Annotated in this window: 175 protein-coding genes and 1 riboswitch (1 of these 176 cut by a window edge); of the genes, 106 read left to right on the top strand and 69 right to left on the bottom strand. The window is 49.6% G+C overall.

The genetic code is table 11. The features are described 5' to 3' along the window. A protein-coding gene (locus ABWW03_RS10690; RefSeq protein WP_353408201.1) for a DUF1853 family protein crosses the window boundary here: on the bottom strand, positions 1–952 show its 5' portion. Its footprint begins 191 nt before the window's first position; the window shows 952 of its 1143 coding nt (coding positions 1–952); its start codon is at positions 950–952; its stop codon lies beyond the left edge, outside the window. A 292-nt stretch (positions 953–1244) separates the two neighbouring features. Here ABWW03_RS10690 and ABWW03_RS10685 point away from each other — a divergent pair, with 292 nt between their 5' ends. From ABWW03_RS10685 to pepN, 4 genes are all read left to right on the top strand, one after another. Beyond that, positions 1245–2114: an NAD(+) kinase gene (locus tag ABWW03_RS10685; RefSeq protein ID WP_353408199.1), complete on the top strand. Its 870-nt coding sequence runs from the start codon at positions 1245–1247 to the stop codon at positions 2112–2114. A 243-nt stretch (positions 2115–2357) separates the two neighbouring features. Beyond that, positions 2358–3341, top strand: coding sequence for a metallophosphoesterase (locus tag ABWW03_RS10680; RefSeq protein WP_353408198.1), 984 nt, complete (start codon positions 2358–2360; stop codon positions 3339–3341). A gap of 207 nt (positions 3342–3548) precedes the next feature. Continuing rightward, positions 3549–3818 carry a YeaC family protein gene (locus ABWW03_RS10675; protein WP_353408196.1) on the top strand — a complete coding sequence of 90 codons (270 nt, stop codon included), beginning with the start codon at positions 3549–3551 and terminating at the stop codon, positions 3816–3818. Between the two features lie 69 nt (positions 3819–3887). Further along, complete coding sequence (pepN, locus tag ABWW03_RS10670) at positions 3888–6614, top strand: aminopeptidase N (RefSeq protein WP_353408194.1); 2727 nt, start codon at positions 3888–3890, stop codon at positions 6612–6614. An 82-nt stretch (positions 6615–6696) separates the two neighbouring features. Here the strand turns inward: pepN and ABWW03_RS10665 are convergent, their stop codons facing one another. The 6 genes from ABWW03_RS10665 to ABWW03_RS10640 are packed head-to-tail and all read right to left on the bottom strand — an operon-like array spanning position 6697 to position 14024. Continuing rightward, positions 6697–8496 (bottom strand): BatD family protein, encoded by a 1800-nt coding sequence (locus ABWW03_RS10665; RefSeq protein WP_353408192.1) that lies wholly within the window; start codon positions 8494–8496, stop codon positions 6697–6699. Between the two features lie 59 nt (positions 8497–8555). Then, complete coding sequence (locus ABWW03_RS10660; protein WP_353408190.1) at positions 8556–10523, bottom strand: vWA domain-containing protein; 1968 nt, start codon at positions 10521–10523, stop codon at positions 8556–8558. Then, on the bottom strand, positions 10523–11548 hold the full coding sequence (locus ABWW03_RS10655; protein WP_353408188.1) for a vWA domain-containing protein: 1026 nt from the start codon (positions 11546–11548) through the stop codon (positions 10523–10525). Before ABWW03_RS10655 ends, ABWW03_RS10660 begins: the two co-directional genes overlap by 1 nt. Then, positions 11541–12125, bottom strand: coding sequence for a DUF4381 domain-containing protein (locus tag ABWW03_RS10650; RefSeq protein WP_353408186.1), 585 nt, complete (start codon positions 12123–12125; stop codon positions 11541–11543). Before ABWW03_RS10650 ends, ABWW03_RS10655 begins: the two co-directional genes overlap by 8 nt. After that, complete coding sequence (locus tag ABWW03_RS10645) at positions 12118–13056, bottom strand: DUF58 domain-containing protein (RefSeq protein WP_353408184.1); 939 nt, start codon at positions 13054–13056, stop codon at positions 12118–12120. The genes ABWW03_RS10650 and ABWW03_RS10645 overlap by 8 nt, the downstream gene beginning before the upstream one ends. Positions 13057–13064: 8 nt before the next feature. Beyond that, positions 13065–14024, bottom strand: a complete 960-nt coding sequence (locus ABWW03_RS10640; protein ID WP_353408182.1) for an AAA family ATPase — start codon at positions 14022–14024, stop codon at positions 13065–13067. A gap of 583 nt (positions 14025–14607) precedes the next feature. On the opposite strand from ABWW03_RS10640, the gene ABWW03_RS10635 reads away from it, so the two are divergent. The 3 genes from ABWW03_RS10635 (at position 14608) to ABWW03_RS10625 (ending at position 20872) form a co-directional block, all read left to right on the top strand. Then, the gene (locus tag ABWW03_RS10635; protein WP_353408180.1) at positions 14608–19476 is read left to right on the top strand and encodes an NAD-glutamate dehydrogenase; all 4869 of its coding nucleotides are present in this window, start codon (positions 14608–14610) and stop codon (positions 19474–19476) included. 53 nt (positions 19477–19529) lie between these two features. Next, on the top strand, positions 19530–19757 hold the full coding sequence (locus tag ABWW03_RS10630) for a DUF2835 domain-containing protein (RefSeq protein ID WP_353408178.1): 228 nt from the start codon (positions 19530–19532) through the stop codon (positions 19755–19757). A gap of 86 nt (positions 19758–19843) precedes the next feature. Then, positions 19844–20872, top strand: a complete 1029-nt coding sequence (locus tag ABWW03_RS10625) for a quinone-dependent dihydroorotate dehydrogenase (protein WP_353408177.1) — start codon at positions 19844–19846, stop codon at positions 20870–20872. 123 nt (positions 20873–20995) lie between these two features. Here the strand turns inward: ABWW03_RS10625 and rmf are convergent, their stop codons facing one another. Further along, entirely contained in the window at positions 20996–21199 is a 204-nt protein-coding gene (gene rmf, locus ABWW03_RS10620) for a ribosome modulation factor (protein ID WP_353408176.1), read from the bottom strand. Between the two features lie 666 nt (positions 21200–21865). On the opposite strand from rmf, the gene rlmKL reads away from it, so the two are divergent. The 10 genes from rlmKL (at position 21866) to ABWW03_RS10570 (ending at position 36076) form a co-directional block, all read left to right on the top strand. Further along, positions 21866–24187: a bifunctional 23S rRNA (guanine(2069)-N(7))-methyltransferase RlmK/23S rRNA (guanine(2445)-N(2))-methyltransferase RlmL gene (gene rlmKL / locus ABWW03_RS10615; RefSeq protein ID WP_353408175.1), complete on the top strand. Its 2322-nt coding sequence runs from the start codon at positions 21866–21868 to the stop codon at positions 24185–24187. A gap of 7 nt (positions 24188–24194) precedes the next feature. Next, entirely contained in the window at positions 24195–26186 is a 1992-nt protein-coding gene (gene uvrB, locus ABWW03_RS10610; RefSeq protein ID WP_353408174.1) for an excinuclease ABC subunit UvrB, read from the top strand. A 93-nt stretch (positions 26187–26279) separates the two neighbouring features. After that, positions 26280–26410: riboswitch (TPP riboswitch) on the top strand. 85 nt (positions 26411–26495) lie between these two features. Next, on the top strand, positions 26496–28553 hold the full coding sequence (locus ABWW03_RS10605; RefSeq protein WP_353408173.1) for a TonB-dependent receptor: 2058 nt from the start codon (positions 26496–26498) through the stop codon (positions 28551–28553). A 64-nt stretch (positions 28554–28617) separates the two neighbouring features. Beyond that, complete coding sequence (locus ABWW03_RS10600; RefSeq protein WP_353408171.1) at positions 28618–28893, top strand: YkoF family thiamine/hydroxymethylpyrimidine-binding protein; 276 nt, start codon at positions 28618–28620, stop codon at positions 28891–28893. 34 nt (positions 28894–28927) lie between these two features. After that, positions 28928–29557, top strand: coding sequence for a nicotinamide riboside transporter PnuC (pnuC, locus tag ABWW03_RS10595; RefSeq protein WP_353408170.1), 630 nt, complete (start codon positions 28928–28930; stop codon positions 29555–29557). Further along, a complete protein-coding gene (locus ABWW03_RS10590) occupies positions 29558–30472 on the top strand; it encodes a phosphotransferase (RefSeq protein WP_353408169.1) in 915 nt (304 codons plus the stop codon). It begins immediately after the preceding gene. A gap of 278 nt (positions 30473–30750) precedes the next feature. Then, positions 30751–31467: a response regulator transcription factor gene (locus ABWW03_RS10585; RefSeq protein WP_353408168.1), complete on the top strand. Its 717-nt coding sequence runs from the start codon at positions 30751–30753 to the stop codon at positions 31465–31467. A gap of 34 nt (positions 31468–31501) precedes the next feature. Beyond that, complete coding sequence (locus ABWW03_RS10580; protein ID WP_353408167.1) at positions 31502–33037, top strand: sensor histidine kinase; 1536 nt, start codon at positions 31502–31504, stop codon at positions 33035–33037. A 172-nt stretch (positions 33038–33209) separates the two neighbouring features. Further along, the gene (locus ABWW03_RS10575; RefSeq protein ID WP_353408166.1) at positions 33210–35396 is read left to right on the top strand and encodes a malate synthase G; all 2187 of its coding nucleotides are present in this window, start codon (positions 33210–33212) and stop codon (positions 35394–35396) included. A 248-nt stretch (positions 35397–35644) separates the two neighbouring features. After that, positions 35645–36076: an MAPEG family protein gene (locus ABWW03_RS10570; protein ID WP_353408165.1), complete on the top strand. Its 432-nt coding sequence runs from the start codon at positions 35645–35647 to the stop codon at positions 36074–36076. Positions 36077–36211: 135 nt separating this feature from the next. On the opposite strand, the gene ABWW03_RS10565 is transcribed toward ABWW03_RS10570, so the two are convergent. The 4 genes from ABWW03_RS10565 to ABWW03_RS10550 form a co-directional block, all read right to left on the bottom strand. Next, positions 36212–39340 (bottom strand): TonB-dependent receptor, encoded by a 3129-nt coding sequence (locus ABWW03_RS10565; protein ID WP_353408164.1) that lies wholly within the window; start codon positions 39338–39340, stop codon positions 36212–36214. A gap of 160 nt (positions 39341–39500) precedes the next feature. Continuing rightward, complete coding sequence (locus ABWW03_RS10560) at positions 39501–40889, bottom strand: MATE family efflux transporter (RefSeq protein WP_353408163.1); 1389 nt, start codon at positions 40887–40889, stop codon at positions 39501–39503. 37 nt (positions 40890–40926) lie between these two features. After that, positions 40927–42720 carry a DEAD/DEAH box helicase gene (locus ABWW03_RS10555; RefSeq protein ID WP_353408161.1) on the bottom strand — a complete coding sequence of 598 codons (1794 nt, stop codon included), beginning with the start codon at positions 42718–42720 and terminating at the stop codon, positions 40927–40929. A 326-nt stretch (positions 42721–43046) separates the two neighbouring features. Beyond that, complete coding sequence (locus tag ABWW03_RS10550; RefSeq protein WP_353408159.1) at positions 43047–43913, bottom strand: hypothetical protein; 867 nt, start codon at positions 43911–43913, stop codon at positions 43047–43049. 358 nt (positions 43914–44271) lie between these two features. On the opposite strand from ABWW03_RS10550, the gene ABWW03_RS10545 reads away from it, so the two are divergent. Next, entirely contained in the window at positions 44272–44973 is a 702-nt protein-coding gene (locus ABWW03_RS10545) for a flagellin (protein ID WP_353408158.1), read from the top strand. A gap of 11 nt (positions 44974–44984) precedes the next feature. Here the strand turns inward: ABWW03_RS10545 and ABWW03_RS10540 are convergent, their stop codons facing one another. The 7 genes from ABWW03_RS10540 to ABWW03_RS10510 form a co-directional block, all read right to left on the bottom strand. Continuing rightward, complete coding sequence (locus tag ABWW03_RS10540) at positions 44985–45410, bottom strand: GNAT family N-acetyltransferase (protein ID WP_353408157.1); 426 nt, start codon at positions 45408–45410, stop codon at positions 44985–44987. Positions 45411–45428: 18 nt separating this feature from the next. Further along, the gene (locus tag ABWW03_RS10535; RefSeq protein WP_353408156.1) at positions 45429–46586 is read right to left on the bottom strand and encodes a cupin domain-containing protein; all 1158 of its coding nucleotides are present in this window, start codon (positions 46584–46586) and stop codon (positions 45429–45431) included. 18 nt (positions 46587–46604) lie between these two features. Then, on the bottom strand, positions 46605–47969 hold the full coding sequence (purB, locus tag ABWW03_RS10530; protein ID WP_353408155.1) for an adenylosuccinate lyase: 1365 nt from the start codon (positions 47967–47969) through the stop codon (positions 46605–46607). Between the two features lie 174 nt (positions 47970–48143). Continuing rightward, positions 48144–48773, bottom strand: coding sequence for a high frequency lysogenization protein HflD (gene hflD, locus ABWW03_RS10525; protein ID WP_353408154.1), 630 nt, complete (start codon positions 48771–48773; stop codon positions 48144–48146). A gap of 6 nt (positions 48774–48779) precedes the next feature. Beyond that, the gene (gene mnmA / locus ABWW03_RS10520; protein WP_353408153.1) at positions 48780–49937 is read right to left on the bottom strand and encodes a tRNA 2-thiouridine(34) synthase MnmA; all 1158 of its coding nucleotides are present in this window, start codon (positions 49935–49937) and stop codon (positions 48780–48782) included. Between the two features lie 122 nt (positions 49938–50059). Further along, positions 50060–50539 (bottom strand): NUDIX hydrolase, encoded by a 480-nt coding sequence (locus tag ABWW03_RS10515; RefSeq protein WP_353408152.1) that lies wholly within the window; start codon positions 50537–50539, stop codon positions 50060–50062. A gap of 107 nt (positions 50540–50646) precedes the next feature. Next, positions 50647–51276 (bottom strand): pseudouridine synthase, encoded by a 630-nt coding sequence (locus tag ABWW03_RS10510; protein ID WP_353408151.1) that lies wholly within the window; start codon positions 51274–51276, stop codon positions 50647–50649. 192 nt (positions 51277–51468) lie between these two features. Between ABWW03_RS10510 and ABWW03_RS10505 the strand changes: the two genes are divergently transcribed. After that, complete coding sequence (locus ABWW03_RS10505) at positions 51469–53694, top strand: NADP-dependent isocitrate dehydrogenase (RefSeq protein WP_353408150.1); 2226 nt, start codon at positions 51469–51471, stop codon at positions 53692–53694. A gap of 238 nt (positions 53695–53932) precedes the next feature. On the opposite strand, the gene ABWW03_RS10500 is transcribed toward ABWW03_RS10505, so the two are convergent. Next, positions 53933–54187: a cold-shock protein gene (locus tag ABWW03_RS10500; RefSeq protein WP_353408149.1), complete on the bottom strand. Its 255-nt coding sequence runs from the start codon at positions 54185–54187 to the stop codon at positions 53933–53935. Positions 54188–54455: 268 nt separating this feature from the next. Between ABWW03_RS10500 and clpS the strand changes: the two genes are divergently transcribed. Further along, complete coding sequence (gene clpS / locus ABWW03_RS10495) at positions 54456–54839, top strand: ATP-dependent Clp protease adapter ClpS (protein WP_353408148.1); 384 nt, start codon at positions 54456–54458, stop codon at positions 54837–54839. 358 nt (positions 54840–55197) lie between these two features. Beyond that, positions 55198–57477 carry an ATP-dependent Clp protease ATP-binding subunit ClpA gene (gene clpA, locus ABWW03_RS10490; protein WP_353408147.1) on the top strand — a complete coding sequence of 760 codons (2280 nt, stop codon included), beginning with the start codon at positions 55198–55200 and terminating at the stop codon, positions 57475–57477. A 117-nt stretch (positions 57478–57594) separates the two neighbouring features. On the opposite strand, the gene infA is transcribed toward clpA, so the two are convergent. The 4 genes from infA to trxB form a co-directional block, all read right to left on the bottom strand. Continuing rightward, positions 57595–57813: a translation initiation factor IF-1 gene (infA, locus tag ABWW03_RS10485; protein WP_166844410.1), complete on the bottom strand. Its 219-nt coding sequence runs from the start codon at positions 57811–57813 to the stop codon at positions 57595–57597. A gap of 99 nt (positions 57814–57912) precedes the next feature. Continuing rightward, on the bottom strand, positions 57913–58641 hold the full coding sequence (locus ABWW03_RS10480; protein ID WP_353408146.1) for an arginyltransferase: 729 nt from the start codon (positions 58639–58641) through the stop codon (positions 57913–57915). Between the two features lie 98 nt (positions 58642–58739). After that, positions 58740–59447, bottom strand: coding sequence for a leucyl/phenylalanyl-tRNA--protein transferase (aat, locus tag ABWW03_RS10475; protein ID WP_353408145.1), 708 nt, complete (start codon positions 59445–59447; stop codon positions 58740–58742). A gap of 7 nt (positions 59448–59454) precedes the next feature. After that, the gene (gene trxB, locus ABWW03_RS10470; protein ID WP_353408144.1) at positions 59455–60402 is read right to left on the bottom strand and encodes a thioredoxin-disulfide reductase; all 948 of its coding nucleotides are present in this window, start codon (positions 60400–60402) and stop codon (positions 59455–59457) included. Positions 60403–60673: 271 nt separating this feature from the next. Between trxB and ABWW03_RS10465 the strand changes: the two genes are divergently transcribed. The 6 genes from ABWW03_RS10465 to cysG all read left to right on the top strand — a co-directional run bounded on the left by ABWW03_RS10465 (position 60674) and on the right by cysG (position 68380). Then, positions 60674–62974: a DNA translocase FtsK gene (locus ABWW03_RS10465; protein ID WP_353408424.1), complete on the top strand. Its 2301-nt coding sequence runs from the start codon at positions 60674–60676 to the stop codon at positions 62972–62974. A gap of 87 nt (positions 62975–63061) precedes the next feature. Next, entirely contained in the window at positions 63062–63694 is a 633-nt protein-coding gene (gene lolA, locus ABWW03_RS10460; protein WP_353408143.1) for an outer membrane lipoprotein chaperone LolA, read from the top strand. Then, a complete protein-coding gene (locus ABWW03_RS10455) occupies positions 63684–65036 on the top strand; it encodes a replication-associated recombination protein A (RefSeq protein ID WP_353408422.1) in 1353 nt (450 codons plus the stop codon). Before lolA ends, ABWW03_RS10455 begins: the two co-directional genes overlap by 11 nt. 168 nt (positions 65037–65204) lie before the next feature. Continuing rightward, complete coding sequence (gene crcB / locus ABWW03_RS10450; protein ID WP_353408142.1) at positions 65205–65585, top strand: fluoride efflux transporter CrcB; 381 nt, start codon at positions 65205–65207, stop codon at positions 65583–65585. A gap of 41 nt (positions 65586–65626) precedes the next feature. Beyond that, positions 65627–66907: a serine--tRNA ligase gene (gene serS, locus ABWW03_RS10445; protein WP_353408141.1), complete on the top strand. Its 1281-nt coding sequence runs from the start codon at positions 65627–65629 to the stop codon at positions 66905–66907. 42 nt (positions 66908–66949) lie between these two features. Next, positions 66950–68380 carry a siroheme synthase CysG gene (gene cysG, locus ABWW03_RS10440; RefSeq protein WP_353408140.1) on the top strand — a complete coding sequence of 477 codons (1431 nt, stop codon included), beginning with the start codon at positions 66950–66952 and terminating at the stop codon, positions 68378–68380. 125 nt (positions 68381–68505) lie between these two features. On the opposite strand, the gene ABWW03_RS10435 is transcribed toward cysG, so the two are convergent. The 3 genes from ABWW03_RS10435 to ABWW03_RS10425 all read right to left on the bottom strand — a co-directional run bounded on the left by ABWW03_RS10435 (position 68506) and on the right by ABWW03_RS10425 (position 76145). Beyond that, the gene (locus tag ABWW03_RS10435) at positions 68506–69588 is read right to left on the bottom strand and encodes a 3-deoxy-7-phosphoheptulonate synthase (protein WP_353408139.1); all 1083 of its coding nucleotides are present in this window, start codon (positions 69586–69588) and stop codon (positions 68506–68508) included. A 104-nt stretch (positions 69589–69692) separates the two neighbouring features. Continuing rightward, positions 69693–73253: a UvrD-helicase domain-containing protein gene (locus ABWW03_RS10430; RefSeq protein WP_353408138.1), complete on the bottom strand. Its 3561-nt coding sequence runs from the start codon at positions 73251–73253 to the stop codon at positions 69693–69695. A gap of 15 nt (positions 73254–73268) precedes the next feature. After that, positions 73269–76145: a PD-(D/E)XK nuclease family protein gene (locus ABWW03_RS10425; protein WP_353408137.1), complete on the bottom strand. Its 2877-nt coding sequence runs from the start codon at positions 76143–76145 to the stop codon at positions 73269–73271. Positions 76146–76288: 143 nt separating this feature from the next. Between ABWW03_RS10425 and ABWW03_RS10420 the strand changes: the two genes are divergently transcribed. Beyond that, complete coding sequence (locus tag ABWW03_RS10420; RefSeq protein ID WP_353408136.1) at positions 76289–77092, top strand: NUDIX hydrolase; 804 nt, start codon at positions 76289–76291, stop codon at positions 77090–77092. Positions 77093–77601: 509 nt separating this feature from the next. Further along, entirely contained in the window at positions 77602–78297 is a 696-nt protein-coding gene (gene trmH, locus ABWW03_RS10415) for a tRNA (guanosine(18)-2'-O)-methyltransferase TrmH (protein WP_353408135.1), read from the top strand. A 16-nt stretch (positions 78298–78313) separates the two neighbouring features. On the opposite strand, the gene ABWW03_RS10410 is transcribed toward trmH, so the two are convergent. The 4 genes from ABWW03_RS10410 to ABWW03_RS10395 all read right to left on the bottom strand — a co-directional run bounded on the left by ABWW03_RS10410 (position 78314) and on the right by ABWW03_RS10395 (position 83774). Then, a complete protein-coding gene (locus ABWW03_RS10410) occupies positions 78314–78796 on the bottom strand; it encodes an Lrp/AsnC family transcriptional regulator (RefSeq protein WP_353408134.1) in 483 nt (160 codons plus the stop codon). Between the two features lie 111 nt (positions 78797–78907). Beyond that, on the bottom strand, positions 78908–80224 hold the full coding sequence (locus ABWW03_RS10405; RefSeq protein WP_353408133.1) for a methyl-accepting chemotaxis protein: 1317 nt from the start codon (positions 80222–80224) through the stop codon (positions 78908–78910). A gap of 226 nt (positions 80225–80450) precedes the next feature. Then, entirely contained in the window at positions 80451–82853 is a 2403-nt protein-coding gene (locus ABWW03_RS10400) for a bifunctional serine/threonine-protein kinase/formylglycine-generating enzyme family protein (protein WP_353408132.1), read from the bottom strand. 48 nt (positions 82854–82901) lie between these two features. Continuing rightward, positions 82902–83774, bottom strand: a complete 873-nt coding sequence (locus tag ABWW03_RS10395; protein ID WP_353408131.1) for a PP2C family protein-serine/threonine phosphatase — start codon at positions 83772–83774, stop codon at positions 82902–82904. 470 nt (positions 83775–84244) lie between these two features. Here ABWW03_RS10395 and ABWW03_RS10390 point away from each other — a divergent pair, with 470 nt between their 5' ends. The 3 genes from ABWW03_RS10390 to ABWW03_RS10380 all read left to right on the top strand — a co-directional run bounded on the left by ABWW03_RS10390 (position 84245) and on the right by ABWW03_RS10380 (position 86966). Further along, complete coding sequence (locus ABWW03_RS10390) at positions 84245–85153, top strand: FHA domain-containing protein (protein ID WP_353408129.1); 909 nt, start codon at positions 84245–84247, stop codon at positions 85151–85153. Between the two features lie 51 nt (positions 85154–85204). Then, positions 85205–86641: a DUF5610 domain-containing protein gene (locus ABWW03_RS10385; protein WP_353408128.1), complete on the top strand. Its 1437-nt coding sequence runs from the start codon at positions 85205–85207 to the stop codon at positions 86639–86641. Between the two features lie 76 nt (positions 86642–86717). Continuing rightward, on the top strand, positions 86718–86966 hold the full coding sequence (locus tag ABWW03_RS10380) for a glutaredoxin family protein (RefSeq protein ID WP_353408127.1): 249 nt from the start codon (positions 86718–86720) through the stop codon (positions 86964–86966). A gap of 23 nt (positions 86967–86989) precedes the next feature. Here the strand turns inward: ABWW03_RS10380 and ABWW03_RS10375 are convergent, their stop codons facing one another. Further along, the gene (locus ABWW03_RS10375) at positions 86990–88996 is read right to left on the bottom strand and encodes a transglycosylase SLT domain-containing protein (protein ID WP_353408126.1); all 2007 of its coding nucleotides are present in this window, start codon (positions 88994–88996) and stop codon (positions 86990–86992) included. Between the two features lie 248 nt (positions 88997–89244). Here ABWW03_RS10375 and ABWW03_RS10370 point away from each other — a divergent pair, with 248 nt between their 5' ends. Further along, on the top strand, positions 89245–91188 hold the full coding sequence (locus tag ABWW03_RS10370; RefSeq protein WP_353408125.1) for an ATP-binding cassette domain-containing protein: 1944 nt from the start codon (positions 89245–89247) through the stop codon (positions 91186–91188). Between the two features lie 54 nt (positions 91189–91242). Here the strand turns inward: ABWW03_RS10370 and ABWW03_RS10365 are convergent, their stop codons facing one another. Then, positions 91243–91677, bottom strand: a complete 435-nt coding sequence (locus tag ABWW03_RS10365) for a universal stress protein (RefSeq protein WP_353408124.1) — start codon at positions 91675–91677, stop codon at positions 91243–91245. A 153-nt stretch (positions 91678–91830) separates the two neighbouring features. On the opposite strand from ABWW03_RS10365, the gene ABWW03_RS10360 reads away from it, so the two are divergent. Beyond that, positions 91831–92355, top strand: a complete 525-nt coding sequence (locus ABWW03_RS10360; RefSeq protein ID WP_353408123.1) for a hypothetical protein — start codon at positions 91831–91833, stop codon at positions 92353–92355. A 1-nt stretch (position 92356) separates the two neighbouring features. Here ABWW03_RS10360 and ABWW03_RS10355 read toward each other — a convergent pair whose 3' ends face one another. Continuing rightward, the gene (locus ABWW03_RS10355) at positions 92357–93136 is read right to left on the bottom strand and encodes a hypothetical protein (RefSeq protein ID WP_353408122.1); all 780 of its coding nucleotides are present in this window, start codon (positions 93134–93136) and stop codon (positions 92357–92359) included. A 355-nt stretch (positions 93137–93491) separates the two neighbouring features. Here ABWW03_RS10355 and topA point away from each other — a divergent pair, with 355 nt between their 5' ends. The 3 genes from topA to ABWW03_RS10340 all read left to right on the top strand — a co-directional run bounded on the left by topA (position 93492) and on the right by ABWW03_RS10340 (position 96966). Next, a complete protein-coding gene (topA, locus tag ABWW03_RS10350) occupies positions 93492–96143 on the top strand; it encodes a type I DNA topoisomerase (protein WP_353408121.1) in 2652 nt (883 codons plus the stop codon). Further along, positions 96143–96601: a hypothetical protein gene (locus tag ABWW03_RS10345; protein ID WP_353408119.1), complete on the top strand. Its 459-nt coding sequence runs from the start codon at positions 96143–96145 to the stop codon at positions 96599–96601. The genes topA and ABWW03_RS10345 overlap by 1 nt, the downstream gene beginning before the upstream one ends. 101 nt (positions 96602–96702) lie before the next feature. Further along, the gene (locus ABWW03_RS10340; RefSeq protein ID WP_353408118.1) at positions 96703–96966 is read left to right on the top strand and encodes a hypothetical protein; all 264 of its coding nucleotides are present in this window, start codon (positions 96703–96705) and stop codon (positions 96964–96966) included. A 33-nt stretch (positions 96967–96999) separates the two neighbouring features. Here ABWW03_RS10340 and ABWW03_RS10335 read toward each other — a convergent pair whose 3' ends face one another. The 3 genes from ABWW03_RS10335 to ABWW03_RS10325 all read right to left on the bottom strand — a co-directional run bounded on the left by ABWW03_RS10335 (position 97000) and on the right by ABWW03_RS10325 (position 99570). After that, positions 97000–97410, bottom strand: coding sequence for a hypothetical protein (locus tag ABWW03_RS10335; protein WP_353408117.1), 411 nt, complete (start codon positions 97408–97410; stop codon positions 97000–97002). Between the two features lie 66 nt (positions 97411–97476). After that, positions 97477–98076, bottom strand: coding sequence for a transcriptional repressor LexA (lexA, locus tag ABWW03_RS10330; RefSeq protein WP_353408116.1), 600 nt, complete (start codon positions 98074–98076; stop codon positions 97477–97479). Between the two features lie 207 nt (positions 98077–98283). Further along, the gene (locus tag ABWW03_RS10325; protein WP_353408115.1) at positions 98284–99570 is read right to left on the bottom strand and encodes a TolC family outer membrane protein; all 1287 of its coding nucleotides are present in this window, start codon (positions 99568–99570) and stop codon (positions 98284–98286) included. Between the two features lie 239 nt (positions 99571–99809). Between ABWW03_RS10325 and ABWW03_RS10320 the strand changes: the two genes are divergently transcribed. Next, positions 99810–100415 carry a hypothetical protein gene (locus ABWW03_RS10320; RefSeq protein ID WP_353408114.1) on the top strand — a complete coding sequence of 202 codons (606 nt, stop codon included), beginning with the start codon at positions 99810–99812 and terminating at the stop codon, positions 100413–100415. Here ABWW03_RS10320 and ABWW03_RS10315 read toward each other — a convergent pair whose 3' ends face one another. Beyond that, entirely contained in the window at positions 100416–101903 is a 1488-nt protein-coding gene (locus tag ABWW03_RS10315) for a lytic transglycosylase (RefSeq protein ID WP_353408112.1), read from the bottom strand. Between the two features lie 230 nt (positions 101904–102133). Beyond that, entirely contained in the window at positions 102134–102907 is a 774-nt protein-coding gene (gene gloB, locus ABWW03_RS10310) for a hydroxyacylglutathione hydrolase (protein WP_353408111.1), read from the bottom strand. Between the two features lie 164 nt (positions 102908–103071). On the opposite strand from gloB, the gene ABWW03_RS10305 reads away from it, so the two are divergent. The 3 genes from ABWW03_RS10305 (at position 103072) to dnaQ (ending at position 105202) form a co-directional block, all read left to right on the top strand. Then, complete coding sequence (locus tag ABWW03_RS10305; protein ID WP_353408110.1) at positions 103072–103959, top strand: methyltransferase domain-containing protein; 888 nt, start codon at positions 103072–103074, stop codon at positions 103957–103959. 70 nt (positions 103960–104029) lie between these two features. Continuing rightward, a complete protein-coding gene (rnhA, locus tag ABWW03_RS10300) occupies positions 104030–104458 on the top strand; it encodes a ribonuclease HI (protein WP_353408420.1) in 429 nt (142 codons plus the stop codon). Positions 104459–104503: 45 nt separating this feature from the next. Next, positions 104504–105202: a DNA polymerase III subunit epsilon gene (gene dnaQ / locus ABWW03_RS10295; RefSeq protein ID WP_353408108.1), complete on the top strand. Its 699-nt coding sequence runs from the start codon at positions 104504–104506 to the stop codon at positions 105200–105202. A gap of 22 nt (positions 105203–105224) precedes the next feature. Here dnaQ and ABWW03_RS10290 read toward each other — a convergent pair whose 3' ends face one another. Both ABWW03_RS10290 and ABWW03_RS10285 read right to left on the bottom strand, forming a co-directional pair. Then, positions 105225–105623 (bottom strand): DUF6768 family protein, encoded by a 399-nt coding sequence (locus ABWW03_RS10290; protein ID WP_353408107.1) that lies wholly within the window; start codon positions 105621–105623, stop codon positions 105225–105227. Positions 105624–105637: 14 nt separating this feature from the next. Then, a complete protein-coding gene (locus tag ABWW03_RS10285; protein ID WP_353408106.1) occupies positions 105638–106204 on the bottom strand; it encodes an RNA polymerase sigma factor in 567 nt (188 codons plus the stop codon). A 272-nt stretch (positions 106205–106476) separates the two neighbouring features. Between ABWW03_RS10285 and ABWW03_RS10280 the strand changes: the two genes are divergently transcribed. The 5 genes from ABWW03_RS10280 (at position 106477) to ABWW03_RS10260 (ending at position 112213) form a co-directional block, all read left to right on the top strand. Further along, positions 106477–108072, top strand: a complete 1596-nt coding sequence (locus tag ABWW03_RS10280; protein ID WP_353408105.1) for an isocitrate lyase — start codon at positions 106477–106479, stop codon at positions 108070–108072. A gap of 190 nt (positions 108073–108262) precedes the next feature. Then, entirely contained in the window at positions 108263–108826 is a 564-nt protein-coding gene (locus ABWW03_RS10275; protein WP_353408104.1) for a hypothetical protein, read from the top strand. Between the two features lie 242 nt (positions 108827–109068). Continuing rightward, positions 109069–110112, top strand: coding sequence for a GGDEF domain-containing protein (locus tag ABWW03_RS10270; protein ID WP_353408102.1), 1044 nt, complete (start codon positions 109069–109071; stop codon positions 110110–110112). Positions 110113–110206: 94 nt separating this feature from the next. Beyond that, positions 110207–111145, top strand: coding sequence for a LysR family transcriptional regulator (locus ABWW03_RS10265; protein WP_353408101.1), 939 nt, complete (start codon positions 110207–110209; stop codon positions 111143–111145). Between the two features lie 24 nt (positions 111146–111169). Continuing rightward, entirely contained in the window at positions 111170–112213 is a 1044-nt protein-coding gene (locus ABWW03_RS10260; RefSeq protein ID WP_353408098.1) for a lipid A deacylase LpxR family protein, read from the top strand. A 58-nt stretch (positions 112214–112271) separates the two neighbouring features. On the opposite strand, the gene ABWW03_RS10255 is transcribed toward ABWW03_RS10260, so the two are convergent. The 10 genes from ABWW03_RS10255 to gdhA all read right to left on the bottom strand — a co-directional run bounded on the left by ABWW03_RS10255 (position 112272) and on the right by gdhA (position 122781). Then, positions 112272–113168 carry a hypothetical protein gene (locus ABWW03_RS10255; RefSeq protein ID WP_353408097.1) on the bottom strand — a complete coding sequence of 299 codons (897 nt, stop codon included), beginning with the start codon at positions 113166–113168 and terminating at the stop codon, positions 112272–112274. A gap of 3 nt (positions 113169–113171) precedes the next feature. Beyond that, entirely contained in the window at positions 113172–114101 is a 930-nt protein-coding gene (locus tag ABWW03_RS10250) for a hypothetical protein (protein WP_353408096.1), read from the bottom strand. Beyond that, entirely contained in the window at positions 114098–114664 is a 567-nt protein-coding gene (locus tag ABWW03_RS10245; protein ID WP_353408095.1) for a PulJ/GspJ family protein, read from the bottom strand. The genes ABWW03_RS10250 and ABWW03_RS10245 overlap by 4 nt, the downstream gene beginning before the upstream one ends. Further along, complete coding sequence (gene gspI, locus ABWW03_RS10240; protein WP_353408094.1) at positions 114661–115047, bottom strand: type II secretion system minor pseudopilin GspI; 387 nt, start codon at positions 115045–115047, stop codon at positions 114661–114663. Before gspI ends, ABWW03_RS10245 begins: the two co-directional genes overlap by 4 nt. A gap of 1 nt (position 115048) precedes the next feature. After that, the gene (locus ABWW03_RS10235; RefSeq protein WP_353408093.1) at positions 115049–115573 is read right to left on the bottom strand and encodes a type II secretion system protein; all 525 of its coding nucleotides are present in this window, start codon (positions 115571–115573) and stop codon (positions 115049–115051) included. Positions 115574–115621: 48 nt separating this feature from the next. After that, positions 115622–116824, bottom strand: a complete 1203-nt coding sequence (locus ABWW03_RS10230) for a type II secretion system F family protein (protein WP_353408092.1) — start codon at positions 116822–116824, stop codon at positions 115622–115624. Positions 116825–116829: 5 nt separating this feature from the next. Beyond that, the gene (locus tag ABWW03_RS10225) at positions 116830–118296 is read right to left on the bottom strand and encodes a GspE/PulE family protein (protein ID WP_353408091.1); all 1467 of its coding nucleotides are present in this window, start codon (positions 118294–118296) and stop codon (positions 116830–116832) included. A 17-nt stretch (positions 118297–118313) separates the two neighbouring features. Continuing rightward, the gene (gene gspD, locus ABWW03_RS10220; protein WP_353408090.1) at positions 118314–120176 is read right to left on the bottom strand and encodes a type II secretion system secretin GspD; all 1863 of its coding nucleotides are present in this window, start codon (positions 120174–120176) and stop codon (positions 118314–118316) included. Positions 120177–120307: 131 nt separating this feature from the next. Continuing rightward, on the bottom strand, positions 120308–121126 hold the full coding sequence (locus ABWW03_RS10215) for a hypothetical protein (RefSeq protein WP_353408089.1): 819 nt from the start codon (positions 121124–121126) through the stop codon (positions 120308–120310). A 287-nt stretch (positions 121127–121413) separates the two neighbouring features. After that, positions 121414–122781, bottom strand: coding sequence for an NADP-specific glutamate dehydrogenase (gene gdhA / locus ABWW03_RS10210; protein WP_353408088.1), 1368 nt, complete (start codon positions 122779–122781; stop codon positions 121414–121416). A 424-nt stretch (positions 122782–123205) separates the two neighbouring features. Here gdhA and tagH point away from each other — a divergent pair, with 424 nt between their 5' ends. From tagH to ABWW03_RS10145, 13 genes are all read left to right on the top strand, one after another. After that, complete coding sequence (gene tagH / locus ABWW03_RS10205; protein WP_353408087.1) at positions 123206–124258, top strand: type VI secretion system-associated FHA domain protein TagH; 1053 nt, start codon at positions 123206–123208, stop codon at positions 124256–124258. Positions 124259–124329: 71 nt separating this feature from the next. Further along, complete coding sequence (locus ABWW03_RS10200) at positions 124330–127260, top strand: protein kinase domain-containing protein (RefSeq protein WP_353408086.1); 2931 nt, start codon at positions 124330–124332, stop codon at positions 127258–127260. Beyond that, positions 127257–129617, top strand: coding sequence for a ShlB/FhaC/HecB family hemolysin secretion/activation protein (locus tag ABWW03_RS10195; protein WP_353408084.1), 2361 nt, complete (start codon positions 127257–127259; stop codon positions 129615–129617). The genes ABWW03_RS10200 and ABWW03_RS10195 overlap by 4 nt, the downstream gene beginning before the upstream one ends. Before the next feature lie 27 nt (positions 129618–129644). Next, complete coding sequence (locus ABWW03_RS10190) at positions 129645–140828, top strand: hypothetical protein (RefSeq protein WP_353408082.1); 11184 nt, start codon at positions 129645–129647, stop codon at positions 140826–140828. A 622-nt stretch (positions 140829–141450) separates the two neighbouring features. After that, positions 141451–144075 carry a cyclic nucleotide-binding domain-containing protein gene (locus tag ABWW03_RS10185; RefSeq protein ID WP_353408081.1) on the top strand — a complete coding sequence of 875 codons (2625 nt, stop codon included), beginning with the start codon at positions 141451–141453 and terminating at the stop codon, positions 144073–144075. 43 nt (positions 144076–144118) lie between these two features. After that, positions 144119–145009: a hypothetical protein gene (locus ABWW03_RS10180; protein WP_353408079.1), complete on the top strand. Its 891-nt coding sequence runs from the start codon at positions 144119–144121 to the stop codon at positions 145007–145009. A gap of 3 nt (positions 145010–145012) precedes the next feature. Beyond that, entirely contained in the window at positions 145013–146752 is a 1740-nt protein-coding gene (locus tag ABWW03_RS10175; RefSeq protein WP_353408077.1) for a cytochrome c3 family protein, read from the top strand. After that, entirely contained in the window at positions 146749–148767 is a 2019-nt protein-coding gene (locus ABWW03_RS10170; protein ID WP_353408076.1) for a heme-binding protein, read from the top strand. The genes ABWW03_RS10175 and ABWW03_RS10170 overlap by 4 nt, the downstream gene beginning before the upstream one ends. 12 nt (positions 148768–148779) lie before the next feature. Further along, positions 148780–150711, top strand: a complete 1932-nt coding sequence (locus ABWW03_RS10165; RefSeq protein WP_353408075.1) for a hypothetical protein — start codon at positions 148780–148782, stop codon at positions 150709–150711. 78 nt (positions 150712–150789) lie between these two features. Next, positions 150790–154554, top strand: a complete 3765-nt coding sequence (locus tag ABWW03_RS10160; protein WP_353408074.1) for a hypothetical protein — start codon at positions 150790–150792, stop codon at positions 154552–154554. Positions 154555–154556: 2 nt separating this feature from the next. Beyond that, positions 154557–155867 (top strand): multiheme c-type cytochrome, encoded by a 1311-nt coding sequence (locus ABWW03_RS10155; protein WP_353408073.1) that lies wholly within the window; start codon positions 154557–154559, stop codon positions 155865–155867. A gap of 12 nt (positions 155868–155879) precedes the next feature. Then, entirely contained in the window at positions 155880–156893 is a 1014-nt protein-coding gene (locus ABWW03_RS10150; protein ID WP_353408071.1) for a PP2C family protein-serine/threonine phosphatase, read from the top strand. A 169-nt stretch (positions 156894–157062) separates the two neighbouring features. Beyond that, positions 157063–157947 (top strand): FHA domain-containing protein, encoded by an 885-nt coding sequence (locus ABWW03_RS10145; protein WP_353408070.1) that lies wholly within the window; start codon positions 157063–157065, stop codon positions 157945–157947. An 80-nt stretch (positions 157948–158027) separates the two neighbouring features. On the opposite strand, the gene metH is transcribed toward ABWW03_RS10145, so the two are convergent. Next, positions 158028–161720: a methionine synthase gene (metH, locus tag ABWW03_RS10140; RefSeq protein ID WP_353408068.1), complete on the bottom strand. Its 3693-nt coding sequence runs from the start codon at positions 161718–161720 to the stop codon at positions 158028–158030. 300 nt (positions 161721–162020) lie between these two features. Between metH and nfuA the strand changes: the two genes are divergently transcribed. Continuing rightward, positions 162021–162620 (top strand): Fe-S biogenesis protein NfuA, encoded by a 600-nt coding sequence (gene nfuA / locus ABWW03_RS10135; RefSeq protein ID WP_353408067.1) that lies wholly within the window; start codon positions 162021–162023, stop codon positions 162618–162620. An 81-nt stretch (positions 162621–162701) separates the two neighbouring features. Here the strand turns inward: nfuA and ABWW03_RS10130 are convergent, their stop codons facing one another. From ABWW03_RS10130 to ABWW03_RS10120, 3 genes are all read right to left on the bottom strand, one after another. Beyond that, the gene (locus tag ABWW03_RS10130) at positions 162702–162884 is read right to left on the bottom strand and encodes a hypothetical protein (protein WP_353408066.1); all 183 of its coding nucleotides are present in this window, start codon (positions 162882–162884) and stop codon (positions 162702–162704) included. After that, positions 162884–163579 (bottom strand): molybdate ABC transporter substrate-binding protein, encoded by a 696-nt coding sequence (modA, locus tag ABWW03_RS10125; RefSeq protein WP_353408065.1) that lies wholly within the window; start codon positions 163577–163579, stop codon positions 162884–162886. The genes ABWW03_RS10130 and modA overlap by 1 nt, the downstream gene beginning before the upstream one ends. A gap of 395 nt (positions 163580–163974) precedes the next feature. Then, positions 163975–164550: an FMN-dependent NADH-azoreductase gene (locus ABWW03_RS10120; protein ID WP_353408064.1), complete on the bottom strand. Its 576-nt coding sequence runs from the start codon at positions 164548–164550 to the stop codon at positions 163975–163977. A 169-nt stretch (positions 164551–164719) separates the two neighbouring features. On the opposite strand from ABWW03_RS10120, the gene ABWW03_RS10115 reads away from it, so the two are divergent. Further along, complete coding sequence (locus ABWW03_RS10115) at positions 164720–165610, top strand: LysR substrate-binding domain-containing protein (RefSeq protein WP_353408063.1); 891 nt, start codon at positions 164720–164722, stop codon at positions 165608–165610. Between the two features lie 43 nt (positions 165611–165653). Here ABWW03_RS10115 and ABWW03_RS10110 read toward each other — a convergent pair whose 3' ends face one another. Next, positions 165654–166454 carry a leucine-rich repeat domain-containing protein gene (locus ABWW03_RS10110; protein ID WP_353408061.1) on the bottom strand — a complete coding sequence of 267 codons (801 nt, stop codon included), beginning with the start codon at positions 166452–166454 and terminating at the stop codon, positions 165654–165656. Between the two features lie 1089 nt (positions 166455–167543). On the opposite strand from ABWW03_RS10110, the gene ABWW03_RS10105 reads away from it, so the two are divergent. The 3 genes from ABWW03_RS10105 (at position 167544) to ABWW03_RS10095 (ending at position 171302) form a co-directional block, all read left to right on the top strand. Beyond that, positions 167544–168722 carry a GGDEF domain-containing protein gene (locus ABWW03_RS10105; protein WP_353408059.1) on the top strand — a complete coding sequence of 393 codons (1179 nt, stop codon included), beginning with the start codon at positions 167544–167546 and terminating at the stop codon, positions 168720–168722. A gap of 1253 nt (positions 168723–169975) precedes the next feature. After that, on the top strand, positions 169976–170584 hold the full coding sequence (locus ABWW03_RS10100; RefSeq protein WP_353408058.1) for a DUF4823 domain-containing protein: 609 nt from the start codon (positions 169976–169978) through the stop codon (positions 170582–170584). 145 nt (positions 170585–170729) lie between these two features. Continuing rightward, positions 170730–171302: a DUF1285 domain-containing protein gene (locus tag ABWW03_RS10095; RefSeq protein WP_353408057.1), complete on the top strand. Its 573-nt coding sequence runs from the start codon at positions 170730–170732 to the stop codon at positions 171300–171302. A gap of 78 nt (positions 171303–171380) precedes the next feature. Here ABWW03_RS10095 and ABWW03_RS10090 read toward each other — a convergent pair whose 3' ends face one another. After that, the gene (locus ABWW03_RS10090) at positions 171381–173006 is read right to left on the bottom strand and encodes an electron transfer flavoprotein-ubiquinone oxidoreductase (protein ID WP_353408418.1); all 1626 of its coding nucleotides are present in this window, start codon (positions 173004–173006) and stop codon (positions 171381–171383) included. 658 nt (positions 173007–173664) lie between these two features. On the opposite strand from ABWW03_RS10090, the gene ABWW03_RS10085 reads away from it, so the two are divergent. Next, positions 173665–174414 carry an electron transfer flavoprotein subunit beta/FixA family protein gene (locus tag ABWW03_RS10085; RefSeq protein ID WP_353408056.1) on the top strand — a complete coding sequence of 250 codons (750 nt, stop codon included), beginning with the start codon at positions 173665–173667 and terminating at the stop codon, positions 174412–174414. Between the two features lies 1 nt (position 174415). Further along, positions 174416–175345, top strand: a complete 930-nt coding sequence (locus tag ABWW03_RS10080; protein ID WP_353408055.1) for an electron transfer flavoprotein subunit alpha/FixB family protein — start codon at positions 174416–174418, stop codon at positions 175343–175345. A 109-nt stretch (positions 175346–175454) separates the two neighbouring features. Here ABWW03_RS10080 and ABWW03_RS10075 read toward each other — a convergent pair whose 3' ends face one another. Further along, a complete protein-coding gene (locus tag ABWW03_RS10075) occupies positions 175455–175898 on the bottom strand; it encodes a hypothetical protein (protein WP_353408052.1) in 444 nt (147 codons plus the stop codon). 195 nt (positions 175899–176093) lie between these two features. On the opposite strand from ABWW03_RS10075, the gene ABWW03_RS10070 reads away from it, so the two are divergent. Genes ABWW03_RS10070 through ABWW03_RS10060 form a run of 3 tightly spaced genes read left to right on the top strand, consistent with a single transcriptional unit; the run spans position 176094 to position 179147 of the window. After that, complete coding sequence (locus ABWW03_RS10070; RefSeq protein WP_353408051.1) at positions 176094–176294, top strand: DUF2788 domain-containing protein; 201 nt, start codon at positions 176094–176096, stop codon at positions 176292–176294. Between the two features lie 36 nt (positions 176295–176330). Beyond that, positions 176331–178571 carry a response regulator gene (locus ABWW03_RS10065; RefSeq protein ID WP_353408049.1) on the top strand — a complete coding sequence of 747 codons (2241 nt, stop codon included), beginning with the start codon at positions 176331–176333 and terminating at the stop codon, positions 178569–178571. 54 nt (positions 178572–178625) lie between these two features. Then, positions 178626–179147, top strand: a complete 522-nt coding sequence (locus ABWW03_RS10060; RefSeq protein WP_353408048.1) for a ClbS/DfsB family four-helix bundle protein — start codon at positions 178626–178628, stop codon at positions 179145–179147. 11 nt (positions 179148–179158) lie between these two features. Here the strand turns inward: ABWW03_RS10060 and ABWW03_RS10055 are convergent, their stop codons facing one another. Continuing rightward, positions 179159–180175, bottom strand: a complete 1017-nt coding sequence (locus tag ABWW03_RS10055; protein WP_353408046.1) for an AraC family transcriptional regulator — start codon at positions 180173–180175, stop codon at positions 179159–179161. A 208-nt stretch (positions 180176–180383) separates the two neighbouring features. Here ABWW03_RS10055 and ABWW03_RS10050 point away from each other — a divergent pair, with 208 nt between their 5' ends. The 6 genes from ABWW03_RS10050 to ABWW03_RS10025 all read left to right on the top strand — a co-directional run bounded on the left by ABWW03_RS10050 (position 180384) and on the right by ABWW03_RS10025 (position 191198). After that, positions 180384–181985, top strand: a complete 1602-nt coding sequence (locus ABWW03_RS10050; RefSeq protein WP_353408045.1) for an FAD-binding oxidoreductase — start codon at positions 180384–180386, stop codon at positions 181983–181985. A gap of 56 nt (positions 181986–182041) precedes the next feature. After that, entirely contained in the window at positions 182042–183667 is a 1626-nt protein-coding gene (locus ABWW03_RS10045; RefSeq protein ID WP_353408044.1) for a glycerol-3-phosphate dehydrogenase/oxidase, read from the top strand. Positions 183668–183738: 71 nt separating this feature from the next. Beyond that, a complete protein-coding gene (locus ABWW03_RS10040) occupies positions 183739–185298 on the top strand; it encodes an FGGY-family carbohydrate kinase (protein ID WP_353408041.1) in 1560 nt (519 codons plus the stop codon). Between the two features lie 163 nt (positions 185299–185461). Further along, positions 185462–186511: a polyamine ABC transporter substrate-binding protein gene (locus ABWW03_RS10035; RefSeq protein WP_353408039.1), complete on the top strand. Its 1050-nt coding sequence runs from the start codon at positions 185462–185464 to the stop codon at positions 186509–186511. Then, the gene (locus ABWW03_RS10030) at positions 186489–188837 is read left to right on the top strand and encodes a putative bifunctional diguanylate cyclase/phosphodiesterase (protein ID WP_353408038.1); all 2349 of its coding nucleotides are present in this window, start codon (positions 186489–186491) and stop codon (positions 188835–188837) included. Before ABWW03_RS10035 ends, ABWW03_RS10030 begins: the two co-directional genes overlap by 23 nt. Before the next feature lie 264 nt (positions 188838–189101). After that, a complete protein-coding gene (locus ABWW03_RS10025) occupies positions 189102–191198 on the top strand; it encodes a TonB-dependent receptor (protein WP_353408036.1) in 2097 nt (698 codons plus the stop codon). A gap of 68 nt (positions 191199–191266) precedes the next feature. Here the strand turns inward: ABWW03_RS10025 and ABWW03_RS10020 are convergent, their stop codons facing one another. Beyond that, complete coding sequence (locus ABWW03_RS10020) at positions 191267–192634, bottom strand: sensor histidine kinase (protein WP_353408035.1); 1368 nt, start codon at positions 192632–192634, stop codon at positions 191267–191269. Beyond that, positions 192624–194039, bottom strand: a complete 1416-nt coding sequence (locus ABWW03_RS10015; RefSeq protein WP_353408034.1) for a sigma-54-dependent transcriptional regulator — start codon at positions 194037–194039, stop codon at positions 192624–192626. Before ABWW03_RS10015 ends, ABWW03_RS10020 begins: the two co-directional genes overlap by 11 nt. A gap of 234 nt (positions 194040–194273) precedes the next feature. On the opposite strand from ABWW03_RS10015, the gene ABWW03_RS10010 reads away from it, so the two are divergent. The 3 genes from ABWW03_RS10010 to ABWW03_RS10000 are packed head-to-tail and all read left to right on the top strand — an operon-like array spanning position 194274 to position 198704. Then, entirely contained in the window at positions 194274–195575 is a 1302-nt protein-coding gene (locus ABWW03_RS10010; protein ID WP_353408032.1) for an efflux RND transporter periplasmic adaptor subunit, read from the top strand. A gap of 9 nt (positions 195576–195584) precedes the next feature. Continuing rightward, positions 195585–196268, top strand: a complete 684-nt coding sequence (locus ABWW03_RS10005) for an ABC transporter ATP-binding protein (protein WP_353408031.1) — start codon at positions 195585–195587, stop codon at positions 196266–196268. 9 nt (positions 196269–196277) lie between these two features. After that, complete coding sequence (locus ABWW03_RS10000; RefSeq protein ID WP_353408030.1) at positions 196278–198704, top strand: ABC transporter permease; 2427 nt, start codon at positions 196278–196280, stop codon at positions 198702–198704. A 233-nt stretch (positions 198705–198937) separates the two neighbouring features. Here the strand turns inward: ABWW03_RS10000 and katG are convergent, their stop codons facing one another. The 3 genes from katG to ABWW03_RS09985 all read right to left on the bottom strand — a co-directional run bounded on the left by katG (position 198938) and on the right by ABWW03_RS09985 (position 203157). Continuing rightward, positions 198938–201193: a catalase/peroxidase HPI gene (gene katG / locus ABWW03_RS09995; protein ID WP_353408028.1), complete on the bottom strand. Its 2256-nt coding sequence runs from the start codon at positions 201191–201193 to the stop codon at positions 198938–198940. 598 nt (positions 201194–201791) lie between these two features. Beyond that, positions 201792–201965 carry a hypothetical protein gene (locus ABWW03_RS09990; protein ID WP_353408027.1) on the bottom strand — a complete coding sequence of 58 codons (174 nt, stop codon included), beginning with the start codon at positions 201963–201965 and terminating at the stop codon, positions 201792–201794. Positions 201966–202188: 223 nt separating this feature from the next. Then, positions 202189–203157 (bottom strand): hypothetical protein, encoded by a 969-nt coding sequence (locus tag ABWW03_RS09985; protein WP_353408026.1) that lies wholly within the window; start codon positions 203155–203157, stop codon positions 202189–202191. 665 nt (positions 203158–203822) lie between these two features. Here ABWW03_RS09985 and ABWW03_RS09980 point away from each other — a divergent pair. The 5 genes from ABWW03_RS09980 to ABWW03_RS09960 all read left to right on the top strand — a co-directional run bounded on the left by ABWW03_RS09980 (position 203823) and on the right by ABWW03_RS09960 (position 210243). Beyond that, on the top strand, positions 203823–205220 hold the full coding sequence (locus tag ABWW03_RS09980; RefSeq protein ID WP_353408024.1) for an aldehyde dehydrogenase family protein: 1398 nt from the start codon (positions 203823–203825) through the stop codon (positions 205218–205220). A 278-nt stretch (positions 205221–205498) separates the two neighbouring features. After that, positions 205499–206233 carry a tyrosine-type recombinase/integrase gene (locus ABWW03_RS09975; RefSeq protein WP_353408023.1) on the top strand — a complete coding sequence of 245 codons (735 nt, stop codon included), beginning with the start codon at positions 205499–205501 and terminating at the stop codon, positions 206231–206233. An 82-nt stretch (positions 206234–206315) separates the two neighbouring features. Continuing rightward, entirely contained in the window at positions 206316–207512 is a 1197-nt protein-coding gene (locus ABWW03_RS09970; RefSeq protein WP_353408021.1) for an ABC-three component system protein, read from the top strand. Continuing rightward, positions 207512–208009: a three component ABC system middle component gene (locus tag ABWW03_RS09965; protein ID WP_353408019.1), complete on the top strand. Its 498-nt coding sequence runs from the start codon at positions 207512–207514 to the stop codon at positions 208007–208009. The genes ABWW03_RS09970 and ABWW03_RS09965 overlap by 1 nt, the downstream gene beginning before the upstream one ends. Before the next feature lie 2 nt (positions 208010–208011). Then, positions 208012–210243, top strand: coding sequence for a DUF3732 domain-containing protein (locus ABWW03_RS09960; protein ID WP_353408416.1), 2232 nt, complete (start codon positions 208012–208014; stop codon positions 210241–210243). A 75-nt stretch (positions 210244–210318) separates the two neighbouring features. Here ABWW03_RS09960 and ABWW03_RS09955 read toward each other — a convergent pair whose 3' ends face one another. From ABWW03_RS09955 to ABWW03_RS09945, 3 genes are all read right to left on the bottom strand, one after another. Beyond that, complete coding sequence (locus tag ABWW03_RS09955) at positions 210319–210930, bottom strand: site-specific integrase (RefSeq protein WP_353408018.1); 612 nt, start codon at positions 210928–210930, stop codon at positions 210319–210321. A gap of 577 nt (positions 210931–211507) precedes the next feature. Beyond that, positions 211508–211924: a hypothetical protein gene (locus tag ABWW03_RS09950; protein ID WP_353408016.1), complete on the bottom strand. Its 417-nt coding sequence runs from the start codon at positions 211922–211924 to the stop codon at positions 211508–211510. A gap of 536 nt (positions 211925–212460) precedes the next feature. After that, complete coding sequence (locus ABWW03_RS09945; RefSeq protein WP_353408015.1) at positions 212461–212802, bottom strand: helix-turn-helix domain-containing protein; 342 nt, start codon at positions 212800–212802, stop codon at positions 212461–212463. A gap of 208 nt (positions 212803–213010) precedes the next feature. Between ABWW03_RS09945 and ABWW03_RS09940 the strand changes: the two genes are divergently transcribed. The 20 genes from ABWW03_RS09940 to ABWW03_RS09845 all read left to right on the top strand — a co-directional run bounded on the left by ABWW03_RS09940 (position 213011) and on the right by ABWW03_RS09845 (position 223290). Next, positions 213011–213418, top strand: a complete 408-nt coding sequence (locus ABWW03_RS09940; RefSeq protein ID WP_353408014.1) for a hypothetical protein — start codon at positions 213011–213013, stop codon at positions 213416–213418. Next, positions 213415–213687: a hypothetical protein gene (locus ABWW03_RS09935; RefSeq protein WP_353408013.1), complete on the top strand. Its 273-nt coding sequence runs from the start codon at positions 213415–213417 to the stop codon at positions 213685–213687. Before ABWW03_RS09940 ends, ABWW03_RS09935 begins: the two co-directional genes overlap by 4 nt. Beyond that, positions 213684–213938: a hypothetical protein gene (locus tag ABWW03_RS09930; RefSeq protein ID WP_353408011.1), complete on the top strand. Its 255-nt coding sequence runs from the start codon at positions 213684–213686 to the stop codon at positions 213936–213938. Before ABWW03_RS09935 ends, ABWW03_RS09930 begins: the two co-directional genes overlap by 4 nt. Further along, positions 213935–214321 (top strand): hypothetical protein, encoded by a 387-nt coding sequence (locus tag ABWW03_RS09925; protein ID WP_353408009.1) that lies wholly within the window; start codon positions 213935–213937, stop codon positions 214319–214321. Before ABWW03_RS09930 ends, ABWW03_RS09925 begins: the two co-directional genes overlap by 4 nt. A 233-nt stretch (positions 214322–214554) precedes the next feature. After that, positions 214555–216051 (top strand): replication endonuclease, encoded by a 1497-nt coding sequence (locus ABWW03_RS09920; protein WP_353408008.1) that lies wholly within the window; start codon positions 214555–214557, stop codon positions 216049–216051. Positions 216052–216175: 124 nt separating this feature from the next. Continuing rightward, positions 216176–216400: a hypothetical protein gene (locus ABWW03_RS09915; protein WP_353408007.1), complete on the top strand. Its 225-nt coding sequence runs from the start codon at positions 216176–216178 to the stop codon at positions 216398–216400. A 221-nt stretch (positions 216401–216621) separates the two neighbouring features. Next, the gene (locus ABWW03_RS09910) at positions 216622–217032 is read left to right on the top strand and encodes a hypothetical protein (protein ID WP_353408006.1); all 411 of its coding nucleotides are present in this window, start codon (positions 216622–216624) and stop codon (positions 217030–217032) included. A gap of 65 nt (positions 217033–217097) precedes the next feature. After that, positions 217098–217490, top strand: coding sequence for a hypothetical protein (locus tag ABWW03_RS09905; RefSeq protein ID WP_353408005.1), 393 nt, complete (start codon positions 217098–217100; stop codon positions 217488–217490). Then, positions 217490–217900, top strand: a complete 411-nt coding sequence (locus ABWW03_RS09900; RefSeq protein ID WP_353408004.1) for a hypothetical protein — start codon at positions 217490–217492, stop codon at positions 217898–217900. The genes ABWW03_RS09905 and ABWW03_RS09900 overlap by 1 nt, the downstream gene beginning before the upstream one ends. Beyond that, positions 217881–218570 carry a hypothetical protein gene (locus tag ABWW03_RS09895; RefSeq protein ID WP_353408003.1) on the top strand — a complete coding sequence of 230 codons (690 nt, stop codon included), beginning with the start codon at positions 217881–217883 and terminating at the stop codon, positions 218568–218570. The genes ABWW03_RS09900 and ABWW03_RS09895 overlap by 20 nt, the downstream gene beginning before the upstream one ends. Before the next feature lie 349 nt (positions 218571–218919). Next, positions 218920–219729: a major capsid protein P2 gene (locus tag ABWW03_RS09890; RefSeq protein ID WP_353408002.1), complete on the top strand. Its 810-nt coding sequence runs from the start codon at positions 218920–218922 to the stop codon at positions 219727–219729. Between the two features lie 54 nt (positions 219730–219783). Further along, entirely contained in the window at positions 219784–220167 is a 384-nt protein-coding gene (locus ABWW03_RS09885) for a hypothetical protein (RefSeq protein WP_353408001.1), read from the top strand. Positions 220168–220170: 3 nt separating this feature from the next. Next, positions 220171–220371, top strand: coding sequence for a hypothetical protein (locus tag ABWW03_RS09880; RefSeq protein ID WP_353408000.1), 201 nt, complete (start codon positions 220171–220173; stop codon positions 220369–220371). Beyond that, positions 220371–221123 carry a hypothetical protein gene (locus ABWW03_RS09875; protein WP_353407998.1) on the top strand — a complete coding sequence of 251 codons (753 nt, stop codon included), beginning with the start codon at positions 220371–220373 and terminating at the stop codon, positions 221121–221123. Before ABWW03_RS09880 ends, ABWW03_RS09875 begins: the two co-directional genes overlap by 1 nt. A gap of 1 nt (position 221124) precedes the next feature. Further along, positions 221125–221724, top strand: coding sequence for a hypothetical protein (locus tag ABWW03_RS09870; protein WP_353407996.1), 600 nt, complete (start codon positions 221125–221127; stop codon positions 221722–221724). Continuing rightward, positions 221721–222110, top strand: coding sequence for a hypothetical protein (locus ABWW03_RS09865; protein ID WP_353407994.1), 390 nt, complete (start codon positions 221721–221723; stop codon positions 222108–222110). Before ABWW03_RS09870 ends, ABWW03_RS09865 begins: the two co-directional genes overlap by 4 nt. Further along, positions 222103–222414 carry a hypothetical protein gene (locus ABWW03_RS09860; RefSeq protein WP_353407993.1) on the top strand — a complete coding sequence of 104 codons (312 nt, stop codon included), beginning with the start codon at positions 222103–222105 and terminating at the stop codon, positions 222412–222414. Before ABWW03_RS09865 ends, ABWW03_RS09860 begins: the two co-directional genes overlap by 8 nt. 37 nt (positions 222415–222451) lie before the next feature. After that, a complete protein-coding gene (locus ABWW03_RS09855; protein ID WP_353407991.1) occupies positions 222452–222937 on the top strand; it encodes a structural protein in 486 nt (161 codons plus the stop codon). Next, positions 222934–223161, top strand: coding sequence for a hypothetical protein (locus ABWW03_RS09850; protein ID WP_353407990.1), 228 nt, complete (start codon positions 222934–222936; stop codon positions 223159–223161). The genes ABWW03_RS09855 and ABWW03_RS09850 overlap by 4 nt, the downstream gene beginning before the upstream one ends. Positions 223162–223164: 3 nt before the next feature. After that, positions 223165–223290 (top strand): hypothetical protein, encoded by a 126-nt coding sequence (locus ABWW03_RS09845; RefSeq protein ID WP_353407989.1) that lies wholly within the window; start codon positions 223165–223167, stop codon positions 223288–223290. Positions 223291–223325: 35 nt separating this feature from the next. Here ABWW03_RS09845 and ABWW03_RS09840 read toward each other — a convergent pair whose 3' ends face one another. Continuing rightward, positions 223326–223799, bottom strand: a complete 474-nt coding sequence (locus ABWW03_RS09840; protein ID WP_353407988.1) for a hypothetical protein — start codon at positions 223797–223799, stop codon at positions 223326–223328. A 182-nt stretch (positions 223800–223981) separates the two neighbouring features. After that, positions 223982–224227 carry a hypothetical protein gene (locus tag ABWW03_RS09835; RefSeq protein ID WP_353408428.1) on the bottom strand — a complete coding sequence of 82 codons (246 nt, stop codon included), beginning with the start codon at positions 224225–224227 and terminating at the stop codon, positions 223982–223984. 753 nt (positions 224228–224980) lie between these two features. On the opposite strand from ABWW03_RS09835, the gene ABWW03_RS09830 reads away from it, so the two are divergent. From ABWW03_RS09830 to ABWW03_RS09820, 3 genes are all read left to right on the top strand, one after another. Beyond that, a complete protein-coding gene (locus tag ABWW03_RS09830; protein ID WP_353407986.1) occupies positions 224981–225439 on the top strand; it encodes a helix-turn-helix domain-containing protein in 459 nt (152 codons plus the stop codon). Continuing rightward, positions 225436–226008: a PIN domain-containing protein gene (locus ABWW03_RS09825; protein ID WP_353407985.1), complete on the top strand. Its 573-nt coding sequence runs from the start codon at positions 225436–225438 to the stop codon at positions 226006–226008. The genes ABWW03_RS09830 and ABWW03_RS09825 overlap by 4 nt, the downstream gene beginning before the upstream one ends. 379 nt (positions 226009–226387) lie before the next feature. Further along, positions 226388–230686, top strand: a 4299-nt coding sequence (locus tag ABWW03_RS09820) for a SpvB/TcaC N-terminal domain-containing protein (protein ID WP_353407983.1), incomplete at its 3' end; no start/stop codon positions are given.

Genomic DNA, 230686 nt, shown 5'->3' with positions numbered 1-230686 from the left:
GCTGCTGAAAATACTCATCAATATAAGAGACAAATTCCCGACTGGGGAGGGCAACTTGCTGATATTGCTGCTTGGGCCTTGAGGCCATAAATTCAAGTTTAGTCAGTTGAGTAAACCAGCATTGAGCCCAGTGTCGTTCAATCTCTTTAAGAAAATTTTTGGCCTCACTTTGAGAAACCCACAGACCACGTAAATGGTTGCTGGCAGCGTATTCTGGGGCAGGCATCGGTTCGAATGCCGGGTAAAACAAGCGTCCCCGCAGCAGATATTGGGCATCAATCGGACTGATGGCAAGTTCTGCTAAACGTTCCTGGGCTGCAGGGTGTTGGCTAAGCAGCAATTGCTGCTGGATAAATTTCGTCATTTTAATATCAAGACGATCGTTGCAATTCGGGCCCATCCAGCGTCGCCAGTGGCTGCCATTGTTTTTGCGTTGCGCTTGATTCGGCGGCAAACCCAGGTAAAACTTGCAGGCCATTTCAATGTGTTGATAACGCCCACCTTGGCGTTCCTGTGTCAGAAAATCAAATTCCCCAATGGTTCGCCCCTGATTGTATCGAATACTTTGTATTTGAAGGTTTCGAGCGATCAAAATGTAAGGGTTGCCTGGATTTGAAAAGTACGCGCTCAGCAGGTCTTCTGCGTACAATCCCAGGCGTCGATGTTCGGAAGCATAATGGGCTTCAACGATAAACGTGTTATCGGGTTTGGGAACACTCTTGATGGACAGGGTTGTTTGTTGCTCGTTGAGAAGCGGAGCAAGTTCGAGAAGTTCGGGGGCTTGCAGTAACCAGTCCAGATCTCTTTGCACGGCATTGTGCTCTGCATTGAGAGGCTGGGTTTTACGATGTTCTTCCTCTCGGACCTCATTCAACGCAGAATTGAGCACGCCGTTGGGGTCGAAGCTTTCCTTGTGGTCGCGAGGAGGCTGAGATATTGAGGTTTTTCTCATTATTATAATGTTCTTGCCTTTTCCCATGATCTTTCGGTTTGAAGTGGGAAGTTGGCGTTACCTCTTTGCTGCTGTGAATATGGGATGTTCTGGCTAGCGAGCCGTCGACGAGTCTGTGTCGTTGGCGTCGTTAATGGCATGGTTCTTATGGGCTAGCTTGTCATATAATAAACCGAGTGTGTACGTTTTTTAGTACTACACAAGTACGGATTTTAGGGGGTCGAGTGTTAAAAGCGACCAAAATATCAGTTTAGGCGGCGCCGAAGGCACTGCGAACAATTAGAATTACACTATGGCTGAATTTAAACGTATTGGCTTAATCGGCCGATTGGGGAGCGAGAGCGTACAATCTTCCCTGAAAAACCTGATTAGCTTTATCAATGCTCGCGACCTGGATGTGGTACTCGAAAAAGAGACGGCGACGCTATTGCCTGGCCACGATATGGAAACCTGCAGTTATGAAACTCTGGGTAAAACCTGTGATTTGGCCATTGTCGTGGGGGGGGATGGCAGTATCCTTAGCGCCGGTCGGGCATTGGTGAAGTACAAAATACCGATTCTGGGGGTTAACCGTGGGCGCTTGGGCTTTCTGACAGATATCGCACCTGAAGATATTGATACCTTGGTTGGCGAAGTTCTGGACGGCAAGTACGTCATGGAAGAGCGCTTTCTGCTGGAAATGACCGTTCAGCGCAATGGCCAGTGGGTCAGCGGGGGCGATGCGATGAATGACGTGGTCATTCATCCGGGTCAGTTTATCCGAATGATCGAGTTTGAGCTGTATATCGACGAGCATTTTGTCTATCGCCAACGTTCTGATGGTTTGATTGTTTCTACACCTACCGGCTCAACGGCCTATGCTTTGAGTGGTGGTGGCCCCTTAATGCATCCCAAGCTCGACGCTATTGTTCTGGTGCCTATGCATGCCCATGCGCTCAACAGTCGTCCGATTGTGGTGGATGGCAGCAGTGATTTGAAAATTGTGATCGGCCGGAATAACACAGCAAAGCCCCATGTGACCTGTGATGGTCAAACCCATGTGATTACTGAGCCAGGTGACGAGATTCTGGTGCATAAGAAATCACGTAAGGTAAAGCTGATGCACCCACTGAATCAGAATTTTTACGAAACTTGTCGTTCCAAACTCGGTTGGAGCAGCTAGATTCAGGGGCGATTAATCGCCCAGCCCCTAATGTCGTTGAACGCGTAATTTAAGTTCGTGTGGCCTTGAAAATGGTAAACCAATTGTCACAGCGGCCGCTAGACTACATAGAGATGTAATAAAATTGTCGTTAAAAAGTGAAGTCTGAATGCAGGATTTCAAGTGCTCTACAGGGTTTACCTAGAGTGCCTATGACATCGCTACGCAAGATAAGCGTTAACGAGACAGTAAGAAGATAGAGTGATGATGCACAGCAGTATCCCAGTCGTTCCTGATGCCAGGGGCTTTGACATTATTGGTGATATTCACGGCTGCGCCCAGAGTTTGGTGCGTTTGCTGGAGCGTCTTGGCTATGAAAAAAGCCAGGGCATCTATCGTCACCCCAGTCGGCAAGCGGTATTTCTCGGCGATATCATCGATCGCGGCCCAGCCATTCGCGAGTGTATCCACATTATTCGAGATATGGTTGAGCGGGGCAGTGCTCAAATGGTGTTGGGCAATCATGAACTGCACGCAATTGCGTATGAGCGCCTCAAGGGGCTGGGTGCCAGCACCAGCGATCGGCTCATAGAGGAAACCAAACTGCAGTTTGAGGGCCTGGAAGAAGAGTGGCAGAGTCATGTGGCCTGGTTTCAAAGTTTGCCCGTTTTTCTGGAATTACCCGGTTGTCGTGTGGTTCATGCCTGTTGGGATGGGCAAATGATCGCTCAGTTTAAAGAGAGCTTTGCCGATTTCAGTTCCCAGGACTTCTGGCAGGCAGCGATGACCCGGGGGAGCTTTATCTCCCGTTTTTTGGACCGCTTGACCCGGGGCACTGTGTTGCCTCTGCCCGACGGCCGTAGCCTGAACAGCCGGGATGGCTATGTACGCCGATTCTTTCGAACCAAGTTTTGGGCCAGTGAGCCGGCAACCTACCGGGATGTGGTGTTTCAACCGGATCCGCTGCCGGAGGATATTGCCTGTAGAGAACTGGACAGCGATGAAAAAAACACCTTACTGAGTTACCAAGACCACGAACCGCCGATCTTTATTGGTCATTACTGGTTAAGCGGTGATCCCAGGCCCTTACGTCCCAATGTTGCCTGCTTGGACTACAGTGCTGTGAAAGACGGCAAATTAGTCGCCTATCGCTTTGACGGTGAGGCACAGATTACCCAGGACAAATTTGTCTGGGTGGATGTAGCCAAGGAAATTTTGGACGACGTTCGTGAATACAGCCCTCTGTAGTTTTGGATGCCCCCTGTGTAGCGTCGAGCATCGTTGCTTCCGTCTCCCTTTTTGTCGTGCGTATTCGGGCCTTGTTGGTGAGCAGCAGAGCTTGGGTAAGTGTATAATATGACTTACTACACTCTGATAATGGCTGCAGTCATTCCGTAATGCTCTGTAGAGCGAAATGCCTCCGGTCAGTGTCGCCAGAACAGCTATGGTTTCACTATGAACTTTGAACAACTTTTAGACAGTATCGACCCCAGTATCTATCAGAATTTAAAGCGTGCTATCGAGCTGGGAAAATGGCCCGATGGACGTGACCTGAGCAAGGAACAGAGGGAGTTGTGTTTGCAGGCGGTCATTGCCTATGAACACAAACATTTGCCAGAAGAACAACGTACTGGTTATATCCCGCCAAAACCCCATCAACATTGTGGTGGCAGTGGCGAGGTCGCCGAAGCCGAAGAAGAGCAACCTCTAAACTGGAAGCACTGATCAAACTCTGAGAAACGTTTCCAGTTCGAAATTCATCCCTGTTAACCGTCAAAATAGCGAAACCCAAACGTGTCGAATAAAACGATTTATTTAAATGACTATCGTGCGCCTGCCTATTGGATCGAACGCACGGATCTTTATGTTGATCTCCGTGACGGACAGACTAAAGTCAGTAGCCGACTGTCCATGCATGTGAACCCGGATGCCGACAGAGATGAACGCCAGCAGTTGCAGCTCCATGGCCGAGAGCTCGCACTCGAGTCGGTTGAACTGGATGGTCAACCATTAAATGAAGATGACTACGAGCTTGATGATGAGTATCTGACTCTGCCCGTGGGGCGCTTATTGGGTGATCTTGAAAACGATGAACTGTGCTTTGATCTCACTATTGTGACGCTCATCGAACCTGAAAAAAATACGTCACTGGAAGGTCTGTACCGATCCAGCGGCATGTACTGTACTCAGTGTGAAGCAGAAGGTTTCCGAAAAATCACCTACTATCTGGATCGCCCGGATGTGATGAGTGAGTTTTTCACCAGTATTGAAGCGGACGCCGATCGCTATCCGGTGATGCTAAGTAACGGCAACAAAATCGAAGATAAACAACTGGATAATGGTCGCCGACTGGTGCGCTGGCATGATCCCTTCAAAAAGCCTGCCTATTTGTTCGCACTGGTAGCCGGTGATTTGGAATGTGTGGAAGATCGTTTTCTTACGATGAGTGGTCGGGAAATCCTTCTGCAGATTTTTGTTGAGGCCAAAGACCTGGACAAATGTCAGCATGCTATGGATTCTCTCAAGCATTCTATGCGTTGGGATGAAGAGGTCTATGGCCGCGAATACGATCTTGATATTTTTATGATTGTCGCGGTCGATGATTTCAATATGGGGGCCATGGAAAATAAAGGCCTGAACATTTTTAATACTTCTTGTGTTCTCGCGAAGGCTGAAACCACCACTGATGCTGGTTTTCAACGCGTTGAAGGGGTTGTTGCCCATGAGTATTTTCACAATTGGTCCGGTAACCGAGTCACCTGCCGAGACTGGTTTCAATTGTCCTTGAAGGAAGGGTTTACGGTATTTCGTGACGCTCAGTTTTCCTCCGACATGGGCTCTGAAACGGTTAAGCGTGTAGAAGATGTCAGCCTGCTGCGCAGTGCTCAGTTTGTCGAAGATGGTGGTCCCTTGGCTCACGCCGTGAGGCCGGATTCGTTTATCGAAATTTCAAACTTCTACACCTTAACTATTTATGAGAAAGGGGCGGAAATTGTCCGGATGTTGCATACCTTGCTAGGTGCAGACACTTTCCGCAAAGGGTCCGATCTGTACTTCGATCGACACGATGGTCAGGCCGTTACGGTCGAAGACTTTGTGGCCGCTATGGCCGATGCCTCGGGGCGGGATTTCACCCAGTTTATGAACTGGTATCGCCAGGCAGGAACACCGGAACTCACCCTCAGTGAAGAATATGATGATCAGGCCCGCGAATACCATGTGACCATTGAGCAGTATTGCCGCCCAACATCTGAGAGCGACGAAAAGGCGCCTTATCATATCCCATTGAATGTGTGTTTATGGGGGGAGGCGGGGGCTTTGGCCATTCGTTTGAAGGATCAGGCGCCTGATGTTGAGACTGCGGATAACACCCAGGCGATAATTGAACTACGTGAACAGCGTACTGAGCTGTGTTTTGTTGATGTTCCTGAACGCCCAGTGCTGTCCTTTCTCCGTGGTTTCTCCGCTCCCGTCAAAGTGCATTTTGAACGCGATAACGACCAGTTGTTACGCTTGGTACGCAGTGAAAGCGACGGTTTTGCACGTTGGGATGCTTGTCAGCAATTACTGCTTAATGCTATTGCGGCGCTGGAAACGGTCGCGGCAAATGAAACCGAAGAACAGGCTCAGATCTGTGAGCCGATTGCTGAAGCGTTTGTGGAGCTGCTCCAGGATGAAACAGCAGATCCGGCAATGATCGCATTGATGTTAACTCTGCCATCGCTGACTTATCTGATTGAATTACGTGATAATGTTGATTTAGACAAGCTCGATCGTGCTCGGGAAATTTTACGCATCGCGATTGCGAATCGCTGTTTTAGTACCCTGTGGCGTCTCTATCAAAGCTACGATCACGGTGTTGCTTATCAGCCTGAGGCTGAACAGATAGCCATGCGCAGTTTAAAAAATACCGCTTTAGCGTATTTGATGTTGGCCGTTGACCAGGGCGATGAGCAAGAAAACCGAACGCTGATTCTGGACGCCTGTGAAGCGCAGTACCGATACGCCAACAATATGACCGATCAATTGGCGGCTCTACAAGCCCTATTAAACGCGGACTGTGCTGCTGAGCGCGCCAATATGGCTTTGGGCGCATTCTATGAACAATGGCAATCTGAAACATTGGTGATGAATCTTTGGTTGCAGGTGCAGGCCGTGCGACGATCCGGAAATGCGCTGGCACATGTGCGCGATCTAAAAAACCATCCGGCTTACGACAATAACAATCCGAACAAAATACGCTCATTAATCGGTGCATTCTGTGGGCAAAACCTGATGGCGTTCCACGCCAGTAACAGCCAGGGTGAGGCGAGCTCGGAAGCTTATGAATTTCTTGCGGGTGAGGTTCTGAGTTTGGATCGACGCAATCCACAGATTGCGGCTCGCCTACTTGTTCCGCTGACCCGCTGGCACAAATTCAACGGCGAACGTCAGGCGTTGATGAAAAGCGCATTGCAAAGTATTGCCAATCGCAAGGAACTGTCAAAAGATGTGCGCGAGCTGGTAGAGAAAAGCCTGTAGAGTGTTTGGGCGTAAATCAAATGTATGAACTAAAAAGGCCAGCTATTTGCTGGCCTTTTTAGTTCCAGAATGTAAGGTGTGTCTAGTGAGGGTAAAGGGGAGGGAGGTCCGAGTGATCTGCCTTCACCTGCTGCAAGGATTGCTGGAACTGCACAATCGCATCTTCGAGTTCACGGTTCGCAATGGCTTGGCTGGTTTGGCGATCATTGCCGTATAAATTACTTTCCAATATCTGGATAAGTTTAGCCAGTTCACTGCTGTCGTAGACCGTTGCGAAATGAGGATGTGTTGCGCGCTGTTCGCCGACGTATTTTTGTAAGGCTTGGTAGCGAGCCAAATCATCGCCTTGGACCAGAATATCATTCAATGAGGTTGTCGCAGGGCTGTTGGGTCTCGAAGACGCTTCCACATGGTTTAGTTGAGCTTTTAAGGCATTTTTCTCTCGCCATAAGCGCCAGCAGAAAACAACGAGCGCCAAGCTGAGAAGGGTGACCAAGACGCTGTAGAGGATCCAAACTAAGGCACTTGAGGCAGCGGCTGACTGTTCAATCTCTTCGTTCTGACGTCGGCTTTCGGTTTGGTTTTCCTGAGCCTCTATTGCCTGAGTGCCGCTTAGCCCGGCTGGACGCTCTGTTTGGACTGGCACTTGGGGTTGGCCAGTAACGCCGGGCAGAACCTGCACCGTCATTTCGGGGAGCTTAGCGGTTTGCCATTGATTCTGTAGGGTGTTCCACCAACGAATTTCGATGGCAGGCAAGGTCAATGGCCCTGTTTGGCTCGGAATAATGGCGGTTGAAATACGGCGCTTGCCGATGATGCCGTTATTGTTTTTCTGGTCTTCAGTTTGGGGCTGTTCCAAATACGTTTTGATTTTGCCCTGGAGTGTCGCATCGCTACCCATTTCAACATTGGGGAGCTGAGCGGCAGTGAGGCCTTGGGCCAGAATTTCAATGTGACGGGTGATTGGCTCTCCGACACGCATCTTTTCCGGGTCGCTACTCCAGCTTTGAGAGAGTTCGAGGCGACTGGCGGGCAGCCATGGGCTCGCATCCGCTGGGCTGGCCTTGATGCTGATTTCAATGGCATCGCTGCGTAAACGGTGAATGCGGCCGCTATTATTGGAAAACGGATCAAACACATTTCGACGACCCCCGCTGACCCCAATGTTCCAACGCAAGGCGGGAATGGTCAGGGTGCCACTTTGTTGGGGGTAGATGGCGTAGCGGGATTCCACCACCACATAGGGACGATTTCCAATACGGGTTTGGTAGTCGAATTCACTCAATAACTCAACTCGCGCTCCGCTGATCTGCAAAGCTTCTGGATCAAAGCTGCTTAGGTTGACTGCACTGTACAGTTTTTGTGTGAAAATGATTTGTTCTTGAACAAAGGCGTCTTTTTTGTCGGCACTGGCTTCCAGGAAAATATCTTGCTGAGCCTGGTTCGGTGAGCTTTGCTTGCTGACCTTGATGGGAATCGCATCGGAATATTCGCCTTCGTATTCAAAGCTTGGAATGATCAGTTGGCCTTCGCGTTTTGGCCCCAGGGTCAATACCCATTCTGTGACGGATGTGACCTGGCCGTTCATGCTTTGATAACGGTTGCTTTTGTGTTGACGAAGAATGTCGAAATTCTGGGACAGCTCTTCAAAAGACGGGGCGCTAAAGGCGACTTGTTCGTCGACGGTGACGGTCAGGGTCAGAGTTTCGCTCATGGCAATGCTGTCTCTGTCCACTTTAGCTGTGATGCTCAGTGCCAGGCTGCTCATGCTCAGCGTCATTAAGCTCAAAGCGCATAGCCAGCGCCAAACCCAATGAGTCGCTTCTGGAATTTTAAGCCATTGTGTTGTGGTTGTGTTTTGCATCAGTCGAGTTGTGTTCATAAAGTGTCAATGTATTCAGCATGTCTTTTGGGATCTATGGGGTATCGATAGATTCCAATTCAGTAACGTTTGTGCGCGTCATTACTCGGGAGCTCAAGTTGGCCATTGCGATAGGCAATTTGCTTTTGGCGTTGCTCATGGAGAAATTTTCGACGCAAGAGGCCCGAGGGATCGTCAGGAACTTGTTTTAACCACTGTTCCAGCGCTTGCTTTTCTTCATCACTGAGCTCATCTGGATTTACTTCAGCCTGGCTTGATGGTTCGGTATCTGGCTGGTTTTCAGTTTCCTCGCCCTGTTGATTCTCGGCTTTTTGTTCTTCGGCCTTTTGTTGCTCGGCTTGATTTTGTTCTTGCTGTTCCTGTTCCTGTGATTGAGCGTCTTTTTCCTGTTCTTCGCCCTTATTCTGTTGTTGCTCTTGCTCAGCGTTATTTTGTTCCTGATCTTGTTGATCTTGCTGCCCGGATTGATTTTGTTGTTGTGATTCCGAGTTGTCTTGCTGCTGATTGTCCTGGTTTTGCTGGTTTTGCTGGTTTTGCTGGTCCTGATTGTTCTGTTGCTGCTGTTCTTGTTGTTGCTTCAGTTTTTCCATGATCTTCTTGTTGAATTTGGCATCTTCGTAATCAGGGTCTTGTGCAAGGGCGTTATCATAAGCGTTAATAGCCCCATCAATATCGCCTTTTTGCGCCAGAGCATTGCCGAGATTGTACTGTCCCTCGGCGCCTTCTTCTTTGGCAAAAGCTTTGGCGGCATCGTCGAAGTTACCACTTTCATAGTCTGAGCTGGCTTTCCACTGGGGATCTTCAAACAATTCCCGGGCGCGTTGGAAATCTTGCTCTTTGTAAGATTTCAGCGCGCGTTGATCTGGCGTTTGCCACAGGCTTTCCCAGGTATTCCTCAAGCTCGAGGAGCGTTCACTGTCGGGTTCTGTCTTTGTCGTTGGGGCTGTTTGCGCCATGGCACTGGATGTTGGCAGGGTGCTCAAGCTCGCGCTGATGACCAAAATAGGGAAAATGCTCAGTAGTCCACCACGACGGAACGCAAAGGGAAAGAGCAGCAACAGAGCCAGCGCAAACCAATGACCGTTATCTTGCCACTGGTCGAATTCCCGGTCGCTCAGGGCGCTTTCAGGGTGACCGGTGTCGTTTGAGGAAAGATCTTGCTGCCAGAACTGATCAAGACGTTGAAGGTCTTGTTCGCCGGCTTGCAACTGGACAAACAGACCTCCGTTTTCCTGGGCTAATTCGTGCATGATGTTGATGTCTGTTCTGGCGATGACAATGTTACCTTGGGAATCTTTCATAAATCCCTGGCCGCTGGGAATGGGGCCGCCGTCCTGGCTTCCTACGGCCATGACAGAGAGTCGGTAAGCCGTGCTGGACAGTTGATCTTCAATATCGCTAAGTGCGGCTTCAGCAACGCCGTCACTGAGTAACAAAATGTCGCCGTTTTGCAATCCACTATCGTTCAACAGTTGTATGGCCTGGTGGATGCCAGCTTCCACATTACTGCCTCGAATGGGCATGAGGCTGGGCTTCAGCACAGGCAATAGGTTGATAATCGTTTCCACGTCGTCTGTGAGGGGGGTGACCACGTGGGCTTCACCTGCGTAGGCCACCAGCCCGGTTTGCCCCTCTTTACGTTGTTTCAAAAGATCGATGAGTTTGAAGCGACTAATGGCCAGCCTTGATGGTTTGATGTCCTGGCTGTTCATCGAAGGGGAAAGATCCAACACCACAACCAGCGCATTTTGTTTTTGGATGACGGGTTGAGGGAGTTTTTCCCAACTGGGGCCCGCCAGACCGACAGCGCCGGCACTTAAAACCAGCGCCGCTAACCACCAGGGAAAGCGCCATTGTTTACCTTCGTTGTGGACCAGCATCTGGGATAGCAGCTGTGGATCCACCCATTGCTTCCAGGCCGATTGTTTGGAGAGCTGACGTTGGGCGAAATACACCATGACCGACAAAACCGGAATGAGTAACAATGCCCAGGGGCGTAGAAAATGAAACTCGTTTACACCGTCCATTAGTGCGCCTCACTAGAATGGGAAGATGAATGTTTTGAAATGAGATTCATCACAATGTTGCTGAGCAGAAGCAGGCTGAGCAGCAATAACGCGATGCCGAGCGGCCAATGGGTGAAAGACTTGTGTGGGCGGAAGGTTTCTTCGGCCTGCTCAATAGGTTCCAGTTCGTCAAGCAGCTCGTAAATGTTCTGAAGCTCTTCAGGATTGCGTGCGCGGAAATAACGACCACCAGTGAGTTGAGCAATTTTCTGTAGGCTTTCCTCATCCAAATCCAGTGATGGGTTAATTGTGCGGCTGCCAAAAGAGCTGCCAAATATTCCGGGCGTTGTCATCTGCTCCGCACCAACACCAATGGTGTAAATCTTAACGTGTGTCTGTTTGGCCAGCTCGGCGGCTTGCAGTGGAGCAACTTCGCCAGCGGTGTTGGCGCCATCGGTAAGCAATATCAACACTCGGGAATCAGCGGGGCGTTCACGTAATCGTTTAATCGCCAATCCGATAGCGTCACCAATGGCGGTTTTTTCTCCGGCAAAGCCCAGTTGCGCTTCGTCAAGCAGTTGTTTCACTGTTGATCGGTCGAAGGTCAATGGCGCCTGCAGGTACGCTTGAGTGCCAAATAAAACCAAGCCGAGACGATCGTGTTTGCGGCGTTCAACAAAATCTCCGACGACGGATTTAACGGCCCATAAGCGCGGCACTTGCTCATTTTCGATTTTCATGTCCGGGGTTTTCATGGAGCCGGAAATGTCGACCGCCAATAATAAATCCCGTCCACTGGCTGGCAGCTCGACAGGTTCACCAATCCATATAGGGCGAGCGCAGGCGAGTAAAAGGCATAGCCATATAATGCTCAGCAGCAGGATTTGCCACAACGGTGTTTGCTTGCTTTCCTGGCTTTGGGCCAGTTGCTGATAAAAGGGGACTCTCAAAGCCGCGCTGCTGTCCTGTTTGGCGGGCAGTATTTTTCTGAGCAAAAAAGGGAGTGGGGCCAGAGCGAAAACCCAGGGCCATAGAAACTCAAGCATGGGCCACCTCGTGGTGATGGCTCAGCCAATGTTGGCAGCCCAGAGTCAGTGGCTCGATGTTGCTGGCCTGCAGTTTGTCATCGGGCAAATAAGGGCCTTGCTTGAGAAGGGTAAAAACTTGATGATCGAGACTTTTGCAGTGTTGGCTTAAGAACTGCAACCACTGTTCCTCGCTCAGCTGTGCTGGATTCTCGGCAGGATAATTGGCTATGGCTACGCGTTTTAAAAGCGCATTACATTGCCGGATATAGTCCGCTTTGTTTTCCTGGGGGAACAGCGCTAATTCTCGCAGAGCCGATTTCGTCTGCTGATGTTTCAGGTAGCTCTGAGACTGTTTGTGTCGACGCCAATACCAGACAATAAAAACAAGCAGTGCAACAATCAAAAAGGCCAATAAATACCAACCGGGGGCAGGCCAGTTACTGGGTTCTGGAGGCAAATGAATTGGGCGCAGCTCAGCCAAAGGGTTGCCGGTTTGGATCGGTGCCTGGGCTGGGAGTTGCGCATGATTTTGTGCAAAAGCATTTGTCCCGACATTCAATAGACCTGCCGTGAAAGCCATCATTGTTTTATACATGACAGGCCCTCCGGGTTTTCTGTTTTGCAAAACGGCCTGCGAGCCAGCTTAGGGGATCATCGGTGGTTTGGCATTGCAATAGTTCAACTGCAGATTTTGCACAGGCTTGCGCCAGCAAATCCTGGCTTTTCATTTGTTGATCGGTAAAGCGATCCAACTCTGGGCCGCGTTGCAGCGTGCTGCGTTGCTCACCGTCGCTGATGCTGAGCCCCTGGAGTTGAGACAGGCGAGCTTCCAGTGGGTCACTGATTCGAATACAGCTCACGTCAATATGCCGGGCCAGACAATGCAGTTGGTGATGTGCCGCTTCATCAAAATCATGAAAATCGCTGAGAATAAAAACGGCACTGCCTGGGCGCGCCACACGACGACTGTCCAATAATATGTTCGCCATGCGGGTCTGTTCGCCTGGGGACGGTTGGGATTCCTGTTCGCACAGGGTATTCAGCAACTGCATCACTCGATGTTTGCTGCGAGCCGGACGGATATCGTGTTGCTGTTGGCCATCAAACACCAGGCCGCCAATACGGTCTTTATGATGAATGGCGGCCCAGGCCAGCTGCGCCGCCAGGTTGGCAAGCTGTACCGATTTAAAACGTTTTTGACTGCCGAAAAACATATTGGGGCGCAGATCACAAATCAGCAGCACCGGTCTTTCTCGTTCCTCACGAAACAGCTTGGTATGGGGAACTTGGGTGCGAGCCGTCACACGCCAATCGATGGTGCGAACATCATCACCAGCGTGATACTGGCGCACCTCCTCAAACTCCATGCCGCGACCGCGCTGGGTGGTTTTCTGTTGGCCGAGCAAAACCGAACGACTGTATTGCCGGCTGTAGATGTTGAGTTCCTGGGCCGGATGGCGCAGTTGCAACAGGCTGCTCAAGTGGCTTTGGGTGCCCTCGAGCTTCAAATCCAATGGGTTACTCATGGCGCAGGCTAGGCTACCGGAACCAGTTGCAGCAAACGGTCGATGACCTGATTGGGGGTAACGCCATTGGCCTCGGCCTCAAAGCTGAGTAGCAAACGATGACGAATCACATCGTGAGCGATGGCCTGAACGTTCTGAGGGCTGACAAAGTCTTGGCCATTCAGCCAGGCATGTGCTCGTGCACAACGATCAAGAGCAATGGTGCCACGAGGGCTGATGCCGAACTCGATCCAGTCGGCCAGCTGCTGGTCATAGGCGGATGGTTTACGCGTTGCGGCAGTGAGTTGGACAATGTAGTCCTCGACGGCGTCGGCCATATGAAGTTCAAGACACGCCTGGCGCATGGCGAAGATGTCTTGTTGGGATACAGGCTCAACTTGACGGCCTGTGACATGGCTGTCTTCCCTGCGGGTCAATTGCAGGATACGCTTTTCCGCCTCAGTATCGGGGTAGTCCACCTCTACGTGCATAAGGAAACGGTCTAGTTGGGCTTCTGGAAGTGGGTAGGTGCCTTCCTGCTCAATGGGGTTCTGAGTGGCCATGACCATGAAGAGTTGGGGCAGAGCATAGGTATTGCCACCAACGCTGATTTGTCCCTCAGCCATGGCCTCAAGCAATGCTGACTGTACCTTGGCCGGAGCACGGTTGATCTCGTCGGCGAGAACCAAGTTGTGGAAGATCGGGCCCGGCTTGAATTCAAACTCACCGTTCTGAGGTCGATAGATGTCGGTACCTGTGACGTCGGAAGGCAGTAGGTCGGGTGTGAATTGAATTCTTTGAAAATCGCCTTCGAGTCCGCTGGAGAGGGTTTTGATGGCTTTGGTTTTGGCCAAACCGGGAGCCCCTTCAACCAATAAGTGGCCGTTGGCCAAAATAGCGATCAATAATCGTTCACTCAGCTCGGGCTGACCAATGATTTGTTCATTGAGCCACTCGCTTAAATTGGCCAATTTGCCGCTATCTGTCATAAACCTGCCCTTATCGTCCTGTTTTTGTTTGTTTCTGCGGTTTAAATCAACCGTAAGTGTGTTCTTTGGCAATGGCCACTGAATCCACTGTGCATAGTGTTGCAGATGGTGCCATGACCTGGCTTTTTCAAGCGCTATGTGGCCTGCAATATTCAATCGTTCTTAATTGACCCGTGATTTTTGCGCCAAGTTCCATTTCTGTGAAAGCCAATTTTATTGATCCCGGAGTTTATGGGATATGGAGGACAAAAAAAACGCAATTTGGGGTGAGTTCGACTATTATTGTTCCTGGCGGGACGAGATGTTACTTGTGGTAATAAACTCCTCTTATTTCAGGCGTTTAGAGGATAAATTTCATATTTACACTTAATTAACATTATTTCCCTGAGATAGACCCCGATTTCGATAGGAAATTTGGCTGTATTAGGCGTATGCTGCGCCTTTTTAATCGCCTCTCTAATCAGACTTTTCAGCACGATAAAAACAAAGGTGAAGAGTCCAGACCGAAGAGTGGCGTATCAATCATTTCAGGCCTTGCCTGTTGCTCGCAAGGCCTTCAAACACGGCGATGACGGACCCACTGATGAGTGTATTAACGATTCACGACAAGGCAACTTTTATAGATCAGATCACCCAGGCCATTATGGCCCACCACCGGGGCGAGGAAGCCCAGTCATTGATTGACTTTGTGGCACTGTTTTATGACCAGTACCCGGTGACGGAGCTGAACGGTCGTAAAGTGTCAGACGTGTACGGTTCCAGTTTCGCCAATTGGCACTTTGTTCAAGAAAAAGCCAGTGAGCGTCCCAAGGTCCGTGTTTACAACCCAACCCTGGATCAAGATGGCTGGCTGAGTTCTCACACCATTGTGTCGGTGCTGCAAAATGATATGCCGTTCCTGGTGGATTCCATTCGTATGGAAATGAACCGCCGTAACATCGCGATTCATTCCGTGAAGAGTACCATTGCGTTTGTAAAACGGGATAAGGCGGGCAATATCGAGTCTTTCCGTCCGGCATCCGGGAATATCGCTGAAGACGAGCAGCGTGAAGCGCTGGTGTATCTGGAAGTGAATCGCTTAGTTGATGACTCAGCCTTGAGCGATTTGCAGCACTGTCTGGAAGATATTCTGGGTGATGTCGAAACCGTGGTCAGTGATTATGCGCCTCTGACGGCTCAACTCGAGCATGTCACGGATGAACTTAACAAAGCCGACAGCGATTACGACAAAGAAGGTTTGCAAGAAGCCGGCGAGTTTCTGGCTTGGTTAAACAGCCACTTCACCTTCCTGGGCTATTCTGAGTACGACTTGGTGGGTGAGGGTGAGCAACGTCGTTTGGAAGAAAATAAGAGCAAACGCCTGGGTTTGTTTCGTCGCCATGGGAAGCTCAATACCAGCCTTGATTGGGATCAATTCAACCCAGGTATGCAAGCGTTTTACACCACCGCGCAGTTGATTTCGTTCTCAAAATCATCCATGCGTTCACGGGTTCACCGTAATGCTTATTCCGATTATGTGGTGGTGAAGCGTTTTGATAAAGACGGCCACGCCTGTGGCGAGTCGCGCTTTATCGGTTTGTTTACGTCGGAAGTGTATTCTCAGAGTCCAACCCGAATTCCATTGATTCGCCAGAAAATTGCAGAGATTGTTGATGGTTCAGGTTTGTTACCCGCCAGCCACAGCTTTCGAATGTTCAATCTTGTTATTGAGGCAATGCCGCGTGATGAATTGTTCCAAAGCAGCATTGAGGACTTGTCTGAAACGGTTACCGGCGTTGCGCATATTAACGAGCGGCGCATGGTTCGCCTGTTTATGCGTCAGGACGCCTACGGCAAGTTTGTGAGCTGTCTGGTATACGTGCCACGTGATATGTTCAGTACTCGAGTGCGTCATGCGATTCAGAAGGTTATCGCCAATGCGATTGGCGCAATTGAATACGAATTTACCACGCATTTTTCTGAGTCGACCTTGGCACGAGTTCACATGGTCTTTAAGGTTGACCCGGCCACCCCTCTAAGTTATGACACCCGCAGCCTGGAAGAACGCATCGCCGAGCTGGCACGCTCTTGGGATGATCACCTGCTGTCCTCCTTAAGTGACACCTACGGTGAAGGTGTGGGGCACCAGTTATATGAAGAGTTTGATCAAGCGTTTTCACCTGCGTACCAATCGGCCTACGATGCACGCACAGCGGTTCAAGATATTGATACCTTGAATCAGCTGAAGGACGCCTCCGAAATTGCCATGAGTTTTTACCAGCCGATTGGCTCGGGCAAAAACGACGTGCGTTTTAAAGTGTTCCACCTGGATGAATTATTGGAACTTTCTGACGCGATTCCCGTGCTAGAACGCATGGGTTTGCGTGTGATCATGGAACATCCTTATCGCATCACTCGCAACAATGGCCAGGAAATTTACCTGCACGATTTTAATTTGCATTACGATCTTCCAGTGGAAGCTGAGTTTAATGCTGTGCGCGAGCGTTTCCAGGAAGCGTTCTCTGCAATTTGGAGCGGTGAGGCTGAAAGCGATGCATTTAACCGCTTGATTATTGGCGCGAATCTGAGCTGGCGTGAAGTCGCCATTTTGCGTGCCTATGCACGTTATATGAAACAGACGCGCTTTGCGGCGAGCCAGACATTTATTGCGAATACTTTGTCCAATCACACGGCAATTGCCAAGCAGCTGGTGGCTTTGTTTGAAGCTTACTTTAAGCCGGGCAATACAGAGGATGCTGAAAAGATTGAAGAAGCAATTCTTGAGTCTCTGGACAATGTAGCCAATCTGAATGAGGACCGAGTGATCCGCCGTTATCTCGATTTGATGCGCGGCACGTTGCGGACCAATTACTATCAAAATGACGAAGCGAGCGGGCAGTATAAGTCTTATATCTCGTTTAAATTCAGTCCTCGCGATATTGCTGATATTCCTGAGCCTCGCCCAATGTTCGAGATTTTTGTGTATTCCCCTCGTGTCGAAGGTGTGCACTTGCGTGGCGGCAAGGTTGCCCGTGGTGGTCTGCGTTGGTCTGATCGTTTGGAAGATTACCGTACCGAGGTTTTGGGTTTGGTTAAAGCCCAGCAAGTGAAGAACTCGGTAATCGTACCTGCCGGAGCCAAAGGTGGCTTTGTGTCCAAGCGCCCGCCGGCTGAAGGAGGACGTGAAGCATTCCTGGCTGAAGGTGTTGAGTGCTACAAGATTTTTATTCAGGGGCTGTTGGATGTGACGGACAACCTCGTAGAGGGTGAGATTGTTCCGCCGAAAAGTGTCGTGCGCCGCGATGAGGATGATCCTTATTTGGTTGTGGCCGCAGACAAAGGCACCGCCACCTTTTCTGACATTGCCAATGAAATTTCTATTCGCTATGGCCATTGGTTGGGCGATGCCTTTGCTTCTGGTGGCAGTCAGGGCTATGACCACAAAGGTATGGGTATCACGGCCAAGGGCGCCTGGGTTAGCGTACAGCGCCACTTTAAAGAGAAGGGCATTGATGTTCAGAAAGAAGACTTCAGTGTGATCGCCATTGGTGATATGGCTGGGGACGTATTCGGTAACGGTATGCTCTTGTCCGAGCACATTGCTTTGCAAGCAGCGTTCAACCATCTGCATATTTTTATCGATCCGAACCCTGATGTGGCGGCCAGTTTTGTTGAGCGCAAGCGCTTGTTTGAATTGCCTCGCTCGAGCTGGACAGATTATGAGAAAAAACTGATTTCGGAAGGGGGCGGTATTTTCGATCGCTCTGCGAAGTCAATCAAGATCAGCCCGCAGATGAAGCAGGCTTTCGATATTAAAGACAATTACATGACCCCCACGGATCTGATTAATGCCTTGCTGAAGGCGCCGGTCGATCTGATTTGGAATGGCGGCATTGGGACCTATGTAAAAGGCAGTGCCGAAAGCCATGCTGAAGTGGGCGATAAAGCGAACGATGGTCTGCGGGTAAATGGTTCTGAATTACGTTGTAAGGTATTTGGTGAGGGAGGGAACCTGGGTCTGACTCAATTGGGTCGAATCGAATACAGCAGAAACGGTGGCGCATGTAATACCGACTTTATTGATAATGCTGCCGGTGTTGATTGCTCGGACCACGAGGTTAATATCAAGATCCTGTTGGATGATCTGGTATCCAATGGTGACATGACCGGCAAACAGCGTAATCAGTTGTTGGCCGATATGACCGATGCCGTTTCGGATTTGGTTTTAAGCAATAACTATCGCCAAACCCAGGCAATCAGTTTGGCTGAATTCCAAACTACCTCTCGCATGGGTGAATATCGTCGTTTGATTAATCGCCTTGAATCGGAAGGGCGCTTGGTTCGCGAGCTGGAAAATTTGCCGGCTGAAGACATTTTGCAGGAGCGCCAGAGTCAGGGCGAAGGTTTGACCCGCCCGGAACTGTCGGTGTTGATTTCCTATGTGAAGGTGGCTCTTAAAGAGCTGCTGGCAGAGTCGGATATTGCTGAAGACGCGTACATGGAAGCGGCGATTGAAAATGCCTTCCCGCAAACCCTGCGTGAAGATTTTAAAGAGCAAATTTACAATCACCGACTGCGACGCGAAATCATTGCGACTCAAGTGGCCAATGATATGGTCAACAATATGGGCATCACGTTTACCCATCGTTTGATGGAGGCGACCGGTTCCGATGCTGGGCAGGTGGCCAAAGCGTACGTTGCGGCACGGGATATTTATCGCTTGCAGGATTATCGTAAGCAAGTTGCGGCCCTGGATTTTGTTGTTCCTGCCGAAATGCAATTTGAGTTACTCGATAACATGAACCGTCGTGTCCGCCGAGGGGCGCGTTGGTTGCTGCGCCATCGTCGTAGCCGTTTGAACCCAGGACAAGAAGTCCAGGAGTTCGCTACCGGCTTCAGCGATATTATCAGTGCCTTGCCTGAGGTTATGAGCGGTGATGCTTTAACGGAATGGCAGACCCGTTGTGCCGAGCTGGAAGGTGCAGGCGTGTCTGAATCCCTGGCCGCTGATGCGGCGGTGCGAGCAAATTTGTATTCGGGCCTGGATCTGGTGGATGCCCTGTCTGCCAGTGGTTCTCAGCCGAAGCATTTGGCTGATGTGTATTTCCGCTTGGGTGAGCATTTGGGGCTGCACGATGTGGCGCGTCGAATTCAGGAAGTGAAACCGAGAAATTACTGGCAGGCGATGGCCCGAGAATCCTTTATGGATGATCTGGAACAGCAAATGCGCAGCCTCGCGGTATCTTTCATCCGCTTGAGCCCAGAAGAGATGCCGATTGAAGATGTGCTGCATCTGTGGGACGAAGAGCACCGTGTGTTGGTCGATCGTTGGAAAGATATGATCGGTGAACTGCAAAATACGGCGACGGCGGATTTTGCGATGTTCTCCGTAGCCCTGCGCGAGTTGCTGGATCTGGCGCAGGCCAGTGAGCATTGCGAAACGTTGGTGAAGTGCAATCTGGAAGAAGCGTAAGACCTTGTTAAATGGGGCGGAGTTTTTCCGCCCCGACATACATCAATCCGCCTATGAGCAAACATTTTATCGTCGTTGATCTTTCGATCTCGCCGGAGGAATATCAGAAGCTGTACCGTTTTGCCATCAAGGATGTCCATGCCCGCAGTCGGGATGGGCGGAGTGTACGCTTCCCGGTGAATGTTCTGCGTCGCTTTGTGGGGCACAACGGTGTGCAAGGCGCGTTTCGGATCGGTTTTGATCACAACCATCGACTGTCCAGTTTCGAGCGTCTAAGTTAAGTCTCAGCGTAAACCCGCTTGTCTGCGGGTTTTTAATCCGCTGCGCGGCTGTTAAAATGGCCGCAATTCGAATCAGGACTCTTTTCATGTACTCTTTGCTCCGTAAATGCCTCTTTGCCCTCGACCCAGAATACTCTCATGAGCTAAGCCTCGATTGTCTTGGTGCTGCTCAACGTCTCCATCTTTTGGATAAATTTGTACAGAGTCCGGCGGACAATCCTGTTGAGCTGTTTGGCCTTAAATTTCCAAATCCTGTCGGCCTGGCCGCCGGTCTCGATAAAAACGGTGACTACTTCAATGCCTTAGGGCAACTCGGTTTTGGCTTTGTGGAAATTGGGACCATCACACCTCGCCCCCAAGGGGGTAACCCAAAGCCGCGCTTGTTTCGCTTGGAAGAGGAACGGGCCATCATTAACCGCATGGGCTTCAATAACAAAGGCGTTGATTACCTCGTGGAGCAGGTGAAGAAACGTCAGTTTTCAGGAGTTTTGGGCATCAACATCGGGAAGAACAAAGAGACCCCTGAAGAAGAAGCCTTATCGGATTATCGGATTTGTTTGGAGAGAGCGTACGCTCTTGCAGATTATGTGACGGTGAACATATCTTCTCCCAATACTCCTGGCCTGCGCGATCTGCAGTTTGGGGACAATCTCAAGCGCTTGTTGGAAGGTCTGAAGGAAAGCCAGGGGCGTCTCGCGGATGAACATGGTCGCAAGGTGCCTATATTGGTGAAGATTGCACCGGATATGGATGACGAGGCGATTCAGTCTGTCGCGGGCACCATCAAGGCAGCTGAAATGGAAGGGGTGATTGCGACCAACACCACCATCGGGCGCGAAGGTGTTGAAGACAGTGATTATGTCGGCGAGGCGGGCGGGCTGAGTGGGTCTCCGCTAACGGACAAAAGCACCGAGGTCATCGCCAGCTTCTACCAGGAACTAGGCGACGATACGCCTATTATTGGTGTTGGTGGGATTGATTCTGCCGCTGCGGCTATTGCGAAGTTAGAAGCCGGGGCAAAACTGCTGCAGATCTATTCCAGCTTTATTTATCAAGGGCCGCAGTTGATTCGCGATGTGGCTGATGCTTACCAAACTCACCAAAGCAATCAATAAGTTTAGCTTTTCATTTTGAGCGGACCTAAAAAAGCAAACGCCAAAGGCGTTTGCTAAGTGGGGATGTGTTAGAGAAAAACGAGAAGAAAGCTGGGCCGCCTGTGCTGGAGTGGCCCTTCGTGCTCACATATTGCTGATTTTCTGTGCTTGTGCCATGCGGTTAAAGCCGTTCCAATGATCTTCACGGCCTTCACGCCATCCATTTATCCAATGTTGTCGCGCTGCGCTATTTTCATGTGGGCAGCTGCTGCGGGATTTTTCTTCAATACCGGCTTGGTAGCCTTTGTTAAACGCTCTGTTAAATGGATCGCGCTTGCTTCGTTTCATTATATTAATCACCTCATGCTTATTTTTAGGTTTGCATCTCATGTGGAGGCAAACATCGATTCGGGATTTAGGGGGCTCCTGTCTAATAATGAATTGATGATATTGATTGGATTACACGCTGCCTTTTTGTTCACCTTCGCTAATGGAATGCCGTCGGGCTGTTTTTAGAGTGTGCTCTTTGTTGAGCGTTTGAACAGTCCTGTTCAGCGGATTCTTCAACTGCCTGGCCAAGTCACTGATTGAGGGTGTTCACCGAGAATCAATGTCGAGGTTTGAGGTGTCAGCAGCTCTAGCCGGTTGAGTAAGTTTCCTGAACCGGATAACTAGTAAAGCAAAAAGTGAATAAACTGCAAACGGCTAATTTCTTATATGCCACTAGGAAAACTGAATTTTTTGCTATAGAGGATTAGGTGCCTTGCGCACAATCTATACAATATCGCCGATGTTGATGACATTTACAGTGCGGGCGCTCAAAAAGCGATCAGTCTGAGCCTTGTTACCGAATTAGCCGCTGTGTCATATGGTGACAGTAGTCGATGAAATGCAAGGGCCCATATCGGGCTCGCACATAGAATTTAGGAGCCATTCACGGGATAATGCGCGGCTTGCCCTGATTCTGGGCTGGTGTGCGCCCAGTTAGGGCTTTCGATGTAAAAAGGTATTTAAGTGACAGAAAAACGATCAGGGCGAAGCCCCGAGGCGGCCACCGCGGAGAAGCGTGGTCCGAAACCTTCCCCAAGTGAGAGCTACGCATTCTTTGCGACCTGTGCAAAAGGGCTTGAAGAGCTGCTATTGGCAGAAATCGAAGGCCTGGGGGCCGGGCCCGCACGGCAGACCGTCGCAGGGGTTTACTTCGGTGAGCTCGCAGAGCGAGATTCCTTGGAAGGAGCCTATCGTGTCTGTCTTTGGTCGCGATTGGCGAATAAGGTGCTATTGCCGTTAAAAAGCTTGCCCGCCAATACGGCCGATGCGATGTATGACGCTGCCGCCGGTATTCCTTGGGAGGAATATCTCAGCCCAAATGGCAGCTTGCTCGTGGACTTTATTGGAACAGACCGGGTTATCAATAATAGCCAGTTCGGCGCCTTGAAAATTAAAGATGCTGTGGTAGATCGTTTGCGTGATCGGTTCGGTTCTCGCCCCTCTGTCAGTAAACAATATCCAGATCTTCGTATTAACGCACGTTTGCATCGTGGCAAAGTGGCCTTGAGCCTCGATATGTCCGGCGATAGTCTGCATCGTCGTGGTTATCGCCAACAGCAGGGATTGGCACCATTAAAAGAAAACCTTGCCGCTGCAATTCTGTTGCGAGCCGGATGGCCTCGAATGGTGGCTGATGCGCGCACACAAGGCACAGTTGAGCGTTTGGCGCTGCTCGACCCTATGTGCGGTTCTGGCACCATTTTGATCGAAGGGGCTTTGATGGCAGCTGACATTGCTCCGGGTTTGGCCAGACCAACCTTTGGTTTTGAAAGTTGGTTGAACCATCAAAGCGATGTCTGGTTAGCTATTCGAGAAGAGGCGCTCAAACGGCGCCAGCAGGGGATGGCTTTGGCAATGCCGCAGTTCCTGGGTTTCGATCAGGATGCCAAGGTATTGCGTGCCGCAAAGTTCAATGCCCAGCGCGCCAAGTTAGAGCGTCATATTCAATTCACTTTGCAGAGTGTTGAGCACCTGGCCGTACAGCAGCTCAAAGATATTGACCACGGTCTGGTGTTGAGCAATCCACCTTATGGCGAGCGCCTCGGTGAGATCGATACGCTTGGAGAGTTGTATCGAGGCTTAGGTGATCGCCTGAAAGAATGTTGCGAAGGTTGGCAGTGTGGCGTGTTTACAGGCAATCCTGAGCTCGGTAAAACGATGGGTTTACGAGCGCACAAACGCTACAAAATGTTTAACGGCCCATTGCCCAGCGAGCTTTTATTGATTCGTGTTGAAAGCAGTCAATTTGTCAATGCGCCGCCAAAAGCGATTGCTCCTAAAGCCACTGAGTTACAAGGCGGAGTATTGTATCGTCCTCGGGAAGAATCAGAACTCAGCGATGGCGCGGTGATGGTGTTGAATCGTTTGCGCAAAAACTTGAAGTCTCTGCGTAAATGGGCGAAGGCCAGCGAGATCGACTGCTATCGAGTCTATGATGCGGATATTCCAGAATATGCCGCTGCAATTGATGTTTACGGTGAATACTGGCATGTGCAGGAGTATCAAGCGCCTCGATCTATCGATGAAGATAAGGCCAAGGAGCGTTTTCAGGAAATGGTTGATGCCATCGTGAGCGGTTTTCAGCTCAATGATGAACAGATTTCTGTTAAGCAACGTCGTCGACAGAGTGGCAAGAAACAGTATGAAAGCCATCGTGACAGGGATGAGGAGAGGCGCAGTAAAATCACTGTCAATGAGGGCAGGGCTCAGCTTGCTGTGAATCTTTGGGATTATCTCGACAGTGGCGTTTTTCTCGATCATCGCCTGGTGAGAAAAGAAGTAGCCGAACTCAGTTATGGAAAACGCTTGCTGAATCTGTTTTGTTACACCGGCACAGTGACGGTTCAAGCGGCCTTGGCTGGGGCGCACTCCTCGGTGAGCGTGGATATGTCGCGCACCTATATCGATTGGGCTCGGGAAAACCTTGAGTTGAACAATATATCCGAATCCCGACATGCGCTGGTTCAGGAAGATTGCTTTACCTATTTGAATAATTGTCGTGAAGCGTTTGATGTGATCATGTTGGATCCGCCAAGCTTTTCGAATTCCAAGCGCATGAGCAAAGTCCTGGATATTCAGCAAGACCATGTGGGGCTGATTAAGCGCTGTATGGACTTGTTAAAACCGGGTGGCGTTTTGGTGTTTTCGAATAATTTGCGCAGTTTTAAACTTGACTATGAAGCCTTGGATAAGTTTGACATTGACGACTTTAGCGCGGCTTCAATCGACAAGGATTTTCAGCGTAATGCCAAAATTCATCAGTGCTGGTTAATACAGGCGAAATAAAACCGCTATGGCAAAAGAGTTTCAGATTGAATCAAGTTATGAACCAGCCGGGGATCAACCCAAGGCGATAGCCGGATTGGTGCAGGGAGTAGAAGACGGTCTCTCGCACCAAACCTTATTGGGCGTAACGGGTTCGGGTAAGACCTTTACGATCGCGAATGTTATCGAGCGCCTGGGGAAACCCACCATGATTATGGCGCACAACAAAACCTTGGCCGCACAGCTTTATGGGGAGCTGAAAGAGTTTTTCCCCAATAACGCGGTTGAATATTTCGTGTCGTATTACGACTATTATCAACCGGAAGCTTATGTGCCGTCTTCGGATACCTTTATCGAAAAGGATGCCTCAGTAAACGAGCATATTGAGCAGATGCGTTTGTCGGCTACTAAAGCATTGATGGAACGCAGTGATGCCGTCATTGTGGCAACGGTCTCGGCCATTTATGGTCTGGGTGACCCGGACGCCTATTTGAAAATGGTCCTGCACCTGACACGCGGCGCCGAAATCGATCAGCGCGAAGTTCTGCGTAAGCTTGCTGAACTGCAATACACCCGCAACGATGCGGATTTCCGTCGTGCAACGTATCGTGTGCGGGGAGATGTCATTGATATTTACCCGGCTGATTCCGATCGAGAAGCGTTGCGAGTAGAACTCTTTGATGCCGAAGTTGAACAGTTGTCCCTGTTTGATCCGTTAACCGGTGAAATTCTTTCTAAGGTTCCGCGCTTTACGGTTTATCCGAAGTCTCACTATGTTACTCCCAGGCAGCGAATTCTGGATGCGGTCGAGTCGATCAAAGCGGAATCCACCGAGCGACTCAGTCAGCTGCGTGAAAACGGCAAACTGGTTGAAGCTCAGCGTCTGGAGCAGCGGGTTAAGTACGATGTGGAAATGATGCAGGAACTGGGTTACTGCACGGGCATTGAAAACTACTCCCGTTATTTATCGGGTCGAGATCCGGGTGAGCCGCCACCGACATTGTTCGATTATTTGCCCGACGATGCCCTGTTGGTGATTGATGAATCCCATGTGACGGTTCCGCAGATTGGTGCAATGTACAAGGGGGACCGATCGAGAAAGGAAACGCTGGTCGAGTACGGTTTCCGTTTGCCGTCTGCTCTGGATAATCGCCCCATGCGTTTTGAGGAGTGGGAGACGGCATCGCCCCAAACAATTTTTGTTTCAGCCACCCCGGGTAAGTACGAAGAGGAATACGCCGGGCAGGTGGTTGAACAGGTTGTAAGGCCTACCGGTCTTTTGGACCCTGTTCTGGAAGTGCGACCAGCCTTGAACCAAGTGGATGATGTGCTTGGTGAGATCAAGCGCGTTACTCAAGGTAATGAGCGTGTGTTGATCACGACACTGACCAAGCGTATGGCTGAAGATCTCACGGAATACCTTGAAGAACACGATGTGCGTGTCCGTTATCTGCACTCGGACATTGATACGGTAGAACGTGTTGAAATTATTCGAGACCTGCGCTTAGGTGAGTTTGATGTGCTGGTGGGTATCAACCTGTTGCGAGAAGGTCTGGATATGCCCGAGGTGTCTTTGGTGGCCATCCTGGATGCTGACAAAGAAGGCTTTCTGCGCTCCGATCGATCATTGATCCAAACCATTGGCCGGGCGGCTCGTAATGTGAACGGTAAGGCAATCCTGTACGCCGATCGTATTACTGGCTCCATGCAGCGAGCGATGGATGAAACAGAGCGTCGTCGGGCCAAGCAGATTGAACACAATGAAAAGCTGGGTATTCAGCCTAAAGGTATCGTTAAAAATATTGCGGATATTCTCGAGGGAGCACATGTTCCTGGGCGTGCCAAGAAGCGTGATCGAGTGGCTGAAAAGTCAGGCCGCTACCAATTGGAGAAAGGTGATGATCCTTGGGTGCTGATTAAAGAACTGGAGGAGAAGATGATGCAGCATGCGAAAGACCTCGAGTTTGAAGATGCAGCACGCCTGCGTGATGACATTCAACGTTTAAAGGCTCAGGTATAACGACTGTCGCGCCAAAGAAGCCTCGCTCTCGACTTAGGCGAAATGTCACAAAAGTGACTTTTCGCCTGAAATTCTCTAAAATGCTCCCGCTTTACGCATCCTAAGGGGTGGCTCTGAACTAAGAGCCTGAGATGTCTCTCGCAGCATTGCCTGTTTGCGAACTGGACAAACCCTTTGAACCTGATCCGGACAATGCCGGCGTAGGAATAGGAAGGCCATACTGGCGCCTGTCAGTTTTTAACCATCGTATTACCCCGCAGCAAACCGGGTCTCCCTTTTACACCGATGTGTCGGTATTGGAGACTTGACATGGCCCAAAGTGCCCAACCTTTTTTGAAACCCCTCGCGTTCGCTTGCCTGTGTGCAAACTCACCGTTGCTTTTTGCTGAGAAGAGCATTGAGGAAGTGCTGGTTACGGCCGATTTTCGTGACAGCAAACTTACCGAACTGGCCGCCAGTGTGGATGTGATTGCTCACGACCAGATTGAGTTGCAGGAAGCTCGTCACATTGAAGCGTTACTGAATGCCATTCCTAATGTGAATTATTCATCTGGCGCTTCACGCGGCCGTTTTTTCCAAATTCGTGGTATTGGTGAGCGCTCCCAATTTGTTGAACCGGTCAACCCTTCTGTGGGAGTGTTGGTTGATGGCATTGATATGAGTGGCATCGCGGGAGCGGCTACTTTGTTGGATACCCAGCAGGTAGAAGTTTTACGCGGTCCGCAGGGGACCTTGTATGGTGCGAATGCTCTGGCGGGTTTAATCAACATCAAGAGCCAGGAGCCCAGTGATGAATTCACCGGCCGACTGAAGGCCAGTGTTGCTGAATTTAATACACGACAGTTGGCTGCGGTTATGTCTGGCCCGATCAGTGATACGGTGAGTTATCGAATTGCGACTCAAGACGAAGAAAGTGATGGTTATATGGAAAACCGTCATCTGGGGCGCGATGATACTGCTGATATCGATGAAAAGACGGTGCGTGCAAAATTGCGTATCGAGCCAAGTGATGAGCTGCGCTTGGATCTGACCGCCCTCTACGTGGATGTCGATAATGGTTATGATCATTTCACTCTTGATAACAGCCGCAACACCTTGTCTGACGAGCCGGGTCATGATCGTCAGGAAACAAAAGCGGTTTCCGCGCAGTTGAATTGGCAGTTCTCCGAGACAATGATTTTAGATGGCAGTATCAGTGTGGCCGATTCTGATCTGGAATATGGTTACGACGAAGACTGGACCTTTGTGGGTATTCACCCGGACGGCTATTCGTCCACCGATAATTACCTGCGCGAGCGCGATACCAATACCGCGGATATTCGCTTGATGTCCTCCGATCAAGGCCGTATGTTCAATGGCAGTAGTGACTGGTTGATCGGTTTTTATGCTTTTGATCAGGATGAAAGCCTGCGTCGTCAATATACGTATTTGAGCAGTGATTTTCTTAGTGACTTTTCCACGGAGCGTCAGGCTATTTATGGCCAGCTAGACAGCGATCTCAGTGATGATTTATACCTGAGTGTCGGGGCTCGTTTTGAAAAACACCGTAATCGTTATGATGACAGCAATCAGGTGAGCGCCCATTCCGATGAGGACTTATGGGGTGGAAAGGTCTCATTGAGTTACCATCATAGCGACAATGGCAGCACTTACGCATTGATCTCACGTGGTTATAAATCCGGTGGCTTCAATACCGATGGCAGTTTGCCGGCTCAATTCCGAAGCTTTGATACCGAAGTTCTGTGGAACTATGAATTGGGCTATAAGTTTGCGAGTGAGGTGAGCAGTGTGCAGTTGGCGTTCTTTTATCAGGATCGCGAAGATGTGCAGATCAAAAGCTCCAACGCGGTACCGCGCCCGAATGGCAGTACCGAGTTTGTCGATTTTATTGACAACTCCGCCGATGGCGAAAGTTACGGCCTGGAGTTGAGCAGTCAATGGAAATTGAGTGAATCATTGGATGCGTTTGCCAATATTGGTTTGCTGGAAACTGAGCTGAACGATACTTCTTTAACCCGCAATGGCGGTGAAGTGGCCCATGCACCAACGTATCAGGCGGCGCTTGGATTTACTCTTGATCTGGGGCAGGGCTGGTTCACCAGCGCCGATGTTCAGGCGAAGGATGAATTCTATTTTTCGGACAGTCACGATGCCCAGTCTGAATCTTTTGTGTTGTTTAATGCCAAGTTGGGGTATCGCCAGTTTGACTGGGAAGTGAGCCTCTGGGGCAAGAACCTGGGAGATGAAGATATACGCACTCGTGGTTTCAGTTTTGGTAATGATCCACGTAACGGTTACGCAGGTGCGGAGTACTTCCAGTTTGCCGCGCCGAGACAGATTGGCGTCAGCGGTGAATATCGCTTTTAAAACGTGATGAGATGGCTATACAAAGCCTGCGAATTTGCAGGCTTTTTTTCAAAAGGAGAGGCTTATGAAACTCACAGTAGATATCAGTCTATACCCTCTGAAAGATCACTATATTCCACCGATTAAAGAGGTTATTGCCGGCTTTGAAAGTCATGACGGCGTCACAGTAGAAACCGGCCACACGGCTACATTGTTGACGGGTGATTTTGATGAGGTAATGGCAGCGGTTCAAGCAGAAATGAAACGTTCTTTTGAGGCGTATGGGCAGCTGGTGTTTGTGGCCAAGTTTATCGGCCGCGACGTGAACGACCCTTGGGACAAAAGCCCTTTCGGTGGATAATGCTTATCGGTAATTATTGAGAGCGGAATGCTTTATGCCTGAATGGATTAATACCCTGTGGTCGCAAGTACAGGGGATGGCTGCATGGGAGCTGCTTGCGGTTGTATGTGCTCTGGTTTATCTGGCGCTTGCAATGCTGGAAAAGATCAGCTGTTGGTATTTCGCCTTTGTCAGCACTGCCATTTATACGGTGATATTTTGGAAGGTCAGCTTGCTGATGGAGTCGGCCTTACAAATTTACTATCTGATGATGGCAGTGTTCGGTTGGTATCAGTGGCGCAAGCCCAAAGGCGAAGCGGTAGCCTTGGTGATTCATTGTTGGACCTGGCGCCAACACGCGTTGGCGATTGCATTGATTCTTCTACTGAGCTTGCTAAGTGGTGTGTTATTGCAACAGTTCAGCCAGGCCGCTATGCCATTTCTGGATTCTTTCACGACTTGGGCTGCCGTTGTTACCACTTATATGGTGGCGCGCAAAGTGTTGGAAAACTGGATTTACTGGTTTGTGATTGATGGCATTTCTATTTATCTCTATCTGGATCGCGGTTTGATGTTTACAGCGGCGTTGTTTGTACTTTACGAAATTATGGTGGTGTTTGGTTTTTGGCATTGGCGAAAACAAATGCAAGAGCTTCACCCGTCAGCCGAACGACAGGCAGCCTGAATGAGTCGGGCGCCGTCATTGACTGAGCGTCAAGCGCTGTTGGCGTTGTTGCCTGAGCCCTGGTGTGATGGCGACTATCAGTTATCTGCATTGCCCAGCGAAAGCAATGACAATTATTTATTGTCTATTCAGGGAAAACCCAGTTTGGTTCTGCGTCTTGCAAAAGCGGATGCACGGAGTTTGGGTGTGAACCGTTCCCAGGAACAGATGCTCTACGTGTGGGCGGCCGAGAAAGGTTTGTCTCCAACGCTGTTATGGGCCGATAGATCCAAAGGCATTATGCTCAGTGAGTATTTTGCGGATGCAGATCATCACACTCCTGTTTTTATTGATTCCCTGGCAGAGCAACTTGCAAGGTTGCACGCTACACCACCTGACGCATTACCTTTTGAGGTAAACACTCGCTGCATTCTTGAACATATTTCGGGTTACCGAAAGCGTTTGAATGACACTTTGCGTGCTGATTGTGATTTGAATCCCGATATGGATGTTGCTTTTGAAGTCGCTGAGAAACGGTGGTTGGAAATGACAGAGCCATCGTGTCTTTGTCACAGTGATCTTCATCGGGATAACATTTTGTTTCATGAGGGCAGGGTATTTTTTCTCGATTGGGAATACACCGCCTATACTCCCGCTATTTTGGATATCGCCAGCCTGGCCCAGAGCTACGCTTGGGATGCTCAACAGCTGCAACGTTTTTATTCCCGTTACCTGCGTGCACAGGCGATACCGGAGCAAGATCAACAAGAACATTTCCAATGTCTGCTCAACGAGCTGCCGGTAGCGCGTTTTCTATTGGCTCTGCAATCATACTATTGGTCGATGCTTCACTACGGTACAGGGAAGCACAGTTCTCAATACCATTCGGCTCTGATGCTGGAAGCCCGAAACGTGTCGGCCAGGATAGATTTCTGAGCTGGAAACCGTAATCAGGTTCGACGATAACGAATCTGGGCCAGGCGCCTCTCTCCCGCGTTCATTCACTGGACAAAATGACAGTTTCAGCCCAAAGTTGTGAGAACTCTGTGATAGTTGCTTTGTATCATGACCGCCATACGAGATGCAGTGGTCCTAAACTGCTCTGAACCAGGGGTAAACACAGCTTCGGCTGTGCTGGGAATGTATCATGGGCACCGCTTACGTGGGTAAGAAGTAAGCAATTGAGGCTGAATTGGAAGAAAAGGTAGTGATCGATGGAAAACAAAAAGATTCTCATTGTTGAAGATCAACAGGATATCGCGGATTTGGTGCGTTTGCATCTGGGCGATTTGGGAGCGGAAGTGACCCATGCCGTTGATGGGCATGAAGGCATGCGTATGGCCTGTGCGATGGACTGGGATTTGATGATTTTGGATATCCAGTTGCCAGGACCTTCCGGTCTGGAAATCTGCCGTGCCGTGCGCTGGAACGAGGCCTTTGTTCCCATTCTGCTGCTGACCTCGCGTTCAAGTGAGTTGGACCGTGTCCTGGGCTTGGATATCGGTGCGGATGATTACATCACTAAGCCATTCAGCGTTATGGAACTGATCGCTCGTATCAAGGCAGTATTTCGCCGTGTCGAGGCCTTAGAGCCCAAAGAGCAGCAAGTGACTGAGAGTATCGATCTTGGCCGTCTGACCATTAATGACGAATTGCATCAGGTTCGTCTGGGGGAAGAGCTGGTGGACCTCACTGCTCGAGAGTTTGATCTGCTGCGCCATTTTGCTGCACAGCCTGGTCGTGTATTCCGCCGTTCAGAGTTGCTGGACAGTGTTTGGGGTTATGGCCACGATGGGTATGAGCACACGGTTAATTCACACATTAACCGCCTGCGCGCCAAAATTGAAAAGGATCCGAACAATCCCGAGATTATCGTGACGGTATGGGGTGTGGGTTACAAACTGGAAGCACAAGCCTTACAGGCATCCTGATCAGCCACGACCTGTTAAAAAGACTGTAGAGTTTATGAATCAAGAAGAACAATCCGTAAAACTGATGCGTTCAAGCATCTTCAGTACGCTGAGCGCCAAGTTATCTCTGGCGCTGGTGCTGATCGTGGCGACTTTGGGTATTGGCGTATTTGTTGCCAGTCAGGCCTGGATGCGAGTTTACTACGACGAGCTGACCCAAAAGCTTAATTTTGATATCGCGAAATACGTGAATGGCGAGTATCAATTGATACAGGACGAGTCTAACACGCCGAGCACGGAGGCCATTAAACAAGTGGCCCACGTAGCGATGGTGGTTAATCCGGTCGTCGAAGTGTATTTATTGGATGTGCACGGACATATTATTGGCCACGACTTGCCGCCGGACTCGGTTTTGCTCAAGCAGGTGCCCATCGAACCCATTCAGGCCTTTATCAATGGAACGGAAGAGTTTCCGCTACGTGGGCAAGATCCCCGACAGCCTGATGTTGAAAAAGTGTTTTCTGCTGCGGCCATTGAAAACGATGGGCAGCTGCAGGGGTATCTGTATGTGATTCTCGGCGGGCAGGCCTACGATAATATCGGCGATGGCCTAAAAGACAGCTACAGCCGAACCATGGTGTTTACGGCGATTGCTTTGATCACCTTGGTGGCGGTATTGACAGGTCTGTTGGTTTTCCGGCTGCTGGTACGTCGTTTAAGTGCTCTGAGTCATAAGATGCATAACTTTGCTCGTCATGAACTGCCTCAGGTCGCTACAGACCCGATTCAGCAGGCGGTCGCAAAGGACGAAATTGAGCTGTTGCAGCTGACCTTTGGGTCGATGTCAGGTCAGATCAAACAGCAATTCGAATTGTTGAGAGAGGCGGACGCGACTCGCCGCGAACTGATTTCCAATGTTTCTCATGATTTGCGCACGCCATTGGCGACCATTCAGGGGTACCTTGAAACCCTGTTGATTAAAAACGGCACCTTGAATGAAGCCGAGCGCCTGGAATATTTGAATACGGCGATGAAAAGCTCCCGCCGTCTGGGACAGCTGATTGGGGATCTGTTCGAATTGTCCAAGCTGGAATCCAATCATACGCGTCCAAACTTCGAACGTTTCTCTTTGGCAGAGTTGGTGTTCGATACCGCACAGGAGTTTCGTCTAGAGCTGGAAGCGAAGCAAATCAAGCTCGATATTCACAATGAGCAGAATAATGCTTTGGTGTTCGCAGACATCAGTTTGATGCAGCGTGTTTTCGAAAACCTCTTACGGAATGCGATTGCCTATACGCCTGAAGGCGGTTTAATCCAGCTGGGGATCGTTGCAGATCCGAACAGTCCCCAGAAGATCAAGGTGACGGTTGGTGACACTGGAAGAGGGATCAGTGAGGAAGACTTGCCGTATATCTTCGACCGCTTCTACGCGAATCCAGATCGCAGTCGCGAGGACGTTAGCTCGACAGGGCTGGGCTTGGCCATCGTGAAGCGCATTATGGATATCCACGAAGCCAATATTCAGGTGAAATCCAAGATCAACCAGGGCACCCGCTTTGAGTTCGCCCTGCCGAAAGAGCAGGCGGCATAAGGCCTCAATGACTTTCAGCTCAGAACGGTGTTGTTCTGTATAACTGGGCACTTTCGGTGCCCAGTATTCCTTTAAAAAATACCCAATATAAAACCTATAAATTCGCCAAATAAAGCTAGCTTCCATAGAATTTGTGTGTGATACCTATATTAAGACTGTGGAGGCAATACCCGTGAGCGAAAGAATCCAGCAAGGTGGCTTGCAAATTGATGCGGCACTGTATCGCTTGATCGAGGAGCAAATTGCTCCAGGTACCGGCGTGAACACCCAAGATTTCTGGCAGGCTTTTGAGGCCATCATCACGGATCTGGCCCCGAAGAACAAAGCTTTATTGGCCAAGCGTGAAGATTTCCAAAGCAAAATCGATGCCTGGCATCAAGAAAACCCGAAAGGCGACTTTGCCAGCTATAAACAGTTTTTGCTGGATATCGCTTATCTGCTTCCCGAGGGCGGTGATTTTGCTGTAAGCACTGAGAATGTTGATACTGAGATTGCCGAACAGGCGGGCCCTCAGTTGGTGGTGCCGGTTAAGAACGCCCGTTTCGCCCTGAATGCTTCCAACGCCCGCTGGGGCAGTTTGTACGATGCTCTCTACGGCACAGACGCGATCAGTGAGAGCGGTGGTGCGGAAAAAGGCCGTGGCTACAATCCGATTCGTGGGGCAAAGGTTATTGAATTTGCTCGTAAGCACTTGGACCAGGTGGCGCCTTTGCATTCTGGAAGCCATCAGGAATCCGCGGCTTACAGCGTTGAAAACGGTGAGCTTCAGGTGAAACTCAGCGATGGCAGTGTGACCGGCTTGGCCCAAGCAGAGAAGTTTCAGGGCTATCAAGGTGATGCATTGCACCCAAGTGCTATTCTCTTGAAAAACAATGGCTTACATGTCGAAATTCAAATTGATTCTAGCCACAATGTTGGCAAAGATGACCCCGCCAATGTGAAAGATTTGCTGGTTGAAGCGGCGGTTACCACCATTATGGACTGTGAAGATTCCGTTGCTGCGGTTGATGCCGAAGATAAAGTTGAGGTGTACGCCAATTGGTTGGGCCTGATGAAGGGTAACCTTGAGGACAGCTTTGAGAAGGGCGGCCAGATGATGACGCGTCGACTGAATGCCGATCGCTTCTATACTCGCCCGGACGGAAGCGAGTTGCGTCTGCCTGGCCGTAGCCTTTTGTTTGTGCGTAACGTTGGCCATCTGATGACCAATGATGCGATTTTGGACAAGGACGGGAATGAAGTGCCGGAAGGCATTATGGATGCGATGGTGACCTCTCTGGCCGCTATGCACGATTTACAGCGTGATGTGAACGATCGAGAAGCGCGCGGTAACTCCCGCACAGGTTCGGTTTATATCGTGAAGCCCAAAATGCATGGCCCGGAAGAGGTGGCCTTTGCCTGTGAATTGTTCTCCCGTGTGGAAGATGCCTTGGGCCTGCCGCGTAACACCTTGAAAGCGGGGATTATGGACGAAGAGCGTCGCACTACCGTTAACTTGAAAGAGTGTATCCGTGCGGCCTCAGAGCGTGTGGTCTTCATTAATACCGGCTTCCTGGATCGCACGGGTGACGAGATCCATACCAGCATGCTGGCCGGTGCCATGATTCCAAAGGCAAAAATGAAACAGCAGCCGTGGATCAACGCCTATGAAGACTGGAATGTCGACAATGGTCTGGCCTGTGGCTTACAAGGTAAGGCCCAAATCGGGAAAGGCATGTGGGCAATGCCAGACGAAATGGCAGCAATGTTGGAGCAGAAAATCGGGCATCCCAAATCCGGCGCTAATACGGCCTGGGTTCCGTCGCCAAATGGCGCGACTTTGCACAGCACCCATTACCATCAGGTGAATGTTATTTCTCTGCAGGATGAATTGAAGCAGCGTCAGCGCGCCAGCCTGGATGACATTCTCACTGTACCTGTAATGGCAGACGCCAGCACCTTGAGTGCTGAAGAGGTTCAGTCCGAGCTGGACAATAATGCACAAGGCATTCTGGGTTATGTTGTGCGTTGGATCGATCAGGGCGTGGGATGTTCCAAGGTGCCGGATATCCACAATGTGGGTTTGATGGAAGATCGTGCCACACTCCGTATTTCAAGCCAGCACATCTGTAATTGGTTGGAACATGACGTGTGCAGCAAGGAGCAGGTGACGGAGACTCTGCAACGCATGGCTAAGGTGGTCGATGAGCAGAACGCCAATGATGCTGAGTATCGTCCTATGGCACCAAACTTTGACGATAGCGTGGCCTTCGAGGCGGCCTGTGCCCTGGTTTTTGAAGGTAAGACTCAACCAAGCGGTTACACTGAGCCATTACTGCACGCTTACCGTAAAAAGGCCAAAGCCAAATACCAGGCTTAGGCTCGCATCGCTTTAAACTCTGACGGCAGCTCTGGACCCCAGAGCTGCCGTAATGTCTCCCCGTTTTAAATTCAAGCTACCATCTCTCTTTGAAATTTTTATTGATTTCGCTTTGATTGGTTTCTCTCATCGTGATTCTTTGTGCTTGTGTCTCTTTGGCCGGATTTTCCTCCATGCTGGCATTGTTGGTGGAGAAATAATTCTTGTATGCTCATGGTCGACTAAAAAAATGACCTTAGGAGAATACAATGGCGAACGTAAATGAAATGACAATCTTTATGCCGGTACTGGCGATGATGCTCTTAACCATGCTGGTGTGGGCGACACTGTTGTACCGACGCTTGTCCAATGCAATGTCCAATGGCATTGCTGCTGATCGACTTAATACACCCGAAAAAGTGAAAGAGTTACTGCCTGAAAAGGCCATGGCACCCGCGTACAATTTGGCCAATTTATTTGAATTGCCGGTGTTGTTCTATGTGCTGGCGGTTTATCTGCATTTGAGTAATTTGGTGGATGCCGTTTTTGTTTACGGGGCTTGGGGCTTTTTCGCTTTTCGCTTGCTGCACAGTGTGGTTCATTGCAGTTACAACAAGGTGATGCATCGTTTTGCTGCTTACTTGCTGTCGTCGGCTCTGTTGTGGTTTATGTTGCTGCGGGCAGTCTTTTTAAGTGTGTAAGTGTTCTGTTGTTCCGAAATGAAAAAAGCCGGCTTTCGCCGGCTTTAATTTTACTTCTTGTTCTGCACTTACTTGTGCCTATTTCCATTTTGCTGGGCATCCATGCCCGGTACCTATTCCTCGAATAATCAGTTCTTAGAACTTGTATTCAACACCAATCCACAGCTCCCAGAAGGAAGGACGTGCTACGCGAGTTTCGCCGGCTGGCTTGATGAACTCTTCGTAAACGTACTGGCCGTTGTCATTGATGCTGGCTGCAACGATTGGCTGTGAGCGTGGGAAGCTAGGCTCGTACAATACGCCCCAGTCATCGTTCAGCATATTGCCAACGTTCTTGATGGTCATGTGAATCTTGCCTTTGTGATCTTCAGCAAATCCTGGGATTTCCTGGGTCACTTTCAGGTCAAACTTGTTCCACCAGCGACCGTTCAAGCTGTTGCGTTCCATGATTTGACCACGGGCCAAACCTTCAGAGTCAACCAGCGCGAAGAAAGCGTCGGTGTCGAAGTTATCACCAAAGACAACGTTTGGATCGTCAGCGCCTGTTGGTACGTATACCAGGTGACGAGAGATAAAGCCGGTGGAATCACCGAAGATAAAGCCTTCATCAAAGGTGTAGCTGTATGGACGACCTTCGTTTGCGGTGCCGAACAGGTTGAAGCGAGTTTTCAAACCATCGAACAACTCCATTTCATAACCCAGAGTCAAAGTGAAACGGTGAGGAATCACGTAGTTTGACGTCGCTTCGTCAGGCGCGTTAGGGTTAGAGCTGGCAGCGTTTACGTAGTTAGAGAACGCAACAGAGCTGGTCATTGGGCTGATTTCGGTTGCATCAGTGTATGCATACGAAAGAGAGTAGTCGAAGCCGTTATCAAACTCTTTGCTCAAAGCAAAAGAAACAACGGTGCTTTCGCCGGAATCGCCTTGAACGTTGGTCAGCAGGAAGTCCTGGCTGCGGCCATTGATAGAGCCGTAGATTGGGCGACCGTCAGGTGCCGTACCAACAGTTTCGCGAGTTGCATCGATGATGATCGCAGAGTCTTTGTTCTCGGAGTACAAGAAGTCAGCCTGGAACAAGTGACCATCATCAAACTCGTAACTACCACCCAGTGCGTACTTGATGGAGTGAGGCAGTTCGAAGTTTGGATCCATGAAGTTCAAGCCACCGTTGAAACCTTCACCACGACCTACTGCGTCGATCAAGTGCTGAGGCACGTCACGGATTGGAGAGCCGCCGTTGGCATACTCATAACCAAACAGAGAATCACCGCTGCGGTCTTGAATTTGCAGTACACGAACGCCGTCGTTGGAGTAGTTGTTGGAAATCCAAACGTTCGGGTTGCCACCAGAGTAGACACCTACACCACCGTGAATTTCCAAGCTGTCGTTAACGTTCCACTCAAAACCAACGCGTGGTTGGAACAAGTCCTTACCGTCCATGTTCTGGGCGTTGGAGAAACCGTAATTTTCCTCAACAGCAGGGTTAACGGTTGGCAGATCATCGCTCTCGTACCAGTCATAACGTGCACCAACAACCAACGTTACGTCGGCGCTGCTGAATGAGTACTCGTCCTGGAAGTAAACTGTGTTTACGTCATATCCGAACTCGGCCGCACCGTCGGAAGGATTGTTGGTACCACCTGCGTTACCGTAATAAATGCGAGACGGCGTACCGGCTTCGAAATCGTCGATGCTATTGAAACGGAACTCACCCTGAGAGTGCTGGATAAACAGGTTGAAGACATCGAACTCTTCACGCTCGTAACCAAAAGTGAAGTTGTGATCGTTGTATGTGTAAGTACCGGAGAACTTATAAGACATGGTCTCATAGCTCAGCTTGTTGGATTGGCGAGAATCGTCACCACCCAGGAATACGTTGGCACGAGCGCCATCGTTGTTGGTGCTGATACGAACTTCACCGAAGCCAGCGGTATCCAGAGAAATCTGACGGTTGTCCAAATCTACATAGCCAACTTTAACTTCAGTACTGAAGTTGTCGCTCCAGTCAGAGAAAAATTGTGCGACATAAGAATTCAGTTCAGCGCCACGCTCATAGTAGTGGTTGGTGAATTCGAATTCGTTGGAGTCGCCGTCCGCTTCACTGATGTTGAAACCATCGTTGTAGTTGTAAGTGAAGGCGGCGCGGTGGTCATCGTTGATGTTCCAATCAACTTTAACCAAGAATTTCTCATCTTCGTTTGGCAAAGAAGAAACCGGCAGGCCTGGGTCGTAACCGTAAACGTCACGGGAGATTTGCAGAATGCGATCGAAATCAGCTTGACTCAAACCTTGAACTTCAACAGCCGCACCAGAGCCAACAGGGCCGCGGTTGAACAGGTTGGCACTTTCCTGCTTGTAGTAAGACGCGTGGAAGAACAGCTTGTCTTCAATCAGAGGGCCGCCAACAGTGAAACCGTAGCGTTTCTTCTCGAAGGTACCGCGATCAATGGAATCGCCTTCCAGGCTGTCGCCAGACAGGGAGTCATCATTGAACTCATAGAATACGCTGCCCGTGAATTCATTGTCACCGGATTTGGTCACGGCGTTGATGTTACAGGCACTGAACTGGCCGTACTGAACATCAAATGGCGCCAGTTCAACGGACGTCTGGTTGATGGCGCGGAACGGGAAAGGCATACGCTCGGTTGGGTAACCGTTGCTGTTCAAGCCGAAATTATCGTTCAAACGAACGCCATCAACGGTCAGGGAGTTAAAGCGTGGGTTGGCACCGGCACACTGAATCGCATCAGAGAAAGATTCGTCGATGTAAACACGAGGATCTTGTTTGATCAGGTCTTTAATATCGGCGTTGAAGGTTGGAGCATTTTCCAGATCAACAACGTCGAACGAGCGGCTGACACCCAAAGCGGTGTTGGCCAGCTGAGTTGCTGTAACCGTCACTTCTTCGATATCGGAAGAAGGGTTAAGCTGGGTAGTGATAGGGTAGCTACCACCTAATTGCAGGAATACATTGTCGACAACAGAGGTGTTGCCATTCTTGCTGATGGTGACCTTATATGGACCGCCAACAGCCAGACCTTTAGCAACAAAGCGACCAGAATCATTGGTCTGCATTGTATTGGTACGATTGGTTTTAAGGTTAACAATGGTCACGGAAGCTGAGGTAGCAGGGTTACCTTGAGGACCGAATACCTGACCGCGAATCGCGGAGGTGGTCTCCTGGGCCTGTACACCTGCGCTCAGGCCAACAGCAAGGCCGACAGCAGCAGCTAATAGTGACTTCTTCTGGTTGATACCAACCATAAATCCCCCTAGTGATTGAGTAAAACTTGAATTCAAATTTTCTATTTCTGCGAAACTTTTTGGCCGGACAGGGGTCAGGCCAGACTAATCGCCGCGATTATACGGAGGATATGATTACAATTAAATGACACATTTGTGTCTGATTGAAATTATGGCTATATCAGCCATATGTAGTGGTTGATATAGCCATGTTCTTGCGACTAATGTGTTGCAGGCGCCACATGAGTAACACGGCTGCGAGGCTGAGTGAAATCAGCAGGGAGATCCAGAATCCTTTGGGGCCAGAAGCAGGGCTGATCAGGTCAGTGAGACCCAGTGTGTAGCCCAGTGGCAAGCCGACACCCCAATAGGCGAAGAGGGTGATGTACATGGTGACCTGGGTGTCTTTATATCCCCGCAAAGCTCCGGCTGCTGCGACCTGTAGGGCATCTGAGATCTGATAGGCTGCCGCAAACAGCAGTAGGCCGGTGGCTAATTCCCGGATCTTCAGTTCATCGCTGTACACACCGGTAATAGGCCAGGCAAACAGGTAGATCATCAGGGCATTTGTGCTGGCAATGGCGGTGGCTAAGAGCATGGCTTGGCGCCAGGTTCGCTGGGCCTCTTCGGGGCGTTTGGCGCCCAGGCGTTGGCCGACCTGAACGGTGACCGCAATACTCACACTTAAAGGCAGCATAAAGGTGATGGCCGAGACGTTCATCGAGATCTGGTGGCCAGCAATGACCGTGGCACCAAGGGAGCCAATCAGCAGAGCAATAATCGAGAAAATAACGACCTCAGCGAACACCGCTGCGCCGATGGGCAAGCCGAGAGCCAGAATCTGCCCACTGGCTTTAAGTTGGGGTGACATGAGGCCGTCGCGGAACAGTTTGAGTTCTTTGAACTGGGGGGCCTTGTGCATATACAGGGCCAGGGCCAGGGTGTTCATCCACATAACGGCGGCAGTTGCCCAGCCGCAACCGGCTCCACCCATGGCAGGCATACCCAGGTAGCCGTGAACAAAAATAAAGTTCAGAGGAATGTTGGCAAAAAACGCCAGCAGATTGATCTGCATGACGGGTTTGCTGTGCCCGGTACCTTCACTGCTGGCCCGAAGGACTTGATAGACCGCGGCCGCAGGTAACCCGAGAACCATCGCGTCCAAATAGGCAATGACAATGGGGTGAACGCTTGGGTCAATGTCCATGGCTTTGAGTAAAATCGGTGCTTGAGTCACCAAAAGCGCGGAGGTAATGCCTAAGGCAACGGCAATCCAAATACTTTGAATGGTATGCAGTTTTGCCGTGCTGGGGTCATTCGCGCCCCAGGCGTGGGCGACCAGGCTTGATGTCGCGCTGAAAAGACCCACCATAAACATCAGTATTGGGAGCCAAAGACTGAAAGCCACCGCAACCGCCGCAAGATCAATCGAGCTGACACTGCCGGCCATAATGGTATCCACCACCCCCATACCGGAGATGGCGAGTTGTGAAATCAAAATTGGCCAGGCTAGGCGGACCAGCTCCGGGAGCTGGTCAAAGCGTGATGGTGGGTTTGGCTGCGTACTCATAGATCCATATGTTTAGTTGACGCTGGGCGCCCATAAACTAACGAGGCTTATGTTTTCCCTTGGAGGAGTCACCTTTAGGGCGTCGAGGTTTGCTCTGGCGCTTATCGGAATTTGCCGGTTTCTTTTTGCTTTTGGGTTTGCGCTCAGGCTTATCACCAGATCTGTCCTGCGGCTCTGAATCGGCATCTTCATTGCGGGTGAAATTAGCCGGCTGTTGACGAATACGCATTTTGCGCAATTGCTGGAAAATTTCCTTTGGCATGCCTTCCGGTAAATCAACCGTACTGTGGTCGCCGTGTAAATTAATGCGGCCAATATAGTCGCTGTCGATGCCGGCTTCGTTTGCAATGGCGCCCACAATGTCACCCGGGCGAACCCCGTGCTCACGACCCACGTCGAGGCGGTAGTTGATCCAGGTAATGTTACTGTTGTCTTCGCCACTGCCTTGGCGTTTTTTCCGGTCTTTCTTCTCGCGGGGTTCACGTGGCTCACGAGGCTCGCGTCGAGGTTTTTCCTCAGGCAGTTGCAGTGGGCGATCTTTTTGGGCCATAAACGCAAGCGCAGCAGCAATCTCAGAGCCGGAGCGTTCGAATTGGTCACAGCATTGGCCGACCAAATCCTGAAAGAAGTCCAGGGTTTCGTTTTCGAGTACCGATTGTAATTGCTCTTTAAACTGACCGATGCGTTGCTCGGAAATCTCGGAAGAGCTTGGCAGGCGGTGCTTATCAATTTTCTGGCCGATGGCGCGCTCGATTGTTCTGAGCATGCGGGTTTCTTTCGCGGTAATGAACAGAACAGCTTTACCACTGCGGCCGGCACGGCCGGTGCGGCCGATACGGTGCACATAGGCCTCGCTGTCGTAAGGAATGTCGTAGTTGATCACGTGGCTGACGGTCGCTACATCAATGCCTCGCGCGGCAACGTCGGTGGCCACGATAATGTCCAGCTTTTGTTGTTTTAGGCGATTGATGGCGCGCTCACGTAGCTGTTGGCTCATGTCGCCATTCAGCGCGGCACTGGCATAACCTCGTGCTTCCAATTTTTCTGCCACTTCAGCAGTGGCGTTTTTGGTGCGCACAAAAATAATAACACCTGTAAACGGTTCCACTTCGAGCAAGCGGGTCAGCGTTTCCAGCTTTTCGTGACCGCGCACCTGCATATAGGATTGTTCGATGCGTTCAACAGTTGCTGTTTCAGCTTTGATTTTCACCGTCACAGGGTCGTTGAGATACTGCTCGGTAACGCGTTGAATTTCCTTTGGCATCGTCGCAGAGAAGAGGGCGACTTGCTTGTCTTCCGGACAGTTATCCAGAATCCAATTCACGTCATCGATAAAACCCATACGCAACATTTCATCTGCTTCATCCAGAACCAGCGCTTTCAGGGCATCCAGTTTCAGGGTGCCGCGACGCATGTGGTCCATGACGCGACCCGGAGTACCAACAACAACCTGGGCGCCGCGTTTCAATTGACGCAACTGGCTACCATAATCCTGACCGCCGTAGATAGGCAGGACATGGAATCCCTTGAGGTTGGCCGCGTAGCGACTGCAGGCTTCTGCCACTTGAATGGCAAGCTCGCGAGTCGGGGCCAGAATCAGTATTTGAGGCTGTTTGAGCTTTACGTCAACTTTACTCAACAATGGCAAAGCGAATGCAGCGGTTTTACCAGTGCCGGTTTGGGCCATGCCCAAAATATCTTTGCCTTCAAGCAGAGGCGGGATACTGGCGGCCTGGATAGGGGAAGCTTGCTCGTAGCCTACTTTGGCAACGGCTTTTACAATAGCGTCGGGCAAGCCCAATTCAGCAAAGCTGAGTGGTTGGTCAGTCATTCTGGTGTCCAAATAAGTGGGTGTAATCGTACTCCGGCCGCTATCGCTGACATCGCTAGTGTCCTAGGGTGTTTTAGATTGGCAGGAGAATGCGCGGCGCTCTAACAGGCGCCAATGTACCCAGCTTATGCACACTCATTCAGGAAAACCGGCTCAAGGCGGCGGGTACCAGGACGGGAAGAGGGGATACACCGGAAACGGATGTAAAGATCTTCGTTACTAAGCGGATACAACAAAGTGGCGAAATTATACGCGCTTTGTCATAAGCAACCAAGGAAAATATCATTTTTGCTCAATACAATTCATCAAATACCTTATTTTTCGGCTTAAAGTGCCTCAATATGAAAATAAAAACGCTTCAATGGCCCCTGTTGTTGTGTTGAATAGCGCTTCTTGGTCATTTGTGGTTTCGTTTGTTGAGTGTTAAACACCTCATCAAGGTTATGCCACTGAGACAACGTCAGTTGTTCAACACGCTGGCGCCGCTCAAGCCAACGTTCCTGCGTGGCATCATATTGCCACTGTTGAATTTTGAGCTTCAGCTTCAATGCATCCTGATTGTTAAGGGTTTGCAGTACCGTAAATGAAAACATACTTTCCTGTTCGAAAGCCGGTTTGACCCGCAACCATCCCGGTGGCTGCACTCTCGGAGGTTTTTTGCTTAATGCGTGGCTTTGAAGTGCTGGCCTGCCAGTCGTGTGGAAAAATTCACTCGATGCTCTATTGCTTGGGTCTTGTTTGCCCTGCCATAAGCTCTGGCTGATTCGCGTTTCTTGCCCCAGAGTCAGTGGAAACTGAACAATTTTTTCTGACCGTGGACGGTGAGTGTCGCTACTGTATCGGCGGTTATTGTGATCTCCCGCCTGCGCGGCATTGGGAATAATTTTGCTTGGATGTTTGCCATGAAACAATGTCAGTTGGAGGGCTGATGTGGCGCTTTCGTTATGGCGCAGCCAGCTGATTAAGCGAGAACAGTCAGCTCGATCGAGTGTGGCGCTGACCCGTCCAGATTGAACGAGAATAAATCGCTTGCTGTCTTGTGGCCATTGCGTCAATGCGTGACGGGCTTCAGCATCACTCCAATTTTGCAACTGGTATTGGCAGTTAAAGCCTTGCACTGGGGTGGCGATTGCGTGTGTACAAAATATTATGTACCCCAAGACAAGTGTCAATAAGTTGTGGTGGCGTCGCATACTTCTATTCCTGATGACTTGATGCTTCGTCAATTCATTTGGTTTCCGTTCCAATTATAGTAGCTGATAGCATACCAATTGGGGGAATCATTCGCTGAGGCTGGAGTGTAGTTTCACTGTGAAAAGTTCGATAAGTTTAATTTTTGAGTGTCGTATTTTTGGCAGTAAAGCTGGTCGGATTTTCGCTGCGGGCTCGGCGTCAATTTCTTGAGCATTGTGATACTACTTTAGTGCCTTTGATCGATTTTACGGCGTTGTGTGTTGCCACTGGTCTTACATGGCGAGTGTTTGCCAGGTATCCAGAGCATACTTTATGGGCTTTTGATTTTTCTGAACCTGTACTCCTGAGGGTATGTCTATGCCGGGTATTCATGATTTTGGTGGTTTTCCTCCCAGTTACAGCAATACGAATCGGGCTATTGAAGACAGCTTTCGCCAGCTCAGCAGTGGTCGCCGCATAAACTCCGCCGCTGATGACGCTGCGGGTTTGGCCCAGGACACCCGTTTTGATTCTCAATTACGTGCGAATAACGTTCTCACTCGAAACCTGGGTGATCAACTGGGTTTGAATCAAATTTCAGAAGGGTATTTAAAGGGGGCGTTAGAAGGTGTGGCTCGTGCCCGTGAGTTGGTTTTGCAAGCGGGTAATGGCACCAGCGACGCCAATGCCTTGCAGCCAGAAGCGGATAGTATTGTCGAAACGGTGAATGATTTGGCGGCTCAGGGTCTTGGCACGGATGCAGAAGCAGATTCCTATTTGTCTTCCTTAAATCTCTCAGCTTCGGTCGAAGACAATCTGACGACATTGGATAACTTACAAGGGCGCCTGTTAGAGCGTGCATCTGAGCTGGGTGCACAAAGTAATGGCCTGGAAGCGCGCATCAATAATTACGATGTAAGCAGTATTAATTTGTCTGCCGCAAAGAGCCGGCTTTCGGATACAGATTATGCGCAAGCAGTGAGTGAAAAGAGCAAGCAGCAAACCTTGCAGCAAGTGCAGATTACTTTACAAAAAGAAAAAAATGAGCAGGCGGGTGCGATTATTGACCAGCTCATTTGAATGGCGTTGAATCAGCTCGGTTTGAATACCATGTTGCGGTGAGGGATGCCGGCGTCCATAAACTCTGGCCCTTCGGCTTCAAATCCATAACGTTGATAAAAGCCTATAGCCTGGGTTTGGGCGTGCAGGAAAATATTCGTGTAATGTTGCTCTTGGGCATAATTGACGGCCGCCATTAACAGTTCGCCACCAAGACCGGTACCTCGCTGTGACGACAGTACAGCCATGCGTCCAATTTGCCCACCTGGCAATAAACGGGATGTGCCTACAGCTTTGCCTCGTTCATCCACTGCCAAAAAATGTACGCACTGCGCATCTTTGGGGTCGATTTCTTCTTCTTCCGGCACACCTTGCTCTTCGATAAACACTTCTCGACGGATTGCCATCAACTGCGCTTCGGCATCTTGCCAGTCTACTTTGGAAATTGTTGCCGCCATAACATCACCGCTTCTTGATTATTCTTCAGGAAGACTGTCTTCGTCTTCAAAATACGCGCCGCTACACAATAACCATTGTACAAACTCAATACCGTCTTCCGCGTTGTTAAATTGTGTAATCGCGTGTTCGCTGTCTATCCAGTCAGATTCGCAAATCTCGATAGCCAGTGCAAGTGGACATTCGCGCTGTTCGCCATTGATAAACAATAAGGTCTGCTGATCGTTTTCACGGAAGAACAGGCAGCGCGCGTCGTCGGCTTTGAGCAGCTGTGTTGGCATTTCGCTGAATCTATCGTGAGCTTCCCCGTCATCAGAATATTTGGTTTCACTGAGTAGACGGCCTAACCAGTGAATAATATTGCTGTCAGCGTTATTCAGGTGTTCTTCGAGAATGTGTCGCACCCGAGCAATGTCTTCTGGAAGTAATTCGTGGCTATGTTCGCGCTGTTTGATTTTGGGGTCTTCATAACGTTGGAATTCGCTGAAGCCTTCGGCCAGAGATTGAAAATGTTCGTCAAGCAGTTGTGCTTGACTCGGTGCTCGAAATCCGACGGAGTAGGTGATGCAATCACCTTGGGCGATACCCCAGTGTGCCACTCGGGGCGGCAGATACAGAATGTCACCGGGCTCCAGTACATAGCTGTCCAGGCATTGAAATTCCTGCAAAATATTCAGCGGTGTGCCATCGAGTCGTTGAGAGTGTTCATTGCAGGTCTGGCCTACTTGCCAATGGCGCTTTCCATACCCTTGTAGCAGGAAGACATCATAGTGATCGTAATGCGGGCCCACGCTGCCCCCATCAACGGCAAAGCTTGCCATGATGTCATCCAGTCGCCAATCGGGGAGAAACTGAAACTGTTGACGCAGATGTTTAAGTTCCGGAACAAACAGATCCAAGGCTTGAACCAATAATGTCCAGTTCGTATCAGGAAGTTGTTGGTAGGTCTGTTCGTCAAAAGGGCCTTTGCGCAATTGCCAAGGTGCGCCCTGATGGTTTTCCAAAATGATTCTGGATTCAACCTCATCTTCCAGACTCAGGCCGGCGAGTTCATCAGGGCTTATAGGGGATTCAAAACCGGGCAGGGCTTGGCGAATCAGCAGGGGTTTCTGTTGCCAGTATTCCGCGAGAAAATGCTCGACGGATATGTCGCCGAGCTGTGTGAGTACGTTGCCCATAAATTTCCCGGTAGTGCGTTAGATGTTTTCAGCCTGGTTGACAGCATTACCGATGTAGTTAGCTGGCGTCAGCTCGCGCATGGCGGCTTTGGCTTCTTCAGGTACGTCCAGAGTTTCAACGAAAGCTTGAATGGTTGCCTGATTGATCGCCTGACCCCGGGTCAGATCTTTTAATTTTTCGTAGGCACCTTCAACGTTGTAGCGACGCATAATGGTTTGAATCGGCTCGGCCAGAACTTCCCAGCTGTTGTCCAGGTCTTCAGCCAGTCGCTCCTTATTCAATTCCAGCTTGCTCATACCTTTCAGGGTAGAAGCGTAAGCGATGGCGCTATAGGCAAAGCCTACACCCATATTACGCAATACGGTGGAATCGGTCAGGTCACGCTGCCAACGAGAAACTGGCAGTTTCGCGGCCAGATGTTGAAAAACCGCGTTGGCCAAACCCAGATTGCCCTCAGAGTTTTCAAAGTCAATCGGGTTAACTTTATGGGGCATGGTAGAAGAGCCGATTTCACCCGCAACGGTTTTCTGTTTGAAGTACCCCCAGGCAATGTAGCCCCAGACATCACGATCAAAATCGAGCAGAATGGTGTTGTAACGTGCGATGGCGTCAAACAACTCGGCAATATAATCATGTGGCTCAATTTGCGTGGTGTACGGGTTCCAGGTCAGGCCCAGGCTGCTCACAAAGGTTTCGGCATTGGCTTGCCAATCGATGTCTGGGTAAGCACTCAGGTGGGCATTGTAGTTACCAACGGCGCCATTAATTTTGCCCAGCAGCTCAACGGCTTTCACTTGCTTGATCTGGCGAGCCAGGCGGGCGGCAACGTTGGCCATTTCTTTACCAACGGTGGTAGGTGATGCGGTTTGGCCGTGAGTTCGGGACAGCATTGGGATTGCGGCGAAGTCTTTCGCCATTTGGGCGATACCCTTGTATATATCTTCCATCTGAGCCAACAAAACCTCACGGCCCTGTTTCAGCATCAGTGCATGGGACAGGTTGTTAATGTCTTCCGAAGTACAGGCAAAGTGCACGAATTCGTTGACGGCCAGCAGTTCTTCGTTGCCCGCAAACTGTTCCTTAATAAAGTACTCAACCGCTTTAACGTCGTGGTTGGTGGTTTTTTCGATCTCTTTGATGCGTGCAGCGTGTTCTTCCGTCAGATTGTCGACCAGATCGTTTAATAGAGTGTTGCTGGCGTCGCTGAAAGGGCTTACTTCACTGATTTGTGGGTGCTCTGCCAAGCGTTGCAGCCAACGAACCTCAACTTCAACGCGCGCACGAATTAGACCAAATTCGCTGAAAATATCGCGATAATCGCTGGTTTTACTACCGTATCGGCCATCAATTGGGGAAACGGCATTAAGAGTGGTAAGGCTCATAGCAGGTGCTCACAGTTTGTCTGGCAAAGTGGTGGGCCGGGGCCCATGGTTTCAAGGGGCGGCATTCTACCTGAAATGCGCCCTCAGTTTAATGCCTCTGTCATATTGGCCTTTCCTAGGGTCAATACAGGCTGTCAATTCAGGCATGGTCAGGCAGAGCTGGAAAATGAGTGCTCAGCTCGCCTCGTTCAGCCACAGGTGGGCGGCTTTCAACAGGCGTTTGCGATGGAATAATATGTCGAGCCGACTGCCGCCCACTTGTCGCCAGAGTGTGGCGCTCCGTACGGAGGCCAGCAATAGGGCGCGAACCTGTTCGGCTACACGCTGTTGTTGCAGGTAGGCGGCATCGCCCATGACCTGAATTCGAAACTTGTAGTGACTGAGGCTTTCGCTGTATATGCCGGCCAGGTTTGCTATCACGCTGTCGTGACTGATGTTGTCGAAGTGATCTGCCTGGCGTTTGGCCTGAGTAAGGCGTTCGCCGATAAAGCTCAGTAAGTCCTGGTCTTTGCTGAGCTTTTTCTGCAAGTGCAAAATGCCCATGACGTACCGCATGGTGTTGGGGTGCTCGCGGTCAACTCGATTATCGAGCAGTTGAGCCATGATGCGCAGTCCCATATCAACCCCTTGAGCACCGCCGTATACCGATTGGGTGTGCGCAGGATTCTGCTCAAACAGGCTTTGAATCATGCATTGGTAGGGCTCGGTCGGCAGGTAGCCGGTACGTGCAATTTGATCGACCAAAGCGGTACTTTGAAATACGCCGGCGAGTGCCAGGCTGATGTCTTGCCAGTTCTTTGCCATATTGATTCAGCTTGCTGCCGCTATCTGGTCGGCCAGTTCCACAATGATGTCATCTTGGGCTTGATCGATAACCGCACCACCAAGGCAGACATCGTCCTGGTAAAACACAATTGACTGCCCCGGTGTTACCGCTCGCTGCGGGTCGGCGAAGTTGATCTGCAGTTCGCCATTCGCGGTTTCCCGTACCCAGCACTCCTGGTCGGCTTGGCGATAGCGAATCTTGGCGTGGCCGTGAAATACTTGGCCATCGGCGCAGGGGTTGTCGCCGATCCAGTGGCTTTGGCTGGCGGTCAAGGATTGCTTGTAGAGGCGAGGATGGTCGCTACCCTGGGCGACGAGTAAGACATTGCGTTCGAGGTCTTTTTCGACAACATACCACGGGGCCTCGGCTTGGCCTTTAACACCGCCAATGCCCAAACCCTGGCGTTGGCCAATGGTGTGGTACATCAATCCGCTGTGTTGACCCAGCGCGTTGCCGTCCAGGTCCTCAATAATGCCCGGTTGAGCGGGCAGATACTGGGCAAGGAAATCCTTAAAGCGACGCTCGCCAATAAAACAGATGCCGGTGCTGTCTTTTTTATTGTGCGTGATCAAACCGTGTTCTTCGGCCAGTGCACGTACCTCGGGCTTCTCAAGCTCTCCTACAGGGAACAGGGATTTGGCGAACTCTGCTTCGCTGACGGCATGCAAGAAATAGCTTTGATCTTTGTTGTTATCCAAGCCCTTGGCGAGATGTGTTCGACCTTCTTTATCAAGGCGACGAACATAGTGCCCGGTAGCGATGTAATCGGCGCCGAGCAGCTCTGCATAGTCCAGAAAGACTTTGAACTTGATTTCGCGGTTGCAGAGGATATCCGGATTGGGTGTGCGGCCTGCCTGGTACTCCGCCAGGAAGTGTTCAAAGACATTATCCCAGTATTCAGCAGCAAAATTGGCACTGTGCAGGTTTATGCCAAGTTTTGCGCACACGGATTCAGCGTCGGCGAGATCGTCTTTAGCGGTGCAGTATTCGCTGCCGTCGTCTTCGTCCCAGTTTTTCATAAACAGACCTTCCACCTGATAGCCGGCTTGCAGAAGCAAGAGAGCAGAGACGGAGGAGTCCACACCACCGGACATGCCGACAATGACTTTGGTTTCTGAAATGGGCTTGTTACTAGGGCTCATGATGTTTGTACGTTAATGCAAATTGGGCGCGCATTCTACTGCTGCGGGGTATAGCTGTCCAATTGGGGAGCGTGGTAATAGGGGCGGGGATTGTTTCTGATTTGACGCGCAGTGAGGCTTGCTTATTCCAGCTCAGGGGCAATATAGGTATCCGCCATTTCTATGGGGTAGAGCTTATCCTGGCGGTAACGCAAGATATCTTGGTATACGAGGGGACTGGCCAGTCGATCCCGAAGCGCCTCAATCTCCATGAAATCCAGCCAGACGGCATCCACAATACCGGAATCGAGAACTCGATCTGGCTCAAAACCCATGGCTCGCCCGCTGAAACTGTGTCGAACGTAGGTAATGCCGTTTGCCGGAGCGCGATACAGGCTAACCCCGAGATAGGCCCGAATCTGAACATGCCAGGCGGTCTCTTCCAGTGTTTCCCTGACCGCGGCGTCAACCAGCGATTCACCCAGTTCCAAATGCCCCGCGGGTTGGTTGTAAACCAGTTGGCCGTTGCGCTCTTCAAGAACCAGCAAATAGCGTTGCTGGCGTTCGACAACGGTGGCGACGGTGCAGTGAGGGGCGCTTAAGTGGGGCAGGTCCTGATTCATGGTTTCTGGCTTAACGCTTGTGTGTTGTTTTGGGTTTTGTAGTTTTTTAACAAATCACTCAGCGAGCTGCTTATTCCATCATCAAGATGAGTGCTTGTCGGGCTATTTTACCGTTTCCTGGGGGGCTTAGTGTGAGTGCGTGGTCGACGTTTTGAGTGCTTGTGTTGTTTCCCCTCGTGATTATCGGGCAGGTGGACGGTCTCCAATCGGTGTTCCCCTGGGGCGAGGTCATTGAGTTTCCAGTGACCGATAGCGGCTCGTATAAGGCGCAGAGTCGGGTGGCCAACGGCAGCCGTCATCCGCCGGACTTGTCGATTGCGGCCCTCGCTGATGCTGATTTCCAGCCATTGCGTAGGCTGGTTTTTGCGCTCGCGAATCGGTGGTGTTCTGGGCCATAAGTGGCTGGGAGGATCGATGCGTTTGGCTTTGGCGGGGCGTGTGGGGCCATCGTTAAGCTCGAGCCCATGTCGTAGCGCCTGCAAGGCTTCTTCCTCGACGTCACCCTCCACCTGTACCCAATAGGTCTTTTCGAGCTTCTGTTGGGGATGGCTGATGCGATGTTGTAGTTTGCCGTCATCGGTCAGTAGCAGTAATCCTTCCGAATCCCTGTCCAGGCGGCCTGCGGGGTAAAAGCCCTTATATGGCGCTAGATGCGCCATTAGGGTGGCTCGCTGCTCTTGATCGGTAAATTGGCTTAATACGTTAAAAGGCTTGTTATAAAGAATGATTTGGGCCATAAAAGTGCTTAATTAGACTATTGTTGTAATTTTACCACCTATACCTGAGCGCTGTCCGGTGTTATTATCGCGCCCGCAAAATCGCTCACCCATAAAGCAATATTCAATGTCCGTCCGCAGATGGGCTTGCCATGCAAGCTGGCTTTTACCCAAAGCATCTGTCTGCAATAAAGAGGACGCAAGGGAGATACAATGTCCGAAACACCTAAAATTATCTACACCCTTACCGATGAGGCGCCTGCGCTGGCGACTTATTCCCTACTGCCCATCGTACAGGCTTTCGCAGAAAAGGCTGGCGTTGAGGTAGAAACTCGCGACATTTCTCTGGCAGGTCGCATTATTGCCACCTTGTCAGACTACCTGCCTGAAAAATTGCGTCAAAACGATGCATTGGCCGAGCTGGGCGAGCTGGCTGAAACTGCTGAAGCGAACATCGTAAAACTGCCGAACATTTCTGCATCTATTCCTCAGTTGACCGCTGCAATCAAAGAATTGCAGGCAAAGGGTTATCCGTTGCCGGATTATCCTGAAGAGCCAGCTGATGCAGAGCAAGAGAAAATCAAAGGTCTGTATGACAAGGTTAAAGGCAGTGCGGTAAACCCGGTACTGCGTGAAGGTAACTCTGACCGTCGTGCCGCCGCTTCCGTTAAGGCCTACGCGAAGAAAAACAGTCATCGTATGGGTAAGTGGACTCCGGATTCACAATCTCATGTTGCGCATATGAGTCACGGCGACTTTTATGGCAGTGAGCAATCCCACGTATGTGATTTCAAAGGCAATGTTGTTATCAAATACGTTGGTGACGATGGTGTTGTTAACATTCTGCGTAAGAAAACACCCGTATTAGTGGGTGAGGTTATCGATACTGCAGTCATGAATCGCCAAGCTTTGCGCGCATTCCTGGCTGGCCAGATCGAAGAAGCCAAACAAGACGACATTCTGCTGTCTCTGCACTTGAAAGCAACTATGATGAAGGTTTCTGACCCGATCATGTTTGGCCACATGGTGCACGAGTATTACCAGCCTATTTTTGACAAGTACGGAACTCTGCTGGACAACCTGGGTGTTGATCCAAATAACGGTATTGGTGATTTGTACGACAAGATTAAAGATCTGCGTCCTCATCAACAGGAGGCGATCCGCGCTGATATCGAAGCACTGTATAAGATTCGTCCAGAATTGGCGATGGTGAATTCAGATAAAGGCATCACCAACTTGCACGTTCCCAGTGACATTATCGTTGATGCTTCCATGCCTGCAATGATTCGGGACTCTGGCAAGATGTGGGGTACCGATGGTCAGCTTCACGACACTAAAGCGGTTATCCCGGATCGCTGTTATGCCGGTGTTTATCAAGCCGTCATTGAAGACTGTAAAGCAAATGGTGCTTTTGATCCTTCTACTATGGGCAGTGTGTCCAACGTTGGTTTGATGGCGAAGAAAGCTGAAGAGTACGGCTCTCACAACAAAACCTTCCTCGCTCCAGGTCGTGGCCGCATCATGGTTGTTGATAACAAAGATCAGATCCTGATGGAGCAAGAAGTGGAAGAGGGCGATATCTTCCGCATGTGTAAGGTAAAAGACGCACCTATTCGCGACTGGGTGAAGTTGGCGGTTAATCGTGCTCGCGCGAGCGGGAGCCCAGCTGTTTTCTGGTTGGACGAAAAGCGCGCCCATGACGCCAATCTGATTGCCAAGGTAAATACCTTCCTGGAAGATCACGATACCGATGGCCTTGCGCTGCATATCATGTCTCCTGTTGATGCGACCAAGTTCTCGTTGGAGCGCATTCGCCGTGGTGAAGACACCATTTCAGTCACAGGTAACGTTCTGCGTGATTATCTGACTGATCTGTACCCAATTCTTGAGCTAGGCACCAGTGCTAAGATGCTGTCCATCGTTCCTTTGATGAATGGGGGTGGTTTGTTTGAGACAGGTGCTGGGGGTTCTGCACCTAAGCACGTTCAGCAGTTTGTGGAAGAAGGTCACCTGCGCTGGGATTCTCTGGGTGAGTTCCTGGCTCTGTCAGAGTCCTTCTCTCACTTGGCCCACGCTTTTGATATTAAGAAAGCTCAGGTTTTGGCGGATACTCTGGATAAGGCCAATGGCGTATTCCTGGATGAAAACAAGTCGCCTTCACGTAAGGTGAACGAGTTGGATAACCGCGGCAGCCACTTTTATCTGTGTCTGTACTGGGCTCAGGCGTTGGCTGAGCAGACTGAAGATGCGGAGCTGCAGGCGGCTTTTGCACCGCTGGCGAAGACCTTGTCTGAAAACGAAGCCGCTATTGTTGCTGAACTGAACGATGTTCAGGGTGCTGAAATTGATCTGGGTGGTTACTATCGCATGGACGATGAGAAAGCATCCGAAGCGATGCGTCCAAGTGATTTGTTTAATTCAGCGTTGAATGCCCTATAACGGTGCACCGCATGTTGAGATGGTGCTGGCTTAGCTGTCAGTAATAAAAAAGGGGCCTTTGGCCCCTTTTTTGTTTTCAATGTGTTTTACACGTGAATGCAATAGCAGCTGAATAAACCGTTGTTACGGTCATTACTTGTGGTTGCTTGCATTAAGAGATATTGCTTATTTGCAGAGGGCCTGCAGGCTCTGCAAATAAGCAGAGCGGATATGAACTGCTCACGCAGTGTGATGTTAATCAGGCTTCCTGCAAAGATTGCTCGGATTTGCTTTGGCTAGATTTACCACCGTCCGCTAGTCGAATGTTAATAGCGTGCATTCCTTTATCGCCTTTAGCTGTATCGAATGTCACCGCTTGTCCAGCCTTGAGTGTGCGGTAACCCTCCATATCAATGGCTGAATAGTGTGCAAATAAGTCACCGGATCCTTCGTCCGGTAAGATAAACCCATAACCCTTGGCGTTATTAAACCATTTTACGGTACCCGTAGACATGGCATATTTCCCTTAACTGTTGTTTTATTATTAATAATGAATGAGGTTCCCTATCAGGTGGGAGGCTCATTATGAAGCGATTCATTCATGTGTCGCGAAGATTTCAAATGAAGCTTCAAGTTAGTCCTTTACAAATACGCTCCTCGCACAAGCTTAGTTATAACAATTGAGTGTAAGAAGTCAAGATAATTGGCGTCGGATATAACCGCAGGATGGGTTACAATAGAAGTATTAGTTGGAATACGTATAAAGAAAACTTTTAAACATTATGAGTAATCAATTTTTACAGAATATCCAGTTGTCGGGAAGTGATTCCGACGACGACTTACATTGGAATGGTGGTACGGTTCTTGAAAGGGCTAAGCCGAAGTTAAAAAAACCGCCAATGTATAAAGTCATTATGTTGAACGATGACTATACACCTATGGATTTTGTGGTTGAGGTTCTGTGCAACTTTTTCCGCCTGGACCCGGAAAGCGCTACGCGTGTCATGTTGAAGGTGCATACTGAGGGCAGTGCGGTGTGTGGCGTGTATACTCGAGATATCGCGGAAACAAAAGCCGCGCAGGTGAATCAGTTTTCCCAGGACAACGAGCATCCTCTGTGGTGCGAAATTGAGCCAGATGATGACGATGAAGGGGATGATAACTGATTTGTATTTCGTCGATTTCAGTGGCAGTGTTAAAGCAATAGCGACAAAATGATGTCAAGGCAAATGTTGAAAGCTGCGACCGTTTGCCTTAAGTTGGAACTGAAAAGATGAAAATTAACTTTTGGTTTATTGCGAATCTGACATAAAGCAGTTCAAGCAAACTGCCGGCGCAGCGACGAAATCAAAAGAACACAATTTTTATAGTGGCACTAAAGTCCCAGAGGATAAAATTCTAAAGGATTTTAATTGCTGATTATTGGTGCAGTGAGCGGAGTACCCATGGGAAGCATGGGGTGTGTAAAGCGGCAGTTCGAGATAAACCGTACTGATTCATACTGTACTTGAATGGAGCATTGCGATGCTTAGCAAAGAATTAGAAATAACATTAAATACCGCCTTCAAAGGTGCGCGAAATAAACGTCATGAATTTATGACGGTTGAGCACTTATTGCTTGCGCTTATCGATAATGAATCGGCGGCGTCAGTACTTAAAGCCTGTGGTGCCGATCTTGAGGCGTTAAAAAAAGATTTGATTGAATTTGTTGATTCAACAACGCCTTTGATACCGGAAAGTGATGGGGATCGTGAAACCCAGCCAACACTCGGTTTTCAACGTGTCATTCAGCGAGCCGTTTTTCATGTTCAATCATCTGGCAATGATGAGGTCACGGGTGCGAATGTTCTGGTTGCGATTTTCAGTGAGCAGGAAAGCCAGGCCGTCTATTATTTGAAGCAACAGAATATTGCCAGAATCGATGTGGTTAATTTTATTACCCACGGCATTTCAAAAATGGCCGGTCACTCTCTGGAAGGTGAGCAAACCCAAAGCAATGAAGAGGGTGAGGCAGAGGGGGCGGCAAGCAGCCCGCTGGATTCCTACGCCAGTAATTTAAATGATCAGGCTAAGGCCGGAAAAATTGACCCTCTTGTAGGTCGCGCTGAAGAACTTGAACGTGTCGCTCAGATCTTATCTCGTCGGCGTAAAAATAATCCGCTTTTAGTGGGGGAGTCTGGTGTTGGTAAAACCGCGATTGCAGAAGGTTTGGCAAAGCGGATCGTTGATGGCGAAGTGCCAGACGTTTTGTCAGACAGTGTGGTCTATTCCCTAGACTTGGGTGCGTTGTTGGCGGGTACCAAATACCGAGGCGATTTTGAAAAACGCTTAAAAGGTTTGTTGGCTGAACTCAAAAAGCGCGAAGGCGCCATTTTGTTTATCGATGAGATTCACACCATTATTGGTGCCGGCGCTGCGTCAGGCGGCGTAATGGATGCTTCGAACTTGCTTAAGCCCTTATTGAGTTCTGGTGATTTACGTTGCATGGGCTCGACGACTTTTACTGAATACCGCGGAATTTTTGAAAAAGACCGAGCCCTGTCAAGACGCTTCCAGAAGGTTGATGTTAATGAACCTTCCATTGATGAAACCTACAAAATCCTCAAAGGTTTAAAACCTAGCTTTGAAGAGCATCATGGTTTGCGCTATTCGGATAAGGCGTTGTTTACTGCGTCGAAACTGGCCGATCGTTATATTTCTGACAAGTTTATGCCTGATAAAGCCATTGATGTGGTGGACGAGGCTGGTGCCTACCAGCAGCTTCAACCGGAAAGTAAACGTAAAAAGCTTATTGGTGTCTCTGATATTGAATCAGTGATTGCGAAAATCGCACGGGTTCCACCGAAAACCATTTCAACCTCAGACAAAGCCCAGTTGCAGGAACTGGAAAAGAATCTGAAGTTGACGGTGTTTGGTCAGGACGAAGCTATTATGGACTTGGCAACGGCCATTAAGTTGTCCCGTGCCGGCTTGGGCAGCCCAGATAAGCCTATTGGCTCGTTCTTGTTTGCTGGGCCAACCGGTGTCGGTAAAACCGAGCTTTGCCGTCAGTTGTCCAAAGCCATGGGTGTTGAGCTGATTCGTTTTGATATGTCCGAGTACATGGAGCGTCACACCGTGTCTCGTTTGATCGGTGCACCACCAGGTTATGTGGGATTTGATCAAGGTGGCTTGTTAACCGAAGCGGTAACGAAAAATCCTCACAGTGTTGTCTTGTTGGATGAAATTGAAAAAGCACACCCTGAAGTGTTTAATCTTCTCCTGCAAGTTATGGATCACGGCACATTGACTGACAATAACGGGCGCAAAGCTGATTTCCGGAATGTCATTCTTATCATGACCACGAATGCGGGCGCCGAGGACATGGGGCGTGCTTCGATGGGCTTTACCAAGCAGGATCACAGCAGTGATGGTATGGAGGCGATTAAGAAACTGTTTACACCTGAATTCCGTAACCGTCTCGATTCGATCATTCAGTTTGGTGCGCTGACTCTCGATGTCATCAAAACGGTTGTCGATAAGTTTCTGGTTGAATTGCAAGCTCAGTTGGATGAAAAGCGTGTTCAGTTGGAAGCATCGGAAGAGGCGCGTCAGTGGCTGGCGGAAAACGGTTACGATGAGAAAATGGGCGCTCGCCCAATGGCTCGTCTGATTCGTGAAAAGGTCAAGAAGCCTTTGGCAGAAGCTATTTTGTTTGGTGGTTTATCACAAGCCGGCGGTACCGCGTATCTCGAGCTTGATGGCGACCAGCTAACGGTTCGCCTGGAAGAAGAGCCTGTGAAGGACAAAGAGGTAAGTGAGTAAGGTCTGTGGCACTCAGGTGGTGCGAAGGTGCGGCCTGAGCCCAAGCTTTGAGCAAAAATGATAGGCATAAAAAAACTCCAGCTTTCAGGCTGGAGTTTTTTTATGGAGGGCGAAGATTTAGCGGGCGCGATACGTGATGCGGCCTTTGCTCAAATCATAAGGTGTCAGTTCAACTTTAACCTTGTCGCCGGTCAGGATGCGGATGTAGTTTTTACGCATCTTGCCTGAAATGTGTGCAGTTACCACGTGGCCGTTTTCCAGCTCAACACGGAATGTGGTATTCGGTAGCGTATCGATTACGGTACCTTCCAGCTCAATATTGTCTTCTTTTGCCATTCGGCCTTTTCCTCGGTCTCTTCAAACGATGGGCTAATAGGCAAGTGCCCCTAAAAAGAAGGCGGCATTTTGCACTAAATCGCTGTAATAGCCAAGAGCTTATTGGTTTTTCTGGTGGTTCTCAGGGAGTTTCAGGGTTTGCCAGCCTGTATCGTTCAGCAATTCGAGCGGTTGGTAGTCGGTTTTGTAGTTCATTTTGCGGCATTCTTCGACCCAGTATCCCAGATACAGGTAGCGCAGCCCAAGTTCTTTACAGCGTTCGATCTGACTTAAAATGCAAAAGCGGCCGAGGCTGCGTCGGTCGAGTTCCGGGTCAAAAAAGGTGTATACGGCTGAGAGGTGATCGTCCAGCTCATCGCTCACGGCAACCGCAAGAATTCGGTCGTTTTCGTCACTGAATTCATAAAAACGGGTACTGGGGTGACCACTGGCTAAAAAGCTCACAAATTGCGAACGAGAAGGTGGGTACATGTCGCCACCGCGATGGCGCTGTTCGATATAGCGTTGGTAGAGCGGGTAGTGTCTTTCAAGGCTTAAGCGTTTCAGTACTCGCATCTTCAGGTCGCTATTACGTTTCAAGCAACGTTTTTGACGGCGATCGGGCATAAACTGATGTACGGGGATTCGAACTGAGACACAGGCTTGGCAGTCGTCGCAATTGGGGCGGTAAAAGTGATTGCCGCTGCGGCGAAAACCAAATTCTGACAGCCTCTGATAGGAGCCCACATCTAAATGCGCATCCGGATCAACGAAAACCGTTGTCGCGGTTTTCTCCTGCAGGTAGCTGCATTGATGAGGAGGTGTGGCGTATAAACGAATCTCAGACATAAAGGCTAGTTAACCTCAAACTTTCTTCCATTTAACCACAGGCTTTCGTGCAACCCAACCAGGTTTCTGACAGTTCGTCACTAAGTGTAGTCAAAGTGTCAAAATTCGGACAGGTGGCGTCCCTGAGGGAATTGCTGGGAGGTCGGTTTGCTGGTCAGTTCCTGGAGCAGGGTTTCGAACGCAGGGCGCTCGATGTCTTGGCTCCCCAGGCTCTCGAGGTGGCTGTTGTGGACTTGGCAGTCAATCAATCCGATTCCAAGCTCACGGGCGATTTGACACAGAGTCGCAAAGGCATATTTGGAGGCATTGCTCTGCCTGGAAAACATCGATTCCCCAAAGAACACCGAGCCAACCTTCAGACCATAAAGCCCACCGACGAGTGTGCCCTCATGCCAGGTTTCTACGCTGTGAGCATGGCCCAGTTCATGAAGCTCAATGTAGGCATCCACCATGTCTTCCGTAATCCAGCTGCCCTCATCCTCTGCTCTAGGTTCGGCACAGGCCAGCATGACCTCTGCAAATGCGGTATTGCAGCGGATTTCCTGGTCGCTACGCCGAATGTGTTTTTTGAGGCTGCGTGACAGATGCTCTTCGCCAGGGATAATGACCGCACGTGGAGAAGGACTCCACCACAGTATGGGTTGGCTTTCATCAAACCACGGGAAGATGCCCAGGCGATACGCGGTTAATAAAGTGTCGGGCTCGAGATCGCCTCCGGCGGCCAATAAGCCATTGGGGTCTTCAAGAGCGTTTGCGGTAGGGGGGAATTGGCTGCTGCCGGGCAGCAGCCAGGGGAGTTCGATCACGTCGTCTTTATTGCTCGTCCAGGAAGCGCTCTGCGTCCAGTGCGGCCATACAACCGGAGCCGGCAGAGGTCACTGCCTGTCGGTAGATGTGATCAGCAACGTCACCGGCGGCGAAAACACCCGGAGTAGAGGTTTGAGTCGCATTACCGGTCAGGCCGCTCTGAACTTTGATGTAACCACCTTCCATATTCAACTGGCCTTCAAAGATGTCGGTATTAGGCTTGTGGCCAATGGCGATAAATACGCCCGCTACATCGATATTCTGCTCGGCATCGTCCTGGGTGCTCTTTAAGCGTAGGCCGGTTACGCCGCTGTCATCGCCCAGAACCTCTTCCAGGGTGTGGTTCCACATCAAGGTTACGTTGCCGTTTTTGGCTTTTTCCAGCAGGCGGTCCTGGAGGATTTTCTCACTGCGCAGGCTGTCGCGACGGTGAATCAGAACCACTTCTTTGGCAATGTTGGAAAGATACAAAGCCTCTTCAACCGCAGTGTTACCACCACCAACGACAGCAACCTTTTGATCGCGGTAGAAGAAACCATCACAGGTCGCACAGGCGCTCACGCCGCGTCCCATAAAGGTTTGCTCGGATTCCAGGCCCAGATATTGGGCGGACGCGCCGGTTGCAATGATCAATGCATCACAGCTGTAGGTGTTGCTGCCCTTTAGAATAAACGGACCTTTATCCAGCTGGGTCGCGTGGATGTGATCAAAAATGATCTCGGTTTCGAAGCGTTCAGCGTGCTGCTGCATTTGAACCATGAGGTCCGGACCCTGGAGTTCAGCGATGCCACCTGGCCAGTTTTCAACTTCAGTGGTGGTGGTTAATTGACCGCCTTGCTGCATGCCGGTAATGACAACAGGGTTCAGATTGGCGCGGGCGGCGTAAATAGCAGCGGTATAACCTGCCGGCCCGGAGCCAAGGATGATCAATTTATGGTGTTGAATGTCGCTCATACTGCTTCCTAAGGCTGTGTTCTGTGATTCAGGCCGAATGTGAGGGCGCTGAGTTGAAAGGCGCTAATCATAGGGGATAGTTGCCCCAAGGCCAAATAGAAAACGCAAATGCCGTAGATAGTGTCGATCTATAAGTGCGCAAGCGGTAATAGTACAGCGACTTCCATAAACTACTGTTCAAATATACAATCCTCCTTTGATTTAACGATTTTGGAAGACCGTTTTGACAAAAGCCGCCCAACGAAGTGATCAGAGTGCGCACGAGCACCGCATGGACCCCCAACAGCGCGTTTTTCGCTTGTTGCGCGAAGGCGCGCTTATTGGCCTCGTGCTGCTGTGTGCTTTTCTTCTCTTGTCACTGTTTTCATACAGCCCAGCGGACCCAGGCTGGTCGCGCACAGGCTTAGGTGATGAGATCAGTAACACCGGTGGCCCGACAGGTGCCTGGTTGGCCGATGTCTTTTTTACCCTGTTCGGTTATATCGCTTATGTTTTCCCAATGCTGTTGATTTACCGCATCTGGAAAGTGTTGCGTGACCAACAGCGCAGTTTCGATTGGGTGCTCTTGTCGCTTCGCACAGTGGGTTTGGCTTTGGTGATGGCAGGTGGTACCGGTATTGCTGCCCTTAATTTTGCCTCTGAGCTTTCCGCGCTCCCGTTTTCCAATGGCGGAATTTTAGGCGCATCGGTCTCGAGTTCGGCATTGGCGGCATTTGGCTTTGTTGGAGCGACATTATTAATGGTCGCTATTTTCCTGTTTGGGCTCACGATCTATGCCGATATCTCCTGGCTGAAGGTAATGGACGACACAGGTCGCATCACCTTGAACTTAACGGGACGCCTCGTTGAAAAGTACCAGCATTGGCAGGAAAGCCGAGTGCAACAACAACAGGTGGAAGAGGTTGTTGAAAAGCGTCGTCAGGCTGTGGCTGAGAGTATTAAAGTTGAAGCGGAACGGGTGCCGCCGATCATCACTGAGCTTCCCAAAAAAGCGAAGCCCGTCAGTAAACGAGTTGAAAAAGAACGTCAGGTACCGTTATTTGATGCGCCGGTGAGCGGCGAGCTGCCACCCTTGAACTTGCTGGACCCGGCTGACCCGCCAAGCGGTAAAGGTTTTTCGAAGGAAAACCTCGAAGCGCTGTCGCGTCTGCTCGAATTGAAATTGAAAGACTTTAATGTGGTGGCCGAAGTCGTTTCGGTATTGCCTGGGCCGGTTGTTACTCGTTTTGAAATTCAACCTGCTCCGGGGGTTAAGGTTAGTCGCATCACCAATTTGGCCAAAGACCTTGCTCGTTCGCTGGCGGTGATCAGCGTACGTGTTGTGGAAGTGATTCCTGGCAAATCAGTGGTTGGGGTTGAAATACCGAATGAGCATCGCGAGATGGTGCGGATGCGGGAAGTGCTGGAATCGCCTGCTTATGAAGATTCCCGTTCACCGTTAACCGTGGCCTTGGGTCACGATATTTCTGGCCAAGCGGTGGTTGCCGATATCGCGAAGATGCCCCATTTATTGGTGGCGGGTACCACGGGCTCGGGTAAGTCCGTTGGTGTAAACGTGATGTTGTTGAGCTTGCTGTATAAATCAACGCCAAAAGAAGTCCGTTTGATTCTGGTCGACCCGAAAATGCTCGAACTGTCGATTTATGAAGGCATTCCTCATCTGTTGACGCCGGTTATTACGGACATGAATGATGCGGCCAATGGTCTGCGCTGGAGTGTGGGCGAAATGGAGCGTCGTTATAAATTAATGGCGGCGGTCGGCGTGAGAAATCTAGCCGGTTTTAATCGCAAAGTGGAAGAAGCCATTAAAGCCGGTGAGCCAATGCCCGATCCTCTTTGGGTGCCGGAAGAAAATTTTGAGGCCGGTCATGAGCAAGCCCCAGCCCCAACGCTGGAACCTTTGCCTAGTATCGTAATTGTGATTGATGAATTCGCAGACATGATGATGATTGTGGGCAAGAAAGTAGAGCAATTGATCGCTCGTATTGCTCAGAAGGCACGTGCCGCAGGTATTCATTTGGTGCTGGCGACACAACGCCCATCGGTTGATGTGATTACTGGTTTGATTAAAGCTAACGTACCGTCGCGCATGGCGTTTCAGGTGTCTTCCAAAATTGATTCCCGCACCATTCTTGATCAAGGTGGGGCGGAGCAATTGCTTGGGCACGGTGATATGTTGTACCTGCCGCCAGGCACCAGCGTACCCACTCGTGTGCACGGCGCCTTTGTAGACGATCATGAAGTTCATAAAATTGTGGATGATTGGAAACGTCGGGGTGAACCTTGTTATATCGATGGCGTCGTTGACGAAAGCACGAATGAAATACCGGTTCCGGGCTTGGCCACAGAAGGCGAAGACGGTGCAGATGAGGGCGATGCCTTGTATGACGAAGCCGTGGCGTTTGTTACCGAGTCCAGAAAGGCATCGATCTCTTCGGTGCAGCGAAAGTTACGCATTGGATACAACCGTGCGGCACGACTGATTGAAACCATGGAGGCTGCAGGCGTCATCAGCGCGGCGGGACACAATGGCAGCCGCGAGGTTCTGGCGCCGCCTCCACCCAAGCACTAATAAATATCGCCACTTAGATGGTTCATGCCCCGTTAACCTGGCGCTTCGAGAATGATCACATCTATAGGCAAAACAGAGATCGGCAATATGAAAACATTCCTTACGACAATGGCCATGGCGTTCAGTGCTCTTATGATGTCGGTATCGAGTTTCGCGGGTGAGGGTCCGGTATCTTCAGCCGCGTCTGCGTTGTCTGAGCGCCTGCTTGCGATTGACAGTTTGCAGGGCAAGTTCCAGCAGACATTGACCGCTGACGACGGTGAATTGCTACAGGAAAGCGCAGGTGATTTCGCCTTGAACAAGCAGGGGCAATATCGTTGGGAAACCACGGAGCCTTTCGCGCAGTTGTTGATTGGGGATAAGCAATCCTTGTTGCTTTATGATCCTGACTTGGAACAGCTAAACCGCCGACGTTTGAGTGATGCTGAAAGACAAACGCCTTTGTTTATCTTGAGCAGCCAGGATCATTCGCTGAGTGACAACTATCATATTGAAACCATTGAACAGGGCTTTCAACTGAAGCCAAAAGAGACATCGAGCAGTTTCAGTAAAATGGATTTATTGTTTGATGCGGAGTTACCCAGCGAAATCATTGTTTGGGATAGCCTCGGCCAGAAAACCCATATTCGTCTGATTACCAGCGAGGCGAATAAAACTCTGCCTCAATCTCTGTTTGCGTTTGAGCCTCCACCGGGAACCGATATTGTCGATGAAGGATGATCTGTTTGAAAGTGATAACAGCTTTCAACCCCTGGCTGCAAAAATGCGGCCGCGTTGTTTGGAGGATTATGTTGGGCAGGAGCATTTGCTGGGGCCAGGCAAACCTGTCAGAGAATCAATCGAGCGTAACAACCTGCATTCGATGGTGTTATGGGGTCCTCCCGGAGTAGGTAAAACCACGTTGGCCAAAATGTTGGCCGAGCTCAACGATGCTCATTTTGAAACCTTGTCTGCGGTTCTTGCAGGTGTAAAAGACATTCGAACCGCAATCGAAAAAGCCCGCCAGGTGGCTGCCAGTTTTGGCCGAAAAACCATTTTGTTTGTCGATGAGGTCCACCGTTTCAACAAGGCTCAGCAAGACGCTTTCTTGCCCTTTGTTGAAGATGGCACGGTTATTTTTATTGGCGCTACTACTGAAAACCCATCATTCGAACTTAACAATGCACTGTTGTCCCGCAGTCGGGTTTACGTTCTGAAGAGCTTGTCTCCTGACGATATTTTTAAAGCGCTTAAAAAAGCCTCGGTGGATGAGGAACGAGGCCTGGGTAAATTAAAGCTGCAGGTCGACGATGATGTGCTGAAGGTGATTGCCCAAGCGGCTGATGGTGATGTGCGGCGCGCATTGAATTTGTTGGAAATTGCCAGTGATATTGCTGTTGAGTCGGATCAAGGTCGGCTAATTGACCCGAATATTCTGGACCAGGTGTTGGCCAACGAAAGTCGTCGCTTTGATAAGGGCGGAGATCTGTTCTATGAGCAAATATCGGCCTTGCACAAGTCTGTTCGAGGGTCCAGTGTTGACGGCTCCTTGTATTGGTTTGCCCGGATGTTGGATGGCGGTTGCGACCCTCTATACATCGCTAGGCGCGTCGTGCGGATGGCATCGGAAGATATAGGCAATGCCGACCCCAGAGGTTTGCGGCTGGCATTAGATGCTTGGGAGGTGCAAGAGCGTCTCGGTAGCCCAGAAGGTGAGCTGGCGATTGCTCAGGCGATTATCTATTTAGCCGCAGCACCGAAGAGTAATGCGGTGTATAATGCCTACAAGCGCGCTCGCGCTGATGTGTCCAGCTCCCCAAGCTATGACGTTCCCATGCATTTGCGCAATGCGCCAACCAGCATGATGAAGGATATGGATTACGGTGCTGGGTATCGGTATGCCCATGATGAAGCCGAAGCCTATGCTGCGGGAGAGCGTTATTTCCCCGATGAAATGGACGAGGCGCGTTACTACGAGCCGGTCAGCAGGGGGTTGGAGATTAAAATCTCTGAGAAGCTGGAGCGCTTACGCCAACTGGATATGGCCCATCGGGCAAATACCAAAATGCGCGATAAAGATTGAACAAAAGTTGACCGCTTGTCTCGAGTTTGAAGCGGTGGGCGGAGAAGCGGCAATCTCGATGGCATCTATGTTGATGTTCGGGACGACCAGAGGCACAGTACTGAACTCGGGCAGTGCGACGCCCAGAAAGATCGAAAACAAAGATCGATTGCACATAGAGTACACAGCATGATCAATCAGTGGATAGCGGTTGCAGCGGGGGGGAGCATTGGTGCTCTGTGTCGCTTTGCGGTTGCCAATTACTGGTTGGTGCCGGTGGCGGGACGTTTGCCATTGGCGACTGTTTTCGTCAATTTGCTGGGTTCGGCTCTGATGGGGTTTATTTATGTGGTGATCGTAGAAGAGCATTGGTTCAACCCGGAATGGCGTAATGTCTTGATGACAGGCTTTTTGGGCGCATTTACCACGTTCTCGACGTTTTCACTTGAGGCATTGAGCCTTTGGCAAAACCAACATCATGAGTTGGCTTTGCTCTACGTCACATTGAATGTTATTGGCAGTTTGTTGTGCGTCTTTTTGGGGGCGCAGCTGGCCATGAAGATTGTTTAGTTTGTGGATCGCTGTTGCGATCATAAGTAAGGTTAAAAATTATGTTGGACCCAAAAATCGTTCGTACTCAGGCCGAGGACATCGCCAAGGCATTGACGAAACGTGGTTTTGAATTGGATGTTGCGACCATCCAGGCTTTGGAAGAAGAGCGCAAAGACATTCAGGTGAAAACTGAAGCTTTGCAGCAAGAGCGCAACAGCAAGTCAAAGAAAATCGGCAAAGCGAAAGCTCAGGGTGAAGATATTGCCCCTTTGTTGAAAGAAGTCGAAGATCTGAAGGGTTCCTTACAGGAAGCAGAGCAGCAACTGCACGCCGTGCAATCCAAAATGGATGAGTTGCTCAGTGGCGTTCCCAATGTGTTGCATGACAGCGTGCCTGAGGGCAGTGACGAGGATGACAATGTTGAGGTCTCCAGCTGGGGTGAGCCTCGAGAGTTTGATTTCGACGTCAAGGATCATGTTGATTTGGGTTCAGATCTGGGCGGCCTGGACTTTGAAACCGCCAGTAAAATTACCGGTTCCCGCTTTGCTGTGATGCGCGGTGGCGTTGCGCGCCTGCATCGTGCCTTGATTCAATTCATGTTGGACACTCATATTCATGAACATGGCTATGAAGAAATCCAGGTGCCGTTTATCGTTAATAAGGAATCCCTGTTTGGCACTGGACAGCTGCCGAAGTTTGAAGAAGACTTGTTCAAATTACGTGATGATCGTGACTTCTATCTGATTCCCACTGCTGAAGTGCCGATCACCAACGTACTGCGCGATGAGATTGTACAGGATGCGGCACAGTTGCCTATTCGTTACACCTGCCATACGCCGTGTTTTCGAAGCGAGGCCGGCAGCCATGGTCGTGATACCCGCGGCATGATTCGCCAGCACCAATTTGAAAAAGTTGAGTTGGTTCAATTCACAACACCTGATCAATCTGAGCAGGCTCTGGAAGAGTTGACAGGGCATGCCGAAGCTATTTTGCAAAAGCTCGGCTTGCCTTACCGCAAGGTCATTTTGTGTGGTGGTGATACCGGTTTCTCTGCGGCGAAAACCTACGATTTGGAAGTATGGGTGCCAAGCCAGGGGAAATATCGAGAGATTTCTTCCTGCAGTTTGTTCAATGACTTCCAGGCGCGTCGAATGAAAGCGCGTTTCCGTAACGCTGATGGCAAGCCACAGTTGTTGCACACTTTGAATGGTTCTGGTTTAGCGATTGGTCGTACTCTGGTTGCCATTTTGGAAAACTACCAGAATGCCGATGGTTCCATCGATGTGCCTGAAGCGTTGCGTAGTTACTGCGGTGGTCTGGAGCGAATTACAGCATCCTAACTCGGGTGCTGCTGATCCTGCCAAGCGGCCCTGAGGTTTTGTATGGATTATTTTCCATTATTTCATGATATGCGCGACCGTCACTGCCTGCTCGTCGGTGGTGGCGCGGTTGCTGCGCGCAAATTGCGTTTGCTGCTCAAGACTCCGGTTAATGTTGTTTTGTTTTCCCCTGAGTTGCACCGAGAAACCCAAGAACTGCTCGAAGCGCATCCTGAGCGTATTGATCTGCAGGCTCGTCATTTTGATGTGCTTAAAGACAGCGCCGATCTTGATCAGAAGGTGTTTGTCATCGCGGCAACGGATGATGCGGCGTTTAATCAATCTCTGGCCGTACTTTGCCAGAAAAAAAATATCGCCATCAATGTGGTTGATCAACCTGAGCTTTGCACCATTATCACTTCCGCGATTGTTGATCGCTCGCCGCTTGTGGTTGCCATTTCCACGGCGGGAAAAGCTCCGGTTTTGGGGCGACGTATTCGCCAGCAGCTGGAAGAGCGTCTTCCTGCAAATCTGGGGCGTTTCGCAGATATTCTCGGAGACTTTCGCCAAAAGATCAGTCGCACAATACATGATGAAAAACAACGATTGCGTTTTTGGCAGTGGTTGCTTGATGGGCCTGCTCATGAGGCCGCGTTAAAAAATCAACTCGATGACAGTCGCCAAATTATTGAACGGGCACTGGAGCAAACCGACAATAACTTGCCCGCAGAGGGCGAAGTTTATTTGGTTGGTGCCGGGCCCGGGGATCCTGAACTTCTCACCTTAAAGGCGTTGCGATTGATGCAGCAGGCTGATGTGGTGTTGTATGACCGTCTGGTGTCACCTGCGATTATGGAGTTGCTGCGTCGGGATGCCGATCGGATATACGTCGGTAAGCGTCGGTCCGATCACGCCGTTCCTCAGGATGATATAAATCAGCAGTTGGTAACATTGGCCAAAGAGGGTAAGCGTGTATTGCGCCTTAAGGGGGGAGACCCCTTTATTTTTGGTCGCGGAGGTGAAGAGTTGGAAACACTGGCAGAATCCGGTGTGAGCTTCCAGGTTGTTCCGGGAATTACTGCAGCTTCGGGCTGTGCGAGTTATGCGGGTATCCCATTAACCCATCGAGACTATGCCCAGTCGGTCCGTTTTATTACTGGTCATTTGCAAAACAATCAGGAGAACATTCGCTGGGCTGAGCTGGCGGCTGCGGATCAGACGTTAGTGTTTTATATGAGCCTGGTTGGCTTGCCGACTATCTGCAAAGCGCTTGTGGATGCAGGCCGGGATAAATACACCGCAGCGGCGCTGGTTGAAAAAGGGACTTGTCCAGAGCAGCGTGTATTAATTTCAGATCTTAGTCGCTTGTCAGACGAGGCCAAGCAGCATCAGTTCCGTGCGCCCACCTTACTTATTATCGGTGGTGTAGTCGCATTGCATAAACAACTGCATTGGTACGAAGGTGAGGGGCGGATTATCTCTACGGAAAGTTGAGAATCCTCTTATTCTCAATAGAGCCATGCGGCCGATAGCGTAAACGAACTGAATAATAAAAAAGGCCGCAATGTGCGGCCTTTTTTATTACGGGACCGACGGCTCAAAACCGGCGTTCTATTGAATTACGCTTGACGTTCTTTCAGAGCATCTTTGATTTTGTCACGCATAGAATGCAAGCTGGCTTCGGTTGTTTCCCAATCGATACACGCATCGGTAATCGATACGCCGTATTCCAGGTCGTCCAGGTTCGCAGTCATTTTCTGGTTGCCGGGGCCAATATTGGATTCCACCATGATTCCAATAATGGAGCGGTTGCCTTCCAGAATTTGATTGGCGACATTGTCCATAACCAACGGTTGCAGTTCGTGATTTTTATTGGAATTGGCATGACTGCAGTCCACCATAATGTTCGGGCTTACACCGTGTTTTTCCAGTTCCTGTTCACACATGGCCACACTCACGGAATCGTAATTAGGCTTGCCATTGCCGCCACGCAAGACAACATGGCCATATGGGTTACCTTTGGTGTGAGTAATGGCAACCTGGCCGTTTTCATTGATTCCCAAAAAACGGTGTGGACTGGAAACCGACTGCAGTGCGTTGATGGCCACAGTCAAACCACCGTCGGTACCATTTTTAAACCCCACGGCTGAGGACAGGCCTGAGGCCATCTCACGGTGCGTTTGGGATTCGGTGGTGCGGGCACCAATCGCGGACCAGGAAATCAAATCCTGCAGATACTGAGGTGAAATCGGATCCAGTGCTTCCGTCGATGTAGCCAGACCCATCTCGGACACATCGATCAGCAATTGGCGACCAATGTGTAAACCTTCCTGAATCTTGAAAGAATCATCCAAATAAGGATCGTTGATCAGACCTTTCCAGCCGACGGTGGTGCGCGGTTTTTCAAAGTAGACGCGCATTACGATATAGAGAGTATCGGACAGCTCATCAGACAGCTTTTTCAAACGGCGGGCGTAATCTTTAGCGGCGTCTACATCATGGATGGAGCAGGGGCCAATAACGACCATCAGACGGTGATCGGTACGATCCAGAATGTTGCATACCGCTTGGCGGCCTTCTTGTACCGCTGTTCTTGCGGCATCGCTGAGGGGCAGCTCCTGCTTGATTTCCGCAGGAGAGACCAAAACCTCCTGGGAATTAATATTAAGGTTTTCGATCTTGTTGCTATGGGTATTGCTCATGGTTATCTCTAAATCAGACTTGTTATTCTCACTATTCTACTCAATTCTGCTTGACAGGGCTCCCCCTGCCAGAGAATTTTTATCAATTTAGTCCATAGTTATGGCTAATCAATCAGCTTAAGGGTTTGCATCAGTGGGAAGTACAGGGCGCGCTGGACGGGCTCATCGCCCAAGTCTTTCAGCAATCGCTGGTATTGGCTGAGCTGTTCATGGTAGCTGGCCTGTTCTTCCTCGAAGAACTCTTCTTCGCTTTGGCCGGGTTTGGGAAGGCTGCTTTTGTAGTCGATCAGCCAGCGTTTACCGTGGTCGATAAAGCAGCGGTCGATGATATATTCCCGATTGGCCTGGGTATCCCAAAGGCGCCATTCAAAGCGACTGTCTTGGTGTTGATCGTTTAATAGCCAGCGGCCTTGTTCATCGCTGAGGGTGAGGCCGATGGCTTTATCAATCAATTGGCAGGCTTGCTCGCAAGCACTGGGCCACAGGCCGAGTTGTTGCAGCTGAATTTTCCAGAAGGGGCGGCTCGCCTGTCGGCGTTCATCTGTCCAGGCGGTGAGACCCTCTTCCCCAATCTGCTGCAGGCAGCGGTGCAACACCGTACCGAGATGGCGATAAAATAACTGTTCAACATTGTAGCTTTCTGGCAGGTTTTCTTCGTCGGCGAATTCCCGACCGCGATAGCTTGCCAGTAACTGGTTGTCAGGAAACTCAGGACTCTGCCAACGTTCATCCAACTGGAGGTTAAAATCTTCACTGGGGTGACGTTGTTGAATCTCTTCCTGAGGGGAAGAGTGATTGTCCATGTTTTTCTGGAGTGGGTAAATCTGCAGCTCTTCTTTGATGGATGGCCAAATCTTGGCTAGCAGTGAACTGCTGGAAGGTGCCTTTAAGGGCAGTGTTGAGTCGTTTTCATCCGCCTCGGAATTGGCAAGCGCCTTCTCATCGACAGGCAGCGCAGCGTACAAATGCAGATGTTTGATCGCACGGGTACAGGCCACATAAAGCAAGCGAGTTGCTTCGTATTCGGTTTTGAGTTTCTCTTCCTCGCGCAACAATTGGTATAAACCGTTTTGTGCGGCCAGTTCTTTTTCGTCCAGCTGGCTGTTGAATTCTCGACTGGCCAATGGCGCCATAAGCAGATCGCTGTGACCAGAATCGTTGATTCGTTGCTGCCAGAGAAACAAGGCATTCTCATTGCTCCGAGGGCGGCGATCCAGCTCAGGAATAAAGACGTGATCAAACTCCAGGCCTTTTGACTTGTGAATAGTCATGACTTGTAGCTTTGGATCACTGTCTGCCGCAGGGCGGGCAAACAAGCTGTTCACCTTGTCGCGAAACGATTGCCATTCTTTAATTTGCCAGCCTTCACTTTCCAGTAATTCAAAATAGGTTCCAGCGTTGTCGAGATCAGCGGCTTCCAGTAAACAGGCCGGTCCGCCAACACTGAGCCAGAAACCTTCGATCCATTGGCGCAAGGGTTTACGCCCACGATTTTGCTGTGTCGCAAGAAAATGATCCATAAACCATTGCAGACGTTTTTGGCTTGAAGGTTTGAGGGCATTGAGAAAGCTTGTTTTTTGCAGATGCGAGATAATGGCCGGGCGTCTGAAGCCGTCGCAGAGGCGTTCTTCTTCGGTGGAGTCTTCTGCCCAGTTACAAAGTGACCAGAGTTCCTGCAGATTGAACCCAAGCAATGGGCTGCGCAGAACACTGAGCCATGCGAGTCGATCACTGGGATAAAGCAGGCAGCGCGTCAGATTGATTAAATCCTCAATAGCCATGCGACTGGCCAATGGGTCAATATCCGTGGCTTGCCAGCGTAATCCCCGTTTTTCCAGAGCTTGCAAAACGGCTGCAAGATGAGGACGGTTCCTAACCAGCACAGCGACGCTGTCATCGGGAGATTCCTGCCGAAGTTGAGCAATGGCATCGGCCATGTGTTCAGCTTGTTGTTCTCGAGCACGATGTTTGTCTTCACTGTCATAGTAGGCGAGGATGTGGCTTTGGCAGGCGTGCCCAGGTAAACGGTCTTTAAAAGCAACGCTGTCGCTGTAACGAACTGCACCTCGTCCAATATCATCTTTTGCCGGAAAGGCTGTTTGAAATACTTGGTTTACCCAGTTGACTACGCCGGTTTGGGAACGAAAGTTGACACTTAAGTCCAGCGCTTCAAGTGGCACCGAACCAATTCCCTGGCGGCGGGCTTGTAAGAAGATGCCTACATTGGCATCCCGAAAGCCATAGCAGGATTGCATGCCGTCGCCCACAATAAACAAGCTACGACCGTCACCTTGCTCCCAGCCTGCGGTCAGTTTCTCCAGTAGTTGCAATTGAGGCTGTGCGGTATCCTGAAATTCGTCGACCAAAATATGGCGAATTTGATAATCCAATTGCAACGCGATATCGGTCGGCAGTTCCTCATTGCCCAGAGCTTGCAGAGCGGCTTGGGAGACTTCAATAAAGTCACTGGCACCAAGTCGGCGAAATACCAGTTTGAGTTCGGCAGCGATCACGACCATCAAATAGCTGAGGCTCAGCATCATGGGTTCCAGGCTCTGACAGGATTCCAATTGTGGCAACAGACGCAGCAGCTGCAGATCCTCTTCCAAGCCTTCCTGCTCGCTGAGCCTCAACAATAATGCTTTAAAGGTGTTCTTTTTTTCGTCGGCAATTTGTTTTTCAGTTTTATCTTTCGGGCTGATAAAACCGATATTCTTATTGAGTTGTTTGCGCCAGCCTGTCTGGCTGAGTAACAGGTGGCTGAGTTGTTGCCACGCCGGAAGCTCTTCGGCTTTTATGGGTGGCAAGCTGTCACGGCCAAGCAAGAAGTGGAGGTCGTTTTTACCTTCCTGCGCTAAGTTATTGGCTGCATAGTCGGCGAGCATGCTGAGCTCGCTACTCTCATAAGAAATGCTGCTATCTATTCTTCCCAAACACTCTTCAATCCAGGTTTTTAAGGCCTGGGTGTTAAAGGGCATATGAGTGTGAACTTGTTCAGCGCCCGGTGTGGACGACCCACTTTCAGCCAAGGCTTTGGCGTCGAAATACAAAGGCAATAAAGTACGCAGCCACTGATCTCGTTTGGCGAGAAGAGCGACCATTAGTTCTTGTAGTTGTGGCAGCTGGTTGTCCAGGTGACGCAGCGCTTGGCGCCAGTGAAAATGTAAGGTTTCGTCCTGCTCGATACGAGCAAATACCGATTGCACCGCCTGCTCATAGGCTCGGGCAGGATTGTCTAGCGTATCTGGCAGGGCACCGAGGCCGGAAGCGAGAGGCAGTTGTCTGGCCAGGCTGCGGCAGAATCCGTCAATGGTTTGAACGCGTATGCGGTTGGGGCTTTGCAGCAGCTGCCAGTGATGTTTACGGTCCTGTTCCAGGACTTTACGTGCAAGTGACCAGGTTAATGCATCGTGTGGGTTTTCAGGTGTTTGTTCGGTGTTGGCCGCATGAACAATAGCCTGATGTATGCGGTGCTGCATTTCTGCAGCTGCTTTTCGAGTAAAGGTAATGCTCAGTACTTCTTCCGGGTGTTCGCACAGTGCCAGGAGGGTAAGCACTCGTTGGGTTAGCAGGCCGGTTTTCCCTGATCCGGCCGGGGCGGCAACGGCAAAGCTTCCACTGGGTAGAATGGCTTGTTCGCGGGCGTGGTAATCCTGAACTTGCATAGACGTTGTATATCCTTATAGGGAAAGATCAAACTCAGCCTGCTGCAGAGCTGCGGGCGTATCGTTCCAATAGCGGCGTTTGGCATCAAACTCTTTGAGCCTTTGCAGGCCTTCCAAATCTTCGCTGTAACGTTTCGCCAGTGGGTCCTTGAAATCCAGTTGCGCCTGGCCCTCTGAATAACGAATGGCGAGTTGCAATAGATCAGTGTGCCACTGCTGGCGCAGCTGAGACCATGGAATGTCTTCGGCGGCCGCTAATCTGGAATCTGAATTACGAAGCTTTTTTTGCAGAACGGGATCCTGGCTGTTGGAGATTCCACTTGCCGGTGAGTGCGCTCGACTGATGCCAATGTATTTGACCCCTTTGGCATTGAGTTGGGCAAAACTGATTGCGCTGATGGCTGGATCACTCAGGCTGTACAGCGGCAGTTGGGGTTCTTCCGGACGGTCGCCTAACCAGCTTTTAACATCGCATTGGCCCGTTTTGTAATCGATAACGAGATAAGATTCGTTGTCTCCCTCGCTGGGTTCGGAGGGTCCTGTATCGCTAAGCAATGTATCGATTCGGTCCAGGCGCAGTTGCAGTTTCAGGGGGCCAAGCTTGAGTTCACGACTGCTTTCCAAGCCGGCAATGCGAAAGGGTGGTCGTTGTTTGTCTTGCTCAATGAAGGCCGTAAACAAACTGTGTAAGCGTTCTGCTTCCAGTGCTCGAAAGCGAGGGCCGAGATCCCGACGATGCAGTAACTCGCTCTCAATCGCGTCACTGATGTGATCTTTAATGATTTGATTCAGGGCCTGATCATCGAGGACTAATAAGGCTTCTTGGGATTTTATGGCCTCCCAAAACGTTTCCAGAGCAAGGTGTAAAATATTGCCTCGCTCAATGGGCGAAATGCCAATTTGAACTTCAGGCCATGGCTTTGCGCCCAGACGGTATTGAGCAAATGCATTGAAAGGGCAAAGGGCTTGTTGTTTCAAGACACCGCTCCCCCCGAGTTTCTTTTCGTCACTGCTGAGTTTAGGGCCCTGACGATTATCAACCCAATGAAAATGTCTACGTTCAAAACTGTCGTGCCGGAATTGCTCCAGCTCGTGGGCGGCATTGTCGGGCAGAAGGGCATCGACGCTCGTGATCAGCTGACTCTTCAATTGTTGAATCAAAGGACTGCATTGCAATTGTTCTTCGCCTTCACGGCTGGGGTAACTGAAAATCACGGTGTCCGCACAAAGGCGGTAGGCGTCCACCAGTTGGCTGGCGAAATACAGTTCACGTTCTACGCTGGCATGGGGCATATTAAGTCGCCGTTGCAACTCGATAGGCAAAAGGGGATTGGCCTGGGGGCTGGGTGGCCATTGTTTTTGCTCCATTCCCATTACCCAACAGTAATCAAATGCTTGTCCTGAACCCTCCAGGATACCCAGAATCTGCACGGGGCTATCTGGGGTTTTGGCTTGAAAGTGGTGGCTGCTGGCCAATTGCTGAAGCTGGTTTAACAATTCACCGGCGCTGTACAGGCGATTCAGGTGGTCAAGGCTCAATAACTCTTCGAGGAGATTCTGAAACTGCATGACCTGCTGGTATTCATTACTGTCGAGACGGCGGCTGCCGGGCCAGTTAAGCTCTTCCAATTGTTGATAGAAGATTTGCGACCATTGCTTGGCACTGTTGCGATCCGGACGTCTTTCTTGGCCATAGAAAATCCCCTGCAGGCGTTCGGATATGCTGATATAAGAACTCTCTCGGCGGGGATGATCTGCGAGTCGCTGAGCGACTTTTTCGGCGCATTGGCGCAGTTGGGCTGGACGAATTTGCTCTTGCTGTAATTGTCTCAGGTGAAATTCCAGCTGTTGGGATTCGGCGACAATGTAGTCATTCTCCTGTTCAGCATTTTGGTGCCAAAAAGGGCTATAAATCAGTTGGCAGAGGCGTTCCACATCCAGTTGTTTGAGGTTCAAACTGAGCAGTGCTAATGCTGCGTCAATCAAGGGACAGTTAGCGAGAGGAAAGCCCGCGGAAAAGTTAAAGGGCAGGGTATAGCGCGGGGTCTTGCTATAAAGGTATTGCGGTTCCAGCACCTCACTGAATACCCGTTCTATTTTGTCCCGGCGTTGGCCCAGCTTGGGGTCGATAATACCGATTCGAGGCATGGGGCTTTCGGTGGCCACGGCCTGGCTCAGCTCTTGGCGCACAAACTCGGCACAACGGCGAATTTCGTCGTTGGCATCATCACATGGCAGGGTGTAAACACGATTGTGTTCCAGATGTTTTAACTGAACAAAGAGAACCTCGTCTGCAATATCGTGGCTGAGCTTGTCTCTCAGAGGCGACAAGTCGTCAAAGCCCACCATGATTAATTTACGTTCGCGTGTCAGGATGCCTTCAGCGAAAGCTTGACTCACAATTTGGCATTGTTCCGCGCTGCCAATGAGGGAGAGCTGCTGGCAAGTTTGATCAAATTTCAAACCCCACTGGCTGAGTATGTCGCTCTCCTTATGGTTGTACTCCGCGAGAGTGTTTGGATCGACTTCCCACTCAGACAACAGCTGCCAGGCAGAACTGGCTTGCTTGGCGAGTAAGTCTGGACAAATGAGATCGGCGCTTTCTTCGGCAGAGTCGATAATGTCTTGCCAGAGAACGAGGTTTTGCTGCGGGCTGATCAATAGTTGTGCTGACGGCGCATAGGCGTTGTTTTGCAATTGCTGCCAAACGTCGTTCAACCACTGTTGAAAGCTTAGCAGTCGCTCGGAGCTGATACTGCTTAAGCCTTCATTGTGAGTCTGTGATGAGTGTTTCAGTAAAAAGCGTCTCTGACGGCTGTTGGCGGTCAGAACAAGGCATTGCTCATCCATCAGCAGGCTTAATTCATCGATGGATAGCGCTCGGTTTTCCATAGTACGCCTATGCAGTAAACTTAAGGGCTGGATCAGACAAGAAGTGTCGAATCCAGTATCCACACAGTATACCCAAAACCGGGGGCTGGTTTCAGAAGAAGGAACATCGGCGATGATTTTATTGCCGTTGAATGAGGGGTGTTATGAGTACGCAAATTCGTGGGGTTAAAGCCGACTTTTCGCAGAAAGCCACGGTCGATGCCAAGCCTTCAGCGAGTGTTATTTTGCTGCGCTCAGGGAATGAAGGCCTGGAATTGTTCATGTTGAAGCGTCATGAGGCTTTATCGTTTTCACCGGGCCTTTGGGTTTTTCCTGGCGGTGCCTTGGAACAAAACGAAGCCGCTGTGATTGATGTCGGTTCTGAGGAGGACATTGATGCGGCTTTCAAGTTGGCAGCCATTCGCGAAACCTTCGAGGAAAGTCGGGTGTTGCTGGTCAAGGACGAGCAGGGCGAATCTCCAAGCTTGCAGGACTACCAGAATTTTTATCGTGAACACGATTGGCCTGCGTTAAGCGAGACATTTAATTTCGGCGAGGAAATAGCTAAACAGGAATGGCAGGCGGATTTAGAAAGTCTGACGCATTTGTCGACCTGGACGACGCCGTTACAAGCCAAGAAGCGTTTTTTAACACGCTTTTATCTGCGTTTTATGCCGGAGGCGCAAGAGCCGAGAAGCGATGGCAGTGAAACAACAGAGGCGCGCTGGCAGGCGTTGAGTGAATTGAAGGCATCAATCGACAGTGGGGAGCTGAAGTTAATGTTCCCGACGGAAATGAACATCCGTTGGTTGAGCCAGTTTGACAGCAGAGAGGCGCTTGAAGCGGCATTACTTGAACACCGCCCGCCGGAGGTTATGCCTCGTCTCGAAAAACATCCAGACGGAGTCACGCTGAATATTCCCATTGAAGCGGGTTACGGAATCAGCCAAAGGCTCATGCGTGTATAGCACGCTGGGCCACAGTGCGGAATCTTCTCGCGGAATTGCCTGTTACGTATCTCAACAGTTTGTTTGAAATACGGTAACGTTTTTCCGTCAATGTGGGCGAATAATGCCCAGTCAAAGTATGTGAAAATAGTTCAATGACGGTTTCACGGTTAATGGCTACTAACTTTTTATGCACATTATTTCCGCAATTCGAATTGAAGGCTAATATTTCTGTGATAATTCTTGATTTGAGCTATTGACATTTATAAGTTATTGAAAAATATATAAAAAATATATTAGGTTAAAAAGTATACAATTTGTAGATCGCCCTGATTTTTACGTTATTGAGCCACTTTTCTAAAGTCTATCCACTGACTTATCCACAGATTCTGTGGAAAAGTGTAAAGGCTCTGTTAAATGATGATTAAGCTGCCGATATTTTGTCGCGGCAGGAGCTTGCCGCTCAGAAGAGGGGCTCCTGTCAGCGTAGAAGTGTGGTGCAATAGAATGAAAAGACGCTAAGACACACTATGACACCTGAACGACTGGAAAAAATTAAGGCGGTATTGAATCGTCGCCAAGCGGATCTTACGGTTATCAATGATGAAGTGCATAAGGGGCGTAATCTGGCCGCCATAATGCGTACCTGCGACGCTGTGGGTATCGATCGTATGCACGTTGTGGAGCCCAAGGATGGCTACCGATCTTATCGAGGAACGGCTTCAGGCAGCAATAAGTGGGTGGAGGTCTCAACCTATGATTCCGTGACCGAGGCGATCGCGGAAGTTAAAGCCAAAGGCATGAAGGTCGTTGCTGCTCATTTGGACGAGCGGGCCGTTGATTACCGTTCTATCGATTACTGTGAACCGACCGCTCTGTTGATGGGTATGGAGCGTGCAGGGGTGAGCGAAGAAGCCCTAGCGTTGGCAGATGAAACCGTGGTTATTCCCATGATGGGGATGGTTGAGTCATTTAATGTGTCGGTTGCCGCTGCCATTATTCTTGCGGAGGCTCAGCGGCAGCGAGACGCCAAAGGCATGTACGAAGACTCTCGCTTGGACGCAAGCCATTATGAGCGGCGGTTTTTTCAATGGGCCCACCCACAGGTTGCCCGTTTTTGTGATGAAAAAGGGTTGGCTTATCCAGAGGTTGGTCAAGATGGCGAAATCATTGATGGCCCTGGCTGGTACCATCAAAAAGCGAAAGAAGACGCTTTGAGCCTGTAAATACAGGGTATTAGGCCTAATCGTCGATCAAGTGATCCAGGGGCATTTCGGTTTTATATTGCACTTGCTTTAAGGAAAAGCTGCTCTTAATACTGGCAATGCCTTCGTATTGAGTCAGCTTTTCGTCCAAAAAGTGCTGATAGGCCGCAAGGTCTGGAAGCGCCACGCGAATCAGGTAGTCGAAATCACCGGCCATTAAATAGCACTCCATGACTTCTGGCCACTGAGCGACGGTTTCTTCGAATCGTTGCAGCAGATTTTTTACCTGATGGCCCAATGTTACCTGGATAAACACATGAACGTTGACGCCAATGGTTTCAGGATTCAACAAGGTGACATTGCCTTTGAAATACCCGGCTTCTTCCAGCATTTTGACCCGGCGTGAGCAGGGTGAGGGGGATAGGGCGATCATGTCGGCAAGCTCCAGATTTGAGAGCGAACCATCCTTTTGCAGGATTTCAAGGATCTTGCGGTCTGTCTTATCGAGAGTGTGGGCCATGAGGCAAGTCACCATAAACTTCTTGTTTTTTGGCGATTCTAACCAAGATACTGTGTAAAAGCGACCCATTGCTTCCCGTTGGTAGTGGGAAGCTCTGCCTTACCCGATGACTTACTTGGTTAGGGACTTCGAGAACTGGTCTATGGCGGAGACCACCTCATTGGCTCCGGTTTGAATTTTACCGATCACTTCGCCTGTCTGGCTGGCGAGATCAACGCCACGATTGGCCTGGTCCAGGCATTTTTCCATGCTGGAAGATGCACTGCTGGTGTCTTCCTGGATCTTGCTGATCATGGCCGAAATCTCTGATGTTGACTGGGAAGTGCGCGCGGCCAGTTGGCGAACTTCATCGGCCACTACGGCGAATCCTCGGCCCTGTTCTCCCGCCCGAGCAGCTTCAATAGCGGCGTTTAATGCAAGAAGGTTCGTCTGGTCGGCTATTTCCTGAATAGTGTTGATAATGGAGTTAATTTCCCCCGATTGCATATTCAATCGCTCGATATGTTGGGAGGAGGCGTGCACGGATTCCGCGATCTTGTTCATTTCGTCAACAGCTTCATTGATTACGCCGCCACCGTTCTTAGCCACATTCAAGGTTTCATTGGAGATCCGATACGCAATAGAGGCGCTCTCTCTTTCCATTTCGGACTGTGTCATTTGCTCAGTGATGTCCGAAGCAAATTTCACCACGCGATATAGATTGCCTTCATTGTTGTAAACTGGGTTGTAGGAGGCTTCCAGCCAAAGAGTTTTTCCCTGGGAATTTACGCGTTTGAACTGGCCGGAAAAGAACTCTCCATGATTTAATCGCCGCCAAAACTCTCGATACTCTTGTGATTCTGTATATTGGGGCTCACAGAAAATACTGTGGTGTTTGCCGATGATGTCGGCCTTGCGATAAGAAGTCGCTTCGAGAAAGTTTTCATTGCAGTCAATTATGGTTCCGTCTTTCTCAAACTCAATGATCGCACTCGAACGATTTAACGCGTCGAGTTTGCTACGATCTTCAGTTTCTGAAAGAACTTTTGCAGTAATATCCGAGGCAAACTTAACCACTTTGGTCAACCGTTGGCTGGCATCGAAAACGGGATTGTACGTAGCTTCCAGCCAGAGTGCATGACCGTGCTTGTTCACGCGTTTAAACTGTCCACTGAAAAATTCTCCGCGATTGAGCTGTGCCCAGAAGTCGTGATAGGCCTCGGTTGAAGCGTAATGTTCATCACAAAACATTCTGTGGTGTTTGCCTTTAATTTCTGAAAGCTCATACCCAACTGTTTTCAGAAAGTTGTCATTGGCAGTGATGATTTCGCCATTCGGGCGAAATTCGATAACCGCCATAGAGCGATGAATTGCGTTGATGATCGAGGATTGCTCTGTGAACTTTTCAGAGAGAGCGTCATACTGAGCTTTATATTGTCTTCCAAACACCTAAGCCTCCGGATATAAGCCGTTTATCTGTATTTCGAGGGAAATAGAAAACTGGGATTGTCTTCGTTTGACGACGCCTTATTTCCGCTGCCTTTATTTTGAGTGTAGATGAATAATTCGATGTTGTAGGGCGTCTGAAAAAAGGGGATGTTGTTGCTGTAAATCTGTATGGCAGTAGGCTGGAGTTTTAGGAAAGGGCGGGCAAGCCTGCTAAATATTGCAGGAATTACAGTTCTGCGAGGATGCGAAATCCAATGTTGGCACTGCGGTGAAGGCTGTCTATACCGCCACGGCTGTGGCTGCTGATGCTTTCAACATTGTCACTGTGCGATCCACCGCGAACGGTTTTCTGTAGGCACTGAGCGCTCTTTCTGGGCTCAGCAGTGGTGCTGGCGCCAAGATAATGGTCGGTGTAGCAATCCATGACCCACTCGGCAACATTGCCAGAGGTGTCATAGATTCCAAAAGGATTGGCGGGATAATACCCCAGAGGGGCGGTTTGGCTGCCAAATAACTTTGCAAATTCGCTGTTGCAACCGCGTCGGCAGTTGGCCATTCGGCGGCTGTTCTGAGGCCACCAATAGTTACCGGCACGATTGGCTCGGGCGATGTACTCCCACTCGGCTTCGCTCAGCAGGCGATACACCCGGCCGGTTTTTTTACTCAACCATTCTGTGTAGGCAACGGCTTCATGCCAGTTGATATTGATTACGGGGCGGTTTCCTCGCCCCCAATTATTGTCATCGGGAGTTTTGGTCTTTTGTTGGGTATCGTCCAGATAGGTTTGATAGTCCGCAAAGCTGATTTCAAATCGACTGACGGCAAAATGATCCGCGATGGTAACTTGACGAATAGGAAGACTGTTTGCCTTGGCCTTACTGCCCATGCTGAAACTGCCGGTGGGCACCACAATCATTTCCGGAGCAGACTGGTAGTTATCCAGAGGGTCACTGAAGGTTTCTCCGGCTTCGAATAATTTTTCCAGATTGTAATGTTGATTAATCGCTTTATCGCTGACCTTAATCCAACGTTTTAATGTCTTAAATTTACGCTTGCTTATCTCGACCAGATAGCTTCCTGCGGCCAGAGAGATACCGGCCTTGTACCTGGGTTTGATATTCAGGATGCGAATACGGTCAGCCTTGGGCGTGCTGCTGATCGTCAATGGGTAGGTGTCTTCGACATCTTTTGGAGCTTCCGCAACTGCCTCTGCAAGTGAGGCTTCGACGGCTTCTCTGGTGGCTGGCTGTGCAGTCAATGAGAGGGCTTCTCCCGCAGGGGCTTCGGCATTGACACTTGGGGTGTTGAACGTTTTTGTGTTGAAATCATTCGCCGTCAATTCAGTGTCTGGCACTGTGTTGAGCGCCAGCGAGGGTTCATCATTCGACGTGTCCACGGGCGTGGCAATAAATGGTTCTAGCGCTTTTTCTGTATCCCCCAAATTTGGTTCGACGTCTTTCAATGTCTGTTGTGCAGCGACACGTTGATTTTCAGTCGGCACCGCGGAGACATCGTTGTTAGAACTGTTGTAGTAGACCGTGAAGGCCAACAAACAAAGTGCGCTTGCGAAGGTGAATACCTTGGGTAGCTGGCTTTGATTGCCGCTGTTTTCCGCCGGCGCTTCGAGATCGTTTTCGGATTCCGATGTGTGTTTTTCGTTGATGGCGGTGGTATATCGGCTTGCCTGTTGAATCAAATCAGCAGGGCTGTGTTTTCGAGGAAATAAAACGCTGAGTTTTTGCCCCATCAAAAATACGAAAGCCTGCAGGCGTTGAAAAGTGCCGAGTTGAAGTTCTTTGGAACCACTCAGTGAGCTGTAGTTGATCTTGGGAATTTGCAATCCACTTTCAAGGATTTCAATTCGCTCGATCAGTTCTTCGCCGGATTGAATACGCTCATCAGGGTTCTTGGCCAGCAAGTCTTCCAGTAAGGGTTGAAACAGGGCATGTTGGGTGGGTAGTTTGGGAATCGGTGCCGTCAGATGCTTAATGGCGATGGCGACAGCTTCTTCAGCTTGAAAAGGCAGCTTGCCTGACAGCATTTCATAGAACATCACGCCGAGGCTGTATAGGTCAGAACGGCCATCGCAGGGTTGGCCTTTCGCCTGTTCCGGACTCATGTAGTTTGGGGTGCCCAGAACCGTACCGGCATGGGTCACGCCCAGGTTTTGTTTAATGGCCTTTGCAACGCCAAAGTCACTCAGAACGGCGCTGTCGTCGCCCCGAAACAGTACGTTCTCAGGCTTTATATCCCGATGCACATAGCCACAATGGTGTGCGTGGGCCAGGGCGCCGGCGAGCTGCTTCAGGATTTTGACCGCTTCCAGGCCGCTGATGCCTTTGCGCAGTCTTTGGCTCAAAGAGCCCTTGGCCAGGTAATCCATGGCGATGTAGTTGAGACCCTGGTATTTGCCGATGTCGTAAATACCAATAATGTTAGGGTGTGAAAGCTGGCCAACGATTGTGGCTTCACGCTGGAAACGCTCACTGAAATGAGGGTCCTGAGCGAGGGTAGGGCTCATAACTTTGAGCGCGACCTCTCGGCCAATACTCTGCTGTATGGCGAGATAAACGGATGACATGCCTCCCTGGCTGATCTTTCGGGTAATTTGAAATCCGGGAATCTGCATCGTTGTTAATCAGTGGGTTTCAAGATGACTCAAGGTGTTCATGTTTTTCTACCAAAACCATAGGGCACTGGCGGCTATAAGAACGACGGATAGCAATATAAATGCCAGAACCGGTGTCGAGCTATACCTACCGGCCCTTTCAAAGTCCAAACTGTCGGGTACTTCACTTTTATTACGGCGCTTGCTTCGATTCAGGGGGCGAGTGCGCTGACTTTTGAGGTCTCCATAGCTCACACCTACCATGCTGATGTTGTCTTTGCCGCCAGAATCGAGCGCTGCATTTTCCAAGTCTAGCAGTTGCTGCTCAGTGTCATCACTTTGTGACAAAATTCTGGCGATCTCGCTGTCGTGTAACTCATCATTTAGACCGTCGCTGCATAAAATAATGAGGTCGCCGGGGAGCCAAAAGCTGTTCAGGGATTCCACTTCAATCGCGTCGTATTCAATCGCGCCGAGACATTGGGTGATGATGTTTTTCTCCGGGTGCTCCCGTGCCTGGTCCGGTGTAATTTGACCGGCGTCAATCAGGCTCTGCACATAGGAGTGGTCGCGGCTAAGTTGTTCAAGCTCACCATTGCGCCAGCGATAAGCTCGGCTGTCACCCACCCAGCTGATTTGAAATTGCTCATCATTCAACTGTTGGAGGCAAATCAAGGTCGAGCCCATGCCGCTTTGCTGTCCTTCAGATTGATCCAAAATCAACTGATGGGCGAGGCTGAAGGCTTCTTTGGGGTCGCTTCCTGTTCGAATCGATTGGCTGACAATCTGACACGCCAGTTGTGCCGCGACTTCGCCTGCCTGATGACCTCCCATGCCATCAGCCAGCAACCATAGCCCTTGATCGCCCATGCAGGCGACATAGTCTTCATTGTTTTGTCTTAAACAGCCCGGGTGGCTGCGAGATGTCCAACTTAATTGCATGCTATTGCCCGTACAACACTGATATCTATTCCTTGAATTGGGCGGCTTCCCGGCACGATGACGTTTGAATGTGGGGGGTTGTAACTGCTAATGGGACCGCTTCCTGTTGATTCTTTCCGACTTTGTACATACTCAACATAGCATGTTGTTTTGATACGGTGGCTTAACAAGCCTGCCAAACTTAACCAGTGATTTAGCAGGGTTTTAGTTAATTCTGGTAATGGCTAATCGATATCAGTCCAGCTACCTTTGCCTTATGCCAATAGGGTATTAATACATTAATATTAAAAATGCAAAGTTCATAGGCTAGAATGCAGGGCATGTCTCATAATTTAAAGGCTATTCTCGTAAAATTGGCTAAGTGACTGTTTTATGTCTTAATTGCAAGGGTGGAACTTGGCTGGCGTAATGCGGCCAGGCTCAGGTTCAAGGGTGTCCTGCATCAGGGAAACTAACATAGAGAACATAGAATGCTAAAACTGCGTTTACGCAATCAATCCCAAAGCTCGGGTTTACATGAGGTGTGGTTGGTTGAACCTCGTTTAGTTATTGGTACTGCCAAAGAATGTCAACTTGTGCTCAATGATGACGGTTTAAAGAAGCAACATGCTGTCGTTGATATCAGTGGAGAGAGTTTACGTCTTCGTGCCATGGGGCCTTTGATAGAGATTAATGGACGCCCCATTAATGAAGGCGACATGTGCGAATTAAACACCGGCGATAAATTGTCTATCGCATCGGTGGTGATGGATGTGGTGGACCCGAAGTTGGAGCGCCGCGAAGTCAAACAGGTTAACCTGGGTGCGCAGCCAGCCCAAAGCAATAAACAGGAGTGGGCCTTAAAGGCGAATCACTCAGCATTATCTGATCGTGTGTATACCTTATCTGAACAAACGGTCGTTGGGCGTTCAAGTGAATGTGACATCGTTCTGGCCGCTGCGCATTTATCTCGTCAGCACGCCCGCCTGTTTATCGACCAGGGGGCTCTGTACGTTCGCGATTTAGGTTCATCAAACGGTACCTTTCTGAATGGGGTGCGAGTTGAAGAGGCTCGGGTTCGACGTGGTGATGAGCTGGCCTTCGACAGCTTGAGCTTTGGTGTTCTGGGGCCGGCTGAAACCGTGGATAAAACCCTGTTACGCGCAGCGGTGAATCCAACCATTGCACGTCCGGCGAGAACCAAGGCCGCAGCACCGGAAGAGGCCTCTTCGGCCACCGTTCCTGATTTACAAAAAGCTCGGCCTCAACTGGATAAGACGCCCGAGCACGCAGAGTCTTCTGGGGATAAAAAGGGCGGCTCCGGTATGAGCGTCTTATTGATCACCGCGGCTCTCGTGGCACTGGCGGCGCTCGCTGCAAAATTTACTAACCTTATCTGAGCAGATCTTACCTTAATCCTGTGTTAGCCCCTTGAGCCAAGGGGCTGGCCGTTGATCCTGAAAATTTTAGATATCGCTCTTGCGGCCGTTAAAGAGGTTAATGATTCATCCCTCTTGGTGGCCACCATGATTGTTCAATACGCCCAAAGTAGCTCATCTTTCCTGCAAGAGTCTCTTCTGTATCGAGGTTCTAACGCCTCTCGTGACACGCATGTCGAGAGTGAGGGCACCCATGAGCCCCGTGAGCATCGAGGGGAATCTGCCGGTAAAGCCAAGGGCCGGGTCGTTGAGTTACAAGTTCAGCGCTACAGCGATGAGCAAAGTTTTGCTTTGTTCGAGCGGCGCTTGGCTGTCAGCCAGTATTCTTCCAGTTCGCAGAGCAGTGTCAAACTGTCGACAGCTCAGTCCTCAGATAAAGGTCATTCTGCTGAAGCGGTAGCTGACAGTATTCTAGGGTTTATTGCGAATCGTTTGGAGCAGGACAAGGAGAATGGTGCGACTCAGGAGCAGCTGCAATCTCGCCTGGAGGCGGGGCTGAAAGGCTTCAAGCGCGGTTTTGGTGAGGCCAGCAACATGCTCAAAGATCTGAACCTGTTGAATAAAAAAGTGGAAGCGGATATCGGTGAGACCTATCAACGCGTGCACGAAGGTATTGCTGATTTGGCTGACGACTATGAACTGGTCTCTCCCTTGGCCTCTGCATCGGATAGAGTGAAAGACGCCGGGCCTGTTGCGGCCAATGATGAATCCGTTAGTCGTGCTGCTCCGTCAACAGTCACAGCGTCGGTCAGCGCCTCTCGCCAGGAACAGCTTTCCAGTATTGTGTCACGGGGGCAGCCATTGCAAGCACCCGAACGTTTGCAGGCGCCAGCTGCCGAATATCAGGCTTATGAATTGGATTACAGTCGCAGTCGTACATTTCAGTTTGAGGTTCAAACTCAAGATGGCGATACCATCAGTATCGATGCCGCGAGCCTTATTCGTTATCAGGAACAGCAGCATCATCTGAATAACGGTGGTAGTGAATTTTCTTCCGCGTCTTTTAATTCCAGTGAAGACTATGCCGCTTTGTTGAATATCAAAGGCGATATTGATGAGGGTGAATGGCAGGCGTTTACTGAATTATTCGATCAGGTTTTGGACCTGGCGGAAAACTTTTATGAGGGCGATGTGGCCCAAGCGTTTGACCAGGCGTTGAGTCTCGGCTACAACGGAGAGGAAATTGCCCAGTTCAGTTTGAACTTGCAGCAGAGTACCTCCGTTCGACAGGTTGCGGCTTATCAGGCGATTGAACCCCAGGGCAGCCCTTGGCAGTCGGTGGGCAGTCCGGTTTCCACCTTGCAACAGTATGCTGAAGAATTGCTGTCGGCGACTCGCGACCTGTCTCACAAAGGCTTGTCATTGGAATTGTTACCGGATCTAATGGAAGCAAGCCGAGAAGAAGCAAGCGATGAGCAGCGGAGCTTTTTAAAAGCCTTATTGAGTTAAGTGTGTTTTTCCACAGCTGCCTGCACCAGGTTTTCAAGGTAGAATAGCGTTTTTATTTGAAAGCGTGCCCCGTCTTATGCCGACCGATTTTATTCTCTATACCACTGCTGGCTGTCATTTATGTGAGCAGGCCAAATCCGTATTTTGGCCCTGTGCTGAAATTTTAGGCGTGGCGTTGCGAGAAGTGGATATTGCTGACAGTGAAGAGCTGGTCGAGCGTTATGGAATTCGCATTCCTGTTATTGCCAGTGAAAACGGTGCCGAAATTGGCTGGCCCTTTGATCAGCAGCAATTGCTGGAGTTTCTACAGGGCCAGTTAAGCTAGAGGGCAGGCGCAATTTTTGAATGTCAGTTGACGATCAATTCATTGCTGTGGATTAAGCGTCCTTTGTCACCCATGCGATACGCGTAGATCACCGAATAGGATAAAACGTTCTGTACGTAACCGCGTGTCTCGCGATAGGGGATGGTTTCAATCCAGCTGTCTAATTCCAGATTTGCTGAGGCTTTCTTCAACCAGCGATCAACTCGATTTGGGCCGGCATTATACGCTGCAGCGGCAAGTGCACGGTTGCCATTAAATCGTTGCAATAACTGGTTTAGATAATTGCTGCCTAAGCGAATATTGGAACTGGGTTTGTACAGATCTTTGTAACGATACTTCACGCCAATTTTTTTTGCGGTTTGCTTGGCCGTTGCCGGCATAAGTTGCATCAGTCCCATGGCGCCAGCTGAGGAACGCGCTTGAGCAGCAAAAGCGCTCTCCTGTCGCGCGATGGCGTAGAGAAGTGTTTGTTTGACTTTGGTCGCGTCCGCGGCTTTTTTCAGTTCATCTTTGTATGCCAGAGGGAAACGCATATCCAGGTCGTCCCAGTATTTTAACTGGGCCATACCTTGTATCGTTTTAATGTGCCATTGCCAATCGTGAGTAAGAGCCGCCAGAGCTTTTAGTTCATCTTGCTCCAGTTTCTGGGCGAGGTTGAACCATTCGCGATTGGCGTTGAGATTGTCTCCCAGGCGAAAATATTCATGCGCGCGACGCAAGGCCGCGTTATTAAGCAGGCGATGCTTTTGTTCTTCGTCCACGCTGAGCGGAACATGTTGCAGTTGGTATTCCTGTTCAACATGATCGGCCGACAGGAAGCCATAGAAGCTGCGTTCCTGGGCGAGTTTGCGGTAAATCGCGTCCGCTTGTAATCCTGGTGTTGGCTGTTGGTCGCCTTTTTCCAGGCTTCGTGCCAACCAATACTGCCAGCGCTCGGATTGACGTGCTTCTTCAGGCAGCTTGTCGATCCAGTAGCGCACCATGTGCCAATCTTGAATCGCCAATGATTCACGGATTAGGGATTCCATCAACCGGGTGTTGTCGATCACTTTGTATTGCGCCAGCAATTGCTTGGCCTCATCACGGTGACCTTTTTGATAGAGCTTTCTGGCGAGGGTATAAAGCGTTTCCTGGCGTTGTTTCTCTTCAAACAGATTCTTACTGTCGTATCGTAACCAGAGGCCGTAGGCAGCTTTGGCATCTTTATAGGCATAGCGACGGAAGCCATGCAGCACAATTTGGTTCAGCTTGCTTTGCAGCTTCGCATCCTTAGTGCTGAACTTGGTCATGTTTTTGAGTCGGGCGGGGTAGTGGTGTGCTTCCCGGTAGAGTGCGGCCAGCTTTTGCAATTTTGGTGAAAGTTGGCGTCCCAGATATTTGGTCAGCGGCAACTTTCGAGCCTGCATGGCCTTATGGAGGCGCTGCCAGGCAATGTCATCGTTAATGCCCCCAGACTTTTTCCAGGCGGCAAACGCGGGGTCGCAGGCCTTGTTTTGTGAATAGGGAACGTTCCAGAGTTCGGCGACGTCGTCTTTGGGAAGCGTTCGACCGGTTTTCGCGTGGGCGCTTACCCAGAGGCAGCGCATGCGGTCCGACTTCATGGTGTTGTGGTCAAAATCGCGTAAAAAACTCTTCCAGTGGCCGCGTTTAGCCAGTGCCTTGAGCCAGATATAACGCATTCTTTGGCCGAGTTGATTGTCTCCCTGCTCAGCCAGGAAATCGTGGACGTCTTGCTTGGGTAGGCGATGAATTCGGCGCTGAATGTCACGGAACTGAAGATCGGGGTACAGCGGGTACAGAGGCAGCATGGCCTTGAGGCGTTTGAATTGCTTACTGTCGCCCTTGTTCAACGCCTTAATCGCTTGCTGATACACTTTGCGCTGGGGCTCCATATCTGTCAGGGGCAAGAGCTCCTGAGTGGCATGGGTAGGCACAGAAACGTAACTGAGTAAGGTGGTGAGCCCTAACAGTTGAATGAAGGGGCGCTTGTGGCACCGGTTAAACAAGGGCTTGAAAATTCGTTTCAACATACTGACTGTCGTGGGAGTCCGAGTTTTGGCTCCAGTTAATTTCGTCTCTAATCATGCAAGCTTTGTAGTGCTTAAACAAGGGCTTATGGGAATTTCTTTAGCGCTTTTCAAGCCGCTACCCAGAATGCGTGAAAATCCGTATCATTCGCCCTCCAAAAGTCGCCTTAGGGCATCACCATGGATATCTCGATACCTCTGGCCCGCAGCAACGACTGACACACACTACCCCTGATGGGAACGCAACATTCATGCCGATAGTAAAGATTGAAAATGCCCAACTGAGTTACGGATTACAGATCATATTGGATGGGCAGCAGCTCAACCTGTATCGAGGCCAGAGGCTGTGCATTATCGGGCGCAATGGCGCAGGTAAGTCGAGTTTGATGAAGGTGATTGCCAAAGAGGTGGAACTGGACAGCGGAAGCGTCTGGCACAAGCCCGGCTTGAAGCTGGCGCGTCTTGAGCAGGATTTGCCTCTCGCCGATGAGTTGACGGTTTTTGCCGCTGTGGCGGAAGGATTGGATGGGCTGGGGCAATTATTAACCGATTATCACCAATTGGCGAGCAAGAGCGATGAAGCCAGTCTGGCACGACTGGGACAGTTGCAATCCGATATTGAGGCCCGAGATGGCTGGCGCCTCCAGCAGCAGGTTGAATCCATCCTGAGCCGCCTCGAGCTACCGGCCGATGTGACGATGAAAGAACTGTCTGGAGGTTGGCGCCGTCGGGTGTCGCTGGCGAGAGCACTAGTCAGTGAACCTGATATTTTATTGCTGGATGAACCGACCAACCATTTGGATATCGAGGCTATTCAGTGGTTGGAGCAGCAGTTGCTGAACTATTCCGGCTGTGTTGTGTTTATTACCCACGATAGGGCACTTTTGCAGAACTTGGCAACCCATATAGCAGAGCTGGAACGCGGACACCTGAGCGTGTGGGAAGGGAATTACCAGAGCTTTCTGGAGTTTCGAGAGCAGCAGCTCGCTGCCGAAGAAAAACACAACGCCTTATTTGATAAAAAACTCGCTGAGGAAGAGCGCTGGATTCGACAAGGCATTAAGGCCCGCCGCACCCGCAATGAGGGGCGTGTTCGAGCGTTGAAAGCGATGCGGGAAGAGCGTGCCTCTCGCCGGGAGCGACAGGGAAATGCACAGCTATCCGCCAATCTGGCTGATAAGTCTGGCAAGCTGGTGGCGGAAATTCATAATGTCAGCCATGCCTTCGAAGATCACAATCTTATCAGCGATTTCAGTGGCCGTATTATGCGTGGCGATCGCATTGGTTTGATCGGTGCCAATGGGATGGGTAAGTCGACTTTACTGAAAATTATTCTTGGGCAGTTGTCGCCAGAACGGGGACGTGTCGATCTGGGGACCAATCTGGAAATTGCCTACTTCGACCAGCTGCGAGAACAACTGGATTTGGAAAAAAGCGCGGTTGACAATGTTGCCGGTGGACGTGAATCCATCGATATTAACGGAACCAACAAGCACATTATCAGCTATTTAAGTGATTTTCTGTTTACGGGCGAACGTGCCCGTACGCCTTTGAAAGCATTATCTGGTGGTGAGCGTAACCGAGTCTTATTGGCGAAACTGTTTTCCAAACCAGCCAACCTGTTGGTACTTGATGAGCCGACCAACGATCTTGATGTGGAAACCTTGGAGTTGCTCGAGGAAATGTTGGCAAATTTTCAGGGTACCTTACTGCTCGTCAGCCACGATCGCGCCTTTCTCGATAATGTCGTGACGAGCACCTTGGCATTCGAGGGCAAAGGGCGGGTACTTGAATACGTTGGAGGTTATCAAGACTGGATTGCTCAGGGCGGACAATGGTGCAGTTTGGCTGATGATTTATTACAGGGTAATTTATTAGGGGGCAGCGAACAAAGTTCTGTCTTAGGCGCCGATGATTTGTCTGGGAAAAAGACTGAAAGTGATGGTTCACAGCCTAAACCAGAACCCAAAAAGACGAAAAAACTGAGTTATAAACTGCAGCGAGAACTCGACGCTTTGCCTGGGCTGATTGAAGAGCAAGAGGCTGCCGTTGAAGCGCTGCAAGCACAAACTCTGGCGGCTGACTTTTATCAGAGTGATCATGAGAACGTGGCTAAGGTGCTGGCTGAATTGGCTGAACAGGAAGAGGCTCTTGAGGCGCTCTATCAGCGCTGGGAAGAGCTGGATAACAATTAGTCCAGCTCTTCTTGATGGATGGTGAAGTGTGAATGCTGAGAAAATTGTACTCAGTTAATCGCTTGGGTGGACGCGGACGGCGAGTACATCGCAGTTTGCACCATGAAGGACACCGTTCGATGTTGAACCGAGTAATAAAGCCAAGCCTGAGCGGCCGTGGCTGCCGACAACGATGAGGTCAATATCCGACTCGTCGGCAATGCGGTGAATCTCTGAGGCGGGTTGGCCCACCACAACCTGGCAATTGTCGCGTTGGACGCCATGATCGTCAGCCAGCTTGAAAAGTTTGTCCTGGGCCTGACTTTGTAACTGCTCCTGAACTTCGGACAAGTCCATGGGGATATCGCCCCCATAGGCGAAGGTGAGAGGCTCAATCACGTGCATCAGGATTATCTGGCTGCCATTGGCAACGCTGAGCCCACGCTCAATGACCTCAGTGGATTCCTGGCTCAAATCAACGGCGATGAGTGCTTTCTGATAACTGGCCATAGTTTGTCTCCTGTTGGACATATGTGATGATCTTAGCGGGAAACGCCTCTGGCTGTAAATTTTTACCGAAAGGAATGATGACCTGTGTCAATTGTATGGGCTTCCGTTAGAAAGAGGTCGATAGGCTGACATGTTCAACAAGGGGGTGACTAGGTGAGTATTGGAATTGTATTTGTGATTTTGGCGGTCGCCATGGTCCTCGGCCCGGTCATGCTGATGAAGCCCAGTGGACGACAGAGACAGTTGGCCCGTCTGCGTCAGCAGGCATTGGAAGCGGGGGTGCAGAGCCGGATCAGCAGCGTGCCGAAAGACATTGCCAGTTATACCGCGGCTCCAACTATCGCGGTTTATCAAAAACGTTGGCAAGGGATGCGCTTTACTGAAATGGAAACATCGTTGCTCTATCGAACCCGCTTCAGCCACGACATTCATTTTCATGGTGTGTGGGACTGGCAGGAGGGGGCAGCGATACCCGGTCGACCAGATGAGGCATTGAAAGCGCTTTTGGATCGTCTTCCTGATTCGGTATTGGCGGTCGAAATAAGTACGCTGGGTGTGGGCTTGTTCTGGCTTGAAAAGGGCTGCTCTGTAGACGAGCTTGAGACGTTTTATCCAACGATAATCGCTTGGGTTGAGGCTCAGGGTTTACTTGAAAAAAATGTGGAAAGTGCGTCGTAATTTAACTTTGATGTTGCTCAAAACCCAAGCCTTCCTCTAAAGCCGTGCCAGGATTGTTTTCGGTTTTTCGTTCGGGATTGTAGAGCGTTTCTGGCATGAGGTCTTCACTTAACGCCAAGCGTTCGCGGTTGATAATTTCGCCCAATTCGTCCACCAATCGTTGACGGTTAGGGTGTGTAGCCTTGGACTGCATGCTGAGTTTTTGCGCATGGAAATAGTGCGAGTTGGCGTCGACAAATTCGCCTTCATTGTAGAGTCTGTGGCCTTGCGCGACACCTGAAATGACTTCAACAGCGAGTTGGGTGTATTCAAGCTCTTGCATCAATGGGGACAGTTGTTTGTCGTCAATTAGCTTGTCGTTGAACATGTGGATCAAGATGTCGATGATTTCCTGAAGTTGTCTTTCGGTTTTGTGTATCGCCTGATCGCTGGAACAGATTCGATTGATGGCGCGATCGTTTCCTTTGTTTTTATAGCTGTCGAGAAGTTGTTCCGCACGTTGTACGCGAACCAGAACATTGCTGGCCTCGGGATCAAAGTGTTGCAGGTCCTGGTATCGGCGAATCAGTTCCTCACTCAGTGTACAAAAAAGCGGCCTGTATTTACTTAGGTTTTCCAAGGTGTTCAGCATGTCCTCAATGGTTTCTGCGGCCAGTGACATCTGTCTGACTTTGAGCTGATGCTCCACACGTTTACGCTCGCGATAGTTCACAAATGCGAGTAAACCGAGGGAGGATGCGGCCAGGGCCACGGCAAGATATAAAACAAAAGGTGCGGACATAAAGTGTGTATTTAGTTCAGTCTTGCTTAAGTAATTAAGGCATACACTGAGTAGTGGATACCGGCCTATAAAGTCATCGGCCGCAAATAATGCGGCTTTAGTGGATTCAAATTATGGCTTGAAATCGAACGGAAATATGGTATTCCTAAAAAAGGACTGATTCCAGTACCGTCCATGACTTATGAGTTTGGGCGTTGATTGCTGGTCAATTTGTCACCACTTTTAGGCCGCGCTCTTGACCAATAGGGCGCTTGCCTATATATATGCGCTCCTTGGCCTGAATGTATATAGAGTAGAGTTGCTTGAATGGCCGACCGTGTGATTGCAAGTAAGTGTATTTGTTAAGAAGGATAATATGGGAAAATCCCTGGTAATTGTGGAATCGCCTGCCAAGGCAAAAACAATCAATAAATATCTTGGCAAAGACTTTGTCGTTAAATCCAGCGTCGGTCATATCCGCGATCTGCCTACTTCCGGTGGCAAGAAAGCTCCGGTGGATGCCAAAGAGCGCGCGAGGCAGGCGGCGATTACTCGCAAACTGTCGCCTGAAGATAAGGTTCTGCACAAGCAGCGCAAGGCCAAGGCCCAGTTAATCAGCCGTATGGGGATCGACCCGGAAAATGGCTGGGAAGCCCAGTATGAAATTTTGCCCGGCAAAGAGAAAGTCGTTGCCGAGCTCAAAGCGTTGGCAAAAGACGCCGATACGGTTTATCTCGCGACAGACTTGGATAGGGAAGGAGAGGCCATTGCCTGGCATCTCCGTGAAGCCATCGGTGGCGATGATTCCCGTTACCGTCGAGTGGTATTTAATGAGATCACCAAATCTGCCATCCAGGAAGCCTTCAAAAGTCCCGGTCCCATCGATCAAAACCGCGTAAACGCCCAGCAGGCCCGCCGTTTTCTCGATCGCGTTGTGGGTTATATGGTGTCTCCTTTGTTATGGGAGAAGATTGCCCGTGGCCTGTCGGCTGGCCGAGTACAATCGGTCGCCGTCCGTTTGATTGTTGAGCGCGAGAGAGAGATTCGCGCGTTTATCCCGGAAGAGTACTGGGACATCTTCGCTGATTTAAAAAGCGAAGAGGGCGATAAGATTCGTTTCGAGGTTAAGAAGGAAAACGATAAAGCCTTTAAGCCAGTTAACGAAGCCCAGACCATGGCTGCTGTTGCCAAGCTGCAGGACGCCAGTTATCGCGTGGTCTCTCGTGATGACAAACCGACCAAGGCCAAGCCTGGAGCGCCTTATATCACCTCGACTTTGCAGCAGGCCGCCAGCACTCGCTTGGGTTTTTCTGTGAAGAAGACCATGATGATGGCTCAGCGCTTATATGAAGCTGGTTATATCACTTATATGCGTACTGACTCGACCAATTTGAGTCAGGAAGCCATTGGCAGTTGCCGAGACTTTATCGCGGAAGAATACGGCAAACGTTACCTCCCTGAAAAAGCCAATATTTACAGTAGCAAGGAAGGGGCCCAGGAGGCGCACGAAGCCATTCGGCCCTCTGACGTGAATGTACAACCCACTCAGTTGAAAGGAATGGAGCGCGATGCTGAGCGCTTGTATACGTTGATCTGGAGGCAGTTTGTTGCTTGCCAGATGCCTCCAGCTGAATTTACCAGCACCTCGATTGCTTTGGCTGCGGGTGATTTTGAATTGCGTACTCGTGGTCGAGTCATTCGCTTTGATGGTTTTATGAAAGTTCAACCGCCACAGTCCAAGAAAGAAGAGGATGTGGTGTTACCTGAACTTAAAGTTGGCGATCAATTGGGCTTGCAAAAGCTGGATCCCAAGCAGCACTTTACCAAGCCGCCAGCGCGTTTCACCGAAGCCAGTTTGGTGAAAGAGTTGGAGAAGCGGGGCATCGGTCGACCATCGACTTACGCGTCCATCATTTCCACAATTCAGGATCGCGGTTACGTACACACAGAGTCCCGTCGCTTCTTTGCTGAAAAAATGGGGGATATCGTTACCGAACGATTGAGCGAGAGTTTTGTCGACCTGATGGACTACAGCTTTACCGCCAATATGGAAGAGTCTTTGGATAAAGTTGCTGAGGGTGATCTGCAATGGGATGACTTGTTGAACGATTTCTATCAGGATTTCAGCCAGAAGCTGACCCAGGCCCAGGCGCAGGATGGTGGCATGCGCGCCAACCAGCCCACTGAGACCGACATTGAGTGCAGCCAATGTGGCCGTCATATGCAGATTAGAACCGCCAGCACGGGTGTGTTTCTGGGTTGCTCTGGTTATGCGCTGCCGCCTAAAGAGCGCTGTAAACACACAATGAATCTGGTGTCTGGCGATGAAGTGCTGAATCTGGATGAAGACGATGAGGCGGAATCCAAGCAACTTCGAAACAAGCATCGCTGTAAAATCTGTGACACGGCCATGGACAGTTATTTGCTGGACGAGCAGCGTAAACTGCATATTTGTGGTAACAACCCTGATTGTAGCGGTTTTGAGGTGGAAGCGGGCAGCTTCAAACTCAAGGGCTATGATGGGCCAACCCTCGAGTGTGACAAGTGTGGCAGTGAGATGCAGCTTAAGACCGGTCGTTTCGGTAAGTACTTTGGTTGTACCTCAGAATCCTGTAAGAACACCCGCAAGCTTTTGCGTAATGGTGAGGCGGCGCCTCCAAAGATGGATCCTGTGCCCATGCCAGAGCTCACTTGTGAAAAAGTAGACGATCATTACGTATTGCGTGATGGCGCATCGGGCATGTTCCTGGCAGCCAGTCAGTTCCCGAAGAACCGAGAAACCCGCGCCCCTCTGGTTGAGGAGCTGCTGCCTCACAAGGCTAAAATCGACCCGAAATACAAGTTTCTGTTCAGTGCGCCCGTGGCCGACCCTGATGGCAATAGGGCCGTGATTCGCTATAGCCGTAAGACGAAAGAGCAGTATGTTCAGTCTGAGGTGGAAGGTAAGGCGACGGGATGGAAGGCATTTTATGAGGGCGGCAAATGGGTTGAAACCCAAGCTAAATCCCGCGCGAAAAGTAAGAAGTAATGGAGCGTTTGCGCCCCTTTTTCGCTCAGTTGCAATTGGCTCGCTCTCAGTATCAGGCCTTGTGCGCCGCTGATACGGCCATTGCCAAGCTGAGCTTTACCAGGGGCGGTTTCTATATTTTGGGTGCTCTCAACCAGAGCTGGCTCCAACAAGAGCTGGCAATCCCCCTAAGCTCAAACGGCGCATCTGCTGTAGAGCAGTTCAACTCGATACCAGACAAGGCGTTGCCTCAAAGTGTGCTCATGTTAAAAAACAGTGACTGGTACGCTGATTTTTTAAGTGTATTGGACACGCTTGCTCACGCGGCCACTATTGATCTTCAGGCGCCCGAGGATTCCGCCACTCTTATTGCCACAGCGAAGTCGAGCCCTGTATTGGATTCGAATACTCTCAAGTTGTGTTTACGCGGGTTTGAGCAGTATTTTGAATCCCAGTTGAGTCTAAACGAAGAGTACTGAGCCCTGTTTCGAGGGTGAACTTGCGGTGCTTTCATAGGACAATTCGAAACCCACCTCGAAAACTGTTAGAATCGCGCTCATATACGAGTTCCGGAGTATTAATGGACACTGTCTTATTTGAAATCGTTGAATTAGCTAACGGCGATGTCGCCCTGCAAAGGGCAGATGACAAAGGGGAGCCTTTGTTAACCATTCACTTTTCAGAAGAATCGAATTTCTATCTGCAAGATGCCAAGGTAGAAGTTGCCCGTGCGATGGTGCAGGCGGGCTTGGAGGCGGCGAGTGAGATCGCTGAGGCAAATCGTACAGAAGAGGGTGTTGACGATATCGATGAGGCCGATCAAGGCCCCATCCAGATTCACTGAGCGATAGGTCGGGGGGCTGCGTAGCTTGCTTCCCTAGCGCATTCTCAGCATCAAGCCCTGGCAGTTCCCAATCTCAGAAGCCTGTTTTAATTGCTGGTATTCCTGGCGTCCTAATACCCCGGGGCTACTAATCACCATGTGACTGTTGCCAGCAGCTAATGCTTCCCAAGTTGCCCACAGAGTGTCGCTGTTATCACGTAGGCGAATGATGCGTAGGCGACTTATATCAACGCCATAGCGCAGTAAGGTTTCTTTGCTGATATCTTCAGCTCCAACCCAGCTTAGCCAGCGGTCGCTATGCTGTTGACTAAAGTGAGCGACCATGGGCAGTAACCACTGCAGGTAATTATCCTGTTCGTGGGTAACCACAAGTTCTGTTAAACCGTGCTGGGCTTCTTGCTCTTGCTGGGCGGCGTAAGCGACTTGATTCATTGCGTGGTTCATGGTCTGGTCCCTCTAAGTGTGGCTCTATCTGCTTCTATGGCCTATGGCGCAAAGCTAATGTGTGGCTTAGCGGCGTATAACGCCTACGCTAAGGCCTTCAATGCTGAATTCCTGTTCGCGTAAATCAACCTCAATGGTGGAGAACTCTTCATTCTCAGGGTGAAGATAAATCAGAGGTTGATTGTTGATTTTTTCGTAACGCTTAACGGTAACCTCATCGTCAATTCTGGCGACAACGATCTGGCCGTTGTGGGCGCGTTCTGTCTTGTGAACAGCGATCAGATCGCCATCCAAAATACCAATGTCACGCATACTCTCACCGTGAACCTTCAGCAGGAAGTCGGCACTGGGGTGAAAGAAGGAGCTTGGGATATCACAGTAATCTTCGATATTTTCGGCAGCCAGGATCGGGTTGCCGGCCGCTACACGGCCAACCAAAGGGATTCCTTGCTGTTCAATTGGCAAGCGAATGCCGCGGGACGCTCCCGCAATCATCTCGATGACACCTTTGCGGGCCAGGGCTTTTAAATGCTCTTCAGCGGCATTGGCAGAGCGGAAGCCGAGTTCTTTGGCTATTTCCGCACGGGTAGGTGGATAGCCAGTCTCATCGATATAAGATTTGATGAGCTCCAATACTTGCTCTTGGCGTGCTGTAAGTTTGATCATGGCCCAAGCCTCTGGTCTGTTTATTTATACAGTACATGTGATTTTATACAGTGTTTTTTAAAAAGCAAGCATTAAAGCTGATTGCGAGCTGATAAAGCTTGCAACAGGTGTGGGGAACTCTGTGGTTGTCAGGCCTGACGAGGGAAAGAGGGGCACAAAAAAGGCCGGAGAACATCCGGCCTTTTTGGGTGATGGGCGTGTTCGATCTTAAATCGACAGCTTTTGTAGCAGAAGTCCCATTGAGTTGTAGATGCGATACTCCGCCAGTTTCTGGTTGTAGCTGGCGCGAATCAGATTTCGCTTGGCATCAACCACTTCATTCTCGGTGTTCAGCAGGTCCAGCAGGGTGCGTCGACCAATATTAAATTGGTTGATATACGCTTCCTTTGTGGCCTGTGCAGCATCCACATGAGCCTGCAGGTATTGCAGTTGAGAAGAGATGGACTCAAAGGCAGTCCATGACAACCGCAAGCCCTCTACAACTTGTCGGCTGGTGTTATTACGAACGTCTTTGGATTCCTCCAAGAGATACTGGGTTTGCTTGCGACGGGCTTTGTCGGCGCCACCACGATACAGGTTGTAACGCATGCGCAAAGCAATGATCTGGCGCTCATCTTCACCTACAACGCCGCCAGTGTCTTCATTCCAGCTGGCGTCTGCTTCCAGGCGCAGATCCGGCCAGAAAGGGGACTTGGCCGCTTCAGCTTGAGCAACGGTTGCATCAATATCCGCATTGGCCGTTTTCAAGGTGGGGTGGCTTTGCAAGGCAAGCTCGATGGCATCTTCCAGATTAGCAGGTAAGTCAATACCATTGCTGGGCATGCTCAGGGCGTCAACTTCGGGCATAACGCCAGTAACGCGATAGTAGTTGGTGACGGCATCCATCAAGTTTGCCTGGGCCACAACGACATTACTTTCGGCAAGTGCCAGTCGAGCGGCAATCTGATCCAGATCGGCCCGGCTACCAACGCCTGATTGATTGCGCAGAGTCATCTGATCGTAAATGCTTTTGTGCTCCTGAAGAGAGGCTTCAGCAAGCTTCAGTAAGTCGGCCTGGGTCAAGATAGACAGATATACCTCAGAAGTCCGGAGGGCGATGTTCTCTTCTGTGGTACTCAGTTCGTGGCGAGCGCTCTCGGTGCGAGCTTCCTGGCGGCGAACCTCGGATCGGGTAGCAAAACCATCAAATACGAGTTGGCGAGCAGATATTGAAGTTTCCTTGCGATCTAGGTCGACTTCACGCTGGCCGGTCGTGGGAGATTTGGTTTCTTCGCGGCCAAATCCGGCGGCGACATCAACCGTTGGAAGGTAGCCGGCGCGGGCGCCTTTGATTTCCTGTTCCCTGGCAAGCACTTCATGTTTCGCAGCGCTGACTTCTGGATGAGAGTTAATAGAGGTTCGAATGGCTTCCTGCAATGTCTGAGCTTGAATCGTGGCGCTCAGCGATGTTGCAACCCCTAAGCCAATCATCCCAACAAGATGCTTAACTTTCATGATCCGTAACCTTCTTCCTTTGGTATTGTTTGTGATGAGACTATTCTAACACCATATCTGTGAATTATGTCACAATTAGGAAGGAAAACAGTCAATTAGCACGAATCTTGGAGTAGACGGTCGTAAAGCGTCAAAAATCCTACACAAATAGTATTAGATCTGTATTAATTTGGGGATATTCCTTCTTTATATAACCGCTATAATAATTAGACCGTCCGATTTGCGAAGGATAGAGAACAATGAATCATTTGCCAGCTGAGCCAAAGCCTCTCAGTGATATGCCTCTGGATCAGCAGCATTTCAAAATGCTTTGTCTGGCGGTTGAAAAGGCTCATGCCCTGCATACGGGGAAATCTGGACGTTTGCTGATGAACTTTGAGCTGCGTGAAGGCAGTGCTACGGGGCACTTGCCCAGAGTTCGACCCCTGGGCAACCTGACGTTCATTGTTGATGAAGCCTATTTGAGGGCAAGTGACTTCTACCTTTACTACGACCCTGACAAATCCCAGGATTTACCGCTTCTCGCGCGATTGGATAATGACACTAATCGCTTTGTTGCGGCGACTAAAACCCTGCTTGAACACCAGAGCAGTTTGCATGGTGCCATCATGGTGCCCGTGGCCAGACTGTCGGCTCTACGTGGTCTGCACTATGTGAAGGATTGTGTGTGTCTGCAAATGTATGAAATCGATTTTGATCGATTGTTTGATGCGGATGCTGAGTTAGCGGGGCGCTTGCGTCAGTCTCTATTGGAGAAGTATCGTCGTTTCTACGATTTTGATGCGATTGCCGAGCGTTCCTCTCAATATGAAGAAGCCGCTCGGCGATTTCTGGAAGGGGACTGACTAGCCTCGACGCGGGTCAACAAGCACGGTCAAGGCCTGACCCGGTTGCAAATAGGCCTTGGGGTTCAGGCCATTGCTGCGCACAATGGATTTGATGCTGGTCCCGAATTTTCGAGCGATTCTCGCGATGGAATCACCTTTTTTTACCTTATAGGAAATACGTTGTTTGCCTTGGGCGTAACGGGCTTGCTTAGGGTAGATCAGCAGTTTCTGTCCGAGTTTGAGAGTGCCGTTAACGCTGAGCTTGTTCCAGCGCGCAATGTCTTCATAATTCACGCCAAATCGACGGCTGATGCTCCACAAGCTGTCACCGCTTCTAACCTTATAGCGCTGTGCCTGGGCTCGACCCTGAGTACGCGCTACACGCTCGTTCAGACTGAAGGTGTAATGTTGCCCGGGTTTGCTGGCCGTGGGGATAAACAGGGCCTGACCCAGTTTGATCGTGTTATTTGAAAGCTGATTAATACGTTTCAACTCTTTGACATTCAGCTTATGTTGGCGAGCAATTTTTCCAAGGGTATCGCCAGCTTTTACTTCATATCGTTTCCAGCCCACACGTTCGGATTGGTCGAGATTTTCCAGGCCACTGGCAAATAGGTCAGCTTGCGCGATCGGGATGAGAATATGTTGAGGACCATCGGGTGTGGTTGCCCAGCGATTGTAGGCGGGGTTCAAGAGGTAAAACTCATCCATTGGAAGCTCGGCGAGCTGTGCGGCTTGCGCCAGATCGAGCTGATAATCGAGATCAAAGCGGCGGTAGAAAGGTTCGTCAGGAATGCTGACCAGTTCAATGCCGGCTTTTTCGGGCTTGGCCACTAGTTTGGACAATCCCAGCAGTCGTGGTACGTAGATTTGGGTTTCTTTGGGTAATTTCAGGGACCAGAAGTCGGCGGCCTTGCCTTTGCGTTTGTTGCGTTTTATGGCCTTGTTTACGGTTCCGCCGCCGGCGTTATATGCCGCCAGGGCCAGCAACCAGTCGCCTTTGAAGCGTTTCTGCAGCTTTTCTAGATAATCCAGGGCGGCCTGAGTCGAGGCCTCAATGTCTCGGCGTCCGTCGTACCACCAGTTTTTATGCAGGCCGAAATCCTTTGCCGTGGGTGGCGTAAACTGCCACAGCCCAGAGGCTCGGCCATGGGAATAGGCAAAGGGATCGTAGGCGCTTTCAACAATGGGCAGTAAGGCCAGCTCCATGGGCATGTCGCGGCGCTTGAGTTCGTTGACTATGTAGTAGAGGTAAGGACGAGCCCGCTTACTGATGCGGTTCATATAGTTCGGATGGCGACCGTACCAGTTCTTTTGCTTTTCAATGCGACTATGATCGATGTGGCTGAGACGGTAGCCGTCCCTGATGTGCTGCCAGAGATCAACCTCAACAAGCGGCTCTTCTGTGATCGTTTCATTCGCCGCCGTGCTGGCGTCTTCCGAGTTGGCGTCTTCCGAGGCCTCGGTTTGCGTAGTCTCGGCGACCGTTTCCGCTTGACTTGGCACCGTCTGATCTTGAACCGTCGAGCTGGGTTTTTGGACAAGCTGTCCGCAGCCAGCTAGCAGTAACAGCAAGCCGGAAAGTGAAAGCGATCTAAGCATAGGGCAGTACAACTAATGGTCAGAATTAATAAGTTTTTATTATCGAAATAGGCGCCGATTCTAGAGCGCCCATGCCCTCGGGTCAATTCGCCCAAGGGGGAAAGCAACAGCCCTGGCTTTCAAGCCTGAAAGTGTTAGAAATTATCCTTCCACTTGCGCAAAACCGCGAAGGTTTCCGCTGGATTGGAGACGATATTTTTGGCTCGCTGGCTGGCGGCCTTCTGAACATCAGCCTCCCGACAGCGCATAAAAGGATTGGTCGCACGTTCGGTTGCCAATTCAGAGGGGACCGTGGCTTCTGATTTCTCACGAAGCGCTTTGGTGTCCTCCATGCGTTGGACTAAATCCTGATTCCCAGGTTCCACGGCAAGTGCGAAATTGAGATTACCTAATGTGTATTCATGGGCACAGTAGACCAAGGTTGCCCCCGGCAGGGAGCCCAATCTTTCCAATGAGCCCTGCATCTGCTCTGGATTGCCCTCGAACATGCGCCCACACCCACCTGCAAACAGGGTGTCTCCGCAGAAGAGCACGGAGGGACTGAGTTCATTGGAGTAGAACGCAATATGGTCAAGGGTGTGACCAGGAACTTCCATGACTTTAAACGTCAGGCCCGGCAGAATCTCGACTTCATCATCTTGCTGGCAGGGGTGTTGGCTGAGAACCTGACTGCTGGGGCCGTATACGGTGCAGTTCGGAAAGCTTTCACATAGCTCTGCAATTCCGCCTGTGTGGTCATAATGGTGATGAGTGTTAATGATGGCGGTCAATTCCAGCTCTCGCTCGCTTAAGCGATCAAGAACAACCTTAGCATCACCAGGGTCAACAACCGCGGCGATCTGGCCATTGTCGATCAGCCAAATATAGTTGTCATCAAAGGCGGCAATGGGGCTGATTTTATAGGCCATGGCGGTGCGAACTCCTCTGCTATCAGGTCTTGCGGGAAAGCGATGTAACGCAGGCTCCCATCAAGTTTGTGCTATTTTCTGTTATAGTATTTCGACGCTTTTGGGGCGCCGTTAATTCCCTGGGCCCAACTGTCGACCCTCAATCTTAAGTAAAGGGCTTTATTGTGAGTCTTGTACAACAATGCCGTCAATGGTTACATCAGCGCGCCAGTGTGCCGCTTTCGCCAAATGCTCTGGCTGAGGATATGGCCGCTTGGGCGGATAGTCCTTTGGGGCAGGCGATTTTGGAAGAAGAGAAGACGAGTATTGATGAGCTTTTACGTTATCGTTTCGGTTATCATCTCGGTTCTTTCAGCCATCTTCGGCAGTTTGATTTTTCCGGTGAAAGCCGAATCAATCACAAAATTCAGTTGATCCAGCTTGATGCGCTTGATAACAGGTTTTCTGAAGATATGAGTGCCAGTGGTTTATCGCCATTGCCTTTTGATGGTAGTCGTCTGCCCATGGCCACCGATTCTGTCGATGTTTTATTGCTGCACCACTGTTTGGAGTTTTCCTCCAATCCCCATGAGCTCTTGCGTGAAGCTCAACGCGTATTGATTGATCACGGCCATTTGATCATAACCAGTTTCAATCCACTGAGTGCCTACGGTCTTTTCTCGAATCTGGCACGTTTTAGTCAATCCAGCCAGCTGTGGCGCCGTCGTTTGTTAACAGCGCGAGCCAGTCGTGATTGGCTTCAGCTATTAGGGTTGCAGCCTTTACAGTTAATTCCGCATTTTTATCGTTTGCCGGTATCGAACAAGGCGGTGCTTAATGGCAGTCGCTGGATGGAAAACGCCGGTAAAAAGTTGGGGGGCTTGAACTGGGGGGCTTCCTATACGCTGCTGGCTAGGAATGATGTGTTTGCGATGAATGCCATTAAACCCCGTTGGCAGAAGCAAAAAGCTGCTGAGCAGTTTGCGAGCACCGCCATTGGTCGTCAGGCGAAGAGAAGCGGACCTAAGTTGGTCGTTAAAAATTCAAAGCCTGATGCTCCCGCTCATAAGTAGTGGCTAAGGTCTCAGGTCTGTATCTTTTGTTATTGTTAGTCTTATAAGAGTTGTATCCTTGAATCAAATATTGAAAACAGTTGAAATTTTTACCGATGGCGCCTGTAAGGGCAATCCTGGTCCGGGCGGTTGGGGGGCCTTATTACGTTACGGTGATAAAGAGAAAAGCCTTTGTGGTGGAGAAAGGGAAACCACCAATAATAGAATGGAGCTGATGGCGGCGATTGAAGCCCTAAAGGCTTTGAAGCAATCTTGTCAGGTTGTCTTAACCACCGACTCCCAGTATGTCCGGCAGGGCATTACTCAGTGGATGTTCAATTGGAAGAAAAACGGTTGGAAAACCGCGGCCAAGCAGCCAGTGAAAAACGCCGATCTTTGGAAGCTATTGGACGAAGAAAGTCAACGGCACGACCTAGAGTGGCGCTGGGTAAAAGGGCATAGCGGTCATCGTGAAAATGAGATCGCTGATGCCTTAGCGAATCAGGGCATTCCTAAGTAAATTCGATATCCGACAAAAAATTAGAGATTATTAAGAAGGTTTTATATGCGTCAAATTGTGCTCGATACTGAAACGACAGGTATTGATCCGAAATCAGGGCACCGCATTATCGAAATTGGTTGTGTGGAGCTGGTTAACCGAAAGTTAACCGGCCGGCACTACCATGAGTACATCAACCCGCAACGCATTGTCGAAGACGAAGCGATTGAAGTTCACGGTATTACCAATGAGTTTCTCGAAGATAAACCGGTTTTCTCTCATGTTGCTGATAGCTTTCTGGAGTTTATTCGTGGCGCTGAACTGATCATTCACAACGCGCCCTTTGATGTCGGCTTTATTGATCATGAGTTTGCTTTACTGGGACAGGGGCACGGTAAGGTTTATGACCACTGTTCGGTCATTGACACTCTGGTGATGGCTCGAGATAAACACCCTGGGCAACGAAATTCTCTGGATGCCTTGTGTAAGCGTTACGACGTGGATAATTCCGGTCGAGTGCTGCACGGCGCATTGCTTGATTCCGAGATTTTGGCGGATGTTTACCTGATGATGACGGGTGGCCAAACCATGTTGTCATTGGGTTCGGAAACGGAAGACAGTGGTGGCGGTGCGCAAAGTTCTGCCATTCGCCGGCTTGATACGTCGCGACCAACATTACGCGTTGTTGCGGCAAGCGCTGAAGAAATGCAATTGCATGAACAGAAGTTGGACAGTCTCGGGGAAGACTGTCTGTGGCGCCGTTAATCCAATAAAATCTTGACCCAGCTTACTCGCTGTTTTTGTTTTGTAACATGTGTTCAATCGCAGCGAGTTTCTGCTCATTTCGAAGTTCCAGGCGTTTAATTTCCCGCAGGACGGCCTGACGACCACTTTCATTGAGTAGCCACAATTTCAGTGGCGCCATCACAATCATGCAGGCCAGGCTTAAGGTGGCCCAAAACAGCATATCTTTGATGTCGCCCGCATTAAAAAACTGGTAAGCGCAAAAGCAGAATGCTACGCCGATCAGTGTCGCGAAAAACAGACTGTACATAATCCAAAAGCTCATGCTGCTGTGATAACTGTCAATGATGCGACCAAATAAGCCGCGATCTGCCCGCAGCAAGCTATCGAGTTCTTCACTCTCTTTGTTGAGTTGTTCACGCAATTTTTTGTCGATATCCATGTGTAAATCCTCGTTTAAATTTGATTGATGGTTTTGCGTAAATGGGTTCGGGCGCGGCTCAACTGGGATTTAACCGTGCCGTCGGTTACCCCCAATGTCAGGGCAATTTCCCGAATGCTGAATTCCTCCTGATAAAAGAGATAGACACATTGCCGCTCTTGCTGGGGAAGGGCATTGATGGCTTTCCAGAGCTGCAAATGTTCCCCTGTTTGATCGTTTTGGCTGCCGAATTCCTCAGATTGACCGGATTCGGCTTCCAGCTGGGTTTTCCGGTTCTCTTCCGCCAGACTCTTCCTGGCCAAGTCAGTGATACGGTTACGGACGTTTCTGAACAGCCAGGCTCGAAAGGCACTGGGGTCTTTGAGCTGTTTGAGTTTATGGCAGCAGCGTTCCCAGCTGTCCTGACATGCGTCTATCGCCATATCTCTGTTTTGGCACTGCAGCAGAGCGTAGCGTTCTAAGGCTCTGGAGAACTGGTGGTAGAGCCTCGCAATGGCTTTTTGGTCTCCGGCCTGGGCCTCAAGTACCCAGAGTTCGATCTGAGCGGGGCTGGGGGCTTTGGTGGTGTCGCTGTGCTTCAATGGTCAAGTCCTGCTTGCTTCATCAGGCGTCATCGGAATGCTGATCTATTCTCAATAGACGTCTCTCTCGGGATTTCGGTTGGCAAGGCATTACGGCGGTAGCCATACATATGGTGAATACCAAATATTGGTAGTATCGATTTCAATTATGTAAGTCCTCGCAATAGACTAAGCTCATAGTCGAGATGAGGGTAATTCCTGCGAAACAGCCGGCCTCTCATCAGCCCGCTTGGGCACTATAGCAATCTCCACTCTGATATTGAGGAACGATCATGTCCGCTTACGAAAATGATATTCAGGCTGCCGCTGCGACCATCGACACAATGGGCGACACCTGGAGTGCTATCAACCCAGAATCTGTTGCTCGCATGCGTGCACAGAACAAATTTAAAACTGGCTTGGACATCGCTAAATATACCGCTGGTATCATGCGTCGTGACATGGCCGAATTTGATAAAGACAAAACCAAGTACACTCAATCTTTGGGTTGCTGGCACGGTTTTGTGGGTCAGCAGAAGCTGATTTCCATCAAGAAGCATTTCGGTACTACCGAGCGTCGCTACTTGTACCTGTCTGGTTGGATGGTTGCTGCTCTGCGTTCTGATTTCGGTCCTCTGCCTGATCAGTCCATGCACGAGAAAACGGCAGTTGCCAGCTTGGTAGAAGAGCTGTACACCTTCTTGCGTCAAGCTGATGCGCGTGAGCTGGGTGGCCTGTTCCGTGAATTGGATAAAGCCCGTGAAGCGGGTGATAGCGCCAAAGCTGCGGATATCCAGAATCAAATTGATAACCATGAAACCCACGTTGTGCCAATTATTGCGGACATCGATGCTGGTTTCGGTAACGCTGAAGCTACGTACTTGATGGCTAAGCAAATGATTGAAGCCGGTGCTTGCTGTCTGCAGATCGAAAACCAAGTTGCTGATGAAAAGCAGTGTGGTCACCAGGACGGTAAGGTAACTGTACCTCACGCGGACTTCCACGCGAAATTGCGTGCTTTGCGTTACGCCTTCATGGAGCTGGGTGTTGATGACGGCCTGATCGTTGCTCGTACCGACTCTGAAGGTGCTGGTCTGACCAAAGAAATCGCCGTGGTTAAAGAGCCAGGCGACCAGGGTGATGTCTACAATTCTTACCTGGACGTTGAAGAAATCGACGTATCTGAGATGGCGGAAGGTGACGTTGTAATCAATCGTGATGGCAAGCTGGTTCGCCCTAAGCGTTTGCCTTCTGGCTTGTACCAGTTCCGTCAGGGCACTGGCCATGAGCGCTGTGTATTTGATTGCGTTGAAGCGATTAACGCAGGTGCTGACCTGCTGTGGATCGAAACGGCTGTGCCTACTGTTCACGAGATCAAGGGCATGATGGATGAAGTTCGTAAAGTGCATCCTGATGCGAAACTCGTGTATAACAACTCACCTTCTTTCAACTGGACTCTGAACTTCCGTCAGCAGACTTACGATGCATGGGCGGCCGAAGGTAAAGACGTTTCTGCCTATGACCGTGGCAACCTGATGTCTGCTGAATACGACGATTCTGAGTTGTCTGCAGTAGCTGATGAGCGAGTGAAGACCTTCCAGGCGGATACTTCTCGCGAAGCGAACGTGTTCCACCACCTGATCACTCTGCCGACTTACCACACTACGGCATTGTCTGTTGATAATCTGGCGAAGGAATACTTCGGCGAGCAGGGCATGCTGGGTTACGTGGCTGGCGTACAGCGTAAAGAAATCCGTCAGGGTATTGCTTGCGTTAAGCACCAGAACATGGCGGGTTCTGATCTGGGCGACGATCACAAAGAGTACTACGCTGGTGAGAACGCATTGAAAGCCGGTGGTGCGAAAAACACCTCTAACCAGTTCGGTTAATCGAAGTTATCTGATATCACTTCATTGTAATGAGGTGATCCAGAATTCGATCAAAGGCGGCCCCTGAAGAGGTGCCGCCTTTTTTATACCCTCCATTCAGGCATCTTGATAAAGAAAGGGCCTTGTGCTGGGTGAAAGTAGGGTAGAATTCCCAACTGTCTAAACACTAAATGATTGAGTGACTGTGATCATGACTGATACTCCAGCCTATTTAAAAGATCCCCAAGAACGATTGACGGAAGCCGGTTTTGCCTGTGGCGATACCTGGTATCACGGTACGTCTTCAGCCTTGCTTGGTTCTATTCAGGCATACGGTTTGAATCGCTCAGGGGATAAAGCGATGAAGCAGGCCGCCAAGCAGACCATGGCGACCATCGGGAATAGTTATACAGAATCTATCGAGCCGGTATTTTTAACCCAGAGTAAAGAACTGGCGTATTACTGGGGAAGGCAAGCCGTAAGGGATCGCAGTGTGCGTGTTGAAGGCGATGAAAAAGCTGTCGTGCTTGCGATTACACTGCCGGAAGAGCTGAATGCTCAGGTCAAACCGGATGTAGGCGCGGCAAGTTTGCTTCTGATTCCGGAAGGTGAAGCTTATATGGCTTTTGTTGCAGGCCTGTATCAGGAACGTAATCTGTTGGCTCCTGAGATTGATCTGATGAAAGCTGATCGAATGGACTATCTGAACAAGCTAGGTATGGCCTATATAGATCGTGATGTCGATTTTGACTATGTTACCGTCCTCTCTGAGTAATCTCTTTTTGCTCTGAAGACAATTTGTAGTGAGCTGCCTACCGTTTGGCAGCTCATTCAAAGTATTTTCTTGATAATGGCGTATACTGAGCCCAGTGCAATTTGAACGCGATGCACTGACGATGGAATTAGCCTTGCAAGGAATGCTTTGGGTAAAGATGCCGTATTATAATACTTTCCTGTTCCCGTTTTTCAGGCGCATAGCCTCTTTGTTGTTCGATGCTGTCGGCTGGGAGCCTGTTCGTGGCCTTTTATGATGATTCCCCTCATCGTCGCTCGGTGATTCGAGCCCTGAGTTTGTTTACGGCTTGGGGCGGTGTGGTTTTTGTCATTGTTAATTCAGTGCGAGGCCTGTATCTCATTGCAGGCATCGAGTTCGTTGCCGCAATGGTTGCAGGGTTTAGCTATTACCAGCTGGAACATACCAGGAATCTGAAAGCCTGGTGCATTGGCTTTATTTTATGCTTTTACAGCATCATGATGTTCATTCTGTTTTTACCAAACACGAGTCCGACCGTTTTCGTTTGGATTTTTTCCATACCGCTGATTTCCTATTTAACGTTGGGCAGTTATCTGGGGTTGCGATTTACAGCGGCTTATCTCGCTCTGACCATTGTGGTGTTTCTCCTGCGCTTTGAGCTGGAAGTTGTGTTGATGACCATGAGCAGCACATTGAATGTGGCATTATGTTGCGGCTTGATTTGGGTTTTCTCTCATATTTATGAAATCAATCGTGAGCGCTCTCAGGCGCAATTGATGAAGATGGCCGCCGAGGATTCGCTTACGGCAATGTACAACCGCCTGCGATTGGCTGAGATCTTTGAGCGCGAAGTTCGTGTCGCTCAGCGTAACGAACTTGAGCTCAGCCTGTTGTTAATCGATATCGATCATTTCAAGCAAGTGAACGACTGTCATGGCCATGATGTGGGCGACCGCATATTGGTGGGCGTGGCGGATTTGATTCGACAGCACAGCCGTCAGACTGACTATGGCTTTCGGGTTGGCGGGGAAGAATTCTGTCTTATCTTGTCCGGGGCTGGTTTATCGGCAGCGAGCAAAGTTGCTGAGTCGCTCCGAGGAGCGATTGAGGCGAAACAGTTTCAAGCAGGCAATGAGCAATTATCGGTAACGGTCAGTATTGGTGTTGCGGAATTCGCTGTGGATGCGGGTGATTTGGATGACTTGTATCGCTGCGCCGACCAACGCTTGTATCAAGCCAAAACCGAAGGCCGTAATCAAGTGATTGGCGAGCGGTTTGAGGCGGATTTGGCCGGCTGTTCAGCGTGAGTTGAGTTTGTCTGTGGTATCTATATACCTAATGTAGATGGACTTTGTCATATCTTTGGTGAATAATGGCGGCCGCTGAAATAAAGTGTCGCTTATGAATATCTCTCGAATTGATCTCAATCTTCTCGTCTATTTGGATGTGCTTCTCCGGGAGCGCAATGTCACCAAAGCTGCCAGTCAGTTAGGCATCAGTCAGCCCGCCATGAGCAACGGTTTGAAGCGCTTGCGCGAGTTGTTCAGTGATCCCTTGCTGGTTCGCACCAGTGAAGGAATGACGCCTACAGAGCGGGCAACCGAACTGGAGCCTCAGGTGAGGGCGGTATTGGCGGACATTGAAAAGGCGGTGCAACCCCGTGAAGACTTTGATGCCAAGGGCAGTGAGCGTGTTTTTCGCATTATGGCGAGTGATTACGCGGAATCGACCTTGTTTCCAAAGCTGCTGAAGCGGCTGCGTAATGATGCGCCCGGCGTGACTCTGGACATTATGACGCCCAGTGATGTGAGCTTTCTGGATGTGGAGCAGGGCAAAGTGGATATGGTGATCAACCGTTTTGATTCCATGCCGCAGTCCTTTCACCAGTTGACGGTATGGCGAGACAGTTTTTCCTGCTTGATGAGTAAGAAAAACCCGGCAAGACACGATTTCGATTTGGATAAATATTTGCAGTCCAAACACGTCTGGGTCAGTAAAACGGGCATGGGCGTTGGGGTGGGAGTAAATCCAAGCGATGTGCAACGACTGGGTTGGGTGGACGAGGCTCTGGCCAAAGCGGGACACAAACGCGAAATCACGGTGTTTACCCGTCACTATCAGGCTGCGATGTTGCTGGCCGAGCAAAAAGATCTGGTGGTTACGATACCAAGCAGAGCTGCGCGTCTACAGAGTAAGAACAGCCGAGTGGTCATCAAAGAGCCGCCGTTTGAAATTCCACCCTTGGAACTGAAGATGGCCTGGAGTCCGCTGCTGCAAAATAACCCGGCGCATCAGTGGTTGCGTCGTTTGATTGCTGAAGTGGCGAAGACCGTCGATTGAGCAGGCACAACACTAAGGAACGCAATGAAAAAGGTATTGGGGGCGCTGACGCTGGCGACCGTGATTTTAGGTTCTGCTTCACTGCAGGCAGAAGACCGATGGACTGCAAATCTCTATTTTGAAAACGATTTGTTTACGGGTACTGATCTCAACTATACCAACGGCGTTCGCCTTTCTTTTATTTCCCCTGACGTTGATAGCTTTCTTACCAAGAGAGAAGATGCTTACCCCTGGGTGAACAAGCTAAATACTCTGCTTAAGGCCATTCATCCCAGCCCTCCCAAGAAAGGGCGTCAGGATGTCCAGCGCAATATGATTCTCAGCACTGGGCAGTTGATGTTCACACCGACTGATCGTGAACGTGAAACGGTAGATCCTAACGATCGCCCTTATGCTGGTTGGCTGTATGGGGGCATTGGTTATCAAGCGCGTGTCGACGATCGTTTGCATTCAGTAGAGCTAAATATTGGCGTTGTAGGTCCTTGGGCAAAAGCCAAAGAGGCTCAAGATTTCATTCACGCCGAACGTAATATTGCTTTGTTTCAGGGTTGGGACAATCAACTTGAAAATGAGTTGGGTGTGCAATTGGTATTTGAGCGCAAACGTCGTTTTCAGATTACTGAAGAAGCGCTTTGGGATGTGATTGATATGGACTTTATCAATCATTGGGGCGGCAGCATAGGGAATGTGGGATCGTATTTTAATGCTGGCGGAGAATTCCGAATCGGTTATCGACTGCCGAATGATTTCGGTGTATCAACATTGCGCCCTGGTGGGGACAATAGTGCCCCGGGGTTGGGGAATCCTTTGGATCGTGATTGGCATGTTTACGGTTTTCTGGCCACAGATGTTCGTTTGGTCGCGAATAATATTTTTCTCGACGGCAATACTTTCAGGGACAGTCATTCTGTTGATAAAGAATACATAGTGGGCGATGCGGCGCTGGGCGTAGCGGTGATTTACGAGCGTTGGAAGCTATCGTATTCTCACGTGTTCCGCAGTAAGGAATTCAAACAGCAAGAGGAAGGTCAGTCTTACGGCTCGGTTTCCCTGAGTTACAGTTTTTAATCCGGTTCAGAGCTGTCTTGAAATACCCAGATTTTAGGGAGTTTTAAAGAATCTGAACTTAGCTGAGCAGCTGACTTCCCCAGTAGAGCGCACAGGCAGCAATCAGCGAGTAGGCGCCCATGAGTACGGGTTTGACTGGACGCGGAAGGCGATAAGCATTTGATGTGGCTGGGTGTGCAATACTGAGTAAATTGCTGTGAGTGTTGCACCTGACCCGACGATGTTGTTGATAACACAGTAGCTGTTCTAAATCTGCTGCTGCACAAGGTTCGCAGAGATCCAGTTCAACGCTGCGCGCGCTTAAGGCGTTTTTTTCTTTTTCACTGAAACCGTCGGTGAATTCCTCAATACAGCCATAGAGTTTCAACTTGCTCAATTGCGGGCTGTCGCTGAATGACTTCCACCAGGTTGTTGCCCAGCTTTTATGCACGCTATAAGCATGTCGGGAAAATTCATTATGGTGTTGTTGGGGGAGTCTCAGAAGTAGACGTTGACCAAGGCAAAGTGCTTCGGCCGTTTCTGTGCTCGAGGGCATCAATTGATAGTCGAAACGAATATCAACCAGAGCAAGGCCCTGCAGGCTGAGGTAAATATTGTTGAACAGATCTTTATTGATCGCCTCGACCAAGTGAGTGCCTTCTTCGCTGTGAAAGCTCCAATGAAGACTGTCGGGGCTTTGGCTGCAGTGCTCTTGCAGCGCATAAAGGCTGGCAGAGCGAGCGTGACGCTCTGGGCAGTCGAGCTCGGCGGCCAATGAAATACTGTGCTCTGCCGCAATAATGACTCGGCAGGGCAGATTCGAAAACTCCTTGGGAAGCAAGGCCTGCAGCGGCTGACTCTGGTCTTTATTGATGCTGGACTGTGCCATATTCAAGCAGCCACTGGAAACAATATTGTCGTTTTCCATGACCAGCCATTCAACGGAAGACTTGATGTAAATGTATAAATTGCCCATGCCTCAGGTCCTATAGCTGTAGCGCTTTTTCAGGTTTGAGCCTTGCTGCTGCAAAAAATACCACTGTTCCAGACGGCTGTGACTGCGGTGAATTTGCATATTCAACCAATAGTACTCGGATTTTGTCCGCAATTGTAATTTAAGCTCCGCGGGAAAGGCCATAGCTTTCAGGCTGTCGAACTGCCAAAAACTGTGGTTACTGTCAAAACCCTTGGTATTGGCAAGGTTAATCAGATCCTCGATGTCGCTGTCCTGTAACTGGTTAAGCAGCAGGGCTTTGAGCAGTGGTTGATGTTGTGCGTTGAAGCCATTAATGTTCCAGCGAGAATACGGGCTGGGCAAGTAACATATGAATGGGGCCAATGCCTCCCAATCATTGCTGCTCCATTGGGTGTTCAGACGTTGCTTAAGTATCTGTTTGCTTTGAATAGGATTGATGTCGTTGACCGAGTTGGGCAGATGCTCATTGGCTTTCAGTATATCTTCAAGGCTTGTTAACGGGCTTGGGGCATTCAGGTTTTCCAGTAACAATAACAGTTGTTTAAGCCCGGTGTTGCTCTGGAGTTGATTTATGCTCAGACCTGCCAAGCTGCTGAGGTTGAAGCAGGCGGGTTGTTGCATAAGTTGGATGTTGAGTTGGCTCTCTTCAATGGGCAGGGTGAGGGGTTGTTGCCATTCTTGTCTGGGAGAGCTCGTCTGACTGCTTTGAATGTGTTCTGAATATTGTTCCAGCGCAAACCTTTCAAGCGCAAACTGTTCACTTAAGATGGCTTGTTGTTGTTTTTGCATACTCAGGCGGAGTTGCAGTTGATAGGTTTTTTCTCCGGCGTTTACAGCAAGTAGGCTGACAATGGCGAGCAGAAATAAAACCAGAATTAAGGCAACGCCCGATTGTTTATGTCGCTCTTTGCCGGGGTGAATGCAAGAGTTCATGGCAGCATCACCGTTTGCTCATAGGCGGGCATTGCGTTTGTCTTCCAGTGGATGCGCAGAGCTCGCACGCGATGATCGGGATTGTGTCGAGATGTAACGGAACTGATGTCGGTGGGGATGTCGAGTACGCTCTGCCATTGTTGCCTGAAAATGGAGAAGTGTAAAGATTCCAGCTGATGCTTCAGTTCGACCGTTTGCCAATTTCCCTGTGCGGTCGACTGATCGCGATAGAGTCGACCATTGTCAAAGCGATAACGGATAAAGCGTAGCGTGTCGGGCTTGTCGGTAAAGGCGTTGTATTTCAGCTCAAGCTCAAAGCATTCAGGAAAGCCCTGGCAGTGTGGGCTGGGCCAAACTAACGCCTCGCTATTGAGAATGTCTCGGCTGATCAGTTGCTCCAAGGTAAGCTGGGCTTGAAGCGTGGATGATTGCAGATCAATTTTATCTTTGAGGAGTGAAGCACGTTGCAAAGCTTGGGTTGCGGCAACGGCAATCAGCCCTAATATAGCGAGACTGATCAAGGTTTCGATGAGTGTCAGCCCATGTTGGCGAGAGGCCATCATTGCTGATCACCCGTGGACGTAAATTGTCGGTAGGCGTGTTGTGTTGCGAGTGTTTTTCCCTCGGCATTCACTTCGATTCGCAAGCGTTTCCAGTGATCGACGGGGGTAGCTTCTGGGGTTAACATCAGATCCCACTGCCTTTCGGCAAATTGAATCGAGTGTCGGGTGCTGTCATTAGGCCAAGGACGAGTACCCAGTTGCAAGTCAGTGATGATGTTGTTGCTCACGTGTGCTGCGAGATGTTGTTGGGCAATTTTGTGTTGTCGATGAAGCTGGAATTGTAAGCTGGAAAGGGCCAAGACCACGGTGCTGGCAAAAATGGCCAGGGCGACCAAAACTTCAATCATGGAAAGGCCATTCTGGCGAAAGGGGATAGGCTTCATCTTATTCGTTCGCCCCCAATGCTTCGATATGTCCGTGGGCATAAACCTTCAGGCCGTCACCCGTTTGAGCGGTAAATCCTTCCTCATCATTTTTGGCATCAGTCAGTAAGACACTGTCGTCGGCCAAACCGTCACTGAAAGTAATATTGAAATCGCTGGAAGCAATCTTGCTCTGAGATTCAGAACCTGGGCAGGGGATGCAGCGACTTTCCTGAGCCTCGTAAAGACAAACAGTGGACGTCAATTGGAGTCTCTGTTCAGTATCTTGCCACTGTTCATGATTGTGCCCCTGTCCAGGAATTACTCTGATGCCTGATCTGGAGGAACGTTGTTGTTGAATGCCGCTTTGGGTACACGATAAGCGGATACGGGTTTGTCGATAAAAGGATTGATCGCGACTGCTTTGCAGCAGTTTTTCCAGCTGCAACCATTGTTGTTGCGAAGTGTTGGGCGAGTAGCGGTAAATAACGAGACTGCTGGCCATAGCGAGGATGGTCAGCACGAGCATCATTTCCAGCAAACTCATGCCCAGGGGCCGTTTGAGTCTGTTACGGACGATGGCACAATTCATGCGTTAGGCAACCAAGCTGTTGATTTGCATCAGTGGCAGTAATATCGCCAGCACAATAATAAATACAAAGCCTCCGACCACGGTGATCAGTAAAGGCTCAAGTACGGCGAGTGAAAGATCGATGCCCTGATTTAATTCAGACCTTTCCTCCCGGGCTGCTTTATCCAGCATATCGGCAAGGCGGCCATTGTGCTCACCATTGCTGATTAATAAAAGACTGTTGGGGCTGAATAACTGACTTTGCTGCAACAGTTCGCTTAGGCGTTTGCCAGCTTGAAGCTGTTCTTCGGCTTGGGCTAACAGGGTGCGAAGTTTTTTTCCACGAATGACTTCTGCGGAAGACTTCGCTGCTTCGGCCAGGGGAATGCCAGCTTTATACAGAACGCTAAGGGTCGCGAGATAGCGACTGGCGTCTCTGAGTTGCATCAATTTTCTCAAGGCCGGAATGTGTTCAGCTATGGCCAGGCGCCAACGGGAATGAGGATAGAAAAAATGTTTTACCAAGGCAATGGCAAGCATAAGCAGCAAAACGTAGAAGCCGTATTCTCGAATCCATTCACTGAGTGTGATCATGATGTTCGTAAGAAGCGGTAGGTCTTCTTGCCCCTGCAATTGCTGTATCAATTTGGGCAAAACGGTACTGAGCAGCAGGGTGATGATAAACAAAGCGACAGCGCATAAAATGGTGGGGTATAGGCTGGCCATTCGTATTTTATGATTTTGGGATTGCTGTTCTTCGAGATGTTGAGCGAGTGATTCAAGAACTTCGCTCAGTTTTCCCGATTTCTCGCCGGCCTTGATTTGGGCAAGATACAGATCATCAAATCCACCACCGCAGAGTGACAATGCGTGACTTAGGCTGTGTCCTTCGTCCAGCCCTTGTGAAATGGATTGACAGCATGCTTTTAAATTTTCTACGGTGCTGTGTTTGATGATCGCCTGAATCGCTTGTTTAACTGGAATGTCGGCATCACAAAAGCTCTGCATCTGTCGGGTAAAGAGAAGGGTTTCTTTGGGTCTAAGCTGTTGACTCCTCGCCTGAAATAAATTTGGGGAAAAGGGTTTTCTCCGACCCGATTCGATACTGATGATCGTCAGCCCTTGATCTTTTAACAGGTCTTGGGCTCGACTTTCGTCGTCTGCAGAGATTTCCCCCTGCTGGATCTTCCCCTGAGTATTGATAGCTCGATAAGAAAAGGTGCTCATGGCGACTATTCGCCGTCTTTAAGATTGTGCACACGAAGTATTTCCTCATAGGAAGTGTCTCCGGCTAACAATCGATCAATGCAGTGACTGTGCAAACTGCTGTTTTGAACCGAGCTGAATGGATTATCTTGCGCAGCGTCATCACCGCTATTGTGTTGAAGCTTGTGAAGCCTGGCCTGGTTATTTTTGTCCAAAATAATCAATTCAAACACCGCTACTCGACCGCTATAACCGGTTTCATCACAGGCTTTGCAGTGGGATGCTTCATAAATTCTTTGACCCGCAAGGGTGCGGTGGCCCAGTTGCTGAGCTTGTTCCGGGCTGATGCTGCTCTCTACACGGCATTCACTGCACAGCCTGCGCAGTAATCTCTGGGCTAGAATGGCTTTGATGGCGCTGGCCAACAAAAATGATTCCTGTTCCAAATCCAGTAAACGATTCACGGCTTCGTGAGCATTATTTGTGTGCAGGGTGCTCATGACGAGATGACCAGTGAGACTGGCCTGTACGGCAATGCTGGCGGTTTCCGGATCGCGAATTTCGCCGACCATTAACACGTCTGGATCCTGTCTGAGAATGGCACGCAAGGCTTTGGCAAAGCCCATATCAATTGCCGGATTGACCGGAACCTGTCCGATGCCGGCTAGCTCATATTCGATGGGGTCTTCAACCGTGAGAATGTTTTTTTCACTGCTGTGAATATCCTGCAAAGCTGCGTATAAAGTGCTGGTTTTTCCAGCGCCTGTTGGGCCGGTGACCAGGATCAAGCCATTGCTTTGACGAATCGACGATTTGAACGCTTTTAGCAGCTGCTCTGGCATTCCCAGTTGGGCAATGCTCAATTGTTGTTGGCTCTTATCTAAAATGCGCAATACCAAACGTTCGCCATGATTGGCAGGAATGGTTGAAATACGCAGGTCGATAGGCTTGCCTGCGAGATTGACGGTCATGCGACCGTCTTGTGGAAGGCGTTGCTCGGCAATGTCCAGTTTGGCCAGGACTTTAATACGCGAGCACAAGCGCGGCGCCAGCTCACCGCTCAGTGTTTGAATTTCCTGCAGGACGCCGTCGATGCGAAAACGAATAGACAATTGGCCGCGAAATGGCTCGACATGAATGTCAGAGGCTTTGCGGCGAATGGCCTGGCTGAGCATGCGATTGAAGAGTTTAATAATGGGAGCTTCATCGCCGTCTGCGAGCAGTTCGATATCGTCGTCTTGCCACAGCGGTTCACCATCAAACAGGGTTTCATCAAAGCCTTCGCTTTGCGCCTGATAAAAATTCTGTAGCTTTTGCTGAAAATCCTGATCGGATACACGTTGCAGTTCAAGTCCGTGAGGAAATCGTCGTTGAATTTCGAGTAGGGCATCCAATGAGACATTGTCGCGCATGATGACCCGGCTATTGCTCGAATCACTGTGGCTGATAAAAACCCCTTCACGATTGGCGTACTCAAAACTCAATTTATCCATTATCGACTCGCTACCCATCACTCTGTTGGGCTTTGATCAAACACGGGCAACACGGGAATAATTTCATTGTCCAGCAGGGGAATGCCTGTTTCCTGCTTAAGCAGCTGTTCCGCGCGAATGTAGCGGTACTTGCGTTGGCTGATGTTGTTGAGCAGTTGCTGATCTCGGATAATGGTTGGGCGCAGGAAGACCATCAAATTGCGTTTGGTTTTCTCACTGTTGTCGCTGCGAAAAACTCGGCCGAGCAGGGGGATATCGCCCAGAATCGGAACCTTGGAATTCACCAGCTGAACGCGCTCATCCATCAAACCACCCAGCACAATGGTTTCCCCGTCTTCTGCTAGCACGGTGGTGTTCAGTGTACGTTTGTTGGTAATAAGATCAGAAGCCTGCAAGCCGGTGAGGGAAGAAACTTCCTGTTTGATCTTTAACTGAATCGCATTGCCTTCATTGATTTGAGGTTTCACTTCCAGTTTGATACCGACTTCTTTGCGGTTGATGGTTTGAAAGGGGTTGCTGTTGTTGCTGCCGGTGGTGGAGCCGGTAATGAACGGTACTTCCTGGCCGACCAGAATCGCAGCATCTTCGTTATCGGTGACCAGTAAACTGGGCGTGGACAGAATGTTGGAGTCCTTATTTTCCGCCAGGGCATTGATCAATACAGCAAAACTGAGACCATTTGTGCGCAAACGACCGCCTGCCAAATTGAGACCGTTTGCCTGTGACAAGGCATTATTCAGAGCTGTGTCGTTATTGGTTGCCAATGCACCGGCGAGGGCGGCGGCGTTCAAGCTGCCGACGGTGCTGGTTAGACCTCCGCCAATTTGCCCGTCTTTTCCAAGCAGCCATTGCACTCCCAGTTCCTTAGCGAGGGTATCTGACAACTCAACGATGATGGCTTCTATCAGAACTTGAGCGCGGCGGATGTCGAGTTGTTCGATCAGTGCTTTGGCATCCGCAACGGCCTGTTGGGTGCCAGTTAAAATCAACGCGTTAATCTCTTCGTCAATCTCAACGTTCAGGGCTTTATCGTTGGAGGCTTCTTGTTTGCCAGCAATGCCTTGTTTGGGTTGTTCAATTCCAAGCAAAATCTTTTGCAGATTTTTCGCGTTAGCGTACTGCAAGTAAACCACTTGGTGACGTTGTTGCTGTGCGTTGCCTTTATCCAGTTCCTGAAGAATCTTCCTCAAACGAAGCCGTTCTCGACTCGGGCCACGCAACAACACGCTGTTGCTGTTCTGGTCATAGGCAATGGCAACATTGTTACTGGTTTTTTGATCGCCATTGGCTTTGAGCAATGCGCTGAGCAATTGCGCCATACTTGCCGCAGAGCTGTTTTTCAATGGGATGGCTTCGAGGTCTTGCTGGCCTTGGCTGTCGACATTTCGGGCAATCTTGAGCAGGCGTTGAATATTGGCTGAGCGGTCGGTGATGATCAGGGTGTTGCTAGGTTCATAGGCATTGATGACACCAATACGACCGTCTACCAATGGACGTAGTGTATTCAGAAGGCTTTTTGCTGCGACATTTTCAAGATGAATTACTCGTGTGATGATGGCATCGCTGGCCTCGGTGTCTTCACCGGTCGATACCAATCCGCCTTCGAGTTTTGCCTGGGGTGCCAGAACCACTTTTAATATATTGTCGCCTTGCAAAACAGCCATATAGCCATGTGCCTGGAGTTGGCTGAGAAAAATTTCATACACCTCATTGGCGCTCAGAGACTTGCGACTGTTGATGTTCACTTTGCCTTTGACCCTGGGGTCGATAACGATGGTTCGTCCGGTAATTTTTCCGACTGAAGTAATGAACTCTCGCATCTCAACATCGTTCATGGTGAATTCAAAACGCTCGCTGTCCGGGTCTTTAGCAAAGGACATGTGACCGCCGATCAATAATGTCAGGCCTAGCAACAAGCCGAGTGATGATCTGAGGTGTGACTGGCCATTTTTTATCATTGTTATTTCCAATTTCGGTGTTTCTCTGCTGCGTTGAAAATGTATTAACGCACTTAAAAAACCAGTGTCAGTTGACGGTCGGAACCGTCTCGCTTGAGTTGTAATTCCATCTTTCCCCGCCTCAACAAGTCAGGGACCGAGCTCAGTCCCAAATTGGCAATGGGAATGTTGTTAACGTGTGTGAGTTGATCACCGTGTTGCAATCCCGCTTGTTTAAAAAGTGCTGTTGATTTACTGGGCACCAAGCTCAAGCTTTTAAGTTCACCGTTTTCATAGTTGGCCTGGGCCTGGATATGGTCTGAGATGGAATTAGGTTCCCGTAAAATAATATGGCGCAACTGGGGCAGTTTTATAACCTGATCGTTTACTTGGTCGGCAATTTCTCGGCCATTCAACCCCAATTGTTTTTCACCCCAGGGGCCTTCCAGCGTGATGCTGTCCGCATGAATCCCCTTGATGGCGATATGACGCTGTTCGGGCAGAGTATCGTTTTGTGCCAATACCAGTTGCTCGTCGTGCCAGCGAATAATCGCAAACGATTGCTTGCCATTGCTGCGAATCAAGCCGACCAGTTCGACATCTTCTAAATCCTGCCAGGCTTGTGCCTGTTTATCTAAAATGGTTTCGGCTTTTTGATCGCTGGCGGCAGCCTTTGTGGGGGCTGTTTCAGTTGAGGGGTGGCTGAGTGTGGCTTTGGCCGCGAGAACGGCTTCTTTGGGCGGAGAGGCTTCCTGTTGCTGCCAATGTAAAACACTCAGACCTAAGCTAACCACGGCAAGGCAAACGCTCATCCACTCGATCATTGCGCGCCGGTTGGTCCCCAAGGGGAGCTTGGCGTAGAGTCGATAAAATAATGAGCGAATTGCTGCCATGCCGTTTCTTGCTTTTATGCTAATTCGAGGCTTAGGAATGTGAACTTGATTGTAAACTGTCTTTGTCAATCAAGGGTTTACCAGTGTAATAGCTGCTAGCGTATCATAATATTACCTGAGATTACCGCTCGTAAGCATGGCTATTTTTGGCGAGGGCTTGCTGGCCAACAGAAACGAAAACTCGGTAACCGAAAAACGGATTGAAGAAATCTGGGAAGGGGTGTCGGGCCGCGCTGTTTCCAGCCACGGCCCGGAAATCACCTGAGTGATTAAGTTTTGTTCAGGGTTTAAATGACGCCATAGGCGATCATCGCATTAGCAACTTTGTTGAAGCCGGCAATATTGGCTCCCCGCACGTAATCGATGTAATCGTCTTCGCTATTTCGACCAAATTCAGAACAGTTGTCGTGAATCGTTTGCATAATATTGCGCAATTGGCGATTCAGATTGGTTTCATCCCAGGAGATGCGCGCCGAGTTCTGGCTCATCTCAAGGCCGGAAACCGCAACACCGCCCGCATTGGCCGCTTTACTTGGAGCGTACATGATGCGTGCCTTCTGGAAAACGGTAACTCCATCGGCAGTGGTTGGCATATTGGCGCCTTCAGATACGGCGATACAGCCGTTCTTAACGAGAACCAATGCATCCTCTTCGTGCAATTCATTTTGAGTGGCACAAGGGAAGGCCAGATCACAGGGAACCTGCCATGGGCGCTGGCCTTCATGGAAGCTGGCGTTCGGGTATTCCTGAACATATTCAGAGATGCGACCGCGTTTCACATTTTTCAGGTTCAGAACGTATTCCAACTTATCTTCATCAATGCCATCAGGATCGTGAATAAAGCCAGAGGAGTCCGACATAGTAACGACCTTAGCTCCAAGCTCGATCAGCTTTTTGGTCGCGTAGCTGGCAACATTGCCTGAACCGGAAACGACGGCGGTTTTTCCTTCGATGCTCAGATTGCGTACTTTCAACATGTCTTCCAACATGTAGACAGCGCCAAAGCCGGTGGCTTCAGTTCGAACCAAGCTGCCGCCGTATTCAAGGCCTTTACCCGTAAGAATGCCGGTGAATTCATTGGTCAGGCGTTTGTGCTGCCCGAACATATAGCCGATTTCACGCGCACCCACACCAATGTCACCAGCGGGAACGTCGGTGTCGGCCCCGATGTGGCGGAATAGTTGGGTCATGAAGGCCTGACAGAAACGCATGACCTCGCGGTCTGACTTACCCTTCGGGTTAAAATCGGAACCGCCCTTACCGCCACCCATGGGCAGGCCGGTCAGGCTGTTTTTGAACGTTTGCTCAAAAGCCAGGAACTTCAGGGTGGACAGAGTAACGTCATGATGGAAGCGCAACCCGCCTTTGTAGGGGCCAATGGCATTGTTACATTGCACGCGATAACCGCGATTGACTCGCACATTGCCTTCATCATCTTCCCAGCACACGCGGAAGGCGACGATACGGTCGGGTTCTGTCATACGCTCCAGAATTCGAGCTTCTCGGTAGATCGGTTTGTCTTGGATGTAGGGAATAATGGTTTCGGCGACTTCATGCACCGCCTGATGGAAATCGGATTCGCCTGGATTGCGGCGCACCAGGCCTTGCATAAAATCATCAATCTCACTTTGAACGGCACTAGAGTGTTGCGTCATAGGTGGCTCCTTAGGGTAGCTCGTTTTTACTCTTTATTTTGCCTAGCTGGAGCGATGCATTGACCATAGCATTGCATATCATCCAGGATAGTTTGTAGTCAAAGCTCTGTTGACATTGCCAGAGTTGGCGAGGCAAGAAAAGATTGGTGTAGTTTTAAGCGACAGCTTTGTCTACTCTGACGTGCAAATGTCTCATAATGCTAATGAGACGCAGTAGTTTGGCGCCTAAATCCCTCAATTTTCCCTGTCACAGTGCCTTATGCTATGTTTACGGCGCCAATGTGCCATACTTAAGAGGGTGTAATAGTAAGAATTTACTTTAAGTTGCATCCCTAAGGATATAATTGTTAAGGTTGACAACAATTAGGTTCAGGAATTGGGTCGTAAACTCAGACGACCTATGTCATTCACGATGAGGCCAGCTATGGAGTTGACGCTAACCGTTCAAAAAGCCCCCCATGGGGCGGAGCATATGCTAGGCAAGTCCTTTCGCTTTTGGGCGTCCGGCTGTCGCTTTGGTCGCGGTGCCAGTAACGATATTGTGCTCGTCGATCCCCAGCGCTACGTCTCATCGAATCACGCCGTCATTACCTATGAGAACGGACAGTTCACTGTTATCGATCAATCCGCAAATGGTCTGTTTATTGATGGTTCTCCTACTTCCTTGGGAGTAGGGCGTCGCCACGTGATCAATAATGGAGAAATGCTGGGAGCTGGCGAATACCTCCTCAAAGTCACCTTGAGCGCTCAGCCAAGTAATTCTCAAGTTCAATCGAACGTTGTTAGTATCGCTAATGAAAGTTCCCCAGCCCCTGTCATGGCTGGTGCTGTGGCTCAGTCTTCGGGGCACCCCCCTCAGGTAAGGGATTGTAATTCCAGCGGCGACCCAGTCCAATTAGCATTGCAGCTGGGTCTTGAAGGAATGAGCGATGAGCAGCTCACGGGCATTTCCGATGAGATTTGTGATGTGGTTAAACGCTGTGTAGAAGGCGTTATGGTGATATTGGCCAATCGTAGGAATATGAAAAGCCAGCTCCATATGGAAATGACACAAATTCAACCCGCTAATAACAACGCTTTAAAGTTTTCTGTATCGGCTGATGAAGCCTTGGAAACCATGTTTGCAAAATCCGGGGAAGGTTATATGGCCCCGGCGAACAGTATTAAAGAAGCTTTTCAGGATATCGCTGATCATCAGGTTGCAATGATGGCTGCAATGATGCAGGCTTCGCAACAAATGATGATGCGCTTTCATCCAGATCAATTGGAAAGTGAATTCGCCCAAATGGGGAGTTCCAAAGGCTTATTTTCTGGCAAACAAAAGCCTTGGGATCTGTATAAAGAATATTATAAACAGATGGTTGGCGCGCAGCGCAGTTCTGTTAATGACCAGTTTATTGAAGATTTTGCCGCTGCTTACGAACAGCAGTTACAACTCATCAATATGGATCGCAAGCAGGGCAATACTGTGAATTAGTGCTCGTATCAGGCTAGCCGCCATCAGATTGGTCGCACATGGTGTGCACCGGGGTTAGTCGAGATACTACTGTGAGCAAAAAGAAGCAACCTCTAACAGGTGGAAGCGTTCCGCCTGGCAGTGGCAACACTCCGCCGGATGCGGGTAATGCCGAGTTCGACGATAAAACCGTTATTCAAACGGTGGCGAACCCCTCCGCGCAAAATTCTCAAGACACCTCTTCCGACAAGGCTCAAATGCCTTCGGTGCCTGCACCTGAGATTCCGCCGGCTCAGGAATCGGGCGATAAGACTGTACTCCTGGGCAGTGCAGAAATCGATGATCCTAAGGCGTCCGATAAAACACAATTTATTCATCCTGCGGAAACCGGTGACGATCGTACTGTGATGCTGGGCGGTTCCGTCAATGCTACTGAGTTGCTGCACGATAGCGCCACTCAATTGCAAGGTGAAAATGTCACCGTAGCAGGCGCCTTGTCGCCGGAACAATTACAAACCGGTCAATTGGACGAAGATGGACGTACGGTAATTAAAGACCGTTTCGTACTCGAGTCTCTATTGGGCGCCGGTGGTATGGGTGCGGTATACAAAGCGAAAGATTTACGTAAAGTTGAAGCGAAAGACCGCGATCCATGGGTGGCGGTAAAAGTTCTCAACGAAAATTTTAAGAATCACCCCTCCGCATTTATTTCGCTGCAGCGTGAAGCGCGTAAATCACAGACGCTAGCGCACCCTAATATCGTTCAGGTTTTTGATTTCGACCGCGATGGTGACATGGTCTATATGACCATGGAGTTGCTTTCGGGGGCGTCGCTGGAAGAGGTCATCAAAACAAACCCTGAAGGTTTGCCGCTTGAACAGATTTTGCCTTTGACTCGCCAAATGGGCGAGGCCCTGGCTCACGCGCATCGTCACCGGATTACCCACGCGGATTTTAAACCAGGCAATGTCTTCCTTTGCGACAGTGATGTCGCCAAGGTAATCGATTTTGGTATCGCACGAGCGGTATCCAGTGTCGAATCTGATCAGCGCGATGACAAAACCATTTTTGACCCCAACAGTCTGGGGGCTTTGACCCCGGCGTACGCCAGCTTGGAAATGCTGTTAGGTGAAGAACCGCTGCCGAGCTGTGATGTCTACGCGCTGGGTTGTATTGTTTATGAGCTGCTGTGCGGGAAGCACCCGTTTGGTAAGAAGCCTGCGGATCAGGTCGCTATCGAACGAATGAAGCCCAAACGCTTGCCGCAGTTGAATCGCCGCCAGTGGAAAGCCCTGCGTCGCAGTCTAGCGCTCAAGCGTGCAAATCGTTTTACAACAGTAGATGAGTTCCTGAACGAATTTGTCCCGATTGTTAACCCCTGGCGTCGCCCGGTTGCACTTGCTGCTGTGGCGGCTTCCTTGCTGCTGGCCTTTGCCGGGTATCGTGCTTATCAGTCCCAAGAAAAAGAAAAACAACTGGAAATTGAGAAACAGGCGTTGGCTGCTCGTCAGGCCGAACAACAGCGTGAGATGGCGACCCAGCGTCAAGTACAGGAGTTCAGTGGCAAACTGTCGAGCGACTTTGGCGAGTTAAGCAAAGAGGCGGGCGACCTTCAGGAATTGTTGGATCAGCGTAATCTAAGTTTTGACACGGGCGCACTGTGGCAACGTCAAACTGCGGTGATCATGGATGAGTTACTGAGTGTTTATGAAGGTGATGCGTGGAAAGGTGAAGCCTCGAAACACCCTCTGGCCGCTCGCGAAGATTTCCAAAAGATGCTGGACGAGCAGCAATTGAAACGTCAGCAGGCAAAGCAAACATTAGCCAACTGGGCGCGCAATTATAATTTCACCCTGAGTGACGCCTACCTGGCGGGTGCTATTGATGCAGCTGAGCAAAATCGCTTTTCTGAAGCTCAGCGCTTATCCCAGCGAGCGCGGGAGTTAAATCCAAATTCTGTTCAGTTGTCGCAAGTTGATGGACAAATTGAACGAAAAATCAGCGCCTATCAGGCCGAACAAGCGCGGCTGGCCAAAGCCCGTGAAGATGCGCGTTTGGCCGCAGAACGTCAACGACTGCGTGATGCTTTTGAAGTGGAAGTGGCGGGATTACGAGAGACTGTCAAACAGTGTCAATCCGGTTTGCTGCGTGAGGGGCGCGGTGGCGTGTTCAAGTTGAATCTGGAACGCTTATCTTCGGACTTTGCTCGAGTGGCCAATCGTTATCCGATTTTCCAAAGTGAAATCCAGCAGCTGCAACGAGATTCGATGGCCGACGTTTCGAGCTGTATTCAAGTATACGGTTACGGCAAAACTCAGGATGCGAAAGACAAAGCGGTGCTGGCAGCTCAGCTTTTTCCAGCGTCGGCAAGTTTGTTCGAGTCAATGGAGATTTATCCTTGGAACAGTTGCAAGTCATCCTTCGCTGGGCGAGGGCAGCGCTACAGTTGTCGGGATCGCTTTCTGGAGAACGATGAGTATCGTGGCCCAGAATTGCTGGTTATACCGAATGCACCGGGTGAGCAGGCTTATGCCATCAGTAAGTACGAAATCAGTGAGTCCGAGTTCAATGATTTTTGTACCCAAAGCCAGCAATGCTCACCGAGTGATAACTCAGGCAATATTCCAGTAACCGGTCGTTCTGTTGATCTGTTTAAACGCTACACCCAATGGTTAAGTGAAGAAACGGGTTTCGATTATCAGCTGCCGAGTTACCGTCAATGGTATAAGGCGGCGGCCGCCAACCAATCCCCCCTGGATTCAGGGCGCAACTGTACGCTCAATTCGCGAGGTATTCGCAAGGGTGACAGTCTTTTACCTGTGGATATGGGAGCGGGCAACCGCTGGGGCATGGTCAACCATGTTGGCAATGCCCAGGAAGTTGTGCTCCATCCCGATGGCCTTAAGGCCGCTGGAGCATCACATGCTGTTGCTATGGAGTCCTGCACTCTGGATTCTTTAAACCCGATTGCCACTGGCGGCGATTCTCGCTCCGGGTTTAGGGTTGTGAAGTTGTTGCCATGAAGTCGTTGAAAAAAATGCGTATGGGTATGTTCCACTATCCACTGTGGTGCGTGTTCGCGGTGGCGTGTGTTTTATTGCCGATAAATTCTGTTGTCGCGAGCACCATGAATGTCGAGGTGTTTGACGAGCAGTATGAGCTGGTCCTGCCGGACTATTTGAACGACGAAGAAGCTCGAAAGGCACTCTATGATAAGGCCGATGCTCAAGGTAACAATCTGCTTGTGCAATTTGATGAAGCTTGGTGGCAAATCCAGGCTGAGCGGTTGCAAAGCACACTGGATACACAGGAGCAGCACTTTCTTTCCGGCCCGCGATACAATCCTGAAGCTTTGGCGCCATTGGCTCGCTATTTGCGCTTGTTAATGCCTGAATTGGATATTGGTGCGCCGGTCAGTATTGAAGACGTTACTCTTAGCGAAATTCAGTATGGCGCGCTTTTTAATCTGCTGTACGAATTGCGTGAAAATCAGAATGCCAGCAATCCTGAAGATTATTTGCAATCCATTGGTTTTCAACCTCGCGAGCTGATTAAGAGAAATTTGTCGCGTTTAGCGGGCCGAAACTTTACCTGCTTGTACCAGATTGACGAAGAATTGAATATCAATCTGAGGCCTAATTGGGTCAATTGCCTGGACGAGGCACAACCTCAGTTGCTTTGGGTGAATGAGGTCGGCATCAACTACGATGATGCGTCGGTGAAGTTCAGTGTGGCGCAAGACAGTATTGACCGGTTTGTGAGCCAACAAAGCGAACGCAAAACCCAATATCAACCCGAGGGGATGGCGGGTTTTGATTCTTTTGATCTGGCACTGGTGGCGATCGAATTGAATCGCGCATTTGTGTCCTCTGGTGCGGGCCAGCGATACACTGGGGAAGACAATAAAATCATTACCGCCGCCCTGGAGCAATTGCGCCAGCAGCATGCGATGAGCTTTTCGGATCTGCGCGATATTTCGGAAAGTCTACAGGATTTTATTCGTGCCCAGGGTTACCTGCTGGCAAAGGTGTATATTCCGCAGCAGGATTTCAGGGCTGCCGACGGCATTGTGGAGCTGGCGGTTGCCAGTGGCATTTTATCTGAAGTTTATTTCCGTAACATCGAGGAAACTGATTACCAGGAAGATGTGTTGATACCGGCCTTTCAACATTATCTGATGCAACCGGTAAGCAGTGATTTATCTTCAGCGTACTTTCGAATCAATGACATACCGGGCCTGAGTGTGCAAGCCGGCTTTTTTGAGCCGGGTCAGGAAAATGGTCAGACTCGATTGAATCTCGGTTTGGAGGAGGACCGCTGGCAACTGCAAGTGCGATCGGATAACTATGGTTCGGAAGCCACCGGTGAATATCGAGTTCTCGCGAGCCTGGATTGGTATAATCTGAGCGGGCAGGGTGATTCAATTAACATCGGTCTGCTCCAAGCTTCTTCGCCCAGCAATACCAGCTATGGTTTTGCCAAGTATCGCTACCCGTTTTGGGGGTTGAAAGCGGATGTTTCTCTGTCCTACGAACAAACCCAATATGAGGCTATTGGTGGGCAGGGGGCAAACACCGCCTTATCCCAAGGTGATTTGAGTACAGCGAGCCTTGCACTGGACTATCGTTGGTTACGATCCAAAGATTTGAATCTCAGCGTATCACTAGCCGCCATCAAAAAAACATCAGATACCACCGTCACCCTGCAGCTAGGGGATAAGTCGGTGGTTGATGGTTTGGAAACCGAGGTTGAAGGGGCGCAGTTTGATATTCGTTTCGATTATCTGATGTCCTCATTGCGAGCGCTGACAGATTGGCGCCTGAGCTATTTTTCAGGCCAGCAGACTGATATCAATCAGGGCGTTACTGAGAAAGATTACGACAAGATCAGCTTAAACAGTGACACGCTGTTTTTGTTGCCGGTGAATGTGTTTGGTCAGCCCTTGCGCTTGAATGCCAAGCTTCAGGCGATTCATTCTTCAGAATTACTGCCGACCTTCGAGCGCCAACCATTGGGTGGCCCCTATGCTGTCAAAGCGTTTAAAACCGCCGATTTTACCGGCGATAAAACCGTATATGGCAATTTGCAGTTGCTGAGCAATATCAGTTCGTTGTTTGGTAGTCTGAGTGAAGATCACGATTTATCGATCGCACTGTTTGCCGAGGCTTCCTATGGTGAGCTTAATGCACTGGGGAATCAAACCGACAGCTGGGCGCGTTTTCAGGCTTACGGAGCGGCCTTGTTTTACAGCTGGAAAGAAGATCTGAGAATTGAGCTGAGCGTAAGCTTTTCTGGCAGCAAAGACAGCAGTCCGGATTTTGCCGACATTATTTCCGAACCCGAAGAATCCATTTTTATCAGCATGAGTTATCGCTATTAGGGCGTTGGATTAGACAGGATGACTAATATGAATCATACCCAAAAGTATTTCAGTCGAGTCACTGCTTCCAATCGGGGGCCGAGGCGTACCCTTGCGCTGGCGGTTGGAATTGCCCAGTTTTTCATGTTGTCCGGAGCAACGATGCAGGCTATGGCTGCGCCGACTGGAGGCCAAGTCGTGCAGGGTGAGGGTTTTATCACCCAAGGACAACATGTCACCAACGTGCATCAAAATACTGATTTGATGACGGTTCAATGGGACAGCTTCGATCTGAATCAACAGGAGGTCGTTAATTTTTTGCAGCCCGGATCTCATGCCTGGGTGTTGAATCATATTCTTCAAAACGGTCCCAGTCATATTGATGGCCGCATTAACGCCAATGGGAATGTGTTACTGATTAACCCTCGGGGAATGATCTTTGGCGACAATGCCCTGATCAATGCCGGAAGTTTTACGGCCAGTAGTTTGTGGCTGGATAAAGATGACTTTCTGAATGGCGATTTCTATTTTAAAGATATTGACGCCACGCATGGGCGTATCGTTAATCACGGTGTGATTGCTGCGGCGACCGGTGGTTTTATTAATTTAATTGGTGAATCGATTTCCAATGAAGGTTTGCTGAGCGCCAATATGGGTTATGTGTCTGTGGCTGCGGGCAGTGAAGTTTTTTTGAGCTTCGATGACAACAATTTCCTGGGCGTAAAAGTGAACAAGGACGTTGTAAATAATGACCCAGGCTTGCAGGCCGCAATCGAAAACAAAGGGCGCATTGAAGCTGGTACTGGCAAAGTCATGATGAACGCTCAGTCTGCCCGAGATTTGTTCAGTCAGGCGGTGAATCACAGCGGAGTTATCGAGGCAAACGGTTTTGGTGCTGCGGTTGATATCCAGGCGAATGGCGCGGTTCAGATTGAGGGCGATATCCGCAGTAACGCGGGCGAGCAGGGCGGTAGCATCAATATCGACGCTGAGTCGATAGCACTTGCCGGTACGCTCAGTGCGAATGGTGATCGCGGTGGCCAAGTTCACCTCCGGGCTGAGCATATTGGTTTGGAAGCTACCGCGTCAATTGATGTCAGTGGAAAGTTTGGTGGGGGGCAGGCTCTCATTGGAGGTGCGTACCAAGGTGCCGACCCAACTTTCCGCAATGCCCAAACCCTATACGTCGCTGATGGTGCCACGATTTACGCCAATGCTATTGAAAATGGGAATGGCGGCGAAGTCATTCTTTGGTCCGACCTGCACACTCATTTCTATGGAAATGTTTTCGCTCGAGGCGGACGCTCCGCTGGCAACGGTGGTTTTGTTGAAACCTCTGGTAAGCAATACATTTCACTTGGGGGCTTTGTAAATACACTGGCTCCGAACGGCCAGGCGGGGACGTGGCTGCTCGATCCGACGAACATGACGATTGATGACGCTGGAAGTGGCCCCAATAATCTGACTGTTGCACAGCTCTTGACCAACCTTCAGGGCGGGAATTTTCAAATATCCACTGCAGGCGCCGGCGCTGATGCTGGGGATATTTCAATTCTAAGTGCGATTGATTTCAGCAGTGAAGCCCTAACTATGGGGAATAGCCTGACCTTGATTGCCGACAATAATATTATCGTTGATGCATCGGTCTCCTTGCTGGGCGATTTTATTCTCAATGCGCAAAATGCAATTCAAATCAATCAAAATATTACGACAACGGCAAACCTGTCCCTGACAATGGTGTCCTACACTTTGGACCCGGCAGCGGTACTCAGTGTCACGTCCGGGTTGGCGTTTAATTATCTCAGTGGTGATCAAAGTCTGGATTTGACCGCCCTTGCTGCCGATCTGACGAATGTTTCTGCGGGTACTTACACTTTTGATTTGGGCAGTGGCGGTACCGATGTTCTGACGGGAACGGCAACTGATGACAGTTTTACGCTGAATAGTGCGAACAGTATTCAGGCGAATGTTGGTGGAAAATCAGTCCGCTTTGATGGCGTTGAACAACTCGATGGCTCGACGGGGAGCGATACAATTGATCTGGCGAATTCCGGGGCGAGCATCAGTGCAAGCGGTTATACAAGTCAGGGGATAGCAGTAAGTAATGTACTCCAGACCAGTAATACTGGTGCGCTTACCGGTACATCAAGTGATGAGAGTTTTGATGCAACTTCAGCCAACACCGTTGCTGTGGCGGGTTTGAGCCTTGGTGGTGTCAGCAGTGTCGCCGGTGGCGGAGGTAATGATCAAGTCAACCTGAACAACACTGGCGCCACATTAAATAGCGGTGGTTTTAACGGTCAGTCGATTGATTTTAGCGCGGTGAACACGGTATCCAACACCGGTGCCTTGAGTGGGAGCAGCTCAGACGAAAACTTTGATGCCAGTTCCGCGAACACAGTAACAGTTGCCGGTGTTAATTTCTCCAGCGTAAGTTCTGTTGCGGGTGGTGGCGGAACCGACTCCGCCAATTTGAACAGTGCAGGAGCAACGCTGAATGCGGGCGGCTTTAACGCTCAGTCCATCAACTTCACAGGCATCACCACGGCTTCGAATACCGTTACCTTAACAGGCACTTCGGGCAACGATGGTTTTGCTCTCTCCACCGCCAACAACGTGACCACCTCGGGAACGACCTTCTCAGGAGTCAATACGGTGGCCGGTGGCGGCGGGAGCGATGCTGTCAACGGCAGTGGCTCTGATGAAAACTTTGATGCTACCGGCGCGAATGCCGTCACCGTAGCGGGAATCAACTTTAGCAGTATCAGTACTGTGACCGGCGGTGGTGGAGCTGACTCCGTAGATTTAAACACTGCTGGGGCGACATTAAGTGTGGGTGGATTCACTGGCCAGTCGATCAATTTCAGTGATATCGATGCCGCTTCGAATACCGGTGCTTTGACCGGGACTTCGGGCGACGATGATTTTGATCTGTCCACGGCGAACAACGTAAGCTCTTCGGGAACCACTTTCTCAGGTGTGAGTACGGTCGCCGGCGGTGGTGGGAGTGATACCGTTAACGGGAGCACTTTTGACGAAACCTTTGATGCAACTGCCGCGAACGCTGTCACCGTCGCTGGAATAAATTTTACTGCTATTAGTGCTGTGACAGGCGGGGGGGGAACCGGCGATCAAGTTAATTTGAATGGCGGGGGCGCTGATATTTCCGCAAGCGGTTTTGACGGTCGTGGCATCAGTTTTTCAAATGTTCGTTCTGTCACCAATACGGATACGCTTACAGGCACGACTTCAGACGACAGTTTCAGAGCGACGGCCGACAATCAAATCACTGTTAATGTCTCTGGGAACGATGTCCAGTTTGCAAATGTCAATTCGGTTGATGGGAATGGCGGAACGGACTCTGTTGATATTGAGAACCAGAATGCCGATTTATCCGCTACGGGTTTTAACAGTCGGAGCATTGCTTTTTCAGATGTCGATACCGTCAGCAATACCAATCAGTTGTTAGGCACAGCGTCTGACGAATCCTTTACGGTTACGGCCATGAATTCAGTATCCGTGAATCCAGGAAGTGGCACTATAGAGTTTCAGGACGTTAATCAGGTTAATGGTAATACAGGCAGCGATAGCGTTGATATTGGCAGCAATGGAGCCAGTTTAAATGGGGCGGGTTTTAGTAGCCATGGCGTGAATTTTGTTCAGGTCGCGACCGCAAGTAATACCGGGCAAATCACCGGACAAAGTGGCGATGACAATTTCAGCTCGGCCTCTTCTGGAAACATCAGTGTGTCGGGCGTTAACTTTTCGGGTGTCAGTGCGGTTGATGGGAACGGTGGCAACGACGATGTTAGCCTGAACAGCGCCAACGCGAATTTAAACAGCACGGGGTTCAGCAGTAACGCCATTGATTTTAGTGATATTGATTCTGCCTTGGATACTGGTGAGCTCACGGCCACAAGTGATCCAGAGGTTTTCCAGATTAATGGTGATGGTTCGATTACCGTAAGCGGCATTCGTTTTGCTGGCGTTACTGTTCTGGATGGTGGCGAAGCAGGCGATGATAGCGATGAAGATCGTATTGTTGGTAATGTAAACAGCTTTCAGGTCGCTGGAGATGAGTCGGCTGTTGTGACGACAGCGGCGACAAGCTTTACTGCAAATAATGTCGAGTTGCTGGAAAGCAGCAACAATACGGCGGACTTGATTGGCCAGAATGGTGTGAACGATCAGTTTTTGATTGAGGCGAGCCGACAAATTAGTACGCAGGGTATGCGTTTTTCTGGTTTGGATCTGCTTACCGCGCAAGCCGAAGATAACGTAAATGCCGGAGGCTTTGGCGCAACACTCAGTGCGACAGGGTTTACCTCGCAAAACGTTGATGTAAATGGCGCTGGCAGTGTCAGTAATACCGGTGCGTTAACTGGCTCGAATACTGACGACAGCTTCCGGGCAACATCCAGTAATCAGATTACGGTAGAAGTGTCTGGTGCTGATATTCAGTTTGCCAATGTGAATAGCGTTTCCGGTGGTGGCGGAACCGACTCGGCTGATATTTTCAATGAAGATGCATCAATGACGGCAAGCGGTTTTGATAGCCGTGGGGTTAGTTTTTCAGCTATTGCTACAGTCAATAATACTGATGTCCTGACGGGGCGCACGTCCAATGACGCGTTCCGGGCGACCGCCAACAATGAAATTACCGTGGATATTGCCGGCAGTGACGTACAGTTTTCTGGTGTGGCCACAGTTAACGGCGGTGGCGGAACCGACTCCGTTGACTTGAACAATACAGGCGCAACCTTAAATGCCGGTGGCTTTAACGGTCGTTCAATTAATTTTAATGCGGTAAATACGGTATCCAACACGGGCGCTTTGAGCGGAAGCAGCGCCGATGAAAGCTTTGATGCCAGTTCTGCCAACACCGTGACCGTCGCGAGTGTGAATTTCTCCAGCGTGAGCTCTGTTGCCGGCGGCGGCGGAACCGATTCCGTTGATTTGAACAGTGCCGGTGCCACCCTAAATGCGGGCGGCTTCAACGGTCAGTCCATTAACTTTACGGACATCGACGCCACTACAAACACCAATGCACTGACCGGTACCTCCGGCAATGACAGTTTCAGCACCAGTGCCTCGAACAGTGTGACGGTGTCAGGAACCAGCTTTGCAGGTGTAAATACCGTTACGGGTGGCGGTGGAAATGATTCCGCCGATCTCAATAACGGTTCGGCAACTTTGAATGGCTCTGGCTTCGATGCGCGTTCAATTACTTTCAACGGTGTAGTGTCAGCACTCAATACGGGCACCCTGAACGGTACGTCGAACGACGAGAGTTTTGATGCGACTTCAGCCAACACGATTGGGGTCACTGGCTTGAACTTCGCGGGTGTCAGTGCGGTTGCCGGTGGCGGTGGCAATGACCAACTGAATCTGAACAACGCGGGTGCCACCTTGAATGCCGGTGGCTTTAACGGCCAGTCGATTAATTTTAGCGCGGTAAATACGGTATCCAACACGGGCGCTTTGAGCGGAAGCAGCGCCGATGAAAGCTTTGATGCCAGTTCTGCCAACACCGTGACCGTCGCGGGTGTGAATTTCTCCAGTGTGAGTTCTGTTGCCGGCGGTGGCGGAACCGACTCCGTTGATTTGAACGGTGCCGGTGCCACCCTAAATGCGGGCGGCTTTAACGGTCAGTCCATTAACTTTACGGACATCGACGCCACTACAAACACCAACACATTGACCGGTACTTCAGGTAATGACAGTTTCAGTGCCAGTGCCTCGAACAGTGTAACGGTGTCAGGAACCAGCTTTGCTGGTGTAAATACTGTTACGGGTGGTGGTGGAAATGATTCCGCCGATCTCAATAACGGTTCGGCAACGTTGAATGGTTCTGGCTTCGATGCGCGTTCAATTACTTTCAATGGAGTAGCGTCAGCACTCAATACAGGCACCCTGAACGGTACCTCGAACGACGAGAGTTTTGATGCGACTTCAGCCAACACGATTGCGGTCGCTGGCTTGAACTTCGCGGGTGTCAGTGCGGTTGCCGGTGGCGGTGGCAATGATCAACTGAATCTGAACAACGCGGGTGCCACCTTGAATGCCGGTGGCTTTAACGGCCGGTCGATTAATTTTAGCGCGGTAAATACGGTATCCAACACGGGCGCTTTGAGCGGAAGCAGCGCCGATGAAAACTTTGATGCCAGTTCTGCCAACACCGTGACCGTCGCGGGTGTGAATTTCTCCAGTGTGAGTTCTGTTGCCGGCGGTGGCGGAACCGATTCCGTTGATTTGAACAGTGCCGGTGCCACCTTAAATGCGGGCGGCTTTAACGGTCAGTCCATTAACTTTACGGACATCGACGCCACTACAAACACCAATGCACTGACCGGTACCTCCGGCAATGACAGTTTCAGTACCAGTGCCTCGAACAGTGTGACGGTGTCAGGAACCAGCTTTGCAGGTGTAAATACCGTTACGGGTGGCGGTGGAAATGATTCCGCCGATCTCAATAACGGTTCGGCAACGTTGAATGGTTCTGGTTTCGATGCGCGTTCAATTACTTTCAACGGTGTAGCGTCAGCACTCAATACGGGCACCCTGAACGGCACGTCAAACGACGAGAATTTTGATGCGACTTCAGCCAACACGATTGCGGTCGCTGGCTTGAACTTCGCGGGTGTCAGTGCGGTTGCCGGTGGCGGTGGCAATGACCAGCTGAATCTGAACAACGCGGGTGCCACCTTAAATGCCGGTGGCTTTAACGGCCAGTCGATTAATTTTAGCGCGGTAAATACGGTATCCAACACGGGCGCTTTGAGCGGAAGCAGCGCCGATGAAAACTTTGATGCCAGTTCTGCCAACACCGTGACCGTCGCGGGTGTGAATTTCTCCAGCGTGAACTCTGTTGCCGGCGGCGGCGGAACCGATTCCGTTGATTTGAACGGTGCCGGTGCCACTTTAAATGCGGGCGGCTTCAATGGTCAGTCCATTAACTTCAGCGATATTGATTCAGCGTCGAATACCGTTACATTAACCGGCAGTTCAGGCAACGATGATTTTGATCTTTCCACTGCGAATAATGTGACCTCATCAGGAACAACCTTCTCCGGTGTCAATACGGTAGTGGGTGGTGGCGGTAGCGATACGGTCAATGGCAGTGCTTCGGATGAAAGCTTTAATGCTACCGCGGCGAATGCCGTCACCGTGTCGGGAATCAACTTCAGCAGCATTAGTGCGGTGACGGGTGGCGGGGGAACCGATTCAGTTAATTTGAATGGTACCGCCGCAACACTAAACGCGGGCGGCTTCAGCGGCCAGTCCATGAACTTCAGTGATATCGATTCAGCCCTGAACACACCTTCGCTAACAGGTACCTCAGGTGATGATGGTTTTGATCTCTCCTCGGCGAATAATGTGACGTCATCAGGCACGACGTTCTCTGGGGTGAGCTCCGTTGCTGGTGGTGGCGGAAGTGATACCGTAAACGGCAGTGCGTCGAATGAAAGTTTTGATGCAGCGGCGGCGAACGCGGTCACTGTGGCGGGAATAAATTTCACCAGTATCAGTGCAGTAAACGGCGGTGGTGGAACCGACTCTGTGAATGTAAACGGCACCGGTGCTACATTGAACGCCGGTGGTTTCAACAGTCAGGCCATTAATTTCAGTGATATCGATTCGGCCTTGAACACCGTTACTCTGACAGGATCTTCCGGTGACGACAGTTTTGATACGGCGGCCTCAAACAGCGTCACAGCCTCGGGAACAGTGTTTTCGGGCGTTAATACGGTTAATGGTGGAGGAGGGAATGACTCCGTTGACATTAATAATGGTTCCGCAACGCTAATGGGATCAGGGTTTGACTCCAGGTCGATGACCTTTAGCGGTGTCAATGCTGTGCTGAATACCGATACGCTTACCGGTACAGCGAGTAACGAGAACTTTAATGCTGCAACAGTTAATAATGTTGCCGTGGGAAGTTTAAATTTTGCGGGAGTCAATGCGGTTGCTGGCGGCGGCGGCAACGATCAGGTTGATCTGAATAGTGCAGGCGCAACATTGTTGGCCAGTGGCTTTAGGGGGCAGGCTATTGATTTTACGGGCGTTGCGGTGGCTTCCAATACCGGAGCCCTGACCGGCACTAACGCAGCGGAAAGCTTTGATGCAAGTTCCGCAAATGCAATTGCCGTTGCTGGCCTCAATTTTACTGGTGTGTCATCGGTTGATGGCTCGGGTGGCGTTGATTCGGTCGACTTACACGATGCATCTGCCACTCTACAAAGTGGCGGCGGTTTTGACGGCCAATCGATCAATTTTGAGAATGTTGAAACCTCGAATAATACCGGTGACTTGATTGGTTCATCCACGGATGATCAATTTAATTTGCTTGGGGGACGCACTATTAGCGCCGACTGGTCAGGTAATGGCTTGGCTGGCGTTGTAACCTTTAACAATGTCAGCAGTCTTGACGCGGCAGGCGGTACGAACGACAGCGTGTTAGCGACGTCTGCAAGTGACACGTTTAATCTAGTGGCGTCCGGGTCTGATCCTTCCGGTTTTGCGAACAACCAACTTAACTACCAAATTGGTGCCAGTGATTTTATTCTGTTGGCAAATATTGAGCAGGTTGATGCGGCCGGGGACTTTGATTCTCTTGGGGTATTCTCAACAGGTATTGAAATCAATAACGGCAACAATATTGTTAAGGGCATCGAGTTAATTAACTTTGAGGCCTTTTCTGATACCGGTCGTTTGGCCTTGGTCGGCAGTTCAGCCAGTGATTTCTTCTTTATCGAAGGTACGGGGCGGGTGCGCAGTGGGAACAGCGGTATTATTTTCACCGGTGTTGATTCTCTGGTTGGTGATGCTAGTTTGGCGAATACCGTAAACCTTGGCGGCGGCGGTGCAAGCCTTGCGGGTACAGAATTTATTTCCCAGGGTATTAATGTCTCTCGCATCAACACCATTGAAGATACCGGGGCCATTACGGGCAGTTCTGAAGCGTATAGTCTGGTGGGGAACCAGCAGGTTTCCGTAGGCAACTTTAGTTTCTCTGGTGTGACCTCAGTCAGTGGCGGCAGCAGTGCTGATCTGGGTAATTTTGCCGCAAACCTTCAAGGCGGCAGTGTGATCGCGGCTGCGGTTTCGTTTTCCGGAATTTCCGTGTTCTCAAATATTTCGGATTTGCAGGGAGTCACAGATTTTACTATCACGGATCAACAGGCCATTAACGCTTCAGGCTTCCAGTTTTCCGGGTTAACCCAGGTGCAAGCGCAAACTGGAAGCCTGTCTGGGCGAGGTGCGCAACTGCTTGCTAATGGCCAGCTGAACAGTTCAGGCATCGTGTTCCGTGGTCTGCAGTCCGTGCGTGATACTGGCAATCTGGTGGGTTCTGACAGCGATGAAAATTTCAGTTTGTTGCCTGAAAACACCCTGAGCCTGTCGGGAATTAATTTTACCGGCGTTACAGGACTGGATGGTGCCGGCGGAAATGACAGTATTAATCTTAACCGCCTTGGTGTTGATTTGATCGAGGGTGGTTTCACCATTGGTGATTTCCAAATCCTGAACATCGAACAGATCAGTGAGACCGGTGAGCTGCGTGGTAGTGATGCGAACGAAAGCTTTGCCATTCAATCGGATGGTCGGGTTTCTGTTTCCGGATTCAGTTTTTCTGATATTGATTTAATTTCCGGAGGGGGTGGCCTCGACAGCCTGGATCTTGGCCAGGGAGGCTTGTCTTTGCTTGATGGTGTGGAATTGAGCAGTGGCGGTATTCGCATTAACGGTATTGAGGACTTTTTAAACATCGCCGCTCTTGAGCTGACGGATCAGGACGACACCTTGAGCGTGATCGCAAATGATGGATTCAGTCTTGCCGATTATCGCTTCTTTGGTGTGCAGTCAATCGATGGTAAAGCCGGGAATGATCAATTATTGCTCGACGGTCAGGGGCTGCAGCTTGCGGATGGGTTTGCGGTTTTCAGAGGCATTAACATCAATAATGTTGAACGCTATGCCCAGGTGGGCAACTTAAGCTTGAACGATCTGGATAATCAGATCACAGTGAATGCCGTACAGGGGTTCAATATCGACGGTATTGAAGTAAGCGATGTATTGTTTATTGACGCTGCAAATGGCACCGACCGGTTGGATGCGGCAGGTGCGGATTCTCTCTTGTTGGACAATGGCAACTTGCAAGTCAGTGGTACAGAGCTGACGAATGTTGAGCTCATTGATAACAGCACGAGTTTGACTGGCAGCGCACTGGCTGATGAATTTACGCTTTCCGATCCGGGTATTGTGGATGTTGCTTCATATCGGTTTAGTGGTTTGACAAACCTCAATGGCGGGGCCGGGCAAGACCGCTTGATTCTAGTGAATCGGGACAGCGTCAGTTTGGATTTTAGCAGCAGTAGCAGTGGCGGTGTGAGCTATGACGGCCAGTCTGCGCTGGCTAATTTCTCGGATATCGATTTGATTCGCTTGCCCAATACTGGGCAGCTGACCTTAAACGGGTCCGCTACTTTGCAAGTTCAGGACTTCTCTCTCAGTGGTGCCTTAACGCTGAATGATCAGGTGATCGTCAACGCTGGTGGCCAGTCGACCATTGATGGCGATTTGAATGTGAACGATAACAGTCAGTTCAATACTGCAAACAATCTGCAGGCCAGTGGGAGTTTGAATACAAGCGGGACTTCTCAAGTCACCGTTGGTGGCGATGTAATCCTTGGTAATGGCCTGAACGCAGGTAACTCAAGTGTAATTAATGTCGGCGCGAACCTGTCTACTCAGAATGAAGTGATCGTACAGGACGATGCTCAGTTGGTGTTGGGTGGCGATCTCGCGACAGACAACAACCTGAGCTTGAATGACAATGCGCAGCTTCAGGTGACTGGTCGAATTGATGTGAATGGCGACCTGAGTGCCTTGGGGCAATCGAACATCAGTACCGACAGTGAAATTAATATTGTTGGCCAGGTGAACACCTCGCCCACAGCGACGATCAACGCGGATTCGATTAATTTGAATGTACCGGAAGAACGAGTGGTTACGGTTCAACCAGAAATTAATATCAGTGCGGCGGTGTTTTCTGAAATCAAAGTGTTTATTAACAGTAACTCTTCGGTTCGAAATGCCTCTGAAACATCCGGTTTATACAGTGACGATGATTTAGTTGACGCCTTGATCGAAAGTGCTGATGAAACCGCTAGCACAAATGCCGGTGGGCGTGGCAGTGAAAACAGTGCTGGGAGTTCGGGTCAGGAATAAATATCGATCTGACGCGATGTTATCGCGGCTGATTTGCATTTAGGTGCCAGCTTACGGCCTGAGAATAACTAAAACTGGTATCACAAAATTCGGCTGGCCGTAATAGAATAGCCTCTTAGGTCATCTAGAGATCTGTGCTGTATTGAGTGTAAAAAATGGAAGCCTGTTTTGTCGTTTGAAAAACCTCGCACTCACTGAGAAATACTGGCAAGATCTATTGAAAGAATGATAATAATGGTGACAATTCACCAGATATTAAAAGCAGGCAGCTTTAATAAGAAATCGAAGTAAAGAAAACAACATTCGATGGGCTGCCCATAAAAAGAAAGAATAGGATGAGAGTGGTGTTCACATTGTCGCGCGTGAAGATCCCTCCTGAAAGAAAAGCCCCATAGTGGGGCACTTGAATTACCGTGAGTACCAACCGAACGGTTTGGTTGGTTTAATGACAGCATTAATCGCAGAGTTCGCACTGTATAGAATGCCCTCAGTACAGAGGTTTTGTGCTGCTGGTTTTTTGTTTATCGAGTCGGTTCGCTAATTGTTCTCGGTGTACTTAAGGTGTGTTTGGCCGAATGAGAATAATAGCCATTACGCATTAGGCTGATAAGGAAAGGCTTCCATGTCTGATATTTACGAGATAGCCGTAATTGGTTCTGGGCCCGCAGGGCTTAGTGCTGCGGCAAGAGCGGCTGAATATGATCAGCAAGCTCGTAAAAACGATCCTAACCATCCCTATACCCACATCCTGTTGGAAGGCTTCAAATACACTGCCAAAACGATCTATCGTTATCAAAAAGGCAAGCATGTTATGGATGAGCCTGGCTTTTTGGATTTACGCAGCCCAATTGAATTTACCTCGGGCAAGCGTGAGGAAATTCTGAACAGCTGGGATGAGGGGATCAAAGAAAAAGAAATCAACGTCCGGTATCAGTCGGAAGTCACGGCCATTGATGGCGAGGCCGGTAACTTCACGGTTCGTTTTGCGAGCGGCGAGAGCATCATGGCAAAGAATGTGATTCTGGCCATTGGCATGCAGGGTAACCCCCGTAAACTTGGCGTTTCCGGTGATGACTCGGATTTTGTGCAATATCAGCTGGATGACCCCGACGAATATAAAGATGAAACCATTGTGGTGGTTGGTGCAGGTGATGCGGCGATTGAAAACGCACTGGGCCTGGCCAAGCAAAACAAGGTGTACATCATCAACCGCCGTGAGGAATTCAGCCGGGCGAAAGAAGGTAACTTGAATGCCGTTTTGGCGGCGATCAACGATAAAAACCTGGATTTTGACTGTTACTATCGTTCGTCTGTGGCGCGTTTGGTCTTACCAGAAAATGCCGGTGAAGCCGGTGTTCTGACCTTGGATACGCCCGAAGGTGAAGTGGATATTTCTTGCCATCGAATCATCGCGCGCCTCGGCGCCATTCCGCCTCGAAAATTTATCGAATCCTGTGGTATTGAATTTCCCAGTGACAAACCCGACGCCATTCCTGAGCTCAGCGGGCGTTACGAATCCAATGTGAAAGGCATATACGTGATCGGTGCCTTGGGTGGCTATCCCCTGATCAAACAGGCCATGAACCAGGGTTACGATGTCGTCGAATACATTCGGGGTAATGAGGTTAAGCCGGCGGATCATCCGATCCTCGATCTGCAGCTTAAAATGCTGCCTTATGTCAGCGACGTTGAAGAAATCCTGAGTCTTTATCAACAGCGGATCCCTATGTTCCGCCGTATGAATACCTTGGCGTTTAGAGAGTTGGTTATTGAAAGTGATATCCTGGTGTCTCAAGCCGATGAAGATATTCTGTCTCAACTTAAGCTGCAATCGGATCAAGTTAAAGACGCCCGGTTTGCTGAGCTGAAAGAGAAAAAAGCCCAACGTATTGCCAAGCTGGAACAGAAAGGTAAAAAAGTCAGCAAGGCTGAGCGTGAAGCGGCACCCGCCAGCCCCAAGATTACCAAATTAATTAAGGCGGGCGATTATATTTACCGCCACGGGGATTACAGCAACACTTTTTTGACTGTCGTTGAAGGGGAGGTCATCCTCGAGTCGGCCGGTGGCCAACACCGTCAAATTATCAAGCCGGGCCAGTTTTTTGGTGAGATGAGTCTGCTTTCCGGGCGCCCACGAGTGGGCAATGCCATCGCCGGTGAAGACACCATTCTGATCGAAACACCACGTCGTACCATGGTGAAGTTGATGAACTCCAATGAAGAAATTCTTGGAGGTATCGACTGGATATTCGTGGTGCGGTTCCTGCAGCAGTATTTCGCCCCGGACGCTGATACGGCTGACCTGCGGGATATTGCTCAGAACACCGAAACCAAAACCTTTAATGCCGGTGACTATCTGTATCAGGAGGGCGATGAGGGTGATTGCCTTTATCTGATCCGCAGCGGCACCATCAGCCTCGAGCGTGAGCGTGGCAGTCAAGGGGTTGTGGTTGGGCAAGCTCAATCTGGACAAATGATTGGTCAGATGGCCCTGATGGGCGACCGGACGCGACGAGAGTCAGCGAGAGCGACCGTGCGGGTTGAAGCGTTATTGATCAAACAAAAAGAATTCCTGGCACTGTTAAAACAAGACCCCGAGCGTGTTCACGATATTCAAGCCGCGACCAGCGAAAAGCTCAAAGTATCCAATCAAATGGAATCTCTACCGGAAGGTGGGTCATTGATTTCATTTTTGATGGGCGAGGGTTTGGGAGAATCAACCAGCGCGCTGATTATTGACGAAAAGCTTTGTGTTGGCTGCGATAACTGCGAGAAAGCCTGTGCGGAAACCCATGGCGGTATCAGTCGCCTGGACCGCAAATCCGGGCAGCGCTATGGGCATATCAATGTTGCGATTTCCTGCCGCCATTGCGAAATGCCGCACTGCATGAAGGATTGTCCGGCCAACGCCATTCACCGAGCGGTAACCGGTGAAGTGTTTATTGACAATAGCTGCATCGGTTGCGGTAACTGTGAAACCAATTGTCCATACGATGTGATCAAGCTGGCTTACGACGCACCGAAAAAGCCCGGCTTATTGCAGTGGATGTTATTTGGCCGCGGTAATGGTCCTGGGCAGGATCCTGCATACCAACCAAGTGCCGAAGCATTGGATAAAGGTAAAAAAGCGGTCAAGTGCGACGCATGTGTTGGTCAGAAAGGCGGGCCGGCCTGCGTGCGTTCCTGTCCAGTCGGGGCTGTGGAACGACTGAACCCGGAACAGTTTGTTGAATTGATCGCTCCTTAGCATGAGCAAACCAATTAGTGAAAAGAAGAACTAAGAAAAAGCTATGTATAACAATATATTAGAGTATAAAGGCGGGCGCTATTTTTGGTTGGCGCTGTTTTTATTGATTAGTTCGACCGGCCTATACTTCAGTCAGGAAGGTTGGCGCCCGCCAAACGGTGGCACTTGGCAGGGGTATGTGTTGGGTACCGTCGGGGCGTTGCTCATTCTGTGGTTAGCTTACCTGGGTGTACGTAAACGTCGTTATTCGTCGACCATGGGCACAGTTCAGGGGTGGACCTCGGCTCATATCTATTTGGGCACCAGCCTATTAATTATCGCCACTTTGCACTGTGCTTTTCAGTTTGGCTGGAATGTGCACACCCTCGCTTATGTGCTGATGTGCATCGTGATTTTCAGTGGCTTCTACGGTTTGTACGCCTACCTGCGTTTTCCGGACAAACTCTCCCAAAACCGGAGTAATCAAAGTCTGGATAGACGCTTTGCGGAATTGGATGACCTTGACCAACAGGGTAAGGATATTGCGTCACGTTGTAACACCGATATTCAAACGTTGATTAACAGCGCGATTGCCCGTACCAGTTTAGGTGGAGGCTTGTGGAGCCAGCTCAAGGGGCGGGACAATTCAAAAGTTGAGCTCAGTGCTTCTGAAGACAATCAAAGCCGCACAAGCGTGGTTGATAACCACAATCAACAGGCTGCAATCGACTACATCGCCAAACGCATTCCTAACGTGAGCAAAAAACAGGAAGCTCAGGATTTGCAGGATATTCTGTATATCTTTGGTCGTCGACGTGAGCTCTTGAACCGCATTCGACGCGAAATCAGTTTACAGGCCAGGCTCAAAGTCTGGCTGCTGTTCCATATTCCAACAACAATTATTCTAATTGTGGCCTTGATCATCCACATTGTGACCGTTTTTTTATACTGGTAAGCCATGCTTTATTTAATACGACAAACAAGAAAGACCGGGAACAAGGTTATCGATCAAAACGATAGCCAGCTTGAGGCGTCGGCAATACAGATTGGTTCTGGCGAAGGACAGTTAGTACAACTGGCCGGTGAGGACGTCGCCGCTAAGCATCTGGTTATTACGGCGCTGGATAATCAGTCAGCCAAATTTGAATGCGCCAAGAATTGCCGAGTTGACATCGACGGGCAACCGTTAAGCAAAGGCGTTCTTAACATAGGGCAGAAGCTGGCCATCGGTCGGCACAGTGTCGAGCTGGTGTCTCCGCCAGCGGGTTTCGCCTGTGCGTTGGAATTTGAAATTGACGCAGAAGTTAAGCACTCCACCAAGCAGCGTTTCAAAACAGATTTAAAAGGACTGGGTTACAATCGCAGTCTGGCTTATCTTGTTTCGGCCTTAGTTCTGGTATTCGCCCTGGGTTTTCCCTTGTGGTCAATGTACGACGCTGACGCCCGTAAAACGTTATCGAAAGTGGGCATTCCCACCGATAAACACTGGTCGAGCGGCCCTTTGATTCCTGCGCACCGTATTCCTGCGATCGGTGACGATTGCACCAGCTGCCATGCCAAGCCATTTGAAATGGTTCAGGATCAGGCTTGTCTTTCTTGCCACAGTAATACCGAACAGCATGTTCATGCTCAACATCCGGCGATTCCGGCATTTGAAGAATACCGCTGTGGCACCTGTCACAAGGAACACAATGAGCCTGCAACCATCATCATCAAGGATCAGTCTTTGTGTGTGGATTGTCACGGTGATATCGCCACGCTTGGCAATGTCAACACTGAAGATTCAGTTGCCAATGTTTCCGGCTTTAACGAGAAAACGCACCCTGAATTCCGTTTGGGCCTGTTGGGCTTCGATGGATTCAAGTGGGAACTGTCCCGCGTGCCTTACAGCTCAGAGTTGAAAGAAAATTCCCAGTTGAAGTTCCCACATGATTTGCACCTTGATGTCGATAAAGTGCAAAGCCAGGAAAGTGGTGAAGCACTGGAATGCAAATCCTGCCATGTGCTTAGTGCAGATAAAGAGCATTTTGAACCCATTACGATGGAAGGCATGTGTCGTGATTGTCATGGTTTGGGTTTTGATGATGCGGAGCCAAGTCGTCAATTGCCCCATGGTTCGCCATTATTGGTGAAGCAAACTCTTGAGGAATATTACATCCGCATGTTTGCTGATCCAGATTCAGGCGTTGAAGGCATTGACCATGTTCGTCGGGTTCCCGGAAAGCGCCGTGATCTGGAACGTTGCCAGAAGGGCGCATTAACTTGTGGCCGGGAACGTGCAGCCTTGGAGCTGGAAAATCAGTTTACGAAAACCGGTTGCATAACCTGTCACGAAGTCGAGAAAACCGAAGCCCGCCAGATTGATGGTAAACCTGCGGCTGACAGTTTCTGGACGGTGAAACCCGTCAAACTGAATAACGACTGGTTCTCTCAAGGGCGCTTTAATCACGCGACTCATTTATTGCTGCGTGATGCGCCGGTAGATGAAATTTGTCAAGACTGCCACAAGGCCGGCGAATCTTCCGAGAGTCACGACATTCTGATTCCAGGTCGCGATAACTGTCTTCAGTGTCACGATGATCAAGCCGAGCACGCCGCACCGTTGGATTGTGTGGCCTGCCACAATTACCACATACCAGGAAATCAGGCGATTTGGGTCAAACAAATGCCTGCTGTGTTGGAGCAAAAAACACCATGAGATTAAGCCGTAAAGGATTCAGTCTTAAACAATGGCTCTTAGTCGCAGCCTCACTCAGCCTGTTGAGTTGTGGCGGCGGTGGTGGTGGCGGTTCCGGTACCACACCGAATCAAGGAACCCCAACGCCACCACCCCCTCCACCTCCGGTGGTTTGTGAAGGAGGTTGTGCGACGGCGGACTCGTTCTTACGTACTGCCGAGGTCGAAACGATTGTCCAGCAGGCGGTTGCCGAAGCGAAAGCGCTGGGTGTTGCGGCGACCATTGCAGTGGTCGATCGGGTAGGGAATGTGCTGGCGGTTTACCGTACCGCAGACATTGATACCAGCAAATCACTGCTGATCTCAACCAACAGCAGTGGCCCGAGTGATATTGATGGTGGTTTGGAAAATATTGAACTGCCTATTGCTGTCGGTGCAGATGCCCTGGCGGCCATTTCAAAGGCCATCACGGGTGCCTATCTGTCTACCGAAGGTAATGCGTTCAGCAGCCGAGTTGCCAGTCAGATTGTGCAAGAACATTTTAACCCGGGCGAACGTGTTCAGCCGGCCGGCCCGCTGTTTGGCGTGCAGTTCAGTCAGTTCGCCTGTTCGGATTTCACTCTGGATAACTCAGTACAGGGTATTGGGCCCAAGCAATCACCTTTAGGATTGTCGGCCGATCCAGGTGGTTTTCCGCTCTACAAAGACAACGTCCCTGTTGGCGGGGTGGGCGTTATCGCCGGTGACTTCATTTATACCATTGACAAAGTGATTACCGATTCTGATATGGATCAGGATGAATTGATCGCATTGGCGGCCACGGTAGGCTTCGAAGCACCGGTTGATCGACGCGCTGATCGGATCACCGTCGACGGTAAAGTGTTACGCTACAGTGACGTGGAATACAGCCAATTAACGGCAACGCCAGGAGCTTCCACAGCCTTAACCTCAGGTGACGGCCAATATATTACCGTGCCCGATTACCTGGATGTTCCTCTGCGTGATGGGCGGGCCTTTGGTCAGGCGAATTCGGGGATACGGGCCGATACGAGCACTTACCCCGGTCGAGATGCATTCGTTTTTGTTGATGCGGCCGGCCAGGATCGTTTTCCACCAAGTGCCGGTTCCCAACTTACTGCAGACGAAGTGCAGGCGATCATCGATGAAGCGTTGGGTGTTGCCAATCAGGCGCGCGCGCAGATTCGTCGCCCGTTGAGCACGCAAGCTCGAGTAACCATTTCCGTTGTTGATGCCAATGGTGATGTGCTGGGTATGGCCCGTACGCGTGACGCCCCGATCTTTGGTGCGGACGTGTCTCTACAAAAGGCACGCACGGCGGCCTTTTTCTCATCAACTGGTGCGGCGGATTTTCTGCAGAATTTGCCGTTGACTCAGTACTTGAATTCGGACTTGAGCCCTAAGCGTGAAATTGATATCGCGAATTACGTCCAGGCACTGGCGGACTTTGTGGAAGATAGCTCGGCGCTGCGAAATGGCATTGCGTTTTCTGATCGGGCCGGTGGTAACTTGTCCCGACCTTTTTATCCGGACGGCGTCGATAACGCACCTCCAGGGCCGCTGAGTAAACCCGCAGGAGAGTGGAGCCCATTCTCGACTGGGTTGCAGTTGGATCTTGCAATGAATGCCGTCGTCAGCCATTTGCTGCATGTCGCCGGCTTGCAAGCTGAAGATGTTGGGTCGAATTGCGTTGGCGTTCCTTTTGGTGGGACGGCCAGTTCTGCGGCCACCAATGTGGCGAACGGTATTCAGATTTTCCCGGGCAGCGTGCCTATTTACAAAGGCAACACCCTGGTTGGTGGTATTGGTATTTCAGGCGATGGTGTTGATCAAGATGACATGATTGCGTTCCTGGGCGTACACCGCGCTGCTGAAAAGATGAATGGCAGTTTTAATAATGCTCCGCCGGAAATTAGGGCCGATACACTAACACCCAAAGGCACACGTCTGCGTTATATCAGTTGTCCTCAGTCGCCATTTATTGGCAGTGATGAACAAAATGTCTGCGCAGGAAAGTAGGGGATAGAGACGATGGCAAGGAACCGAACGTTCAATCCTGGTTTTGCTATAACTCAAACCGCAGTTTGCTCATTGCTGGTGTCCGCTGTTTTACAGCTGCCATTAGCGAACCAGGCTTATGCTCAAGCGCAGCAAACTCGACAGGAATGTGAAGCCGCTCAGGCGGCCAATACCGCCAAGCGCCGACGTCGTCCTGGCGGCCGAGTGGACTGCAGTCAGCTGCCAGAAGCCGATGACAAAATTGTTGAAACAGTCGTTGATGGCAAACCTCGACGCCGAGCTCCGGGTGCCGTGAACGATGCCAGACTGAAAGAAGAGCAAACTTTCACAGTGTTGCGTGAGGATGTGGAAGAATCTCCGGTCCCACGCCCTAGCGTTAACGATTACAAAGACAGCGTGGTTTTTCCAGATCGTTGGCGCATTGTTGAGGCAATCGGTTATACCGACAACTGGTGGGACCCCTACAATCGCAACACATTGAAAGGCGATGTACCCCTGCATGATGATTGGTTTTTTAACTTGGGGGTAATCTCCGATACGATTTACGAAGGGCGTAAGGTTGTGACACCTGTCGGCCTCCAGACCACGGCTGATGCCGGTGATATCGACCTGTTTGGTAATACCGAACAGCATTCGGTTATACAGCAGGTGGCAATGGAATTTGTCTACTATAAAGGCGACACTGTTTTTCGACCACCCGATTATGAATTCCGTTTTATTCCCGTTTTTAACTTCAACCATACTGTGGTAAATGAGTTAGCGGGCATTAATGCCAACCCTCAACGTGGCGTGCGCCGAGACGATGCTTTTGTTGGTATTCAGGGTGCCTTTATTGATGTGCACTTGCGCAATGTGTCAGACAATTATGATTTCGACAGTATTCGTGTAGGCATTCAGCCCTTCAATAATGATTTTCGTGGTTTTCTATTCCAGGACAATCAGCTTGGTGTGCGTTTGTTTGGCATTCGCGATAACAACCGGATTCAATACAACCTGGCTTGGTTCCGCCGTTTGGAAAAAGACACGAACAGTGGTCTAAACGATATCGGCGAAGCGCCACGGGAAGACGATGTCTTTATCGCGAATGTCATCTGGCAGGACCTGATTGCTCTGGGGCACTTCTCCCAGTTCTCTGTGGTGCACAACCGCAATCGCGAAGATGAGTTCTTCTACGATGTGAATGACATTATTCAACGTCCAGCGTCTCTTGGCTTTGAGCGCTTTCGTAATTATGACGTCACGTATTTGGGCTTCAGCTCGGATGGTCACTTTGGCCGTATCAACTTAACGCATTCCATGTATGCCGCACTGGGTGAGCAGAATCGCGGCCCATTCGTGAATCAGCGTACTGATATTCGTTCATTCTTTGCGGCCGCAGAAGTCGGTGCAGATTTCGACTGGGTTCGCCTTCGTGGCTCGGTGCTGTGGGCATCGGGCGATGACAATCCTTTCGATGATGAAGAAAACGGTTTTGACGCGATTTTTGAAAACCCACAGTTCGCAGGCGCTGATACCAGCTATTGGTTGAGACAGGGCGTGCCTCTGGCGGCTGGCGGTAAGGTAACGTTATCGACTCGTAATGGTTTGTTGAATAATCTGCGGGCTTCCAAGGAGCATGGTCAATCGAACTTTACTAATCCCGGTGTTCGCTTGATCGGTGTCGGTGCGGATTTTGATATTTTGCCGGAGCTGCGGGCGACGGTGAATGTGAATCAACTGTGGTTCGATCAAACCGAAGTACTGGAAGTGGCTCGCCAACAGGCAAATGTCGACGAATCTATCGGGACCGATGTATCGCTCTCGCTGATTTATCGCCCATTTATGAGTCAGAATATTGTTGCACGTCTCTCGTATGCAGCTTTATTGCCAGGAAAAGGGTTTGAGCAATTGTTTGGTGACGATACTCAGCATTCATTGTTGTTCAATCTCGTGTTGACCTATTAATTTAATGCTCCGAGTAGAGAGCCAATCAAGCCGTGAGTTGCTTGTTAACAGCAAGGAAAAAGTGATTAAGTGATGGGAATGGATAAAGCCATGTGCGCAAAAACTGTTTTCAACCCGGACAATACGGTTCGGAAGCGGCTGTCAAAGCGGTTTCTGATGTTCAGTTTGCTGTTACTTCCCTCCGTTGTTTGGGCGGTGGGTGGCCCAAAACCGGTTGAGCGTGATTATGTTACTGCGGCGAATGCACCAGCCTCACAGAGCCCGGAAATGGTGGCTCAGAAAAACGAAGGCTGTGTGAGTTGCCACACCGAGTCCGACAGTAAAAATATGCACAACAACCCAGCGATTCAGTTGGCTTGTGTGGATTGTCACGGTGGTGATTCCAGTGTGATGCGCCAACAGGAAAGTCCTGGTGATGAAGGCTACGCACGTTTGCGTGAAAAAGCGCACGTTTTACCGCGTTATCCCGATCTTTGGAATTACCCCAGCTCGGCTAACCCAGAACGCACCTACGCCTTATTGAACAAAGAATCCCCGGAATTTATTCGGTTTATTAACCCAGGTGATCTGCGTGTCGCTCGTGAATCTTGCGGCGCCTGTCATATGAACATCATTCTGGCCTCCGAGAGAAGCCTGCACGCAACGGGGGCCATGCTCTGGGGCGGGGCCTCTTATAACAATGGCATCTTGCCGTTTAAACAGTACTTATTGGGTGAATCCTACAGCCGAGATGGCGAAGCCACGTCCTTGAGCAATCCAACGGAGGTAACACCAGAAATGGCAGCGAAGGGTATTGTTGCTGCCTTGTACCCACTGCCGAACTGGGAGACGGTACAACCCGGTGATATTTTCCGAGTGTTTGAACGCGGTGGCCGTAACATTACCAACCTTTTTCCAGAAACCGGCATTCCCAACAGCCTGGGCCTGATTCAACGTTTGGAAGAACCTGGTCGCCCCGATTTCCGACAGTCGAATCGTGGACCTGGAACCGGCGCACGTATTTCTGTGCCGTTGATCAACATTCACAAAACCCGTTTGAATGATCCCTTCCTCTGGTTTATGGGCACCAATGATCAACCGGGTGATTACCGCCATTCTGGGTGTACGTCTTGTCACGTTGTGTACGCCAATGACCGTGACCCGAAACACTCTGGGCCTTACGCGAAGTTTGGGCACGAGGGTAAAACACAGACCGTTGACCCCACCATTCCGAAGAACGAGTCAGGGCACCCGTTGACCCACCAATTCAGTCGTGCGGTTCCCAGCAGCCAATGCATGATCTGCCACATGCACCAGCCGAATATGTTTATGAATACTTATCTCGGCTACACCATGTGGGACTACGAGTCCGATGCCCCAGCTATGTGGCCAGAGGAGCAACAATATCCTTCGGAAGCAAGAAAGCGTGAGGTTTTGGATCGTAACCCCGAAGGTGCAGCCCCTCGTGGCAAGTGGGCGGATGTTGAATTCCTAAAAGAAGTGGCGTCCTTAAACCCTGAATTGAACGACACCCAGTTTGCCGATTATCACGGCCACGGTTGGAACTTTCGCGCCATCTTTAAACGGGACCGCAAAGGTAATCTCTTGGATGCGGAAAACAATATTGTTTCCGATGAAGATCCCGACAAGTTTAAGAAAGCGGTGCACATGTCTTCTATTCACGCGGATGTAGGCATGCATTGTTCCGACTGTCACTTCGCTCAAGATAACCATGGTAACGGCCATATTTATGGTGAAGTTGCTGCGGCCGTTGAAATTGCCTGTATCGATTGTCATGGTAGCGCCGACCGCTATCCCAACTTGTTAACGTCCGGCCCTGCAAAATTGGGTAAGGGTGCGGATCTGTCAGTATTGCGAAACCCCGATGGTCAACTGCGTTTCGAATGGATGGACGGCAAGCTGATTCAGCGTTCATTGGTCACCCCTGGCTTGGAGTGGGAATTAAGCCTGGTGAAAGACAGCGTGAGCAAAGGGCATCCGGGCTATAACGAAAAGGCTGCGCGCGCTAAGTTGATGTCAAAGGATACCGCCAAGCAGAATTGGGGAGAGGATGTTCCTGAAGAGGAGCGTGCGCATACCTATGAAAGCATGGAGTGCTATACCTGTCATACGGCTTGGACGACCAGCTGCGGTGGTTGCCACTTGCCGATTGAGGCGAACGCAAAAACCGAGCGCCACCACTATGAAGGCGGTGAGACTCGAAACTACGCAACCTATAATCCGCAAGTTTCCCGCGACCAAATCTTTATGATTGGTAAACGTGAGCAGCATAAGGGCGGAAAGTATGCACCGATTCGTTCAACGTCTGCACTGGTGTTGTCCTCCACAAACTCGAACCGCGAGCGAATTTACATTCAGCAACCGCCGGTAGCCTCAAGTGGGTTCAGTTCCCAGGCGATCAATCCGCATTTCCCACACACTGTGCGGAAAACAGAAACCAAAACCTGTAGCGATTGCCATCTGGCGAACACTGAAGACAATAACGCCATCTTCACGCAGACTCTGGGGGTAGGCACCAAGTTTATTGACTTTGTCGGTCGCTTTGCCTGGGTTGGCGGCGATGGCGAAGTGGTGGGTGTTGAAGTGACCGAGTGGGATGAGCCGCAGGCGGTTCGTGGCAGCTATTTGCATAAATACGCTTACCCGGATTGGTATAAAACCCACCAGGAAGCCGGCCAGAAGTTGGCCAATGGTTACAATCACAGTTCCGGTCGCAGCGCCTGCTTACAGATGCGCGGAGAGTATCTGTACACCGCGGCAGGTAAACAAGGTCTGCGCGTTTTTGACATTGCCTCGATCGACAACAAGGGGGTATCGCAGCGGATTATCTCAGCACCGTTTAGTCCGTTGGGCCACAATCCGAATGTACCGAGCAAGAACGCCACCTGTATTTTGATGCCAACGACTCAGCCCGTTGCTCCGGCTCGAAATGTCGGTGAATTGATGCGTGTGACCAATATGGAACAACCCATGCATCCGTTGTATCACTATGTCTTTGTGACCGATTCTGAGGAAGGATTGATTCTGGTTAACATAGACACTTTGTCCGATGGCGAGCCGCGTAATAATTTTCTTGAGCGTGCTTTGACATGGAACGAAAAGGGCATTCTTAAGGGGGCTCGACATATCAGTATAGGCGGCCACTATCTCTACATCATGGCGGACGCCGGTTTGGTGATCGTGGATATCGATCAGCCCTTAAGCCCGAAAGTGGTATCGGTCACACCACTGAACGATGGTCGAGCATCGTCAGTGCAATTCCGTTATCTGTTTGTGACTGATGCTGATGGTTTGAAAGTAATTGATATCACAGATCCTGAGAAGGCCCATGTGGTGCAAAACAACACCATTCCATTAGCGGATGCCCAGAAAGTGTTTATTGCTCGTACCTATGCCTATGTTGCGGCGGGCCGTGAAGGCTTGGCAATTATTGATATAGAAAAGCCCACACAGATGAAAGTCACACAGATGTTCACTGCTGATGGAAAACTGGTGGATGCCCAAGACGTTGTCGTTGCGAGTACGAATGCCTCTTTATTTGCTTACATTGCTGATGGCCGCGGCGGGATGAAAGTTCTGCAGTTGACCTCACCGGAAATTCAGCCGAAGTTCTATGGCTTCAGTCCGAAACCCAATCCGCACCTGATTGCCCATTATCAGACCGAGAAACCTGCGTTGGCATTGTCCAGAGCCTTGGAGCGTGATCGTGCGGTGGATGAAACCGGTGGCCAGGTTGCAGTATTTGGACGCCGTGGTTCGAGACCGTTGAACAAAGAAGAAATCAACAAGCTCTACAAAGATAAATCCGGCAAAGTCTGGACCGTAAAAGACAAAGAAGATTAAGCATGAAAATAAGTATGTTAAGACTGCCCACTTATCTCTTTGGCCTTCTGATTCTGGGAAGCAGCGCTGCTGTGGCCGAGGACAATGTCATCACCGGGCCACATAAACACATGGGGGTTGCGACGTGTGCCTCCAGTGTTTGTCACGGCAAGCCGGCACCCGATGCCAATTCCTATGCCTTACTCAATGAGTACCGCACCTGGAGTCGCGAAGATTTGCACTCCAAGGCGTACAAGATTTTGTTTAACGACGAATCAAAGCGCATGGCCAGAAACCTCGGCTTGGCGTCTGCGCATACTGCTGATCTCTGTTTGGATTGTCATGCCGATAATGTTCCCCAGAGTCAGCGCGGTCCCAAGTTTGTGATTCGTGACGGTGTAGGTTGTGAAGCTTGCCATGGTGGCAGTGAAACCTGGTTGGACAGCCACTATAAAAAAGGGGTGAGCCATGCCGATAATCTGAAGGCGGGCATGTACCCAACCGAGTCGCCAAAGCCCCGGGCGGAAATGTGCTTGTCCTGCCACCTGGGCACCAAAAATAAATTCGCCACCCACCGGATTATGGGTGCAGGTCACCCACGTTTGGCGTTTGAATTGGAAACGTTCACAGCGAACCAACCCGCGCACTATGTGGTTGATGAGGATTATCTTGAGCGCAAAGGGCAGATTGAATCCGTAACGATGTGGGTCGCTGGTGTGTATTACACCGCCAAACAAACCCTCGAGTTGTACAACAGTCATTTATTAACGGCGAATGGCTTGATTCCAGAATTGTCCTTTTACGATTGCCACGCCTGCCACCACCCAATGGATAAGAAAAACTGGCAGCAAACCAGCATTGAAGTGGGCTTGAAGCCAGGCGACTTGCGTTTAAATGATGCCGCTTTGCAAATGCTGATTGGCATCAGCTTTATACGTGATCAGGCTGCTGCTCAGGAATTGCTGACCCTTTCTCGTGGCCTGCACGTGGCATCGCGAAAAGACATTGCTACCTTACGAGCCGCTGCCAACCGTCTGTTAACGCAGCTCTCCAGCATAGAAGATGTCCTGCTCAGTAAAAACTACAATCGCAATGAAATCAGCGAGCTTCGCAAGCGCATATTGAGTAAAAGTGCTGCGGGTCAGTATCGTGATTACACCAGTGCGGAGCAGGCTTTCCTTGCTGTTGAAACCCTGACCCTCGCGCTCAATCAGAGCGACAGCTATGCCAATCTGATGGACAGCTTTTACAGCTCACTCGCCAGTGAGTCTGCTTTCCAACAAACTCGCTTTGCCGGTGTGGCCCAGCGTTTACTCTCAACCATGTACCCATAGTGAGGTGAATCAGTGCTTAGAATCGTAGGATGCACCCATACCGGTCGAAGGGAGCTAAACGAAGACTCTTTTCTTGCGGATGATGAATTGGGGCTCGCGGCGGTTGCCGATGGTATGGGAGGGTATTCCTCGGGCGAGGTGGCTAGCGCCATTGTTGTATCCACTCTTTGGAATGATCTAAAAGAAGGCCAAACCGACCTGGAAAAAGCGGTTGCCAATGCTCACCTTGAAGTGAAAAAAGGCGTCTTGGATGGGCGAGGTGGCGCAGGCATGGGCTCCACAGTGGTTGCGGCCAAATTCGACGGTGCACGCTTTGATCTTGCCTGGGTAGGTGACAGTCGCGCTTACATCTGGGACGGGCATGAGCTCACCCAGATCAGTCGCGACCATTCTTATGTTGAATCCTTGCTGTCGCGAGGCATTATCAATGCGGAAGATGCGAAAACCCGTAACGATCGTAATTTGGTTACTCAGGCACTCGGTGCCGAAGCGCTCGTTGAGTTGGACATTGGCACCTGTGAAGGGGATTTATATCAAGGTGAGTTATTGTTGCTTTGCAGCGACGGTTTAAATGATGAACTGGGCGGTTTTGAAATTGCTCGCTTGCTTCACGACAACGCCGCCGAGGGCCTGGAAGTGTGCTGCGAGCGTTTGGTTCAGGCCTCATATGATGCCGGCGGCAAAGACAATATCACCGTGATGCTTGTCGCTAATGACATGCCTGTACCCGAAGCCGCCAGGCTCGAATGTCGAGCAGTGGAAACACACAATCTCTCTGGCCACAGCGAATATTATCCTTTGGATGTGCCAAACGATGGCGCTTATATTACCAGCAGCGAAAGTGTCACCGAGGAATTTTCAACCACGCAAGTTTATGCCGTGAAACCCAAAAGCCAATTAGACTACGATGCGCTCGAAGATCACGTAGGAAATGGCATTCCTGGATGGCTAATCGGCCTCATTATCGCTATTTTGTTGCTGGGAGCGGTTGGGCTATTAGTTTATTTGGGTATAATTAGCTTCTGATGAAATAGCCAGAGCTGATACTCAGGCGATTTGCTAATCGGATCGTTGAGTGGGTCGTGCAGAGCGACAAGCTGTAGTGTGTAAACGAGCGCATTCATACTGTTTTCATAATGACGCGATAGATTACACGGTTTGTATTGGATGTAAGAATAAGTAAAGGTCGAATACGATGGTTGAGTGCACAAGCGACAACTGTAAATTAAAGAATCCTCAAACTGGCGAGCTTCTGTCTTTGGGAGCATCCACCATTCTGGGTCGCAGCGACGACTGTGACATTGTTCTCAAAAGCGATATTGCCTCTCGCCGGCACGCCGCCATCGAGCTGAAAGAAGGCGATTTGGTGCTCAGTGATCAAGGCTCCAGCAATGGTACCTTCCTGAACGGTGAAAAATTAAGCGCTCCAGCCAGTCTGTTCGACGGCGATATTATCGTTATCGATACGGACACTTTTAGTGTTATCTCTCCCAATAAGCGTGAAGCGGAAGCGGATATCCCGTCGGTATGGTCTGAAGGTGAGGGCCTGGAAAGTGCTTCGCAAACCCAGATCGTTTTCGACGTGGAGCGTTCAGCAGCGGTTTCCGACTACATGGCCGGCCGTATTGAGATTCCACCATTGGGTGAGGTTCCGCGTCTGGTGGGCTTGTCTGATGCTGTTCGTGGTCGTATCTATGAGCTACAGGGCGATCAAAGTACCAATATCTGGCACCTTGGCCGGTCTGAAGAGGTCGACATTGTGATCGACGATGGCAGCGTTTCTGGTAAACATGCCCAATTAGTGAACGATGGCGTTCTGTGGAAAATCGTTAATTGGATGTCCACCAATGGCACTTTCGTGAATGATAAGAAGGGCTTGTCTACCTTCCTCAAGTCTGGTGACATTATTCGTTTGGGCTCAGTGGAGTTTGCCTTTGAAGCTCGTTTATCCGGTGCGACCGCAAGCAGTAAACAGGCTGCACCAGCGGCGGCTGAAGGTTCTTCGTCCAAAACCGGTTTGATTATTGGCGTTGTGGCGGTGTTGGTAATTGCGGGTGCCGCTGCCGCGTTTCTGCTGTAAATCAGCTGAAACGGCTTAAATAAAAAAGGCCGCATAAGCGGCCTTTTTTATTGCGCGGTAAGACGCGTTTGAGGCTTATTTCAGTAGGCCAGGTTGGGGCGAATCCATTTCTCCATATCATCCTGGCTGATTCCTTTACGCTCCGCCAGAGACTGCACCTGGTCTTCCTGAATTTTACCCACGTTGAAGTATTTACTTTCTGGGTGAGCAAAATACCAGCCCGAAACTGAGGCCGCAGGGGTCATGGCAAAATGGGTGCTCAAAGCAACGCCGATATTTTCTTCCGCGTTCAATAATTCAAACAGGAAAGCTTTTTCACTGTGATCGGGGCAGGCTGGATAACCCGGAGCAGGGCGTATGCCTTGATAGCGCTCTTTAATTAATTCTTCATTGCTCAAGGTCTCATCCGCTTGATAGCCCCAAAAATCTTTGCGGACGCGCTGGTGCATATGTTCAGCAAATGCTTCAGCAAGGCGGTCTGCCAGTGCTTTGACCATAATTGCAGAATAATCATCGCCTTTGGCTTCATAATCTTTGGCAAGCTCTTCGGCACCGATGCCAGCGGTGACACAGAAACCGCCGATATAATCCTGTTTACCGCTGCTCTTAGGCGCAATAAAATCCGCCAGGCTGATCAGCGGCGGTTCGGCCACATCGCGGGTTGCCTTGATCGCCTGCTGGCGAATAGGGTGAATGCTACCGAGTACTTCACCTTCGGCGTTGCTGAACTCAATATCTTCGTTATTAACTCGATTGGCAGGCCAAAGACCAATGACGCCTTTGGCTTTAAGGCGCTTATTCTCAACCAGGTCTTTTAACATCTCTTGGGCATCGGCAAACAGGGTTCTTGCCGCTTCGCCGACAATGTCATCATCCAAAATGGCAGGGTATTTTCCAGCGAGGTCCCAGGAAATGAAGAAAGGCGTCCAGTCGATGGTGTCGAGTAACGCTTCCAGAGGGTAGTCATCAAAGACTTGGCTGCCGGTGAAACTTGGTTTGACCGGGGTGAATGAATCCCAATCCAGCTCAATACCGCGCTCTTTACTTTCCTCGTAGGTTACGACCTTGCCCTGGGGTTTGCGTTTAGCCGTTCGTTCGCGAACTTTTTCATACTCTGCTTTAATTTCGTCAAGATAGGGCGCTTTGTCTTTAGACAGCAGTTTGCTGGCGACGCCCACTGCGCGAGACGCATCGGCCACATAGATTGCCTGATCCAAATCGAATTCCGGGTCAATCTTTACGGCGGTATGTGCTTTGGAAGTGGTCGCACCGCCAATGAGCAGAGGTTTCTGAATGTTCTGGCGCTGCATTTCCTTTGCCACCGTGACCATTTCATCCAGCGAGGGGGTAATTAATCCGGATAAGCCAATGATGTCGCAGTCTTTCTCAACCGCAGTTTTTAAAATATCCTCACAGGGCACCATAACCCCGAGATCAATCACTTCAAAATTATTACACTGCAAAACAACGCCAACGATGTTTTTACCGATATCGTGAACGTCACCTTTAACTGTCGCCATTAAGATTCGGCCATTACTCGTGGCGCCATCGCTTTTTTCAGCTTCAATATAGGGTTGCAGATAAGCAACAGATTGCTTCATCACGCGAGCTGATTTCACAACCTGGGGCAGGAACATTTTACCCTGACCAAACAGATCTCCGACGACATTCATGCCGTCCATCAGCGGACCTTCAATCACATCAAGAGGGCGAGTGCTGGTCTTGCGGGCTTCTTCGGTATCTTCTTCGATAAAGTTATTAATACCCTTGACCAGAGCATGCTCCAGACGTTTGGCTACGGGCCAACTGCGCCATTCAAGGTTTTCCGTTTTAGTGGCAGAGCTTCCATCACCGCGATACTGATCGGCGATGTCCAGCAGAGCCTCGGTCGCCTCGTCACTGCGATTCAGAATAACGTCTTCAACTCGATCTTTTAATTCCGCTGGCAAATCATCGTAAACCGCCAGTTGTCCGGCATTCACAATGCCCATGTTTAGGCCTGCCTTAATGGCGTAATACAAGAACACAGAATGAATGGCTTCACGCACGGGGTTGTTTCCACGGAAAGAGAAAGACACATTACTAACGCCACCCGACACGCCGGCGTGGGGCAAGTTTTTGCGTATCCAACGCGCCGCCTCGATAAAATCCACCGCGTAATTGTTATGTTCTTCAATACCGGTGGCGACGGCGAAAATATTCGGATCGAAAATAATGTCTTCGGGTGGGAAACCTACTTTGTCGACCAGCACGCGATAGCTGCGCTCGCAAATTTCAATTTTCCGCGCAAGGTTATCGGCCTGTCCGTCAGTATCAAAGGCCATAACGACGACGGCAGCACCGTAACGCATGCACAGTTTGGCCTTGGCGATAAAATCTTCCTCGCCTTCTTTCAAACTGATCGAGTTCACCACGGCCTTGCCTTGAATGCACTTCAAACCAGCTTCAATCACTTCCCATTTGGAAGAGTCGACCATGATTGGTACGCGCGCGATATCGGGTTCGCTGGCAATCAGATTCAAAAACTTCACCATGGCCGCTTCGGCATCGAGCATGCCTTCGTCCATGTTGATATCAATTATCTGTGCACCGTTTTCTACTTGTTCCTGTGCTACCTCCAAAGCGGTATCGTAATCTTCTTCGATAATCAGACGCTTAAAACGAGCGGAACCGGTCACATTACAACGTTCACCAACGTTAACGAACAATGAACTCTTTTCGATGTTAAAAGGCTCGAGTCCGGCCAGGCGACAGGCAACATCCCACGATGGAATGTTACGGGCAGGGTGCTTGGACACCGCCTCGGCGATGGCTTGAATATGCGCGGGTGTGGTACCGCAGCAGCCACCAATAATATTGACAAAACCGCTGGACGCGAATTCTTCAACAACCTGTGCCATATCCTCCGGGCTTTCGTCGTACTCTCCAAACTCATTGGGCAAGCCGGCGTTAGGGTGTGCAGACACATAGCAATTGGCAACCCGGGACAGTTCTTTCAAGTAAGGGCGCAATTCATCGGCACCCAATGCGCAGTTCAGGCCAATGGATATGGGTTTGGCGTGTGCCAGAGAGTTGTAAAACGCTTCCGTCGTTTGTCCCGATAAGGTTCGTCCGGAAGCATCGGTAATGGTGCCGGAAATCATAATCGGTAGAGACTGGCCAACCTCATCAAAGTATTCCTGTACCGCAAATACCGCAGCCTTCGCATTCAGTGTGTCGAAAATGGTTTCGATCAGAATCAGGTCAGCACCCCCGGCCATCAGAGCTGAAACTGATTCGCGGTAATTTTCAACGAGTTGGTCAAACGTTACGTTTCGTGCAGAGGGGTCATTTACATCCGGCGAAATGGAGCAGGTGCGGCTGGTTGGGCCAATAACCCCGGCAACATAGCGAGGGCGCTGCGGGTTCTTTGCTGTAACTGCATCGGCGGCTTCTCGCGCAAGCTTGGCGGATTCAAAATTGATCTCATAGGCCAGCTCTTCCATTTTATAATCCGCCATGGAGATCTGGGTGGCATTAAAGGTATTGGTCTCGATAATGTCGGCACCGGCTTCTAGGTAGGCGGTGTGAATATCTCGAATAATGTCTGGTTGAGTAATCGACAATAGGTCATTGTTACCTGCGACATCCAAGTGGTAGTCGGCAAAGCGCTCGCCTCGATAATCAGCCTCTTGCAGCTTGTAGCCCTGAATCATGGTACCCATGCCGCCATCGAGCATGAGGATCCGCTCTTCTAGAGCTCGGTGTATATCGGGGCGTTGTGACTGACTCATTCTGTGTTTCCTTTAAGACCGCTTGTTCTGACCTAATAGGCCGGCAGTTTGTTGTGTATTGCTGTGGCTATGCTAGTGCGCTTTGGCGATTCAGGCGAGCCAATAGCGACGGTAATTTAGCCTCGCATTATACCTATATCAAAATATTTCGATATAGGTTTTCAATTCTAAGCTTATATCGACTCTATGGCCGTTCCAGCCGTTTGGGAAACACCGGTGCAGCCAATGGTTTTTATATGGGGCTGCATGATTTAGAATAACCGACCGTGAGATTAAGGTATTAAGCAAGAGCCTGGATTTATGAGTGATACACCCGTAGTAGATGTCGACTTTACGCCTTCGGCGCAGAGTTACCTAGCCGAACTATTGTCGAAACAGGATTGTGAGGGCATCGGTATTCGCATGTTTGTCTCCAATCCCGGTACGCCCCAGGCTGAAACCTGTATCGCCTACTGTCGCCCAGGCGAAGAGCAAGAGGGCGATATCCCTATCGCTCTGGAAGGGTTTACCGCCCACTTTGAAGGCCGTTCGATTCCATTTCTGGCGGAAGCCAAGGTGGACTACTCGGCGGATAAAATGGGCGGCCAGCTGACGATTCGAGCGCCTAATTCAAAAATGCCGAATGTCAGCGACGACAGCCCCCTGGAAGATAAAATCAACTACGTTCTGTACAACGACATTAACCCTGGTTTGGCTTCCCACGGTGGTGAAGTAAGCCTGGTTGAGCTGACTGAGGATAAATACGCGGTTCTGCGCTTTGGCGGTGGTTGCCAAGGCTGCGCATCCGTCGATATGACTCTGAAAGACGGCGTAGAGGCGACGTTGAAAGGTAAGCTGCCAGAACTGGCTGGGGTCCGCGATATCACTGATCACAGTGACCGCTCTCAAGCTTACTATTGATCATTGCGAAATGCGTTTCGGGCCTGTACCCCACAGGCCCTGTGCTTTACAAGCACTCTGGTGTCTGATTAAGGCGCCGATTCAGCTTGCGGGAACCAGAAACAACCAGGATTCTCCGCTGTCCATATCATGCATCACATTGTCGACTACAAACTGCTCGCCTTCGATGATCAGTTGTTCACCAATGGTGACCGGGTTACGAAACAATTGGTCTTCGTAGCTGTAGCTGTCTTCTTTATTGACGTGCAAATGGTAGATGTACATTAAGACTCCTTCGTACTTATTGCTTTTGTTGGGGCCAGATAACCGTCTTTCTCGATAATAAGGTGGGCTTCAGGGCTCTGCAAATATTCCCAGAAGGCACGAGCAGCCGCATTGCTGCCTGCGCGTTTTAACAATACCGCATCCTGGAGAATCTTTGGGTGCAGGCTGCGTGGAATTTCCCAGGAGGGTTGCCGTTCGCTCGAGGGTAGGGCAAGCCATTGTGACCGAGCGATAAAACCCGCATCAACTCGCCCGATACGAGCAAACTGGAAAGCCTGGGCAATGTTTTCTCCCTGTACAATATGGCGCCGCTCTATGCCGCCCAGAAATACGCTGGCGGCACGTCCATAGGGCGCCAACCTGGGATTGGCAATGGCGAGCTTGAAGGGCTGGGAGCTTGCTTTCAAGCGGTTGATAAACTCGGCGTCGAGTTGCTGGTGCTTTTTGTTGACCGACCAGAGAACAAGGGCACCTTCCGCGTAACTGAAACGGCTGTTGGCGAACGCCAGCTTTTCTGTAATAAGCTGCGCGGGACGTTCTTGATCGGCCGATAAGAACAGATCAAAAGGCGCGCCGTGGCGAATTTGCGCGGCAATTTTGCCACTCGACCCCAGGACAAAACGTACGTTATGCCCGGTTTGCTTGCTAAAGTGTTTGCCCAGCGTTCTCGCTGTGTCGGCAAAATTGGAGGCCACAGCAACTGTTGTATCCGGTTGGGACCACGCGGAAAAACATGATGATAAAAGTAAGCTAAACCAGAATACTCGAAGTCGTGACATTGTCTTACGTAAGGCGAAAGAGAGTTAGGCGACTACGGTAACAAAAATTGACGGCAGAGGCAGCAAAGGGACACTGCGTGTGACGTTTAAATGATTGAATGAAACCGAAAACAAAAAAAGCCGCCTGTTATTCTGGCGGCGCAAGGGTCTTAGGGTGTTCGCTGTTACTGATTAATCTAGGTCAAATAACAGGGATATGCAAAAGTCGTTGATGAATCAAACGACTTTTTAAGGGGCTTTCTTCGCCGCCAGTGATTTCATTGTTCAGGCATTGATCAATGCAATGCAGTGTCCATTGTTTTTTGATCAACTTATGCCAAAAGCTGATCAATTTGTTCACGCCCCGAAGCCAGAATGGCCGCTTGATCACCCTTTGAGCCACTGGCGTCAATATGATGAATCTCCTGAATGCCGAGAAAGCCACAGACCTGCTCTAGATATCGGCTACAAAAATCGTAGTCACTGCCCACCGGAGTACCGCCGGTCGCGGTGATAATGTAAGCCTTCTTGATGCCTGTCAGTCCTTCGGGGCCTTCGGCGGTATAGCGAAATGTCTCACCTGCGCGACAAATGGCATCAATCCAGAGCTTCAGGTACGCCGGGACACTGAAGTTGTACATGCCGGCGCCAATAACCAAAGTGTCAGCGGACTTAAGTTCAGCAATGTACGCCTCAGATTGGCGGTAAAACGCCTGCAGGCTTTCACGCGGTACATCATTCCCGTCTTTAAAGTCCATTAGGTCTTCAGCACTGGGCACCAGGGGTGGGTTTTGAGCCAGATCCCGGTGTGTGCTCGCCTGAGCCAGCTTTTCCACCAAGTACTGTCCGAGTTGACGGCTATTGGAGTTGTCGAATTGAGCGCTGCTGTCGATATGAAGAGTGGTCATTGTGTTTGCCCTTGTCTAAGTATCAAAATAATTGGATGTATAATCGATAATAAATTTTGCTTTAACTGGCTTAATTTCAGCCTTGAAGTGTATTTTAGAGGTTTAAATCTTGAGAATAAGGCCTTAAGTCTGTATAAAATGTTCAAAATTATTGAATAATTGGGTTGCCATGAAAGTTAGCTTAAACCTTGAGATCTTCGAAATTCTGGACGCTATTGAGCGGCGAGGCAGTTTCGCTAAAGCGGCGGAGGAACTGGATCGGGTGACATCGGCGGTATCCTACTCGGTCCAGAAACTGGAAGAACAGCTGGATATCGTGATTTATCGGCGCGAAGGCCGCCGCTCTGTATTGACGCCGGCCGGGCGCTTGCTGCTCGAAGAGGGGCGACACTTGGTACATGCAGGAAGCGATCTGGTAAATCGCGCAAAGGAGGTCGCCAATGGTTGGGAGGCGCGACTTACCATCGCCGTAGAGGCTCTGCAATCCTATCCAGCGTTCTTCAAGGTCTTGGCTGAGTTCATTGATGAGCATCCGAGCATGGAGATTGATGTTCGAGAGTCGGTTCTTAATGGCGGCTGGGATGCATTGATCCAGGGACAGGTGGATTTGTTGATTGGCGGACCAGGGCCGGTTCCTGTCAACCAGGGTATTCGCGCTGAAGCCTTCGGCACCGATACTTTGGTGGAAGCCATCTCCGCCCATCACCCCTACGCTTATGTGGCGAATGATCCGAAAGCTTTAGAGCAGTTGGAGTCCAAGCTGCGCCGTGTGGTTTTGCATGATACTTCTGTTGTAGACGTTGCTCGTAGTGCTGGATTGGGCGCGGAAGCCCAGCGATTTTATGTTCAAACTATGGAGCAGAAATTAGAAGCCATTCGAGCGGGAATTGGTATCGGTTTTGTGCCGTATCATCGAGTCGCGCAGGATTTAGACTCTGGTGAACTGCTTAAGCTGTCGAGGGAAACCGTAGACAATCAGCACTATTTGGCGTGGAAACTCAGCAATCGGGGCCGTGGCCTGCAGGAATTGTCTCGGCGCCTAATGGCGTTGTCACAGTAAGCAAGAGCGTGCAGCTTGAGTGCTTGAAGCATTTCGAGACCCCTTATAAAAATTTCCTTGCGAAGGATGTATTCACAAACATTAACATGATGCTGGCGAGTATATACAAGGCCACAGGAGGCAGGGTAGGTATAACACTGGGTGTCGTCGCTTGCGCCGTTAACAGTGTGGGTACGATTCCCTGAATGGCCGCACCGGGCCAACCCACAGCTGACGCATTGGTGTATTGAATAGTGCTTAACGAAGGATTGTCAAAAAACACCGTCGTACCCAGCGTCGGCCGATTCCCCTCAAAAAGTATTGAGCTTAAATCGTTAGTCCGAAAGGCATGAGAATCAATTGACGTTACGCTCGCTGGTATAGTGACGGTGGTCAAAGTGTTGCTGGAAAAGGCAAGGCTTCCAATGGTCGTGACACCGTTTGGGATTGTGACTGAGCTTAGGTTGTTAGAAAAAAAGGTGCCGGTTTCAATCGTGGTCAGATTGTTCGACAGGGTGATCGATGTCAAGTCGCTGTTTATAAAAGCTCCGCTACCAATGCTCGTTACGCTGTCAGGAATTACGACAGAGCCCAGGTTGTTCGATTCGAATGCGTTTGCGCCAATCTGAGTGATGCTGTTTGGAATGGTAACGGATGTTAATCCAACACCGGAAAAGGCATCATCATCAATACGAGTGACGGTTGTTCCACCATTTTGATTGGGCACGGTAATCGCAAGTCCATTACAAGCGATGCAGCCGGTCACCGTATCTGCAGGGCCGAAGGTGAAAACCTGCGCGTTAACTTCCTGGGCGGCGCAAAAAATATAAATCAATACGATGTGAAAAAATGAACGAACGGACATTGGCTTATCCTGTTGTTTGATTCATTCTTAATAAAAAGCGTAGTTTGATCATATCAGCTTTTCAAAATTATCATTTTGACTAAACCATAATTGCACTTTCCATTAACGATCAGATATAAAGTTCCCGATTTAAATTTTGTTTTTGCGAGAGAATTGTCAACTATAGGAATTAGTGTGGGTGTTGTTGTGTAAAGGTTTCTGTTGACGCTATTGATGAGTCGGTAGGGTTCTATTTTTATCGAACTGTTTTTGATTTTACAAATTTATTCAGAATCAAAAATCAAGCCTGGAGTATTTTTAAAAAATATATTTAAGCGTGATTTTTGATTGTCTTTTCCGGCTTTATGAGACTGACATGGTGGCGCTCGTAAACTCGAGTCTAATCTTATAAAAACAAAGCCTACCTGGATGGTTGTATCGGTTCCTTCTGAGACAAGAATCAGAAGGGTAAAGGGGGGCTCTGATGAAAAGCAATGTGATTGTCGGGTTTTTGTATGTTGAAGAACACACATGCAGGCTATGTCTTTTTAAAGGCGGAGCTGTCCTGAAGAGGTAAAAGTGGGCTGATTTGCCAAGTGGGTCAATGGGTAACATTACCGGCCGTAAAGCTTAATTGACCGGTCATTTGTTGATATGGAAAATGAATGCTGACACAGAGAAGAGTAATCGTCTTTCATGATCTATACTGGAGCAAAGTATTTAACTTAATGCTTTTGCATTAGACGTTTAAGCTGAGAGGTGGCCTTTGTAGTTTAAAGGTTGCCCCAGGGCCGAATGGAATAAAAGATGCCGGAGGAGGGGGATACGAGGTAAAATTTGTCTCGAAATACCACTTTTAAATCAATGTGTTATTGTGTTTTAAAATCTGTTCTCGAAGCCTATTGCAGGTTTTTGTTGGTTCCACTGTTCTGTTCAGGGAGTTTGACCGAATTGGGTAGTCGTTTCCGCCTGATATTTAGGGGCGATAGCCGTCAAGAAATTCCTGATATTTAATCCTCAATTAATGTAAGCGATGAATGCCGAGATCAATCTCTCTCATTATCAGTCAGTATTTTAGTATTAAATGAAAGCACATATATTGGAGCGCTCTTGGAACTACACGATATTACCCTGATGCTAACGTTATCGCTGGCTTCTTTGGTTGGGGCAATTATCCTAGGGATATTGTCCTACATGAGCCGAGCGGTGGAGGGGGCGAAGTACTGGGCGATTGGGCTGGCTTTGCTATCATTTGCTTACGGTTCCCACTTGTTTTTTAAGGATATGTCCTTGGTCGTCCGAGCAAACAGCCATAATCTGTGTTTGCTTCTGGGGCACGCTTGTTGGTTGATTGGTACCTTTAAGTTTGTAGGTCGGCCATTATCCGGTCACCAAAAGGCTTGGCTCATTGTTCCGGTGATTGCCTTAACCTTATCTTTCACGATGTTGTGGCCAAAATTTGAATTCAGAATTGGCATTATTGGCATCTGGCTAATTGCGGTGCGACTGAGTTATGCGTGGATATTATTTCGATACGCTCACGACAATAAAATCGAAAAGCTAGCGGCCCACATTGCAGCAATCGTCGCCTTAGCTGAAGTCTGTTTTACCATCGTGTATACGATTTATGGCACCTTAGGGAATCTCTCTTTTATTGGCGAGCAGATGAACTGGGTTTCCGGTATCACCTGGTGGGGCGCATTAATGGGTATCACGATTAGCACACCGTTATTGATGTTGTTAAGCGTCGGAAGGCTGGTTGAGAAGCTGGACTTCGCGGCTCACCACGACGAACTCACCCAACTTCCCAATCGCAGGGGGTTTTACGCTCAGTTGATGCCGTTAATGTCCATTGCGAAAAGGAACAAGCAGCAAGTTACGGTGTTGATGTTGGACATTGACCACTTTAAACGTGTGAACGATCAGCATGGGCACGCGATTGGTGATGAAGTTCTGAAAATATTTGCCAAGTCTCTGCGTTCAGCTTTGCGAGATGCCGATATCGCTGCTCGCTGGGGCGGGGAAGAAGTGTGTGTATTTTTACATTCTGTGAATATAGATTTGGCGCTTAGTGTTTCAAATCGCATACGCGAAATATTCAGTGAGGCCTGCCAGAACCATCCCGTATTGAACGAAAGAATTTCTCTGAGTGTTGGTGTCGCAGGCCGATATCTCTCTGAAATGGAGTCGTTCGAGTCAATCCAGGCCGACGCTGACAGTGCATTGTATCAGGCTAAAAACAAAGGTCGTGACCGTGTGTGTGTCAGTGATGGGCAATGTTATGCCTAGTTTTTGATGGTTCTTATGAGTCTTCAATCAGCTTCTGCTCATTAATCCAATCGGAATACCATTGGATTAGCGTGTCGAATGTCGCGCGTATATCTTGCCCGCCTAGAAGATGGTGAACTCTGCCAAGACTATCTCCCGCGCGTGATGCCCACAGTCCCGCCAGGAGCTGTACTGGTCTAATGAGAGCGGACGGTTTTTAAAAATGTTTGGTGCGATTCGCGCTCTCTTTGATAGCGTTGAAATCTATACCTTCACAGACCTACTCACTCAAATTATTCGGCGCAAATATTAAAAACATCAAGTCTTTTTCTTTAGATTCTCTGTGGTAATCGAGGTAGGTTTGCTTAACAAGTTCAAGCAAATCAGCAGCAGTGTTGACTGTAAAAAATTCGATTTCAGGTTGTTCAATGTTGGACGTGTTTAGCTCATGCCCGGGAGCAAAAGCTCACACAGTAGCGCATAAGTTTAGAACGATAACACATTAATTTAAGGTAGGAATTTTTTGCCAATCTTTTTCCAAATACAGTGGTTCATACAGTGGCGGAAAAAATTCCAAGTTTTTGATTTTTCGCTATTTTCCTTTTTTTTCGTTTATTGCGAATTTTCGATGGCCAAAAGGGGTGTTTTTCCCTTTTATATCAAACACTTAATAAAAAAAACCCGATGTCTGGGGGAGAGCATCGGGCCAAGACCATTAGGAGTAAACACGTCGTTGAACATAGCTTTGAAGAAAGATAACAGTGCTCTGTTCGATCTGTAAGATGAAGACTGGCTGCTGTCATTTACCTTGCTGGCACTAATAAGTATTAATCAAATTAAAAAAAAAGCCAGTGAAATATAACGTTTGCTTAAATGTTTTTTTCATGTCTCGTTCCTTCTTAAATGCTCAATCCTTATATCCGCATCGGCTCTGGGCTCCGAGGTGATTAATCGCTAATCGTTATTGATTTTGGGTACTAATAAAACCTTTGCTATATAACTTTAAGTGACAAAAAAACTTTCTCGCCGCCGAGAGTTACGCTTTGGCCCTAAACTTGCAATTTTTCATGGGACATATTCGAAGTCAGGAAATTGTCGGAATTTTCGTGGCGAATGTTCTTTTGAGCAAAAAATATGGGTTCTGGAAGGGCGAAAAGTGTCCTCTTCAGAGTCGTCAGTGGCAGGAGTTTGCCGCTGGGCCCAGTCAATCGGTATCAGGCCGCCTTGTGGCCTCAAATGCCAAATACAATGAATAGGATTATGAGGGTTTTAACATGCAATTAAGTACGCCTGGCATCGCGCTGCTTCTCGGTGTATTGAGCTGTACCGCCTGCACCCCCCAGTACACACAAAATGTAGCCCAGAAGATTCCGGATTATTTGCAGCTACGCGACAAGGTGTATATTGAGCGACAGCAGCAATGGCGCTTGAACACTCACACGCCCTTGTATATTGCGATGGCAAAAAATGATCTGATTCCTCGAACGGAGCTTACCATCACCGAAAACCTGTACGATGCGTTATTGGAGCAGTTTCCCCTGAGCCGAGCCTCCTCAAACCCGGCAACGCTTGGCGAAGCCCTCGCCAGCGCTCGGCTTATGCGTATGCCCATCACGGTGTATCACCATCTGTCGATCATGGACGATCAATTGAGCAGCTGGCGGGAATACGATGAAGATATGGATTCTGGTAAGTCTCTGGGGAGGGATAGGGTGCGGTTGCAGATCCAGCTCTATGACAGCTACAGCGGCAAATTACTGGATTCCGCCATATTGGACTCAGTCAGCCGCCGCATTGCCTGGTCGCATATCACGCCACTGGAGCTACTTAAGCAGGCGTCGGCGCAATATGCCCAACAGCTGGCTATGGTGTCGCCTCTATAGATCTGGATCAAAGATTTGAGACAGAGGGTCCTTGCATCGAGGGGCGAGTGTCGGCAGACTGGAGCACCCAGATTCTGGGAAGACCAAAATCCTCCGTTGTATGGCCAACGTCACTGGCTAGTGAGACTCAAGAAGAGAGGGTGATATGCCAAGCAGGAATTATCAATTAAGACCGATGCTAGACCCAGAACAGCTCAGCCAGGCCATTCAACAGGCCGCCGAACCGGGGAAGCGCCCACCAGTGCATCTTTGGAACCCGGATTTCAGTGGTGATATCGATATTCGTATTGCCGCGGACGGCATGTGGTATCACGAAGGCGATCCCATCAAACGCCTCCCCCTGAGAGCCTTATTTGCTTCGATCCTCAAGCGCGAGGGCGATGACTATTTTCTGGTTACCCCCGTTGAAAAATGGAGAATTACTGTTGAAAGGCAGGTGTTCTCGTTAAACCAGATGATGGAGCTCGAAGATGATGGCGTCTATTACCTGGAGTTTCGCAACGAGATTGGCGAATTTGTCCGCTTGGATGCAGAGCATCCTATTTGGTTTGAAGAATACGGTAAGCAGAGTGTCCCCTGCATTGAAGTCCGTGATGGCTTGAGCGCCAGCCTGTCTCGCTCGGTATTTTATGAGCTGGTGAATCTGGCTCAGGATTGTGAAGGTGAAATGAAAGTCTTCAGCGGCGGAGTAGGGTGTTCACTGGGAAAGGTATACTAAGAGGCTTGTTGCTTCCGCGAATAAAACAAAAAAGGGCCTTTTAAGGCCCTTTTTTAATGGTACGGAAAAACCCATCCCCTACATGTTCGGGTAGTTCGGGCCGCCAGCGCCTTCTGGGCATACCCAGGTAATGTTCTGGCTTGGGTCCTTGATATCACAGGTTTTACAGTGAACACAGTTCTGACCATTGATTTGGAATTTCTTGCTGCCATCTTCCTGTTCAACGACTTCATATACGCCGGCTGGGCAGTAGCGCTGTGCGGGCTCATCCCATTTGGCGAAATTCACCTCCATTGGGATCGTGTCGTCTTTCAGCGTCAAGTGGCAAGGTTGGTCTTCCTCGTGGTTGGTGTTCGACAGAAACACGGATGAAGGCTTGTCGAAACTCAGCTTACCATCTGGCTTGGGGTAATCGATCTTCTTGGCTTCAGACGCCAGCTGCATACCCTCGTGATCCGGTTTGGGATCCGACAGGGTCCAGGGCAGGGAGCCGTTGAACACATTGATGTCGATAAAGGCGTAAGCCGACCCGAGGATGTTGCCCCATTTGTGTTGAGCCGGTCCGAAGTTACGCTGAGTGTGCAGCTCTTTCCAAGCCCAGGAGGCCTTGTAGGCATCCGCGAATTCCACCAGATCTTGACCAACGCGTTCTTCAGCAATGGCCTTTACGACGGCTTCTGCGCCTAACATGCCGGATTTCATGGCGGTGTGGCTGCCCTTGATCTTGGCAAAGTTCAGTGTGCCGGCGTTATCGCCCAGCAACAATCCGCCCGGGAAAGTCATCTTGGGCTGGGACTGCAGGCCACCTTTGGTAATTGCACGGGCACCGTACGCCAAGCGCTCACCGCCGTCCAGATATTGCTTGGCAACGGGGTGATGTTTGTAGCGCTGGAATTCGTCGAAAGGACTCAGGTGGGGGTTGCTGTATGACAAATCGGTGATAAGACCAATAACCACTTGATTGTCTTCAATGTGGTACAGGAAGGTACCACCCGCGGAGCCAGACTCGCTCAACGGCCAGCCTGCGGTGTGAACCACTAGGCCTTGTTTATGCTGTTCCGCTGGGATCTTCCAGATTTCTTTAATGCCGATACCATAATGCTGAGGCTCGACATCTTTATCCAATTCAAATTTGGCGATGAGTTGCTTACCAAGTTGACCGCGACAGCCCTCAGTGAACAGCGTGTATTTGCCATGCAGCTCCATGCCGGGCATGTAACTGTCTTTTTGTTGTCCATCCAGGCCAATGCCCATGTCACCCGTGGCAATGCCTTTTACGCTGCCGTCGTCGTGATAAACCACTTCGGCGGCGGCAAATCCGGGGAAGATTTCCACACCCAGGGCTTCAGCCTGCTCGGCCAGCCAGCGGCACAGGTTGCCGAGGCTAATAATATAGTTGCCGTCATTGTGCATGGTCTTCGGAGCAAAGAGGTGAGGAATCTTGATGCTGCTGTCCGCATTGCGCAACATATAGATGTCGTCGCCGGTCACCTCGGTATTCAGAGGGGCTCCGCGTTCTTTCCAGTCAGGGAACAGTTCATTAAGGGCGGTGGGCTCGAATACCGCACCGGAAAGGATGTGGGCGCCAACCTCAGATCCTTTTTCAACCAAGCAGACAGAGATTTCTTCGTTCAGTTGTTTGATACGACAGGCTGCTGATAGTCCGGCAGGGCCGCCACCAACGATGACCACATCGTATTCCATATATTCTCTTTCCACAGCTTCACTCCTGGCTTTTCTAGCTAAATACGGTTCCAGCGACAACGGAAACACTTGTTGCAGCGGTTTGGCTGGCTTTTTTGTGTTCTAGCAGCAGTGAGTTCGCCGCAAGAGGCCAGCTTTAAGGCAGTAGATTATCCCGGCTTTGGCGAAATTTTCTCATTCATTCAGTGGATATTCGCTATCACCCGAATGGATGTCTTAGAAAAACTGGCAAAGCGCTAAGATAAGTTTAAGTAATGCCCTTATACTCTTGTATTGGCGTGGATTATAGCTGCCGAGGCCGCATTAGACCAATGGTAAAAAGGCGCAAAGCTATGACCGAATGTTCCACCGCTGGGAGCAGGCCTATAGATGAAGGGCATCAAGTGCCTATTTTCTGCGCACACTAAGTACCATCTTTGTAGACTAAATGACTAATTCCAGCGACTTTGAGCAATCTTGCCATTCTCCATGAGCACAACAGGTATTGATTTTAGGGGGCCGCTGCTTCAACATACTCGCCGCTCGATGTGGCCACCTAAGTCTTTCTTTTGTTGGCCAGAGCACTGCGGGAATGTGGTACCACTCTTAAAACAACAAGGGCGTAAAGCCAGAGGGTGCTGCCGCGTTTATCCTTCAACGATAAGCGAATGGGAAACCGATGAAGATTCTTGTTGCTGTTAAACGCGTTGTGGACTACAACGTCAAAGTACGTCCAAAGTCAGACGGTACTGACGTTGATATTGCCAACGCTAAAATGTCTATTAACCCTTTCTGTGAAATTGCTGTTGAAGAAGCGGTTCGCCTAAAAGAGAAAGGCGTTGCGACCGAAGTAGTCGCTGTATCTCTGGGTACCAAGCAATCCCAGGAACAAATTCGTACTGCGATGGCACTGGGTGCTGATCGCGGCATTCTGGTGGAAACTGACGCCGAGCTGCAACCACTGGGTGTGGCTAAATGTCTGAATGCCATCATCGCCAAAGAGTCTCCTGACCTGGTTATCATGGGTAAGCAGTCTATCGATGGTGATAACAACCAGACCGGTCAGATGTTGGGTGCGCTGAGCAATATGCCTCAGGGTACTTTCGCCTCCGAAGTGGCTGTAGAAGATGGAACGGTCAACGTTACCCGTGAAATCGATGGCGGCTTGCAAACGGTTAAGCTGAACCTGCCTGCGATCGTGACTACCGATTTGCGCTTGAACGAGCCTCGTTATGCATCCTTGCCTAACATTATGAAGGCAAAGAAAAAGCCCCTCGATACCACAACGCCGGACGAGCTGGGCGTTGATATCGCACCGCGTGTACAAACCTTGAAAGTTGAGCCACCTGCCGAGCGCAGTGCGGGCATCAAGGTAGCAGACGTAGCTGAGCTGGTTGATAAACTGAAGAATGAGGCGAAGGTGATCTAAGATGAGTATTCTAGTAATTGCAGAACACGATAATGCCAGCCTCAAGGGTGCAACCCTGAACACCTTGGCGGCAGCAAAGGCGATTGGCGGAGACATTCATGTACTGGTTGCCGGTACAGCTTGTGGTGCTGTTGCTGAAGCTGCGGCTCAAGCGGATGGCGTTGCTAAGGTATTGCTTGCTGACAATGCTGCGTACGAAAACCAATTGGCTGAAAATGTGGCCGCTTTGGTTGCTGACTTGGGCAAGGACTACACACACGTTCTGGCCTCCGCCACAAGCAATGGCAAGAACATTATGCCTCGTGCGGCAGCCCTGTTAGACGTGCAGGCTATCTCTGACATCATTTCTGTTGAAAGCAGCGACACATTCAAGCGCCCAATCTACGCTGGTAACGTTATCGCGACGGTTCAAAGTTCTGATGCGATTAAGGTGATTACTGTACGTGGTACAGCGTTCGACGCCGTTGCGGCTGAAGGCGGTTCCGCGGCGGTTGAGTCTCTCGATAATGCTCAGGACGCTGGCGTGTCTTCTTTCGTTGGTGAAGAACTGGCGAAGAGCGATCGTCCTGAACTGACGGCGGCCAAGATCGTAATCTCCGGTGGTCGTGGCATGCAGAACGGCGACAACTTTGAAATGCTCTACAAGGTCGCTGACAAACTGGGTGCTGCTGTTGGCGCATCCCGTGCTGCGGTAGATGCCGGCTTTGTACCGAACGATATGCAGGTGGGTCAAACCGGTAAGATTGTTGCTCCTGACTTGTACATCGCTGTTGGTATCTCCGGTGCTATCCAGCATTTGGCCGGTATGAAAGACTCGAAAGTGATTGTGGCAATCAACAAAGACGAAGAAGCGCCTATTTTCCAGGTGGCTGACTACGGTCTGGTTGCGGATCTCTTTGAAGCGGTACCTGAGTTGGAATCTTCCATCTAAGCTCGCTTCGCGATGGGTTTGAGCGGGGCATTGCTCACCGTTTGAACAAAACCATCAAGCATAAAAAAAGCCGCTTTCGCGGCTTTTTTTATGCTTGAGAAAAGTGAAATTATTCGCTTTTCAGCTTTTCCAGAGCGCCTTCGGCCTTCTCTTTCAGCTCTTTCATTTTCTCTTCGTCTTTGGTGGCTTCTTCCAGCTTGTCCATTGCGTCGCCAGCAGCTTCTTCAACTTTCTCGCTTACCGCACCAACCGCTTCTTTTGCGCCTTCACCCAAGTCACTAGCGGCTTCTTTAACGCTGTCGCTGGCATCTGCCATAGCTTCAGAAGCTTGATCTTTCAGGTTAGAGGCTGCATCTTGAGTTGCTTGAGCCGCCTGATCCAGCATATTGCCAGATTCTTCGGCTGCTGTTTCAACCGCTGCTTTGGCTTCTTCAACGGCTGCTGCCGCCTTGCTTTCTTCATTGGCTTCCTGTGAACAGCCGGCCAGAGCCAAAACTGACGCCGCAGTGAAAGCCAACAGACCATTGCGTAGCAATTTAGTGTTAATTTTCATTCTATATCCCCTTTGTCTTCACTTATAATAAACCTAATGCAGGTAATCGGTGCAACACGTAGGCCCCATGTCCTCGGCAGCACCTTTGTACTTTTATGCGCCTCTCTAATATGAGCGACTCAAGCAGTGTATCTGGCTTATCCTGAATAGAAAAGTAACCGATACCACATTTTTAGTAAGACCTTGGAGTAATCAGTGGATATTGAAGCATTCGAAACCTGGTCCTTGTATCTTGGGGTAGGTGGATTAATTGCCTTTATGGCATTTATCGTCTGGGACCTTGCGAAGAAGTCCAATGCCGGGCGATTCGGTACCATGATTCTCTTCACCGCATTGGGTCTGGGGGTACTGGGCTTCATTATTAAAACCGTCATTGTTCAGATGATGGAGCAGTAATCCTGCAACCCCAAAGAAAAAGCGAGAACAAGCCCTATGTTTAAGCTCTTTATACCGGAATCCAAGGTACACCGTGACCGCCGTTTGATGCGGGAAACGGACAGTCGAATGGCGAAATACAGCCGTCGCGGTATTTTGATCAATTTTTGTGTGTACTTATTTTGCGTCTGGATGGGAGACCTCTATCTGCAGGCGCCGACAGTAACCTCGATTATGACCATCGGCTTGCTGTTGCTGACAGGAATGCGCAGCTTCTATCTGTTCCGTTTTGACTCCCTCTATCCCAGAGCACCTTCGCGGTGGCGGAATCAGTATTTTCTGGCCTCTCTACTCGGAGCCATTTGGTGGAGTGTGATTTTGGTAGCGTTCACCCGAATTAAGGGACTCGACGACGTCACGACCATCCTGTGGTTCTATACCATCGTTTTCTTTTCTTCCACTGCCAATGCTTTGGCACCGTATAACCGATACATGAGCTGGTATCAATTCTTCGGTTTGATTCCCGGTGCGTTAGCGATGGTGTCTTTAAGCACGATTAATGGATACCTGTACGGCATTATTATTTTGCTGTTTTTCCTGCTGATGATTCATCAAGGGCGTATCGTTGCTGAAAGTTATTGGAAAAGTTTGGAAACCAATCAGGCGCTGACACGTAAAACCATCGAGCTTGAAGCTGAAAAGCGGGACATGGAAGCGGCAGACCAATTCAGCACTGAGTTTTTACAAAACCTCGGCAGTGAGGTGCGGGTTAACTTAAATGATTTGCTGGGCAGCTTATCTTTGCTTGATCGTGATCAGCTCAATTCTCACCAGTCAGAGCTGGTGGACATGGCGCACCGAACGGCTATGCACCAGCTGGAATTGATCAATAACGTTGGGGATTATCTCAATACCGTTGGGCGACAGTACGAGCGTGATGTCAGTGTGTTCAACCTGCGCCGTTTGCTGGAAAACGTATTGGAAGATCTCTTTGAAGATGCGGCACATCAACACACAGAGTTGAATTATTTATTGAACTCAACCATTCCTCTGCGGGTGCGCGGTGACGCAGTGCGCGTCCAACAGATTTTACACCAGCTGATTTACCACGTGATGTATTCCACTCAGTCCGAAGAAATTACCATTGTGGGGAATTACAAACTGGATAATCAACGCGATGGAAATCTGACTCTGAAAATTCGCTTGATTGGTTCCGGCGAGGACAAATACTCTGCCTGGGAAACGACCGGGGAAAGCGAAGAGAGCGCTTCTACACTGGTGAACAGCTGGGAAAACAGCACGTCCTTTGTCGTGTGTAAGGCGCTTGCTGAATCGCTTTCCGGATTTGTCGAAGTCAGCCCTTCACGCCATCAGGTGCTTGTGAGCTTGCCTTTGGAAATTTCCGGCAGCTTGACTCAAGAAGTTCCCGTCAACGCAAGACTAAAAGGCAAACGCGCATTGCTGGTCGATGTGTCCAAAGAAGTGCGCAAACCCATGATGCGTGAATTTAAAGACTGGGGGCTGAGTGTTAAACACGAAAAAGACCTGGATGCAGTCGTGCAGCTGATGTGGGATGCCCGCAATGACGATGAAGCGTTTGATCTGGTCTTGTTTTACACCCGACACGGCAATCGGGATTGGATGGATATCTCCCAGCAAATTCTCGACAACGAACAGTTGCGCGATGTTGCTCAGCTTGTGGTGGGGAATAGACGGGATATGGAGTGTGAAGAGGTTACCCAATATGCCATCGATAAGATGCAGGTGGCACGCTTAAATAAGCCGCTCTCTCCCCATGCCGCACATAATGCCCTGGAATACCTCTTGCTCAAAGGCGACTACGCAAAGCCCGCCTGTTTGAATCACGACAAAGACCATGTGTTGTCTTTTGAAGGGCATACCGTGTTGTTGGTCGACGACCATCGAGCTAACCAATTGGTCACCCAGCGCCTTCTCGAAAAGTTGAAGCTCGAAGTCACTGTCGCAATTAACGGCAAAGAAGCGCTCGACAAAATGCAGCAGCAGACGTTTGATATCGTGTTGATGGATTGCAATATGCCCATCATGGATGGTTTTGAGGCCACTCAAATCATTCGTGATCGAGAAATTGAAGAAGAGCTGAAAAGCGCTGAACGTGGCGATCAAATTTCCGAGCACATTCCCATCATTGGCATGTCATCGCACCTGTTTAACGGGGAGAAGTCTCGAAGCTTTGCGGCTGGCATGGACGAGTACCTCGCCAAGCCTATTGAGTTTTACAAGTTGCAGCGTTTGTTGCAGCGTTGGTTAAATGGCTAAATAATTTTCGGCATGTCGGCTGCAAACCGACATGCCGAACTCTTAGTGAGTACAATGTCCTCCATTCCTCAAAATAAAGACGAATTACTGCACGCCATTCAAGACGGTTACCAAAAAATCCTGGGCGATTACCAGCGAGTGCCCGATGCTCTGGTTCGAACACCCGGCGTGGAAGGCAATGTCAAAGGTACCCTTATTAGCGTCAGCGACACTCTAGGATATCTTATCGGCTGGGGACGGTTGCTGATCAAATGGATCGATGCTCGAAACAAAGGCGAGCATATTGATCTTCCTGAAACAGGCTATAAATGGAATCAACTTGGGCAGTTGGCGGAGAAGTTTCACCGCGACTACGATGATTGGGAATACCATGCTTTGTTGGACGAATACGAGATCGTCATTCAAGAGCTTACGGAGATAATACGGAATACTTCCAATCAATCTCTCTATGTTGAGCTGTGGTATGAAAAATGGACATTAGGGAGAATGATCCAATTCAATACTTCTTCGCCCATGAAAAATATGAGAACAAAAGTTCGGCGTTTTCTTAAAGCGCAATCACTAGTGCAGAGCTGAACTCCGGGCGCTTAGATGTTCTCATTCTTCAGGAATTCCCGGGTCGTCATTCCGCTCCATTGTTTAAAGCGCCGAAAAAAGGAGCGGGGCTCACTGAAGCCCAATTGCTGGCAAATACTTTGACTGTCCACACGCTCTCGTAACAGTTGTTTGGCGAGTTCAAAACGAATATGGCTCAGTGCCTGTTGGTAACTGCTGCCAGCCTCTTCAAACCGTCGCTGCAACGTGCGGGAGCTGATGTTCAAAGTATCTGCGAGTGCATCTTTACTCAACTGACCCTGGGCAAGTTGTTGTCGCATCTTTCGGTGAATGTCTTCCAGACCCTGTGTGCGTTTCTGCGGACTTAATCGTTCGAGCAGCTGATCGGCATGAGCAATCAAAGACTCCTGCAAGGCCGGGTTTGCCTGGGGCAGGGCTTTGTCCATGGCATCTTTGGGGAGATGAAGGGCAGTGTGAGTTTGCTGGAACCGTGGTACGCAGGAGAACACCGCCTGGTATTCCGAAAGCTCCGTATCGGGTGCGGCATGTTGAAAGCTTACACCGCAGAGGTCACCTTCCAGCCCCAACATGTTTTTGCCATACAGAAACCAGGAAGCCAGTACGGCCTCGCTGATGTGACGTCTCGCCAAGGTATTGTCCAATTGGCAGTGCCAGATCTGTTCCATCCACCGTGCCCGTTCCACCAATTCGGTATGGCCCATGTCGCCCACCAGCGTCTCATAGGTGGGAACAAGCTCTATACATGCTCGTAGACTGGCCGCACTGATGGATATCAGCCCTAGACTGGCATACATTGTGGGATTGATATGATTGCTGGCGTATAAGCCGAAATAGGGATGGCCACTGGCCGAAATCAACGCAATTACAATGGCTTCAAATCGTGCCAAGCTGATTCGAGCACCATTATCCTCGAGTTGTTGTTCCGCAATACCATGGCTACGCAGAATCGAAGCCGTATCGACACCGAGCGCTTCTGCAGCGGTGAGATATTGTTTCAGAGCGGGAATGGATGCACTTACACTGCTCAAAGGGTGGCCTTATTTAAGGATGAGTGTCGTTTTCAAACTGAATGGGCGTTTGAGCAGACAACTTGGCTCGTTTGGTGATTCTAACGGCTTCTCCAGTCATCGAAAAGCGGCTTTGCGCAGAATAGTATTAAATTCTCAGAATACTGAAAGTTGAATCAATGTCTGGCCGCCGAAAGAAGGCCAGCCTTGCGAGCATTTGGGGGAAAGTATGGAAAGACGTTGGAATGGTTGGGGAATGGTGGATGGCGAATATCAGCACAGCCCCAAACCCGAAGCAGTAGCGATGGCAGAAGCACGCCTGGGGCCGTCAAAAGCCCTGATGGTTACTCCAATGGATCAGGTGCTGGCCAAGCTTCCCGCCAGTCGTCTTGAATCGAATCCATTGTGGTCACTGGATGGCGAAACACGTATTCGGCACAGTCGGGGCCAAAGTTTACCGGACTTACTTGCCTTGCGTTCGGGTGAATTAGGCGCCGTGCCGGATGCGGTCGCATTTCCAGAAAACGAAGAGCAGATTCAGGATATTCTCAAGCTCGCCCAGAATCTGAACGCGATCGTGATTCCTTATGGCGGTGGCACCTCAGTTGTTGGGCACATCAATCCGCCACAACAAGAAAAACCGGTTATTACGCTTAGCTTGGCTAACGTTAATCAGCTCTATGACTTGGATCGTGACAGCCAAATTGCCACCTTAGGTGCCGGTTTGCCTGGACCACAACTAGAGAAACTGCTCAATGCCGAAGGCTATACTCTCGGGCACTTTCCACAATCCTGGGAGCTGTCGACAGTCGGTGGTTGGGTCGCAAGCCGTTCCAGTGGGCAGCAGTCGTTGCGATACGGCCGCATCGAAAAAATGTTCGCTGGCGGAACGATGGTCACCCCTAAAGGTGTGCTGGATATTCCGACCTTCCCAGGAACATCCGCGGGTACGGATTTACGCGAAGTGGTCTTGGGCTCGGAAGGGCGCATGGGCGTCATCAGCAAGGTAAAGATGCGGGTCACGCCGCTGCCTGAAGTGGAGCATTTTTACGGTGTGTTTTTCCCGAGCTGGGAACAGGGGAAGGCCCTGAGTAAACAACTGGCTCAACAGATGTTGCCCTTATCCATGATGCGCTTGAGCAATGCCGAAGAAACGGCGTCGCACTTAAAGTTAGGCGGCAATGCCAAGGCAATCGGTTATCTGGAAAAATACCTAGGCTGGCGGGGCGTATCCGAAGGCAAAGTGATGTTTACCTTCGGCACAACGGGTGACAAGAAAAGTTGTCGCTTTGCCTTGAAACAAGTGAAGCGTTTAAGTCGTCAATTCGGTGGTGTATACATTGGAAAATTGATTGGCAAAGCCTGGGAGCACAGCCGTTTTCGCAGCCCATATTTACGTGATGGTTTTATGGATTTGGGCTATGCCATCGACACCATGGAAACCGCTGTGGATTGGAGTCAAACGGATAAAGCCATGGAAGCCATCGAAAGCAGCATTCGTGCGGCAGCCGAGTCCTTTGGGGAAAACGTTCATGTCTTTACACACCTCTCGCATTTTTATCCCCAGGGCAGCAGCGTGTACACGACCTATATGTATCGAGCCGGAAACGATTACCAGGAAGCCTATCAGCGCTGGTTGGCCTTAAAGCAGGCTGGGGCTGAAGCGATTGTGTCGGTTGCAGGAACAATCAGTCATCAGCATGGTGTGGGTGAAGATCACAAAGTGTATTTGCCGGCAGAAAAAGGGGCGTTGGGCATTGCGACCATTCAGAGTCTCTGTGAACACTTTGACCCGGAAAAGATCATGAACCCTGGAAAGCTGGTCGACTGACAAGCGCAGAAACACGTGAATAGTTTTTATCGCTCAATCATTCAGGAAGTCTATTAATGAGCATCGAAAAACGCAGGGCCAATCTACAGAACGCGAAAGACAAAAACTGGGACATAATCGTTGTTGGTGGCGGCATCACAGGTGCAGGGGTGGCCAGGGAAGCCATTCGACGTGGATTGAGCGTATTGTTGCTGGAGCAAAAAGATTTTGCCTGGGGAACCTCCAGTCGATCGTCCAAAATGGTACACGGAGGCTTGCGTTATCTGGCCATGGGGGATCGCAAGTTAACAAAAGAGTCACTGCTGGAACGTGAGCGTTTGCTAAAAGAAGCTCCGGGCTTGGTGGAACGCATGGGGTATTACTTTCTTTTGCCGAAAAGCTGGAAGCCCTGGCGCCTGGTGATGAAGATACTGCTCGCGAGTTATGATCGGATTGCCGGCATTCGAAATCATAAAATTTGCAACATTGATGAATTGGGACAGACATTTACCTCCTTGGCACGGGCAGATATCAGTGGCGCGGCGTATTACACCGACGCCGTCACCGATGACAGTCGACTTGTCTACCGCGTTTTACAGGAAGCCGAAGCGGATGGTGCGGCATTGCTGAACTATTGCAAAGTTGATTCAAGCCGCGTACTGGATAACGGTCTACAAAGTATTGAGGTGGTTGATGAGCGAGCGAAAAATACTTTTTGCTGCACGGCCAAAGTGATAGTGAACAGCACCGGAGCCTGGGCTGACCAATTGCGCCAGGCCCGAATTGAAGAGCAACGAGTGCGCCCATTAAAGGGCAGTCACATCGTCCTCAAAAAGGGCGTTCTGCCCATCGAAAATGCCATAAGCTGTCAGCACCCAGAAGATAAACGCAGCGTGTTTGTTTTCCCTTGGGAAGGTCACAGTGTGATCGGAACGACGGATCTGGACCATGACGACAGCTTAGACGAGGAAGCGAGAATCTCGTCTGAAGAGCTGGATTATCTACTGGCCATTGTGCGGCATCATTTTCCGGCCGAAGCCATCAGTGTCAATGATATCGTTTCGACCTGGTCAGGGGTACGCCCTGTAATTGCGGGTGATAAACAATTTGCCCGAGCGCAAGAAGCCGAACAAAACGAGAAGGGTAAAAGTAAGAAAAAACCTTCCAAAGAGCGACGTGACCACGCCGTTTGGGATAACGAGGGTTTGATCAGTGCCGCTGGCGGTAAGCTCACCACCTTTCGCGTAATGGCCCTGGATGTTCTCGAAAAAGCCGCTCCGTACTTGGAAGGGTGGGCATTCGAGCGCGACGAAGCGCCCGTGTTTCGTCGTGTTACGCAAGAAGCAGATAACGCGCTACCGCTCAATGGCGATCAACGTGATTACTTGTCTGCCTGCTACGGTTTTCGTTTTAAGGATTTTCTGTCCAGCGCAAAAAGTACTGAACTGGAATCGCTTGCCGAACAAAAATACTGCCTGGCTCAACTGCGTTGGGCATTACGGGAAGAGTGGGTGGAGCACCTCGATGATCTCTTGCTCCGCCGAACGCGTTTAGGCTTGCTTCTGCCTAATGGGGCTGAACAACTGTTTGACGCTTGCAAACTGATATGTCAGCAGGAATTGTCCTGGTCAGATGAGCATTGGTCAGATGAACTTGAGCGTTACCAAGCGATATGGGCGCGCTCCTACAGTGTTCCCGCTTAACCTGAGCCTGAGTTCAGAAAAGCAAACCATTAACCATTACCGAAGACACAACACTGAGAAGATCGGCGACCATGAACGAGAAGCCCTATGTATTGAGCATTGATAATGGCACCCAGAGCATTCGTGCTTTGGCCTACAATCGGGATGGCGAACAGATCGATAAGGCTTACATCCCCATTGAAGCCTATACTAGCCCAGAGCCAGGATGGGCTGAGCAATCTCCGGAATATTTTTGGCAAAAACTTTGTGAAGCCTGCCAGTGTTTATGGCAACAAGGAAAGGTCAAACCCGAGCAGATCGCCGCGCTCAGTGTCACCACACAACGTGGAACGGTGATCAATCTTGATCGCGATGGGCAGGCGCTTCGTCCGGCAATCATCTGGCTCGATCAACGTGAAGCCCCCGAATCCGTCTCTCTCGGCTGGCTCGATTGGCCACTGAAATTATTGGGGCTGAAATCCAATATCGATTATTTCACCAAACAGGCGGAAGCAAATTGGATTGCCCAGGAACAAGCGGAACTGTGGCAGAAAACTCACAAGTTTTTGCTGCTCTCAGGCTTTCACCATTTCAAATTAAGCGGCCAGTACGTCGACAGTGTGGCAAGTCAGGTGGCTTATATCCCCTTTGACTACAAACAACAACAATGGGCAAAAGACAGCAGCTGGCATTGGAAGGCCTTACCATTGAAATCCGATATGCTGCCCCAGCTGGTTCCCGCTGGGGAAGTGTTGGCCAGCGTCAGTGAACAGGCGGCCAAAGAAACCGGCTTGCCTGCGGGTTTACCGATAGTGGCTTCCGGTTCGGACAAGGCTTGCGAACTCCTGGGTGCCGGTGCAGTGGAAGAACATATCGGTTGCTTAAGTTATGGCACTACCGCGACGTACAACGGCAACTTCTCCCGCTATATTGAATCGGCGCCAATGATTCCACCGTATCCTGCTGCGATGCCGGGTCGTTACAACACCGAAGCGATGGTGTATCGCGGTTATTGGATGGTCAGTTGGTTTAAGGAACAAATGGCTATGGAAGAGAAGCTGCGTGCACAAGAGCAGGGTGTCGCGGTAGAAACCCTATTCGATGAACTTTTGGAGAAAGTCCCTGCCGGTTCGATGGGTTTAACCTTGCAGCCGTATTGGAGTCCGGGCATTAAAAACCCAGGCCCCGGGGCTAAGGGTGCCATCATTGGTTTTGGGGATGTTCACACCAAAGCTCACATTTACCGCGCAATTATCGAAGGCTTATGTTTTGCTCTACGAGAAGGTAAAGAGCGTGTTGAAAAACGCAGCGGCCAGAAAATCAGCTGTTTGCGCATCTCCGGGGGCGGTTCTCAGAGCGATCAGATCATGCAGATCTCAGCGGATGTATTCGGCATGACTGTTGAAAGGCCTGCCAGCTATGAGACCTCTGGGCTTGGTGCCGCCATCAATACGGCGGTCGCTCTGGGCTGGTATCCGGATCATCGTCAGGCGGCTCAGCATATGAGCCGGGTAGGGCAAGTCTTTGAGCCTATTCCTGCACATGTAGAGACCTACGAACAACTCTATCGTCAGGTTTACCTGAAAATGTATTCCTCTCTCAGTCCCCTCTACCAATCGATTCGCAAGATCGTCAATTATCCCGCACTCTAATAAATAGGCCGGCGTCTGCAAAAGCGCCGGTTTATTGTCTATACTCTATTGCTCAGGCAGCTGTGTCAGCCCAGTGTCGGCAGTATGTTTGATGTCATGGATGTCACTCGATGGGAATACCCTATTTTTTGTATGCGTTTATTGCTCGAGTCCTTGGACATTCATGTATAGATTGGTTTTTATCTGCTTTTTCATGCTCGGTAGTGCCTTCACGGTCGCTGAACCTCTTATTCTCCTGAATTGGGAAGACTATATCGCCCCAGACCTGGTCAAACAGTGGGAGGTCGAGAACGGCGAGCTTGAACAGGTTTATTTCGACAGCGATCAGGACCGGGATGCTATTTTGTTGAACTCCCATCGACATCACATCGATGTTGCCGTCGTGGACGAGATTATCGCCAGCCGCTTTGGTCGGGAAGGCATGCTGTTGAAACTCAACGAAGAAAACATACCCAGCTTGAAAACCATGGAGCCTTTTTGGCGAAAACGCTGTGGGGAATACGCCATCCCTTATCTGTGGGGCACACTGGGTATCGCGTATCGAAAAGATAAAGTGAGCAAGGCTCCAACTCGCTGGGCAGATCTGCTGTTTCCGAGCGAAGAGCTGCACGGGCATGTGGGTATGATTACGGATTACACCGATATCCTTGCACCCGCTTTGTTTCACTTCGGCTTTGAGTTGAATACCGAACGCCGGGATGAGCTTAAAAAAGTGTTCGACTTATTGAAAACACAAACCTCAGCGGTGCTCACCTATGAATATCCCATCAGCTATTTAGGGTACTCGGATAAAGCCGAAGACTTGTATATGGCGATGGTCTACAGCGGTGATCAGTTCAGCCTAAATGAATTGGCAGAGGACAACGATCGTTGGGCTTACGTTGTACCTGAAGAGGGCACCGTTTTATGGGTGGATTGTCTGGCCATCAGCAAGCACAGTAAACACTTGGAGCGTGCACTGAATTTTGTCAATTTCATGAGTCAACCCAAACAAGCGGCTCAAAATGCGGCTTACAGTGCAGTTGCTACGCCTAACAGTGCCTCGAGGGCCTGGATACCGGTTGAGCAATTAAATAATCTTGGCATCTATCCCAATGAAGAGCAATTGAGCAATATTCAACTCTACCAGGAACTCAGCAAACAGAATATTGAACTTCGTTTAAAAATCACCAACGCGATATTGAATATCCATGAATCTAAGAACGCGAACTAGCATACTGCTGCTGCCAGTAATTGCTTTGAGCTATGCTTTGTCCGCCTGGTGGATTTATCAGGAAGAGCGCGCAACGCTGATACAGTTGGAAAAATCCAAACTGGAGCAGAAAATTACGGCTTTGCATTCCAGTATCTCCAACTACAAGAGTTTTCAAGACGCTTATTTGATGTCATTGCTGGACGGTGATTTACTCGCACAGTTTCTTATAGACACCAATAATATCTATCGCAGTAATATTTTACAGCGCCATATGGAATCATCCTTAGGGCGTTTTAGTGCTGCCGAGGAACCTTTTTTGTCATTGCTTGTGCTGGATGAGAAAAACGAAGTCATTTTGCATTTGGAAAACAGCCAGGATCCGTTTGCTGAAGTCAGCCCTCGACAGATGGCCGCTGCGATGACACTCCGGCAAGATAAAACCATTAGCAGCGCAACCGGTCATTTCGATGCCGATGGTCATTTGATGCTATACCAATCACTGGCGATCGATCTGAGAACTCTGCAAGCCCCAATTCTTTCTCAGATTGGGCAAGCCGGTCTAATGGTTGTGGCCCTCGAAGCCAAAAGCGTTTCCAGTGGCTTGAGGAATCTGCAAAAAACCTACAATGCCGACATTCATTTTTCATCCGAAACACTAGCGAATAAAAAATCGGCTTTGTTCGCTGATATGAGTTTTATGATTCCTTTAGGGGGCCCCAATGCGGTAAAGCTCAGTATTCCAGGCGATTATTTCGAGGCACCCTTAATAGAGCTTCGTTCAAGGCTTATGTTGTTGAGTATAATTTCCTGTTTGGCAACGTTCCTATTACTGCAGTTTCTGGTGGCGAAGTTTGTAACGGCCCCCATAGCAAGACTGGATTTACAGCTTGATGAGTTGTTGAGTGAAAGGCGTTCGGACATCAGTTATTCGTCGAGCAACGACGAAATAGGGCGTCTGGCACGGAAGTTTCAGAGTTTGTATACGCGCCTACTTGCCTCATTTAATGAAAACTATCGCAAGGCGCGGATGGACATCCTGACAGGGCTGCCCAACCGCATGGCTTTTAACGAACAAGCCAGAGAATTGTTTGACCATTATGACTCAAACCGAATCATCAGTGTTTGTTACATTGATGTCGATAACTTCAAATACATCAATGATAAATATGGCCATGAAGTTGGCGACCGAGTGTTGGGACAAGTCGCCAAAGGTTTGAATGAATCCGTTGAAACCTGTTTTTCTGATCACTCGCCCCACAGTGGTGCGTATCGCTTATCTGGGGATGAGTTTGTGGTATTGGCGATGGATGCCAATGAAGAACAAATCCGGGATTGTGCAAATTCGATCTTGTCTTTGTTCGAGGGCGGGCTGACGGTAGCCAATGCGTCTTATCCGGTAACCGTAAGCCTCGGTGTTGCCAGCACTCAAAGCGAACACTGTTCCTTGTCTGAATTGATGTCGAACGTCGACTTGGCAATGTACCAGGCCAAAAAGAGCGGAAAGAATCGCATCGCCAAATATTCAGAAACCTTGGCTCGTCAACATCGTCGAATGCAGAACATCGAATTAGCGATTAAGTCTCCCGGTTTCGAGGACGAACTGCATCTGTGTTATATGCCCATTGTCGATCGGCAATTACGCCTGTGTTCCATCGAGGTGTTATTACGTTGGACATCAAAGACACTGGGTAATGTTCCCCCGGATGAATTTATCCCATTGGCAGAATCCATCGGGGCTTTTGCAAAGATTGATTTGTGGGTCATTGAGCAGGTTTTCAAAAACGAATCCACCTTACGTGAAAGTTTCCCGATGGTGAAATACGTATCCATCAATATTTCCTCGGCGGAGCTCAACTCCATCACTTTTGTGGATGACCTCGCGATACTCGCCGGCCGATACGATATCAGCAGCGGCTTCTTTGTGCTGGAGGTAACGGAAACCTTCGCGACAGGGAATCAGGAGCAGGTGCATGAAAATTTGAACCGAATTCGCGGTTTGGGCTTCCGCATTGCCATTGATGATTTCGGTACAGGCTACACGAGCGTGATGCAGATGTTGGATTATCCCGCCGATGCCATTAAATTTGACCGATCGTTAATCAAACGTATCAGTCAGCAGACCAATATCGAGACCGCAAAGGCCTTGGTTGAGCTGTGTAAAATGCAGGGCTTACTGGTGGTGGCAGAAGGGATTGAAACCGAGCGCCAGTCAGTTCTGTTTAACGACATCGGCTGCAGCTATCAGCAAGGTTATTTTTACGGTCAGCCTTTAAGCCTCGAAAACCTTGAGAGTTGGCTGGACACACACACCAAACAGCTCGAAGAAAGTAATCTGATCTATTAGCCCTTAAGCCTCTGAATTCGGCGCCTTCGGCAATTTGCATGTCGAGATGCCGGAACTGACGCCGCATTAGGCTAATAAGTAGTATCCTTATGACAAAATAAAATAAGAATAATACTCATTTACCATTCCATTCTAAATCCATCTCTACGATACTTGTGCCCACAGAAAAATAGGGCGTTTAAGACCCTGAAAAATAGACGGTTTTTAAAGGCCGTAGCCATTACTTGCACATAAAGCTATCGAACCTTTTTGGAGTGGAGAATCATGAAGAAAATGCCTTTGGCCGTGGCCCTGGTGGCCGCGAATCAGCTGCTGGCTTCCGGGCTTGTTCACGCCCAGGACAATATTGAAGAAATCATTGTCGAAGGAAAGTACCTGTCCATCGATAAAATCAACTCGGTAAAAACCCCAACCCCGATTCTGAATGTGCCCCAGAGCTTATCGATTGTGTCCAGCGCTCAGATCGAAGAGCAGGCCTTTCGCAATATTGGCGATGTATTACGCTACACTCCTGGTTTATCGATCAGCCAGGGTGAGGGCCACCGTGATGCCATAATCATTCGCGGCATTCAGACGACAGCCGATTTCTTTATCGACGGTCTTCGTGACGATGTTCAGTATTACCGCCCGCTCTATAACGTAGAGCAGGTTGAAGTCCTACGTGGCTCCAATGCCTTACTGTTCGGTCGAGGCGGCGGCGGTGGCGTGATCAACCGAGTGAGCAAAAAAGCGAAAATTGGTGACGATTTTACGTCTCTGAACACCGGTATTGATACCTTCGGTGCCTATTCAGTCGCGGCCGATACGAATGTTGAGATTAGCAGCCGTGCAGCTTTTCGTTTAAACGCTTACTACCAATCGTTGGAAAACCACCGTGATTTCTACGAAGGCGACAGTTACGCGCTGAATCCAACCCTAACGGTAGAGTTCAGCCCAAAGACCAGCGGTGATTTTTCTTACGAGTATGTGGATGACGATCGCACAGTGGATCGAGGTGTGCCTTCCATGAACGTTGATGGAGGGCCTGACAAACCATTGGAAGGCTATGAAGATACCTTCTTCGGTTCTGCAGACCAAAATCGTACGACACTGGAAGCACATATCTGGCGAGCCAACATCAAGCACGAATTTTCTGAGAATCTCCGTGGTAACATCGTTGCGCAATACGCTGACTATGACAAACTCTACCAAAACCTCTATGCCAGCGAAGAAGTTGTGGTGAACAATGGTCGTATTGCCGAAGTCGAGCTGGATGGTTACCGTGACACGACCGAACGCGAAAACACTATCTTCCAAGCCAACCTGGTGGGTGAGTTTGCCACGGGTTCCTTGAAACACACCGTATTGTTTGGTGCAGAATTTGGTAAGCAAGACACCCACAACGCGCGATTTGACAATGTGTTTGAAGCCAATAATGACGATCAGCTATTTATTCCTTTTTCGGACCCTCTGATTATTCCGGCGTTCGCCTTCACACAAGAAGCCCGCAATCGTCAATCTGAAGTGGAATTTGCGTCTGTGTACCTGCAAGATCAAATTGATTTGAGTGATGAGTTTAAATTGATTGCGGGTTTGCGTTTTGACAAGTTCGATATTGATGTGCGTGATATTCGTAACAACGGTAACTTCAACCGTGTTGACGAAGAAGTGACTCCGCGCCTTGGCTTTATTTACAAGCCTGCCGAGAACGTATCAATTTATGCCAGCTACAGCGAAACATTCCTGCCTCGTTCTGGTGATCAATTCCTGACCTTGAGCTTGGATTCTGAAAGCACCCGCCCGCAGTTTTTTGAAAACCGCGAAGTGGGTTTAAAGTGGGATCTCAATGACAAGCTCAGCTTAACTACGGCGATATTTGAACTGGAGCGCGAGAGCTATACCTCGGTGGATCCTGAAGATCCTTCTCAGTTGGTGGTTATTGAAGGTTCGGAAACCCAGGGCTTTGAAATTCAGTTGAGTGGCAGTTTGTCGGAAAACTGGGCCATCACCACCGGATATGCCTATCTTGATGGTGAAGTAAAACGCGTTGATGGCAGCGGGAACAGCGGCAATAAAACCCGCCAGACTCCGGAGAATATGTTCTCACTCTGGAACAGTTTCCGTGTAAATGAGCAGTTGCGTTTTGGCTTGGGTGCCACCTATCAGGACAGCTTCTTTGTACGCGAAGACAACTCTGTTGAAGTGCCCAGCTATGTGCGTGTGGATGCTGCGGCTTATTACGATCTCAGTGAAAACACGACGCTTCAGCTGAACATTGAAAACCTGTTGGACGAAGAGTACTTCCCGGATGCGCACAGCAACGACAACATCTCGACCGGTAAGCCGGTAAACGCGCGCTTGTCCATTACCACAACGTTTTAAATTCTCGCTAAACGTGTGATGTAAAGCCTCAGTCGGTTTAAGGCTGAGGCTTTTTGTGGTTGGATACGCTAAAAACTCAATCGGAACAATGCGCCCCCCATTGGCGCGTCGTGAACACTGATTTTCCCGCCGTGGGCCACCATGGTTTGCCTCGCCATCGCAAGCCCAATGCCACTGCCGTCGCTTTTGCTGGTGTAAAAGGGTAGGAAGATACGCTTCTTATGCTCGTCCTTGATCCCCGGGCCATTGTCCTGAACTTCGATGTGGCAACGATTGCGACGATCCAAATAAGCGGTAAGGTGAATCTTCGGAGCTTCGTCGCTCATTGAATCAAAACCAGATTGAGCTTGCGCTGAATTTCGAAGCAAATTAATCAACATTTGTTCGAGGAGTTCTCGATCTGCATTGAGCTGCAGGCTTGCTGGTTTCGCCTCAAAAGATAATCTAACTCCGGTAAACGTATCGTCCGCGAGCAATAGCGTATTCAGCTCCCTGAACAAATCTGATAGGGTGAAAATACAAGGTGTTATTTCCGAAGTGTTTTGCAATAGACGATAGTTGCTGACGAAATCCATTAATCCTCTGGAGCGTCTGGCCAATACCTGGCTGGCTTCATAGGCATCATCCAAGGCTTCAAGTGACTGCTCATGTTTGGGGAAGGCGCTGCGGCAGTCTTCTAAAAGCTGTTGACTGGTCTCCGCCAGGGACGCCACGGGAGTAATGCTGTTCAATAGTTCATGGCTTAATACTGCCGCCATTTCCCGCCAGGCCTGAAGTTGATTGCGATCCAGATCGGCTTCGATATCCATCAAGCTGATCAGGATTTCCTGGCCCTTACTGCTTTTGTATATGCTGGCCTGTGCGCTCAATTGCCTGGTTTGGGCACCGTCGAAGAAATTCAAAAGTTGCTGTTGCCCGGGTCTGAGCTGGCTCAAGGAATAGTAAAAATCTTCCCCAAAAACGCGCAGGTCTTCAGGTTTACAAAAATCGCCCAACTCAAAGAATCGGCGCGCGGACTGATTATGGAAATGAATAGCGTCATCGCCCTGTATGGAGATCAGCGGAATGGGCATGTGTTCAACCAATGCCTGGCAGTGTTTCAACTCTAACGCTTGGCTGTGCAGTTGTTCTTGCCAACTCGCCAGTACGGTTTCCAATTGCTGTTTGAGTTCTGGGAACTCGCAATCTGGAGGCGCTAAAGGCAGGCGATTGTCAAAATCAAGATGATTGGCGGCTTGCAATAAACGCGTGTATTGGCGATTGTGCTTGGTCACCAGACTTTGCACAGACCAACACGCCGCAAGGGACAACAAAGCCATCAGAGCGCTTACGGCGTAGTAACCGGGTATGAGAATAAAATACACCAGCCCGAACAGGCAGGAAAAAACAATCAGCAGTTGAAAATACAAGGAATGGGAAAACCGTTTAAAGATCATATTTTTCCATCCTGCGATACAAAGATGCTCGGGTAATGCCCAGGGCTTTCGCTGCTTGGCTGATATTGAAGTTGTGGCGGTGCAGGGCGGTGCTGACTAATTCCCGCTCGGCCTTCTCAAGGTCCAAATCCACTCCCGGCGCATTGGGGTTTACCGAAATAGAATCTATGTCAGATAGCGTTTCAGGAATCGATGGCGCCGAATGATTACTGGGAATTTGCAGGTCAGATGAATGAAGGCAAGGGCCATCGGATAAGATAACCGCTCGCTCAACGGCATGGCGTAATGCCCGAACATTCCCGGGCCACTCATACGCGGCGATATCATCCAAGGCTTGCGAGGAGAACTCGAGATCCGGTTTCTGGTATTTTCGTTTGTGCAGCTGCAAGTAATGCTGCGCAATCAAAACAATATCGTCAGCCCGTTCTCGCAGAGCCGGTAATGTGATTTCCACCGTATTCAAACGGTACAATAAATCCTGACGAAACAGACGTTCATCGGCGAGCTGATCCCGTTGAACATTGGTTGCAGCGACCAGGCGAATGTCCAGTGGTTGATGTTTATTACTGCCCAGAGGCGTGACCTGACGTTGTTCCAGTACGGTCAGTAACTTGGCTTGTAAGTGCAGCGGAATATTGCCTATTTCATCCAGAAACAAGGTACCACCATTCGCGGCCAGTAAACGCCCAACCCGGGCTTTATCAGCGCCGGTGAAGGCGCCTTTGGCGTGGCCAAATAATTCAGACTCAAACAGGTTTTCTGACACGGCTCCAAGGTCGACCGCGACAAAAGCTTTATCTCGGCGCTGGCTTTGCTGATGTAACTCTCGGGCCACAAGCTCTTTACCGGTACCATTCTCACCGAGGATCAACACATTCGCGTCTGTGGGCGCCGCGCGCTCAATAACGCGCTTCACCTGTTGCATATGAGGTGACTCACCAATCATATCGCTCTGGGGCTGGTTCGCCTCAATCAGCGCTGCATTGCTTTGTCGCAACTGTGTGGCTTCACGTCGGCTGTGTCGCAGTTTAATAGCGGCCGAAAGAGTGGCCAGAACCTTTTCATTTTGCCAGGGCTTGGCGATGAAGTCCGTTGCGCCGTATTTCATGGCTTCGACGGCCAGCTCCACCGCGCTGTGAGCGGTGATCATCACGACCACAGCATCCGGGTCCAGCGCTAACACTTCCTGTAGCCAATACAGCCCTTCCTGGCCGCTGCTCTCGCCCGGCGAGAAATTCATATCCAGCAAAACAGCGTCGTACTGTGTGGCCCCCAGAAGCTTGGGCAATTGCTCGGGGCGATTGCAGATATCAACGGCCTCGACGTGGCGTTTTAACAGCAGCTTCGCCGCAAGCAGAATGTCCTGATCATCATCGATGACCAGTATTTTGTGGTCTTCAGGCAAAAGGGTTCTCCTCAATGGTGTTCGATATCGTACAGCGACTGTCCATTTACGAACAGTTGTTCCTGAACGGGATCGGACAGTCAATCCATAGTTCTCATGCAAATCCTTTTAAATACAACAACTTACATTTTGGCACCCGCTTTGCAATCTCTCGTTCAATCGCATTCGCCACGGCCAAAAGCGTTTCGCATCGGAATAAAGCGAAAACCGGGCCAGCACAGTTAGAGGTTGTTTATGAACGACAAGGGGTCCCAGCAAAACCCACAATTTACACGTGATCACCCAATGGATCGCCGCATCGCTCGCGTCAAGCCCTTGAAGCGTTGGCTGTTGCTCGGCGCGTTGATAATGGCTGGCGTGGTCGCATTTGTGCTGTTTTACGAACAAGGCAAGTCGCTGCATATGGCGCGGGACCGTCTGGTCACCGGCACGGCCAAACAGGGGGTTTTCGATGATTTTATTCCGCTTCGAGCACGAGTCGAACCTCGCAAGACCGTCTTTTTGGATGCCATTCAAGGTGGGAGAGTGGATCAGCTGCTGGTAGAGGATGGTGCGGAAGTCCAGTCCGGTCAGACACTTGCGCGCCTGTCGAACTCCGATCTTCAACTCAGCGTCATGAGCACCGAATCGCGGGTGATTGAACAGCTCAATGTCATGCGTGAGCAAGAGCTGCGACTGGAGCAAAACCGGCTCAATCACAAGACCGAATTGGCCAGCTTGTCGTACCACCTTGAGCGATTGGAACGTCAAAGCCAGCGTTTTCAGGCCCTCTTGGCTTCGGCGCACATTTCCCAGGAAACCGTTGATAAGACCGAAGATGAGCTGCGTCACTACCGAAGGTTACACGAGCTGAGCCTGGAGGCCCAGGCGTCGGATGAGCGCCTGATGGCGAAGCAATTGCAGTTCTATCAAACCAAGGCCTCAGTGATGGAGGACAATTTGGCCTTTGCCCGTGAAAGTCTGGAAGCCCTGCATATTCGAGCACCGTTTGATGGGCGTTTATCCGGCTTCGATCTGGTGGAAGGGCAGAGCATTCAACGCGGAGACCGTATCGGTCAAATCAGCCAGCCTCGTTCGTTCAAGCTCAAAGCCGGAGTCGATGAATATTATCTGGGGCGTATTGTCCTCGGCCAGAGTGCAAACATCGAACTGCAGGGGCAGGCGTACCAGCTCACCGTGAGTAAGATTTATCCGGATGTACGTGGCGGACAGTTTCAAATCGACATGACGTTTGAAAACACCCTGCCGGATAAGCTGCGCATCGGCCAGAGTGTGCAAAGCCGCTTACAGCTGGGTGCCAGTGAGCCTGCCTTGTTAATCCCCAATGGCCCGTATTTTCAAGACACGGGTGGCCGCTGGCTGTATGTGCTTAGCGATGACGGCCGTGAAGCCAAGCGTCGTGAAGTACAACTGGGTCGCCGCAACAATGACTTTATCGAGGTGATTTCGGGGCTTCGGTCCGGAGAAGAAATTATTACCTCAGCCTATGCTGCGTTTAAAGACGCAGATCGCTTAAAATTATCCCAAGACTCTTAGGAGAGAACAGTGATTAAACTTCAACAGCTGTGTAAAAGCTATCGCGGTGACGAGATTGAAACCCTCGCACTCAATCAAGTCGATATGGAAATGGAAGAGGGGGAGTTCATTGCCATCATGGGGCCTTCGGGCTGTGGCAAATCCACCTTGCTGAATATTCTGGGTATGCTGGATCAACCCAGTTCAGGTCAATACCTGTTTAAAGGTGAAGACATCAGTGCTTACAGCGAACGTCAACTCGGACAACTCCGAAAAGAAAATATCGGGTTTATCTTTCAGAATTTCAATTTGATTGACGAGCTCAGTGTGAGAGAAAACATCGAGCTGGCTCTGCAGTACCACAATATACCGGGGAAGCAGCGTCGGGAGCAGGTGGCGGAAGTGATGGATCGTGTTGGTATTGCTCATCGCGCTGACCATCGCCCAGGGCAACTCTCTGGAGGGCAGCAACAACGTGTCGCGGTGGCTCGTGCCGTCGTCGCCAAACCCAGTTTGATTCTGGCGGATGAGCCCACCGGAAACCTCGACAGCAGTCACGGTCAGGAAGTGATGAAAATGCTGCAGGCGTTGAATCGAGAAGGCACCGGCATCATTATGGTGACGCACTCATCGGCGCATGCCGATTACGCTCGACGTTGCATTAATCTGTTCGATGGCCAGATTCTTGCTGAAAACCTGCGAGCGGTTTCCTAGGAGGTGACCATGATTTTCAGCTATATCACTATTGCATTGCGAAATCTTTTCAAGCACAAATTGTTTGCCCTGATCAATATTATTGGCTTAACTCTGGGTTTGCTGATTTTTATGTTCTCGGTATTGTTGGCGGGCTACGAGAAAAACCACGACCATATGTTCGACAAGCGTGAACGAATTTTCACTCTTGCCAGTAAGTTTGCTCCAACCTCGGGTGAAGCCATTGGTTTGTATCCCGATTCTGCAACGGCCTATGGCCCATTGATTCGGGCTCGTTTGCCCGAGCTGGAAGCTGTGGCGAGAGCCGTGCACAGAATCAAACAATTCACGGTCGATAACAACAGTTACTATCTTGGGGCCCGTTTTGTCGATTCAGATTTTACGCGCATCTTTAATTTTACGTATATTCACGGAGACGCCAGCGCACTTGATCACCCGAATGGGTTGATTCTGACCCGCAGCTTTGCCGAACGTCTATTTGGTCGTGCGGATGTTTTGGGGCGTCAAATGAAGGTAGAGCAGACTCTACCGCTACAAGTTACCGCCGTCATTGAAGACATTGCACCTGACAGCCATTTGAATTCCGATATGCGTCCCAAATATGAATTGGGCGTTATCGCGTCGTATCGTGCCCTGACCCAAATCAGCAAGCTGACCGAAGAGGGGGAAATGGGCAATAATTCAGCGGCGATTTATGTGCTCCTGCCTACACACCGTGACCGGGCCTGGTTACAGCAGGAAGCCGATGCTATGTTCGATAAGCACACACCGGATGAAGCGAGGAAGTCCACCGAAGCGTTGCGTGTACGCCCGCTGATCATGTCAAACACGATGGTCTGGGATGCCTTGGGCTTTCCGGTCCTGATAGCCGCTCAGGTACTCGGCCTGATGATTCTGATTATCGCGGCATTGAACTACACCAATCTGGCAGCGGCCCAGAGTCTGGGGCGTATTCGTGAAGTGGGGTTACGTAAAGCATTGGGAGCCAGCCGCAAGCAATTACTGCAACAGTTTTTGATCGAGAGCCTGACCCTGGCCAGCTTTTCTATGTTACTGGCACTGGCCGCCATTGAGTGGTTGGTGCCGCTGTACAATTCCGGGACTGGAAAAGCCGTCGACCTGAATTACGCGCAAATTCTTCCCTACGCAATCGGTGTCACCTTGTTGGTAGGCTTGGGTGCGGGTGCTTATCCGGCGTATCAAATTTCTCGCCATCATCCCATTGAGTGTTTACGCGGTGCGGCGAATGGCGCGGGTGGAAAGCAATGGTTCCGCAATATTCTGATTACTGCCCAGTTTTCATTGTCGATTTTCATGTTGGCCATGGTGATGGTGGTGTATTTCCAAAACCAGAAAATACAGGAGCTGAGCTCAAGCTTTAACAAAAACGATACCCTAGTGCTTGAGCGTTTGGATATCGATGGTATTGTGCCCAAGCAGAAAGCGCTGAAACAACAACTTTTGAATCAGGAAGGCGTAGCTGCAGCAAGTTTGTCCAGCGCTGTACCGTTCCATTCGGCAGGGCATTATCGGGATGTCAGTAAACAGGCTGGTGATGAAGCTGGTCAATTCGACATCGCCTTCGTATCCGTGGATTTTGACTACTTGCTGAACTATCGCCAGCAATTGCTGGCCGGGCGCTGGTTTGACGAACAACGTTCCCAGGATGTGTTTGAAGACGATCGAGCTATCGTGAATGTGATCGTCAATCAACGTCTTCTCGATAAACTCGGTATCAGTCGTGCAGACGCTGCAATCGGTCAAACCTTCTACAAAATATACGATGAAAAGTATCCCAAAGAACGCCAGTATCAGATTATTGGTGTGGTGGCGGACAGCTATTTCTTTGGTGTCCATCAACCGATTCCACCCACAGGTTTTATGGTTCGACCCCAGACCTATAAATATCTCTCCGTTCATCTGGTACCGGAATTTCGACAGCAGGGTGTGTTGAATACCGAGAGTACTTGGAAAAGCCTGATACCGAACTATCCAATTCAAAGTAAATTTTTGGATTATTACTTCCGCCTGTTTTACCGAATCGCCGAAGGCATCAATGCCGTGATCACCGGCTTTGCGGGTATTGCCTTAATGCTGTCACTGATCGGTTTGTTTGGGTTGGCGGCCTTTATGGCACAACGACGCACACGTGAGATTGGAATACGCAAAGTTTTGGGAGCCAGCCTAGGACAGGTAATCAGCTTATTGGTGTGGCAGATTTCCAAACCGGTATTGTGGTCAGTGTTACTGGCGGTGCCCCTGAGTTATTTGGCGGCGGGCCTGTACATCGACTTCTACCCGGAAGCCATTCGTTCTATTCTGCCTTTTGTTGCCTTCGCTGTCGCCATCGCGGTATTAATGGCCTGGAGTATTGTTGCAGTTCATGCTTGGAGGGTCGCCCGACAACGACCGGTGCAGTCGCTTCGATACGAATAACAGCGGGTTCAAAAAACTCTTATACCGATAAAAAACCATGCAATAGCAATTCCCTCAATATAAAAAAAGCTCCCCATAACGGGGAGCTAACTATCGCGGGGCAGTACTTCTGGACACAGGCGCTGATAAGAAGTGCCCTTGGTCACTTTCCTCATCAGAACCTTGAATCTGCTGCATCAATCCAACCCTCCCATCACGGTGAAGACCAAGCGAGAGGGGAGGTATGCCAATGCCTAAAGCTCGTGGCGCAGATCGAATCGATCCAGTTGCATCACTTTCGACCAAGCCTTGGCGAAATCGTCGGCGAACTTCTGTTTGGAGTTGTCATAAGCGTACACTTCAGCAATCGCTCGCAATTCAGAGTTGGAACCGAAAATCAAATCGACCGTGGTAGCGCTGTACTTTTTCTTGCCCGACTTTCGGTCAAAACCATCATACAAACCATCGGTTTTCGATTTTTTCCATTGTGTCGACATATCCAACAAATTCACAAAGAAGTCATTGCTCAAGGTGCCGGGCTTATCGGTAAATACGCCGTGTTGTGAACCACCGGTATTGGCATTCAGGACTCGAAGACCACCGATCAATGCCGTCATCTCGGGAACCGAAAGGTTCAATTGTTCTGCACGATCCACCAACATCTCTGCTGGGCTGCGATAACTGCTCTGTGCGTTGAAGTAGTTTCGAAACGCATCGGCCTTGGGTTCCAGCAGGGCGAAGGAGCGCACATCGGTTTGCGCCTGCGTGGTATCGCCACGGCCCGGACTGAATGGCACACTGACGGGAACACCGCCTGCTTTCGCCGCTTTTTCAATACCCGCAGCACCACCGAGAACAATCACATCGGCCAGTGAAACCTGTTTGCCTTTCGAAGCGTGCTGATTGAACTGGCTCTGAACTTTCTTCAGTTTTTCCAGCACTTTCGCCAGTTCTTTGGGATTGTTAACCGCCCAATTCTTTTGAGGGGCCAAAGCAATACGTGCGCCGTTAGCACCACCGCGTTTATCCGAGGCTCGGAAGCTTGCGGCCGAAGCCCAGGCGGTGCGCACGAGTTCTGACGCACTTACACCACTGTTCAGGATATTGTTCTTCAAACGCTTAATGTCGCTCGCATCGATTAAGCTGTGTTTAACGGTGGGTACAGGGTCTTGCCAGATCAAGGTTTCTGCCGGCACATTGTCACCCAGGTAACGTGCACGTGGCCCCATGTCTCGGTGGGTCAGTTTGTACCAGGCTTTTGCGAAGGCCAGGCGATACTCTTCAGGATTCGCCAGAAAGCGTTGAGCAATCTTTTTGTAGGCCGGATCGTATTTCAAAGCAAGGTCTGCTGTTGTCATAACCGGTGGGTTGTATTTGCCTTTGACGTGAGCGTCCGGCACGGTTTTGTGCAGAGATTCATCCGTAGGCACCCATTGAATCGCACCGGCCGGGCTGCGGGTTTGCTTCCATTCGAAATTCAACAGGTTTTGTAAATACAGCGTTGTCCACTTGGTGGGTGCTTGTGTCCAGGCACCTTCCAAACCACTGGTTACCGTATCTTCTGAGTGGCCTTTACCGCATTTGTTTTTCCAGCCCAGGCCTTGCTCTTCAACCCCAGCGGCTCCGGGATCGGCACCCACACATTTTCCGGCTTTGTGCGCACCATGCATCTTGCCGAAGGTGTGTCCACCAGCCACAAGCGCGACCGTTTCTTCATCGTTCATCGCCATGCGACCAAAGGCAACACGGATGTTTCGCGCAGAGCCTTTAGGATCAGGTTTACCACGTGGGCCTTCCGGATTCACGTAAATCAAACCCATATGGGTAGCGCCCAGCGGACGTTTCAGCTTGCCATTTTTTCCGTGACGATCACTGGCCAGCATTTCCACTTCCGGTCCCCAGTACACCAGATCGGGTTCCCAATCATCGGAACGACCACCGGCAAAGCCATAGGTTTTAAAACCCATGTTTTCCAGCGCAACCGTACCAGCAAGTACCATCAGGTCGCCCCAGGAAATACTTTGACCGTATTTCTGTTTGATCGGCCACAACAGGCGCTTAGCTTTGTCGAGATTCCCGTTGTCGGGCCAGCTGTTCAATGGATTAAAGCGCATCTGGCCGCCGTCGCCACCGCCGCGACCGTCCAGTGTTCGGTAGGTGCCTGCGCTATGCCAGGACAGACGAATAAACAGGGGGCCGTAGTGTCCCCAGTCCGCTGGCCACCAGTCCTGCGAAGTGGTCATCATGTCATTCAGATCTTTTTTCAGCGCCGCCATATCCAAATTCTGGAACGCGCGCGCATAACTGAAATTATCGCCGTAAGGGTTCGAGCGGCTATCGTGATCGCGAAGTGGAGCGAGATTCAATTGATCAGGCCACCAAAACTGATTGGTTTTCGCTTGCCCAACCGCAAACGTGCCAGAGCCCGCTGCACCTTTGGGTTTGCTGATTTCTTTTGACTCTGCAATGGCTACACCTGAAGACATCAGCAGGGCGATCACACTCGCCATAGATGACTGCTTTATAACGGATCGGAGCTTCATACCTTTCACCTTTTTTTGTAAAACATGTGTTTGTTCTTCTCTCGCTTCAACTCTTCATCCCTGTTGTTATCTCGAAGTTTAAGTGCCTTGTCGTACAGCCATTGGGTAAGTCGAAGTTTTTTCAGTATATGGAGGGGGTATTTATTGGGGTAATTAATTAGTGCAATAGCAGCTATTAAATAAAATTATCGAGGGGTATTAGGTATGTCTATCAACTGTCGTTGGCTGGAATAACGAATGGGTTTTCGTGTGCCAATAGGGCTGAAAGGTCAGTTTTAGGTATGATTTTTAACGAGACAACACAGCAACTTGGCCTATCAAGACGGCATTCAGTTCATCAAAAAGGTGGTGCTTAAACACGTGTTTTGCGACGTTACTATGAAGTGAGCAAAGCCTAAAACAGAAAATTCGCATTCGATACATGCATTTAATGTCGGTACTGAGTAGCATCAATGCCGGCGAACACGCGAGATAACTGGGTAGAAAAGAACAAGAAAAGAGAAACTACAGAAAGGAAAATTCCATAAAAGTCAGCGCATTAGAACATGACGCCGACCGACGATTACTAGCCGACAATCAGCTTGAAGATATCAATCCAGTAAACGGTTTCCAGTAGCTCGGCGAGTGAAAACATTCCCATCGTCCCAAACTCAAACTCTTGCAGATGGAGGTAAGCCAATACCACCAATAAGCAAAGCCCAAATAGGGCACAAGGAAGGTCTTGTATAGCGTCACGCACGTTGAATACCAATAATTAGCTCGTTAAATTTCGTGTGCCAGAATACCGAAAATAAAACCTCATATGAATAAGTCCTTTGGCTCAAAACGACCAATCCAATGTTGTATGCGATAGAACATCAATTAAGCCCAAAGAATATAAGCTTGGTACCCACACGGACGATAGACGATGGACTGAGCAGAGCTGAGCAGGGGGTATCACTCAGCCTTTTGGATAAATCGGCTTAACGCTCAAATTCGTACAAGCCGCCTTGAAGGAAACTGGTGCCGACAAAACTGCCTGGAGTAAACAAGTTGCCTTCTTCCCAGGCCAGGCTAGAAAGCTGAGTCAGACCGGTTCGAATCTTTTTCGGAAAACCGAAGCCTCGGCGTTTGATCAACACAATCTTGTTGAAGCCCAAACCATTGACCAATCCAAACTCAGCCACAGCGATATGGTCCGGCAGAATCACCAAATCATCCATCAATTTACTGACGCCATAGGTATGATATTTCAAACGGGGGAAGCCTGCGCTGCCGTCACTGCGAATGGCGATCTGCCAGAGATTGTGTCCGCCCACGAAATACAAGGTATCCCCATCGATTTGAAGACCATTGGGAAGCGAGTAGAGAGGCGATGCTGGCAACCAGGGTTCAGTGACAAAATCCAGTGTTGATTCATCGAGAAAGCGTAGTTTAACGATGGCGGTCTTCTTCAAAATTCCCAAGCTGGCATTGGTGTCACTCAGGTACAAGCTGCCATCTGGCCCAACGGCCATCCCATTCGGTACCAATACATCGTCGAAATCGCGAATCAATAGTTCCTCAACACCTTCACGCCCAGGCAACACTCGATAGAGCGCCGAACGAGTGGCGGGAAAAAAGGTGTTGTCTTTGGGATGAACAGCGCAAGACGCGTACAAATAGGTACCATCGGTGGTCATACCTCGAAAAATACAGCTTTCCTCTTCCAGTTTCGCTGCAAGCAGTGGGCAGACATACAGGCCGCTGTTTGGGTCCTGAACACAATTTTCCCCGCTGACGTCTCGAATCTCATGAATACCATCGCTACCGGCTACAAAGTAGCGGCCATCGTCGGTAAACACCGCGTTCTCTGTTGCCGTCAAAATATCCGGCGAGACAACTTCCCGAGCATGAACAGATACACTCAGCAGAACGCTGAGCAGAGTGACAGATATTATTTTAATGGACATTTTCCCTATCCTAATTCGTTATTGTTGATCGATGCTTAAAAGCGCTGGGCTGGAGGCCAAAGGCTGAAAAATCAAGGCATTCCCCGCACTCGAAGTGCAAGTGATCTGGGGTACAGTATTTCACTATCGGCCTTATACCCAAGGCGTAGCTAGGTTAACGTAAGCCTTGCGGGAAACTGAATAGGACTTTTGACTTAAAATCTATGCTGTGAAACTCGCAGTTAGAGTAGGAGCTAGAACCCAAATTTCTGTACAGGTATAGGAACAAAAAACGGATAACCGCGCCGGGAGGTAAATGGCAGGTGAAACGCCCTGAAGCAAATTACCGCTAGCGGTCGCCTAAATCAGGATCTTTAATTTGGGGTTGTTACTTACGCGATCATAATGAGCTGGAAATCTATCATTGGATTACTGAAAACGATGTGGGGTCGGCATGCCAACCTGGCATTTGCTAATCCCGATTGGCTTGAAATGGCTAAATCTTTCAGCTAACAAGACCATCTTGTAGATGACAACGCTGATTTCAGTGATACTCTTTAAGCTGAACTTAAAGAACCAAGCCATAGCCTTGTTGTGGCTAGCGTCGATTATCGTGAAAACATGAAGCTCTCTGAACGTCTGGGAGAAATCACCCGGGCGGGATTGGCAACCAGTTAGGAGATCATATGGACAAGCAACATAGCGTTACAGCACCCTACAGCGGAGAAGTTCTGGGTGATGTACCACTGCACAATGCGGATCAGATAGAGCAGATGTTGTCAGAGGCTTACGGATTATTCCGTGATCGTAATAGCTGGCTACCGCTGCATGAACGCGTTGCCATTCTTGAGAGATTGGTCGAGCTGATGGTAGAACAGCGTGACACTTTGGCCATGCAGGCCGCCAAAGAGGGTGGCAAGCCCCTGCAGGATTCCTTGGTTGAAGTGGATCGCGGCATTGATGGCGTGCGCTTGGCCATAGAATGCATACGCAGTGAAGCCGGAGAAGTGATACCCACTGGCGGCACAGCAGGTTCAGCGAATCGCATGGCCTTCACACAAAAAGAGCCTATCGGCGTTGTGGTTGCTGTCAGTGCGTTTAACCACCCACTCAACCTGATTGTGCACCAAGTCGTTCCGGCTGTGGCCGTCGGTTGTCCTGTTATTGTAAAACCCTCACTGGATACGCCTTTGTCATGCCGCAGCCTCGTTGAGTTGCTGCATAAGGCGGGTTTGCCTGAGCCTTGGTGTCGAACAGTATCACCGCAAGAAACCCGTTTAACCGAAGCTTTGGTGACGGACCCGAGAACCAGCTTTTTCAGCTTTATAGGCAGCGCCAGGGTTGGCTGGATGTTGCGTTCAAAACTGGCACCAGGAACACGTTGCGCACTGGAACACGGAGGCGTGGCGCCATTGATTGTTGCCAAAGATGCCGATCTCGAGCGAGCAGTAGCGGCCGTTGCAAAAGGGGGCTTTTACCACGCAGGTCAGGTGTGTGTATCGGTTCAGCGCGTATTTGTGCACACCGCCATTGTTGAAGAGTTCAATCAGCGTCTTGTGGCAGCCACACGTTCCTTGGCAGTGGGTGACCCTGCCGATATCGCTACCGAAGTAGGGCCACTCATTCGCCCAGTCGAAGTGGAGCGAGTTGCCGACTGGGTGAACGAAGCCACTGGGGAAGAGGGCGGTGAGCTTCTGTGTGGCGGAAAACAACTACCAAACAATTGTTATGAACCCACGGTTATTTTTAATCCACCGGAAGATGCAAAGCTCTCACAACAAGAAGTCTTTGGGCCGGTCGTTTGTGTTTACAGCTATGACGATTTACAAACGGCAATTGATCAAGCCAATGCGTTACCCGTGGCCTTTCAGGCGGCGGTATTTACAGAAAGTATCAACACCGCAATGAAGGTTTACCGAAACATCGATGCCTCGGCGGTCATGCTCAACGATCACACAGCGTTTCGTGTGGACGGCATGCCTTTTGCCGGCTTACGCCAGTCGGGTCTTGGCGTCGGCGGCATTCCGCACACAATTGAAGATATGCAGATCGAGAAAATGCTTGTGATGCATGAACCACGTTAATGGTTTTTTTGAGGCCTGCTTTGATGTGCATATGTAGCCTCTGGCCAACAGATTCTCACTCAGGGGCAGCAGCGACCATTGGATAGACCGGATAGTAAACTCAGTACACGGATTCTCTCTTTACCGACAAAACGGCAATAATGCACCCGTTGCACTAATTTTGGAGCGTTCTTTTAGATAAAAGATAAGTCCCTGATCTTATATGGGAAACAGTGTTGCCCATATGGAAAAGCCCTGCCTATAATAGGGCTTGTTTTGCACCTCGGTTCAAGGACGAAATGGTACATATAACAGCCAGTAGCAAAAGATTATCCTCGACTCGCCCAGGCCGACTCTTTCACCCGGTGAAAGAGCCCTCGATCGCTTTTCCGATCCAGTCTGTGCAGATCGACTGGGACCGCTTAGTAGCCAAACGGCCCATCATTCTGGACACCGTCGATACCATGCCGGTGTACCTGCTCAAGCCCGAAATCCTGCGCTTGCTCGACGCCGAAAAACACCCGACCTTTCGTTTGATTCTGGACCTGATGTGGACCACCGGTCCCCGAGTTTCTGAGGTGCTGGTGTTTAAACCGACGCCCATTGTCGATGACGGCTATGACTTTGGGGTGATCCCCAAAACGCTGAAGCAGCGGCCCGGTCGGCTCGCGAAAAAGGCCCTGCAGCCTTCCCCGAAACGTTACATCCCTATCACCGATCAGGCTCTGGAAGACCGCATCAAGAGTTACCTCTACTCGGGAGACTTCAAAAAGACCGAGCGGATTTTTCCGAAATTCCGACAGATGATGAATCGGTATATTCATGCCTTGGTAGAGCGAGTAGAGGAGGCGCCTTTTACAATCAGTGCACATACCTTTCGTCATTCGTTTGCCATCCATTTGCTGTTACATGGACGACCATTGAAATACGTGAGTCAGCTGTTGGAGCACAAATCGGTGGACAGTACCGAGATTTACACCAATGTGCTGACTGTCGACGGGGCACATTTTTTGGACGGAGTGGATTTTCATTGATGGACCGTTTTCGAGCCAAAGCAGACACTAATTAAGTAACTGGCCCCTGAATTCAGAAGTTACAAATTACAAGGAAAAAAGCATGTCTAATACTTCGCAATTCGACGCATCAGCTTCGATGTTAGGTTATATCTATCAAATTAGATTTGCTCTGTATTTGTCATTAAAAAAGCTCTCGGATTTGGCTGATCCAGATCAGTTTAATGTCTCTATCGAGAAGTTGGACGACATCGCATTCGATAGTGATGGTTCTCCGGAAGAGCTTTTGCAGACTAAGTTCCATGGTAAGGAAGGTAACCTCACTGATAGAAGCCCTGATATATGGAAAACCATTAGGATTTGGGTAGAGTCGATTAAATCTGGAGAGATATCACTCGGGAATATAATTCTATCATTAGTTACGACACAAGCTGTTGCGGAGGGCTCGCTGGCAAGTTTGTTGGGGGTTGGCCCAAAAAGAGATATAGATGAAGCGCAGCGAATTATGTCTGGGATCTGTGAAGAGTTAAATCTGACAAATGACAAAGGCTATGAAGCCTTTAAGAGTTTGAGTATTGCAGAAAGGAATAATTTGTTGAGTGCAATCTATGTTGTTGGAAAGTCAGATGACCTATTAAAAATCAGAGAAAATATGAAGCCAATCGCCAGGCAGTCTGTACCTGTTCTGGCAGTTGATGCATTCCTCGACCGAATTGAAGGAAGTTGGTTCAAGTGGGTTGTGGAAGCTCTGAGTAAGACCCCATCAGGTGTCATCAATTTAGGCGTTTTACAAGAATTAATTGAAAATATACGACCGGAATATGCTCTCACAAACCTGCCTGCTGAATATGTTGATGCGTTGCCAAATGCGATGGACGTAGATAATGACATGCGGATATTTGTTAAACAAATGCGTTTGTTTAATGCCCCTAAAAAATTAATCGAATTGGCAATAACAAATTACTACAGAGCGTTTGAGCAAAGAAATAAGTGGGCTGGAGACGGTTTGTTGAACCCGGGTGAAATCAGTGGTTTTGACAGAAAACTGTTTGAGAAGTGGTATGAGCAACAGGCGTTTATGGAAATGCAGGAATCACTTGATACCGAGGAAGCCAAGAGGGCGTATTCAGCGAAGCTGTATCAGTACTGCCAGCAGCAAGGTGTTGTTCCTATTCGGCCTGATTTCGTAGAAGAGTATCTTTCCAAAGGCTCCTATCACATGTTGTCAGATGATCTAAAAATTGGATGGCATCCTGAATTTGAGCAGTTAGGTGATGCGAGCAACGAGGGTGTTGCCTAATGATCATTGAGTCAGAACTCTCCAAAGAAGAGGCCAATCTTTATAACCCCGCCTACGTTGGGGTCGTCTTGTATCAGGCGATTCGGGAATGTTCAGAAAAAAACCAGCAAGGACTTCATTGTTCGCTTCTTTATTTAATTGCACCGCTTGCATTATGTGGTCGCTACTCCTCTGTATTGCCTGCCTCTGTATCGACGCCACTCGCTGGTTGGGCTTCGGACTGTGAAGGGTACTTAGTTGGATTTGCTAATTCAGTTAGTGCATATATTGATGTGGTTAACATGGCAATGGTATTTCTACTTGAACAGAAAGCTATTTCCTTATCGGAAAATGGCTTCTTTCTGATTAATAACGAAGCTATGCCAAAATTACCAGCGATGGTTAATAAGAACGAAGCATTTAAGAAGGCATTTTTAAGTGCTGGATTTTTAGGTCGATGGTTTGGCCAATCTCCCTCAGCTGAGGGGATCTATACGCATTTGGGAGTAATGCCGTGACTATGCAGATATTAGCTGTTTCATTGTATGGAAAAAATGGTCAGCGACGAGATGTTACGTTTAAGCCTGGTTCAGTAAATATCATTACAGGAGCTTCGCAGCGAGGAAAAACCTCGCTAATCCACATTGTGGAATACTGTTTGGGTGCCAGTGAGTGCATGGTGGCGGCTGGCCATATTCGACAGACTGTAGATTGGTATGCCATTTTATTGCAATTCCCTGACTGCCAGGTATTCATAGCGCGGGCAGCCCCAATGCCTGGCTTAAAAGCAACTTCAGCCTGCTATATGCTCGTTGAAAAAGAAATTTCCTTGCCGAGCAAATCGGAATTAACGAGTTCCACCAATATTGATAGTGTTGTGTCATTTTTAACCCAAAAGGTTGGTGTTCCAGAGCATGTTACGGAAGTTCCGGAAGGACAAACCCGGCATCCGGTTACCATCGGGTTTCGCCATTCCAGATATTATCTATTCCAAAGTCAGACTGAGATTGCCAATAATGAAATCCTCTTTCATCAACAGGCAAGGGATAGAGTCCCGCAGAATATAAAGGATACCTTGCCATATTTTATAGGTGCCGCCGAAGACGACAGACTCTCCGAAATGGAAAGGTTGCGATCGTTAAAACAAGATCGGATGCGTCTAGTAAAGCAAATAAAGGAAATTGAATCTTTAAAGGGGGATGGACTTCAAAAAGGCTATTCACTGTTATCAGAGGCGGCAGAGCTGGGGTTGTACATCTCGGAGAATCTGATTCCGAAAGATGAGGTTTTATTGGACCAGCTTGAGCTGATTTCGCGTTGGTCGCCGTCATTCGATGCTGATGTGAGCGATGAGCAGGATCCACTTATTGCCTTGGAGGCAGAGAATCGACGGCTCCAGAGCCAAAAACGGGCGTTGAAGTTAAGGCTCAGGGAAGCCCAAGACTATACCTCCTCGGAATCTGGCTTTGAACAGGCTGTAAACGATCAGGTTTACAGGCTCCAGTCAGTTGGGTTATTTAAGAAGTTTGAAGCTGTGCCCGACGTCTGTCCTGTATGTGAGAGTCAGCATGAAGGGACTTCAAAATTCCAGGAAATAATTAAGTCATCGTTAGCAGATCTTTCAGGAAAGTTGCAGGGTGTTGGGCGTACCAAGCCTCGTATTAGTGGCTATGTCAATCAGTTGTTACAGGAGCAGAGCGAGCTTAATAATCAGCTTAAACTCATTAAACAATCTATCGGTAAGATTAGATCGCAAGAAAGCGACGATGAGCAGCGTGATGACTTGAACACTCTGAGAGCCAAGTTGGCTGGGAAATGCAGCTTGTACTTAGAAAGTGTAGATTGGGCCGATGACAACGAAAATTTAGAAGCGCAGTTGGCATTGTTAGAAGAGGAGATGTCGGTCCTTTCAGAAAAACTCGATCCGGAAGCTCTAAGAGAAAAGCTGGAGGCTCAGCTTAATTGTATTTCAGAAGACATGACCGTTTGGTCGCAGGAGCTTGGTCTTGGATACAGCAATCATCGAATCCGTTTAGATGCTTCAAAATTAACCGTTGTTGCTGATACCCCGGATGGGCGTGTCACGCTTGATAAAATGGGAAGTGGTGAAAACTGGATGGGTTATCATGTTGTTACGTACCTCGCATTGGCAAAGTGGTTTATAGAACGCGCTCGTCCAGTTGGACGCTTTATTTTCTTTGATCAGCCTTCCCAGGTCTACTTTCCCGCTGATAAATCTGAGTCCGGTGATCTTTCGGAAATTGACAAGGATGAAGACAGAATTGCTGTTAAAAAGTTGTTCGAATGGATTTTTAAAATTGTCGAAGAAATGTCTCCCGAACTTCAAGTGATCATAACTGATCACGCAGATATAGATGAGCCTTGGTATCAACAAGCCATTCGGGATAAAAAATGGCGTGGTGAGGATGCGCTTGTTCCAAGAAGTTGGTATGAGGAACCACAGGTTACAGAGTCGGACTTAAATTCGTATCTTGAAGAGCTAGTTGTTCGTTGTAAAGAAGAGCTTAACTATACGCCTACATATTTTATCCGGATGCTTGAGGAGCATGGGGCAATTCGAGCGGTATCTCAATTAGTTTTGGATCCAAAAGTATCTGAGGGTTTCACTAAGCTAGCATTGGAGGGGCGTCTTGACCTGAGTGTCGAGTCAGTTGTTCTTGAGAGTCCTTGGTCGTCGTTATTTGATGAGGATGTGATTCAGGCTGCTAAGATAAAACTAAGGAGAAGCTAGTGGCGGTGCAACATGCGTATTCCGTATTCGTGGGACAGTTTACTTAACTAATGTCCGCTTATGGCCGAAAAACGACTATTTAATGCTCTTCAGAGCATCCTCCAAAACTTCCTCAGGAGGCTCTTCATAGATCAAAGTGGTTGAAGGGTTGACATGCCCTGCAATTTTTTGGGCTATTTTGACTGATTTCTTCTGCTTGTGAATAACATTCGTAATTAGCGAACGTCGGCCACTGCGCGAACGGGCTTTCTCAATGCCAGCCCAGTCACGAAGCATCAAATCCATGTGCTCTTGCAGTGTATTGGGAGAGTAGGGACCGCCTTTCTGAGTAATAAAAAGAGGGGAGGAGGGTTTTAGCTTCTCCTCTTTACCGAGTCGCATGTTTAAATAATGAACCAGAGCGCCACGTAGATTCTGATCAACCATGGGGAGATCCCGTGATTTCCCTTTATGCTGTTTAACTGGTGGGTAGAAATTTTCTGGGTTTACGTCTGCGCCAGATTTATCTAAGACTTCAATTTGCCGAACAACTTTGTCAAAGCTCTCAATATCGAAGCTGATTGTTTTTCGTTGGTAGTGACTTTTGGAGCGCTTCATTGCATCTGCACCTTTGGTATAGGCTGCAGGTAGACTCATCACTTCCAACAATTTGAACTCGGTACCAGAAGGGTTAAGCTTGGTACTCATCTGATACATTCATGAGGCCAACCTCTATGGGATAGCTCTGTTTAGATAGGCCACTGGCTTCAAAGTCGATGATCCACATCCCTCTTTTTGCCGCTGACCTCACAAAGTGCGCATAATGTAGACATAGAGTTTATGTTACCCGTGGGCACGCTCTGCTGAATTCGCAAATGGCAGTATAATATTCCGTCATTTGCGAATTTACACATAAACTCTGTTATGCGAATTTATGCGTTTAGAAATACTCTACATAATATTCCAACAGTTAAAACTATTGGTGATAGGAAGGATAAACAAACCAGTACCGTATGCCTGCATCGGTTTTCCCTAGATGTTATTAAATCTTGTATGTGTTGATGGGCACATTTCCACCGCTCAAAATGTTCCCTGTCGGTTCTGTTGGCTTCTCTTGTTCCATTTTCATGTTTTTGTTGAGGGAAATGCTGGCAAAGTACTGTTTGAAAGCTTTTTAAATCATCCATTGATTCAGCTTGTCTTTCGGGGTCAAATGCTTCGCATACTATGCTGTTATATTGTTTCGTAGATCCGTCATAGGTGTGCCTTGTCATATGTCGTCCTTTTACACTTTGACTTCGTTATAGTATTGATCGCAGGATGGGCAGCATTTTTCACCAAACACTTTAAATCCCTGAGCGGCCTCTTTAAGCCTAACTTTCATATTTTTAGTTTCGACGCAATTTGAACAAAAGGGGCCATCATCATCTTCTGTAAAATATGCATACCCTTTAAATGTTAAGTTTTCTTTTTCACTCGTTTTTTTGATTTTATTAATTTTCTTTTTTAACTTTGTAATTTTTGTTTTTAAGCCTGCATTTTCCTCAATTACGCTTGCTAGCTCGATCTTTGATTTTGCTAGCTCCATGTTTAGATCAGCTAGTGCGTTGCTAAATTCTGCATCTCCAATATTCTTACTTATAGCGTTTAGTCGTTTGACAAGATCTAGCGCATTGCTGATCGATACAATCACACTGCTCACTTTTATAGGCTCCTTGCTTTGTTATGTGTGTATTTTCAATCTAATGTTTTTGTCCGCCAGCGGAGAAAACCTGATTGTTATTTAATCTAGATTTTTACCTAACCTGGTTAAATTATCGTTTTTTAGCTTGTCAGCCGGGCTGACACTTTGCTTTGATCCCCACAGGTTCGAATTCTAAATTTGTGATATGAAAGGCAGGCTTGTCCGCCAGCGGACAATAAGTGAAGCATTTCGCCTGTTCCTCTCAGCCCTTTGGCGTCAGCCAGAGGCTGGGGCGATCGGGCGGTACCGGTTTAGTATCACCTATCACCGGTACAAAGTCTCCCACGGGAGAAAATTCAGCCTTAAACGACCGTAAATAGCTGATTTCAGTATGATTATTGATCTTTTTGGAAGGTTGTATCGGGAAAACGCAAAAAGCGCGCATAATGTATATAACGGCAATTATGGGTAAATGGCTGTAGCCCTTGCAGGGCGGGGCTTGTAGCGAAATGGGGGGGATAGCCAAATTGGCGTTTTTGCTCGAGCAGGCCGTATTACTTCTTTATAACCGGCGAACCCGCTGGAAGTGTCGATTTTTCAGGCCCAACAGCGGCCGCTGCCATTTCAACCAACCTCTCAAGTTGGCGTTTCTCAAACTCACTTTGCGCGCGTTCTGCGTGAATATTCGCAATGATAAAGGCTGGGTCTAAACCCAGTAGCTCTGCGGCTTTGATAGCGGTGTCATCGCTCATCGTGCGGCCATGTTTTCGCCAGTTGGTCATGGTGGTTTGGCTGACTTCCAGCTCTTTGGCGGTGCGATAGTAGCTCCAGCCTTTCCAGTCTTTTAGGCGTTCAACAATAGATAGTGTGGTGATCATTAGGTGGGCGCAGTTCATAGATCAATTCCTTCTAAAAATGCCCTAAATTCCGTTTTTAAGCAAATCCATATAGTCACCAGGGGGTTGTAGCATAACCGGGTGGTGACTAGTATTGTCCTCGCTGACAGTTCAGTCGCCGCCTCCCCTAATCGCAGGGCGTGGTTCTCAGGGGAGGGGGTGTTATCGAACGTCAGCCGATAACACTCACTGAATAGGACGTAAAGCCATGGAACTTTGTTACATGTTTTTTCAGTCTGCTCAAAAACTACTGTCACGGGCAGACTCGACCATAATCCAAAAAACTGACGCTCTCGCGCGTCAACTCCTTCCGCGATTACATGCCAATTCCAGCATCGACGGTCGCAAAGAAATGTGGCTTTCAATGAGCGTTGATCTAAAAAAGCTCTATTTGCGCGATGCGGTAATGCGTTGGCCCAATGAATTCAAAAAGGAAAGTTTGCAGGCTTACTGCGACCGATACGAGGCGCTGCCATACGAGTCTCACGAGAAACTTTTCCGTCTGATCTACGCGCAAACCAAAGAGGCTTTTGAGGCATGTTGTGTGCCGTTTGCTGTTGAGCATATGAAGTCGGGCTTTATCGCTGGTGAAGAAGATAAGAGGGGTGCAGCATGATTAATCTAAGTGATGGAAGGTTGAGCATTCTAAGTAGCGATATGGGCGTGAAGTTTATATCTGTAAGAGTTGATACCAAAAAGTGCGAGCCATTTTTATTTTTAAAGGGTGATAAAAGCAGAATCGTTGTTGGTGTCGAATTTGGTGATAGCTTGGATGTGCATTTTAAAAATGAAAATGAGCTGCTGAGATTCTGTCAAGGTCAGGGCTTGCCGATTCATGGCTTGCTGGATCGTATCGAGCAATTGCGATACGAGGTGGCGGCATGAGTATTGAGTTTAAAGAGGGTGATTTCAAAATAGACTTTATCGTCATTGCCATGTCGAGCGTTGGCAATGATGAGAAGCAGGCACATGAATATGCGGTGGGTGAAATTAGCCGTTGTCTAAAATTATCTCTACGCTTTATGCAAAGCGATTGCCGTGCAATGTCTGATATCTATCAGTACTGGGCGAAAGAATGGCGAGCGGTGGCGCATGAACTTTCGGCTCCGGCTCCAAAGTGCGAGGTGGTGCAATGAGCGATTCATACATTTTGCTTGGCGTCGCTTTTCTGGTTTTTTCAACCTATATCGTAATGGGCATTGCCTGTTTTTTTCTCTGGAAATTGAATGCCAAAGCTCGTGAGGAAATGAGCGAGGAATTATATATTGCTCGTGAACAGCGAGAACAGTACCTGTGTCGAAATCATGAGCTTGTTGCAGAGCTGAATGAATTAAGGGGCGATTCGCTCCCAGTGTCTGAAATCCCTAGGCCTGCTACCGCCAAAATTCCCAAAGAAACAATTGAATTGGTTTTGGTTGTTGGCTTGATGTATTACGGCGCTTACAAGGGGCTGAGTGCCGAACGATGCGTTGCCATAATGAAAGACTACCTTGCCGGTAAAAAGCGGGGCGAAGTATGAAACTCGACTGGCAAGGTGAGCAAAAAAAGTTTGAAGGTCAGATTAAATGGAACATGCGCGACTCTGAGCGCTTTCTGTCTGAAATCAAACATGGTGTAGGTCGCAATGCTTATTTCGAGGCGGCGGGCTATAAACGTTCAAATTTGCTTGGTGGTGGGCAAGGTCCGCGCCATGCAATTTCCCATGATGTAAGAAAAAATGCTGCCTATGTTGCGGCGAATAACGCGCTTCGTTTGACCGATGAAAAGCTCAAAGTTTTAGACCTGAATTTGTCTTGGGACGATGAGTCAATTAAAAACTGGGCTGAGAGTAAATCAAAAGAATGTTCTCGCCTTGCTGATACTTCACCTCTGCCGGGATTTATGATTCGTGAGCTTGTTCATTCCTACGGCTTAACATTTCCTCAGTTCTGTATGTTCGGTCTTGAGGGCGCAATTGCCAGAACCAAATCGGCGGCTTGGTGGCGTCGACAGGCTCGGGTTCTGCAAGCGAGAAAAAAGGATCAATTGGCTAGAAGTCTGCGTTTGGTTCATCAAAAAGCACAAGTCTATTGCAGTAATGAAGCCGTAAGGTTTCGTCGCGTTCAAGTTGCAAGAAACCGAGCAATTTTAGAATCAATGGAAGCCACGAATAACGAAGCTGACGTTTACACGTTGGCCGAGCTTTCCGATTTATCGAACAGTAACCCTGAGATTCGTAGAAATGAATTGATGGTGAGAATGCGAGGCTTCGAGGAAGTGGCTGACGAGCTTGGTCATGTTGGCGTTTTCATCACTACTAGTTGCCCTTCGGCATATCATCCAACTAAACAAATTTTTGGCTCAAGCGGCCGCTGTGTTCGCGTTGTCAAAAATCAAAACTATAACGGCGCTACGCCAAGGGAGGCCCATGCTTGGCAAACCAAAACTTGGGAGCTGGCTCGGGCGAAGCTCAGCCGTGAGGGTATTCGTGTCTACGGTTTTCGTGTTGTCGAGCCTCATCATGACGGTACACCTCATTGGCACGGATTGTTTTTCCTTGAGCCGGAATTGCTCGACGATTTTAAAGCAATCATTCGCGCTTACTGGTTACGCGAATTTGCCGACGAGGCCGGAGCAAAAAAGTATCGTACCAAAGTGGTTGATATTGATAAGTCCCGTGGAAGTGCAGCGGGTTACATCGCCAAATATATTGCTAAAAACATTGACGGTACGCACATTGCCGAAGACCTGCTGGGCAAACCTGCTGCGGATAGTGCTGAGAGGATATGCGCGTGGGCCTCCTGTTGGGGCATTCGCCAGTTCCAGCAAATCGGGGGACCTAGTGTCACGGTTTGGCGGGAGCTACGTCGAATTGATCCACATGAGGATGAAGCTATAGAAGAAATCCGAAAAGCCGCCTCTGATGATTCAGATTGGGCGGCTTTTTGTATGTTGATGGGTGGTCCAATGGGGGAGCGTGCAAACGTTCCATTAAGGGCTGCACGTTGGTTAGAAACCAATGAGGAAACCGGGGAGTTTTTAGATTGTCCGGTAAACCGGTACGGCGAGGATTCGAAGGGGTGCGTGTTTGGCCTTGAGTGCATGAAAACCGGGAAATTTATCCTGTCTCGCTTTTATCGCTGGTCAATTGATCGCGTGGGCGCGGCGGTGGAATCACTGCTAGAAACTTTTGAAAAAACGGAAGAAGAGCTGAGCGACGAGCAGCTCGATTTTCTCCGTGGGCCGGGCGGTGGTTATGGATTTACTTAATGATATTTTCTTTTCGCTGGCTTTATCTGCATGGGTTGTTTGGGTTTTGCGGGTAGGGTGGCATTCCAACTCGCGTTAGCGAGTTGCCTTGGACTTGTGTCAATAACTGTACTGGAGAAGGTTGATGGTTCGTGAATTGAATTTAAAGCATGGAGACCTTAAGGGCTCTTTGATCAAGTTGGCTGAGTCAAAAAATTTCAGCCTGGGTGAGGTAAACGAAATGAGACAGCTTTGGATGGAAGCCGTTGCTGGTTGTCGTGATCTTCGGCTTGATGATTTGGCTGATATTTCGGAGTTTGTTGTTCATGAATTGTGCCTGCTAGAACAGCATATTCGTGATGCTAGTTAGAAAAATGAAGCAAGCAATATTCAACTGGTTTATAGGTCTATCTTTCTTCAAGAGCGAGCTGTCACGATTTGTTGAGCGGTGTGAATCTGATGCTCTCGACTCTGTAGTCATTCGGATTTGGATTGAAAGGAATGTCGTTTACGAGTGCTCGATCAATCAGGCTATTGGTTATGCTGAATATATGCATTCGCCGTGGATAGTCGATCGGAGTATTGGCGTGTGTGGAAAGTCAGCTCAGTTACAAATTGGTATCAGTGGCAATACAAAAGGGCTTTGAAGTGAAGAATAAATTAATTTGTCTGGCCATTGCGGCCAGTTTAGGGGGCTGCTCTTTGGCGCCAGTAGCGTTGCAATACTGCAATGATGCTGAAACCCGGGCAGCATTACGTCAGATCAATCCGGTAGCGTCTGTATCGCACGGGGTTGGGGTAGGGTGTATCGCCCTGCAGGTGAGAGAGGGTATCAATGAAGGGGCAAAGAATAATGCAGCTCGTGGAAATAGAGAAAATCCACCAGCAAACGAAGGTAATGGAGAAGTTCATGGCCGATGTTCGAAAGATGGGGGCGGCTGTGATGTTCCCAGCGATGATGAAGCGGGGGGAGGAGCTTCTACAAAACCAGAAGGAAATTGATCAGCTGATAAGCGACCAATAAATTTTTTTAATCTGCTCGTCGTGAGACGCCAGGAGTAGCCGAAATGGCAAACACCAACCCGGGTGGCGATGTCGCCACCCTGTCTTCATCCGCACTATCAAAGCTGTGGGGAGACAAAATCACCGTTAAGAAATCCCAGAAGCCTGGGAAAACTTATCCACTCTACATGGCCACCCCTACGGGGCCGGTATTTTTAAACAGCAAAGCTGGTCAAGATTTTCTATTGGAGCATGGTGAATTTAAAGGCGCATCCCCAGAGGCTGCCCCTGAGCCCGCGCCGGTAGATTCCCCAGAAACCCCAGCCGACATTCCCCAGAAAATCCCAGCGGCTCCCCAGGAGCCAGAGAAGGTCATTAAGCACCCGCCCCCCAAGGCAGCAGTTGGGGGAGGTGATGAAGGTACGTTGATGGGTTGGCTAGATCGGGAGGTGTTTTGATGGATACCCCAACAGATTCATTGGAGTTGGAGCTCCAGGAAATCAAAAACGAGGATTCGGCACTTGAGGTGGCACCACCGCAAAGCGAGATAGTAGCTGGGGAGCAACAACAAGCCCAGGAGCTGAGCGCCAAGTCTGAGTACTTCGGTCTGATCAAAACAGTCTTAACACCTATGCCAGGGATTCTATGTCCGGCCTGGGGGATTCAGGAGGCGGAAATTGAAGCGCTGGCGGATGCTTATGCAACGGCCTGTGCTGAGACTTGGCCTGGGGGCGTTGGGGAAACGGGGCCTTGGGTGGGTGCGCTTATCACCACCTTAGCGGTTGTTGGCCCAAGGGTGAGATTGCCGCGCCGCTTGAAAGAAACCCAGGGAGAAGAAGGGGGAGCCGATGACGGTGCCGCAGATTAAATCGGGCAAGTTGTACGCCCTGATTGGCCGATCTCGCTCGGGGAAAACCCAGAAAGCCCTAGACCTCATCAAGGATATTCCGTGTCTGTTGATTTGGGATGTTGAGGAACAGTATTCCCAGGTTACCCATAGGGCGCGTTCGCTTCCCGAACTCACAAAGTACATTGAACTTTGTGCGGGCAAAAAGGCGGTCATTGGCTACACGGGGTCACTGGGCGATTTTAACGGCTTCTGCAAGCGTGCTTTCTGGTTTATCCGCAAGTGTGGTGAGCAGGGCGTTAAATCCGGTGTGGTGCTGGAAGAAACCGCAGACGTAACAAACCCAAGCAAAGCCCCAGAGTGGTACGGGATTTTATTGCGTCGTGGTTTGAAGTACGGGCCGGACATTTTTGCCATCACTCAGCGGCCAGCCGAAAGCGATAAAACCTCAGTGGGTAATGCGTCCATCGTTCACCTGTGTGCGCTCAAGTTACCAAGTGATCGCGACTACATGATGCGAATGACGGGCTTGCCTTTAGACCTGATTAAAGGGCTTAAGGCCGATCAGGATAACGGCAAATTTGATTTCGTAACGATCGACGATAACAGCTCAACGTATGACCTGGGCCAGCTCACGTTCTCCGGCAATAAACCCAAATTCACCATCAATCAAGCCCAAATTCCCCTATAGGGGAGGGCTTGCCTTGTTTCTGGGGAGTGCGCCTACAGTGGGGGCATTGAAAGCGAACTCAACAAACAAATCCCTGGGGGACTTATGAGCATGAAAACCATTTTGAAAACCGCTGCTATCGCTGTTGTTGCTGTAGCCGTGGGCAAAAAGGTTCCTGGTCTTAAAGACTACTTGTAAACCTGAACTGTATGTAACGCCGTGAGGCGTCACGCGAAGAAGAAAATTTAACGGGAGAAATCACCGTGAAAAACGTTAATTGGGCAACCGTTGGAGTGACCATTCTGCTTATTGGTCTTGGTTCCAGTGTTTCCCGCGAATTCAAAAACTTTGTAGATGGGCGGGCTCTGTAATGCGCGGATTAGAACCACTAGGAACAATCACTAACAACAATGTGCGGAATGGTCGCTGCATTTTGGATTTGCCAGTCGGCATGACCTACGACTTTATCCAATTGAAACTGGAAAACATTACTCCAGAGCAAATGGAGCAATTCAAAGTCAAAGTGGGTACAAACCCGATTTGGGACGTACCTCATGCGGGCATTATTCACGACTTGAACGTGTACTACAGTCGTAAAAACAAAGTGAGTTATTTAACGCTTTGGTTTTATCGTCCTGAAATGGCCACCGAAGAAGAGCGCATGATGACCAGCCTCGGAACCTTGGGTCTTTCCCAGGTAACCGTTAACTGGAAAAACAATCTTGATGCCGGTGACCCTGAGCCAGCAATTACCGCTTACGCAATGCGTCGTAAAGGTGAGCCCTTGGGTCTGATGACTAAGATTAAGGAATTTTCCAGTGCGAACTTGGGCAGTGGCCGCGTTGAGCTGACGAAAATTGACAAAGGCCCGCGTATTCAGGCAATGCACTTGGATAATCCTGCCATTTCTGAGATTGAGGTGGACGTAAACGCAGGCCTGGGTACGGGCAAGCTGATTGACGCCTCAAAAGAGTTGTTGGAAACCACCCAGGAGCAAGCGGTGCACGCTCGCACCCCTGTGTCTGCCAAGTTTGTGCATGTTGATTTCAACCTGCAGGGCAAGATTATTGCCAACTTGAAAACCGATCAATTGCAGGATTTGCGAATCTACGCAAAACAGCAAGCGGCGGGGACAATCAACAACTATGTGGAATACATTGATGCGCTAAACGGCATCTAAGTGTTTCGCTAAAGAGCCGGTCACTGATCGGCTTTTTATTCTGAGGTGTAAAAGATGGAAAGTAACAACGGGTATTTAGACCCTAACTTTTACAACAATCTGAGTCAGGGTACACAGGACTATTACGCGGCTGCCAGTGCGAGCGATGCCGGTTTTATCCCTAGTGGTATATCCAGTACTGTGGATTGGCTGTTGGGTGCGTACCAGAGCTACAAAGTTAGCGAAACCATGGGCGACCCTAAGATGGTGGCAAACCATCCGCAAAACACCCAGTACAACCCAACGGGTAACGACACCAAAAACATTCCGATTCAAACCGGTGCTGTACCGACTGGCCTTAATGGTTCAACCACCATTGCGGGCATGAAAATTAATAACGGCGTTTTGATCTTGGCTGGTATTGGGTTGGTCTTGGTGGCATCTGGCAAGCTGGGGTAACTCATGGGCGAACTGTTTGCATCCTTCGGTCAAATTGCTGGCGGTGGTGGGCCAACCACAACCACCAGCGGTGGGCCGTTCTATGGTGGGAGTAGTGGGCCAGTAAGTTTTGGTCAGTCTCCCGAGCAAAGCAATAATCAAATGTTGATGATGACCGTGGGCTTTGTTGTCCTGGTCTATGTCGCAACAAAAGGTAAGAAGTAATGGGCTTTTTGGGTGGCGGTTTTTTTGGTTCTGGTGCCAGCGAAACAAACCAGACTTCAACATCAAGCACCAGTGGCAACCAGGCCAGTGGCGGGTCTGCTGGTGCCAGTATTTCCGGTGTCGAATTTCATAAAAAGAGTTCGGGCAACTCGGTAACGATCAATAACACCATCACCGATTATGAAACGGTGGGTTTGGCGTTTGATCTTGCGGGCGATGCTATCAGCGGAATGGAAAACATTGCGTTGGCTGGTGTTGATCTCTATGACGATTACGCCAGGAATGTGAACGACTTAAGCCTGGGTGTTCTCGATACAGCAAGCGACCTCTTTGCAATCAATGCGGATTTGTTCAAGGAAACTTCGGCTAATCAGATTACAGCTGTAGAAAATTTGATTGCAAGCAATGAGGAAATGGCACGGATCAATGCAGAGATCAATGAAAATGCTTTGGTCTCAGTTGACAGTGCCTATCGGGGCGCGGCGCAATCGGTAGAGGCGATTACAAGCACAAGTTTTTTGGCTGTTGAGCGCTCACAGGATAAAGCCCTGGCTGCTGTTGAAGAAATTAATTTATCCAGTATGAGTCTGGTAAAAGAAATTTCCGATAACTCGAACGTCGCGGTTCAAGCGGCTATTGATGGCGTCATTAAGGGCGAGCAATCGGAAACCGCCCTGGTAACTGAATCATTTATCAAGTGGATTGCAATGACCTTGATGGTCGGCGCGGCCGCTGTGGCATATCGGAGTTGACATGTCCCAGATAATTCATAAATTTGGCGCGGGTGAAGCGGTAACGTTTCCTGAAATCGGTGCCTATGTTCGCCTGCTTAAGGGTAAGGGTGCTGTTAGCATTCGAGCGGATAATGGCGAGACTGCGGAAGCGGTTGTCGGCGTTGAATATAATCTGAGTGAGCCGGTTATCAAGCAAGATGACCTGGGCGAGTATATTGCTGGTTCGCGTCCGTTTAAAAATCTTCATATTAAAAGCGAGATCGAACAAGAAATCACACTTGAAATCAGTTATTTCGGTGTGAAGGATTCGCGCTTAACGGGTGACATTGACGTTAATGGTATTTTGTCGGTCGTTAATGCGGGTGGCTCTTCGTATAACCCGCTAATTATTGATTGTGTCGCCGATACGGCCCTTGAGGGTGTTCCGGCAAATATTGATCGTGTGGGTGGCGTATTCTGTGCGGATACTGATGGTTTTTTGTGGCCAAGTAATGCAGTGGCTGACGGCGTTGGAATTCCGTATTACAAGGGCGATGTTGCCAGCATCGATAACACAGCGGCAATGTGGTTCTGGCCTAAAGATGCAGGGAAAATTTATTGCATGGAGTCGTTGAAATGATCGTATCAAGAGCAGCGAGAAGCAGTAATTTAATCCTGACGCCTGATACAAAAATAGCTCAAAACTTTCAGGGCGAGGGCGGCAACATCACCCGCTTAAAGGGTGAAATTATCGGTTTGGTAAAACTTACTGATTTGCGAATGACTGCCTACGCCGCGACAACTCATCAATCTATTTTCACTTTGGAAGATGGCGAAGGTAATAACCTGGGAACACTTTCTACTAGTGGCGGTGGTGGTGCTTCACTTAGTTATGACTACACGGGAATTTTGATTAAGCCTGACGTGGTTGTTAATGGCCTTAAAATTCAGCATAGAGGCTATGCTAATAGCGGCTACGTTTTGAATACATCAATCTATGTAGAGGGAGTTTTGCTGGATGGCTAACAAACGAATTATAGGCGGCGAGCCTGCGGATATCGTTGCGCCTGAAATGAAAGAATACCTTTCCTATAACAAGGTAGATTTTATTAAGGCCGTTGGCATTGATGTGGTTAATCGTGTGCGCCGCAGTACAGTGAAGCAATACGTTTTTATTCGTGAGTTACTCGACGCCTCAAACCATATTGATTTTAACGAGCCTACTTACCGCGATATGTTAATGGCGGTTTCTGCTGATCCTGAGGCAAAGCTTTCTGTAGAACGTGCGGTTGAAATCATGGGGGCTCCTCACGATGGCGTCGCAGAATAATATTGCATTACTTTCTTTAATCGTCGGTGTGGTGGTCATGATTCAAAATCGAAAAAACAACAGCGGGGCGGCCGCGCCTGCTTCAACGGGCACGGGCACCGTGGGCAATGACTCAATGGCTCGGGGTATTCGAAACCATAACCCCGGCAATATCCGTCACGGTGATAACTGGCAGGGAATGAGCGACACTCAAACCGATGACGCATTTATTCAGTTTATTGCGCCAGAGTGGGGGCTTCGTGCGATGGCTCGGGTTCTGAATAATTACCGCGCCATACACGGCTTAAACGATGTGGCCGGGATTATTTCGCGTTGGGCGCCACCGTTTAATGAGGCCGGTGAATTTGAAAACGATACAGACGCTTATATCTCACATGTGGCTGGTGAGCTTGGTGTGTCAGCGTTTGAGCATCTGCCGGAATCAATGCTGCCTGAGTTGATGAAAGCCATCATCAAACACGAAAACAACAATATTCAGCCGTATTCCGACGCGTTGATACTCCAGGGGATTTCAATGGCATGAGCGCCTTCACTGACAAGCAATTAATCGGTATTGGTGTGGTCGGCCTGGTCGCAGTGGTCTATCTGTCGAAGAAAGCCAGCGAGGTTGCTACCGATGTTGGGCAATCGATCAACCCGATTAATGACCAGAATATTTTTTACTCCGGTGTTAACAACTTGGGCGCCTATGTATCGGGTAACCCAGATTGGAACCTGGGCACTTCCATTTATGATTGGCTGAATTAGTGAATGAGTGAATTACTGCAGTTATTGGAAACGGGCGGCGACGTTGGCCCTTATCTTCTTTTGCTGGCCATCTACAAGTTAGATCGGCGATTGCTGGCCGTAGAGGCAAGGCTGGCATCAAAGTTTTAAAGTAGGGGGCTGAGCCCCCTTTTTTGTGCCCGCGTTTAGCAGCCATGTTGGCGACTGGTAAGCTTTTCGCGGAGTTGGTGGGATTCGGGTCTGTCATTGGCTGCTAAGGCTGTTACGGGTCGTGAAATCATCGCTATAGACAGTTGTTGAGCTGGTGATAGCGCAGGCTTGATTCTGTCGAGTTCCTCTCGTTGCCGATCAAGCAGGCGCAACGCGTTTTTCCATTGGGCCAAGGCCCATTCATAGTGCTGGAGCTGAGCCCAGTTAAGTTGGCCTCTGTGCGTTCCGGTAATCAGGTGTTTGTCACGAAAATGAATATTGGTTGGCCATTGCTCAGGCATTATGCGGCCGCTGCGGATGGCGGCAAGCAGTCGGGTAAAACCAATTGGGGGTTTTGACTTTCCGCTGCGGTAGCGGCTGGCTGTGCGGGAGGATATGCCCAAGATCGCTTTTAGCTCGTCCAGAGTAAATGATTGGTATAAATCGGTGGTCTTGTGTTGATACATCATGTCGAATTGCATTCCTTATGTTGTTTTTAGCGCCACAGTTATAGATCAAATTTTTATAAGCTGTGGGGCCAAGCCCAATACTGGACGCCCACACAAAACCCCCATTTCCTATATGTCTAACTGATTGAGTTAAAACAAGTTTTGTTTTCTATTTTCCACAAATAACGCGCAACTTTTCAACTTTAATCTAAAATACACGCCATTTCGTCATTTTCACACAAATTATGCATCCGGGCGTCCAAACATTGGCCTTCTACCACACTGCGGCCTGTCCAAAAGGTGTCCCCGGCTACCGTCGCCGGAGAGCTGAAAACCACTCGCGCCTTAGCCGCATCTTTTCCAACAAAGTCATCAAACGCTACGCAGAAGCCGAAGACGGTCATATTCTGGAAGAGAATTACGATATTTTGATACTCTAAATCAAACACATAGCGCCCCCTAAGTGGTCAAACGTACGTAGTGATCACCGGCAACCTCCGTCAATATTTGGAGGATTTAACCGTAGATTGCCAAAGAAAATTTAAAATTGTTTGGGAGGCCTTAACTGCTCTCGGCTAAACTAAAAACAGGTCTTCCGGTTAGGTCTTATTTAATCGGGGGAAAACCATGTGGATCGCAATCTCTGTCAATGCATCTCTCTTAGTCTTTATTTATTTGCTCTGTCAATGGGTTGCCATCAGGGGGCCGCGGGATGAGATTACCAAGCTTAGTTTGATAATTTCTGGCCGCATCATGATCTGGCTTGTCATATCCTTAACGGTGTTGTTGCTAAACATAGTGAAATCCTCGCCAAGCAACCTTGCTCTTGAATTCCTTAAGTTTCTTTGAGTAGGATTAATGCTGTGTCACGCTCAGGTGTTCTCCCTGAGTTTTCTACAACCATTGCTGTGTGCTTTAAGTCTTTCTTAGCAAGGGCTGGGGCTCCGTCAGTGAGCTGGGGAGCAGGATAGTACTGCCTTTCGATCATGTAGAAATTCTCTGTATCACGCCTTTTTCTTTCTTATTGTCCCTTCTACTCTTCGATTCAATGAAGCATGCGTAATTACTGAACCTGTCGGAAATCGTCAATAGATCAGCTAGTGGCGTCAGTTTTCGAATATTGCGAATATTGACCCTTTCGGATATTGCGAATATAATGATGGAAAGTCGTTAAACTAATCCGATATAGAGGATGCGGGGCCATGGAAACCCTAACCAAACAACTGCCTTCCGCCGAAGAAGCCGCCTTAGCTAAGCACTCCAGCCAAGAGCTATCGGGGTATATTGAAACCAAGATGACCACCCAACAATTGTCCATTACCGATGCAGACGGCGTTGCTCATGCCATCAACATGCCGGTATCTGCGCTCAAGCTGTTGGTTAATGTGCTGACAGAGCTGGGGGAGGGCAATACTGTCAAACTGGTGCCCATCCATGCTGAACTGACCACACAGGAAGGTGCCGATCTATTAAACATATCGCGGCCAACCTTTGTGAAAATGCTGGATGACGGGACGATTCCCTTCACAAAAACTGGCAATCGTCGCAAGGTTCGCTACACCGATGTGCAGCTTTATAAGCATCAACTTGAAAACGATCGCTTAAACGCTCTGTCCGAATTGAGCGCCTTGGATCAGGCTGTTGGAGCCGGGTACGAATGAGTTCAAACTATACGGTAGTTTTTGACGCAAACTTGATGTACCCAGCGCCCTTGCGCTCCTTTCTGATGTACCTGGCTTTGTCCGGTGAATTTCGGGCCAGATGGACAGACATGATCCATGATGAATGGGTTCGTAACTTGTTAGCTAATCGACCCGACATTGATCCAGCGTATCTTCAAAAGACGCGAGATTTAATGAATAGCCATGTGCCTGGGTCAATTGTTACGGGCTTTGAGCCTCTAATAGATGCCATACATCTTCCTGACCCCGATGACAGGCATGTGGTTGCTGCCGCAATAAAAACTCGTGCAGAGGCAATTATCACATTCAATCTCAAAGACTTTCCTGAAGAAGCTATTGCTCAATACGACATTGAAGCGATTCACCCCGACGATTTCATTTCAAGCCTGATGGACCTTAATGTTGGGGCTGTGATTGAGGCTGCTCGGAGGCATAGAGGCGGACTAAAGAATCCACCTCTATCAGCCAGTGACTATTTAGACAAACTGCTTAAACAGAAGCTCCCCCAAACTGTTTCTCGACTTCGGGATTTTGAGTTAATGATTTAAGGGGATTCTGGTTTTCAAGGATGTATCTGCCAATCGCCACCGGCGAGTGCCTTTTACCCAGTCCATTCAATGTGCTCTCTGAATATATCCACTTGGTGGCTATCTACTTGCGCAGGAATGAAGTAGGCTGTTTAAACCGGTGATATTGCACACCCATTCCTCCACCTTCTGCACATCCATTCCATTTGGGCCTGCTCACTCTGCTGGAGGTGCTGCTCACCCCTTAACCAAGGTGTTCTAGAATTATCTACTTTGCTCAACATTCAATTCCATTAGCTTTGGGGTTGTTTTTTATGCCACAGCATGAATAATAACCACTCTTAGTTGGCTCGTCAGTAGGATGAGCTTTGTTGGTAACGCAGTATTTCAAGGATAGATCATGGTCTCTCGTGCCCTGCATTCCCTAAGTGCGTCTGCACTTTCACTACTTTTCAGCTGTTTTTTCTTTTCCGCCAGTATCCAAGCGGCTCAAACAGCGACACCTCCCGGTTTAAGTCTTCCTAGCATCACCTTGGAATCAAACCTTGGTGGTGTGTATCGTGGTGAACTGCCTGGACAAGCTCGGGTTGACCACTTGGGAGCTGCAGTTTACGAGGTTCCCCTTGAAATTCCTGAGCATATAGGCGCCTTGCGCCCCAATCTGAGTATTTATTACAACAGTAATTCTAACGATGGCCTTCTGGGGCGTGGGTGGACAATACGTGGGCTCGAAGACACTATAGAACGTTGCCCTATGACCAAGTTGCATGATGGGCAGGTTGGGTCAGTTCGTTATGACAGTAACGATCGCTTTTGTTTAAATGGTCAGCGTCTGATTGCGGTACAAGGTGCCTACGGCGCAAACGGAACCGAATATCGTACTGAGAATGATCGCTTTGCTCGCATCACCTCGATAGGTCAAAAAGGCAGTGGCCCGGCATCATTTAAAGTTGAAACCAAATCCGGTTTGGTGAAGCATTACGGTACTGAAACGGCGAAGTATTTGACGTTCGATCAGAATAACGTGGTGACTTGGGCGTTGAGCACCGTAGAAGATCGCTTGGGGAACATGTACAAATATATGTACGAGTCCATCAGTAGTGGTTTTCAAGTTCGACAAATTGCATTTGGACACAATGGTGTAGTCAGTAGCCGACAAACAATAGAGTTCACCTTCGGTGGGCGAGCGCAGAGAAACTACCAAGGCGGTTTCTACAAAATGGCGGCGCCTCGTTTTATTACCAGTATAAAGAGTCATGTAGATTTTCGGAGAATCTCCTATTACGAGTTTGAGTATGATGCTGCAACTATTCAAACTATTCCTCAGTTAAAAACAATCCAGAAGTGTGGTGAGAGTGGTTGCCCTTCACGATTAAATGTGGAATGGGCTGGTAAAAGTATATTGGCCGCAAGTTCCCAGACACTGGATGTACCCTACGAGCCTTTTAAGCCGACAGGTCCAAATTATTGCCCAAAAGTGATGCAAAAATATCCACGGTGGCATGACTTTGATGGCGATGGCCGTTTGGACTATCTGTTTCTTGAGCCCCAAAGCTCGTTTAGCTTTAATGCGGCTTCAGTTCTCAACACGAAGCTGTGGGTAAGTAGTCGCAATGCGATTGAAACTTGGCCCAGCGATGCGGCTAACGATGTTGAAAAGTTGGTCTTTGGTGATATTAACAATGATGGTAAAACTGATATTGTTAATATTGACAAAGGTGTATCAGGCAAAATTGAAGTTTCCCTATCCACCGGAACGGCGTTCAGCACCCAACACTGGGGTTTGGCCCCCATCGATCGAACTGTAACAAGCTGGCAAAGTCAGTCATATACGCAAGCTGCGCATGACATTGACTACAGTTTGCGCGATATGAACAATGATGGGCGTGCTGATCTCGTCACAATGTTTACATACTCGACCAGTAAACCGTACGGTTCAAATACGGTGACTTACTATTGGGTGGATGTATATGTAAGTTTAAATACAGGAACAGAGTTTTCTACTGAAGTGAAATGGGCTTCGGGTGTGGCCGGGGCTGCTGATTCCGGTACCTCTTGGACAGACGTCAATAATGATGGTCTTGTTGATTTGATTGGTGTCGATCATAAGTTTTTCATCAATGACAGCACTCAGTTAACTGGGGAAATGTGGGCTAATAACAACAACACGAGCTATCCCGTGAGCCCCGGCGCGGGTCGAGCGCGATTCATGGATGTTAACCGTGATGGACTTCCTGATCGATTGCTGTATACGAATGTGAATGGACAGCTCGGTTGGTTCGTGAGGCACAACAACGGTATCGGTTTTGAAACTTATGACGGCTTCTTTAGCAGTTCTAGCTCAGGATTTATTCCCGATATGAATGGTGACGGCTTTTTGGATACGTCAACATTCACCGTTAATGGCCCTATTCATGTTCATGGCGGGAACAGTGTAATCAACCTTTCTTCCAGTAGTTATGTAGCCAGTGGATCTGTGTCGGCGCACGCTCCGCCTTCGGAGCCCTATGCCAGTGGATCGTTTAATATGTTGAGTGGGCTTCCGAGTGGGTTCAACAGTCAAGGACACAAATTCCACCGTGAGTTTTTAGATTTTAATAATGACGGAAAGCTCGACAGCGTTATTTCTTTGGCGAGTATTTGTCATAACGCATACCAGTCCAGCTATCCGACCGCACAATTTGCAGAAAAAGGTAAAATGCTTCTGCAAATCAATTCCACAGTTGATGCGAATAAAGTCAGCAAAATTACCAATGGCTTAGGTGCCTATTCACAGTTTACCTACGATTCGATTGCCAATAGTAGTGTTCATATAGCGAGCAGTGGGGCGGCATTGCCGGTAAAAGATGTAACCGGTGGTCGAACTGTGGTGCACACCCTAAAACAACCCAATGGGATTGGCGGTGAGTGGACCAAAACTTACAACTATCAAGGGCGCAAGTTAAGTATCGATGGTCGTGGTGATTTGGGGTTTGAGCAAATAACTGTGAGTAACTCTCAAACGGGTATTGCGACAAAGACGAGCTATTCCCAAACCTTCCCAACTATTGGTCGTCCTATTGAGATTGAAAAACAGCATATTGCGAGTACACGCAGGTTATCTCGTACTCAGTATACCTATGCGACCCAAGGCACCATCGGCAGTGGTCCGGTCTTTCCCTATGTGAGTAGCTCAACGAGCCAGAAATACGATCCAGAAGATGGGCGTTTGCTCAGTACGCGTATTATTAATAATACTTTTGATACCTACGGTAATGTGACTCAGTCAACCACCGAACTCAATGATCATGAAACCGGCGTAACGTTCAATACACAAAAACAGCGCAACTTTACCGTTAATGCCAGCACTTGGCGTTTGGCTCAGCTGGATCAGGAGAAAGTACAGTTTGGTCAAAGTGGTGCCTATGATACTGCGCTCACCAGGACTACGAGTTTTGACTACTATGCTAATGGATTAGTCCATCACCGTTATCAAGAGCCCAATGCTGGAGCGCCCCTCGAATTAACACAGCGGTTCGAGTACAACAACAAAGGTCGACCGACTAAATCCGAAATTTCTGGGCCAGGTATTACAGCGCGCGCTAGCACAACAGCTTATGGCAGTTTGGGCTTGTTGCCGTCTTCAACACAAAATGCTTTGGGCCACCAAACCACCTATCAATGGAAGAAGTCTGGACAACTGATTCAGCAGGTCGATCCCAATGGTTTAACGGTGACTAACAGCTACGACAGTTCAGGGGTGCTGAAAACCAGCACCTTACCTGGTAACAATACAGTTCAACACTCATTGCGTCTTGACTCTACAGGCCAAAACAACGGGGCGAAATATTACACGGAGGTTGTGCCCGCCGGAAAACCTACGGTACGAACCTTCTACGACATGCTCGGTCGTCCAGTGCGCGTCCGAACTCAAAGTTTCGACGGTCGCTACGTGAATCAAGATACCCAATACGATGCCCATGGCCGCCCGTATAGGGTCTCCGAGCCATACTTCGATGGTGGCCCTCGGGTATGGAATACCACGCAATATGACGCCTATCACCGAATCAGTTCGGTCGATGCCGCCGATAATGTTTCCGATACCACGTTTGATTACGATGGCTTTGAAGCGGGTGTGAAAGACAATGCCAATCGACGTCAAGTGGCAAAAACCAATGCCAATGGTTGGTTGATTGAGTCTGTTGACAAGGCGGGTACAAAAACCGACTTCAGTTACAACGCGGCCGGCCAGCGTACTCGCGTTCGTAGCGCGGTGGGTTTAAGCAAACAGTTTTCGGTGTTGTATCAATACGACCGTTTGGGGCGTATGACGCAGCAAGACGATCCAAGCCACGGCGTTTACAGTTACAAATACAACGCTTTGGGGCAAAGAGTAAAAGAAATCAGCCCGAAAATGTGGGCGGCGAGTCAAAGCGTGCAGTTTGCCTATGATCTCTTGGGGCGTATGACCCATCGCTATGAACCTGAAGGCACAACCACATGGGAGTATGATAATACCGCCAATGGCAATATGGGCCTGGGTAAATTGCATCGCGAAAGCATGACGGGTTTCAGTCGTCAATACGCTTACGCAGCCGGTCAGTTTGGTCGCTTAACCTCAACCACCACTCAAATCCAAAGTGTGAGCTACACCGAGGGCATGAGTTACGACAGTGAAGGCAATCTGGAAACCATAACGTATCCGGTAACTCCGGGTAGC

This window comes from Pseudoteredinibacter isoporae (genome assembly GCF_040372805.1).
In the GTDB taxonomy this organism is placed as follows: Bacteria; Pseudomonadota; Gammaproteobacteria; order Pseudomonadales; family Cellvibrionaceae; genus Pseudoteredinibacter; species Pseudoteredinibacter isoporae_A.
Note: the sequence above shows the minus strand (reverse complement) of the source record. Positions and strands in the feature narration are given on the sequence as shown.

Bases quoted from the DNA above. Each gene is read 5' to 3' on its own strand.
- ABWW03_RS10645 (WP_353408184.1), bottom strand. From the start codon at position 13,056: ATGAGTAACCCATTGGATTTGAAGCTCGAGGGCACCCAAAGCCACTTG.
- ABWW03_RS10100 (WP_353408058.1), top strand. From the start codon at position 169,976: ATGCAATTAAGTACGCCTGGCATCGCGCTGCTTCTCGGTGTATTGAGC.
- ABWW03_RS10455 (WP_353408422.1), top strand. From the start codon at position 63,684: ATGAAGGATGATCTGTTTGAAAGTGATAACAGCTTTCAACCCCTGGCT.
- ABWW03_RS10650 (WP_353408186.1), bottom strand. From the start codon at position 12,125: ATGTATAAAACAATGATGGCTTTCACGGCAGGTCTATTGAATGTCGGG.
- clpS (WP_353408148.1), top strand. From the start codon at position 54,456: ATGAGTAATCAATTTTTACAGAATATCCAGTTGTCGGGAAGTGATTCC.
- ABWW03_RS10580 (WP_353408167.1), top strand. From the start codon at position 31,502: ATGAATCAAGAAGAACAATCCGTAAAACTGATGCGTTCAAGCATCTTC.
- ABWW03_RS10480 (WP_353408146.1), bottom strand. From the start codon at position 58,641: ATGTCTGAGATTCGTTTATACGCCACACCTCCTCATCAATGCAGCTAC.
- ABWW03_RS10090 (WP_353408418.1), bottom strand. From the start codon at position 173,006: ATGGAATACGATGTGGTCATCGTTGGTGGCGGCCCTGCCGGACTATCA.
- ABWW03_RS09840 (WP_353407988.1), bottom strand. From the start codon at position 223,799: ATGATGTATCAACACAAGACCACCGATTTATACCAATCATTTACTCTG.
- ABWW03_RS10320 (WP_353408114.1), top strand. From the start codon at position 99,810: ATGAATCATTTGCCAGCTGAGCCAAAGCCTCTCAGTGATATGCCTCTG.
- ABWW03_RS10040 (WP_353408041.1), top strand. From the start codon at position 183,739: ATGAACGAGAAGCCCTATGTATTGAGCATTGATAATGGCACCCAGAGC.
- ABWW03_RS10260 (WP_353408098.1), top strand. From the start codon at position 111,170: ATGAAAAAGGTATTGGGGGCGCTGACGCTGGCGACCGTGATTTTAGGT.
- ABWW03_RS10355 (WP_353408122.1), bottom strand. From the start codon at position 93,136: ATGTCCGCACCTTTTGTTTTATATCTTGCCGTGGCCCTGGCCGCATCC.
- gspI (WP_353408094.1), bottom strand. From the start codon at position 115,047: ATGAAGCCTATCCCCTTTCGCCAGAATGGCCTTTCCATGATTGAAGTT.
- ABWW03_RS10025 (WP_353408036.1), top strand. From the start codon at position 189,102: ATGAAGAAAATGCCTTTGGCCGTGGCCCTGGTGGCCGCGAATCAGCTG.
- ABWW03_RS10465 (WP_353408424.1), top strand. From the start codon at position 60,674: ATGGACCCCCAACAGCGCGTTTTTCGCTTGTTGCGCGAAGGCGCGCTT.
- dnaQ (WP_353408108.1), top strand. From the start codon at position 104,504: ATGCGTCAAATTGTGCTCGATACTGAAACGACAGGTATTGATCCGAAA.
- ABWW03_RS10555 (WP_353408161.1), bottom strand. From the start codon at position 42,720: ATGACTGACCAACCACTCAGCTTTGCTGAATTGGGCTTGCCCGACGCT.
- ABWW03_RS10230 (WP_353408092.1), bottom strand. From the start codon at position 116,824: ATGAGCACCTTTTCTTATCGAGCTATCAATACTCAGGGGAAGATCCAG.
- rmf (WP_353408176.1), bottom strand. From the start codon at position 21,199: ATGAAACGAAGCAAGCGCGATCCATTTAACAGAGCGTTTAACAAAGGC.
- ABWW03_RS10365 (WP_353408124.1), bottom strand. From the start codon at position 91,677: ATGGCCAGTTATCAGAAAGCACTCATCGCCGTTGATTTGAGCCAGGAA.
- ABWW03_RS10010 (WP_353408032.1), top strand. From the start codon at position 194,274: ATGAACGACAAGGGGTCCCAGCAAAACCCACAATTTACACGTGATCAC.
- ABWW03_RS09845 (WP_353407989.1), top strand. From the start codon at position 223,165: ATGAGTGAATTACTGCAGTTATTGGAAACGGGCGGCGACGTTGGCCCT.
- lexA (WP_353408116.1), bottom strand. From the start codon at position 98,076: ATGATCAAACTTACAGCACGCCAAGAGCAAGTATTGGAGCTCATCAAA.
- ABWW03_RS10290 (WP_353408107.1), bottom strand. From the start codon at position 105,623: ATGGATATCGACAAAAAATTGCGTGAACAACTCAACAAAGAGAGTGAA.
- ABWW03_RS09860 (WP_353407993.1), top strand. From the start codon at position 222,103: ATGGCTAACAAACGAATTATAGGCGGCGAGCCTGCGGATATCGTTGCG.
- ABWW03_RS10110 (WP_353408061.1), bottom strand. From the start codon at position 166,454: ATGTCCGTTCGTTCATTTTTTCACATCGTATTGATTTATATTTTTTGC.
- ABWW03_RS10565 (WP_353408164.1), bottom strand. From the start codon at position 39,340: ATGGTTGGTATCAACCAGAAGAAGTCACTATTAGCTGCTGCTGTCGGC.
- trmH (WP_353408135.1), top strand. From the start codon at position 77,602: ATGACACCTGAACGACTGGAAAAAATTAAGGCGGTATTGAATCGTCGC.
- ABWW03_RS10235 (WP_353408093.1), bottom strand. From the start codon at position 115,573: ATGAGTTTGCTGGAAATGATGCTCGTGCTGACCATCCTCGCTATGGCC.
- ABWW03_RS10675 (WP_353408196.1), top strand. From the start codon at position 3,549: ATGAACTTTGAACAACTTTTAGACAGTATCGACCCCAGTATCTATCAG.
- ABWW03_RS10165 (WP_353408075.1), top strand. From the start codon at position 148,780: ATGGCAAGGAACCGAACGTTCAATCCTGGTTTTGCTATAACTCAAACC.
- ABWW03_RS10170 (WP_353408076.1), top strand. From the start codon at position 146,749: ATGAGATTAAGCCGTAAAGGATTCAGTCTTAAACAATGGCTCTTAGTC.
- ABWW03_RS10630 (WP_353408178.1), top strand. From the start codon at position 19,530: ATGAGCAAACATTTTATCGTCGTTGATCTTTCGATCTCGCCGGAGGAA.
- ABWW03_RS09855 (WP_353407991.1), top strand. From the start codon at position 222,452: ATGATTCAAAATCGAAAAAACAACAGCGGGGCGGCCGCGCCTGCTTCA.
- ABWW03_RS10325 (WP_353408115.1), bottom strand. From the start codon at position 99,570: ATGAAAGTTAAGCATCTTGTTGGGATGATTGGCTTAGGGGTTGCAACA.
- ABWW03_RS09930 (WP_353408011.1), top strand. From the start codon at position 213,684: ATGAGTATTGAGTTTAAAGAGGGTGATTTCAAAATAGACTTTATCGTC.
- serS (WP_353408141.1), top strand. From the start codon at position 65,627: ATGTTGGACCCAAAAATCGTTCGTACTCAGGCCGAGGACATCGCCAAG.
- ABWW03_RS10625 (WP_353408177.1), top strand. From the start codon at position 19,844: ATGTACTCTTTGCTCCGTAAATGCCTCTTTGCCCTCGACCCAGAATAC.
- ABWW03_RS10180 (WP_353408079.1), top strand. From the start codon at position 144,119: ATGTATAACAATATATTAGAGTATAAAGGCGGGCGCTATTTTTGGTTG.
- ABWW03_RS09940 (WP_353408014.1), top strand. From the start codon at position 213,011: ATGGAACTTTGTTACATGTTTTTTCAGTCTGCTCAAAAACTACTGTCA.
- ABWW03_RS10560 (WP_353408163.1), bottom strand. From the start codon at position 40,889: ATGAGTACGCAGCCAAACCCACCATCACGCTTTGACCAGCTCCCGGAG.
- ABWW03_RS10605 (WP_353408173.1), top strand. From the start codon at position 26,496: ATGGCCCAAAGTGCCCAACCTTTTTTGAAACCCCTCGCGTTCGCTTGC.
- infA (WP_166844410.1), bottom strand. From the start codon at position 57,813: ATGGCAAAAGAAGACAATATTGAGCTGGAAGGTACCGTAATCGATACG.
- ABWW03_RS10065 (WP_353408049.1), top strand. From the start codon at position 176,331: ATGTTTAAGCTCTTTATACCGGAATCCAAGGTACACCGTGACCGCCGT.
- ABWW03_RS10245 (WP_353408095.1), bottom strand. From the start codon at position 114,664: ATGATGGCCTCTCGCCAACATGGGCTGACACTCATCGAAACCTTGATC.
- ABWW03_RS10400 (WP_353408132.1), bottom strand. From the start codon at position 82,853: ATGCAGATTCCCGGATTTCAAATTACCCGAAAGATCAGCCAGGGAGGC.
- ABWW03_RS09965 (WP_353408019.1), top strand. From the start codon at position 207,512: ATGATCATTGAGTCAGAACTCTCCAAAGAAGAGGCCAATCTTTATAAC.
- ABWW03_RS10050 (WP_353408045.1), top strand. From the start codon at position 180,384: ATGGAAAGACGTTGGAATGGTTGGGGAATGGTGGATGGCGAATATCAG.
- ABWW03_RS10080 (WP_353408055.1), top strand. From the start codon at position 174,416: ATGAGTATTCTAGTAATTGCAGAACACGATAATGCCAGCCTCAAGGGT.
- ABWW03_RS10000 (WP_353408030.1), top strand. From the start codon at position 196,278: ATGATTTTCAGCTATATCACTATTGCATTGCGAAATCTTTTCAAGCAC.
- ABWW03_RS09960 (WP_353408416.1), top strand. From the start codon at position 208,012: ATGCAGATATTAGCTGTTTCATTGTATGGAAAAAATGGTCAGCGACGA.
- clpA (WP_353408147.1), top strand. From the start codon at position 55,198: ATGCTTAGCAAAGAATTAGAAATAACATTAAATACCGCCTTCAAAGGT.
- ABWW03_RS10215 (WP_353408089.1), bottom strand. From the start codon at position 121,126: ATGGCAGCAATTCGCTCATTATTTTATCGACTCTACGCCAAGCTCCCC.
- ABWW03_RS10640 (WP_353408182.1), bottom strand. From the start codon at position 14,024: ATGACAGATAGCGGCAAATTGGCCAATTTAAGCGAGTGGCTCAATGAA.
- ABWW03_RS10340 (WP_353408118.1), top strand. From the start codon at position 96,703: ATGGACACTGTCTTATTTGAAATCGTTGAATTAGCTAACGGCGATGTC.
- ABWW03_RS10255 (WP_353408097.1), bottom strand. From the start codon at position 113,168: ATGGGCAATTTATACATTTACATCAAGTCTTCCGTTGAATGGCTGGTC.
- ABWW03_RS09880 (WP_353408000.1), top strand. From the start codon at position 220,171: ATGGGCGAACTGTTTGCATCCTTCGGTCAAATTGCTGGCGGTGGTGGG.
- ABWW03_RS10420 (WP_353408136.1), top strand. From the start codon at position 76,289: ATGAGTACGCAAATTCGTGGGGTTAAAGCCGACTTTTCGCAGAAAGCC.
- ABWW03_RS09935 (WP_353408013.1), top strand. From the start codon at position 213,415: ATGATTAATCTAAGTGATGGAAGGTTGAGCATTCTAAGTAGCGATATG.
- ABWW03_RS10085 (WP_353408056.1), top strand. From the start codon at position 173,665: ATGAAGATTCTTGTTGCTGTTAAACGCGTTGTGGACTACAACGTCAAA.
- ABWW03_RS10345 (WP_353408119.1), top strand. From the start codon at position 96,143: ATGGAGCGTTTGCGCCCCTTTTTCGCTCAGTTGCAATTGGCTCGCTCT.
- ABWW03_RS10265 (WP_353408101.1), top strand. From the start codon at position 110,207: ATGAATATCTCTCGAATTGATCTCAATCTTCTCGTCTATTTGGATGTG.
- ABWW03_RS10185 (WP_353408081.1), top strand. From the start codon at position 141,451: ATGTCTGATATTTACGAGATAGCCGTAATTGGTTCTGGGCCCGCAGGG.
- ABWW03_RS10660 (WP_353408190.1), bottom strand. From the start codon at position 10,523: ATGGACGGTGTAAACGAGTTTCATTTTCTACGCCCCTGGGCATTGTTA.
- ABWW03_RS10175 (WP_353408077.1), top strand. From the start codon at position 145,013: ATGCTTTATTTAATACGACAAACAAGAAAGACCGGGAACAAGGTTATC.
- katG (WP_353408028.1), bottom strand. From the start codon at position 201,193: ATGGCGAGTGTGATCGCCCTGCTGATGTCTTCAGGTGTAGCCATTGCA.
- mnmA (WP_353408153.1), bottom strand. From the start codon at position 49,937: ATGAGCCCTAGTAACAAGCCCATTTCAGAAACCAAAGTCATTGTCGGC.
- uvrB (WP_353408174.1), top strand. From the start codon at position 24,195: ATGGCAAAAGAGTTTCAGATTGAATCAAGTTATGAACCAGCCGGGGAT.
- ABWW03_RS09825 (WP_353407985.1), top strand. From the start codon at position 225,436: ATGAGTTCAAACTATACGGTAGTTTTTGACGCAAACTTGATGTACCCA.
- ABWW03_RS10380 (WP_353408127.1), top strand. From the start codon at position 86,718: ATGCCGACCGATTTTATTCTCTATACCACTGCTGGCTGTCATTTATGT.
- ABWW03_RS10655 (WP_353408188.1), bottom strand. From the start codon at position 11,548: ATGCTTGAGTTTCTATGGCCCTGGGTTTTCGCTCTGGCCCCACTCCCT.
- ABWW03_RS10335 (WP_353408117.1), bottom strand. From the start codon at position 97,410: ATGAACCACGCAATGAATCAAGTCGCTTACGCCGCCCAGCAAGAGCAA.
- ABWW03_RS10395 (WP_353408131.1), bottom strand. From the start codon at position 83,774: ATGCAATTAAGTTGGACATCTCGCAGCCACCCGGGCTGTTTAAGACAA.
- ABWW03_RS10130 (WP_353408066.1), bottom strand. From the start codon at position 162,884: ATGTACATCTACCATTTGCACGTCAATAAAGAAGACAGCTACAGCTAC.
- ABWW03_RS10045 (WP_353408044.1), top strand. From the start codon at position 182,042: ATGAGCATCGAAAAACGCAGGGCCAATCTACAGAACGCGAAAGACAAA.
- ABWW03_RS09905 (WP_353408005.1), top strand. From the start codon at position 217,098: ATGGCAAACACCAACCCGGGTGGCGATGTCGCCACCCTGTCTTCATCC.
- ABWW03_RS10275 (WP_353408104.1), top strand. From the start codon at position 108,263: ATGACTGATACTCCAGCCTATTTAAAAGATCCCCAAGAACGATTGACG.
- ABWW03_RS09870 (WP_353407996.1), top strand. From the start codon at position 221,125: ATGTCCCAGATAATTCATAAATTTGGCGCGGGTGAAGCGGTAACGTTT.
- ABWW03_RS09970 (WP_353408021.1), top strand. From the start codon at position 206,316: ATGTCTAATACTTCGCAATTCGACGCATCAGCTTCGATGTTAGGTTAT.
- ABWW03_RS09915 (WP_353408007.1), top strand. From the start codon at position 216,176: ATGGTTCGTGAATTGAATTTAAAGCATGGAGACCTTAAGGGCTCTTTG.
- ABWW03_RS10225 (WP_353408091.1), bottom strand. From the start codon at position 118,296: ATGGATAAATTGAGTTTTGAGTACGCCAATCGTGAAGGGGTTTTTATC.
- ABWW03_RS10500 (WP_353408149.1), bottom strand. From the start codon at position 54,187: ATGTCTACGGGTACCGTAAAATGGTTTAATAACGCCAAGGGTTATGGG.
- ABWW03_RS10120 (WP_353408064.1), bottom strand. From the start codon at position 164,550: ATGACCACTCTTCATATCGACAGCAGCGCTCAATTCGACAACTCCAAT.
- ABWW03_RS10160 (WP_353408074.1), top strand. From the start codon at position 150,790: ATGGATAAAGCCATGTGCGCAAAAACTGTTTTCAACCCGGACAATACG.
- ABWW03_RS10280 (WP_353408105.1), top strand. From the start codon at position 106,477: ATGTCCGCTTACGAAAATGATATTCAGGCTGCCGCTGCGACCATCGAC.
- ABWW03_RS10145 (WP_353408070.1), top strand. From the start codon at position 157,063: ATGGTTGAGTGCACAAGCGACAACTGTAAATTAAAGAATCCTCAAACT.
- lolA (WP_353408143.1), top strand. From the start codon at position 63,062: ATGAAAACATTCCTTACGACAATGGCCATGGCGTTCAGTGCTCTTATG.
- ABWW03_RS10540 (WP_353408157.1), bottom strand. From the start codon at position 45,410: ATGGCGGCAACAATTTCCAAAGTAGACTGGCAAGATGCCGAAGCGCAG.
- ABWW03_RS09985 (WP_353408026.1), bottom strand. From the start codon at position 203,157: ATGTCCATTAAAATAATATCTGTCACTCTGCTCAGCGTTCTGCTGAGT.
- ABWW03_RS10060 (WP_353408048.1), top strand. From the start codon at position 178,626: ATGTCCTCCATTCCTCAAAATAAAGACGAATTACTGCACGCCATTCAA.
- ABWW03_RS10375 (WP_353408126.1), bottom strand. From the start codon at position 88,996: ATGTTGAAACGAATTTTCAAGCCCTTGTTTAACCGGTGCCACAAGCGC.
- ABWW03_RS10095 (WP_353408057.1), top strand. From the start codon at position 170,730: ATGCCAAGCAGGAATTATCAATTAAGACCGATGCTAGACCCAGAACAG.
- ABWW03_RS10665 (WP_353408192.1), bottom strand. From the start codon at position 8,496: ATGAACACAACTCGACTGATGCAAAACACAACCACAACACAATGGCTT.
- ABWW03_RS10035 (WP_353408039.1), top strand. From the start codon at position 185,462: ATGTATAGATTGGTTTTTATCTGCTTTTTCATGCTCGGTAGTGCCTTC.
- ABWW03_RS10430 (WP_353408138.1), bottom strand. From the start codon at position 73,253: ATGCAAGTTCAGGATTACCACGCCCGCGAACAAGCCATTCTACCCAGT.
- ABWW03_RS09885 (WP_353408001.1), top strand. From the start codon at position 219,784: ATGGAAAGTAACAACGGGTATTTAGACCCTAACTTTTACAACAATCTG.
- metH (WP_353408068.1), bottom strand. From the start codon at position 161,720: ATGAGTCAGTCACAACGCCCCGATATACACCGAGCTCTAGAAGAGCGG.
- ABWW03_RS10635 (WP_353408180.1), top strand. From the start codon at position 14,608: ATGAGTGTATTAACGATTCACGACAAGGCAACTTTTATAGATCAGATC.
- ABWW03_RS10590 (WP_353408169.1), top strand. From the start codon at position 29,558: ATGAGTCGGGCGCCGTCATTGACTGAGCGTCAAGCGCTGTTGGCGTTG.
- ABWW03_RS10585 (WP_353408168.1), top strand. From the start codon at position 30,751: ATGGAAAACAAAAAGATTCTCATTGTTGAAGATCAACAGGATATCGCG.
- ABWW03_RS09980 (WP_353408024.1), top strand. From the start codon at position 203,823: ATGGACAAGCAACATAGCGTTACAGCACCCTACAGCGGAGAAGTTCTG.
- ABWW03_RS10370 (WP_353408125.1), top strand. From the start codon at position 89,245: ATGCCGATAGTAAAGATTGAAAATGCCCAACTGAGTTACGGATTACAG.
- ABWW03_RS10195 (WP_353408084.1), top strand. From the start codon at position 127,257: ATGAAGTCGTTGAAAAAAATGCGTATGGGTATGTTCCACTATCCACTG.
- cysG (WP_353408140.1), top strand. From the start codon at position 66,950: ATGGATTATTTTCCATTATTTCATGATATGCGCGACCGTCACTGCCTG.
- gdhA (WP_353408088.1), bottom strand. From the start codon at position 122,781: ATGACGCAACACTCTAGTGCCGTTCAAAGTGAGATTGATGATTTTATG.
- trxB (WP_353408144.1), bottom strand. From the start codon at position 60,402: ATGAGCGACATTCAACACCATAAATTGATCATCCTTGGCTCCGGGCCG.
- ABWW03_RS10435 (WP_353408139.1), bottom strand. From the start codon at position 69,588: ATGAGCAATACCCATAGCAACAAGATCGAAAACCTTAATATTAATTCC.
- ABWW03_RS10510 (WP_353408151.1), bottom strand. From the start codon at position 51,276: ATGGCCCAAATCATTCTTTATAACAAGCCTTTTAACGTATTAAGCCAA.
- ABWW03_RS09850 (WP_353407990.1), top strand. From the start codon at position 222,934: ATGAGCGCCTTCACTGACAAGCAATTAATCGGTATTGGTGTGGTCGGC.
- ABWW03_RS10550 (WP_353408159.1), bottom strand. From the start codon at position 43,913: ATGCGACGCCACCACAACTTATTGACACTTGTCTTGGGGTACATAATA.
- ABWW03_RS10410 (WP_353408134.1), bottom strand. From the start codon at position 78,796: ATGGCCCACACTCTCGATAAGACAGACCGCAAGATCCTTGAAATCCTG.
- ABWW03_RS09955 (WP_353408018.1), bottom strand. From the start codon at position 210,930: ATGAGTACCAAGCTTAACCCTTCTGGTACCGAGTTCAAATTGTTGGAA.
- ABWW03_RS10425 (WP_353408137.1), bottom strand. From the start codon at position 76,145: ATGGAAAACCGAGCGCTATCCATCGATGAATTAAGCCTGCTGATGGAT.
- ABWW03_RS10570 (WP_353408165.1), top strand. From the start codon at position 35,645: ATGGCGAACGTAAATGAAATGACAATCTTTATGCCGGTACTGGCGATG.
- ABWW03_RS10115 (WP_353408063.1), top strand. From the start codon at position 164,720: ATGAAAGTTAGCTTAAACCTTGAGATCTTCGAAATTCTGGACGCTATT.
- purB (WP_353408155.1), bottom strand. From the start codon at position 47,969: ATGAGCCTTACCACTCTTAATGCCGTTTCCCCAATTGATGGCCGATAC.
- ABWW03_RS10685 (WP_353408199.1), top strand. From the start codon at position 1,245: ATGGCTGAATTTAAACGTATTGGCTTAATCGGCCGATTGGGGAGCGAG.
- ABWW03_RS09890 (WP_353408002.1), top strand. From the start codon at position 218,920: ATGCGCGGATTAGAACCACTAGGAACAATCACTAACAACAATGTGCGG.
- ABWW03_RS10600 (WP_353408171.1), top strand. From the start codon at position 28,618: ATGAAACTCACAGTAGATATCAGTCTATACCCTCTGAAAGATCACTAT.
- ABWW03_RS10190 (WP_353408082.1), top strand. From the start codon at position 129,645: ATGAATCATACCCAAAAGTATTTCAGTCGAGTCACTGCTTCCAATCGG.
- ABWW03_RS10075 (WP_353408052.1), bottom strand. From the start codon at position 175,898: ATGAAAATTAACACTAAATTGCTACGCAATGGTCTGTTGGCTTTCACT.
- gloB (WP_353408111.1), bottom strand. From the start codon at position 102,907: ATGGCCTATAAAATCAGCCCCATTGCCGCCTTTGATGACAACTATATT.
- ABWW03_RS10155 (WP_353408073.1), top strand. From the start codon at position 154,557: ATGAAAATAAGTATGTTAAGACTGCCCACTTATCTCTTTGGCCTTCTG.
- ABWW03_RS10680 (WP_353408198.1), top strand. From the start codon at position 2,358: ATGATGCACAGCAGTATCCCAGTCGTTCCTGATGCCAGGGGCTTTGAC.
- pnuC (WP_353408170.1), top strand. From the start codon at position 28,928: ATGCCTGAATGGATTAATACCCTGTGGTCGCAAGTACAGGGGATGGCT.
- ABWW03_RS10030 (WP_353408038.1), top strand. From the start codon at position 186,489: ATGAATCTAAGAACGCGAACTAGCATACTGCTGCTGCCAGTAATTGCT.
- gspD (WP_353408090.1), bottom strand. From the start codon at position 120,176: ATGTCCTTTGCTAAAGACCCGGACAGCGAGCGTTTTGAATTCACCATG.
- ABWW03_RS10545 (WP_353408158.1), top strand. From the start codon at position 44,272: ATGCCGGGTATTCATGATTTTGGTGGTTTTCCTCCCAGTTACAGCAAT.
- ABWW03_RS09865 (WP_353407994.1), top strand. From the start codon at position 221,721: ATGATCGTATCAAGAGCAGCGAGAAGCAGTAATTTAATCCTGACGCCT.
- ABWW03_RS09875 (WP_353407998.1), top strand. From the start codon at position 220,371: ATGGGCTTTTTGGGTGGCGGTTTTTTTGGTTCTGGTGCCAGCGAAACA.
- ABWW03_RS09830 (WP_353407986.1), top strand. From the start codon at position 224,981: ATGGAAACCCTAACCAAACAACTGCCTTCCGCCGAAGAAGCCGCCTTA.
- ABWW03_RS10505 (WP_353408150.1), top strand. From the start codon at position 51,469: ATGTCCGAAACACCTAAAATTATCTACACCCTTACCGATGAGGCGCCT.
- topA (WP_353408121.1), top strand. From the start codon at position 93,492: ATGGGAAAATCCCTGGTAATTGTGGAATCGCCTGCCAAGGCAAAAACA.
- ABWW03_RS09975 (WP_353408023.1), top strand. From the start codon at position 205,499: ATGGTACATATAACAGCCAGTAGCAAAAGATTATCCTCGACTCGCCCA.
- ABWW03_RS09900 (WP_353408004.1), top strand. From the start codon at position 217,490: ATGGATACCCCAACAGATTCATTGGAGTTGGAGCTCCAGGAAATCAAA.
- ABWW03_RS10390 (WP_353408129.1), top strand. From the start codon at position 84,245: ATGCTAAAACTGCGTTTACGCAATCAATCCCAAAGCTCGGGTTTACAT.
- hflD (WP_353408154.1), bottom strand. From the start codon at position 48,773: ATGGCAAAGAACTGGCAAGACATCAGCCTGGCACTCGCCGGCGTATTT.
- ABWW03_RS10515 (WP_353408152.1), bottom strand. From the start codon at position 50,539: ATGAATCAGGACCTGCCCCACTTAAGCGCCCCTCACTGCACCGTCGCC.
- ABWW03_RS09895 (WP_353408003.1), top strand. From the start codon at position 217,881: ATGACGGTGCCGCAGATTAAATCGGGCAAGTTGTACGCCCTGATTGGC.
- nfuA (WP_353408067.1), top strand. From the start codon at position 162,021: ATGAGTGATACACCCGTAGTAGATGTCGACTTTACGCCTTCGGCGCAG.
- ABWW03_RS10020 (WP_353408035.1), bottom strand. From the start codon at position 192,634: ATGATCTTTAAACGGTTTTCCCATTCCTTGTATTTTCAACTGCTGATT.
- ABWW03_RS10535 (WP_353408156.1), bottom strand. From the start codon at position 46,586: ATGGGCAACGTACTCACACAGCTCGGCGACATATCCGTCGAGCATTTT.
- tagH (WP_353408087.1), top strand. From the start codon at position 123,206: ATGGAGTTGACGCTAACCGTTCAAAAAGCCCCCCATGGGGCGGAGCAT.
- crcB (WP_353408142.1), top strand. From the start codon at position 65,205: ATGATCAATCAGTGGATAGCGGTTGCAGCGGGGGGGAGCATTGGTGCT.
- ABWW03_RS10250 (WP_353408096.1), bottom strand. From the start codon at position 114,101: ATGAACTCTTGCATTCACCCCGGCAAAGAGCGACATAAACAATCGGGC.
- ABWW03_RS09925 (WP_353408009.1), top strand. From the start codon at position 213,935: ATGAGCGATTCATACATTTTGCTTGGCGTCGCTTTTCTGGTTTTTTCA.
- ABWW03_RS09945 (WP_353408015.1), bottom strand. From the start codon at position 212,802: ATGAACTGCGCCCACCTAATGATCACCACACTATCTATTGTTGAACGC.